General features: G+C 73.3%; 192 protein-coding genes and 1 pseudogene. 96 read left to right on the top strand and 97 right to left on the bottom strand.

Annotated features, from left to right (window positions below; translation table 11 throughout):
* From IEZ07_RS24490 to hsaA, 3 genes are all read right to left on the bottom strand, one after another.
* A partial coding sequence (locus tag IEZ07_RS24490) for a GAF domain-containing protein (RefSeq protein ID WP_191896879.1) occupies positions 1 to 1,753 on the bottom strand: 1,753 nt, incomplete at its 3' end.
* A 324-nt stretch (positions 1,754 to 2,077) separates the two neighbouring features.
* A complete protein-coding gene (locus tag IEZ07_RS24485; RefSeq protein WP_191896878.1) occupies positions 2,078 to 2,695 on the bottom strand; it encodes a TetR/AcrR family transcriptional regulator in 618 nt (205 codons plus the stop codon).
* A gap of 226 nt (positions 2,696 to 2,921) precedes the next feature.
* Complete coding sequence (gene hsaA, locus IEZ07_RS24480) at positions 2,922 to 4,088, bottom strand: 3-hydroxy-9,10-secoandrosta-1,3,5(10)-triene-9,17-dione monooxygenase oxygenase subunit (protein ID WP_191896877.1); 1,167 nt, start codon at positions 4,086 to 4,088, stop codon at positions 2,922 to 2,924.
* 217 nt (positions 4,089 to 4,305) lie between these two features.
* On the opposite strand from hsaA, the gene IEZ07_RS24475 reads away from it, so the two are divergent.
* Positions 4,306 to 5,463: a 3-ketosteroid-9-alpha-monooxygenase, oxygenase component gene (locus tag IEZ07_RS24475; protein ID WP_191896876.1), complete on the top strand. Its 1,158-nt coding sequence runs from the start codon at positions 4,306 to 4,308 to the stop codon at positions 5,461 to 5,463.
* Positions 5,460 to 5,744, top strand: coding sequence for a ferredoxin (locus IEZ07_RS24470; protein ID WP_191896875.1), 285 nt, complete (start codon positions 5,460 to 5,462; stop codon positions 5,742 to 5,744). Before IEZ07_RS24475 ends, IEZ07_RS24470 begins: the two co-directional genes overlap by 4 nt.
* 186 nt (positions 5,745 to 5,930) lie before the next feature.
* Here the strand turns inward: IEZ07_RS24470 and IEZ07_RS24465 are convergent, their stop codons facing one another.
* Positions 5,931 to 7,070: a hypothetical protein gene (locus IEZ07_RS24465; protein WP_191896874.1), complete on the bottom strand. Its 1,140-nt coding sequence runs from the start codon at positions 7,068 to 7,070 to the stop codon at positions 5,931 to 5,933.
* A gap of 240 nt (positions 7,071 to 7,310) precedes the next feature.
* Here IEZ07_RS24465 and IEZ07_RS24460 point away from each other — a divergent pair, with 240 nt between their 5' ends.
* A complete protein-coding gene (locus tag IEZ07_RS24460; protein WP_191896873.1) occupies positions 7,311 to 8,264 on the top strand; it encodes a TetR/AcrR family transcriptional regulator C-terminal domain-containing protein in 954 nt (317 codons plus the stop codon).
* Positions 8,265 to 8,354: 90 nt separating this feature from the next.
* Here IEZ07_RS24460 and IEZ07_RS24455 read toward each other — a convergent pair whose 3' ends face one another.
* The 9 genes from IEZ07_RS24455 to IEZ07_RS24415 form a co-directional block, all read right to left on the bottom strand.
* A complete protein-coding gene (locus tag IEZ07_RS24455) occupies positions 8,355 to 9,827 on the bottom strand; it encodes an FAD-dependent oxidoreductase (RefSeq protein WP_191896872.1) in 1,473 nt (490 codons plus the stop codon).
* Positions 9,824 to 10,732, bottom strand: a complete 909-nt coding sequence (locus IEZ07_RS24450) for a VOC family protein (RefSeq protein ID WP_191896871.1) — start codon at positions 10,730 to 10,732, stop codon at positions 9,824 to 9,826. Before IEZ07_RS24450 ends, IEZ07_RS24455 begins: the two co-directional genes overlap by 4 nt.
* A 31-nt stretch (positions 10,733 to 10,763) precedes the next feature.
* Positions 10,764 to 11,948, bottom strand: a complete 1,185-nt coding sequence (locus tag IEZ07_RS24445) for an acyl-CoA dehydrogenase family protein (RefSeq protein WP_191896870.1) — start codon at positions 11,946 to 11,948, stop codon at positions 10,764 to 10,766.
* Positions 11,949 to 11,956: 8 nt separating this feature from the next.
* A complete protein-coding gene (gene dmpG, locus IEZ07_RS24440; RefSeq protein ID WP_191896869.1) occupies positions 11,957 to 12,976 on the bottom strand; it encodes a 4-hydroxy-2-oxovalerate aldolase in 1,020 nt (339 codons plus the stop codon).
* Positions 12,977 to 12,995: 19 nt separating this feature from the next.
* Positions 12,996 to 13,946, bottom strand: a complete 951-nt coding sequence (locus tag IEZ07_RS24435; protein ID WP_191896868.1) for an acetaldehyde dehydrogenase (acetylating) — start codon at positions 13,944 to 13,946, stop codon at positions 12,996 to 12,998.
* Positions 13,947 to 13,958: 12 nt separating this feature from the next.
* Positions 13,959 to 14,744, bottom strand: a complete 786-nt coding sequence (locus IEZ07_RS24430) for a 2-keto-4-pentenoate hydratase (RefSeq protein WP_191896867.1) — start codon at positions 14,742 to 14,744, stop codon at positions 13,959 to 13,961.
* Between the two features lie 168 nt (positions 14,745 to 14,912).
* Positions 14,913 to 16,106, bottom strand: coding sequence for a ferredoxin--NADP reductase (locus IEZ07_RS24425; RefSeq protein WP_191896866.1), 1,194 nt, complete (start codon positions 16,104 to 16,106; stop codon positions 14,913 to 14,915).
* Positions 16,107 to 16,223: 117 nt separating this feature from the next.
* A complete protein-coding gene (locus IEZ07_RS24420; RefSeq protein ID WP_191896865.1) occupies positions 16,224 to 17,939 on the bottom strand; it encodes an FAD-binding protein in 1,716 nt (571 codons plus the stop codon).
* A 55-nt stretch (positions 17,940 to 17,994) separates the two neighbouring features.
* Positions 17,995 to 19,029: an alpha/beta fold hydrolase gene (locus IEZ07_RS24415; protein ID WP_239320376.1), complete on the bottom strand. Its 1,035-nt coding sequence runs from the start codon at positions 19,027 to 19,029 to the stop codon at positions 17,995 to 17,997.
* Positions 19,030 to 19,279: 250 nt separating this feature from the next.
* Between IEZ07_RS24415 and IEZ07_RS24410 the strand changes: the two genes are divergently transcribed.
* A complete protein-coding gene (locus tag IEZ07_RS24410) occupies positions 19,280 to 19,888 on the top strand; it encodes a flavin reductase family protein (protein WP_204054525.1) in 609 nt (202 codons plus the stop codon).
* A 242-nt stretch (positions 19,889 to 20,130) separates the two neighbouring features.
* Here IEZ07_RS24410 and IEZ07_RS24405 read toward each other — a convergent pair whose 3' ends face one another.
* The 10 genes from IEZ07_RS24405 to recD2 form a co-directional block, all read right to left on the bottom strand.
* A complete protein-coding gene (locus IEZ07_RS24405) occupies positions 20,131 to 20,295 on the bottom strand; it encodes a hypothetical protein (RefSeq protein WP_191896864.1) in 165 nt (54 codons plus the stop codon).
* Between the two features lie 325 nt (positions 20,296 to 20,620).
* The gene (locus IEZ07_RS24400; protein ID WP_204054524.1) at positions 20,621 to 21,505 is read right to left on the bottom strand and encodes an IclR family transcriptional regulator; all 885 of its coding nucleotides are present in this window, start codon (positions 21,503 to 21,505) and stop codon (positions 20,621 to 20,623) included.
* Between the two features lie 190 nt (positions 21,506 to 21,695).
* Positions 21,696 to 21,938 carry a hypothetical protein gene (locus IEZ07_RS24395; protein WP_191896863.1) on the bottom strand — a complete coding sequence of 81 codons (243 nt, stop codon included), beginning with the start codon at positions 21,936 to 21,938 and terminating at the stop codon, positions 21,696 to 21,698.
* Between the two features lie 262 nt (positions 21,939 to 22,200).
* On the bottom strand, positions 22,201 to 23,193 hold the full coding sequence (locus IEZ07_RS24390) for a Ca2+-dependent phosphoinositide-specific phospholipase C (protein WP_191896862.1): 993 nt from the start codon (positions 23,191 to 23,193) through the stop codon (positions 22,201 to 22,203).
* Between the two features lie 179 nt (positions 23,194 to 23,372).
* Complete coding sequence (locus IEZ07_RS24385; protein ID WP_191896861.1) at positions 23,373 to 26,033, bottom strand: glycoside hydrolase family 3 protein; 2,661 nt, start codon at positions 26,031 to 26,033, stop codon at positions 23,373 to 23,375.
* Between the two features lie 389 nt (positions 26,034 to 26,422).
* A complete protein-coding gene (locus tag IEZ07_RS24380) occupies positions 26,423 to 27,118 on the bottom strand; it encodes a sulfotransferase family protein (RefSeq protein WP_239320374.1) in 696 nt (231 codons plus the stop codon).
* Positions 27,119 to 27,209: 91 nt separating this feature from the next.
* Positions 27,210 to 27,524 (bottom strand): divalent-cation tolerance protein CutA, encoded by a 315-nt coding sequence (gene cutA, locus IEZ07_RS24375; RefSeq protein WP_307729037.1) that lies wholly within the window; start codon positions 27,522 to 27,524, stop codon positions 27,210 to 27,212.
* A gap of 80 nt (positions 27,525 to 27,604) precedes the next feature.
* Positions 27,605 to 28,615, bottom strand: coding sequence for a coiled-coil domain-containing protein (locus tag IEZ07_RS24370; RefSeq protein ID WP_191896859.1), 1,011 nt, complete (start codon positions 28,613 to 28,615; stop codon positions 27,605 to 27,607).
* A gap of 303 nt (positions 28,616 to 28,918) precedes the next feature.
* The gene (locus tag IEZ07_RS24365) at positions 28,919 to 31,300 is read right to left on the bottom strand and encodes a bifunctional diguanylate cyclase/phosphodiesterase (protein ID WP_191896858.1); all 2,382 of its coding nucleotides are present in this window, start codon (positions 31,298 to 31,300) and stop codon (positions 28,919 to 28,921) included.
* A gap of 324 nt (positions 31,301 to 31,624) precedes the next feature.
* Positions 31,625 to 33,757 (bottom strand): SF1B family DNA helicase RecD2, encoded by a 2,133-nt coding sequence (recD2, locus tag IEZ07_RS24360; RefSeq protein WP_239320372.1) that lies wholly within the window; start codon positions 33,755 to 33,757, stop codon positions 31,625 to 31,627.
* 169 nt (positions 33,758 to 33,926) lie between these two features.
* Here recD2 and IEZ07_RS24355 point away from each other — a divergent pair, with 169 nt between their 5' ends.
* Entirely contained in the window at positions 33,927 to 35,468 is a 1,542-nt protein-coding gene (locus tag IEZ07_RS24355) for a PucR family transcriptional regulator (RefSeq protein WP_191896856.1), read from the top strand.
* Positions 35,469 to 35,599: 131 nt separating this feature from the next.
* On the opposite strand, the gene IEZ07_RS24350 is transcribed toward IEZ07_RS24355, so the two are convergent.
* Both IEZ07_RS24350 and IEZ07_RS24345 read right to left on the bottom strand, forming a co-directional pair.
* Positions 35,600 to 36,472 (bottom strand): class I SAM-dependent methyltransferase, encoded by an 873-nt coding sequence (locus tag IEZ07_RS24350; RefSeq protein WP_191896855.1) that lies wholly within the window; start codon positions 36,470 to 36,472, stop codon positions 35,600 to 35,602.
* 108 nt (positions 36,473 to 36,580) lie between these two features.
* Positions 36,581 to 37,183: a helix-turn-helix domain-containing protein gene (locus IEZ07_RS24345; RefSeq protein ID WP_191896854.1), complete on the bottom strand. Its 603-nt coding sequence runs from the start codon at positions 37,181 to 37,183 to the stop codon at positions 36,581 to 36,583.
* Positions 37,184 to 37,473: 290 nt separating this feature from the next.
* Between IEZ07_RS24345 and IEZ07_RS24340 the strand changes: the two genes are divergently transcribed.
* On the top strand, positions 37,474 to 38,733 hold the full coding sequence (locus IEZ07_RS24340) for an NAD(P)/FAD-dependent oxidoreductase (RefSeq protein WP_191896853.1): 1,260 nt from the start codon (positions 37,474 to 37,476) through the stop codon (positions 38,731 to 38,733).
* A 52-nt stretch (positions 38,734 to 38,785) separates the two neighbouring features.
* On the opposite strand, the gene IEZ07_RS24335 is transcribed toward IEZ07_RS24340, so the two are convergent.
* Positions 38,786 to 39,202 (bottom strand): YchJ family protein, encoded by a 417-nt coding sequence (locus IEZ07_RS24335; protein ID WP_153054536.1) that lies wholly within the window; start codon positions 39,200 to 39,202, stop codon positions 38,786 to 38,788.
* Positions 39,203 to 39,346: 144 nt separating this feature from the next.
* Between IEZ07_RS24335 and IEZ07_RS35920 the strand changes: the two genes are divergently transcribed.
* The gene (locus IEZ07_RS35920) at positions 39,347 to 40,069 is read left to right on the top strand and encodes a TetR/AcrR family transcriptional regulator (RefSeq protein WP_204054523.1); all 723 of its coding nucleotides are present in this window, start codon (positions 39,347 to 39,349) and stop codon (positions 40,067 to 40,069) included.
* On the top strand, positions 40,066 to 42,564 hold the full coding sequence (locus IEZ07_RS24325; RefSeq protein ID WP_191896852.1) for a PEP/pyruvate-binding domain-containing protein: 2,499 nt from the start codon (positions 40,066 to 40,068) through the stop codon (positions 42,562 to 42,564). Before IEZ07_RS35920 ends, IEZ07_RS24325 begins: the two co-directional genes overlap by 4 nt.
* Here IEZ07_RS24325 and IEZ07_RS24320 read toward each other — a convergent pair.
* Positions 42,554 to 43,768, bottom strand: coding sequence for a methyltransferase (locus IEZ07_RS24320; RefSeq protein WP_191896851.1), 1,215 nt, complete (start codon positions 43,766 to 43,768; stop codon positions 42,554 to 42,556). The genes IEZ07_RS24325 and IEZ07_RS24320 overlap by 11 nt on opposite strands.
* Positions 43,769 to 43,805: 37 nt before the next feature.
* Positions 43,806 to 44,342 carry an NUDIX hydrolase family protein gene (locus tag IEZ07_RS24315; protein ID WP_191896850.1) on the bottom strand — a complete coding sequence of 179 codons (537 nt, stop codon included), beginning with the start codon at positions 44,340 to 44,342 and terminating at the stop codon, positions 43,806 to 43,808.
* A 189-nt stretch (positions 44,343 to 44,531) separates the two neighbouring features.
* Between IEZ07_RS24315 and IEZ07_RS24310 the strand changes: the two genes are divergently transcribed.
* Entirely contained in the window at positions 44,532 to 45,344 is an 813-nt protein-coding gene (locus IEZ07_RS24310) for an NAD-dependent protein deacetylase (RefSeq protein WP_191896899.1), read from the top strand.
* 327 nt (positions 45,345 to 45,671) lie between these two features.
* Positions 45,672 to 46,295, top strand: coding sequence for a DUF305 domain-containing protein (locus IEZ07_RS24305; RefSeq protein WP_191896849.1), 624 nt, complete (start codon positions 45,672 to 45,674; stop codon positions 46,293 to 46,295).
* Between the two features lie 148 nt (positions 46,296 to 46,443).
* On the opposite strand, the gene IEZ07_RS24300 is transcribed toward IEZ07_RS24305, so the two are convergent.
* Positions 46,444 to 47,232, bottom strand: a complete 789-nt coding sequence (locus IEZ07_RS24300) for a hypothetical protein (RefSeq protein WP_191896848.1) — start codon at positions 47,230 to 47,232, stop codon at positions 46,444 to 46,446.
* Between the two features lie 143 nt (positions 47,233 to 47,375).
* Between IEZ07_RS24300 and IEZ07_RS24295 the strand changes: the two genes are divergently transcribed.
* Together IEZ07_RS24295 and IEZ07_RS24290 are read left to right on the top strand one after the other, a co-directional pair.
* Complete coding sequence (locus IEZ07_RS24295; RefSeq protein WP_191896847.1) at positions 47,376 to 47,960, top strand: RNA polymerase sigma factor; 585 nt, start codon at positions 47,376 to 47,378, stop codon at positions 47,958 to 47,960.
* A 159-nt stretch (positions 47,961 to 48,119) separates the two neighbouring features.
* The gene (locus IEZ07_RS24290; RefSeq protein ID WP_239320382.1) at positions 48,120 to 49,721 is read left to right on the top strand and encodes a sensor histidine kinase; all 1,602 of its coding nucleotides are present in this window, start codon (positions 48,120 to 48,122) and stop codon (positions 49,719 to 49,721) included.
* Here the strand turns inward: IEZ07_RS24290 and IEZ07_RS24285 are convergent.
* On the bottom strand, positions 49,711 to 50,457 hold the full coding sequence (locus IEZ07_RS24285) for a class I SAM-dependent methyltransferase (RefSeq protein WP_204054522.1): 747 nt from the start codon (positions 50,455 to 50,457) through the stop codon (positions 49,711 to 49,713). The two genes, IEZ07_RS24290 and IEZ07_RS24285, sit on opposite strands and share 11 nt — an antisense overlap.
* 72 nt (positions 50,458 to 50,529) lie before the next feature.
* Complete coding sequence (locus IEZ07_RS24280; RefSeq protein ID WP_191896845.1) at positions 50,530 to 51,396, bottom strand: ATP-grasp domain-containing protein; 867 nt, start codon at positions 51,394 to 51,396, stop codon at positions 50,530 to 50,532.
* Between the two features lie 429 nt (positions 51,397 to 51,825).
* On the opposite strand from IEZ07_RS24280, the gene IEZ07_RS24275 reads away from it, so the two are divergent.
* A complete protein-coding gene (locus IEZ07_RS24275) occupies positions 51,826 to 53,151 on the top strand; it encodes a pectate lyase (protein WP_204054521.1) in 1,326 nt (441 codons plus the stop codon).
* Here the strand turns inward: IEZ07_RS24275 and IEZ07_RS24270 are convergent.
* Positions 53,138 to 54,142 (bottom strand): helix-turn-helix transcriptional regulator, encoded by a 1,005-nt coding sequence (locus IEZ07_RS24270; RefSeq protein WP_191896843.1) that lies wholly within the window; start codon positions 54,140 to 54,142, stop codon positions 53,138 to 53,140. The two genes, IEZ07_RS24275 and IEZ07_RS24270, sit on opposite strands and share 14 nt — an antisense overlap.
* Positions 54,143 to 54,186: 44 nt before the next feature.
* Here IEZ07_RS24270 and IEZ07_RS24265 point away from each other — a divergent pair, with 44 nt between their 5' ends.
* The 5 genes from IEZ07_RS24265 to IEZ07_RS24245 all read left to right on the top strand — a co-directional run bounded on the left by IEZ07_RS24265 (position 54,187) and on the right by IEZ07_RS24245 (position 59,055).
* Complete coding sequence (locus tag IEZ07_RS24265) at positions 54,187 to 54,660, top strand: hypothetical protein (protein ID WP_191896842.1); 474 nt, start codon at positions 54,187 to 54,189, stop codon at positions 54,658 to 54,660.
* Complete coding sequence (locus tag IEZ07_RS24260; RefSeq protein WP_191896841.1) at positions 54,657 to 54,827, top strand: hypothetical protein; 171 nt, start codon at positions 54,657 to 54,659, stop codon at positions 54,825 to 54,827. Before IEZ07_RS24265 ends, IEZ07_RS24260 begins: the two co-directional genes overlap by 4 nt.
* A 158-nt stretch (positions 54,828 to 54,985) precedes the next feature.
* Positions 54,986 to 55,879 carry a helix-turn-helix domain-containing protein gene (locus IEZ07_RS24255; protein WP_191896840.1) on the top strand — a complete coding sequence of 298 codons (894 nt, stop codon included), beginning with the start codon at positions 54,986 to 54,988 and terminating at the stop codon, positions 55,877 to 55,879.
* 159 nt (positions 55,880 to 56,038) lie between these two features.
* The gene (locus tag IEZ07_RS24250; RefSeq protein ID WP_191896839.1) at positions 56,039 to 58,264 is read left to right on the top strand and encodes a glycosyl hydrolase family 18 protein; all 2,226 of its coding nucleotides are present in this window, start codon (positions 56,039 to 56,041) and stop codon (positions 58,262 to 58,264) included.
* Positions 58,265 to 58,545: 281 nt separating this feature from the next.
* Positions 58,546 to 59,055: a hypothetical protein gene (locus IEZ07_RS24245; protein ID WP_191896838.1), complete on the top strand. Its 510-nt coding sequence runs from the start codon at positions 58,546 to 58,548 to the stop codon at positions 59,053 to 59,055.
* A 69-nt stretch (positions 59,056 to 59,124) separates the two neighbouring features.
* Here IEZ07_RS24245 and IEZ07_RS24240 read toward each other — a convergent pair whose 3' ends face one another.
* The 4 genes from IEZ07_RS24240 to IEZ07_RS24225 form a co-directional block, all read right to left on the bottom strand.
* Entirely contained in the window at positions 59,125 to 59,457 is a 333-nt protein-coding gene (locus IEZ07_RS24240; RefSeq protein WP_307729036.1) for a DUF5713 family protein, read from the bottom strand.
* A 246-nt stretch (positions 59,458 to 59,703) separates the two neighbouring features.
* Entirely contained in the window at positions 59,704 to 60,048 is a 345-nt protein-coding gene (locus IEZ07_RS24235; RefSeq protein WP_239320367.1) for a VOC family protein, read from the bottom strand.
* 70 nt (positions 60,049 to 60,118) lie between these two features.
* Positions 60,119 to 61,558, bottom strand: a complete 1,440-nt coding sequence (locus tag IEZ07_RS24230) for an MFS transporter (protein ID WP_301549344.1) — start codon at positions 61,556 to 61,558, stop codon at positions 60,119 to 60,121.
* 175 nt (positions 61,559 to 61,733) lie between these two features.
* Positions 61,734 to 62,804, bottom strand: coding sequence for a sigma-70 family RNA polymerase sigma factor (locus IEZ07_RS24225; RefSeq protein ID WP_191896835.1), 1,071 nt, complete (start codon positions 62,802 to 62,804; stop codon positions 61,734 to 61,736).
* A gap of 180 nt (positions 62,805 to 62,984) precedes the next feature.
* Here IEZ07_RS24225 and IEZ07_RS24220 point away from each other — a divergent pair, with 180 nt between their 5' ends.
* From IEZ07_RS24220 to IEZ07_RS24205, 4 genes are all read left to right on the top strand, one after another.
* A complete protein-coding gene (locus IEZ07_RS24220; protein ID WP_191896834.1) occupies positions 62,985 to 63,644 on the top strand; it encodes a class I SAM-dependent methyltransferase in 660 nt (219 codons plus the stop codon).
* 64 nt (positions 63,645 to 63,708) lie between these two features.
* Entirely contained in the window at positions 63,709 to 64,788 is a 1,080-nt protein-coding gene (locus IEZ07_RS24215) for an NAD(P)H-dependent amine dehydrogenase family protein (RefSeq protein ID WP_191896833.1), read from the top strand.
* The gene (locus tag IEZ07_RS24210; RefSeq protein WP_191896832.1) at positions 64,785 to 65,285 is read left to right on the top strand and encodes a carboxymuconolactone decarboxylase family protein; all 501 of its coding nucleotides are present in this window, start codon (positions 64,785 to 64,787) and stop codon (positions 65,283 to 65,285) included. Before IEZ07_RS24215 ends, IEZ07_RS24210 begins: the two co-directional genes overlap by 4 nt.
* Before the next feature lie 212 nt (positions 65,286 to 65,497).
* Complete coding sequence (locus IEZ07_RS24205) at positions 65,498 to 67,138, top strand: GMC oxidoreductase (RefSeq protein ID WP_191896831.1); 1,641 nt, start codon at positions 65,498 to 65,500, stop codon at positions 67,136 to 67,138.
* A gap of 22 nt (positions 67,139 to 67,160) precedes the next feature.
* On the opposite strand, the gene IEZ07_RS24200 is transcribed toward IEZ07_RS24205, so the two are convergent.
* Both IEZ07_RS24200 and IEZ07_RS24195 read right to left on the bottom strand, forming a co-directional pair.
* A complete protein-coding gene (locus tag IEZ07_RS24200; protein ID WP_204054520.1) occupies positions 67,161 to 67,607 on the bottom strand; it encodes a nuclear transport factor 2 family protein in 447 nt (148 codons plus the stop codon).
* Positions 67,608 to 67,638: 31 nt separating this feature from the next.
* A complete protein-coding gene (locus tag IEZ07_RS24195) occupies positions 67,639 to 68,517 on the bottom strand; it encodes a TIGR03619 family F420-dependent LLM class oxidoreductase (RefSeq protein ID WP_191896830.1) in 879 nt (292 codons plus the stop codon).
* 191 nt (positions 68,518 to 68,708) lie between these two features.
* On the opposite strand from IEZ07_RS24195, the gene IEZ07_RS24190 reads away from it, so the two are divergent.
* From IEZ07_RS24190 to IEZ07_RS24180, 3 genes are all read left to right on the top strand, one after another.
* A complete protein-coding gene (locus IEZ07_RS24190; RefSeq protein WP_204054519.1) occupies positions 68,709 to 70,790 on the top strand; it encodes a methyl-accepting chemotaxis protein in 2,082 nt (693 codons plus the stop codon).
* 157 nt (positions 70,791 to 70,947) lie between these two features.
* Entirely contained in the window at positions 70,948 to 71,937 is a 990-nt protein-coding gene (locus IEZ07_RS24185; RefSeq protein WP_191896828.1) for an LLM class flavin-dependent oxidoreductase, read from the top strand.
* A 481-nt stretch (positions 71,938 to 72,418) separates the two neighbouring features.
* Positions 72,419 to 73,117 (top strand): polysaccharide deacetylase family protein, encoded by a 699-nt coding sequence (locus tag IEZ07_RS24180; protein ID WP_191896827.1) that lies wholly within the window; start codon positions 72,419 to 72,421, stop codon positions 73,115 to 73,117.
* A gap of 81 nt (positions 73,118 to 73,198) precedes the next feature.
* On the opposite strand, the gene IEZ07_RS24175 is transcribed toward IEZ07_RS24180, so the two are convergent.
* Together IEZ07_RS24175 and IEZ07_RS35915 are read right to left on the bottom strand one after the other, a co-directional pair.
* On the bottom strand, positions 73,199 to 74,149 hold the full coding sequence (locus IEZ07_RS24175; RefSeq protein ID WP_191896826.1) for a tetratricopeptide repeat protein: 951 nt from the start codon (positions 74,147 to 74,149) through the stop codon (positions 73,199 to 73,201).
* Positions 74,136 to 74,267 carry a hypothetical protein gene (locus IEZ07_RS35915; RefSeq protein ID WP_255529579.1) on the bottom strand — a complete coding sequence of 44 codons (132 nt, stop codon included), beginning with the start codon at positions 74,265 to 74,267 and terminating at the stop codon, positions 74,136 to 74,138. The genes IEZ07_RS24175 and IEZ07_RS35915 overlap by 14 nt, the downstream gene beginning before the upstream one ends.
* A gap of 238 nt (positions 74,268 to 74,505) precedes the next feature.
* Between IEZ07_RS35915 and IEZ07_RS24170 the strand changes: the two genes are divergently transcribed.
* Positions 74,506 to 75,978, top strand: coding sequence for a family 43 glycosylhydrolase (locus tag IEZ07_RS24170; protein WP_191896825.1), 1,473 nt, complete (start codon positions 74,506 to 74,508; stop codon positions 75,976 to 75,978).
* 99 nt (positions 75,979 to 76,077) lie between these two features.
* On the opposite strand, the gene IEZ07_RS24165 is transcribed toward IEZ07_RS24170, so the two are convergent.
* Complete coding sequence (locus IEZ07_RS24165) at positions 76,078 to 77,580, bottom strand: MFS transporter (protein WP_191896824.1); 1,503 nt, start codon at positions 77,578 to 77,580, stop codon at positions 76,078 to 76,080.
* Positions 77,581 to 77,741: 161 nt separating this feature from the next.
* Here IEZ07_RS24165 and IEZ07_RS24160 point away from each other — a divergent pair, with 161 nt between their 5' ends.
* Positions 77,742 to 78,683 (top strand): helix-turn-helix domain-containing protein, encoded by a 942-nt coding sequence (locus IEZ07_RS24160; protein ID WP_191896823.1) that lies wholly within the window; start codon positions 77,742 to 77,744, stop codon positions 78,681 to 78,683.
* Complete coding sequence (locus IEZ07_RS24155; RefSeq protein WP_191896822.1) at positions 78,680 to 79,714, top strand: LacI family DNA-binding transcriptional regulator; 1,035 nt, start codon at positions 78,680 to 78,682, stop codon at positions 79,712 to 79,714. The genes IEZ07_RS24160 and IEZ07_RS24155 overlap by 4 nt, the downstream gene beginning before the upstream one ends.
* On the opposite strand, the gene IEZ07_RS24150 is transcribed toward IEZ07_RS24155, so the two are convergent.
* Positions 79,711 to 80,694 carry a GlxA family transcriptional regulator gene (locus IEZ07_RS24150; protein WP_191896821.1) on the bottom strand — a complete coding sequence of 328 codons (984 nt, stop codon included), beginning with the start codon at positions 80,692 to 80,694 and terminating at the stop codon, positions 79,711 to 79,713. The two genes, IEZ07_RS24155 and IEZ07_RS24150, sit on opposite strands and share 4 nt — an antisense overlap.
* A gap of 52 nt (positions 80,695 to 80,746) precedes the next feature.
* On the opposite strand from IEZ07_RS24150, the gene IEZ07_RS24145 reads away from it, so the two are divergent.
* The 3 genes from IEZ07_RS24145 to IEZ07_RS24135 all read left to right on the top strand — a co-directional run bounded on the left by IEZ07_RS24145 (position 80,747) and on the right by IEZ07_RS24135 (position 82,144).
* Positions 80,747 to 81,142, top strand: coding sequence for a cupin domain-containing protein (locus IEZ07_RS24145; protein WP_191896820.1), 396 nt, complete (start codon positions 80,747 to 80,749; stop codon positions 81,140 to 81,142).
* A gap of 54 nt (positions 81,143 to 81,196) precedes the next feature.
* Positions 81,197 to 81,481 carry a response regulator gene (locus IEZ07_RS24140; RefSeq protein WP_191896896.1) on the top strand — a complete coding sequence of 95 codons (285 nt, stop codon included), beginning with the start codon at positions 81,197 to 81,199 and terminating at the stop codon, positions 81,479 to 81,481.
* A gap of 144 nt (positions 81,482 to 81,625) precedes the next feature.
* Positions 81,626 to 82,144 carry a DUF7144 family membrane protein gene (locus IEZ07_RS24135; RefSeq protein ID WP_204054517.1) on the top strand — a complete coding sequence of 173 codons (519 nt, stop codon included), beginning with the start codon at positions 81,626 to 81,628 and terminating at the stop codon, positions 82,142 to 82,144.
* Positions 82,145 to 82,262: 118 nt separating this feature from the next.
* On the opposite strand, the gene IEZ07_RS24130 is transcribed toward IEZ07_RS24135, so the two are convergent.
* The gene (locus IEZ07_RS24130; protein ID WP_239320363.1) at positions 82,263 to 82,496 is read right to left on the bottom strand and encodes a LapA family protein; all 234 of its coding nucleotides are present in this window, start codon (positions 82,494 to 82,496) and stop codon (positions 82,263 to 82,265) included.
* Between the two features lie 218 nt (positions 82,497 to 82,714).
* The gene (locus IEZ07_RS24125) at positions 82,715 to 84,400 is read right to left on the bottom strand and encodes an ATP-binding protein (protein ID WP_191896819.1); all 1,686 of its coding nucleotides are present in this window, start codon (positions 84,398 to 84,400) and stop codon (positions 82,715 to 82,717) included.
* 80 nt (positions 84,401 to 84,480) lie between these two features.
* Between IEZ07_RS24125 and IEZ07_RS24120 the strand changes: the two genes are divergently transcribed.
* From IEZ07_RS24120 to IEZ07_RS24085, 8 genes are all read left to right on the top strand, one after another.
* Positions 84,481 to 85,299, top strand: coding sequence for a cation diffusion facilitator family transporter (locus IEZ07_RS24120; protein ID WP_191896818.1), 819 nt, complete (start codon positions 84,481 to 84,483; stop codon positions 85,297 to 85,299).
* A gap of 200 nt (positions 85,300 to 85,499) precedes the next feature.
* The gene (locus IEZ07_RS24115) at positions 85,500 to 87,173 is read left to right on the top strand and encodes an ABC transporter substrate-binding protein (protein WP_204054516.1); all 1,674 of its coding nucleotides are present in this window, start codon (positions 85,500 to 85,502) and stop codon (positions 87,171 to 87,173) included.
* Complete coding sequence (locus IEZ07_RS24110) at positions 87,155 to 88,174, top strand: ABC transporter permease (protein WP_204054515.1); 1,020 nt, start codon at positions 87,155 to 87,157, stop codon at positions 88,172 to 88,174. The genes IEZ07_RS24115 and IEZ07_RS24110 overlap by 19 nt, the downstream gene beginning before the upstream one ends.
* Complete coding sequence (locus tag IEZ07_RS24105; RefSeq protein ID WP_191896816.1) at positions 88,171 to 89,016, top strand: ABC transporter permease; 846 nt, start codon at positions 88,171 to 88,173, stop codon at positions 89,014 to 89,016. Before IEZ07_RS24110 ends, IEZ07_RS24105 begins: the two co-directional genes overlap by 4 nt.
* A gap of 7 nt (positions 89,017 to 89,023) precedes the next feature.
* Positions 89,024 to 89,827 carry an ATP-binding cassette domain-containing protein gene (locus tag IEZ07_RS24100; RefSeq protein WP_191896815.1) on the top strand — a complete coding sequence of 268 codons (804 nt, stop codon included), beginning with the start codon at positions 89,024 to 89,026 and terminating at the stop codon, positions 89,825 to 89,827.
* A complete protein-coding gene (locus IEZ07_RS24095) occupies positions 89,815 to 90,486 on the top strand; it encodes an ABC transporter ATP-binding protein (RefSeq protein WP_191896814.1) in 672 nt (223 codons plus the stop codon). The genes IEZ07_RS24100 and IEZ07_RS24095 overlap by 13 nt, the downstream gene beginning before the upstream one ends.
* 153 nt (positions 90,487 to 90,639) lie before the next feature.
* Positions 90,640 to 91,719, top strand: a complete 1,080-nt coding sequence (locus IEZ07_RS24090; protein WP_239320361.1) for a serine/threonine protein phosphatase — start codon at positions 90,640 to 90,642, stop codon at positions 91,717 to 91,719.
* Positions 91,716 to 93,890: a glycoside hydrolase family 3 C-terminal domain-containing protein gene (locus tag IEZ07_RS24085; RefSeq protein WP_191896812.1), complete on the top strand. Its 2,175-nt coding sequence runs from the start codon at positions 91,716 to 91,718 to the stop codon at positions 93,888 to 93,890. The genes IEZ07_RS24090 and IEZ07_RS24085 overlap by 4 nt, the downstream gene beginning before the upstream one ends.
* Positions 93,891 to 94,019: 129 nt before the next feature.
* Here the strand turns inward: IEZ07_RS24085 and IEZ07_RS24080 are convergent, their stop codons facing one another.
* From IEZ07_RS24080 to IEZ07_RS24070, 3 genes are all read right to left on the bottom strand, one after another.
* Positions 94,020 to 94,868: an MBL fold metallo-hydrolase gene (locus IEZ07_RS24080; RefSeq protein WP_191896811.1), complete on the bottom strand. Its 849-nt coding sequence runs from the start codon at positions 94,866 to 94,868 to the stop codon at positions 94,020 to 94,022.
* Positions 94,869 to 94,952: 84 nt separating this feature from the next.
* On the bottom strand, positions 94,953 to 95,465 hold the full coding sequence (locus IEZ07_RS24075; protein ID WP_191896810.1) for an aspartate carbamoyltransferase: 513 nt from the start codon (positions 95,463 to 95,465) through the stop codon (positions 94,953 to 94,955).
* Positions 95,455 to 95,886 carry a MarR family winged helix-turn-helix transcriptional regulator gene (locus IEZ07_RS24070; RefSeq protein WP_191896809.1) on the bottom strand — a complete coding sequence of 144 codons (432 nt, stop codon included), beginning with the start codon at positions 95,884 to 95,886 and terminating at the stop codon, positions 95,455 to 95,457. The genes IEZ07_RS24075 and IEZ07_RS24070 overlap by 11 nt, the downstream gene beginning before the upstream one ends.
* 195 nt (positions 95,887 to 96,081) lie before the next feature.
* On the opposite strand from IEZ07_RS24070, the gene IEZ07_RS24065 reads away from it, so the two are divergent.
* Positions 96,082 to 96,882: an IucA/IucC family C-terminal-domain containing protein gene (locus tag IEZ07_RS24065; RefSeq protein ID WP_191896808.1), complete on the top strand. Its 801-nt coding sequence runs from the start codon at positions 96,082 to 96,084 to the stop codon at positions 96,880 to 96,882.
* A gap of 133 nt (positions 96,883 to 97,015) precedes the next feature.
* Here the strand turns inward: IEZ07_RS24065 and pcaDC are convergent, their stop codons facing one another.
* The 6 genes from pcaDC to IEZ07_RS24035 all read right to left on the bottom strand — a co-directional run bounded on the left by pcaDC (position 97,016) and on the right by IEZ07_RS24035 (position 101,108).
* The gene (gene pcaDC / locus IEZ07_RS24060) at positions 97,016 to 98,137 is read right to left on the bottom strand and encodes a bifunctional 3-oxoadipate enol-lactonase/4-carboxymuconolactone decarboxylase PcaDC (RefSeq protein WP_191896807.1); all 1,122 of its coding nucleotides are present in this window, start codon (positions 98,135 to 98,137) and stop codon (positions 97,016 to 97,018) included.
* A complete protein-coding gene (locus tag IEZ07_RS24055; protein ID WP_191896806.1) occupies positions 98,134 to 98,328 on the bottom strand; it encodes a hypothetical protein in 195 nt (64 codons plus the stop codon). Before IEZ07_RS24055 ends, pcaDC begins: the two co-directional genes overlap by 4 nt.
* Positions 98,315 to 98,905: a protocatechuate 3,4-dioxygenase subunit alpha gene (gene pcaG / locus IEZ07_RS24050; protein WP_191896805.1), complete on the bottom strand. Its 591-nt coding sequence runs from the start codon at positions 98,903 to 98,905 to the stop codon at positions 98,315 to 98,317. The genes IEZ07_RS24055 and pcaG overlap by 14 nt, the downstream gene beginning before the upstream one ends.
* The gene (pcaH, locus tag IEZ07_RS24045) at positions 98,902 to 99,642 is read right to left on the bottom strand and encodes a protocatechuate 3,4-dioxygenase subunit beta (RefSeq protein ID WP_191896804.1); all 741 of its coding nucleotides are present in this window, start codon (positions 99,640 to 99,642) and stop codon (positions 98,902 to 98,904) included. Before pcaH ends, pcaG begins: the two co-directional genes overlap by 4 nt.
* Before the next feature lie 99 nt (positions 99,643 to 99,741).
* Positions 99,742 to 100,371 (bottom strand): 3-oxoacid CoA-transferase subunit B, encoded by a 630-nt coding sequence (locus IEZ07_RS24040; RefSeq protein WP_191896803.1) that lies wholly within the window; start codon positions 100,369 to 100,371, stop codon positions 99,742 to 99,744.
* On the bottom strand, positions 100,368 to 101,108 hold the full coding sequence (locus IEZ07_RS24035; RefSeq protein WP_191896802.1) for a CoA transferase subunit A: 741 nt from the start codon (positions 101,106 to 101,108) through the stop codon (positions 100,368 to 100,370). Before IEZ07_RS24035 ends, IEZ07_RS24040 begins: the two co-directional genes overlap by 4 nt.
* A 283-nt stretch (positions 101,109 to 101,391) precedes the next feature.
* Between IEZ07_RS24035 and IEZ07_RS36225 the strand changes: the two genes are divergently transcribed.
* On the top strand, positions 101,392 to 102,897 hold the full coding sequence (locus IEZ07_RS36225) for an IclR family transcriptional regulator domain-containing protein (RefSeq protein ID WP_191896801.1): 1,506 nt from the start codon (positions 101,392 to 101,394) through the stop codon (positions 102,895 to 102,897).
* 240 nt (positions 102,898 to 103,137) lie between these two features.
* Here IEZ07_RS36225 and IEZ07_RS24025 read toward each other — a convergent pair whose 3' ends face one another.
* The gene (locus IEZ07_RS24025) at positions 103,138 to 103,968 is read right to left on the bottom strand and encodes a Vgb family protein (protein WP_191896800.1); all 831 of its coding nucleotides are present in this window, start codon (positions 103,966 to 103,968) and stop codon (positions 103,138 to 103,140) included.
* Complete coding sequence (locus IEZ07_RS24020; protein ID WP_204054527.1) at positions 103,962 to 105,464, bottom strand: ABC-F family ATP-binding cassette domain-containing protein; 1,503 nt, start codon at positions 105,462 to 105,464, stop codon at positions 103,962 to 103,964. The genes IEZ07_RS24025 and IEZ07_RS24020 overlap by 7 nt, the downstream gene beginning before the upstream one ends.
* Before the next feature lie 70 nt (positions 105,465 to 105,534).
* Between IEZ07_RS24020 and IEZ07_RS24015 the strand changes: the two genes are divergently transcribed.
* Both IEZ07_RS24015 and IEZ07_RS24010 read left to right on the top strand, forming a co-directional pair.
* Positions 105,535 to 106,119 carry a TetR/AcrR family transcriptional regulator gene (locus IEZ07_RS24015; protein ID WP_239320359.1) on the top strand — a complete coding sequence of 195 codons (585 nt, stop codon included), beginning with the start codon at positions 105,535 to 105,537 and terminating at the stop codon, positions 106,117 to 106,119.
* 369 nt (positions 106,120 to 106,488) lie between these two features.
* Positions 106,489 to 107,748, top strand: coding sequence for an MFS transporter (locus IEZ07_RS24010; protein WP_191896799.1), 1,260 nt, complete (start codon positions 106,489 to 106,491; stop codon positions 107,746 to 107,748).
* A gap of 187 nt (positions 107,749 to 107,935) precedes the next feature.
* Here IEZ07_RS24010 and IEZ07_RS24005 read toward each other — a convergent pair whose 3' ends face one another.
* Together IEZ07_RS24005 and IEZ07_RS36365 are read right to left on the bottom strand one after the other, a co-directional pair.
* Positions 107,936 to 109,483, bottom strand: a complete 1,548-nt coding sequence (locus IEZ07_RS24005) for an alpha/beta hydrolase (protein ID WP_191896798.1) — start codon at positions 109,481 to 109,483, stop codon at positions 107,936 to 107,938.
* Between the two features lie 5 nt (positions 109,484 to 109,488).
* Positions 109,489 to 109,980 carry a response regulator gene (locus IEZ07_RS36365; RefSeq protein ID WP_191896797.1) on the bottom strand — a complete coding sequence of 164 codons (492 nt, stop codon included), beginning with the start codon at positions 109,978 to 109,980 and terminating at the stop codon, positions 109,489 to 109,491.
* 17 nt (positions 109,981 to 109,997) lie between these two features.
* On the opposite strand from IEZ07_RS36365, the gene IEZ07_RS36360 reads away from it, so the two are divergent.
* Positions 109,998 to 110,213: a hypothetical protein gene (locus tag IEZ07_RS36360; RefSeq protein ID WP_191896904.1), complete on the top strand. Its 216-nt coding sequence runs from the start codon at positions 109,998 to 110,000 to the stop codon at positions 110,211 to 110,213.
* A complete protein-coding gene (locus IEZ07_RS23990; RefSeq protein ID WP_191896796.1) occupies positions 110,213 to 110,488 on the top strand; it encodes a hypothetical protein in 276 nt (91 codons plus the stop codon). Before IEZ07_RS36360 ends, IEZ07_RS23990 begins: the two co-directional genes overlap by 1 nt.
* 168 nt (positions 110,489 to 110,656) lie before the next feature.
* Here IEZ07_RS23990 and IEZ07_RS23985 read toward each other — a convergent pair whose 3' ends face one another.
* Positions 110,657 to 111,799 (bottom strand): CobW family GTP-binding protein, encoded by a 1,143-nt coding sequence (locus IEZ07_RS23985; RefSeq protein WP_191896795.1) that lies wholly within the window; start codon positions 111,797 to 111,799, stop codon positions 110,657 to 110,659.
* 116 nt (positions 111,800 to 111,915) lie between these two features.
* Here IEZ07_RS23985 and rpmG point away from each other — a divergent pair, with 116 nt between their 5' ends.
* From rpmG to rpmF, 5 genes are read left to right on the top strand one after another with little or no spacing between them, the layout of a single operon-like run.
* Positions 111,916 to 112,080 (top strand): 50S ribosomal protein L33, encoded by a 165-nt coding sequence (gene rpmG / locus IEZ07_RS23980; RefSeq protein WP_191896794.1) that lies wholly within the window; start codon positions 111,916 to 111,918, stop codon positions 112,078 to 112,080.
* Between the two features lie 4 nt (positions 112,081 to 112,084).
* Complete coding sequence (locus IEZ07_RS23975; RefSeq protein ID WP_191896793.1) at positions 112,085 to 112,330, top strand: type B 50S ribosomal protein L31; 246 nt, start codon at positions 112,085 to 112,087, stop codon at positions 112,328 to 112,330.
* Positions 112,330 to 112,566 carry a 50S ribosomal protein L28 gene (rpmB, locus tag IEZ07_RS23970; RefSeq protein ID WP_191896792.1) on the top strand — a complete coding sequence of 79 codons (237 nt, stop codon included), beginning with the start codon at positions 112,330 to 112,332 and terminating at the stop codon, positions 112,564 to 112,566. The genes IEZ07_RS23975 and rpmB overlap by 1 nt, the downstream gene beginning before the upstream one ends.
* Positions 112,566 to 112,865: a 30S ribosomal protein S14 gene (gene rpsN, locus IEZ07_RS23965; RefSeq protein WP_191896791.1), complete on the top strand. Its 300-nt coding sequence runs from the start codon at positions 112,566 to 112,568 to the stop codon at positions 112,863 to 112,865. The genes rpmB and rpsN overlap by 1 nt, the downstream gene beginning before the upstream one ends.
* A 1-nt stretch (position 112,866) precedes the next feature.
* Entirely contained in the window at positions 112,867 to 113,034 is a 168-nt protein-coding gene (gene rpmF, locus IEZ07_RS23960) for a 50S ribosomal protein L32 (RefSeq protein ID WP_191896790.1), read from the top strand.
* A gap of 12 nt (positions 113,035 to 113,046) precedes the next feature.
* On the opposite strand, the gene IEZ07_RS23955 is transcribed toward rpmF, so the two are convergent.
* From IEZ07_RS23955 to IEZ07_RS23945, 3 genes are all read right to left on the bottom strand, one after another.
* Entirely contained in the window at positions 113,047 to 114,288 is a 1,242-nt protein-coding gene (locus IEZ07_RS23955; protein WP_191896789.1) for a GNAT family N-acetyltransferase, read from the bottom strand.
* Between the two features lie 353 nt (positions 114,289 to 114,641).
* Positions 114,642 to 116,123, bottom strand: coding sequence for a hypothetical protein (locus tag IEZ07_RS23950; RefSeq protein ID WP_191896788.1), 1,482 nt, complete (start codon positions 116,121 to 116,123; stop codon positions 114,642 to 114,644).
* A 49-nt stretch (positions 116,124 to 116,172) separates the two neighbouring features.
* Entirely contained in the window at positions 116,173 to 116,397 is a 225-nt protein-coding gene (locus tag IEZ07_RS23945; RefSeq protein WP_191896787.1) for a hypothetical protein, read from the bottom strand.
* Between the two features lie 41 nt (positions 116,398 to 116,438).
* On the opposite strand from IEZ07_RS23945, the gene IEZ07_RS23940 reads away from it, so the two are divergent.
* Positions 116,439 to 116,681 (top strand): hypothetical protein, encoded by a 243-nt coding sequence (locus tag IEZ07_RS23940; protein WP_191896786.1) that lies wholly within the window; start codon positions 116,439 to 116,441, stop codon positions 116,679 to 116,681.
* A gap of 12 nt (positions 116,682 to 116,693) precedes the next feature.
* On the top strand, positions 116,694 to 117,320 hold the full coding sequence (locus tag IEZ07_RS23935) for an HAD-IA family hydrolase (protein ID WP_191896785.1): 627 nt from the start codon (positions 116,694 to 116,696) through the stop codon (positions 117,318 to 117,320).
* Here the strand turns inward: IEZ07_RS23935 and IEZ07_RS23930 are convergent.
* Positions 117,302 to 117,490, bottom strand: coding sequence for a hypothetical protein (locus IEZ07_RS23930; protein WP_191896784.1), 189 nt, complete (start codon positions 117,488 to 117,490; stop codon positions 117,302 to 117,304). The two genes, IEZ07_RS23935 and IEZ07_RS23930, sit on opposite strands and share 19 nt — an antisense overlap.
* Before the next feature lie 11 nt (positions 117,491 to 117,501).
* On the opposite strand from IEZ07_RS23930, the gene IEZ07_RS23925 reads away from it, so the two are divergent.
* A complete protein-coding gene (locus IEZ07_RS23925; RefSeq protein WP_191896783.1) occupies positions 117,502 to 118,500 on the top strand; it encodes an ADP-ribosylglycohydrolase family protein in 999 nt (332 codons plus the stop codon).
* 132 nt (positions 118,501 to 118,632) lie between these two features.
* On the opposite strand, the gene IEZ07_RS23920 is transcribed toward IEZ07_RS23925, so the two are convergent.
* The 3 genes from IEZ07_RS23920 to IEZ07_RS23910 form a co-directional block, all read right to left on the bottom strand.
* Positions 118,633 to 119,853, bottom strand: coding sequence for an acyl-CoA dehydrogenase family protein (locus tag IEZ07_RS23920; protein ID WP_191896782.1), 1,221 nt, complete (start codon positions 119,851 to 119,853; stop codon positions 118,633 to 118,635).
* A gap of 148 nt (positions 119,854 to 120,001) precedes the next feature.
* A complete protein-coding gene (locus IEZ07_RS23915) occupies positions 120,002 to 120,973 on the bottom strand; it encodes a glucosyl-3-phosphoglycerate synthase (RefSeq protein WP_191896781.1) in 972 nt (323 codons plus the stop codon).
* Positions 120,974 to 121,071: 98 nt separating this feature from the next.
* Positions 121,072 to 122,541, bottom strand: coding sequence for a helix-turn-helix transcriptional regulator (locus IEZ07_RS23910; RefSeq protein WP_068893828.1), 1,470 nt, complete (start codon positions 122,539 to 122,541; stop codon positions 121,072 to 121,074).
* Between the two features lie 384 nt (positions 122,542 to 122,925).
* Between IEZ07_RS23910 and aceA the strand changes: the two genes are divergently transcribed.
* The gene (gene aceA / locus IEZ07_RS23905; protein ID WP_191896780.1) at positions 122,926 to 124,215 is read left to right on the top strand and encodes an isocitrate lyase; all 1,290 of its coding nucleotides are present in this window, start codon (positions 122,926 to 122,928) and stop codon (positions 124,213 to 124,215) included.
* Positions 124,216 to 124,434: 219 nt separating this feature from the next.
* Here aceA and IEZ07_RS23900 read toward each other — a convergent pair whose 3' ends face one another.
* A complete protein-coding gene (locus IEZ07_RS23900) occupies positions 124,435 to 125,334 on the bottom strand; it encodes a LysR family transcriptional regulator (RefSeq protein ID WP_191896779.1) in 900 nt (299 codons plus the stop codon).
* A gap of 80 nt (positions 125,335 to 125,414) precedes the next feature.
* On the opposite strand from IEZ07_RS23900, the gene IEZ07_RS23895 reads away from it, so the two are divergent.
* The 4 genes from IEZ07_RS23895 to IEZ07_RS23880 all read left to right on the top strand — a co-directional run bounded on the left by IEZ07_RS23895 (position 125,415) and on the right by IEZ07_RS23880 (position 128,430).
* On the top strand, positions 125,415 to 126,677 hold the full coding sequence (locus IEZ07_RS23895) for an MFS transporter (RefSeq protein ID WP_191896778.1): 1,263 nt from the start codon (positions 125,415 to 125,417) through the stop codon (positions 126,675 to 126,677).
* A 2-nt stretch (positions 126,678 to 126,679) separates the two neighbouring features.
* Positions 126,680 to 127,564: an SDR family oxidoreductase gene (locus tag IEZ07_RS23890; RefSeq protein ID WP_191896777.1), complete on the top strand. Its 885-nt coding sequence runs from the start codon at positions 126,680 to 126,682 to the stop codon at positions 127,562 to 127,564.
* A 126-nt stretch (positions 127,565 to 127,690) separates the two neighbouring features.
* Entirely contained in the window at positions 127,691 to 127,903 is a 213-nt protein-coding gene (locus IEZ07_RS23885) for a hypothetical protein (RefSeq protein ID WP_153054023.1), read from the top strand.
* Positions 127,904 to 128,142: 239 nt separating this feature from the next.
* A complete protein-coding gene (locus IEZ07_RS23880) occupies positions 128,143 to 128,430 on the top strand; it encodes an HU family DNA-binding protein (RefSeq protein ID WP_068893833.1) in 288 nt (95 codons plus the stop codon).
* 133 nt (positions 128,431 to 128,563) lie between these two features.
* Here the strand turns inward: IEZ07_RS23880 and IEZ07_RS23875 are convergent, their stop codons facing one another.
* From IEZ07_RS23875 to IEZ07_RS23865, 3 genes are all read right to left on the bottom strand, one after another.
* On the bottom strand, positions 128,564 to 129,376 hold the full coding sequence (locus tag IEZ07_RS23875; protein ID WP_196467459.1) for an ABC transporter ATP-binding protein: 813 nt from the start codon (positions 129,374 to 129,376) through the stop codon (positions 128,564 to 128,566).
* A gap of 94 nt (positions 129,377 to 129,470) precedes the next feature.
* Positions 129,471 to 131,192, bottom strand: coding sequence for a protein kinase domain-containing protein (locus IEZ07_RS23870; RefSeq protein ID WP_191896775.1), 1,722 nt, complete (start codon positions 131,190 to 131,192; stop codon positions 129,471 to 129,473).
* Between the two features lie 357 nt (positions 131,193 to 131,549).
* Positions 131,550 to 132,650, bottom strand: a complete 1,101-nt coding sequence (locus IEZ07_RS23865) for an alpha/beta hydrolase (RefSeq protein WP_191896774.1) — start codon at positions 132,648 to 132,650, stop codon at positions 131,550 to 131,552.
* 210 nt (positions 132,651 to 132,860) lie between these two features.
* Here IEZ07_RS23865 and IEZ07_RS23860 point away from each other — a divergent pair, with 210 nt between their 5' ends.
* The 3 genes from IEZ07_RS23860 to IEZ07_RS23850 are packed head-to-tail and all read left to right on the top strand — an operon-like array spanning position 132,861 to position 135,281.
* Entirely contained in the window at positions 132,861 to 133,658 is a 798-nt protein-coding gene (locus IEZ07_RS23860; RefSeq protein ID WP_191896773.1) for an ABC transporter permease, read from the top strand.
* Positions 133,659 to 133,711: 53 nt separating this feature from the next.
* The gene (locus tag IEZ07_RS23855; RefSeq protein ID WP_191896772.1) at positions 133,712 to 134,500 is read left to right on the top strand and encodes an ABC transporter permease; all 789 of its coding nucleotides are present in this window, start codon (positions 133,712 to 133,714) and stop codon (positions 134,498 to 134,500) included.
* A gap of 4 nt (positions 134,501 to 134,504) precedes the next feature.
* Positions 134,505 to 135,281, top strand: coding sequence for an ABC transporter ATP-binding protein (locus IEZ07_RS23850; RefSeq protein ID WP_191896771.1), 777 nt, complete (start codon positions 134,505 to 134,507; stop codon positions 135,279 to 135,281).
* A gap of 90 nt (positions 135,282 to 135,371) precedes the next feature.
* On the opposite strand, the gene IEZ07_RS23845 is transcribed toward IEZ07_RS23850, so the two are convergent.
* Complete coding sequence (locus tag IEZ07_RS23845) at positions 135,372 to 136,796, bottom strand: MFS transporter (RefSeq protein WP_191896770.1); 1,425 nt, start codon at positions 136,794 to 136,796, stop codon at positions 135,372 to 135,374.
* A 53-nt stretch (positions 136,797 to 136,849) separates the two neighbouring features.
* Here IEZ07_RS23845 and IEZ07_RS23840 point away from each other — a divergent pair, with 53 nt between their 5' ends.
* Complete coding sequence (locus tag IEZ07_RS23840) at positions 136,850 to 138,058, top strand: ROK family transcriptional regulator (protein WP_191896890.1); 1,209 nt, start codon at positions 136,850 to 136,852, stop codon at positions 138,056 to 138,058.
* Positions 138,059 to 138,207: 149 nt separating this feature from the next.
* On the opposite strand, the gene IEZ07_RS23835 is transcribed toward IEZ07_RS23840, so the two are convergent.
* The gene (locus tag IEZ07_RS23835) at positions 138,208 to 138,702 is read right to left on the bottom strand and encodes a hypothetical protein (protein WP_191896769.1); all 495 of its coding nucleotides are present in this window, start codon (positions 138,700 to 138,702) and stop codon (positions 138,208 to 138,210) included.
* Positions 138,703 to 138,861: 159 nt separating this feature from the next.
* Between IEZ07_RS23835 and IEZ07_RS23830 the strand changes: the two genes are divergently transcribed.
* Both IEZ07_RS23830 and IEZ07_RS23825 read left to right on the top strand, forming a co-directional pair.
* Positions 138,862 to 139,431: an MFS transporter gene (locus IEZ07_RS23830; protein ID WP_191896768.1), complete on the top strand. Its 570-nt coding sequence runs from the start codon at positions 138,862 to 138,864 to the stop codon at positions 139,429 to 139,431.
* Between the two features lie 45 nt (positions 139,432 to 139,476).
* Positions 139,477 to 140,250 (top strand): YcnI family copper-binding membrane protein, encoded by a 774-nt coding sequence (locus tag IEZ07_RS23825; protein WP_191896767.1) that lies wholly within the window; start codon positions 139,477 to 139,479, stop codon positions 140,248 to 140,250.
* Positions 140,251 to 140,346: 96 nt separating this feature from the next.
* Here IEZ07_RS23825 and IEZ07_RS23820 read toward each other — a convergent pair whose 3' ends face one another.
* The 3 genes from IEZ07_RS23820 to IEZ07_RS23810 all read right to left on the bottom strand — a co-directional run bounded on the left by IEZ07_RS23820 (position 140,347) and on the right by IEZ07_RS23810 (position 143,709).
* On the bottom strand, positions 140,347 to 141,369 hold the full coding sequence (locus IEZ07_RS23820) for a DUF2705 family protein (protein ID WP_191896766.1): 1,023 nt from the start codon (positions 141,367 to 141,369) through the stop codon (positions 140,347 to 140,349).
* On the bottom strand, positions 141,356 to 142,423 hold the full coding sequence (locus IEZ07_RS23815) for an ABC transporter ATP-binding protein (RefSeq protein ID WP_191896765.1): 1,068 nt from the start codon (positions 142,421 to 142,423) through the stop codon (positions 141,356 to 141,358). The genes IEZ07_RS23820 and IEZ07_RS23815 overlap by 14 nt, the downstream gene beginning before the upstream one ends.
* A 74-nt stretch (positions 142,424 to 142,497) precedes the next feature.
* A complete protein-coding gene (locus IEZ07_RS23810) occupies positions 142,498 to 143,709 on the bottom strand; it encodes a LolA family protein (RefSeq protein WP_239320353.1) in 1,212 nt (403 codons plus the stop codon).
* 218 nt (positions 143,710 to 143,927) lie between these two features.
* Between IEZ07_RS23810 and IEZ07_RS23805 the strand changes: the two genes are divergently transcribed.
* Positions 143,928 to 144,602 carry a response regulator transcription factor gene (locus tag IEZ07_RS23805; RefSeq protein WP_068893852.1) on the top strand — a complete coding sequence of 225 codons (675 nt, stop codon included), beginning with the start codon at positions 143,928 to 143,930 and terminating at the stop codon, positions 144,600 to 144,602.
* The gene (locus IEZ07_RS23800; RefSeq protein WP_191896763.1) at positions 144,592 to 146,190 is read left to right on the top strand and encodes an ATP-binding protein; all 1,599 of its coding nucleotides are present in this window, start codon (positions 144,592 to 144,594) and stop codon (positions 146,188 to 146,190) included. The genes IEZ07_RS23805 and IEZ07_RS23800 overlap by 11 nt, the downstream gene beginning before the upstream one ends.
* 462 nt (positions 146,191 to 146,652) lie before the next feature.
* Here the strand turns inward: IEZ07_RS23800 and IEZ07_RS23795 are convergent, their stop codons facing one another.
* On the bottom strand, positions 146,653 to 147,315 hold the full coding sequence (locus tag IEZ07_RS23795) for a potassium channel family protein (RefSeq protein WP_191896762.1): 663 nt from the start codon (positions 147,313 to 147,315) through the stop codon (positions 146,653 to 146,655).
* A gap of 397 nt (positions 147,316 to 147,712) precedes the next feature.
* On the opposite strand from IEZ07_RS23795, the gene IEZ07_RS23790 reads away from it, so the two are divergent.
* Positions 147,713 to 149,269 (top strand): AfsR/SARP family transcriptional regulator, encoded by a 1,557-nt coding sequence (locus IEZ07_RS23790; RefSeq protein ID WP_191896761.1) that lies wholly within the window; start codon positions 147,713 to 147,715, stop codon positions 149,267 to 149,269.
* 63 nt (positions 149,270 to 149,332) lie between these two features.
* Here IEZ07_RS23790 and IEZ07_RS23785 read toward each other — a convergent pair whose 3' ends face one another.
* The 3 genes from IEZ07_RS23785 to IEZ07_RS23775 form a co-directional block, all read right to left on the bottom strand.
* Entirely contained in the window at positions 149,333 to 150,214 is an 882-nt protein-coding gene (locus IEZ07_RS23785) for an NAD(P)-dependent oxidoreductase (protein ID WP_191896760.1), read from the bottom strand.
* Positions 150,215 to 150,571: 357 nt separating this feature from the next.
* Entirely contained in the window at positions 150,572 to 151,420 is an 849-nt protein-coding gene (folP, locus tag IEZ07_RS23780) for a dihydropteroate synthase (protein ID WP_191896759.1), read from the bottom strand.
* A 94-nt stretch (positions 151,421 to 151,514) separates the two neighbouring features.
* Positions 151,515 to 152,384, bottom strand: coding sequence for a LysR family transcriptional regulator (locus IEZ07_RS23775; RefSeq protein ID WP_068893856.1), 870 nt, complete (start codon positions 152,382 to 152,384; stop codon positions 151,515 to 151,517).
* Positions 152,385 to 153,117: 733 nt separating this feature from the next.
* Between IEZ07_RS23775 and IEZ07_RS23770 the strand changes: the two genes are divergently transcribed.
* Positions 153,118 to 154,212: a neutral zinc metallopeptidase gene (locus IEZ07_RS23770; RefSeq protein WP_191896758.1), complete on the top strand. Its 1,095-nt coding sequence runs from the start codon at positions 153,118 to 153,120 to the stop codon at positions 154,210 to 154,212.
* A gap of 144 nt (positions 154,213 to 154,356) precedes the next feature.
* Positions 154,357 to 156,045, top strand: coding sequence for an LCP family protein (locus IEZ07_RS23765; RefSeq protein WP_239320378.1), 1,689 nt, complete (start codon positions 154,357 to 154,359; stop codon positions 156,043 to 156,045).
* Between the two features lie 133 nt (positions 156,046 to 156,178).
* Here IEZ07_RS23765 and IEZ07_RS23760 read toward each other — a convergent pair whose 3' ends face one another.
* On the bottom strand, positions 156,179 to 158,224 hold the full coding sequence (locus IEZ07_RS23760; RefSeq protein WP_191896889.1) for a spermine/spermidine synthase domain-containing protein: 2,046 nt from the start codon (positions 158,222 to 158,224) through the stop codon (positions 156,179 to 156,181).
* 181 nt (positions 158,225 to 158,405) lie between these two features.
* On the opposite strand from IEZ07_RS23760, the gene IEZ07_RS23755 reads away from it, so the two are divergent.
* Together IEZ07_RS23755 and IEZ07_RS23750 are read left to right on the top strand one after the other, a co-directional pair.
* Positions 158,406 to 159,758: a S8 family peptidase gene (locus IEZ07_RS23755; RefSeq protein WP_191896756.1), complete on the top strand. Its 1,353-nt coding sequence runs from the start codon at positions 158,406 to 158,408 to the stop codon at positions 159,756 to 159,758.
* Positions 159,759 to 159,990: 232 nt separating this feature from the next.
* Complete coding sequence (locus tag IEZ07_RS23750) at positions 159,991 to 160,218, top strand: hypothetical protein (protein ID WP_239320347.1); 228 nt, start codon at positions 159,991 to 159,993, stop codon at positions 160,216 to 160,218.
* Between the two features lie 193 nt (positions 160,219 to 160,411).
* On the opposite strand, the gene IEZ07_RS23745 is transcribed toward IEZ07_RS23750, so the two are convergent.
* Complete coding sequence (locus IEZ07_RS23745) at positions 160,412 to 161,494, bottom strand: methyl-accepting chemotaxis protein (RefSeq protein WP_191896754.1); 1,083 nt, start codon at positions 161,492 to 161,494, stop codon at positions 160,412 to 160,414.
* A 355-nt stretch (positions 161,495 to 161,849) separates the two neighbouring features.
* Here IEZ07_RS23745 and IEZ07_RS23740 point away from each other — a divergent pair, with 355 nt between their 5' ends.
* Positions 161,850 to 162,839: a 2-hydroxyacid dehydrogenase gene (locus IEZ07_RS23740; protein ID WP_191896753.1), complete on the top strand. Its 990-nt coding sequence runs from the start codon at positions 161,850 to 161,852 to the stop codon at positions 162,837 to 162,839.
* A gap of 27 nt (positions 162,840 to 162,866) precedes the next feature.
* Here the strand turns inward: IEZ07_RS23740 and IEZ07_RS23735 are convergent, their stop codons facing one another.
* The gene (locus tag IEZ07_RS23735) at positions 162,867 to 163,862 is read right to left on the bottom strand and encodes an SMP-30/gluconolactonase/LRE family protein (RefSeq protein ID WP_204054510.1); all 996 of its coding nucleotides are present in this window, start codon (positions 163,860 to 163,862) and stop codon (positions 162,867 to 162,869) included.
* Between the two features lie 92 nt (positions 163,863 to 163,954).
* Here IEZ07_RS23735 and IEZ07_RS23730 point away from each other — a divergent pair, with 92 nt between their 5' ends.
* The 3 genes from IEZ07_RS23730 to IEZ07_RS23720 all read left to right on the top strand — a co-directional run bounded on the left by IEZ07_RS23730 (position 163,955) and on the right by IEZ07_RS23720 (position 167,524).
* On the top strand, positions 163,955 to 164,875 hold the full coding sequence (locus IEZ07_RS23730; RefSeq protein ID WP_191896752.1) for a LysR family transcriptional regulator: 921 nt from the start codon (positions 163,955 to 163,957) through the stop codon (positions 164,873 to 164,875).
* Positions 164,876 to 165,023: 148 nt separating this feature from the next.
* Positions 165,024 to 166,403, top strand: a complete 1,380-nt coding sequence (locus IEZ07_RS23725; protein ID WP_191896751.1) for a DUF2252 domain-containing protein — start codon at positions 165,024 to 165,026, stop codon at positions 166,401 to 166,403.
* On the top strand, positions 166,400 to 167,524 hold the full coding sequence (locus IEZ07_RS23720; protein WP_239320344.1) for an AI-2E family transporter: 1,125 nt from the start codon (positions 166,400 to 166,402) through the stop codon (positions 167,522 to 167,524). The genes IEZ07_RS23725 and IEZ07_RS23720 overlap by 4 nt, the downstream gene beginning before the upstream one ends.
* Before the next feature lie 51 nt (positions 167,525 to 167,575).
* Here IEZ07_RS23720 and IEZ07_RS23715 read toward each other — a convergent pair whose 3' ends face one another.
* The 3 genes from IEZ07_RS23715 to IEZ07_RS23705 all read right to left on the bottom strand — a co-directional run bounded on the left by IEZ07_RS23715 (position 167,576) and on the right by IEZ07_RS23705 (position 169,092).
* Positions 167,576 to 167,761: a hypothetical protein gene (locus IEZ07_RS23715; RefSeq protein WP_153054026.1), complete on the bottom strand. Its 186-nt coding sequence runs from the start codon at positions 167,759 to 167,761 to the stop codon at positions 167,576 to 167,578.
* 250 nt (positions 167,762 to 168,011) lie between these two features.
* Positions 168,012 to 168,530 carry a DUF7144 family membrane protein gene (locus IEZ07_RS23710; RefSeq protein ID WP_204054509.1) on the bottom strand — a complete coding sequence of 173 codons (519 nt, stop codon included), beginning with the start codon at positions 168,528 to 168,530 and terminating at the stop codon, positions 168,012 to 168,014.
* A 265-nt stretch (positions 168,531 to 168,795) separates the two neighbouring features.
* Positions 168,796 to 169,092, bottom strand: a complete 297-nt coding sequence (locus tag IEZ07_RS23705) for a hypothetical protein (protein WP_204054508.1) — start codon at positions 169,090 to 169,092, stop codon at positions 168,796 to 168,798.
* 562 nt (positions 169,093 to 169,654) lie between these two features.
* On the opposite strand from IEZ07_RS23705, the gene IEZ07_RS23700 reads away from it, so the two are divergent.
* The 4 genes from IEZ07_RS23700 to IEZ07_RS23685 all read left to right on the top strand — a co-directional run bounded on the left by IEZ07_RS23700 (position 169,655) and on the right by IEZ07_RS23685 (position 173,206).
* A complete protein-coding gene (locus IEZ07_RS23700; RefSeq protein WP_191896749.1) occupies positions 169,655 to 170,149 on the top strand; it encodes a DUF1269 domain-containing protein in 495 nt (164 codons plus the stop codon).
* 77 nt (positions 170,150 to 170,226) lie between these two features.
* On the top strand, positions 170,227 to 170,736 hold the full coding sequence (locus tag IEZ07_RS23695; protein ID WP_204054507.1) for a hypothetical protein: 510 nt from the start codon (positions 170,227 to 170,229) through the stop codon (positions 170,734 to 170,736).
* Positions 170,737 to 170,898: 162 nt separating this feature from the next.
* Positions 170,899 to 171,732, top strand: a complete 834-nt coding sequence (locus IEZ07_RS23690) for a class II glutamine amidotransferase (RefSeq protein WP_301549342.1) — start codon at positions 170,899 to 170,901, stop codon at positions 171,730 to 171,732.
* An 88-nt stretch (positions 171,733 to 171,820) separates the two neighbouring features.
* Positions 171,821 to 173,206 carry an MFS transporter gene (locus tag IEZ07_RS23685; RefSeq protein WP_191896748.1) on the top strand — a complete coding sequence of 462 codons (1,386 nt, stop codon included), beginning with the start codon at positions 171,821 to 171,823 and terminating at the stop codon, positions 173,204 to 173,206.
* A gap of 109 nt (positions 173,207 to 173,315) precedes the next feature.
* Here the strand turns inward: IEZ07_RS23685 and IEZ07_RS23680 are convergent, their stop codons facing one another.
* On the bottom strand, positions 173,316 to 175,166 hold the full coding sequence (locus IEZ07_RS23680) for a glycoside hydrolase family 15 protein (RefSeq protein ID WP_239320341.1): 1,851 nt from the start codon (positions 175,164 to 175,166) through the stop codon (positions 173,316 to 173,318).
* Between the two features lie 350 nt (positions 175,167 to 175,516).
* Between IEZ07_RS23680 and IEZ07_RS23675 the strand changes: the two genes are divergently transcribed.
* The gene (locus tag IEZ07_RS23675; RefSeq protein ID WP_191896747.1) at positions 175,517 to 176,737 is read left to right on the top strand and encodes a sensor histidine kinase; all 1,221 of its coding nucleotides are present in this window, start codon (positions 175,517 to 175,519) and stop codon (positions 176,735 to 176,737) included.
* Between the two features lie 39 nt (positions 176,738 to 176,776).
* Here IEZ07_RS23675 and IEZ07_RS23670 read toward each other — a convergent pair whose 3' ends face one another.
* From IEZ07_RS23670 to IEZ07_RS23655, 4 genes are all read right to left on the bottom strand, one after another.
* Positions 176,777 to 177,670, bottom strand: coding sequence for a cytochrome c oxidase assembly protein (locus IEZ07_RS23670; RefSeq protein ID WP_204054506.1), 894 nt, complete (start codon positions 177,668 to 177,670; stop codon positions 176,777 to 176,779).
* Positions 177,670 to 178,194, bottom strand: a complete 525-nt coding sequence (locus tag IEZ07_RS23665) for a DUF2243 domain-containing protein (RefSeq protein WP_191896746.1) — start codon at positions 178,192 to 178,194, stop codon at positions 177,670 to 177,672. Before IEZ07_RS23665 ends, IEZ07_RS23670 begins: the two co-directional genes overlap by 1 nt.
* Positions 178,195 to 178,263: 69 nt before the next feature.
* Positions 178,264 to 178,998 (bottom strand): ABC transporter permease, encoded by a 735-nt coding sequence (locus IEZ07_RS23660; RefSeq protein ID WP_191896745.1) that lies wholly within the window; start codon positions 178,996 to 178,998, stop codon positions 178,264 to 178,266.
* Positions 178,995 to 179,849 carry an ABC transporter ATP-binding protein gene (locus IEZ07_RS23655; RefSeq protein ID WP_191896744.1) on the bottom strand — a complete coding sequence of 285 codons (855 nt, stop codon included), beginning with the start codon at positions 179,847 to 179,849 and terminating at the stop codon, positions 178,995 to 178,997. The genes IEZ07_RS23660 and IEZ07_RS23655 overlap by 4 nt, the downstream gene beginning before the upstream one ends.
* 75 nt (positions 179,850 to 179,924) lie before the next feature.
* On the opposite strand from IEZ07_RS23655, the gene IEZ07_RS23650 reads away from it, so the two are divergent.
* Together IEZ07_RS23650 and IEZ07_RS23645 are read left to right on the top strand one after the other, a co-directional pair.
* Positions 179,925 to 180,578 carry a TetR/AcrR family transcriptional regulator gene (locus IEZ07_RS23650; RefSeq protein ID WP_191896743.1) on the top strand — a complete coding sequence of 218 codons (654 nt, stop codon included), beginning with the start codon at positions 179,925 to 179,927 and terminating at the stop codon, positions 180,576 to 180,578.
* Between the two features lie 145 nt (positions 180,579 to 180,723).
* Positions 180,724 to 181,668, top strand: a complete 945-nt coding sequence (locus IEZ07_RS23645) for an ion transporter (protein ID WP_191896742.1) — start codon at positions 180,724 to 180,726, stop codon at positions 181,666 to 181,668.
* 61 nt (positions 181,669 to 181,729) lie between these two features.
* On the opposite strand, the gene rpsD is transcribed toward IEZ07_RS23645, so the two are convergent.
* A complete protein-coding gene (gene rpsD, locus IEZ07_RS23640; protein ID WP_068893873.1) occupies positions 181,730 to 182,344 on the bottom strand; it encodes a 30S ribosomal protein S4 in 615 nt (204 codons plus the stop codon).
* A gap of 87 nt (positions 182,345 to 182,431) precedes the next feature.
* Here rpsD and IEZ07_RS23635 point away from each other — a divergent pair, with 87 nt between their 5' ends.
* The 6 genes from IEZ07_RS23635 (at position 182,432) to IEZ07_RS36220 (ending at position 186,631) form a co-directional block, all read left to right on the top strand.
* Positions 182,432 to 183,160 carry a DUF2470 domain-containing protein gene (locus IEZ07_RS23635; RefSeq protein ID WP_191896741.1) on the top strand — a complete coding sequence of 243 codons (729 nt, stop codon included), beginning with the start codon at positions 182,432 to 182,434 and terminating at the stop codon, positions 183,158 to 183,160.
* A 220-nt stretch (positions 183,161 to 183,380) separates the two neighbouring features.
* Positions 183,381 to 183,755: a PH domain-containing protein gene (locus IEZ07_RS23630; protein WP_191896740.1), complete on the top strand. Its 375-nt coding sequence runs from the start codon at positions 183,381 to 183,383 to the stop codon at positions 183,753 to 183,755.
* 268 nt (positions 183,756 to 184,023) lie between these two features.
* The gene (locus IEZ07_RS23625) at positions 184,024 to 184,575 is read left to right on the top strand and encodes an RNA polymerase sigma factor (protein ID WP_191896739.1); all 552 of its coding nucleotides are present in this window, start codon (positions 184,024 to 184,026) and stop codon (positions 184,573 to 184,575) included.
* Complete coding sequence (locus IEZ07_RS23620) at positions 184,572 to 185,747, top strand: CU044_5270 family protein (RefSeq protein ID WP_191896738.1); 1,176 nt, start codon at positions 184,572 to 184,574, stop codon at positions 185,745 to 185,747. The genes IEZ07_RS23625 and IEZ07_RS23620 overlap by 4 nt, the downstream gene beginning before the upstream one ends.
* Before the next feature lie 97 nt (positions 185,748 to 185,844).
* Complete coding sequence (locus IEZ07_RS23615; RefSeq protein WP_191896737.1) at positions 185,845 to 186,255, top strand: copper chaperone PCu(A)C; 411 nt, start codon at positions 185,845 to 185,847, stop codon at positions 186,253 to 186,255.
* Entirely contained in the window at positions 186,203 to 186,631 is a 429-nt protein-coding gene (locus IEZ07_RS36220) for a Dyp-type peroxidase (protein ID WP_191896881.1), read from the top strand. The genes IEZ07_RS23615 and IEZ07_RS36220 overlap by 53 nt, the downstream gene beginning before the upstream one ends.
* An 8-nt stretch (positions 186,632 to 186,639) precedes the next feature.
* Here the strand turns inward: IEZ07_RS36220 and IEZ07_RS23605 are convergent.
* Positions 186,640 to 186,888, bottom strand: a pseudogene (locus IEZ07_RS23605) (alcohol dehydrogenase catalytic domain-containing protein); the annotation flags it as partial.
* A 257-nt stretch (positions 186,889 to 187,145) separates the two neighbouring features.
* On the opposite strand from IEZ07_RS23605, the gene IEZ07_RS23600 reads away from it, so the two are divergent.
* Complete coding sequence (locus tag IEZ07_RS23600) at positions 187,146 to 188,369, top strand: sensor histidine kinase (RefSeq protein WP_191896736.1); 1,224 nt, start codon at positions 187,146 to 187,148, stop codon at positions 188,367 to 188,369.
* A gap of 56 nt (positions 188,370 to 188,425) precedes the next feature.
* Here the strand turns inward: IEZ07_RS23600 and IEZ07_RS23595 are convergent, their stop codons facing one another.
* The 3 genes from IEZ07_RS23595 to IEZ07_RS23585 all read right to left on the bottom strand — a co-directional run bounded on the left by IEZ07_RS23595 (position 188,426) and on the right by IEZ07_RS23585 (position 191,201).
* Positions 188,426 to 188,899, bottom strand: coding sequence for a hemerythrin domain-containing protein (locus IEZ07_RS23595; protein ID WP_204054505.1), 474 nt, complete (start codon positions 188,897 to 188,899; stop codon positions 188,426 to 188,428).
* Positions 188,900 to 188,981: 82 nt separating this feature from the next.
* A complete protein-coding gene (locus tag IEZ07_RS23590; protein ID WP_191896734.1) occupies positions 188,982 to 190,163 on the bottom strand; it encodes a zinc-dependent alcohol dehydrogenase in 1,182 nt (393 codons plus the stop codon).
* A gap of 84 nt (positions 190,164 to 190,247) precedes the next feature.
* Positions 190,248 to 191,201 carry an LLM class F420-dependent oxidoreductase gene (locus IEZ07_RS23585; RefSeq protein WP_191896733.1) on the bottom strand — a complete coding sequence of 318 codons (954 nt, stop codon included), beginning with the start codon at positions 191,199 to 191,201 and terminating at the stop codon, positions 190,248 to 190,250.
* Between the two features lie 192 nt (positions 191,202 to 191,393).
* Between IEZ07_RS23585 and IEZ07_RS23580 the strand changes: the two genes are divergently transcribed.
* The 3 genes from IEZ07_RS23580 (at position 191,394) to modA (ending at position 193,937) form a co-directional block, all read left to right on the top strand.
* Positions 191,394 to 191,765: an STAS domain-containing protein gene (locus IEZ07_RS23580; protein ID WP_191896732.1), complete on the top strand. Its 372-nt coding sequence runs from the start codon at positions 191,394 to 191,396 to the stop codon at positions 191,763 to 191,765.
* 76 nt (positions 191,766 to 191,841) lie between these two features.
* Positions 191,842 to 192,891: an NAD-dependent epimerase/dehydratase family protein gene (locus tag IEZ07_RS23575; protein WP_191896731.1), complete on the top strand. Its 1,050-nt coding sequence runs from the start codon at positions 191,842 to 191,844 to the stop codon at positions 192,889 to 192,891.
* A gap of 242 nt (positions 192,892 to 193,133) precedes the next feature.
* Positions 193,134 to 193,937 carry a molybdate ABC transporter substrate-binding protein gene (modA, locus tag IEZ07_RS23570; protein WP_191896730.1) on the top strand — a complete coding sequence of 268 codons (804 nt, stop codon included), beginning with the start codon at positions 193,134 to 193,136 and terminating at the stop codon, positions 193,935 to 193,937.
* A gap of 251 nt (positions 193,938 to 194,188) precedes the next feature.
* Here modA and IEZ07_RS23565 read toward each other — a convergent pair whose 3' ends face one another.
* Both IEZ07_RS23565 and IEZ07_RS23560 read right to left on the bottom strand, forming a co-directional pair.
* Positions 194,189 to 194,638, bottom strand: a complete 450-nt coding sequence (locus IEZ07_RS23565) for a DUF4383 domain-containing protein (RefSeq protein WP_191896729.1) — start codon at positions 194,636 to 194,638, stop codon at positions 194,189 to 194,191.
* A gap of 230 nt (positions 194,639 to 194,868) precedes the next feature.
* Positions 194,869 to 195,522 carry a TetR/AcrR family transcriptional regulator gene (locus tag IEZ07_RS23560; RefSeq protein ID WP_191896728.1) on the bottom strand — a complete coding sequence of 218 codons (654 nt, stop codon included), beginning with the start codon at positions 195,520 to 195,522 and terminating at the stop codon, positions 194,869 to 194,871.
* 170 nt (positions 195,523 to 195,692) lie between these two features.
* Here IEZ07_RS23560 and IEZ07_RS23555 point away from each other — a divergent pair, with 170 nt between their 5' ends.
* From IEZ07_RS23555 to IEZ07_RS23540, 4 genes are all read left to right on the top strand, one after another.
* Positions 195,693 to 196,217, top strand: coding sequence for a (2Fe-2S)-binding protein (locus IEZ07_RS23555; protein WP_373868878.1), 525 nt, complete (start codon positions 195,693 to 195,695; stop codon positions 196,215 to 196,217).
* Complete coding sequence (locus tag IEZ07_RS23550) at positions 196,214 to 197,209, top strand: FAD binding domain-containing protein (RefSeq protein ID WP_191896727.1); 996 nt, start codon at positions 196,214 to 196,216, stop codon at positions 197,207 to 197,209. Before IEZ07_RS23555 ends, IEZ07_RS23550 begins: the two co-directional genes overlap by 4 nt.
* Positions 197,206 to 199,521: a xanthine dehydrogenase family protein molybdopterin-binding subunit gene (locus IEZ07_RS23545; protein ID WP_191896726.1), complete on the top strand. Its 2,316-nt coding sequence runs from the start codon at positions 197,206 to 197,208 to the stop codon at positions 199,519 to 199,521. Before IEZ07_RS23550 ends, IEZ07_RS23545 begins: the two co-directional genes overlap by 4 nt.
* A 129-nt stretch (positions 199,522 to 199,650) precedes the next feature.
* Entirely contained in the window at positions 199,651 to 200,634 is a 984-nt protein-coding gene (locus IEZ07_RS23540; protein ID WP_191896725.1) for a DUF72 domain-containing protein, read from the top strand.
* Between the two features lie 46 nt (positions 200,635 to 200,680).
* Here IEZ07_RS23540 and IEZ07_RS23535 read toward each other — a convergent pair whose 3' ends face one another.
* Positions 200,681 to 203,824: an AfsR/SARP family transcriptional regulator gene (locus IEZ07_RS23535; RefSeq protein WP_191896724.1), complete on the bottom strand. Its 3,144-nt coding sequence runs from the start codon at positions 203,822 to 203,824 to the stop codon at positions 200,681 to 200,683.
* Positions 203,825 to 204,022 lie beyond the last annotated feature (198 nt).

Raw genomic sequence — 204,022 nt, 5'->3', positions numbered from 1 at the left:
CCAGATGGGCGCACACCCCGTCCAGCAGCTCGACCAGGTCGTCGTCGGGCGGCTGGGGACGATCGGTGGCGAAGATCAGCACGCCCAGCACGTGGCCGCCGCTGCGCACCGGCAGGGCCAAGGTGCAGCGCAGGCCGGCCTCCAGCGCGCCCGGCTTGCGGGAGAACTCGTAAGGATCGCTTGCCAGGTCGGCGATCCAGACCGGTTCCCCGCGCTCCCAGGCCAGTCCGGGCAGCGCCTTGCCGCGGGGGAAGACGACCATCTGGTCACCGGTGAAGGCCGACAGGTCCCGGCCGGGCCTGCTCCAGGAGCCGACGCGGACGATGGACACCTGGTCCTCCTCGACCTGCCAGTACTCGCCGCAGGTCCAGTCCAGTGCGTCGGTGACGGCGGCGACCACGCCGTCGGCGGCCTCCTGGGCGGAGGCGGCATCGGCCAGCATCTCGGCCGCGGCGTGCTGCGCCGCGCGCAACACCTCGGCCCGGTGGGCGGCGGTGATGTCGTCCAGGGTCACCACCGCACCCAACCGGCGCCCGTCGGGGGCGTCGATCGGCCGGCCGTTGACGCTGAACCGGCGCGCGGCGGCACCGGGCGGCCGCATGACGATCTGCTGGCCGTCGACGTGTTCGCCGGCCAGGGCCCGTGCCAGCGGCACGTGGGCGCCGCGCAGCGGCGTGCGCCCGTCGGCGTCAAGCAGCCCGAAGGCCTCACCCAGCTCCAGGACGTGCAGGCCGGGCCTTTGCTCGCGGGTCTGGCGCAACGGCTGGTTGACCACGATCATCCGGCCGTCGCTGTCGCAGGCGCCGACCCGCACGTCCAGGCTGTCCACCAGCGCCCGCCAGAACACGGGCTCGTCTTCGAGGTCGCGTCGATCCTCGTGGTGGTCGCCGATGGCGTGCAGCACCACATGGCATTGCGTCCCGTCGCGCCCGGTGCGGGCCTGCGTGACGATCTCGGCGGGGAACTCCCGCCCCGAGCGGTCGACGGCGGTCAGCTTCACCCGGTGCGCCTGCTGGGCGCGAGCGTCTTCGCCGAGCACCCGGTGCAGAAGCCGCTCGTAGTCGTCGCGCAGCCGCTCGGGGCTGATCAGCTCGCTGAGCGGCCGGCCGACGGCCTCGGCCGCCGACCGGCCGAACAGGTGCACCGCCGCACTGTTCCACGCCGTCACCGCCCCGGCGGTATCCAGGCGGGCGATCGGCTCCGGCACGCGGTCGAGCACCGCCTGCACACTCTCCTGCTGCTCGGATGGTTCGGCCCGGGCCAGCCGCACCGCGATCTCGGCTTCGGCCAGCGCGGCCAGGTCCTCCAGCGTGGCCAGCTGCTCGCTGCTCCACTGCCGGGGCTCGGCGTCGATGACGCACAGCGCGCCGAGTACCTGGCCGGGACCGGCCCGCAGCGGCATCCCGGCATATGAGGTCAGCCGCCCGTCCCCGGGGGATTCGATCCCGCGCCAGCGCGCGTCGGCGCGGGCGTCGGGCACGGTCAGCGGCGCGCCGGTGGCCACGACGTGCCGGCACAGGGACTGCGACAGGGGTGCCTGCTCGTGGCGGCCGGGTTCGTCGGGTCCGGCCGCGCTGATGACGACCTGGCGGTCGGCGTCGATCAGCGACACCATCGCCGCCGGCACGCGCAGGCATCGGACCGCCAGCCGCGTCACCCGGTCCAGCACCGGCACCTCGTCCGCCTCCAGCAGGCCGGTGGCGTGCAGCGCCCGCAGCCGCCGGGCGTCGTGAATGTGATCTGTTGCCGACACGGATCTCATCTCCCCCGAGATTTACCGCCCCGTATCCGGGTCTACCAGCCACGTTACGCAGGCCACGCACGACAGGCGGCGATCCACGGCCCTCACGCGCCCACCCGGGCTCCGCCCACCCGACCCGGCACGTTCAACGGTCACGGCGAACCCTGCCAAGCGTCCTGCCTCCAGGGGCCGGCTGGTACGCCCTCGAACGTCCGCCCGGCACGGGTCCGGTAGTCCTCGTTGGAGAGCGCGAACCTCCAGCCGTTGGGCAGGTACCGCGCCATGATGTCGGAGAAGGCGCCCTGGGTCTCGCCGCCGATCCTGAGCGGCCCCGCCTCAGTCCTGCGGGGCGTTCGAGCGCGGGGCCAGCAGGAGCCGGCAGGCGAGCCGGATGTCGCTCTCGGTGTCGGTGATGGAGGCCCGCCCGTTGAGGCTGAACTGCAGCACGCCGTACCAGCACTGCAGCAGGAGCCGGACCAGGGCGGCGTCCTGGACGGTCGGGTCGTCGATGCCGAGGACCCGCAGGATGATGCCGCCGAAGGTGCCGTCGATCCGGGCGGCGTCGGCGACCGCGGCGGCGTTGGCCGCGTTCGCCGACTGGAGCATCGCGGTCGCCAGGGCGGGCTTGCGCAGCAGCTGCCTGCTGGCGCTCACCAGCACGTCGCCGACCGCGCCCTCGGGGCTCGTTCCGGGTGCGGGCTTGGGCAGGTTCTCGCCGAACCGGTCGATCTGCTCGGCCATGACGGCGGTGAACAAGTGGGTCTTGGAGGGGAAGTACCGGTACAGCGTGCCGATCGCCACGCCCGCGGCCTTCGCCACCTCGTGCATCTGCACGCGCTCCAGGCCGTTCTCCGCCCCGATGCGCGCGGCCGCGCGGAGGATGCGCAGGTGCCGGGCGCGCTGCTCGGGCGAACTGGGCTCGGCGGGCGGCCTGACTTCGGCGATCCTCGGCACGTTCTCCCCCGGTCGTCTGCGATGCCGGATAGACAATACACACGGCCCGGGGCGGGGCCGCCAAGCCCGGATACCGGTCAGCGGGACGCCCCGGCCCCGCTTCCGGCGCGCGCCGGACCGCTCGGGCGCGACCGCCCCACCGACCGCTCAGGCTCGGCCGGTTCGCCGGACCGCTCGGACGGGACCACCGCACCGGACCGCTCAGGCGGGGTCGCGGCCGGGCCGCTCAGACGAGGTCGTCCTCGACGGTCAGGCCGAAGGCGCTCCTGCCGTACAGCGCCAGGGCCCGCTCGACGTCGTTGGCCACGTGCACGCTGCCCGCGTGGGCGTCGCGCCAGGCGCGCTCGATGGGGTTGCCGCGCCGGAGCGAGTTGCCGCCGGCCGTCTTGAACAGGATGTCCATCGCCTCCACCGCCCGCTCGGTCCCGCGGACCTGGTCCCTGCGGGCGCGCAGCCGCAGCTCCATCGGGATCGCGTCGCCCCGGACCGCGTGCCGGTACACCTCGCGCACGTTGCGGTCCGTCTGCAGGATCGCCGCGTCGATCTCCGAGGCGGCCCGCGCGACCGCCACCTGGGCGAACCGGTCCTCGGCGAACCTGCCGCCGCCGAGGCTGAGCCGTACCCGGTCGCGCATCGCGGCGAGGTAGGCGTCGTAGCAGCCCGCCACCGCGCCGATCACCGGCGCGGTGATCGCGGAGGTGAACAGCGTCGCGAACGGCATGCGGTAGAGCGGGCCGGTGTTGACCTTCTGGCCGGGGCCGCGCAGCTGGGCCTGCTCGTAGTTGCGCATCGCGCGGTGCGCGGGGACGAAGGCCCGCTCGACGGTGATGTCGTTGCTCCCGGTGCCGCGCAGGCCGATCACGTCCCAGACGTCGTGGATCCCGTAGTCGGCGCGGGGCACCAGCACGCTCATGAAGTCGACCGGCCTGCCCTCCGTGCCCACCACCGTCGCGCCCAGCACGGCCCAGGACGCGTGGTCGCAGCCGGAGGAGAAGCTCCACCGGCCGGACATCTCGTAGCCGCCCTCCACCGGGGTGAGCCGCCCCATCGGCGCGTACGACGAGGAGATCAGCGCGTCCGGGCTCCCGCCCCAGACCTCGTCCTGCGCGGCCTCGGCGAACATGCCGGCCTGCCACTGGTGCACGCCGAGCAGGGAGGCGACCCAGCCGGTGGAGCCGCACGCGCCGGAGACCTCCCGGATCACCTCGAAGAACTCCGCCGGGTCGCGCTCGGTGCCGCCGTACCGCTTGGGCTGCAGCATCCGGAAGACCCCGGCGGCGGCGAGCTCGGCGACCGTCTCCTCCGGTATCCGCCGGTTCTCGTCGGCGGACCGGGCCCGCCCGGCGATGCCCGGCAGCAGCGCGCGCACCGGCTCCAGGACCTCGTCGCTCATGGTCTGCGCTCCCCGTGTCCGCTCGTGTCCGTTCGTGTCCGCTCGTGCCCGCCCGGGCCGTCAGGTGCAGACCACGATGGTGCGCCGGGCGGCGGCGGCCCCGGTGCGGCCGTCCCGGCCACCGGGACTCCCGGCCCGTACGGCGCCGCCCCGGCCTACCGTTTCGCGGAAGGCCGGGAATCCGGGAGGGTGCGCGTCCTGAGGGGATGGGTTCAGCGTGACTGCAGCCGAGACCGAGCGGGACGGGGTCCGCACCATCGAGGCCGGCGCCGTACCCGCACGCTTCGCCCGGGGATGGCACTGCCTGGGCCTGTCCGAGCGGTTCAAGGACGGCCGGCCGCACACCGTCGACGCCTTCGGCGCCAAACTGGTGGTCTTCCGGAGCGGCGACGGCCGGCTCAACGTGCTCGACGCCTACTGCCGGCACATGGGCGGGGACCTGTCCCGCGGCACGGTCAAGGGGGACGAGATCGCCTGCCCGTTCCACGACTGGCGCTGGGGCGGCGACGGCCGCTGCAAGAAGATCCCCTACGCCCGCCGGGTCCCGCTGCGCGCCCGCACCTCGGCGTGGACCACGATGGACCAGGACGGCATGTTGTTCGTCTGGAACGACCCCGAGGGCAACCCGCCGCCGCCCGGCGTCACGATCCCCCGCATCGAGGGCGCGACGCGCGACGACTGGACCGACTGGGTCTGGCACGAGACCCTCGTCGCCGCGAACTGCCGCGAGGTCATGGACAACGTGGTCGACATGGCGCACTTCTTCTACGTGCACTACTCGTTCCCGACGTACTTCAAGAACGTCTTCGAGGGCCACGTCGCCACCCAGATCATGAAGGGCCTGAGCCGCCCGGACGCCCGGCCGCCCGCCAAGGAGGGCCGGCCGGGGATGCTCGGCAACACCTCTGTGGCGGCGTATCACGGGCCGTCCTTCATGATCGACGATCTGACCTACCACTACGAGGGCATGGACATCGACTGCGTCCTGATCAACTGCCACTATCCCGTCGACGCGGACTCCTTCGTGCTGCAGTCCGGCATCATCGTGCAGCGCAACGAGCGGCTGGGGAGCGCCGGGGCCGACGAGATGGCCGTACGGCTGGGCGCCTTCATCCTCAAGGGCTTCGAGCAGGACGTCGAGATCTGGAAGAACAAGGCCCGCGTCGACAACCCGCTGCTGTGCGAGGAGGACGGGCCGGTCTACCAGCTGCGCCGCTGGTACGAGCAGTTCTACGTGGACGCCGCCGACGTCGCGCCGGAGATGGTGGAGCGCTTCGAGTTCGAGCTGGACACCACCCGGCCGGTCGGGGCGTGGAAGAAGGAGGTCGAGGAGAACCTCGCCCGCAGGGCCGCGGCCGGAGGCGGGACCGCGTGACGGCCCGCCCGGACGAGCGGCTGCTGGACGGCCCGCCGATGAGCCCGGTGCGCTGCCGGGCGTGCGGCGCCGCGGTGCGGGCGCGCAAGGCCAGCTGGCAGCAGACCAGTATCCAGTGGAGCGCCGAGGCCGTGGAGACCTGCCTGGAACGGCGGGCCTCCGTCCCGGGCGACGGGCCGAACGGGGACCTCTTCCCCGCCTGCGAGGCGCTGCGCGAGTCGATCGTCCGGGCGGCGCTGGACGGGGAGCTCCCCGTGCCGGACGACGCCGGGGACGGATGACGCCTGGATCCGCGAACCACCCGCGCCGCCCCTCCTGCCCACCGGCTCGTCTCCGTTGGCTGCGACGAGGGGCGGAGTAACCGGTCGATGCATGTCGACTTCGGTGCGTGACCGTCACGGGTGGCGCATACCTGCCGGTGGGAGCACCTGCCCTCTGATCATGATCTCCGTTCGCCGGGACCGTGATCAGGGGAAGGGTGTGCGGGTGCGGACCGGATGGGAGCCGGACGAGCCGATCGACGCCTGGGAGCCGGCGGGTGCCGTCGTCTCGCCGTGTGCGGATTCATCGCGGTGCGCCGCCTTCCTGCGGCGGACCGGCTCGCTCCGGCTCGCCGCCTCGGCGCGGTGGGCCGGCTCGTTGCGGTGGGCCGCCGTGACGGCCAGGGCCGCCAGCAACGCGGTCATGACGGTCGTCGCCGCCAGCGCGGTCCAGGTGGCCGCGTCGGGGTGGACCAGCGACTGGCCGCGCAGCGCCTGCCAGGCGGTGATGGTGAACAGCGCGCTGTAGCCCAGGATGACGACTCCGGTGAGCCGGGCGCGTACGCGTTCGTGGCGTAGCCGGTCGATCCGGGTCGCGAGGGCGGTGAGGACCAGCACCGTGAGCACGAACACCTGGATGGAGTGCAGGCCGATGAAGTGCGGGACGCGCAGGTCTCCGCCTGTGGTGCTCCAGTTCGTGATCGGCATGCCGCCGCCGTCCGGTGCCCCGACCCCGTGTCCGCCCACCAGCGGGACCGGGTTGCCGTGGGCGTCCTCGACCGTGCGGGGCCCGGCCGACGAGGTCCATCCGGTGATGAAGGACGCCAGCGCCATGCCGAGGACGGCCAGCCCGATCCCGGCCCGCAGGGCCCAGGTGAGCGCCGCATCACCGATGCGCTGGAACAGCAGCATGACGGCGACGATCAGGCTCGCCCCGAACAGCCCGAACACACCGGTGGAGAAGATCTGCTGCCCGATCCGGTTGAACGTGTCGGTACCGGCGTTGAAGTGGCTGAAGGTGCCGCGGGCGGCCTGCACCGCGATGAAACCGACGTCGATCAGCCCGGCGACGGCGAAGACCGTTCCGACGGTCCACATCGTGCGCCGCGCCCGGCGCAGTTTCGGTATCAGCCAGGCGAGCGTCGCACCGTACATGACGAACGACGCTCCGAACTTCAGCGGCTTGGCCCAGACCGACTGCTGCAGGAGCTCGCGGCCGTCGGCGAGGAGACCGACGCTCGCGACGACGACCAGCGCGGACATGGCCGCCACCATGATCGTGAGCGGCCGGTGCCACGACCGTACTTCGGCGTACGAGACGGACAACCGGCTTCCCGTCCGGTTCATGCGGCCTCCGCCGAGCATGCCGAGGCCCCCGCGCAACGCCCTCGCCAGGCCGTCGCCTTCATCTGCCGCATGTATGCGTACGACGTATCAAATGTCATGCGTACATCGTATGAGCATGCCTTGCAGAAATCACCAAATCACCTGGAATAGGGGATAAAAAGTGCACTAGGATGGTCGACTAATGCACTAGTACATTGAAGACAAGCGCGCGACAACCGCCAAAGAATTTGGAAGGCACTCATGACCTCGTCCACACAACGTCCGGATCCGCCCTACCGGCGCATCGCCGCGGAGTTCCGGACCCGGATCCTGGCCGGCGACCTGCGGCCGGGCGATCGCGTGCCGTCCATCCGGCAGATCGCCCAGCGGTGGGGTGTCGCGGTCGCGACCGCGACCAAGGTCGTGGCGGTCCTGCGTGACGAAGGGCTGGTCGAGGCGAAGGTCGGCGCCGGCACGGTGGTCAGCGCACGCGCGAGCCGGAAGGAGCGGCCGGCCGGTCAGGCCGTGCCGCCGGCGGCGCGGCAGGCCGGCGTCCCCAAGGGCTCGTTGAACCGCAGGCACGTCCTGCGCACCGCCATCGCGATCGCCGATGCCGAAGGACTCGGCGCGGTGTCCATGCGGCGGCTCGCGGCCGAGCTCGGCACGGGCCCGATGTCGCTGTACCGGCACGTGACGGGCAAGGACGAACTGGTGACGCAGATGGCCGACGAGGTCTTCGGCGAAGCGGAGCTGCCCGTCCCGGGGCCGGAGGGATGGCGGGCCAAGCTCGAGCTGGTCGCCCGCCGGCAGTGGGAGCTGTCCCGGCGGCACCTCTGGTTGCCCAGGGCCGTCTCGTTCACCCGCCCCCTGCTGGTGCCCAACATGATGGCCCACACCGAGTGGACCCTGCGCGCACTCGACGGGCTCGGGTTGCCCGTGGAGACCCGGATCCGCGAGGCGCTCACGTTGCCCGCGCTGGTCCACACCGTGGCGCTGTCCGTGGCGGAGGAGGCCGAAGCCGAGCAGGAGACCGGCGTGACGCTCGACGGCTGGCGGCTGCTCCAGCGCAGGCGGGCCGACGAACTCCTCAGCACCGGACGGTTCCCGCTCCTGGCCGCGCTCCCCGGGGAGACGGTGTCGGACCTGGATGGGATGTTCGACCACATCCTGGCACGCCATCTCGACGGGTTCGCCGTCATGCTGGGCGAGCGATGACCCCGCGGTCCCCCGAGTCCTCCATCGGCGCCGCGGTTCCAGGGCCTGGGCGTTCTCCGTACAGAACCCGGGCGGGGGTGTCGCCTCGGATCACCCTGCGGACCGGGCCGCCGCGCGACCGGCGCGGCGGCCGAAGAACGTGCCGTCGCCCAGCGACGTCCCGCTGACGTAGCCGTCGCCGTGCAGGCCGGAAGTGGCTCGGCCCGCGGCGTACAGGCCCGGGATCGGCCGCCCGGACTGGTCCAGCACGGCCCCGTCGGGGGTGGTGTGCAGCCCGCCCAGGGTGAACCCGGCCACACCTGTGTCCCTCCGGCCGCCCGCGCCGAACCCCAGCCGCGGGTCGACCGCCGCGAAGGGCGGCCGGAGCGGCCGCAGCCACCTGCGGTCCTTGTGGAAGTAGGGGTCCTCGCCCCGCTCCGCGTGCCGGTTGTAGACCCCGACCGTCGTCTCCAGCGCCCCGACGGGCACGCCGAGCGACTCCTCCAGCTCCGCGAGCGTCTCGGCGGCGAACGCCGGGCGCACGCCCCACAGGTCCCGCCGGGGGACGTCCTCGTAGCCCTCCTCGTCGACGACCACCCAGTACGGTCCCGGCTGGTGCAGCACGGCGGCGGCGCTGAACACGCCCGGGTAGACGTCCTCGTTGACGAAGCGCTGCCCGAGCCCGTTGACCAGCAGGCCGCGCACGGCCAGCGCGGGCAGGGCGGTCAGCGCGATCTGCACGGCGGACATGCGGCGGGTGGCGGCGCCGAGCGCCGCCGCCATGCGGATGCCGCCGCCGTCGTCGAGGCCGTCGCTGACCTTGCCATGCCCCAGCAGCACCGGGGCGTGCAGGGCGAGCATCTCCTCGGAGTCGACGAAGCCGCCGGTGGTCAGCACCACCGCCCGGTGCGCGCGGTAGGCCGCCCGCTCGCCGTACCGGCGGGCCAGCACGCCCGCCACCCGGCCGCCCTCGCCGACGACGAGGTTGGTCGCCAGGGTGTCGGCGTGGTCGGCGGCCCCGGCCTCCCGGGCGGCCGCGACCAGCTTCTCCATGAGGAGCCAGCCGCCGAACGACTCGGTCGCGGGCCGGTGCCCACGCGGGGCGGGCCGGGCGACCGTGTTGTACGGCCAGGCGTTCTCGCCCAGCCACATCAGCCCGTCCGCCGTCGGCGGCACCCAGCTCGGCGCGTCGAACAACCCCTCGTTGAAGGTGAGCCCGCGCTCGCACAGCCATCGGAAGTGCTCGACGCTCCCGTCGCAGTACAGCCGGATCTTCTCGGTGTCGGCATGCGGGCCGAGCGCCGCGACCAGGTAGGCGAACATGTCGCCGGGGGTGTCGTCGAAGCCGCAGGCCTTCTGCAGCGCCGTACCGCCGCCGAGGTAGATCTCGCCGCCGGACAGCGCCGAGGAGCCGCCGGGCCCGCCGGCGCGCTCCAGCACGGTGACGCGGGCCCCGGCGGCCGCGGCCTCGTAGGCCGCGGCCGCGCCCGCGCAGCCGAAACCGATGACGAGCACGTCGCACTCGTGGTCCCAGGCGCCGACCGAACCGGCCCGGACCGGCTCCACCGGCGGCACGGCGCTCATGCGCGCGGGGTGAAGGCCGCCAGCGGCTCGGAGCCGGACCAGTCGTGGCCCCAGTAGCTGTCCGCGGTGATCTCCTCGGCGGTGTAGTGCGTCTCGTCGACGAGCAGGCCGCCGGTGCCGTACTCGATGTCCCAGCCGCCCGGCGCGCGCACGTAGAAGGAGATCATCTTGTCGTTGGTGTGCCGGCCCAGCGTGGAGGAGACGGAGAATCCCAGCCGGTTGACGTTGTCCAGCGCCCGTCCCACGGCGTCGAGGCCGTCGACCTCGACCATGAGGTGCACCAGGCCCGGTTCCTCCCCGTGCGGGGCGGGGCAGACCGCGAGGCTGTGGTGGCGCCGGTTGACGCCCATGAAGCGCACCCGCGGACCCTTCCCCCCGCCGACCCGCATGGCGCCGCGCGGCAGGAAACCGAGCACCTCGGCGTAGAAGGAGACCGTCTCGTCCGCACGGGTGGAGGGGATGACCACGTGGCCCATGCCCTGCTCGCCGGTGACGAACCGCTGGCCCATCCCGGTGAGCACCGGGGCGTGGTCGAGGACGGGGCCGAAGAAGACCTCGACCGGGGTGCCCGCCGGGTCGTCGAACGCGATCACCTGCTCGGCGCCGCGCTCGGCGGACTCCCGCGCCGAGAGGACCTTGACCGCCGTGCCCGACGCCTCGACCGCGCGGCCGACCGCGGCCAGCGCGAACTGGTCGCGGACCTCCCAGCCGACGGCCAGCACCCGGTCGGTCTCGCCAGGCAGCACGACGAGCCGCGACCGGCGCTCGTCCATGCGCAGGTAGAGGCCGTCCGGGTCCGGCCCGGCGCCCTCGGCGAAGCCGAGACCGTCGATCACCAGTTCGCGCCAGCGTGCGAGGTCGCGTGTCCGGACCTTCAGGTAGCCGAGCCCGCGGATCTGCGTCATCTCATCACTCCGAGTTCGTCCGTCGGGGGTACTAGATCATCGAGCGCAGCGGGCCCGGCGGGGGCTCGATGCCCAGGTCGGTCAGGGCGGCGGCGTGGAAGACCGCGCCGGGTACGTGGATGGCGTGGGCCAGGCCCATGTGCGCGTCGCGCCAGAAGCGCTGGACGGGGTTGTCCGCGCGCATCGCGTTGCCTCCGGAGCGGGCCATGATCTCGTCGACCGCGCGTACGGCGCGCCAGGCCGCCTGGACCTGGATCCGCCGGCCGGCCGCGCGCTCGGCGAAGGAGACCTCCCGCCCGGCGGCGACGGCGTCGTACATCCGCGACACGTTGTCGAGCAGCGCGCACCGGGAGGCCGCGATCTCCCCGGCCGCCTCGCTGATCGCGTAGAGCACGTACGGGTCGTCCCGGACCTTCGTGCCGGTGATCTGCACCCGGCCCCGCTGGTAGGCGAGGTGGCAGGCGAGCGCGCCCTCGGCGATGCCGACGACGGCGGCGGTGATGCCGAGCGGGAACGCGCAGGAGAACGGGACGTGGTAGGTCGGGCTGGTCAACCCGGCCTCCCTGGGCGCGCTCCCGTCGATGACCTTGGAGAACGGGATGACCCGGTAGTCCGGGACGAACGCGCCGGAGACGACGACGTCCTTGCTCCCGGTGCCGCGCAGGCCGACCACGTCCCAGGAGTCCGGCACGATCTCGTAGTCCGCGCGCGGCAGGATCAGGTGGAGCGAGACGGGCGGCTGGACCGGCCTGCCCTCGGCGTCGCCGAGCAGGCCGCCCAGGAAGATCCAGTCGCAGTGGTCGGTGCCGGAGGAGAACTGCCAGCGGCCGTTGAGGACGTAGCCGCCGTCGACCGGCCGGGCGACGCCCATCGGCGCGTACGGCGAGGCGATCCAGGTGTCCCGGTCCTCCCCCCAGACCTCCTCCTGCACCCGGGGGTCGGCGAAGGCCATCTCCCACGGGTGCACCCCGACGATGCCCGCGACCCAGCCGGTCGAGCCGTCGAGCGCGGCGACGCCCATCACCGTCTCGGCGAACTCCCTGGGGTGGGACTCCAAGCCGCCGTGCGCGGCGGGCTGGAGCATGCGGATCACGCCGGCGTCCCGCAGCGCCTTGGCGGCCTGGTCGTCCAGCCTGCCGAGGGCCTCGCCGGCGACGCCGAGCGCGGAGATCTCCTCGGCGCGCTCCGTGATGGCGTCGAGCACGTGGTTGGTCATTGCGGTCCTCACTTCTCCGCGAGGGCGACGGCGATCTCGATGAGCTGGTCCTCCTGGCCGCCGACGAGGTTGCGGCGCCCCGCCTCCAGGAGGATCTCGGTGCCGGAGACCCCGTACCTGGCGGCCTGCCGGTCGGCGTGCTTGAGGAAGCTGGAGTAGACGCCGGCGTAGCCCATGGTGAGCGAGAGCCGGTCGAGCAGGCACTCGCCGTCCATGACCGGGCGGACGACGTCCTCCGCTGCGTCGATGATCTTCGGGACGTCGATGCCGGTCCGGATGCCCAGCTTCTCGGCGACGGCGGCGAACGCCTCGACGGGGGTGTTGCCCGCTCCCGCGCCGAAGCGGCGCGTCGAGCCGTCGATTTGGACGGCTCCGGACCGGACGGCGATGACGGAGTTGGCGACGCCGAGCCCGAGGTTCTCGTGGCCGTGGAAGCCGACCTGGGCGTCGGAGCCGAGCTCGGCCACCAGGGCGGCGACCCGGTCGCCGGTCTGCTCCAGGATCAGCGCGCCGGCGGAGTCGACGACGTACACGCACTGGCAGCCGGCGTCGGCCATGATCCTCGCCTGCTTCGCGAGGACCTCCGGCGGGCGGCTGTGCGCCATCATCAGGAAGCCGACGGTCTCCAGGCCCAGGTCCCGGGCCAGGCCGAAGTGCTGGACGGAGATGTCGGCCTCCGTGCAGTGGGTGGCGATCCGGCAGACGGCGGCGCCGTTCCCGGCGGCCTCCCGGATGTCGTCCAGGACGCCGAGGCCGGGCAGCATCAGGAAGGCGATCCTCGCCCGTTCCGCGGTCTCCACCGCGGCCCTGATCAGCTCCTGCTCGGGGGTGAGGCTGAACCCGTAGTTGAACGACGAGCCGCCGAGGCCGTCGCCGTGGGAGACCTCGATGACCGGCACCCCGGCGGCGTCGAGGGCGCCGACGACGGCGCGGACGTCCCCGACGGTGAACCGGTGCTGCTTGGCGTGCGAGCCGTCGCGCAGCGACGAGTCGGTGACCCGGACGTCGAGGTCGGCGCTGTAGGGCATGGGCGGATCTCCTTGGGATTCAGGCGGTGGCCCGCCGGGCGAGGACGCGCCGCGCGAAGCCCTCGCCGACCCGGGTGGCGGCGGCGGTCATGATGTCGAGGTTGCCGGAGTACGGCGGGAGGTAGTCGCCCGCGCCCTCCACCTCCAGGAAGACCGCGACGCGGGCGAGCCCGCCGCCCACCGGCGCGGGCCCGTCGAACTGGGGCGGGGACCCGCCGCCCACCGGCGCGGGATCGTCGAACTGGGGCGCGGCGCGCAGCCGGTAGCCGGGCACGTAGGACGCCACCTCGGCGGTGACCTCCTTGATCGAGGCGGTGATCGCCTCGCGGTCGGCGTCGGCCGGGATCGCGCAGAACACCGTGTCCCTCATGATCATCGGCGGCTCGGCGGGGTTGAGGATGATGATCGCCTTGCCGCGCGCGGCGCCCCCGATCCGCTCGATGCCGTGGCGGGTGGCGATCGTGAACTCGTCGATGTTCGCCCGCGTTCCCGGGCCGGCCGACGGGGAGGCGACGCTGGCGACGATCTCGGCGTAGGCCACCTCGGTCACCCGGGAGACGGCGTGCACGATCGGGATGGTGGCCTGTCCCCCGCAGGTGACCAGGCTGACGTTGGGCGCGTCCAGGTGGGCGCCGAGGTTGACCGCGGGCACGACCGCGGGCCCGAGCGCGGCGGGGGTCAGGTCCACGGCCCGGATGCCGAGCGCCTCGTAGCGGGGGGCGTTCTCCCGGTGCACGCGGGCGGAGGTGGCCTCGAAGACGAGGTCGGGCCGCTCCCGCCGGGAGAGCAGCCGGTCGACGCCCTCGGCGGAGGCGTCCAGCCCTTCGGCGGCGGCCCGCTTCAGGCCCGGGCTCCCGGGGTCGATCCCGACCATCCAGCGGGGTTCGATCGACTCGGAGCGGAGCAGCTTGTACATCAGGTCGGTCCCGATGTTCCCCGATCCGACGATCGCGGCGGTCGCCTTGCTCAAGGTCTCGTCCCCTCATTCGAATCGGGCGGTCACGGAGCCGAGCCCGGCGAACTCGGCGCGGAAGGCGTCGCCGGGGTGCACGTCCACGGCCCGGGCGCAGGAGCCGGGCAGGATCAGGTGCCCGGCTTCGAGCTTCACCCCGAAGGAGGCGACCTTCCCGGCCAGCCAGGCCACGGCGGTGGTGGGGTTCCCCAGGACCGCCGAGGTGTCGCCGCGCGCGACCTCGGCGCCCCCGCGGTACAGCACGGCCTCGATCCCGGCCGGGTCCAGCTCGCCGGGGCGGACCCGGGCGGCGCCCAGGACGACGCCCGCCGAGGAGGCGTTGTCGGCGACCGTGTCGGCCAGGCCGATCCGCCAGTCCCTGATGCGGCTGTCGATCAGCTCGATGCTCGGCACGATGTACTCGGTGGCGGCGAGCACGTCGGCCTCGGTGCAGCCCTCGCCGGGCAGGCTCGCGCCGAGCACGTAGCCGATCTCGACCTCGACGCGCGGGTGGCAGTACGCCCCCGCCGGGATCGGGACGTCCTCGGCGAGCACCATGTCGTCGAGCAGGTGGCCGTAGTCGGGTTCGCCGACGCCCATCATCCGCTGCATGACCTCGGACGACAGGCCCACCTTGTGCCCGCGCACCCGGGCCCCGCCGGCGAGCCTGCGGCGGATGTTGAGCAGCTGGATCTCGTAGGCGTCGACGACGTCGATGCCGGGGAAGGCGGAGGTCAGCGGCTCGATCGGCGCCCGGTCCCGCTGGGCCGCCCGCAGCAGGGCGGCCGCGGACGCGCGTTCCGCCGGATCCAGCATCGCAGCCTCCTGGCGTCGGGGTTCGCGCCGCACCCGGACCGGCGGCGCCCGGGCCGGCCGGGGCGTTCCCGTCCCGGTCCCTCCCGTCCGGATCAAAGGTCCCAGCGGCGCGCCGCCCGCGGCGGTCCCCTCCCGCTCAGTGGGAGGGCACCGGGGCGGTCCGGCCGGTCAGGCGTCGTAGGTGACCTTGAGGCGTTCGCTGACCGGGACCGCCTGGCAGGCGAGGATGAGTCCGTCGGCCAGGTCGCGGTCGTCGAGGACCTGGTTGCGCTCCATCTCGACCTCTCCCTCGACGAGCACGCAGGCGCACGCGCTGCAGGACCCCTCGCGGCAGGAGTACGGCGCGTCCAGCCCCGCGTCGAGGAGCACGTCGAGCAGGCGCGCGCCGCGGGGCCAGGCCACGGTCCGCGTCCGGCCGTCCAGTTCGACCTCGACCTCGACCTCCGCGGCCTCCGCCGTACGGGCCGGTCCGGCGGGGCCGGCGGATCCGGGAGCGGGCACGGCGACCGGGGAGGAGGCCTCGGTGAGGCCGGACACGAGGGCGTCGGACACGGGGGCAGCGGACGCAGGAACACCGAGTGCGGGGGCAGCGGGCGCGGGGGCACCTGGTGCGGGGGCGCCGGGCGCGGGCCGGGCGGTGAACGGGTCGGCGGTGAGCGAGGTGAAGCGTTCGGTGCGCACCCGCTCGGGCGGCACGCCGAGGCCGGTGAGGGCCTCGACCGCGAGGTCCATGAACGGCCCGGGACCGCAGACGAACGCCTCCCGCCCGGCGTACGGCCCGGCCACCGCCGCCAGCCCCGCCGCGGTGGGCAGGCCCTGCACCGACTCCAGCCAGTGCAGTACGGCCAGCCGGCCGGCGTGCTCCCGGGCCAGGGCGGCCAGTTCCTCCCGGAAGATCACCGAGTTCTCGTCCCGGTTGGCGTAGACGAGGACGGCCGACCCGGTCCCGGCGTGCAGGCAGGACTTGAGGATCGACATGACCGGTGTGATGCCGCTCCCGGCCGCCAGCAGCAGGAGGTCGCCGTCGAGCGTGCGGGGGGTGAAGGCGCCGGAGGGCCGCAGCACCTCCAGGACGTCGCCCTCGGTGACGTGGTCGCAGATCCAGTTCGACCCGTGACCGCCGGGGACCCGCTTGACGGTCACCTTGAGCTTCTCGTCGCAGGCCGGGGAACTGCAGAGCGAGTAGCAGCGCGCTGTACCGCCCTCGCGGCCGGTGGGGATCCGGATCGTGAGGAACTGCCCGGGCCGGTAGCCGAACCGGCCGCGGTCGCCGTCGGCGGGTTCGAGCACCAGCGAGTGCGCGTCCGCGGTCTCGCGGATGACCTCGACGACACGCACCCTGAGCGGTCCGGGCTGCGCCATGGTCGTCCTCCTCGGGTCTCGGGATCCGGCCCGCCGTCTCCGGGCTCACCACTTCCGGGCCACCGCCTCCGGGTTCACCGCCTCCGCCCTCCGGCCGGTCCGGGCCCGCACGGGCCGTCAGGCCGGCCCGGACCGGCCGGGGTCCCCGCCGGCGCGGGCCCGCCCCGCGACGTGCCCGGCCGCGATGTACCCGAAGACGATCGAGGGTCCGATCGTGGCGCCGGGACCGGCGTACTCGTTGCCCATCACCGAGGCCGAGACGTTGCCGGTGGCGTACAGGCCCTCGATCACCGACCCGTCCGCGCGCAGCACCCGGCTGTGCTCGTCGCAGACCAGTCCGCCCTTGGTGCCGAGGTCTCCGGCCTCGATGCGGACCGCGTAGTACGGCGGGCGGTCGATCACGTCGAGGTTCGGGTTCTTCAGCGTGGGGTCGCCGTAGTAGCGGTCGTGGGCGCTCTCCCCCCGCCCGAAGTCGGCGTCCCGGCCGGCGCGGGCGAAGCCGTTGAAGCGCTCGACGGTCTCGGTCAGGGCGTCCGGGGGCACGCCGATCCGCTTGGCCAGCTCGGCGACCGTGCCGGCCCGGTGCACCACGCCCGCGTCGTAGAACGCCTGCGGGATCGGCGCGCCGGGCAGGATCTGCGCGAACGGGTAGCGGGCGCGGGCCTTGGCGTCCATCACGAACCACGCCGGGACGTGGCCGCCCGAGAGCTGGTCGTGGACGAAGTTCACGTACGGCGCGGACTCGTTGGCGAACCTCCGCCCGTCCGCCGCGACGATGATCGACCGCGGGATGCAGCGTTCGGAGACCAGCGGGATGGCCGCGCCCGCGGGGTGCCGGACCGCCGGCATCCACCAGGCGTCGTCCATCAGGTCGAGCGCGGCGCCGGCCCGCTCCCCCGCCAGGATGCCGTCGCCGGTGTTCTCCCTGGCGCCCATGCTGAAGTCGGCCCGGCCGCCCTCCGGCAGGTACTTCGCACGCAGTGCGGGGTTGTGGTCGAAGCCGCCGGTGGCCAGCAGCACGCCGTACCGGCCGCGCAGCCGCAGGGTGCGGCCCTCGCGCTCGACGACGACGCCGGTGACGGCGCCGTGTCCGTCGACGACGAGGTCGGTCATGGACGTCTTCAGCCAGAGCGGGACCCCGGCGTCCTTGAGCGCCATGCGCAGCCGCGCGACGAGCGCGCGCCCGCCGGTCGCCATGTGGCGGCGGCGGACCAGGTTGGAGGCGACCCGCCAGGCGGCCACGAGCGTGGCGCGCCGCCCGCGCCAGGTGCGCCTGGCCATCGCCAGGTCGTGGTAGTCCTTCGCGGTGATCCACAGGCCCAGCGGGCCCTTCAGGCTGTTGGGGCGCTGGTGCCTCTCGTCGGGCCCCAGCCTGCGGGTGTCGAACGGCAGCGCCTCGACGGACCGGCCCAGCGCGCGGCCCCCCTCCAGCTCGGGATGGTAGTCGGCGTACCCCTTTGTCCAGGAGAAGCGCATCCACCTGCTCCGGCAGAGCAGCTCCATCGCGGCCGGGCCGTGGTCGACGTAGGCGTCGAGCCGCGCGGCGGGCACCCGCCCGGCGGTGAGCAGGTCGAGGTAGCGGCGGACCGCCTCGCGGCTGTCGTGCTGCCCCCTGGCGCGCAGCACGGGGTTGCCGGGGATCCAGATGCCGCCGCCGGAGATGGCGGTGCTGCCGCCGTATCGCGAGCCCTTCTCGACGATCAGGGGCTCCAGGCCCTCGGCTGCGGCGGTGAGCGCGGCCGTCATCCCGCCGCCCCCGCTGCCGACGACGACGAGGTCGAACTCGGCGTCCCACTCCTGCTCGCTCACGCTCTGCCCGCTCCGCTCACTCACGTGCCCTCCTCCGTCGGCCGCGTGCGCGACGCCGCTGCATCTCTGGCTCGCTCGCTCACACGCCCTCCTTGCGGGTCAGGAAGGCCAGTACGGCGCTCTCCCAGGCCGCCCGCTGCTCGATCATCACCCAGTGCCCGCAGTCCGGGAAGACGTGCAGCTCGGCACCGGGGATCACCCGCATCGGCACCAACGCCATGTCGAGGGGACTGACCCGGTCATCGCGGCCCCAGGTGATCAGCGTCGGAGCCTTGATCCGGTGCAGCATCGCCCAGTACGGCGGGGCGCCCGATCGCGCGGCGGCGGCACGGGCGGCGAGCGCCGCCCTGCCGTACATCCGGCGGGAGGCGGCGAGCGTGTCCGGGTCGGTGGCCTGCGCCCAGCGCTCCTCGACCATCTCCTCGGTGACCAGGGCCGGGTCGTAGACCATGGAGTGCAGCCAGCGCACGAGCGCCTCGCGGGTGGGGTGTTCGACGAACTCCGTGAGCAGCCTGATGCCCTCGCCGGGGCCTGGACTGAACAGGTTCACGCCCAGTCCTCCGATGGTGACCAGGCGGCGCACCCGGGCGGGGTCGGAGATCGCCACCTGGGCGCCCACGATCCCGCCCATGGAGTTGCCGATCACGTCGGCCTGCTCGATCCCGAGGCCGTCGAGGAGGCGGAGCGCCGCGCCGGGAGCGGCGGCCATGGGGTGGCCGCCGGTGGGCTCGCTGACGCCGAAGCCGGGGAACTCCAGCACCAGGCAGCGGAAGCGCTCGGCGAGGGCGGCCAGATTGCCGCGGTAGTTCCGCCAGCCGGTGACGCCGGGACCTGATCCGTGCAGCAGCAGCAGGGGCGGGCCGTCACCGGCCTCGTGGTAGCGCAGTACTCCCTCGTCGGTCACGAGTTCACGCAGCGTCGACTCGTGACTCGGTTCGCGGCCCGGCTCACGGCCCGACTCGTGACTCGGCTCGCGGCCCGCCTCGTAACCCGACCCGTGACTCGGCTCGCGGCTCCGCTCGTGGCTCGGCTCGCGGCTCGGCTCGCGGCTCGGCTCGCGGCTCGGCTCGTGACTCGGTTCGTGGCTCGGCTCGTGGCTCGGCTCCGTGCTCATCATCCGCCTCGGTCACCGGGAAGCGGCCGGCGGGGGTGTCGGCCTCGCAGGAACGTAACCGGGGCCGCCGTCCGGTCGCGGCGGCGGTCCCGGCCAGCGGGACCGCCTCCGTACCCGGGGGTCCGGCGTCGCACCGGCCGGGATCCCCGAGCCTTCCGCTCAACGGGACCGCCCCGCGCGGGTACGGCGCCGCGCGGCCTACGTTCTTCCGGTACGGTCGCCCGCCGTACCGGGAGACATGAGGTGAGCCATGACAGCCGAGCCCGTGACGCGCACGGCAGACGCCGGCGACCCGGTCGGCACGACCGCCACCACCCCGCCCACCCCGCTGGAGATGCGGCGCGCGATGGGAGCGTTCGCCACCGGGGTCACGGTGGTCACCGGGGTCGACGGCGGCGAGGCGGTGGGCTTCGCCTGCCAGGCGTTCGCCTCGGTCTCGCTCGAACCGCCGCTCGTGCTGTTCTGCGCCGGCCACGGCGGCCGCACCTGGCCGAGGATCCGCGACTCCGGGCGGTTCTGCGTGAACGTGCTGGGCGAGGACCAGGTCGATCTGTGCGGCCGGTTCGGCTCCGGAACGGGCAGGAAGTACGACGGGCTCGACTGGGACCTGTCCCGGTGGGGCACCCCGGCCCTGCGCGGTGTGCTGCTGCGGGTGCACGCCGAGGTGTCCGACGTGCACGCCGCCGGTGACCACGACGTGGTGATCGGCAGGGTCCTGGAGGTCGAGGCGGGCACCGGGCAGCGACCGCTGATCTTCTTCCGGGGGCGGTTCGGCGTCGACGCCCGGGAGCCGCAGGCGCGGACCGCGGAGGCGGCGGGCGCGCCGGTCCTGTGGGGGTGGGGAGACCGCTGGGGCTGAGGACGAACCGGGCCCGGAGCAGGTCGAGGACCTCGTCGGCGAGACGTTCCTGGCCGCCTTCGCCCGCCGCGGAACCTACGACCTGGCCTGTCCGGACGCCCGGTCCCGGCCCTTCGGCATCCTCACCGAGCTCACATCCCGCCGGCACCGCACCGAGGCGGCCCGCTACCGGGCGCCGTTGCGAGCACCCGTGGACGGCCACGAGGACCCACACGCCGACCGGGCGCCCGCCGGGCACCGGGTCAGGCGATGACTCCGCCGTAGAGCCAGACGCCCGATTCCTCATCGGGAAAGGGCTCGTACAGAACCTGCTGATCCTTGAAGAGGATCACGCACGCGGTGCCGGCCTTCTCGGTCCCGGCCGACAAGAACGTCAGTCCGTCCAGCGGTCCGCCCAGCAAGGTCACCGGTCTCCGTTCCTGCATGGCTTCTCCCTTCGGGTCTCACCCCGCCCTGCCCCGCGAGCCTCCCCGTCCGCCTGGGTTGATCTTCATTTTCGGTTCGTCACATCGAGGCATTACCAACGATCACGGGGCAGGTGGGGCCCGGCCCGGCGCGGGCCCGTCGGAAACGGCCTTCCCGGCTCCGCGCCGCCGGCCCGTGGGAGCCGGTCAGGGGATGCCGGCCGGCGGGACTCTTCACCGGCGGCATGGCGGGAGCACACGCCCCCCGCCACAGGAGAGGACCGGCCGCTTCGACCGGCTCCCCGTCGTCTCTCCGCCCGCGGCGGCGTCAGAACCAGTCGCCCTCCTGACCGGTGGCCAGGAGCCGGTTCACGGTCTCCGCGGACCACGTCCGGTCCGGGACCACCGCCATCAGCCGGGCCCGCCGAGGAGCCTCCGCAGCCGGGAAGAGCGCCTCCGAGACCTGCCGCGCGGCGCAGGCCACCAGCGGGGCGACCTTCTCCAGCGGGGTCCGCGCGTCCCCCACCAGGGAGATCGCCGCCACCGGCCCCTCGGGGCCGCGGATCGCCGCCGCCGTGCAGGCGATGTCGGGGAAGCACTCCCCCCGTTCGAAGGCCAGCCCCCGGCGCTGCCGTACCCGGTTCAGCTCCTGGTGCAGGATGCCGATCTCGCCGATGGTGCGGCCGGTCAGCCGGCCGATGGCGCCGATCCGGACGTCGACCTCCTCGGGCTCGAGCCAGGCGAGCATCGCCTTGCCCAGCGCGGTCGAGTGGGCCGGGGCCCGGCCGCCGACCCGGGAGGGGACCGAGGCGGCGAACCGCCCGCCCACCTTGTCGAGGTAGAAGACCTCCGCCCCGTCGAGGACCGCCAGGTGCACCACGAGACCGGTTCTGAGCTGCAGGTCGTGCAGGAGCGGCGCGGCCGCCTCCCGGACCTCGCCGTGGCCGTCGCCGCCACCGAGCCCGAGTGCGCGCGGCCCCAGGCCGTAGCCGGAGGAGGTGTGCTCGATCCAGCCGAGGCGGACCAGCTGGTCGAGGATCCGGTGCGCCGTCGAGCGCGGCAGGTGCGTACGGCGGGCCACGTCCTCCAGGGTCAGCCGGGTGGAGCGGCCGGTGAACGCGTCCATGATCAGGGTCATCCGCTCGACCATCGACGGCGGCAGGTCGCGCCGGGCGGGCGCCGTCGGCTCCGGCTCGGGGGTGAGAGCGGTCATCGAGCCCTCCGGTCCAAAACTGAAATGAATTCTCATCTCGGAATGTAGCAACGGGACACCGGGCGTGGAAGATCCGGGACCGGCCGGATCTCCCCACGTACGCGCTCCGGTGCGCAGGACGCGGCGAGCGGGCCGCGGGCCGCAGTGAACGGGCCGCCGCCCGGCCGCCGCCGCGCGGGGCCCGTGGCCCTCACCGGCGGGGCTTGCCGGTCCGGGGCTTGTCGGTGAGCTGCTTCTCCGCGACCTGGAGCAGGTCGTCCGCGGTCATCCCGGCCGTCCGCTCCGCCCGGCTCAGCGTGTCGGCCGCGTCGCAGACCTCCGCACTCGCGTGCACCGGGCCGCACGCGGTCAGGATCGCCCAGGCGGCCAGCGGCAGGACGAGGGTGTTGCCCAGGACGCGGAGGACGATGGCGAGAGTGGCGATGAAGGTCATGGCGGTGATCCCCTGTGTGCCCCTTGGAGAAGTGCGGGCCGTCCGGCCCTCTTCCTCCAGTAGGCCCGCCGGGAGTGGCGGCCGGAGTGCGCGTGGGGTGCGGAACGGTTGCCGCCGTCGGGAAGTCCTCAGTTCCGCCGCCGTGCGGCCGATGACCGCCCTCTCCCGGACGGCCGGCACTTCTCCAAGGGGGCGCACCGCGGGATCCCGTACGGCGGCCCCGCCTGTCGCCCGCGGCCCCGCCGCGGTGGTAGACCCCCCGTCAGCACCCGGTGCGGGTGTGCGGACCCTGCCAGCCGGGGACGTCGCGCCAGTCGCTGGACACGACGGTCGCCCCCAGGCAGCCCAGCGTCCGGGTCCTGGCCAGTGCCTGGTCCGCGGGCGGGCTCACCGGGTCCAGCGCGGGCGCGACCTCGTGGGCGGAGGTGACCGCGGTGAAGTAGTCGCCGTAGAACGCCCGCCGCTCGGCGGGCAGCCCGGCGAAGGACGCGGCGCTCCCGTCGAAGACGACGAACCAGGGCCGCAGGGACTCCTCGTACCCCTGGCGCGGGTCGGTGGCGCCGTACCCTCCCCTGGGGACCGGGAAGACCTGGGCGTCGGCGGGATGGTCCCGCAGGTGCCGGGCGTACTCCAGCTCGGTGGGCAGGCTGTCGTTCTCCGCGGTGCCCCGGATCACGTAGACCAGGATCCTGCCGCGGTGGTCGGCGGGCCAGGCCCCGGCGCGCGCGGCGTCGTCCGGGGTGGCGTGGCCGCCCATCAGGTCGGCCGGGGTGAGCATCGCGTCGCCGAAGCGCTCCCGCAGGACGGCGTCGAGCTCGTCGGGCCCCCGGCCCCGGTTGTCGTGGAACCCGTCCTTCATCTCCAGCTTGACGACCAGGAGCTCGTGCCCCGGGTTCGCCTCGTGCCAGGCTCTGATGTTGTCCAGGCAGTGCGTGAACTGCTGGTTGCGCGCCGAGTCGCGCAGTTGGCCGGCCGTCGCGCCCCGCTCGCAGTTGTTGTCGCTCCAGAAGGGGTTGGAGTGGCTGACGGTCCACTGGCCGAAGAAGGTCCACAGATCGATCTCGATCATCCGGTTCCCGGCGTCGAGCGCGTCGATCAGATAGGGATAGGCCGCCCTCTCGTAGGCGTTGTGCACCCCGCCGAAGGTCAGGTCCGTCAGGGCGGGCTCGGCCGCGCGGGCGGGACCGCCGCAGACGGCGGCGACCATCGAGGCGGTCAGGGCGGCGGTGACGGCGATGCGGGAGGGGAAACGCACGGATGCCTCCGGGAGGGTCGGAAGGCGGTCCCCGCGGCGCCGTCGGACGTGTCAGGCCGATCTTGACCAGGATCCGCGCGCTCCGCAAGACCCGTTCCCGCGACTCGACGGGGAGTCCGCGCCATGCCGGGCCCGGGCTTCCGGGCCCGGCATGGCTCAGGTCAGGACCTCCGGACCGGTCAGCTCAGGTCCGAGCATTTCCTCGCGTCCGGATCCGCGGCCGCCTTCGGCACCCAGCGGACGTTGGCGAACGACGCGGAGAAGGCGCCTTCGGTGTAGACGAGGAAGGGCGTGTTGACGTTCTCCAGGTCGAGACCCCCCGCCGCGAAGCAGGAGACGGGGATCTTGACCGTCGACTTCGTCCCCGCGGGCAGCCCCGCGAAGAGGGAGGTCGCCACGACCTCCGCCAGGCACGGGTAGACGCAGTGGGTGCTGATGACGGTCCTGGCGGCCGGCGCCTGGTGCACGACCGTGTCGAAGACCAGCGCGGCGTCGGAGTTGAGGTAGCCGCGCAGGTCGGTGCCGCCCGCCGGGTTCTGCAGGTAGATCTGCGCGGGGCCGGTCCCGGTCCAGGTCGCCTTCAGGCCGTCCTGCTGCACGTTGACGTCGGACTGCACGACGTTGATCTCGGCGTGCGCCGCCTGGCCGTCGGGGCCGATCTCGGTGCCGCCCCAGTTCTCCGCCGAGCCGATGAAGCTCTTGTACGGCGCGACGTCGGTCCGGTTGAAGATCTCCAGGTCCTCGCTCGCCTCACCGCCGCCGCCCGTGGAGCCGCAGCCGAACTCCGGCGCGGTCTCGTCGAGGGTGCCGATGGAGCTCGCCTGGCCGGAGCGCAGGCCGTACCCGAGCGGGAAGAGCGGGTCGTACCCCTCGTCACCGGCGTTGAGCGGCGTCTGGCAGGCCGTCTTCGGCCAGGAGTACGGCAGCCTGCCGGTGTAGCCCTGGTGGTGGCGGCCCCGGACCAGCAGGTCGGCGACGCCGCCGCCCTCGGTGCCCGGCAGCCACGCGACGACGAAGGCGTCGGAGCGGTTGAGCTCCTTGTTGACCCAGAGCGGGCGGCCGGTGACGTAGACGGTGACCACCGGGGCGCCCTTGCCCTTGACCTTGTCGAGCACGGCCAGGTCACCGGGGTAGATCTTGGCCGCCTCCAGCGAGCGTCGCGCGAGGTCGCCGACGCCCTCGGCGTACGGCGTCTCGCCGATCACCGCGATGACCGCGTCGAACGCCGCGGGGTCCACGCCGTCGGCCGTCTCGCTGAACGTGACGTTCGCCTCGCCCAGCGCCTCCTTCAGGCCGCCGAGGATCGTGGTGCCGTTCGGGAAGTCGGCGTTGGTGTTGCCGGTGCCCTGCCAGGTGAGGCTCCAGCCGCCGGTCTGGTTCTGCAGGCTGTCGGCGCTCTTGCCGACCACGAGGACCTTGGAGTTCCTGGCCAGCGGGAGCACCTTGCCGTTGTTCTTCAGCAGGACCTGCGACTTGCGCACGGCCTCCCGGGCCAGCCGCCGGTCCTCCAGCGCGCCGGCCGAGCCGGCGTGGGCGCGCTTGGAGGGCTTGCGGCCGTCGAGCACGCCGGCGCGCAGCTTCACCCGCAGGATGCGGGTGACCGCGTCGTCGATGCGGGCCATCGGGATCTCGCCGCTCTCGACCTGGGCGATCGTGTTGGCGATGAACGCCTTCCAGTCGTTGGGGACCATGACTACGTCGATGCCCGCGTTGATCGCCTGGGGGCAGCTGGCGTTGGTGCACCCGGCGACCTGGCCGATGCCGTTCCAGTCGGAGACGACGACGCCGTCGAAGCCCATCTTCCCCTTGAGGATGTCGCTCAGCGCGCGCTTGCTGCCGTGCAGCTTGCCCTCGCTGATGCCGAGCTCCTCGTTCGTCCAGCTGTTGAACGAGACCATCACGGTCTGGGAGCCGGCCGCGAGCGCGCCGTAGTAGCCCTGGCCGTGCATGTTGATCATCTCGGCCTCGGACGAGGGGTTGATCCCCTGGTCGACGCCCTTGACGGTGCCGCCGTCGCCGATGAAGTGCTTGGCGGTGGCGATGACGCCGCTGGAGCCGATGCGGAGCGGGTGGCCGCCCTGCAGGCCCTTGACGGCCTCGTAGCCGTAGGCGCGGACGATCCGGGGGTCCTCGGAGAAGCCCTCGTAGGTGCGGCCCCACCGGTCGTCGCGGACAACGGCGAGCGTGGGGGCGAAGGCCCAGTCCTGGCCGGTGGCGCGGATCTGCCTGGCCGTCGCCGCGCCGATGTCCCGGATGAGGCACGGGTCCTGCGCGGCGCCCAGGCCGACGTTGTGGGGGAAGATCGTCGCACCGTAGACGTTGTTGTTGCCGTGCACGGCGTCGATGCCCCAGATGACGGGGATCTTCGTCCGGGTGGCCACCGAGGCGTCCCAGTAGGCGTCGGCGAGGTCGAGCCAGGCCTTCGGCGCGGCGTGCTTGTCGCGGCCGGGCCAGGAGCCGCCGCCGTTGAGCACCGAGCCGATGGCGTACTGCCCGACCTCCTCCGGGGTGATCGCCGCGATCTCCGGCTGGGTCATCTGGCCGACCTTCTCGGCCAGGGTCATGCCGGAGACGATCTTCGCGATCCGCCTCTCGTCCAGCGGGTTCCGCTTGATCCGGCTGTCGATCCTGGGCCAGTCGGAGAGGGCTGGCAGGCTCTTCTCGATGCGGGCGCAGCCGCGGAGGTCGAGAGAGGGCTTTCCGATCACCGGCTGTCGGCCGCCCGCGGACTCGGCGCCCGCGCTCGGCATCCCGGTGACTCCGGAGGCCAGGACCGCGAGGCCCGCCAGTACGGCGAGCCTGCTCCTCCTGGCGCCCGGTCGGGCGGAAGGTGTGGTCATCGAGGGTCCGTTCTCGAGGCGCTGCGGAAGGGCGTGGCGGCTCCCCCGTGATCCGCACTGCGCAGATCCTGACGCCGTGACACCGGTCCCGTCAATAGTTTCCTGAGAGCGCTCTCTGAAAATAGAGGCGTGTTCTCCGTCGAGACGGGTTGATCCCGGGAACCGTTCCCAGCACGCTCCGCCGCCCGGGTCCGGACGGTGCCCGCCGCCTGGCGGGGACATTGTCGGAGGCGCCTGCCATGCTGCCGTCATGACTCCCCGACGCCCCGCCCTGACCTCGGACCTGACCGGCCGGGAGCTCCTCCGCTGGTGCTGGCGGAAGGCCTGAGGGAACACGGAGACGGGAGAACGGGCGCACCGGCCCGTCCGTGCCGGTCCGCCGTACGGGCCTACCCGCCGCGCCGCAGGAGCATGGGGAGCATGCTCCCCCTGGCGTGCCGCTCGAAGTCGGCCTTGTCGTTCACCCTCGGGAACGGCTCGTCGGGCACCGGCACTCCCAGGAACCCGCACAGCGGCTCCCAGCCCTCGCGGACCTCGAAACGGAGCAGCCGCTCGGGCGGGATCGCCGCCACGACCTCGTCGATGTGGGCGCGGAACCTCTTGAGGACGTGCTCGCGGTCGTCCGTACGGCCGTCGAAGACCCGCTGCCCGACGGTCAGGTCGGTCATCCGGATGAACGCGGCGAAGTCCGTGCCCAGCAGGGACGAGATCCCGAGGAGGGCCCGGCCGGCGAGCGTGGTCCCGCGCTCGTGCTGCCGGAGGATGGTGGCCTCCATGCTCGCCAGCCAGCGCTCGGGATCGCGCACCGTCAGAACGACCTTGGCCTCGGGGTAGTGGGCGGCCAGCTCGCGCCAGTAGGCGGCGGACGGCCAGTCCACACAGGACTCGTAGCCTCCCAGCAGGTCGTCCCAGTCCACCGGCCGCCCTTCGGCCAGGGCGAGCCACCGGCGGGCCTGCCCCGGCCGCTCGAACACCTCGGTCATGTGGTGGCACGGCCCGAAGCCCAGCCGCTCCAGGGCGGTCTTGAGTGAGAGCGTGCCCGTACGGCCGAATCCCGCACCGATCACCCGCATGAACCCCACCATTCCGATCGGATACCGCTTTACGACTGTACGAGCAATCTCCCATCGGCGGCGGAACCCGGCAAGGGGCGGCCCGCTCCCCGCCCGGCCCCGGTCACCCGGCCGGGGATCGGGAGGTCTCGCGCCTGATCCAGTCGAGGTAGTCGGGGGTGCCGGCCGCCAGGACCACCGCGACGATCTGCGGGACCTCGTAGGAGTGCAGCTCCCTGACCCGCCGGGCGAGCTCCTCGAAGCGCTCCGCCGTGGTCTTCATCAGCAGCAGCCACTCCTCGGCGCGCTGGACCTCCCCCGCCCACCGGTAGACGGACTCGATCGGACCGAGCAGCTGCGCGTCGGCGGCGAGCCGCTCCCCCACCGCCGCGGCGCGGATCCGCTCCGCCTCCGCGCGGTCGGCGGTGGTGACCCGCACTTCGAGACAGTCCGAGGCGTCGTGAGGCATACGAGATGTCCGATCCGGGAGGTGGTCCGCCGGCCGGGTCCCACCTTATTTCAGTAGACCGAGATGTGCGGGTGGTCGTAGTGGTTGGCGGTGACGCCGCCCCGGTCCGACATAGTCCGCCAGGTGCCGGTGCGCACGTGCCAGATGCGCTGGCGGAAGATGACGTACATGATGCCGAGCCTCCGGGCGTTCTCGACCGCCCAAGCGGAGATCTCGTTGCCCCGCCGGGTCTCGGCCGCCGTCGGCATGGCGCCCCCGCTGCTGAGCATGAAGTCGCAGGCCCGCCCCAGCGGATGCTCCCCGCCCCCGGCGATGCCCCCGTCGACCCGGTAGCAGCCGATCCCGAACCGGGAGCCGAAGCGCTGCGCGATCAGCTGCCGGACCAGCCGCATCCGGGGGGTGATGTGGTCCGGCCCGGACGGCAGCTGGGGCACCCAGGTGCCGTCGGCCCGGCGGATGCCGGGGGTCGGATAGAGCAGGTCGATCTTGTCCTTGATCTGCTCGATCAGCTCCTCTGCCCGCTTCTTGTCGTCGTCGAGCTCCTCGAGCGCGTCGCGGAGCTCGGCGGCGCGCTCCCGCGCCGACTCGCGGGCCCGCAGGTGGGCGTCGCGCACCTCGGTGAAACTCCGCAGCCTGGCGTCCTGGTCGGCGACGACCTGCCGGGTGAGGGCCAGACGGTCCAGCAGGGCGGTGGCGTCGGCCTCGCCCACCAGTGCCGCCACCGACGTCAGGCCACCGGTGCGGTACCGCTCGGCGGCCAGCAGGCGGATCTCCTGCGCGGCCAGGTCGAAGTTCCGCTGCGCGCGCTCCAGGTTGCCGCGGGCCACCTTCTCCACCCGCTCGACCTTCTGCAGCTGGACGCGTCCCTCGTAGTACTCGGCGATCAGGGTCTCCGACCGCTTCTGCAGCTGGGCCAGTTCCTTGCGGAGCTGCTTGGCGCCCGGCTTGGGCGCGGCGTGGCCCGCCGAGGTCGCGCCCAGGCACAGGGCCACCGCGACGAGCGAGGCGAGCAGGGCCCGGAGCGCATCGCGGTACCGCTCCCCGCGGAGTGCCGCCGCCACGCTTCCCCTCTCGCCGAAGATGTGAGGCGCCGGCTGCCGGGATGCCGAGTTGGGGCGCTCTTCGTCCGATGGACGATATTAGGGGATGATTCATCCACCTGGCCTGCCGGACCGAAAACCCGTTCTCCTGGCACGTTCCGATACGGCGCGGCCCGGCCGCACGTCCGGAAGCCGTGCGCCCGATCGCGCCGGGCGCACGGCGACGACCGCCGGCTGCCCCGCCTCCCCGGACCGCGCACCGGAGGACGGCGCCGCGGCGCGGGGGGCGGGACCGGGGCGCGGGCCCGGGCGCGAGCCGGGGCGTCAGGCCGCGGTCTTCGAGGGGGCCACCTGGAGCATGTCGTCGATCGCACGGGCGGGGGCGGGCTGGGAGAACAGGTAGCCCTGGGCCAGCGGGCAGCCCATCTGCTGCAGGACCGCGGCCTGCTCGCGGGATTCGACGCCCTCAACGACGGTGGACAGGCCCAGGCTGGCCGAGAGCTCCACGATGGCCTTGGTGAAGGCGCGGGCCTGGTGGGGGTCGGTGTCGGTGAGCGGGGCGGTGAACGAGCGGTCGATCTTGAGGATGTCCACCGGGAGGGTGCGCAGGTAGGCCAGCGAGGAGTAGCCGGTGCCGAAGTCGTCGAGGGCGATGCGCACCCCATGGGTGCGCAGCTCGGCGAGGAGCTCGACGATGCGGCGGGTCTCGGCGGCGGTGGTGGCCAGCAGCATGCTCTCGGTGACCTCCAGGGTCAGCGCGTTCTCCGGCAGCGCGTAGCGGGCCAGGACGTCCAGCACCGTGTCCCGGAACGCGCGCTCGCGCAGCTGCCGCCCGGAGACGTTGACCGTCACGGCGATGCCGTACCGCTCGTGCCACCGCTTGGCGTCGGCGCAGGCCTGGTTCAGGACCCAGCGGCCGATCTCGACGATCAGCCCGGTGTCCTCGGCGACGGGGATGAACACGTCCGGCGGGATGGGCCGGCCGCCGGCCGGGGTCCAGCGCAGCAGGGCCTCCACCGCGTAGATCGTGCCGGAGGTCAGGTCCACGACGGGCTGGTAGGCCAGGGTGAACTCCTCCCGGGCCAGCGCCTGGCGCAGCCCGACGGCGATCTCCGCGTGGTGCAGGCGCCGGGCGCGCAGCTCGCCGTCGAAGACGGTGATCTGGTTCTTGCCCGCGGCCTTGGCCGCGTACAGGGCCAGGTCGGCGTCGCGCAGGGCGTCGGACGCGGTGGCGATGGCGGTGCCGGTGAGAACGCCGATGCTGGTGGTCAGGTACAGCTCGCGGCCGTCGAGCAGGTAGGGGGCCCGCACGGTCTCCAGCATCCGCTGGGCCACGGCCATGGCCTCGCCGGTCTCGGCGCGCGGCAGCAGGATGGCGAACTCGTCGCCGCCGAGCCGGGCCAGGATGCGCTCGCCGGCGACCAGTTCGCGGAGCCGCTGGGCGACCACGGTGAGCACCTCGTCGCCCACCGGGTGGCCGTAGGTGTCGTTGACGTCCTTGAAGGCGTCCAGGTCCAGCAGGAGCAGCGCCGGGTGGGGGGCGTCGGGGGCGGCGGCGTGCGAGGTGATGACGGTGTGCAGAGCCTCGCCCAGCAGGGTGCGGTTGCCCAGCCCGGTCAGCGGGTCGTGCGAGGCGCGGTGGGACAGGCTGCGCTGCAGGACGTCCTGCCGGTGCAGGGCGACGCGCAGGTCCGCCGCCTGGGCCACGCTCACGCACACGACGGTGCTCAGCCGCAGCACCAGCAGCACGGCCAGCAGCACGGTCAGCAGCGTGACCGAGCTGCCGCCGTGGGCGCCCGCGGCCGGGCCGGCGCCCGCGACCATCGGGACCACGACGGAGACCAGCGGACTGACCAGCGTCAGCGCCAGTGCCAGTGCCAGGACCGCGGCCAGCCGCGCCCGGGTGAAGGGGGCGGGCTCCTGCGTCCGGTTCGCGGCGGCCATGCTGGGGTGCAGCATGGCCGCGCCGGTCAGGACCGCCCAGCCCAGCCAGCAGGCCGTGGAGACGGCGCCGTACACCTCGTTCGAGGTCTGGTTCAGCAGATAGACGACGTCGGAGAAGAACATGGCGGCGTAGGACGCGCCCAGCAGGCTCAGCCCGGGCACGCGGCCGCTGTCCAGGGCCAGGCGGATCACGAGCCCGAGGATGAACAGGTCGACGACCGGCAGCGCCAGCGCGAAGACCAGGTCGGTGTCGATGTGCACGGCCCGGTCGGCGACCGGGCCGATGAGCAGCGTCCAGAGCGGCATGGCCACGCCGACGGTGATGGTGCCGGCGTCCAGCAGCGCCGCCCAGCGCGGGCCGGAGGCCCGCAGGCTCAGCATGACCAGGGCGACCAGCGCCAGGCCGTAGGCGGCGAGCGTGCCGACCTGGTACACGCCCAGCAGGAGAGGGCTCCTCAGCCAGACCCAGCCGACGCCCCAGCCGAGGGCGCTCACCAGCAGCGTGATCAGGAGACCGGCGCCTATCAGCCGCCACGGCCGCGAGCCGGTCAGCCCGTTCCGGCGCATCCCGGTCAGGACGGCCAGCGCGGAGGCTCCCGGCAGCAGCACCCAGGACAGCGTCTCCACGACCGGTGACGCACCCGCCGCGAACGGGACGGCCACGGCCGCCAGGCCTCCCAGCACGAGGAAGACCAGCCAGGCGCGCGGGTGGCCGGCAAGGCGGGAGCCCGTACGGGCTGCCGCGAAGAGGCTCTGCATCATGATCTCTCTGGTGGCCTGCCGGGTGCTCCCTCCCGCGCGCCCGGACGGCGCGGCGGGGAGGGAGGTCGGCAGCGGTTACGGGGCGGGTGCGGGCCTGCGGGCGGCGCGGGCCTGCCGGTTCTCCTCCTGTGAGGTCGGATACGCCCCTATCGGTGCGCGGTCACCGGAGCTGACCGGAAGAAGGTGACGATCGGGTAAAGACAGGGCCCTGCCGGCGTCCCGTCCTCCCGGGGCCGTCTCCCCGGTGGCCCTCCCCCGGAACCGCCCCCGGGCCCAGCCCGGCAGACCCAGCGAGCCCAGTCCCGCGGACCCAGTCCCGCAGGCTCAGTCCCGCAGGCTCAGCGCGAGCCTGCGGGCGAGCCCGGTGTTCCGGCGGTGCCCGAGCCGGTTGACCGCCGTCTCCAGGGCCTCGCGCTGGCCGACGAGGACCACCCACGACCGGGCCCGGGTGACCAGGGTGTAGAGCAGCCTGCGGCGCAGCATGACGCCGCCGGCCTCGGCGACGATCGGCGCGACCACGAAGGGGTATTCGCTGCCCTGGGAGCGGTGCACGCTGACGGCGTACGCGTGGGTCAGCTCGTCGAGCTCGCCGAAGCCGTACTGCACGCTCTCCCCCTCGTCCGTGCGGACCTCCAGGAGCCTGTCCTGCCGGACGATCCCGGTCACCGTCCCGGTGGTCCCGTTGAAGACGCCCTTGTCGTAGTTGTTGCGGACGGACATGACCCGGTCGCCGGTCCGGAAGACCGAGGCGCCCGACCAGTGCTCCTCCTTCCCCTCCCCGGCGGGGTTGAGCCGCTCCTGGATCATCCGGCCGATCTCGGCGGTCCCGGTCGCGCCCCTGCGCATCGGGCACAGGACCTGGACCTGGTCGGGGCCCACGTTCTGCTTGCGCGGGATCGCCACCGTCGCCAGGTGGACCACCCGCTCGGCGACCCGGCCGGGATCGTCGACCTCCTCGAACCAGAAACCCCTCCGGCCGGGGAGGTCGGGCACCCGGCCGGCCCGGATGCGGTGGGCGACCTGGATGATCCCGCTCTCCTCCGCCTGGCGGAAGACGTGCGTCAGCCGGGTCCGCGGGACGGCCTCGACGCGCAGCAGGTCGGCCAGCACGTTGCCGGGCGCGATGCTCGGCAGCTGGTCGCCGTCGCCGACGATCAGCAGGTGGCTGCCCGAGGGGACGGCCGCGGCCAGGCGGGTGGCCAGGTGCAGGTCCAGCATGGAGGCCTCGTCGACCACGACCAGGTCGGCCTGGGAGGGCGTCTCGGTGAACAGCGTGCCGGGCTCCGGATCCGGCCGGCGGGCCAGCATGCGGTGCACGGTCATGGCGGGCAGCCCGGTCAGCTCCGACAGCCGCTTGGCGGCCCTGCCCGTCGGGGCGGTCAGGGTCACCGTGCCGCCGGCCGCCCGCACCGCGGCGGCGACGGCCTTCACCGTGTGGCTCTTGCCGCATCCGGGGCCGCCGGTGAGGACGGACACGGTGCTGGTCAGGGCCATGGCCACGGCCGCCCGCTGGTCCTCGTGGAGCCCCGGGTCCTCCGGCCACGTGCGGACGGGCAGCGCCGAGGGAGCCCGGCAGAGCCTGGCCAGATGGGCCGCCAGGCCCATCTCGCGGCCGTGCACGTGCTTGGCGTAGACCACGGTCTGGTCGGGGTCGTCGGGAGACGCCTCGACGACCACCCGGCGCTCGGCCCGCAGGGCGTCGACCGCCCGGCGGACCGGCTCCCGGTCCTGGTCGACCAGTTCGGCGGCCCTGCCGACCAGGACGTTCAGCGGCAGGTAGCAGTGCCCGTCGCGGGCGCCCGCGGTCTCCAGCGTGTCCAGGACCGCCGCGCCGATCCGCTCCGGGCTGTCCTCCGGGACGCCGGACCTCAGCGCGATCCGGTCGGCCGTGCCGAACGCGATCCCCCGGACCTGGCCGATGAGGCGGTACGGGTCGGAGGCGAGGACCTCGCCGGAGTCCGCGCCGTACACCTGGTAGATCTTCGCCGCGAGCATCGGGCTGACCCCGAACCCCTGCAGGACCGCCATCAGTGCGGCGATCTCCTTCTGCTCCTCCCACGCCCGGGCGATCTGCGCCTGCCGGGCGGGTCCGATGTTGACGACCTCCCTGAGCCGCTCCGGCTCGGTGTCGATGACCTCCAGCGTCGCCTCTCCGAAGTGGCTGACGATGGCGTGGGCGAGCCTCGGGCCGATGCCGCGGATCAGGCCCGAGCCGAGGTAGACCCGGATCGCCCGGACGGTGGCCGGGGCCACCCGCTCGCATCCGTCCACCGCGAAGTGCCTGCCGTGGCGCGGGTGCTCGCCCCAGGAGCCGGCGAGCCGGAGCGCCTCGCCGGGCTGGATCCCGGCCAGGGCCCGGCCGGAGGCGATGAAGTCCGGCACGCCTTCGGCGCTCATCCGCGCGACGGTGTGGCCGTCCTCGCGGACGTACACCAGGTGCTCGACGGAAACGTCCACAGCAGGATCCAACCGGATACGACCGACAGAAACCTCCAGGCGGGGCCTGTACGGCGTCCGCCGCGCCCGGCGAGCGTCCTGACCGGGGAGTCCCGCTCCGTCGCTGACGGGCGCGCACCCCCGGAGCCGGTGGTTACCGTGATGCGTCGGCACCGGGCAGGAGGCGCTCATGATCAGACTGGACCGCTTGATCAACGTGCTGGGCGGATACGGCGTACGGCTGTGCGGCCGGCCGCAGACGCGCTCGGTGCAGCTGCGCAGTGTGGCGATGCCCGATCCCACCGACGACCGGGTCGCGGGCGACGTGCTGCTGGCGGTGGGAGCCGCGTCGGTGGCCGAGGCGGTGCGCTGGGCGGTGTCGGCCCGGTCCGCGGCGGTCCTGGTGCGCGCCGAGACCGACGCCGCCCACGAGGCCTTCTCCGCCGGTGAGAGCGAGGACGTGGCGGTGATGCTGGTCGATCCCGCGGTGTCGTGGAGCCAGCTCACCGGCGTCGTCTACGGGCTGGTGCTGGAGGGGCGGGAGACCGAGTCGGGCCGCGGGCCGACGGACCTGTTCGCGCTGGCCGACAACCTGGCGGATGTGATCGGCGGGGCGGTGACCATCGAGGACCGGCTGTCGCGGGTGCTGGCGTACTCGCGCTCCCAGCAGGCGGGCGACCCGGCCCGGCTCGAGACGATCCTGGTGCGGCAGGTGCCGGACCGGTTGCGCGAGACGCTCCGGGCCCGGGGGGTCTTCGACCACCTGGCCTCGACGGACGAGCCGGTGTTCGTGGCGCAGGACCCGCAGAACGGCCTGACCGGGCGCATGGCGGTGGCGGTGCGGGCGGGCCGCGAGCTGCTGGGATCGGTCTGGGTCACCTGCGGCAGCCCGCTGACCGGGGCGCGGCTCGGCGCCCTGACCGACGGCGCGCGCACGGTGGCCCTGCACCTGCTGCGCTCACGGGCGAGCGCGGACCTGGAGCGGCAGGTGGAGTCGGACCTGACCGTCCGGCTGCTGGAGGGCGGCGCCGACGCCGCGACGGTGCTGAGCCAGCTGGGACTGGCCCCGGGGGCGATGCGGGTCATCGCGGTCCGCGCGCACGCCGACACCGAGCGGCACGCCGCACCCCTGCTGGCCTTCGAGCGGGCCACCACCGGTTTCGGCTGGTCCCGGCCGGGGCGCAGCACGCTGCTGGACAACACGCTCTACACGATCCTGCCCGGCGAGCCGGCGGCCGCGGCACGCGAGTGGGTGGCCGCACTGCAGGCCGCGCTTCCGGCGCGGGTGCGCGTCCTGGCCGGGATCGGCGCCCCGGCCCAGGCCGAGGAGCTTCCGGCCGGCCGGCAGGAGGCCGACGAGTGCCTGGCGCTGCACGAGGCGGGCGCGCCCCGGACCGCGCCGCCGGCCTACGACGAGTCCTGGGGCGACATCCTGCTCCAGCGGTTGCGCGCCGCGGCGCGCACGGGCCGGCCTCCCGCCCGGGGGCCGGTCAGCGCGCTGCGCGGGCACGACGCCGCGCACGCCACCCACTACGCGGCGACGCTGCGGGCGTGGCTGGAGGCCCAGGGCGATCTCGCCGCCGCGGCCGAGCGGCTCGGTGTCCACCCCAACACCGTCCGCAACCGGCTGCGCAGGATCGGCGAGATCACTCCGCTGAACCTGGACGACGCCCGCCAGCGTCTCGCCATGATCATCAGCCTGGCCGCCCTCGGAGACGACCAGGCGTATTGACCCGTGGGGCCGTCGACGCGGCCGATGGGCGGTTGCCCGTCGCGCGCGGTACGGCCCCGGTGGTGGTCGCAGGTGTCCGCGCTTCGGGGCGAGCCCCCTGCCCGGCAGGCGGCCGCGGGTCGCGCCGGATGTCAGGCGCGGCGGGCGGCCCAGACGGTGCGCTCGGTGCGTACGGCGAGATCCGCGCGGCGCAGGAGGCTGTTCGGGCTGTCGGTGTCCAGGAGCTCGTCGAGTGCGGCGAGGTCCTCGGGGCTGAGGGCGGGTGCGGCGACTCCGCGGATGCGCTGCAGACTGCCGTGGGCGTAGCGGCCGACCGCTTCGCTGCGCCCACCCTCGATGTCGACGGTGATGGTGCGCTCGGCCTCGACGGTGAAGCCGGCGGCCGTCAGCATCGGGCCCCAGTCGGCGCCGCGGTGCGGAACGTGCTCGGCGTGGAAGGCGTCGGTCGCCGCATGGGCGCGTTCTTCGAGGCCGGGCCGGTTCTCCGGGGCGTGGGCGGGGAGGAAGCGGGGGAAACCCGCGAGCTCCACGACGGCGAACAGGCCGCCGGGGGCGAGCAGTTCGCGGACGCTCCGGAGGGCGCGGCCGGGGTCGGCCATGTGGTGCATCGAGGCCGAGGCCCACACCAGGTCCGGCGTGCCGAGGTCGGGCCAGTGGCCGGCGTCGAGGTCGGCCTGCACGGTCCGCACACGCCCCTCGGCACCGCGGGCGCGCGCCTTCTCGCGCAGGAGCCGGAGGTGCCCGGCCGAGGTGTCGACGGCGGTGACGTGCGCGCCGGGGAAGCGTTCGAGGAGCGCGAAGGTTCCCGCGCCGGTGCCGCAGCCCAGGTCCACGATCCGGCGCGGCTCGCTCTCCAGCGGCAGCCAGGCGATGATCGACGCCGTGTGCTCGGCGAGGACCTCGGCGTCCAGGTCGAGGATCTCCGCTTGGCCGCCGGCATCGTGCTCCCGGTGGTGATCGTGCTGGGCGCCGTGGCGCGGGGTGTGCGGGTGTGCTCGGTTCATGCCTTCAAGGTAGGACGGCCATGCGTCTAAAGCACAATCTCTTTCGGTTTTGGCAAGACGATGGCCGGATGCGCTGCCGGGCGCGCAAGCCGTCGCCGTCACGAGTGGTCACCCACCGGCGCCCTGAGCGTCGCGGTCGCCGTTCTCGCGCTGGTGGCCGCGGCGGGCGTCGCGGTCGAAGATGCCCAGGATCTCGCAGGGGCCGCCCTCGGCGCCGATCGCGTGGGGCATCATCGTGGGGAACTCGGCGGCCTGGTTGGTCTCGATGCGGAAGCGGCGGTGGCCGAGCATGAGGACCGCGGTGCCGGACAGGACGACGAGCCATTCGCGTCCCGCGTGGGCGCGCATGCGCGCCGGATTGTCGGGCGGCGGTTCGGTCATGCGCTGGCGCACCACGCTCATGCCGGGATCGCCCTTGATGGACCACCGCATCAGGCCGTGGGCGCCGTCGATCATCGGACTGGTGACGACGTCGTCGGCGGCGGTCTCCACGAGCTGATCCAGTGTGGTGTCCAGGGCGCGGGCCAGGACGACCAACTGGTCCAGCGCAAGGCGGCGCCGGCCGTTCTCGATGCGGCTCAGTGAGGACTGGCTGAGGTTGGCGCGGGTGGCCAGCTCTTCCAGGGACCAGCCCTGCGCCACCCGCAGGGCCCGGATGCGTTTGCGCACGAGGCCGTCCAGTTCTTCATCTTTTTGCGTCACGGGCAACATCGTATGCCTTTTAAGCAATATGAAGATGACTTCGGAGGCAAGGGTCCGGAACGTCTGCAGCCCTGTGCGAGCAACCGGACCGCGCCCTGCGCGCTCGAACACATGCATCACGCGATGTGGAGTCTCGCACCTCGTGTCGACAACGCTTGCGGTCGATACGGCCGGGACACTCCGTTGTAGCGAACCTCCAAGATCAGGCCTTCGATTGTCGGCATCCCACAACCTCATCCGGGGCCGTGGGGGTCATGCTGATCCCGGCAACAGCATTCGTCCTGGTATGGAGGCGGGTCATGAGCGGCGTCGAGCGCATCGGCGACGGGCCCCGGTCGGTGATCGTGGTGGGCGCGGGCATCGTGGGGCTGTCCACCGCGTGGTTCCTGCAAGAACACGGTGTGCAGGTCGACGTGGTCGACCGCGGCGGCATAGCGGCCGGCGCGTCCTGGGGCAACGCCGGATGGATCGCCCCGGGGCTGACGATCCCGCTGAACGAGCCCTCGGTGCTCCGCTACGGCCTGCGGTCGCTGGTGAACCCGGCCGCACCGCTGCACATCCCCGCGGGCGTCGATCCCGGACTGTGGGCGTTCCTGGCCCGCTTCGCCGCCAACTGCCGGTGGTCGTCGTGGACCCGGGCGGTGCGGGCCAACCTGCCCCTGAACGACGAGTGCATCGAGGCGTTCGAGGCGCTCACGGCCGGCGGCGTGGACGCGCCCCTCGTCCGGGCGCCCATCACCGCGGCGTTCCGGACCCCGCGGCAGGCCGAGGGGCTGCTGCGCGAGCTGCGCAGGCTGGGCGAGGCCGGGCAGCGGGTCGACCACGGCACCCTGTCCGGCGCGCGGCTGGCCGAGCACGTGCCGCTCGCGTCCGGGGCCCTGCAGGCGGGCGTGCGCATCGACGGGCAGCGGTACGTCGACCCGGGCCGCTTCGTCCACGCACTGGGCGAGGCCGTCATGGCCCGCGGCGCCACCGTCCACGCCCTCGAGGTGTCCGGGGTGCGCGGCGACGGCGGAAGGGTCACCGTGCGTTCCCCGCACGGCACGACCCTGTCCGCCGACGCGGTGGTGCTGGCCACCGGCGCGTGGCTGCCGCGGCTGGCCTCCCGGTGGGGGGTGCGCGTCCCGCTGCGGGCCGGGCGCGGCTACTCCTTCACCGTGCCGGTGGACCGGCCGGTGCCCGGCCCGATCTACCTGCCGGACGTGCGGGTGGCGTGCACGCCGTACCAGGGCGCGCTGCGCGTGGCGGGCACCATGGAGTTCCGCGACCCGGACGCGCCGCTCGTCCCGGCCCGGCTGGAGGCGATCATCGCCTCCGTCCGCCCGCTGCTGGAAGGCGTGCGCTGGGCGGAGCGCACCGACGAGTGGGTCGGCCCGCGGCCGGTCACCTCCGACGGGCGTCCGCTGATCGGCGCGGTACGCGAGCCGGGGATCTACGTGGCCGGCGGACACGGCATGTGGGGCCTGGCCCACGGCCCGGTCACGGGGCGGCTGCTGGCCGAACGAATCGTCACCGGCAAGCAGCCCGACGCCCTGCGCGAGTTCGATCCGCTGCGCTGAGAACCGGCGGTCCGCGACGGATCGCCTCCGGTCCCGGGACGGAGGCGATCCTTCAGAGCGCGCCCACGTACACCCACGCGCCCGCGTGCCGGGTGAAGCGGCTGTGCTCCTCCATCTCCCCCGCCCGGCCGCGCTCGGTGTAGCGGGCGCGGAAGCGGACGGTGCCCTCGGTGTGGAAGGCGCTCCCGCCGGTGACCTCCAGGATCTCCAGGCCCGTCCAGCGCAGCGCCCGGTCGAGGTCCACCGCGGGCGGGCGCGTCGACGGGTGCCAGGTGCGCAGGAGATACCCCGCGTCGCCGACGCTGAAGGCGCTGAACCGCGAGCGCATGAGCAGCTCCGCGGTGGGCGCGGCGGCCTCCCCCCGGTGCAGCCGCCCGCAGCAGTCCCGGTAGGGCGCGGGCAGCCCGCAGGGGCAGGGGGCGGCGGATCCGGAAGCGGCCCGGCGGGGCTGCGTGCTGCGTCGGGACATGTCTCCCATTGTGCCGTCCCCGGATCCGCCTTCCGCCTCTGGTCCGCAGCGGAGCGGGTTCACGGCGGCCGGGGTTCACGGTGACGCCTTGTCGGATGTATGACTAGATACGTATATTCAGTCATATATCCGAGAGGTGGCCCCATGACAGCCGAGTCCTCCGATCGCAGGCGGCGGACGCCGGAGCAGCGCCGGGCGCGGGCGGACCGGATCCTGGACGCGGCGGCGGAGCTGGTCGGCCGCTGGGGCTACGACAAGACGACCCTCGACGACGTCTCCCGGCACGCCCACGTCGCCAAGGGCACGATCTACCTGCACTGGAAGAGCCGGGAGGCCCTGTTCACCGCCCTGCTCCGCAGGGAGCGGGTGCTGATGCTGGAGGCCGTACGGCTGTGCACCGCCGGCCGGGCGGAGCCGGTGGGCGGCCTGGTCCGGCGGCTGGCGCTGGAGATGCTCCGGCGTCCGCTGCTCAAGGCGCTCCTGCTCGGCGACGGGGAGGTGCTCGGCGCCCTGCTGCGGCACAAGCGCACCAGCCCGGAGGCCGCCGAGGCGATGTCCACCGCGTTCGCCGCCTACCTCGGCGTCCTGAGGGAGCACGGGCTCGTCAGATCCGACCTGACCCCCGCCGAGCAGCAGAACGTGATGGCCACCGCCTTCTACGGGTTCTTCCACGCCCCCGCGCTGCCCGACCCGTTCCACCTGGACATGGAGCGGCGCGCCGACCTGCTCGCCGAGACGGTGCAGCGGACCCTGGGGTCCGGGCACCCCGTCACCCCCGAGAGCGCCGCGCAGGTGGCCGAGGCCACCGCACGCTACCTGGACCGGGCGCTGGAGATCGCCCGGAGAAAACTGGAGGAGAGCCTTTGAACACGCTCCCGCTCGACGGCCCCGGAGCCGACCTGGCGACGGTGGGCGGCAAGGGCGAGTCCCTGGCCCGCCTGGCCCGGGCCGGGCTGCCGGTGCCGCCCGGATTCCACGTCACCACCGCGGCCTACCGCGGCTTCGTGGCCCGGCACGGCCTGCGGGACGCGATCCTGTCGGGCGGGGCCGACGAGATCGCCGCGCTCTTCGCCTCCCACCGGGTCCCGGACGACATCGCCGGTGACGTCCGGGACGCCTACCGGAGGCTGTGCGGGGACCGCGGGGACGTCCCGGTCGCGGTCCGGTCGTCGGCGACCGCCGAGGACCTGCCCGGCATGTCCTTCGCCGGCCAGCAGGAGAGCTACCTCAACATCCGCGGCGCCGAGGAGCTGCTGGACGCGGTCAGGCGCTGCTGGGCGTCGCTCTGGACCGATCGGGCCGTCGCCTACCGCGAGCGCCACGGCATCCCCCGCGACCAGGTGGCCCTCGCCGTCGTCGTCCAGGAGCTCGTGCCCGCCGACGCGGCGGGCGTGCTGTTCACCGAGGACCGCGGCCGCCTGACCGTCAACGCGGCCTGGGGCCTGGGCGAGGCGGTCGTCGGCGGCCTGGTCACGCCCGACACGTTCACCGTCGACCGCGACCGCCGCACGGTCGTCGCGGAGACGGTCGCGTCCAAGACCGTCATGACCGTGCGCACGCCCGGCGGCACCCGCGAGGAGCCGGTCCCGCCCGGCCTGCGCGACCGGCCCGCCCTATCGGCGGCCCAGGCCCTGGAACTGGCCGGTCTCGGATTGCGCATCGAGGAGCTGTACGGCCATCCGGTGGACGTCGAGTGGGCGCTGCACGACGGGCGGCCGTACATCCTCCAGGCCAGGCCGATCACCGGGCGGCGCGAAGAGTGGAACGACTCCCTCAGGGGCGACTACCTGTGGACCAACGGCAACCTGGGCGAGGCGATCCCGAGCGTCATGACGCCGTGCACCTGGTCGGCCGTGCGGGCGTTCATGGCCGACGCGATGATCTTCTCCGAGCTCGGCGGCCATCCCCTGTGCGGGAACATCGGCGGCAGGTTCTACATGAATCTGAGCGTGACGGCCTCGCTCGCGGCGGCCCTGGGCATGGGCGGGCGCCTCCGGGCCGCCCAGGAGCCGGTCTTCGGCCGCATACCGGAAGGGCTCGCTCCCCCGCCGCTGCCGATGCCGCGCCGGCGGATCCTCAGGGAGGCGCTGCCGATCGTCCGCGGCCGCCTCGCCCTGCGGGGGTACGCCCGCAGGCTCCCGGAGTTCCTCGCGACCGCGGCCGCGCGCGCCGAGTCCCTGCGCGCCGAGATCGCCGCCGCCGAGGACCTGCCCGCGCTCTGGCGGGACCGGGTGGAGCCGTACTTCCGCGAGTGCAGCCGCATGCTGGCCGCCGCGGGCCGCCAGGACGCCGGTGCGCTCATCTTCCTCCGGAACAGGCTGGTGCGGCTGGTCGGGGAGGAGGACGCCAACGCGCTGACGTCCGGGATCCGGGTCGGCGGGGGGCGCCTGGAGAGTCTCGGGCCGCTGCTCGGCCTGGCCCGGCTCGGGCGCGGAGAGATCGACCGGGAGACCTTCGCCCGGCGGTACGGCCACCGCTGCCCGGACGAGTTCGAGCTCTCGGCGCCCCGGCCCGGAGAGGACCCGGAGTGGATCGGCAGGCTGCTCGCCGCCTCCGCGACCGACCCGGCGGAGCTCCTGGAACGCCAGGACGAGGTGGGCCGCGCCGCCTGGCGGAGGTTCCGGGAGCGCGCTCCGCGGCGGGCCGCGCGGCTGCGCCGGACGGTCGACCGGTGGGGGGCGATCGTCCAGGCCCGGGAGGAGGCCCGTTCGGAGACGATCCGCTCCTTCTGGGTGCTGCGCGACTTCGTCCTGCGGGCCGGGGAGCTGACCGGGCACGGCGACGATCTCTTCTTCCTGACGATCGACGAGATCCTGGACGTGCTGCGCGGCGGCCGGCGGCCGCTCTCCTCGGTCGCGGAGCGGCGGGCGGCCTACGAGCACTACCGGTCACTGCCGCCCTACCCCGGAGTCATCCGCGGGCGGTTCGACCCGGAGCGGTGGGCCGCCGATCCGGACCGCCGGGGTGACGTCTTCGACTCCCACGCGCCGCCGGCTCCCGCGTCGGAGACCGTCACCGGCTTCCCCGGCGCGGCCGGGGTGGTCGAGGGGACCGCCCGGGTGATCACCTCGATGGAGGAGGGCCACCGGCTCGGGCAGGGCGAGATCCTGGTGACGACCGTGACCAACGTGGGCTGGACACCGCTGTTCCCCCGGGCGGCGGCGGTCGTCACCGACGTCGGCGCGCCGCTCTCGCACGCCTCGATCGTCGCGCGCGAGCTGGGCATCCCCGCCGTCGTCGGCACCGGGGACGCCACCATGCGGGTACGCGACGGCGACCGGATCCGCGTCGACGGAGGACGCGGCAGCGTCGAGGTGATCGCCCCGGCCGAGGCCCCCGGCCCGTACGGGGTCAGCGCTTGACGGCCCGCAGGACGACGAACTTCGGGTCGCTCGCGACGACCTCGCAGTTGCCGAAGAGCCGGCGCAGCTTCGCGTGGTATCCCAGGTGCCGGTTGCCGACGACCCACAGCTCGCCCCCGCGGCGCAGGGCGGCGCGCGACCCGGTGAACATGCGCCACGCCGTGGCGTCGGTCGTCGCCCGGTGGCTGTGGAACGGCGGGTTGTTCAGGACCAGGTCGACCGTCCGGGCCGGCACGCCGGACAACCCGTCGCCCACCCGGAACTCCGCCCTGCGCCCCGGCCCGGCCTCCGCACCGGCGCCCGGCGCGGTGTTCGCCAGGAACGTGGCCTCCGCCGAGGCCACCGCCTGGTAGGACTCGTCGACGAACAGCACCTCGGCCTCGGGGTTGTCCAGCGCCGCGGCCGTGCCGACCACCCCGTTGCCGCAGCCCAGGTCCACGACACGCTTGGGGCCCCGGCGCCGGGGAAGGTGCCGGAGCAGGAACCGGGTGCCGATGTCGAGGCGGTCGGCGCAGAAGACGCCCGCGTGGTTGACGGCGGTCAGGCCCGAGGCCGGTCCGACCCCGCCGGGCAGCTCGTAGCTCTTCGGCCAGGGGCTGGCGGTCCGGGGCAGGGCGGGGTCGGGCGCGCAGAGGATGAGCCGCGCCTTGCGCACCGCCAGCGACGTCCTGGTCGGGCCGAGGATCCGCTCGAACAGCCGCAGCGTCGAGGTGTGGATCTCGGTGACCATCCCCGTGCCGACCACGACGGTGCCGGCGTGCACGCGGGGCGCGAGCCGGTGCAGCTGGTCCTCCAGGAGCGCCAGGCTCCTGGGCACCCGGACCAGCAGCACGTCGATCCGGTCCGGCGGGGCGTCCCTGGTCGACAGCAGCCGCACCCGGTCCGGGCCGATCCCGTTGCGCTCCAGGTTGGCCCGGGTCGCCTCCTGGGTGAGGAACGAGTCGGTGATCTGCACGGGGCGGTGGACGGCGAGCGCGGTGGTCAGCGCGCCCCACCGGTCGCCCGCCACGACCACGGTGCCCGACAGGTCCACCGGCCCTCCGCCGGTCACGCCGCCGGCTCCCCCGGCGGCCTCACCGGCGGTGCCGTCGAGGTGCCGCAGGAGGTACTCGTCGGCGGCGTCCCAGGCGCGGAGCAGGTCGCGGGGGTCTTCGGGGAAGCGGGCGAGGGCGAGCTCGCCCCGCGGAGTCGTCAGGCGGTTCATCGCGCCCCAGGCTAGCCGTACCGGCGCGGCGGGGACGTCAGGGGAGGCGGCCGACGTGGGCCAGGGCCTGCTTCAGCAGGACGTCCTGCCCGCCGGACATCTCCTGCAGCACCGACGGCGACGAGGCCTCCTGCGGCGTGAACCAGGCGAAGTCGAGGGCGTCCTGCCGGGGGCTGCAGTCCCCGGCGACCGGGACGACGTAGGCCAGGGAGACCGCGTGCTGCCGGGGATCGTGGTACGGCGTGACGCCCGGCGTCGGGAAGTACTCGGCGATGGTGAACGGCTGCGGGGAGGCCGGGACGCGGGGCAGCGCCACCGGGCCGAGGTCCTTCTCCAGGTGGCGCAGGAGCGCGTCGCGGACGCGCTCGTGGTGGAGCACGCGTCCGGACACCAGGGCGCGGCTGACCGTCCCGTCCGATCCGATGCGCAGCAGCAGCCCGACGTGCGTGACCGTCCCCGTATCGTCGACCCGCACCGGTACGGCGTCGACGTAGAGGATCGGCATCCGCGCGCGTGCCGCCTCCAGCTCGTCGGGAGAGAGCCAACCGGACGCGGTTTCGGTCATTTCGGTCATTGGTCGATCGTACTTCGCGACGGGCCCCGCGGGCACGGCCAGTCCCGAAGTGCGGCTCGACCGGATGCGGACATCGGGCATCATGGACAGGTGGCTCGGGTGGCAGGCGAGGGTTCCGGCAGCGTGCTCGGCGGTGTGCCCGGCGCGCCGCCCGGCCGGCCGGGCGCGGACCCCGGCCGCCGGTTCCGGATGCTGGCCGATCTCGTCTCGGACGGCGAGGTCGTGGTCCTGAGCGGGGCCGGGCTGTCGACCGAGTCCGGCATCCCGGACTACCGGGGGGAGACCGGCCGCGTGCGGCGGGCCGAGCCGATGACCTACCAGGCGTTCACCGGCAGCGCGGCGGCCCGCAGGCGCTACTGGGCGCGCAGCCACCTGGGCTGGCGGCACATCGCCCGCGCCGCCCCCAACGCCGGTCACCGCGCGGTCGCCGAGCTGCAGCGCCGCGGGCTGGTCGCCGGGGTCATCACCCAGAACGTCGACGGCCTGCACCAGGCCGCCGGCGCCCGGGACGTGATCGAGCTGCACGGCGGCCTCGACCGCGTCCGCTGCCTGTCCTGCGGCGAGCGCACCCCCCGCGAGCTGCTCGACCGGCGCCTGCACGCGGCCAATCCGGGCTGGGACGCCCGGGCCGAGGCGGTCAACCCCGACGGCGACGCCGTCCTCGCCGACGACCGGGTCGACTCCTTCCGGGTCGTGGACTGCCTCGGCTGCGGCGGCCTGCTCAAGCCCGATGTGATCTTCTTCGGGGAGAACGTGCCGCGTGCCCGGGTCCAGGAGTGCTACGCGCTGACCGAGCGGGCCGGCCTCCTGCTGGTCCTCGGGTCCTCGCTGACGGTGATGTCCGGCTACCGGTTCGTCCGCCGCGCCGCCGAGCACGCCGTACCCGTCGTGATCGTCAACCGGGGGCCGACCCGGGGCGACGCCGACGCGCTCCTGCGCTTCGACGCCCCGCTCGGTCCGGCCCTCACCGCGCTCCTGTCGGAGCTCGACCCCGAACCGTGACGCCCGGCCCGATCCGGTGACATCGGCGGGCCCGAACCATGGCACTCGGCCCGATCCGGTGACATCGGCGGGCCCGAACCATGGCACTCGGCCCGATCCGGCGGCGTCCGCGGACCCGCGCCGCGGCCCCGGGCCGGTGACGCCGGCACGCCGTGTCCGGCCCGGCGGCTCTCCGGGCGCCCGACCGCGCCGGGGTCCGTCCGGCCGCCGATCGTAGAATGGCAGGGCAGGCCATGGACCGGGCGGATACCGGCTCCACCCCCCGCCGGGACCGTCCGCGAACGGCCGGCCGCCATGCGCGACGAACCGGGGAGGAGGCCGACCGACATGTTCACCGGCCGATCCACCGCCCGCGGGCTTCCGCCGGCCTCCCTGTCCGCGGCGGCGGGAGTCTGCGCCCTGGCCCTGCTCGCCGCCTGCGGCGGCGACGCCCCGGAGGCGACCCCCGGCGCCGGGACGAGCGCTCCCGCGCCCGCCCCGAGCGTTCAGCCGACGACCGACTTCAACGACGCCGACGTGGCATTCGCCCGGATGATGATCCCGCTCGACGAGCAGGCCGTGGAGATGGCCCGGCTCGCCGCGGCCCGTGCCTCCGACCCGGGGCTCGCGGAGCTCGCGGCGGAGGCCGCCCGCGTCCGGAGCTCGGAGATCGCCGCCATGACCGGCTGGCTGGCGGCCTGGGGCAAGGCCGCCTCCGGGGAGGGTCCCGGGCAGGACGTACCCGGCCTGGCGACCGGGGCCGAGATGGCCGGACTGCGGCGGGCCGAGGGGGCGGAGTTCGACCGGAGGTTCGCCGAGCTGATGATCGGCCAGCACCGGGGCGCGGTCGAGATGGCCGCCGCCGAACGGGCGGAGGGCCTCAACCCCGCGGCCCGCCGGCTCGCCGAGACCGTCGGAACCTCCCGGCAGGCCGAGAGCGAGCGGCTGGAGAAGATCCTCGGCGGCGGCTGAGCCGCGCCCCCGCGGCGCCCCTGCCCGAGCCGTGGGCCACTCCCCCAGCGGGGCCCGGCCGGCGGGGCCCGGGCCACTCCGCCTCCGGGCGAGGTGCGGGCCGCGCCCCCTCCCCGGCCGGACCCGATGCCTGCGCACGGGGCACGGATCAGAGCTTCCGGACGATCTCGCAGCCGACCGGGGCGGGGTCGATCTCGTCCATGACGACCTCGTCGCCGCCGCCCCCGCCGCAGTCCAGCGCGGTCTCCCTGTCCAGGTCCTTGGCGAGGAGCCGGTCGGGACCGCCCTCGCCGTACAGCTGGTCGCCGGGACCCGAGACGCCGTCGATCGTGTTCCTGCCCGAGTTGCCGACCAGGATGTCACCGCCGTGCGGGGTGCCCACGATGTTCTCCACGTCGCTGCGGATGTCGTCGGAGTCGATGTTGCGGCCGTCGTCGGCGTTGTTGTCCAGGCTGACCCGCACCGACAGGTCGCTGCCCCGGTAGGAGACGGTGTCCGTCCCGGTGCCGCCGATGAAGGTGATCGACCGGGGCCTCGCCGACTTCGTGCCGGCCAGGAAGCCGTCCTGGCCGTCCCCTCCGTCGACGGTGCCGTTGATCGGGGCGCCGACGCTGAGGCTGTCGTTCAGATCCCCCATCGTCGCGGTGAACTCCGTGACGGCGGTCCCGCAGGCCACCGCCCTGGGGGTGAGCTGACGGCAGCCGGGCCCGCTCGCGAGCGGCGCGGTGTCGAAGACGGCGATCTCGCCGTTGAAGAGGCTGATGCCGGCGCTGCTGCTCGCGCCCGGGGCCGCGACGTAGACGAGCTTCGTCCCCTGCAGCGAGACGGTCCCCCCGGCGGCGGCCTGGGCCTGGCCGGTGTTCGGCAGGCCCGCGATCGCGAGGGCCGACAGCCCCGTCAGCGCGGCGGCTCGCAGGGAGGTCTTCCTGAGTCCCATGGTCTCTTCCTTCTCTTGCTCTCTTGTTCGTGCCGTTGACGCCCTGCAGTACCGCGCCGGACCGGCGGGCGGTTCCGCACTGTGCAGAAGGACGCGGAAGCGAGGATGACTCATGTCCCACCATGGGCGAAGCCGATGGAGGGATGGCGTCGACCATGGACGAGACCGGCCGGGCGCTCGCCCGGCGTTTCCGCGCGGGGGACGAGACCGCGCTGGCGGAGCTGTACACCGTGCACTCGGCACGGCTGCACGCCACCGCCCTGCGCCTGCTCGGCGACCCGGACCTGGCCGCCGAGGCGGTCCAGCGGGCGCTCGTCCGGGCCTGGCGGGCGGCTCCGGGGTTCGACGAGGAGCGCGAGCCGCTGCCCTGGCTGTACGCGATCGTCCGCCGTACCGCCCGCGACGTCCACCGGGACGCGCGCCGGGCCGCCGGCGGGCAGGTCGCCCTCGACGAGGCCGCGCACCTGGCCGCCGAGCCGCCCTGCCTGGAGCGGGAGTGGCTCGGCCTCCAGGTGCGGCGGGCCCTCACCCTGCTCCACCCGGACGAACGCGGGGTCCTGCGCATGGCCTACTACGACGGCATGACGCAGGCGGAGATCGCTCTGGAACTGGGCCTGCCGCTGGGCACGGTCAAGAGCCGCACCGCTCGCGCGCTGCGCCGGATCGCCGGTCTCCTGCACCACGTCGGCGGACCCCGGGCCGCCGCCCGGCCGCTCGGCACCGAGTGAGGCGTCCCGTCCCGCGCCGCGGTCGGCGGTGCTCCTGCGGAGCGCATCTCCACGGGGCACCGCCGTACGGCCCGCCCGGGCCCGGTGCCGTGTGTCCTCCGTCACCCTCAGGTTCCGCCGTAGACCGCCGATGCGGACACGGTGACCCTCAGTTCCGTGATGGACGATGCCCCGACCGCGCGGGTGGGCCGCGCGCCCCTGCTCGCGGCCGTGATCGTCCCGGTGATCACAGCATTGATCTTCCTGGGCGCCGACCGCATGCTCGGCCAGGTTCCGGCGTTCCTTCCGGCCTTCCTCGCACTGGTGTGGGGAAGCGACCTGCTCACCGCGTTCCTGCTGATCACCCAGTTCCTGGCGGGCGGCGACCGCCGGCTGCTGGCCCTGTCGTGCGCCTACCTGTGGTCGGCCGCCGTCATCGTGCCGCACGCACTGGTGTTCTCCGGCCTGTTCGCGCCCCAGGGACTGCTGGGCGCGACGCCGAGCAGCGCGCCGTGGCTGTGGACCGCCTGGCACACCGGCTTCCCCCTGCTGATCGGACTGGCGCTGGGGCCGTGGCCGCGCCGGCTGGAGGCCGCCCCGGCCCCTGCCGGGCGCCGGTGGCCGCTGGTCGCGCTCGCGTCCGGATCCATGGCGGCCGGGGCCGCCGTGGTCGCCTGGCTGGTGACGGCCCAGGCCGAGCACGTTCCCGTGATCATGGTCAACGGGGACTACCGCGTGCTGACCGAGCGGTTCGGAGCGGCCATCATCGCGGCGAACGCGGTCGGCCTGCTGCTGGCGGTCAGCCGTTTCCGGAGCGCCGTACGCGGCCTGGAGGCCTGGGCGGTGATCGCGGTGATCGCCTCCTGCGGGGACGTGCTGCTGACCCTGTTCGCCGGGGCGCGCTTCACCTTCGGTTGGTACGGCGCCCGGCTGCTGGCCCTGATCGCCGCCCTGGTGGTGTTCGCCGCGCTGATGCACCAGGTCACCGCCCTGTACCGGCGGGTGCGGCGGCACGCCGACGAGCTGGCCGCGCGCAACGCGCAGCTGCGGCAGGCCAACGCGCTGCGCGACCACCTCGTCGCGGTGGTCTCCCACGAGCTGCGCTCCCCGCTGACCGCGGTGCGCGGCTTCCTGGAGATCATCGAGGACCATCCCGGACTGGGCCCCGAACGCACCGGCCAGATGATCGCGCGCTCGCAGACCCTGCTGACCCGGCTGACCATGCTCACCGAGGACCTGCTGACCGTGCCGAGCCTCGAGGCGGGCGGGCTGCGGGTCGAGCCGCAACCGGTGGACCTGCGCCAGGCCATGGCCGAGTGCGCCGCCCTGTTCCCGGAGGCGTCGATCACCGTCGACTGCCCGGCCGGGCCGCCGGTGCTCGCCGACCCGCTCCGCCTGCAGCAGATCATCGGCAACTACGTGCGCAACGCGCTCAAGTACGGCGCGCCGCCGGTGCTCCTGCAGGCGCGCTTCGGCTCCGGAACGGTGGACATCCGTGTCCGCGACCACGGCACGGGCGTGCCGGAGAGGTTCGTCCCCCGGCTGTTCGAACGCTTCAGCCGGGCCGACGACCAGCGCACCCGCGGCATCGCCGGCACGGGCCTGGGGCTGTCGATCGTGGCCTCCCTCGCCGAGGCGCACGGCGGCCGGGCCTGGTACGACCCCGGCAGCGGCCCCGGCGCCTGCTTCGTGGTCACCCTGCCCCTGGCCGTCCAGGACCCCGCGCCGGCGGCGGCTTCACGCCATGAGCAGCCGGAGGCCGAGACCCGCTTCACGCCATGAGCAGCCGGAGGCCGAGATCCGCCGCGTCGAGGGCGGCGAGGTCGCCGTTGCGCTCGGCCCACCGGCCGGAGCCGAGGTCGTCGCCGAGGTTCCGCACCGCCCGCCGTTCGGCCTCCGGCCCGACCTTTGCCCACACCGACATCGCACGGCGCACGTGATCCTCCAGATACGCCGCCGGTCGGCGCCAGTACGCCTCGAACAGGCCGTCGGCGCAGTCCCACGGGACGGGCACCGGTTCGACGCGGGCGTCGATCGCGCCGGCCATCGCGGCGAGCGGGGGAAATCCCGCGAGGACGGTGGCGAACTCGGGCAGGTAGTCGCGGGTGAGCCAGAAGCGGTCCTGCCAGCCGGGCTCGTCGGTGTCGAACGTGAGCACCACCACGCGGCGGGCCACGCGCCGCATCTCACGCAGCCCCGCCATCGGGTCCCTCCAGTGGTGGACGGTGGAGACCGCCATCGCCGCGTCGAAGCACCGGTCCCCGAACGGCAGGCTCTCCGCTGCGGCGGCCACGCACGGCGCCGAGCCGGCGGGCCGCTGCCCCCGCATGACCGCCGACGGCTCCACCGCGGTCACGTCGCGATCGGCAGGCTCGTAGGAGCCGGTACCGGCCCCGACGTTCAGCACCGTCCGCGCGTCCCCGAGCGCGTCCCAGATCTGCGCGGCGATCCGCGGCTCGGTACGCCGTGTCGCGGTGTAGGCGCCGCCGATCGCGTCGTACAGCCGTGCGCCGGGCACCTCCGGTCGCTCCTCCGGTGTCACCTTCAGTCCCTTCGCCCGTGCCCCGAGTTCTCTCCTCGGCGTCGCCCCTCAGGGCCTTCCCCCGAGCAGCGCCGCGACCAGCACGGCCGGATCGGCGCCCGCGGGCCAGTCGCTGACCTGCCCGTCACCCACCTCGATCACTCGCCAGGCGCCGTCGGCCCGCCGTACCAGGTCGGTCGTGACGAACCGGACCCCCAGCTCCCGGACCGCCGCCCGCACCGCACCCAGGTCGCCGGGCCCGGCCGCCGCACCGTCCGGCTCGTCCGGATGGGGGCCGACGAACACCGGCTCCCCGTCGAGCCACCACACGCGCACCTGGGGACCCTGGAACTCCTCGAACCGGCGCACGACCAGCCCGCCCGCCAGGTCGTCGCCCTGCAGCTCCAGGAACCTGGCCGCCACCCGCTCCAGCGCAGCCGGGTCGGGGGCGTAGCACGCCTCCAGCCACTCGTGCTTGCGCGACTTGACGTAGTCCTTCACCACGAATCCGCCCGGTCCGAGGCCCGCCGTCAGCCGGGTCAGGAGCTCGCCCGGCGGCGGCGCCCCGCCCGGCTCCAGCGGCAGCACGACGGTCTCCGGCGTCAGCCCCCCGAAGCAGCCGATCCACCCGGGCAGCTCGTGGCCCGACCGGTAGGCGCGGGCGCCGGTGAGCAGCCGGCAGCCCCGCGCGAGCAGCGCCTCCTCCAGTTCGGCGTACCGCTCGGCCCGCAGCATCCAGCCCCGGTACCAGACCGGTCCGAACCCGACGGGCACCCGCGACACGGCCTCCCCGGCCCGGCCCGCCGCCACCGCGTCGTGGTCCACCAGCGCCAGCGGAGCGTCCGCCTCCCGCACGGCCCGTGCCTCCCGCTCGAAGTGCGGGTCGGCCCGCCGGGGCCGGAGCGGATCGGAGCAGAGCAGGAATCCCACGGTCATGACATGCAGGGTAAAGGCATTCCGTATAGGACGCATAGCAGACTAAATGTGTCAGATAGTACACATCATATAAAAAGCCATTAATATGACAAAGAGGGCTCAATGCGATAGAAACGACCCCCGTCACCCCCGCAGGCGGAGTCTCCGGACAGCGCCACCGGGGTCTGTCACATCCTTCACGTCGAGATCCGCCCGAGCCCTCGATGCCGCGATCCACAGTTCGCGGCGGGCTCACCCGAGCCGGAGAGGCCACCCATGGACGCTCGTCGCATCTCTGCGGGCGCACCCCGCGCCTTCCGTTTTGTTAGCGCTCACAATGGCGTGGGCACGCGTCCCGCCGCCGCCCCGGAGAGCCTCCCGAGCCGCGACGGTGATTCCCGACGTGACGGAGAGATCCCACGACCAACACCGAAAGGCTGGATAGTGACCTTGTCCACCGCTGCACGCCGAGCGTGCATCGCCGCATTCGCCCTGACGGCCCTCGCCGGCGGCACGCTCGCCGGAGTCCCCGCCTCGGCGGCGGCGGCCCCGGCCTCCGGGTCCTACGCCCTGGTCAACGCCGCCAGCGGCCTGTGCCTCGACGTCAAGGCCAAGAGCACCGCCGACGGCGCCCAGCTCGTCCAGTACGCCTGCAACGGCGGCGCCAACCAGACCTGGGCCCTGACCGACGTCACCGGCGGTCGGCGCCTGACCGCCGCCCACAGCGGCAAATGCGCCACCATCACCGGCGACAGCACCTCCGCCGGTAAAGCCGCCATTCAGCAGACCTGCAAGGCAAGCGCTTTCCACAACTGGCGGCTCGACCAGGTCTCCGGTAGCACCTACCGCGTCGTCAACCTCGGCAGCGCCAAGTGCCTCAACGTCAAGGACGCCTCCACCGCCGGCGGCGCCGCCGTCCAGCAGAACTCCTGCGACGGCTCCGCCGGCAAGCGCTGGACGCTGAAGCCCGCCGGCGGCGCCCCCGCGCCGGCCCCCACCGCGACCGCCAAGCCCACCGCCGAGCCGACGGCCGTCCCCACCGCCAAGCCGACCGCGACGCCCACGACCGCCCCGGCCGCGACGCCGCTGCCCGGCTGGCCCACCGCCAAGGGGCAGCAGCCGGTCACCGCCACCATCCCCGTCAGCGGTCCCTACGACGGCGGCATGAAGCGCTTCTACGGCTCCGGCAAGCTCGGCGGTGACGGCCAGAACGAGGGCCAGGACCCGATCTTCAAGCTCGCCGACGGCGCCGTCCTGCAGAACGTGATCATCGGTTCGCCCGGCGCCGACGGCATCCACTGCACAGGCACCTGCACGCTCAAGAACGTCTGGTGGGAGGACATCGGCGAGGACGCCGCCACCTTCAAGGGCACCAGCGCCTCCCAGACGATGACCATCGACGGCGGCGGCGCCAGGGCCGGCTCCGACAAGGTCTTCCAGCACAACGGTCCCGGCACCATGGTGCTGAAGAACCTGCGGGTGGAGAACTTCGGCAAGCTCTACCGCTCCTGCGGCAACTGCTCCAAGCAGTACGCCCGGCACGTGGTGGTCTCCAACGTGCAGGTGACCGCCCCGGCCAAGTCGCTCGTCGGGATCAACCCCAACTACGGCGACACCGCGAAGCTGTCGGCGATCACCATCGTCGGCGACTCCGGCAGGAAGATCGCGGTCTGCGACCGGTACAAGGGCGTCACCAGCGGTGAGCCCGGCAGGACCGGCACCGGCCCCGACGGCGTGAGCTGCCTGTACTCCGCCTCCGACATCACCTACAAGTAGGCCCTTCCGCGGGATCCGCTCGGGGGTAGAGCGCGGCGAGGGTGTGCGCGGTCTCGGCCATCCGGTGGCGGAGGCCGACCGGCTCCAGGACCTCGACCTCGGCGCCGAGTTTGAGGAACTCGGTCCGCGCGTGCGTCAGCGACTCGATGGGCACGGTGGCGGTGACCCAGCCGAGGCCGTCGGGTTCGCCGGCCGTCTCGGCCACGGCGCCGACCACGGCCGAACTCATCAGGTCGGAGAGGCGTTCCCGCCCTTCCGGCGAGATCCGGACCATCGCATGGCCCTGGAACAGCCGGGACCGGAAGTCCGCCAGGTGCGCGCTCCAGTGGCCGGCCAGGTCGAAGTCCTCGGGGCGTTCGAAGGTCTCGTCCGTCACCTCCAGCTCGAGCACCTGGTTGACCCGGTAGGTCCGCAGCGCGCCGTCGCACCGGGCCACGAGGTACCACCTCCCGGCCTTGAGGACCAGCCCGTACGGCTCCAGCACCCTGGTGACCTCGCACGGCTCGGCCCATCGCCGGTAGAGCACGCGGATGACCCGCCTGTCCCAGACGGCGCCCGCCACCTCGGGCAGATGCGGTACCCGGTCGCCGTCGTGGTACCAGCCGGGCGCGTCCAGGTGGAAGTGCTCCCGGATGCGCCGGGCCGCCTCCCGCAGGCCGGGCGGGAGCGCGGCCTCGATCTTGAGTTCGGCCGCGGCGGCCAGCGCGCCGAGGCCGAGTTCGGCGGCCGGTCCGGGCATCCCGGCCAGGAACACGGCCTGGGCCTCCTGCGCGGTCAGCCCGGTCAGGCGGGTCCGGAACCCGTCGAGGAGCCGGTAGCCGCCCCGGTGCCCGGCCTCGCCGTACAGGGGGATCCCCGCGCCGTGCAGCGACTCGACGTCGCGGTAGATCGTGCGGACGCTGACCTCCAGTTCGTCGGCGAGCTGCCGGGCGGTCAGCAGGCCGCGCGACTGGAGCAGCAGGAGGATGGAGAGAAGGCGGGAGGCGCGCACACCACTGACATTACGTGTCAGGGGAGAGGCCGTACGGTCCGGCCATGGTGTTCATCGAGAAGAACATGCGGCCGCTGGACCCGATCTCCGCCGGCGGCCGCCCCTACAAGCGCTACCACGTCGACACGCCCGACCGGCCGATCGAGCCGGAGGTCGAGAAGGCGGCCTACGAATATCTGCCGGCGCTCGTCCCCGCCCCCGCCGACGACTCCCCGGCCGGCTGGACCGTCCTCCACCGGGGCGGGGACACCGGCGCCTACCTGCTCGTCTACACCTGGGCCTGGGACAACGTGGTGGAGGTGCACACCGCCGCGGCCGGCCAGCCCGCCGTCGGGTGCCCCGACGAGGACCCCTCGAACTTCGTGCCCGAGACACGGCGCTGGGCCGGGTGCGTGTGGGAACTGCCCGCCCTGGAGTACGAGCGGGCCGCATGGGTCCGGCACATGTTCGCCGGAGACGCCCCGGACCTCGGCGGCTACCTCGCCGACACGCGCCCGGAAGGCCCGGTGGGACGGTGAACGACTTCAACCGCAGGCTGCTGAAGCGCGGCGTCGGGAGCGACGACTGGGAGGAGTTCCCCGGCCGGAGCGTCGCGCACGGCTTCGCCGGCCCGGACAGGGGCGGTCGGGGAGCCGCGGTGGGCCGGGTGCCCGGCCGGTTCCGGCAGGGCACCCGCCGGACCTGATGCGGCCGGCGCTGGATCGCGGCCGGCACTGGATCGCGGGCGGTGCGACGATCTACGCTCACTCCCGCACAGAGCGCGGCCGGCGCGCGTTCCCGGGCGAGGGGCGGGATCGCGGTGGTCCGGGCGCCGCGCGACAGCCGCGATCCCAGGAGCGCCCCATGCCGCGCCGAACCCCCGAGCCCGTCGGTGACCGGGACGCCCTGCTCCGCTCCGGCCCGTTCCACCTCGCCCTGCGGGCCTGCATCCGGGAGAGCGGGCTCTCGCTCGACCGGATCCGGGCCCGTCTCGCCCAGCGCGGGCTGACCGTCGCGCTGTCCACGTTGAGCGACTGGCAGCGGGGGCACCGGCGTCCCGGCGGCGAGCGGTCCCTGGAGGTGATCGCGGCCCTGGAGCACGTGCTCGGCGTCCCCGAACGGGCGCTGGCCGAACTGCTGCGGCCCGGCCCCGAACCGGACCGGCGGCCCGGGACGCCCGGTGAGCCGCCCGGTCCGCTCCCCGGGCCGCGCGAGCAGGACCTGACCGTCCTCAGCCGACACCAGACGGTGACCATCGACGCCGCGGGGCGTCGCACCTCGGTGTGGACGCGCACCCTGATCAGGGCCCGCCGGCGCGGGGTGGACCGCTACGTGGACCGCTCCCCCGCCGCTCCGGGCGCGGACCCCCGGACGTGCGAGATCCTCGCGCTGGAGAACTGCCGCCTGGGCGAGGTCCGGCGGCAGGGACCGGCACCGGCCGCGGAACTCCTGTTCGACCAGGTGCTCCGCCGCGGGGAGAGCTGGGCCTTCGCGTGGGAGGTCCGCGATCGCCCGCCCGCCCCCTGCACCGGTCACGAGTACGGCGTGCACCGGCCGGTGGGGCAGCTCCTGGTCGAGGTGCGGTTCGATCCGCTGGCGCCGCCCGAGCAGTGCCACTCCTACACCCGCCGCCTCCCGGGCGGCGAGCCGTGCCACGCCGGAGCGCTGGTGCCGAACGCGCACGGCACCGTGCACCTGACGGCCGTCGACCTGTCCTCGGGGGCGGTGGGCATCTCCTGGCGCTGGCCGTCCCGCTGAAAATCCTCACCTGACCCGAAATTTCGCACCTTGACCGGTCATGGTCACGGGGATACGTTCACCTCGAATTAATAGGAAAGCTTCTTATTAATTCATTCCCCCCATGCAGGCAGGAGAGGTGAAGCCGTGCGCAACAGACTCACTTTGAAACTCTTAGCCATGATCGCGGCCATGGCGCTCCCCTTCGGCGCCGCCGTCACCATGGCCCCCGGCGCGTACGGCGCCGCCGCCGTGCCGATCCGGGTCAACTCGGGCGGCGCGGCCGTCACCGACGGCTCGGGCGTGCAATGGTCCGCCGACAAGGCCTACACCGGCGGCGACTGGGGCTACCAGACGAGCTACGGGACCAACACGACCGGCAGCCCGATCGCCGGCACCACCGACGACTCCCTCTACCAGAGCTACAACACCTTCAACGGCTGGAGCGGCTACCGCTTCGACGTGCCCGACGGCACCTACCAGGTGACGCTGAAGATGGTGGAGGACTGGGCCAACGGCGCCGGCCAGCGCAGGTTCGACGTCCGCGCCGAGGGCGCCGGCGTGCTGACCGCCTTCGACATCTTCGCCGCCTGCGGCCGGCTGACCGCCTGCGACAAGTCCTTCCCGGTGACGGTCACCGACGGCGCCCTCGACGTGCAGTTCAACATGAACGGCGGAGCCAACTACGCGACCGTCTCGGCGATCTCGGTGACCGCCGGGTCCGGCGGCGACACCCCGCCGACCGCCCCCGGTGACCTGCGCTCCACCGCGGCCTCCGCGACCAGCGTCTCCCTGGCGTGGGAGGCCTCCACCGACGATGCCGGCGTCACCGGTTACGAGGTCTACCGCGGCGGCACCCTCGTGGCCACCGTCACCGGCACCGGCCACACCGACACCGGCCTGACCCCCAGGACCGAGTACGCCTACACGGTCAAGGCCCGCGACACCGCCGGCCAGCGCTCCGCCGCCAGCAACGAGATCAAGGTCACCACCGCGGACGACGGCGGCGACACCGAGAAGCCGAGCGTCCCGGGCAACCTGCGAGCCGGCACCGTCACCGCCGACACCGTCGCACTGGCCTGGAACGCCTCCACTGACAACGTCAAGGTCACCGGTTACGAGGTCTACCGCGGCGGCACCCTCGTGGCCACCGTCACCGGCACCGGCCACACCGACACCGGCCTGACCCCGAAGACCGAGTACGCCTACACGGTCAAGGCCCGCGACGCCGCCGGCAACCGCTCCGCCGCCAGCAACGAGATCAAGGTCACCACCGCGGAGCGCGGCACCGGCGGGAACAAGCTGCTGGGCTACTTCACGAACTGGGGCGTCTACGGCCGCAACTACCATGTGAAGAACATCGTGACCAGCGGCTCGGCATCCAAACTGACCCACATCAACTACGCCTTCGGCAACGTCCAGGGCGGCCGGTGCACCATCGGCGACGGCTTCGCCGACTACGAGAAGGCCTACACCGCCGGCCAGAGCGTCGACGGCGTCGCCGACACCTGGGACCAGCCGCTGCGCGGCAACTTCAACCAGCTCCGCAAGCTGAAGAAGGCCCACCCGAACATCAAGATCCTGTACTCCTTCGGCGGCTGGACCTGGTCCGGCGGGTTCGGCCAGGCCGCGGCCAACCCGGCCGCGTTCGCCAAGTCCTGCCACGACCTGGTCGAGGACCCGCGCTGGGCCGACGTGTTCGACGGCATCGACATCGACTGGGAGTACCCCAACGCCTGCGGCCTGACCTGCGACACCAGCGGCCCGGCCGCGCTCAGGAACCTGATGGCGGCGCTGCGCGCCGAATTCGGCTCCGGCAGCCTGGTCACCGCCGCCATCACCGCCGACGGCACCTCCGGCGGCAAGATCGACGCGGCCGACTACGCCGGCGCCGCCCAGTACGTCGACTGGTACAACGTCATGACCTACGACTTCTTCGGCGCCTGGGCCGCTCAGGGCCCGACCGCGCCGCACTCCCCGCTGACCACCTACGACGGCATCCCGATCACCGGCTTCGACAGCGACACCGCCGTACAGAAGCTGAAGAGCAAGGGCGTCCCGGCGAGCAAGCTCCTGCTGGGCATCGGCTTCTACGGCCGCGGCTGGACCGGCGTGACCCAGGCCGCCCCCGGCGGCACCGCGACCGGTCCCGCCCCCGGCACCTACGAGCAGGGCATCGAGGACTACAAGGTCCTCAAGACCAGGTGCCCGGCCACCGGCACGATCGCCGGCACCGCTTACGCCCACTGCGGCAACCAGTGGTGGAGCTACGACACCCCGGCCACCATCGGGGGGAAGATGGGCTACTCCAAGAACCAGGGCCTGGGCGGCGCGTTCTTCTGGGAGCTGAGCGGTGACACCGCCGGCGGCGAGCTGATCAACGCGATGAAGACCGGTCTCGGATAGGCAGGGCATCGTCCGTCACGCCGGTCACCGTCCCCGTCGATGGGGACGGTGGCCGGCCCGTTCTCCCCGAACGCGCCGGCCCCGCGAACCCCGCCCGCGCCGTACCGGTCCGGCGCGGTCGCCGTCAGCGGCGTGCCGGACGGCGCCCTTGTCCCGGGCCGGCCTGCCACCCAGGGCAAGCCGCTTGCAATCCTGCCTACAACGCTTGCAGTCCCGCCTTCAAGCCGGGTGAAAGCGGTCCGTCGCACGCTGTGCCCAGTCGCAGACGGAAAGGATTCACCATGAACACCGCTCGCGCCCTGGCCGGATTCTCCATCGCCGGCGCCATGGTTCTGGCCCCCGCCGCCGCTCACGCCACCGCCGGTCCCGCCACGGGCACGTCGGACGCGCGCGCCGCGCAGGCCGCCGCCCCCACCCAGTGGGGTCCCCACCACGCCGCCGGCCGCAGGGCCAGGGCGGCCGGCTCGCTGACGGCCACCGCGAAGGACGATCCCGGCAAGCCCGCCGGCCGCGTCACGGTCACCGGCAGCGTCACCGACCTGACCGCCGGCTCCTCTACCTGCGGCTGGGCCGTCTTCCGCGTCTCCACCGCGGACGCGACCGGCGGGGTGACCCTCAAGCAGCGCAGCTACCGCACCTGCACCCACGGCAAGCCGCTGAAGTTCGCGTTCTCCCACAAGAAGGTCTACCACGTCGAGCTCAAGGTGTGCGCCGGGGCCAAGGCGGCCAAGCCGTCCCTCACCTGCCTGTACGCCGGAACCTGGAAGCCTCTCTACACCTACTACGCATGATCGTTCCATCGGGCGGACAGACCGCGCGAAGCCGTTGCCGCACCTGCTGCGGGTACGGTCGGCCTGGCTTCACCAGTCGCGAGCGGCGATCAGCTCTTCCACGTCCGCCTCCGCGAACCCGTATGCCGCGGCCACGAAGCAGAAGTCTTCGGCGATCACCTCTCGCGCGACGGTCTCGATCTCGCTGCCGGCCGCCTCGAACTCCGCCTCCAGCGCGTTGAACTCCTGCGTGGCGACCTCCGTGAGCGCGTACAGGGCCGACAGGTCCAGCGGCTGCTCGGCCTCGATCCGCTCGCACAGCCCCAGCAGGATCGCTCTTCCCCGGTCGACGACGTGATCGGGGAAGTACGCGTCGTCGTACATCCCCTTGAGGAACGCGTGGCCGAGCACCTGCTGATTCACCGGCGGCACTGTGGTCTCCCCTTCGCTGCGTGGACAGATGTCGCAATACTGCACTGCGCCACCGACAGCACCCGCCAGGCCGCGAGCCGGGGTCGGCGGTGGAGGACGCCGTCCCCCTCGCGATGCGGGAGGCGAACGCCGCGTTGCCCGCGGCGGCCTGGTCGTGCACGGCGGTGTCGGCCGGTGCCACGAAATCGGCCAGTGTCGTGGCGGTCCCGCAGCAGCACGGCGGTGCTGGACCGTCGGCTACTTCTGGTGGATCTGGATCCGATGGCCGTCCGGGCCTTCCACATGCGCATACGTGCCCCACGGTGCTTCGATCGGATCGGTGACCGTGACCCCCGCGTTCCGGAGTTCACCGACCGTCGCCCGGATGTCGTCGCACGTGAAGGTGAGGTACGCCCCCTCTCCGGGCTGCTTCCCCGATGCCGCGGCGTCGTGGATGGCCATCGCTGTCTGGCCGTTCGGCGGGGTCACCTCGATCCAGCGCGTTCCTTCCGGCATCTCCGCGTCGGCGGTCTTCTTGAAACCGAGCTTTCCGACGTAGAAGTCCACGGACTCCTGCTGATCACTGACGTAGAGCACGGCCACACCGATATGCGTGATCACGGCGACTCCCGAAGTCGAGATCTTGACAGATGCCAGGGTACGACAGACCGGGTCAGCGGCTGGGCGCGTCCACCCCGGGCACGGCGCTCACCGCCTGCGGCGGTGCGGTCGCCGGCCGTCTGCCCGGCATGCCCAGCGCGACGAGCATGCCGATGAACGCGAGGGCGGCGACGGTGCCCATTCCCGCCGAGAACCCGTCGCTGAACTCCTCGGCCGACGCGTAGCCTCCGGCACCCGCGAAGACGGCGACCGTGACGGAGGTGCCGAACACCCCGCCGAACATCCGCAGCGTCATGAACACGCCGGACGCCTGGCCGATCTCCTCGGGCCGCACCGCGCCGACCACCGCCTTCTGCGCCGCGGGCATGGCCATGGTCAGTCCGGCACCGCCGACCACCAGCGCGGGCAGGATTTCGAGGTAGCCCGTGCCGGTGTCGGCGACCACGGCGATCCAGCCCATGCCCAGCGTCTGCAGCAGCAGTCCTCCGGCCACGAACGCCCGCTCGCCGGCCTTGTCGGCCAGCCGGCCGGCGAGCGGCGCGCACACCATCAGCGTCCCGGTCCACGGCATCAGCCGCAGGCCGGCACCGAGCGGTCCTTCACCGTGCACGGTCTGGAAATACTGCGCGAGGAAGAACATCGTGCCGTACAGCGAGGCGAACACGCAGAAGTTCGCCGGGTTGGCCGTGGCGAACGCCCTCGACCTGAAGAACCGCATCGGCAGCATCGGAGTCTTCGCACGTCGTTCCCAGAGCACGAAGACGATCACCAGCACGACACCGAGCAGCAGCGCGCCCAGTACCTCCGCGCTGCCCCAGCCCGCCGCGTTCCCGCGGACCAGTGCCCAGACGACGCCGAAAGCACCCAGGGTCACGAGCGCGGCCCCTACCAGGTCGAGCCGGCCGTTCGGGCCGAGACTCTCGCCGATGCGCCGAGCCGCGAGCAGGGCCGCGACCACCCCGACCGGCAGGTTCAGCCAGAAGATCCACTGCCAGGCCAGGCCTTCGGAGACGACACCGCCGACGAACGGGCCGCTGAACGTCGCCAGACCGGTGATGCCCAGGTACAGCCCCATCGCCCGGCCCCGCTGCCGCGGGGGGAACATCGCACTGATCAGGGTGAGCGACAGCGGCAGTACCAGCGCGGCACCGGCGCCCTGCAACGCCCGGGCCGCGACCAGAGCGGTGATGTTCGGGGACAGCGCGCAGGCCGCCGACGCGACGGTGAACACCGCCATTCCGGCGACGAACATCCTGCGGCGGCCGAACCGGTCGCCCAGTGCCGCTCCGGTCGGCAGCAGCACCGCGAACGTCAGGTTGTACGCGTTGACGGTCCATTCGAGTGATTCGAGTGACGCCGTCAGATCCTGCCGGATCGTGCCGAGAGCCGTCGTCACGACCAGGCTGTCCAGGGCCATCATGAACGACGCCAGTGAGGCGATACCCAGCACCCATGCCTGCTCGGACGTCATCCGTCCGCTGTCACCTCTCACCGCTTCTTCTTTCTGCTCGGGTCTTCTCCGGCCACGCGGCCGGACGCCGTTCGCCGGAATCCTGCGGGTCCGCCGTCTGTTTCCACGCGTGTCTTTCCAGGCACGGCTTTCTGGGCGTGCTCCGCGGGCACGCCGCCGGATACGCGCGCCGGACCTCCGGTCTCCGCACGGCCGATCATGCGCGCAGCGATCGCGGGAGTCCGAAGATCTCCAGTAACGAGTTGTCGTGGAACCGCGTCAGCGCGGTGATCCGGTCGCGGGTGAGGGTCAGCACGAGCACTCCGTGCGCGTGCAGGATCGGCGTCCGCGGATCGCGCAGGTAGCAGCCGAACGCCGGTTGGCCGTTCGCCCGCGTCGCGATCAGCGTGTATCGCAGGCCGTCGCGCAACGCGACCGTGGCCAGGAAGTTCCGGATGGCGTCCGGGCCCCGGTATTCCAGCGGCAGCGGCGGCATGGTCAGCCACGCGTCGTCCGTCAGCAGGGCCACGATGGCGTCGACGTCTCCGGCCTCGAATGCGCGGACGAAGTCAGCCACGATGCGGCGCTCCCGCGGTGATTCCGGCAGCGGGGCGCTCTCCGGTCCAGGACCCGGTAGTTCGTCGTCCAGTCCGCGTCGTGCCCGTTTCAGGGCACCGGTCACCGCGTTCTCGGTCGTACGGAGAATGTCGGCCACCTCGGCGGCCCGGAATCCCAGCACGTCCCGTAGCACCAGTACGGCTCTCTGCTTCGGCGGCAACCGCTGCAGCGCCGCCAGGAACGCCAGTGACACCGACTCCCTGATCTCGTATCGCGCTTCCGGCCCGGGCACGCGATCGGCGATCCCGTCGAGCAGCACATCGGGGTACGGCTCCAGCCAGCTCGGTTCCGCCCGGTGGTGCGACGGCTCGGGCAACGGGATCTCCGGTCGGCGGGCCGCGTGTTCGTGCGGACGGCGGGTGCCGGTCCGCAGGGCGTTGAGACAGCGGTTGGTCGCGATCCGGTAGAGCCACGTCCTCACCGACGCGCGTTCCTCGTAGCCGCCGATCCCGCGCCACGCCGCCAGCAGCGTCTCCTGCAGCAGATCCTCGGCGTCCTGCACCGAGCCGAGGATGCGGTAGCAGTGCACCTGGAGCTCACGCCGGTACGGCTCGACGAGCTCGCGGAACGCCTCACCGTCTCCTCCGCGCGCCAGCGCCAGCAGATCCCCGGCCGGGCGCCGGTCATGGGCCGAGGCACCGGTCTTCCCGGCCGGCGGGGTTCCTGGCATGTCGCCTCCTTCTCTTCTGCGGTTCCTTCTCGGACGGATAGGACACCACCGGGGCCGGAAAGTGGTCGGTGCGCGTCGGTGGCGCCGCGACCGGCTCCCAGGAGGCGCTCGCGGCGCGCCGGGGCGTCCCGGCCGGGGACCGCGTCCGGTGAACCGGCGGTGAGCGGGAATGAGGACGGCATGACCACCGCAGAAGTGCACCATCCGCTCTTCGCCCGCTGCTACGCCCGGCTCAGCCGGGTCGTGGAGGACAGAGGACTGGCCGCACACCGCCGGGCGCTGCTGGCGGGCCTGTCCGGACGGGTCATAGAGGTGGGGGCCGGGAACGGGCTGAACTTCGCCCACTATCCTCCGGCCGTCACCGGGGTGCTCGCGGTCGAGCCGGAACCGCGGCTGCGCCGCCTGGCCCGTGCCGCCGCCGCGGTGGCGCCGGTTCCGGTCGAGGTGACCGACGGCCTCGCCGAACACCTGCCCGCCGCCGACGGGGCCTTCGACGCGGCGGTGGCGGCGCTGGTGCTGTGCTCGCTGCCCGACCCGCACGCGGGACTGGCCGAGATGCGCCGGGTACTGGCCGGCGGCGGGCGGCTGCGCTTCCTGGAGCACGTGCGCGCCGGCTCGGCCGGGATGGCCCGGGTGCAGCGGCTGCTGGACGCCACCGTCTGGCCCCGCCTGGCCGGCGGCTGCCACACCGGGCGCGACGCCGCCGGGCTGATCGAGCAGGCCGGATTCACCATCACCGACCTGGAGCGCTTCGTGTTCCCCCGGGTGCGCACGCCGATGTCCTTCTTCGTCCGGGGAAGCGCCCGCCCCGCCACCCTCACCTGTTCGCCAGAGTCCTGAAGCGACCGGCCGGAATCCCCGTGGCGCCGTACACATCGAACCAAGCGCTTGCTACGCTCCGTCCATGACGTCCACGATCGTCTGGGGAACCGGCAACGTCGGCCGCGCGGCCATCCGCGCCGTCGAGGCCCATCCCGCGCTGGAGCTCACGGCCGTGATCGTCCACGACCCCGGCAAGGTCGGCCGGGACGCGGGCGAGCTCGGCGGACTCGGCCACGACCTCGGGATCGCGGCGACCGACGACGTCGGCGCGGTGCTCGCGACCAGCCCCCGGGCCGTGGTGTACGCGGCGTCCGGCGACATCCGCCCCGACGGGGCGCTCGCCGACATCACCCGGGCGATCCGGGCCGGGGCCGTGGTCGTCACCCCCTCGGTGTACGCGCTCTACGACCAGCGCAACGCCCCGCCGGAGCTGCGGGAACCGGTGCTGTCCGCCATCGCGGACGGCGGCGGCTCGCTGTTCGTCTCCGGCGTCGACCCCGGCTGGGGCAACGACGTGCTGCCCCTGCTGATCAGCGGGCTCGGCACCGTCGTGGACGCGGTCCGCTGCCAGGAGATCTTCGACTACTCCACCTACGACCAGCCGGACTCGGTCCGGTACCTCGTCGGCATGGGCCAGCCGATGGACTACGAGCCGCCGATGATCGCGCCGACGGTCCCGGCCATGGTCTGGGGCGGGCAGGTACGGCTGATGGCCCGGGGACTCGGCGTCGAGCTCGACGAGATCCGCGAGACCGTGGAGCGGCGCCCGCTCGACGCCACGGTGCGCACCGCGTCGATGGGCGCGTTCGAGGCCGGCACCCAGGGCGCGGTCCGGTTCGAGGTGCAGGGCGTCGTCGGGGGCGAGCCCCTCATCGTCGTCGAGCACGTCACCCGCATCCACCCGTCCTGCGCGCCGGACTGGCCGACGCCGCCCGACGGGGCCGGGGCGCACCGGGTGATCATCGAGGGCCGCCCCCGCATCGAGGTCACGGTCGAGGCCGTCGACGAGGGCGGGAACCGGTCCGCGGGCGGGAACGCCACCGCGGTCGGCCGGCTGGTGGGCGCGGTCGACTGGCTCCTGGAGGCGGAACCCGGGCTCTACGACGCGCTCGACGTCCCGCTGCGTCCCGCGACCGGCAGGCTCGGAAGGAAACGGCCGTGAACATCGACGTCCCCGAGGGCAAGGACCCGATCGCGTACGTGTGGGGCGAGATGGTCCCCGGTATCGGAGCCGCCGCCTCGCACTTCTCGCTGTCGGTGTACGCCCATACGACCCTGGGGCTCCGCGAGTTCGAGGCCGCGCGGCTGCGGATCGCGCAGATCAACGGGTGCGCCTTCTGCCTCGACTGGCGGACGGAGCGGGACGGGCGCAAGGTCGAGGAAGGGTTCGCCGACGCGGTGGCCGCCTGGCGCACCACCGGCGCCTTCGACGACCGCACCCGGCTGGCCGCCGAGTACGCCGAACGGTACGCCCTGGACCACCACGGCCTCGACGACGCGTTCTGGACCCGGATGACCGCGCACTACAGCCAGACCGAGATCGTGGAACTGAGCATGAGCATCGGCGCCTGGCTGGCGTTCGGCCGGCTCAACCATGTGCTGGGCCTGGACACCGCGTGCGTGCTGCCCGGCGGCTCCGCACCGTCTCCCCGGCGGTAGACGCCCCGGATCCCCCGAGCGGCGGACACCCCCGGCACCCCCGCCCCCGCCCCGCCCCCGGCTAGGCCCCGAACGACCGACACCCGAGCGACACACGCCCTGACCCGGCGCTCACGTATAGGCGAACGCGCCCGAGCCGCCTCCGCGCGCGGAGCGGCCCGCCGCGCGACATGCACGACCGGTCTCGTTTCGTCGAGGGTGAGGAACCGAACATGAGCAGCACCGCCCCGGACGGCCCCGTCTCCAGCGGCATCTCCCGCCGCGGCTTCATCGCCGGAACCGGCTCCGTCCTGGGAATCGCGGCCCTTTCGGGGCGCGCCACCGCGGCCCGGGCGGAGACCGCCCGCGCCGCCGCCCCGATCGCCTCCGGGGCCCACGTCCCGGCGCTGGTGATCGGCACCGGATACGGCGGCTCCGTCGCCGCCCTGCGTCTCGCCCAGGCGGGCGTCGACGTGCACATGATCGAGATGGGCATGGCCTGGGACACCCCGGGCTCCGACGGCAAGATCTTCTGTAACACGCGCGAGCCGGACTACCGGTCCTACTGGCTGCGCACCCGGACCAAGGCCCCGCTCAACTACTTCCTCGGCCTCCCGATCGACCGGGACATCCCCCGCCACACGGGCATCCTGGACGCCGAGGAGTTCGGCGGCATCACGGTCTACCAGGGCCGCGGAGTCGGCGGGGGGTCGCTGGTCAACGGCGGCATGGCGGTCACCCCCAAGCGGGAGAACTTCGGCGCCGTCCTGCCGTCGGTGGACGCCGACGAGATGTACGACGTCTACTACCCGCGCGCCAACGCCGGGCTCGGGGTCGGCACCGTCGACCCGGCCTGGTTCGACTCCACCGCCTGCTACCAGTACTCCCGGGTCGGCCGCAAGCACGCCCAGCGCTCCGGCTTCCCGTTCGTCTTCGTGCCGGACGTGTACGACTGGGACTACATGGAGCAGGAGGCGGCCGGGACCGTTCCCAGGTCGGCGCTGGCGGGCGAGATCCTCTACGGCAACAACCACGGCAAGAAGTCGCTGCAGCAGACCTACCTGGCCCGGGCGAGGGCCACCGGCAGGGTGACCGTCTCACCGCTGCACCGGGTCACCTCGGTCGCTCCCGCGGCCGGCCGCTACACCGTCGTCATCGACCAGCTGAACACCACCGGAGACACCACGGCCGTCAAGACCGTGACCGCGGACAGGGTGTTCTTCGCCGCCGGCAGCGTCGGCACCAGCAAGCTGCTGGTCAGGCTGAAGGCCACCGGCGTGCTGCCCGGCCTGAACGGCGAGATCGGCAGGGGCTGGGGCGACAACGGCAACGTCATGTGCGGCCGCGCCAACCACCTGTGGGACCCGACCGGCGCCCTGCAGTCGGCCATCCCCTGCTCCGGCATCGACAACTGGGCCGCCGGCGGCGCGTTCGCCGAGGTCGCGCCGCTGCCCACCGGGATCGAGACCTTCGCCTCGTTCTACCTGTCCATCACCAGGAACCCGCACCGCGCCGAGTTCTCCTGGAACGCCGCGGCGGGCAGGGTCGACCTGAACTGGCAGACCTCCTGGAAGCGGCCGTCCATCGACATGGCCAGGACCATCTTCGACAGGATCAACTCCAGGGAGGGGACCATCTACCGGACCGACCTCTTCGGCGTCTACAAGATCTGGGGCGACCACCTCACCTACCACCCGCTCGGCGGCGCGGTGCTGAACAGGGCCACCGACAACTACGGCAGGCTCACCGCCTACCCGGGCCTGTACGTCGTCGACGGCGCGCTGATCCCCGGCAACACCACCGTCAACCCGTTCGTCACCATCACGGCGCTCGCCGAACGGAACATCGAGAGGATCATCGCCACGGACCTGTGACGGCGGTTCGGCACGTACGGGACTACGGCGCGGTCAGGGTGGCCAGCGCGCGCTCCGGCTCCCAGTGGGCGCGGAGCGAGGTGATCAGCCCCGACTCGTCGACGGTGTAGACGATCACGCAGTCGACCGTCATGACCGCGCCGCCGTCCAGCGTCATGGTGATGGAGACGACGTTGGCGCAGCACGGCCCGTTGGCGAAGGAGTCCGCGACCCGGAAGCGGAACCCGAGCACCGAGCCGATGTTCCCGTCCCAGAACCGCCCGATCCCGTCGCGGCCGCGGTGCCCCTTCCCCCCGGGGTCCAGCGTCGAGGGCCCGACGGGGTCCTCCACCAGGGCGTCCGGCGCGAACAGCCCGAGCCAGTCCTCCCTGCGCCCGGCGGCGACGGCCGCCATGGACGAGCGCGCGGCCCGGCGCGCGGGGTGGTCACCGTACGGCGCGTCCCAGATGACGGCGGCGGAGTCGCTCACACGAAAAACTGTAACCTGTTATTGAAAATCATCAAGGGCCGGTCTTCGCGATGACCGACTCGGCGAAGCGCTCCAGGTGCTCGATCTTCCTGCTCAGCGGCTCGGTGTCCGGGCCCTTGACGTACGGGTTCCGGAAGCCGACGACCAGGTCGGTGACACCCTTGTCGGCCAGCCGCCTGACCCCGTCCGCCGTGTACGCGTCGGCGGAGATCGCGTGGATCTCGAAGGGCCGACCGGCGGTGCCGTACTCCGCGCGCAGGGCGGCCAGCCTGGCCAGCAGCGCGTCCAGCTCGGCGGCGTCGCCCCCGCCGTGCATCCAGCCGTCGCCGAGGCGGGCGGCCCGGCGCAGCGCCCCCTCGCTGTGCCCGCCGACCAGGATCGGGATCGGCTCGGCGGGGACCGGGGACATCTTCACCGGAGGCAGGTCGTAGAACTCGCCGTGGTACTCGAAGTAGCCGCCGCCCGTCAGGCCGCGGACGACCTCGATGGCCTCGTCCATCCGCCGGCCGCGCCGCGCCCACGGGACCCCCATCGCCGCGAAGTCCTCGGGCCACGGGCTGAGCCCGACGCCGAGACTCAGCCGGCCGCCGGTCAGGAAGGCGATCGAGCCCGCCTGCTTGGCCACCAGCACCGGCGGGCGGACCGGCAGCTTGAGCACGAACGGGGTGAACCGGATCGTCGAGGTCACCGCCCCCATGGCCGCGATCAGGACGAACGTCTCGACGAAGCTCTTGTCCTCCAGGAACGCCCGGTCGCCGTCCGCGGTGTACGGATAGCCGGCCTCGGACTCCTCCGGGTAGACCAGGGAGTCGGCCACGCTGACGCTCGCGTATCCCGCGGCCTCGGCGGCCCGGGCCAGCGGCAGGTGGTACGACGGGTCGGTCATGGCCTCGGCATAGGTGAACCGCATGAGCCCAGATAACAATAGAACACGTTATAGTTCAATGCCCGAACCGGGGCGGCGCGGCGGGCCGGACCGGATGCGGTGCCGAATTCCACGGGATGTCCCTCAGCTCCGGCCACTTCTCTGCCGAAAGGACGTTCATGCGGAAATCCATGCGCTTCTCTCTTCGGCTCGGACACCGGTTGATGATCCTGGGTATGGGCGGTGTGCTGACCACCGCCCTGGTCCTGGTCGGAGTCGGGGCCTGGCAGAGCGCCCGGTTCAGCGACCGGGCCTCGGCGAGCATCGCGGAGCTCACCACCGCCGACCTCGACCACGTGACCAGCGGCGTGAGCCGGCTGGTCGCCACCGTCGGGGCGTCCGTGCAGAAGTCCGTCAACGCCAACATGGCGATCGTCGCGGGCGAGCTCGCCGAGCGGGGGATCCGCTTCACCGGCGGGCCGGTGACCTGGCAGGCCACCGACCAGGTCACCAAGCGGACGCACCGCGTCGTGCTGCCGCGGGCCTCCGTCGGCGGCACCTGGCTCGGGCAGAACACCGACCAGGACGAACCGACACCGTTCGTCGACGACGTGCGGGAGACGGTCGGCGGCACCATCACGGTGTTCCAGCGCATGAACGCCGAAGGCGCGCTGCTGCGCGTCGCGACCAACGTGCCCGACGCGTCGGGCGGGCGGGCCATCGGCACCTACATCCCCGCCGTCGGCGCCGACGGCAAGCCCAACGCCGTCGCGGCCGCGATCAAGGCGGGCAAGTCCTACCGCGGTGTCGCCAAGGCCGTCGACACCTGGTACGTCACGGCCTACGACCCCATCCGTGACTCCTCGGGCCGCGTCACGGGCGCGGTGTACTACGGGGTGCCGCAGGCCGAGGCGATCGAGCAGCTCACCGACGCCGTCTCCCAGACCAGGGTCGGCGCGAACGGCGCGGTGACGGTGTACAGCAGCGCCGCCGCGGACCGCGGCAGGGTGATCGCCTCATCGGCCCGCTCCGCCGCCGGCACCACCGACCTGACCGCCACCGACGCCGACGGCCGCCGCTACGTCGAGGAGATCACCGCGAAGGCACCCGGCCTCGCCGAGGGCCAGGTGTGGCGGGCCGGCTACCGGCTGCCCGGCGCCGGCGGTGCTCCCGCGGCGGCGACCACGGTCAACGTCTCCTCCTACGCGCCGTACCAGTGGGCGATCGCGGTGGCCGGATACGGGCCGGACTACGACGCGGCCGCCGCCGACATCGGCGACGGACGCCGGGCGATGCTCGTCGCGTTCGTCGTCGCCGGCCTACTGATGGCGGTCGCCGGAGGCGGGCTGGCCGTACTGTGGGCGCGGCGTCTGAGCGGACGGGTCGGCAGGCTGACCGACGCCCTGAGCTCCGTCGCCGCCCGGGACCTCACCGTGACGGTGCACGAGGACGGCTCCGACGAGATCGCCCGGATGGGCCAGGCGCTCAACACCGCCGTGGCGGAGCTGAGGCTGCTGCTGTCGGACATCGCCGGCAGCGCCGGCGAGGTGACGGACGCGGCGGCGCAGGTCTCGCAGGTCGGCGCGGAGCTGTCCGGCTCGGCCGAGCAGGCCGCCGACCAGGTGGGTGCGGCGGTGGGCGCCGCGCAGGAGGTCTCCCGCAACGTGGAGACCGTGGCCGCCGGTTCCCAGGAGATGGGCGCCTCCATCGCGGAGATCTCCGGCAACGCCCACGAGGCCGCCCAGGTCGCGGGCGGCAGTGTGGAGCTGGCCCGGCACGCCTCCGAGACGGTCGCCAAGCTCGGCGCCTCCAGCGCCCAGATCGCCGACGTGGTGAAGGTGATCACCGGTATCGCCGAGCAGACCAACCTGCTGGCGCTCAACGCCACGATCGAGGCCGCGCGTGCCGGTGAAGCCGGCAAGGGCTTCGCGGTCGTGGCGGGCGAGGTCAAGGACCTGGCCCAGGAGACGGCCAAGGCCACCGACGACGTCTCCGCGCGGGTGTCCGCGATCAAGGCCGACACCCGGCAGGCGGTCGAGGTCATCGGGGCGATCTCCCAGTCCATCGCGCGGGTGAACGACTTCCAGTCCGCCATCGCCGCCGCGGTCGAGCAGCAGACCTCGACCACCCGGGAGATGAGCCGCAACGTCGGCCAGGCGGCGGCCGGAAGCGGGGAGATCGCGCGCAACCTGGACGGCGTCGCGGTCACGGTCGACACGACCCGTACCGCCGTCCGGCTGACCCGGCAGGCCTCGCAGCAGCTGGACGGGACCGCCCGGCAGCTGAACGAGCTGGTCACCCGCTTCCGGCTGAGGTGACCAGGGGGCGCCGCCGTCACGGCGGCGCCCCGTACCGCCTTCCGGCGCTCCGGAAATAACCGCTCCCCCGCCGCTGTTGCAGACCGTGTCCCGAGGCGGCGGGGGTCTCCGGGACCGGATCGGCCCCTCCTCCCCGCCCGGTGAAAGGCGCCCCTTCATGACCGTCCCGCTCTCCATCCTCGACCTGGCCCACATCGGTGAGGGGGAGACCGCCGGGGACAGCTTCCGCGCCAGCGTGACGCTGGCGCAGCGCGCCGAGGCGTGGGGTTACCGGCGGATCTGGTACGCCGAGCACCACAACATGCCGTCCATCGCGTCCTCGGCGACCAGCGTGCTCATCGCGCACGTGGCCGCGCACACGCGGACGATCCGCCTCGGCGCCGGCGGCGTCATGCTGCCCAATCACTCCCCGCTGACCATCGCCGAGCAGTTCGGCACCCTCGAGACCCTGCACCCCGGCCGCATCGACCTCGGTCTCGGCCGGGCGCCGGGCAGCGACCAGCAGACCATGCGGGCCCTGCGCCGCACCCCGGCGGCGGCCGACGGATTCCCGCAGGACGTCCTGGAACTGCAGGGATATCTGACGGGCGAGTCCCGGATCCCCGGTGTCGACGCGACCCCGGGCAAGGGCACCGACGTGCCGCTCTACATCCTCGGCTCCTCGCTGTTCGGGGCCAAGCTCGCCGCCGCGCTCGGGCTGCCGTACGCCTTCGCCTCCCACTTCGCCCCGGACGCCCTGGAGGAGGCCGTCGAGGTGTACCGGCGCGAGTTCACCCCGTCCGCGCAGCTGCGGGAGCCGTACGTCATCGCCGGGGTGAACGTCATCGCGGCGGGCACCTCGGAGGAGGCGCAGGAGCAGTTCCTGGAGGCCAAGCGCAGGCGGGTGAACCTGTTCCTCGGGCGGGACCGGGCGTTCACGCCGGAGGAGGCCGACCTGGTCCTCGCCTCCCCGGCCGGGCGGCAGATCCTGCAGATGGCCAGGTACTCGGCCGTCGGGACCCCGGCCGAGGTGACCGAGTACCTCGGCCGGTTCGCCGAGCACGCCCGGGCCGACGAGCTGATCGTCGTCTCCGCGGCCCCCGGCAGGGAGGCCTGGCTGCGCTCCCTCGAACTGCTGGCCAAGGAGTACGGCCTGGCCCCCGCCTGACGCCGGGGCGCTCCGCGGGACGGCGTTCCGACTCCCGCGCGCCACCGCCCGGAGAACACCGCCCGGAGAGCACCGCACGGCGGCGAATTCGTTCCGAACCATATGCGCGCAGCGGTTGTCGAACCCGTTGGAACGGTCCGGCTCCACCAGGGCGCCGGTGCCGTTCCGGAGAGCTGGAGCGTGCGGGATGCGGTTCACCGGGGAGTCGACGAAGAGCACGGCGCGGCGGCGCCGGCCGGTGCGGGCGGGAGCGCGGTGGGATTCCGCGAGACTCCTCGTCGCGGCCGTCCTGACGGCGGTGTGCGCCGCCGGCCAGGGGACCGGTTCCGCCGCGGCCGGGACGGCCGGCGCCGGCCCGACCGCGCCCCCCGTTCCCGCCGCACGGCCGTCGTCCCCGGGCACCGCTTCCCCCGCACCGGGGACGCCGCCCCGGCCCGCGCCCGCCCTACCCGCACAGGAACCCGCCGTACCCGCCGTCCCGATGCAGAAGCCCGCCGTACCCGCGCAGAAGCCCGCCGCGCCCGCCGCCCCCGCGCAGGAACCCGCCGCCCAGGCGTCCGCCGACTGCCGCCGGATCAAGTGCGTGGCGCTCACCTTCGACGACGGTCCGGGCCGGTACACCGGCACGCTGCTGCGCCACCTCGCGGCGTACCGCGCCCGCGCCACCTTCTACGTGGTCGGTCGGAACGTCGCGGAGAACCCCGGCGTGGTACGGCGGGCGGTCGAGGCCGGGCACGAGATCGGCAACCACACCTGGTCCCACCACGACCTCACCAGGCTGCCGGCCGCCGCGATCCGCGCCGACCTGGCCCGCACCGACCGGGCCGTCGAGAGGGCGGCGGGCGTCACGCCGGAGACCGTCCGGCCGCCGTACGGCGCCCACAACACCGCCGTCCGCAGGCAGACGAAGCGTCCCGTGGTCCTGTGGAGCGTGGACACCGAGGACTGGAGGCACCGAGACAGCTCCGCGGTGGCACGCAGGGCGATCAAGGGGGCGGCTCCCGGGGCCGTCATCCTGTTCCACGACATCCACCCCACGACGGTGAAGGCGATCCCGAAGGTGCTGAAGAGCCTCTCCGCGCGCGGCTACCGGTTCGTCACCGTCAGCGAGCTGTTCGGCGGGAAACCGCCGAGACTCGCCTACGGCGGCCGGCGGGACGCGCCGGGCTCCCGGCGCTGACCGGCGCCGCGAGGGGAGGACCGCGTCGAGAGGAGGACCGCCTCCCACCGGCCGCACCCGGCCCTCCCCTGACGACGCCGCTCAGGACGGCGGCCAGTCCCTCACCGCCGCCGCCAGGCGCGCCACCTCCGGGTGGTCGTCGCCGAGCGCGAGGCGTTTGATGCGCAGGGCCTCCCGGTACCGCCGCCCGGCCTCCCGGGCACGGCCCCGGAGCGCGTCCAGGTGCGCCAGGTTCACCAGGCACACCGCCACCTCGTAGTGGTCGGCTCCCAGACGCCGGCGGAAGACGGCCTCGGCCCGGAGCAGCGCCTCCTCTGCCTCGTCGTGCCTGCCCTCGGCCGCGAGCACCGCGCCGAGTACCGCCAGGTCTCCGGCCACCTGCGGGTGGGCGGGGCCGAGCACTCCGCTCCGGAGCCCGATCGCGGCTCTGGCGTGCTCCTCGCCGCCGGGGACGCCCCGGGCGTGCGCGAGCCCCGCCAGGTTGTGCCGGGCGTCGGCCTCCATCAGGGGATCCCCGCCGTGCCGTTCCAGTAGGAGCAGCGCCTCCCGGTACCGGGCGCCGGCCTCGTCGTGGCGGCCGGTCTCCTTGCACAGCACCCCGAGAGTCAGCCGGACGGCCGCCCTCCGCGCGTGGTCGGCCTCGCCCACCAGGGCCAGCGCGCGGCGCAGGTGTCCTTCGGCCTCGCCGTACCGGGCCTGCCTGCGGCCGACGTCGCCCATCCGGACCAGTGCGTCGGCGAGCGGCCCGTCGCGCCCCGGACCTGGAGGGAGCCCGGTCAGCAGTTCCGCCGCCTCGCGGGCGCACCCGTACGCGTCCGCGTACCGGGTGAGCCCGTGCCAGAGCGTCGCCAGCTCCACCAGGAGCGGGGCCCGCCCGGCGGGGTCCGTCCGGCGGAGCACTCGATCCGCCCGCCGGGCCCATCGCTCGCCCTCGGCGTACCAGCCGCGTTCGCAGCAGTAGCCCCCGCGGAGCAGGCACCGCCGGATCACCCGGATCCGGCGGCGCCGTACGAGCCGCTCAGTCGGCGTCAAGGGGCGGTTCGCAGTGGTTGGCGATGCGGATGGCCTCCGCCGTACCGCTCATCAGCACGACGAAGAGCGGTACGGCCAGCGCGACCGCCAGCATCCCCATCCTTCTGATCATCCGCATGTCTGCTCCTTCCGTCGGGGAACTCCGCGGACATCGTGATCCGCCGGACTTGCGGCCCACTTGGAGACGGCTGCCGCGCCGCCGCGGGCATTGACAGCCGCGTGAGGCCCGGGTTACGAATCGTCCCGGAGAAATCCGTCGCCGCGTCACGGCGTCAGTGATTGTTAGCGCTCACATCCACCGGCCCGCCCGCGCCTTCACCCCCGGAGGGAGACCTCCGCATGGAAAGGACCAGCCGATGCCCGCGACGTCCCGCCCCCCGCACCCCCCGTCCCCGTACCGGAGGGCGGCCATCGCCGTGACCGCGCTGCTCACCGTGCTCGCCGCGCTGCTGCCGGCCGGCGCGGCCCAGGCCTCCCCCGCCGTGCAGTACACCAACCCGCTGGCCGCGCAGCGCGCCGACCCGCACATCTTCCGGCACACCGACGGCTACTACTACTTCACCGCGACCGTCCCGGAGTACGACCGCATCGTGCTGCGCCGGGCGACCAGCATCCAGGGCCTGGCGAGCGCCCCCGAGACGGTCATCTGGCGCAGGCACACCAGCGGCGAGATGGGGGCGCACATCTGGGCGCCGGAGATCCACTTCATCAACGGCAAGTGGTACGTCTACTTCGCCGCCGGCCGCGCCGACGACGTCTGGAAGATCCGGATGTATGTCCTGGAGAGCTCCGCCGCCGACCCCCTGACCGGCGGCTGGACCGAGCGGGGCAGGATCGCCACCCCCTGGGACACCTTCGCCCTGGACGCCACCACCTTCATCGCGAACGGCGTGCGCTACCTGCTCTGGGCTCAGCAGGAGCCCGGCATCGCCACCAACTCCAACCTGTACATCGCCCGCATGGGCGCCAGCCCGTGGACGATCACCGGCGCCGTGACCAGGCTGACCGTGCCGACGCTGGCCTGGGAGACGCGCGGCCACAAGGTGGCCGAGGGCCCCGCGGTGCTGCAGCGCAACGGACGGCTCTTCCTCACCTACTCCGCCAGCGCGACCGACGCCAACTACTGCCTCGGCATGCTGACCGCACCGGCCTCGGCCGACCCGCTGCAGGCCTCCTCCTGGACGAAGAGCGCCGCCCCGGTCTTCGCCACCAGCGCGGCGACCGGCCAGTACGGCCCCGGCCACAACTCCTTCACCGTCTCCGAGGACGGGCAGAGCGACATCCTCGTCTACCACGACCGCAACTACCGGGACATCACCGGCGATCCGCTCGGCGACCCCAACCGCCGCACCCGGGTGCAGAAGGTCCACTGGAGGTCCGACGGCACTCCCGACTTCGGGATCCCGGTGCCCGACGGGGCCACCCCGGTGCGGTTGACGTCCTACGGCACCGCCGGCGGTGCGATCCGCCACTGGGAGTACCGGGTACGCCTGGAAGCGGACGTCACGCCGCTGGCCGACTCGCAGTTCCGGCTCGTCACCGGCCTCTCGGGATCGGGCACGGTCTCCCTGGAGTCGACCAACTTCCCCGGCTACTTCCTGCGCCACCGCGGCTTCGCGGCATGGGTGGAGAAGAACGACGGCACGAGCCTGTTCAGGGCGGACGCGAGCTTCACCCGCCGCAGCGGCCTCTCAGGATCGGGCACGGTCTCCCTGGAGTCGGCCAACTTCCCCGGCTACTTCCTGCGCCACCGCGCCGGCCTGGTCTGGGTCGAGCGGAACGACGGCACAGCCGCCTTCCGGGACAGCGCCTCCTTCATCCTGGAATGACCACCGCGTCCGGGCCGGAGGCGCCTCCGGCCCGGACGGCATCCAGGCGGCGGGCGGCGCCATGTCGGTGCCGTCCGCCGCGGTGGTGCGTCCGCGCCGTCACCGCCGGCGGCGGAGAGCCCGCTCGCGCAGGAAGAGCAGGCTGGTGAGGACTCCCAGCAGCACGAGGGCGGCGTTCACCGCGATGGCCGCCTTCAGTCCACCGAGCACGGCCGACGCGGAGGTACCGGTGATCGCCGACGTGGCGATCGCGCTCATGATCGGGGTGCCCATGGTGATGCCGACCTGCTGGGTCATGGTGGCCAGGCCGGTCGCCAGGCCCTGCTCGTGGTCGGGCAGGCCGGAGGTGGCGGTGATCATGAATCCGACGATGACCAGCATGTTGCCGACGCCGCCGGCGAAGGTGGCGGCCAGCAGCAGCCACATCCAGGAGCGGTCGTCCCCCAGGCCGAGCAGCGCGACGGTGAAGACCGCCTGCACCAGCCCTCCGGTGACGAGCGCCGAGCGGGCGCCGATCCTGCCGATGATCCGCGGCGCGATCGAGCCGCCGACGACGGTGCCGGCTCCGAGCACCCCGAAGGAGAGCCCCGCCGCCAGCGGCGAGAAGCCCAGCACGTTCTGCAGGTAGAGCGTCAGCAGGAAGACCAGCGACGTCTCGGTCAGGAAAGCGATGAGCCCGGCGACGTTCCCCCAGGCGACCGTCCGCCTGCCCAGTACCGCGGGGGGCACCAGGGGCGCGTCCGACCGGAGTTCGACGAGGTGGAACACGACCAGCAGCAGTCCGCCCGCGGCCAGCGGGACGAGGGCCTCGGCCGTGCCCCAGCCGTGCTCCCCGGCCTGGGTGAGGCCGAAGACGACGGCGAGCAGACCGAGGGTGACGCTGACCGCACCGGGCACGTCCAGCCGAGGCCTGCTCGCCGGCCTGGACTCCTTGATCACGATGGGGGCGGCGACGAGTACGAGCACGGCCACCGGCACGTTGACGAAGAACGCCCACCGCCAGGAGAACAGGTCGGTCAGCACCCCGCCCAGGACGGCCCCGGTGGTGAAACCGGCCGACATCAGCGCGCCGTTGAGGCCGAGCGCCCGCTCCCGCAGCGGGCCTTCCGGGAAGGACGTGGTCAGCAGGGAGAGCCCGGCCGGGGTGACCGCCGCAGTGGCCAGCCCCTGGAGGACGCGGGCGACGATCAGTACTTCCGGGCTCTGCGCCAGGCCTCCGATCAGCGAGGCGGCGCCCAGTACGGCGAGCCCGCCCAGGAAGATCCTGCGACGGCCGAAGAGATCCGCCAGCCTGCCGAACAGCAGGGTGAACCCGGCGGCGCAGAGTGCGAAGGCGGTGGCGACCCACTGCAGGTGAGCCAGCGGGAATCCCAGTCCTTCGCCGATGACCGGCAGTGCCACGTTGAGGATGGAGAAGTCCACCGCCAGCATGAACTGGGCGGCCAGCAGGAGGACCAGCACCAGCAGCAGCCGGGGAGTGAGTCTCCGGGGCGCACCCGGCGGTGCGGCCCCGGCGCCGGGGGCGCGCGCGGTCCCGGCAGTGTCCGTGGTCCCGGCGGTGTCCGTGGTGTCGGCGGTGTCGCTGGTGTCAGTGGTCGGCATGATCGGTGAAGCCCTTCTCTCGGTTGCCGTGACGAGAGAAGACTCATCGGTCTCCCGGCGGCCGGCCAGGACCAGGCGCAGGCCGGTGTCCGCGAGGGTGGTCATTCCATGACCAGGCTTCCGCCGCCTCTCCGCGGTTCCCGGCGCGCATCATGGAACCTATGGACACGAAGAGCGAACTGGGTGATTTCCTCAAGAACCGGCGGGCCCGGCTGAGCCCGGAGGAACTGGGGCTCAAGGCGTACGGCACGCGCCGTCGCGTGTCAGGGCTGCGCCGCGAGGAACTCGCGATGCTCGCGGGGGTGAGCGTGACCCACTACACACGCCTGGAGCAGGGGCGGGCGGCGGGTGCCTCCGACTCCGTGCTCGACGCGCTGGCCCGCGCCCTGCGGCTGACCGAGGACGAGACGGTCCATCTCAAGCGCCTGGCCCGGCCGCCGGCGTCCGCGCGGCCCGCCTCGCCCCGGCCCGAGCACGCCACCCGCTCGGCCCGGCGGCTGCTGGACGCGATGACCGAGGTGCCCGCCCTGGTGCTGGACCGCAGGAACGACATCCTGGCCTGGAACCGGCTCGGCCACGCGCTGCTCGCCGGTCACCTCGATCCCGCCGCTCCCGGCGGCCCGGCCGCGCGGCCCAACCTGACCCGGATGCTCTTCCTCGACGAGCACTTCCGCGAGCTCTACCCGGACTGGTCCGAGGAGGCCACGCTCGCCGTCGCCTCCCTGCGCCTGGCGGCGGGACGCCATCCGGACGACCGCAGTCTGGCCGAGCTCGTCGGCGGGCTCGTCATCCGGAGCGAGGAGTTCGCCGCGCGCTGGGCCCGGCACCCGGTGCGCACGTGCACCTCGGGGGTCAAGCACTTCCACCACCCGGTCGTCGGCCCGATGGAGCTGCATTTCGAGAACCTTCTCATCCCCGGAGACCTCGGGCAGCGGATCATCGCCTACAGCGCCGAACCGGGTTCGCCCTCCGAGTCCGCGTTGCGCCTTCTCAGCCTCTCCGCGCCCGGCTTCGAGCCGGTGCGGGAACCGGACGCGTCACCCGGCCGCGGCCGGAGCGAGGCCGGGGCCGCCGGCGCCCCGCCGACTAGACTGCCATCATGACCGTTGTCGACGAGCCGGCCGCATCCGGCCCCGCACCGTTGACCCTGGCCCAGCTGGCCGAGCTCGCGGGAGTGTCCACCGCGACGGTCTCGAAGGTGGTGAACGGCCGCTCCGCGGTGGCGCCGCAGACCCGCGCCCTGATCGAAGACCTCATCCGCGAGCACGGTTACCGCAGGCAACGGCGGCGCGTCAGTCCGGCCGCCGTCGTGGAGCTGGTCTTCCACGAGCTCGCGGGCGACTACCCGACGGAGATCATCAAGGGGGTCGGCCAGGTCGCGCACGAGCACCGCCTGGCCGTGGCGGTCTCCGAGCTGCAAGGCCGGCACACCCCGGGGAACGACTGGATCGAGGACGTGCTCAACCGCCGCCCGACCGGCGTCATCGCGGTCTTCTCCAGCCTGACCGAGGCTCAGCGCGACAGGCTCACCACCCGGGAGATCCCCCTCGTCCTGCTGGACCCGCTCGGCGACCACGGCCAGCGGGTCCCTTCGGTCGGGGCGGGCAACTGGAACGGCGGGCTCTCGGCCACCCGCCACCTGCTGGAGCTCGGGCACCGGCGGATCGCGATCATCACGGGCCCCGCCCACGCGCTGTCCAGCCGCGCACGGCTCGACGGCTACCGCGCCGCGCTGGACACGGCCGGTGTGCCCGTCGACCAGGACCTCATCTGCCAGGGCGACTACCAGATCCAGGACGGCCTGACGCACACCGGCCGGCTGCTGCGCCTGCCCGATCCGCCCACCGCCGTCTTCACCTGCAACGACGGCCAGGCCATCGGCGTCTACCACGCGGCGCACGAGCTGGGCCTCCGCGTCCCCGACGACCTGAGCGTCATCGGTTTCGACGACATGCCGTCGATGCGATGGGCCATCCCGCCGCTGACCACGATCCGCCAGCCGCTCACCGAGATGGCGGCGGCGGCCACCGCCATGCTGGTGACGCTCGCCGAAGGCGATCCCCTGCAGCGAAACCGCCTCGAGTTCGCCACGGAGCTCGTCGTCCGCAGCAGCACCGCTCCCCCTAAGCGCTAGAGTCCGAATCTGCGCCTGTACTCCAGGGGGGTGAGCCCGATCTCGCGGCGCATCAGCGCGCGCAGATTGGCGGCGGTGCCCAGCCCGCTGCGCCGGGCGACCATCTCGAAGCGCGGCTCGCCCCGCTCGATCAGCCGGCAGGCCAGGGTGAGCCGTTCCCCGGTGAGCCACGCCAGCGGCGTGGTGCCCAGCTGCGCCCGGAAGCGGCGGTGCAGTGTCGCCGGGCTGACCGCGGCGTGCGCCGCGAGATCGGCCACCGTGAGCGGGGCGTCCAGCCGCTCCTGCGCCCAGGCCAGGACGGACCCCAGGGACTCGTCCGGCGGGTCGGGCACGGGGCGCTCCACGAACTGCCGCTGCCCGCCGTCGCGGTGCGCGGCGAAGACGAGCCGCCTGCTCACCGAACTGGCGATCTCCGCGCCGTGGTCACGGCGGACGATGTACAGGCCGAGATCGAGCGCGGCCGCGCTCCCCGCGGCGGTGAGGACGTCGCCGTCGTCCACGAACAACACGTCGGTTTCGAGCCGGACGGAAGGGAAGCGGGCCTGGAAGGAGTGCGCCCACTGCCAGTGGGCGGTGGCCCGGCGTCCGTCGAGCACCCCGGCCTCGGCCAGGGTGAAGGCACCGCTGCAGAAGCCGACCAGGCGGGCGCCGCGCGCGTGTGCCCGCCGGACGGCGTCGAGTACGGCGGGGCGGCGGGGCACCTCGACGTCGGGACGGTTGGGGACGATCAGCGTGTCCGCCGAGTCGGACGCCTCCAGGCCGGCGACTCCGGTGAGCGTGAAGAACCCGTCCCTCATCAGGGTGCGCGGTTCAGGGGAGCAGAGGCGGAAGTCGTAGAGATCGCGCCCGATCTCGGGCCTGCGCAGGCCGAAGATCTCGGTCGCGCAGCCGAGTTCGAAGGGGTTGGAGTTCTCGTCCACGATCACGACGACCCGGTGCGCGCCCGCCGTGCGGGCGGCGTGCGAGAATCCTTGCGCCATGTGCTATTCCTAGCACTCACCCCGGTCGGGGCCGATGGGCCAGGCTTCTCCCATGAGCAACGAACCCATCGCCCTCGGCACGGCACTGGCCTCCTTCGACGCCCTGTGGAGCCCCCGCATCGTCACGCGCGTCAACGACTACGACGTGCGCATCGCCAAGGTCCAGGGCGAGCACATGTGGCACGTCCACGCCGACACCGACGAGTTCTTCCTGGTGCTCGACGGGGAACTGCACATCCGGCTGCGCGAGGCCGGCGGGGAACGCACGGTCCGCCTCCCCCGGGGCGCGGTGTTCACCGTCCCCCGGGGCACGGAGCACAAGCCGCACGCTCCCGGCGGCGCCGCGATCCTCATGTTCGAGCCCACCGGGACATCGACGGTCGGCGATCGCCCCGCCGGGATCCCCGGCCACATCGACGCCACCACAGGACACGTACTCGGCTCGTGAGGACGGGCTGTTGCGCGCCCGGTTGATGTCAGTGAGGTCGGACGCCTCGTGCCGATGGACGTCCGCATGCCCCGCATGGACGGCCTGGCCGCGACCCGGGAGCTCGCCCGCCGCTCCCCGGCGACGCGCGTCGTCGTGGTCACCACGTTCGAGAACGACCAGCCGGTCTGGGGCGCCCTGCGCGCCGGCGCCGTCGGCCACGTGCTCAAACGCGCACCCGCCGCCGAGCTGGTGGAGACCGTCGAGGAAGCCGGGGCCATGGTACGACAGGGATCGAGGTCGCGCCCAATTTATACATATTTAGTGGGGTGTGCGGAGAATGTGGCGTTTTACGGGTAGGGGAAGGAGGCAAGGAGCGGGGGTGAGCGTGCGGCAGAGCCGCTCGAACCGCTGAATCCCCGAACAGCGCACGACAGCCGCCGGGCATGCGCGAACGCTTACGCAGGCGCTCCCGGAAGCCCTGCCGTGCGGAGGGAGCCGAACATGGAACATCCGCGTTACGGGCAGACCCAGGAGGCGGTGCGCGATCAGGTGACGCCGTCCCAGGCACGTCAGGACGCCCAGATGGCGCAGGACCGGCCGATGGCTGACGGGCCCCAGCCCACCGGCTGGGTGGGCTGGGTGGTCTTCGCCGGCATCACGATGATGGTCCTGGGATGCTTCCAGGCCTTCATGGGCCTGGTCGGCGTCTTCAACACCGACTTCTACCTCGTCACCGCAGGCGATCTGGCGATCCCCGTCAACTACACGGCCTGGGGCTGGTTCCACCTGATCATGGGGGTGGTCGTCGTCCTCGCCGGCGTCGCCGTCATGTCGGGCAAGACGTGGGGGCGCGCGGTCGGGATCTTCCTCGCCGGGCTCCAGGCGCTCGTCAACTTCGCCTGGTTCCCCGCCTACCCGTTCTGGTCGGCGATCGTCATCGCCGTCGACGTCCTGGTCATCTACGCACTGGCCGTCCACGGCAGGGAGATGAAGTCATTCAGCAGAAACGGCCTCCTGTAGGACGTCGCGTTCGCCCGGCGAGCACGGGAAAGAGCCGACCGGCTCTCCCCCGTGCTCACCCGTCCCCTCGTGCCCGGCGGATACCGGCGGGCATGCACGGTGACCTTGGCGGGAGACGTCATCGGCTCTTCCTGCCTCCGCGGCCGATCAGCACACCGATCAGCAGGCCGATGGCCGTGCACGCCACCAGCGTGATCCACAAAGGGGCGGTGATCACCATCGTGAACAGCCGGATGGCCGTATCCTGCCGATTCTGCAGGATGAAGACGACTGCCAGTACCGAAAGAACAAGCGCCAGCCACACGCGTGGCGGCATCGCACTCAACCAGCCCGCTGGTCTCTGCTCTGTCACGGATCCCCCCGATGCGTGCAGCGGCTTTGGTCTCTGCCCTACCCCGAAATCGCAGCAGGTGCCCGTTCGGCGGATCCGGACACGGAGACCACCGGCGCCGGATGCCGTCCCGCCGGGCGATTCGTCCCGCACCTCCGGCGCCCTGTCGGATGTCGGCATGGTCTATTGCGGGTCCCGCTCCGCGGGACGGCCGGTCCCGGCTCCGCGACCGGTGCTCCTCAGCCGGGCGGCGGCGCCTCGTCGCGGCGGCCCGGCGGCCCGGAGCCGTGCGCGGCCAGGGCCGGCAGAACGAGCCGTACCCGGGTGCCGTGTCCGAGGCGGCTGTCGATGGCGACCTCGCCGCCGTGCATGGAGGCGATCTTCTTGACCAGGGGGAGGCCCATGCCGGTGCCGCCGGCCCGCTGCTCGGCGTCGGCTCCGCGGTAGAAGTCGTCGAAGACGTGCTCGAGGTCGTGCGGACCGATGCCGACGCCGGTGTCGGCCACCTCGATCACCGGAGCCGGGTCGGCGGTGACGGTGACGGTGATGCGGCCGCCGGACGGGGTGAAGGTGACGGCGTTGTCCAGCAGCTGGTTCAGGGCGTGGCGCAGATGGCCTGCATCGGCCCAGACCGTCACCGCGGCCGGAGCGTGAACCGCCACGGTCGGCGGGTCGTCGGCGTGACGCCGGGCTGCCCGGCACTGGGCGGTGACGGTACGCACGGCCTCACGGGCCAGGGCCGCCAGGTCGACGCGGGCCGGGTTGAAGGCGGCGCTGCCGGCGTGCAGGCTGGTCACCAGCAGAAGCTCGTTCAGCAGGTGCTCCAGCCGTACGCTGTTGCGGTCGATCACCTCCAGGAACCGCTGCTGATCGTGGGCGTCCACCTCGCCTTCGCACATCAGCTGCATCGAAGAGCGGATCGAGGCCAGCGGCGTGCGCAGCTCATGGTTGATCGTGCGCAGGAACTGGCTTTTCATCTCGTCGATCTGGTGCAGGCGCTCGACCTGCTGCTTCTGCTGGAGCAGGAGGCGTTCGCGGTGCTCGGTCAGCTCGTGGTGGTCGGTGACGTCGGTGGCGATGCCGTCGACGAACAACCGCGTCCCCTCCCTGCGAGGGAAACCGCGTGCCCAGATCCACCGCATGACGTCGTCCAGGCCCAGGATGCGGAACTCGATGTCGGCCCGCTCCCCGGTGCGCAGGACATCGAGGAAGGCGGCGTACGCGGCCTGGTCGTCGGGGTGGATCCAACGGGCGATCAGCTCGGGCACGTCGGCGCCCTCCGGTGCCGGATGGCCGAGCAGGGGGGCGGCCGCCCGGCTCTGGTAGATCGAGAAGAACGAGCCGTCGGCGGTCACCTCGACGCTCCACACGTTGTCGCTGATGCGGGAGATGACCCGGTCGAAGCGGCGGTGGCTCTCGGCCAGGGCCAGCCGTGAGGCGATCTCCGGCTCGATGAGGGCGGCCAGGTCCTCCAGCGTCCGCACCTGCTCGCGGCTCCAGGCCCGGGTCCGGGTATCGATCGCGCACAGCGCGCCGATCACCTGCCCGCCGGGTGCGTTCAGCGGCACTCCGGCGTAGGCTGCCGGCTGCCCTCCGGTGCTCTCCAGGAGCTCGCACGCGCGCTCCTCCCCGCGGGTGTCGCCGATCACCAGCGGCGCGTCGTCGGCCACGACGTACCGGCACAGCGACTGCGACAGGGGAACGCTCCTGACGGCCCCCGAATCGACCGCTCCCGCCGCGCTGATCACGACCTGCCGGTCCTCGGTGATCAGCGTCACCGCCGCGGCCGGCACCTCCAGCAGCCGGACCACCAGCCGTGTCACCCGATCCAGCGCCGGTGGGGCCGGAGCGTCCAGCAGACCGGTCGCGTACAGCATCCGCAGCCGTTCCCGGTCACCGACGCGGTCTCCGCCGTTCACCTCCACGGCACACCGCCTTTCATCCTCTTCATACCCATATGAGGACTTTCACCTAATCGCATCATCGAGAGACCGCTGCCAGGACGATGGCCGGCGACGTCCAGAGGACGACCCGTCCCGGGGCGGTCAGGCCGGAGTCACCCATAGGCCCGGTACTCCCGAAGACATCCCACAGTGCTGAGCGTCAAGCCCGCAGCACCACGAGACGCCCCTCGGAACGCCGGATACTTCTGGAGCAGCGCGGGATTCTGTCGGTGGCGGGTGGCATCATCGGCCGATGTCCGAAACCAGTACGTCGATCGCGTCCTTCTGGGACGGCTTCGCCGCCTCCTTCTCTGGGGGCGGTCGCGGCCGCGGGGCTGGCCGGATTCGCCGGCAACGAGCTGGTGGCCCGCTACCGCATCCGCGTCGGCCGCAGGATCGGTTCGGCCGCGCTGGTGGCCGACGGCCTGCACGCCCACGCTGACGGCTTCACCTCCCTGGCGGTGCTCCTGAGCGCCGGCGGCGCCGCGCTCGGTTTCCCGTCGGCCGACCCGATCGTCGGCCTGGTCATCACGGGGGCGATCTGCGTGGTGCTGCGCGATGCCGCCCGCCAGATCTACTACCGGCTCATGGACACCGTCGATCCCGCGCTGGTCGCCCGGGCCGAGCACGTCCTGACCGGTGTGCCCGGCGTCCAGCGCGTCGGGGCGGTACGGCTGCGCTGGGTCGGGCACACGCTGCGCGCCGAAGTCGAGATCGCGGTGCGCCACGACGCGCTGCCGGCCGAGGCGCACGCCATGGCGGTGCAGGCCGAGCACGCTCTGATGCACGAGCTGCCCCGGCTGCGGGCCGCCACGGTGCACGCCGATCCCGACGGCCCGGCCGGCACCGATCACCACGCCCCGCTCCTGGCCCATCGGTAGCGGCCCGGAGCGTCGTCGGCCCACCGGGCCCGGCACGGCGGACCGGCCGGCCGATACGACCGCGCCGGAACCTGCGTCGGTGCGGATCCCCGAGCCTCGATTTGAGAAACGATAATGATTATCAGTACTGTTGTTCGCCGTCGCCCGTTCTGCGGCGACGATCCCCTTCGTGACAACGTCAGAAATCGAGGTCGTTCCCCTTGTCCCGAGATGAGGAACTTCAGACCGGCAAGGCCAGGCGCGCGTGGATCGCCGCCGCACTGGCGCTCATCGTGGTCGTGGGGGTGACCGTCGGCGTCGCGACGCGGTGGGGCCGGGGAGGTGAGAACACGTCGTCCCCGAGCGGACCGCAGCGCCGCGGCGCCGAGCTCGTCATCGCCGTCGGGGACGTCGCCGGCGGCGAGTTCGACCCGTTGAAGGGCTGGGGCTCCAGACCCGCGCAGATCCGGCCGATCCACAGCTCGCTGCTCACCATCGACGCCGACGTCGACTTCGTCGGCGACCTGGCCTCGGAATACTCCGTGAGCGACGACGCGCGGACCTGGAGCTTCACGCTCCGCGACAACGCCCGCTGGTCGAACGGCGAGCCGGTCACCGCCCGGGACGTCGTCTTCACCTACGAGATGCTGAAGAAGGACGGCACACGGTTCGACCTGACGTTCGTCGACCGGATCACCGCCACCGGCGAGTCCCGTGTCGAGTTCCATCTGAAGGAACCGCGGTCGACCTTCGTCAGCCAGCTCTCGGAGATCCCGATCCTGCCCGCCGCCCACTACGGCCCGGACTACTCGAAGAACCCGATCGGGTCCGGTCCGTACACCGTCGCCGACTACCAGCAGGGGCAGCAGCTCATCCTCACTGCGAATCCGCACTGGTACGGGCAGCGGCCGCGGTTCACCAAGCTCACCTTCCTGTTCCTGGGCGAGGACGCGGCGCTCGCCGCCGCCCGGGCCGGGACCGTCGACATCGCGTACGTCCCCCCGGCCTTCGCCGACCAGCGCGTCCCCGGCATGACACTGCAGCGCTTCGAGAGCATCGATTCCCGCGGACTGTCACTGCCGACGCGGCCGGCCGGCGGCAAGGGGAAGATCCAGGGCAAGGACGTAGCGGTCGGCAACGACGTGACCGCGGACCCGGCGATCCGCAAGGCGCTGAACATCGGCCTCGACCGCGACGAGATCACCGAGATCGTGCTGCAGGGCCACGGCCGCCCGGCCCACACCCTCGTCGACACTCTCCCGTGGTTCAACCGGGAGGCGGCCTTCGAGGACGGCCGGGCCGACGACGCCGAGCGCGTCCTGGCCGAGGCCGGCTGGCGCGACTCCGACGGCGACGGAATCGTGGAGAAGGCCGGGAAGAAGGCCGGGTTCACACTGATGTACCCCTCCGACGACAAGCTCCGCAGTGATCTGGCGCTGGTGGTGGCGGAGCAGGCGCGCACGCTCGGCATCGAGATCACCGCCAAGGGCGGCACCTGGGACGGCATCTACCTCGACGGCAAGGCCAACGCCGTGACCTGGGGCGGCGGGCGCCACCACGCGCACCAGCTGTATTCGATGTACTCATCGAAGACCATCGACACCGGCTACAACAACATGCCGCAGTACGCCGACCCGACGGTCGACGGCCACCTCGACCGTGCCCTGTCGGCCGCCACGCAGGAGGAGGCGAACGAGCACTGGAAGCGGGCGCAGTGGGACGGTGAGAGCGGCTTCGCCGGCGAGGACGGTGACGCGCCGATCATCTGGCTCGTCCGGATCGACCACCTCTACCTCGTCCGCGACGGGCTGCACCTCGGTGACCAGCCGATCCACGGCCACGGGCACGAGTGGGCGCTGTTCAACACCATCGCCCAGTGGCGCTGGGAGAAGTGAACGCCCGCCGGCCGGCCGGGGCGGTGCCCGTCATGCCGAGACTGATCCTGCTGCGCGTGCTGCGCCTGGCGAGCCTGCTGGCCGGGGTGTCGGTGCTCGCCTTCGTCCTCGTCCGCAACTCGCCGATCGACCCGATCCAGGCCTACATCGGCGCCGACGTGGACCTCACCGACGAGCAGCTGGCGAAGTTGCGCGAGCGGTGGGGGCTGGACCGCTCGCCGGTCGAGCAGTACCTCGCCTGGGCCGGCACCCTGCTTCGGGGCGACTTCGGCACCTCGACGCTGTACAAGGCTCCCGTGACCGACGTCATGGGAGCCCGCTTCGGCGCCTCGCTCGCGCTGATGGCGGTCGCCTGGACGCTGTCCGGGGTGCTCGGATACCTGCTCGGGGCCGTCGCGGCGATGCATCGCGGACGGCTCGCCGACCGGGTCGTCTCCTGGTACAGCTACACCCTGTCCGCGACGCCCGCCTTCTGGCTCGGCATCGTCTTCCTCGTCGTCTTCTCCGTGTGGCTCGGCTGGTTCCCCGTGGGGCTCGCGGGACCGCAGGGCGTCCCGGCGGCGGACGTCACGTTCGCCCAGCGGCTCCACCACTTCGTGCTGCCGGCGATCACCCTGTCCGCCGTCGGCGTCGCGAACATCGCCATGCACACCCGGGAGAAGATGACGGACGTCCTGAACAGCGACTACGTGGCATTCGCCCGCGCCCGAGGCGAGACCGGCGCGCAGATCTTCAAAAACCACGGGTTCCGCAACTCCGTGGTCCCGGCGGTGACCCTTCAGTTCGCCTACTTCGCAGAACTCTTCGGAGGCTCGGTGCTCGCCGAGACGGTCTTCTCCTATCCGGGTCTCGGCTCCACCCTGACCGAGGCCGCGCTCGGCGGCGACGTGCCGCTGCTGCTGGGCATCGTGCTGGTCAGCGCGGTGTTCGTCTTCACCGGCAACCTGATCGCGGACGTCGTCAACGCCGCGATCGACCCGCGGATCCGGAGGAGGGCATGAAGACGCCCACCGGTCACCGCCCGCGCCTGCGCGGCCGCCGGGACCTCGTCGCCTCGCTCTCCGTCGTGGTGCTCCTGGTCGCCTGCGTCCTGGCGGGCCGCCTCCTGCTGGACGACGCCGCGCTGCGGCCGAACTCCGCGCCGCGGCTGCTGCCACCGGGCCTGGAGCACCCGCTCGGAACCGACCACCTCGGCCGGGACCTCTTCACGAGAGTGGTGAAGGGACTCGCGCTCTCCCTGGGCATCGGCGTGCTCACCGCGGCGATCAGCACGGTGATCTCCGCGGTGCTCGGCATCTGCGCCGCGCTCCTCGGCCGGCGGGTCGACGCCTTCGTCTCCTGGCTCATCGACCTGTCCATCGGCATCCCGCACCTGATCTTCATGATCCTGCTCGCCTTCACCGTCGGAGGCGGGATCCCGGGCCTCGTCGCGGGCATCGCGTTCACCCACTGGATGTCGCTCGCGCTGCTGGTCAGAGCCGATGTGAAGCAGATCCGCGACGCGGAGTTCATCCTCGTCTCCCGCGGACTCGGCAGGTCACCGCTGTTCATCGCGCGCAGGCACGTCCTGCCGCTCGTGCTGCCCCAGCTCCTGGTCGGATTCGTCCTCATGTTCCCGCACGTGATCCTGCACGAGGCCGCACTCACCTTCCTCGGGTTCGGATTCCCACCGCAGACGCCGGCCATCGGCATCCTCCTGTCGGAGGGGATGGCGCACATCTCCAGCGGGATGTGGTGGCTGGCGGTGTTCCCCGGCCTCGCGCTCCTGCTGCTCGTGCTCGGCTTCGCGCGACTCGGCGACCGGGTGCGCGCGGTGCTCGACCCGGCGACGTCGAACGGATGAGGGTCCGATGAACACACCGATCCTGACGGTCTCCGAGCTCGGCGTCGGCTTTGTCCAGTACGCGGGCGGGCTGCGCACCCGGACGGTCCCCGGCATCACCGGCCTGGACCTCGAGGTCCGCGAGGGGGAGATCCTGGCGGTCCTCGGCGCGAGCGGATCCGGCAAGACCCTGCTCGCGCAGGCGATCCTCGGCATCCTGCCGCACAACGCGCACGTCACCGGTGAGATCCGGTACCGGGGCGAGCGGCTGACCGCCGCCAGGCGGAGGCGCACGCTCGGCCGGGAGATCTCCTACATCCCGCAGTCGGTGACGAACCTCGACCCGCTGATGCCCGTCGGCGGGCAGGTGCGGATCGGCCTCGATCCGAAGACCGCGGAGCAGGAGCAGCGCCGCCTGTTCGCCCGCTACGGCCTGGCCGACGAGGCGGCGAGACTGTACCCGTTCGAGCTGTCCGGGGGGATGCTCAGGCGGGTGCTCTTCGCCACGGGCGTCCGGGACACCGTACGGCTGGTCATCGCCGACGAGCCTACCCCGGGACTGCACGCCGAGGCCGTCGCGGAGGTGCTCCGGCACCTGCGCGAGCTCGCCGCGGACGGGGCCGCCGTGCTGCTCATCACCCACGACATCCTCTCGGCGGTGACCGTGGCCGAGCGGGTGGCGGTGATGAACGGCGGGCGCCTCGTCACCGTCGAGTCCGCCTCCGCCTTCACCGGGGAGGGCGACGGGCTCGGCCATCCCTTCGCGCGCGAGCTGTGGCGCGCGCTGCCGCAGAACCGATTCTCCGCCGGAGGTGTGGAATGGCGTTGGTAGTCAGCGGCCTCGATTACGGGCATCCGGGCGGGGAACCGCTCTACCGCGACGCCTCCTTCCGCGTGGAGGCCGGCACGGTGGTGGGTGTGACCGGGCCGAGCGGCAGCGGCAAGTCGACGCTCGGCGCGCTCCTGGCGGGAGACCTCCGGCCCCGGGCCGGCGAGATCACGGTCGACGGCGCCCCGCTGCCCGGACGCGGGTTCCGGCCGGTGCAGCTGATCCACCAGCATCCCGAGCGGGCGGTCAACCTCAAGTGGCGGATGCGCTCGGTGCTGCGGGAGTCCCATGCGGTGCCCCGCGAGACGCTCGACCTGCTCGGCATCAGGAGCGAGTGGCTCGACCGCCGGCCGGGCGAGCTGTCCGGAGGCGAGCTGCAGCGCTTCTGCATCGCCCGCGCGCTCCATCCCGCCACCAGGTACCTCGTCGCCGACGAGATGACCGCCATGTTCGACGCGATCACCCAGGCGCGGATCTGGCACGCGCTCATCGGGATCGTCCGCGAACGCGGCCTCGGCATGGTCGTCATCAGTCACGAGCCGGCGCTGCTCGACCGGCTCTGCGACGAGCGGATCCCCGTCGAACGCCTCCGCGGTCCGGCGGGGAGCGCGCGCCGTTCCAGGTGGTCGCCGGCGGCCCGCGATGCCGCGGGGAGCGCGTGACAGATCATCGCCGCGTAGCGGACCCGGCAAGGCCCCGTCCCGGCGGGTGTAGCGTCCGATACGCGAAGTCGATCAGAAAGGTGCCCGCCATTGGAACCGCGAGCCGCACGGCCGGACATGTCGCGGAATGCGCGTGTCGGCAGATACAGCGACGTGGCGAGCGCGCTGGCGTTGCGCAGTGACCGGCGGCTCGCCGAGTCGCTGGAGAGGGCGCAGGTCCTGGGCTCGGGGGTCGGCGGCACCTCGGTGCTGCTGGACGTCCAGGGTGTGCCGGTCTTCGCCAAGCGCATCCCGCTGACCGACCTGGAGTGCCGGCCGGGCAACGTCATGTCCACCGCGAACCTGTTCGGGGTGCCTCCGTTCTGCCAGTACGGGGTCGTCGAGTTCGCCGGGCCGGGCTTCGGCGCATGGCGGGAACTCGCGGCCGGCGTCATGACGACCGGCTGGGTCCTGGCCGGGCGCAGTGCGGCCTTTCCGCTGCTCTACCACTGGCGGGTGCTGCCGGGAGCCCCGCCGCCCACCGAGGAGCACGCCGACGTCGAGGCGGTCGTGAAGTACTGGGACGGGTCACCGGCGGTACGGGACCGCCTCCACGCCCTGGCCGGCGCCTCGGCGAGCATCGTGCTGTTCCAGGAGTTCATCCCGCACACCCTCGACGACTGGCTCGCCGCCGGCCGGGACGCCGCGCTGGCGGCGACCGCCATGGTCGAGTCGTGCCTGCTCACCGACGTGGCCTTCATGAACGGCCAGGGGCTGATGCACTTCGACGGCCACTTCGGCAACATCCTCACCGACGGCGAACGCCTGTACATCGCCGATCTCGGCCTGGCGGTCTCCCCCCGGTTCGACCTGTCCGAGCAGGAGGCCGGATTCCTGGAGCGCAACCGGACCCACGACATCGGGTACGCGCTGATGCGGCTGGTCAACTGGCTCGTCACCGGCGTCTGCGGGGTGGAGACGCCACCGGACGGCGTACCGGTACGGCGCAACGCCTACATCCGCGCGTGCGCGGACGGCGCGGACCCCGCCGGTGCTCCGCCGGCCGCGGCCGCGGTGATCCGCCGGTACGCACCCGTGGCGGCGGCCATGAACGACTTCTACTGGGACCTGTACGGCGTTAGCAGGACGACGCCGTACCCGAGCGAGGAGATCGAACGCGCCCTGAGCGCTATGCGCCGGTCCCCCGGGCCCGGCGGCACTCCCGAAGCCCCCTCCCGCCGGAGGTCCCGGTGAACCTCGAGCAGAAGGCGTCCCTGCTGTCCGGCAAGGACGCGTGGAGCACCGAGCCGGTGGGCGGCACGCCCTCGGCCGTGCTCGGCGACGGCCCGCACGGCGTGCGCCGGCAGGCGGGCGGCACCGACCACCTGGGCATCCACGCGAGCCTGCCCGCCACCTGCTTCCCGCCCGCCGTCGCGGTGGGCTCCAGCTGGGATCCCGCCGTCGCGGGCCGCCTGGCCGCCGCGGTGGCCGCCGAGGCCCGCGCGCACGGCGTCCAGATCGTCCTGGGGCCCGGGGTGAACATCAAGCGCTCGCCGCTGTGCGGGCGCAACTTCGAGTACTACTCCGAGGACCCGCTGCTGTCCGGCGTGCTGGCCACCGCCCACGTGCGGGCCCTGCAGGCTCAGGGGGTGGGGGCCTCCGTCAAGCACTTCGCGGCCAACAACCAGGAGACCGACCGCATGCGGGTCAGCGCCGAGGTCGACGAGCGCACCCTGCGGGAGATCTACCTGCCCGCCTTCGAGCGCGTCGTCGAACAGGCCCGGCCGGCGACGGTGATGGCCGCCTACAACAGGCTCAACGGCGTCTACGCCGGTCAGCACCCCTGGCTGCTGACCACGCTGCTGCGCCGGGAGTGGGGCTTCGAAGGCGTCGTGGTCTCCGACTGGGGAGCCGTCAACGACCGGGTGGCCGCCCTGAGGGCCGGACTCGACCTGCAGATGCCCGGCAACCCCGCGGCCGACGCCGAGATCGTGCGGGCCGTCCGGGACGGCTCGCTGGACGAGGCGGTCGTCGACCGTTCCGCGGCCCGGGTGCGGGCCATGGCCGAGCGGTGGCGGGCCGGGCGGGCGGACTTCGACGCCGACGCCCACCACGCCCTCGCCCGCGAGCTGGCCGCCGAGTGCGCCGTGCTGCTGAAGAACGACCGCGCCGTGCTCCCGATCGGACCCGGCGTCGGGACGATCGCGGTCGTCGGCCCGTTCGCCACCGAGCCGCGTTTCCAGGGCGGCGGCAGCTCCCGCGTCAATCCCACCCGGGTGGACGTCCCGCTGGAGGAGATCAGGAGGCTGGCCGGGGAGCGGACCGTCACCACCGATCCCGAGGGCGCCGACCTGGCGATCGTCTTCGCCGGGCTCGCCGACGCCGACGAGTCCGAGGGCTACGACCGGACCGCCATCGAGCTCCCCGGCGAGCAGGTGGAGCTGATCCGCGCCACCGCCGCGGCGGCCCGCCGTACCGTCGTGGTGCTGTCCAACGGCGGCGTCGTGTCGCTGGAGGGCTGGCACGACGACGTCGACGCCGTCCTGGAGGGCTGGCTGCTCGGCCAGGCCGGCGGCGGCGCCGTCGCCGACCTGCTGTTCGGCGTGACCGGCCCGTCCGGGCGGCTGGCCGAGACCGTCCCGCTGCGCCTGCAGGACACCCCCGCCTACCTGAACTTCCCCGGCGAGCAGGCCACCGTCCGCTACGGCGAGGGCGTCATGGTCGGCTACCGCTACCACGAGACCGTCGAGCGGCCGGTGCGCTACCCCTTCGGCCACGGGCTCACCTACACCGCCTTCGCGGTCGGCGACCTCGCGGTGGAGGTCACCGGAGCCGACAGCGCACGCGCCGCCCTCACCGTCGCCAACACCGGCGGGCGGTACGGCAAGCACGTCGTCCAGCTCTACGTCGCCACGCAGGCCGGCCCCGTCCGCCGCCCGGCCCGGGAACTGCGCGCCTTCACCAAGGTCGCGCTCGGCCCCGGCGAGTCCACGACCGCGGCCTTCGACCTGGACGCCCGCGCCTTCGCCTACTGGGACGTCGCCGAAGGCCGCTGGCTGGTGGCGCCCGGCGAGTACACCGTCCAGATCGGCGAGAACGCCTCGGTGATCGTCGCAGAGGCGACCGTCGAGCTCGCCGGTGAGGTGCTCGCCAAGGAGCTGACGCTGGACTCCAGCCTCGGTGAGTGGCTCGCGCATCCGGCCGTCGGCCCCGCGTTCATGGACCGGCTGACCGCGGGCATGACCGAGGAGCAGCGGGCGCAGGCCGCCGAGCACGCCGGCATGCTGCGCCTGGTCGAGTCGCTGCCGATGCACCAGTTCCTGGGATTCCTCCCCGCCCCGCTCCCCGAGGAGGCCCTCGCCGAGCTGATGACCCTCAGCAGGCGGGGGACGCGCCACCGGCCCCGGGAGCGACGAGCGCTCTGATCGCGGCGGCTCTGCGGTGGATCTGCGGTGACTCCGCGGTGACTCCGCCGAAGCCGGAGCACGGACGGCTGACCGGTCGTCCCGGCCCACCCGCCTGACGGCGGTGCCCACGCGCGTCCGGCGGCCGGCTCATCGGAGCGGGTCGTCGAGGACGAAGCCGGAGCCCTCCCTCCGGACGGTCCCGGAGCGGGCCAGGTGGGTGGCGAAGAAGAGGCCGGAACGGTCGGCGAGGTCGTCGAGCACGCGGCGGCGGCTCTCCGCGGCGAGGGCGGGATCCTCGCAGAGGGACGAGGAGACGTCCGGGCGGAGCAACTGCAGGGGGTGGTGGACCAGGTCTCCCGCGATCACCGCGGTCCGGCCGCCGTCGGTGACCTCCACCACGAGGTGGCCGGGGCTGTGACCGGGGGCGGGCAGCAGCCGCACGCCGTCGTCGATCCGGTGGGCTCCGGTGACCAGGTCCAGCAGCCCGGCCTCCCGCACGGGCAGGAGGCACTCGCCGATCCGTTCGGCGTGCCGGGTACGGCCGGCCGCGAAGTGCCCGTACTCCGCCTCGGCCAGCAGGTGGCGCGCGCGGGGGAAGGCCGGTTTCAGGTCGTCGGTGGTGTGCCAGCCGACATGGTCGTGATGGAGGTGGGTGGTGACCACGACGTCCACGGATCCGGGTTCGACGCCGGCCTCGGCGAGGGTGGTCATCCAGCGGGAGGTGAAACCGGGGAAGGGACCTCGTCTCCCCCGCTTGTCTCCGCCGAGGCAGGTGTCGACCAGGATCGTGGTCCCGGCGCCCAGGACGGCGAAGCCGGTGACGACCATCGGCGCGCGCATGCCGTCCGTCGCGAGCAGCCGTTCCAGGTCGGCGGGCGGCAGGCCGGGGAAGAGGCGTTCGGGCGGCAGGACGTGCCCGGCCGCGTCGATCAGCGGGACGACGGTGCGCCGCCCGACGGTGACGGGCGGGGGCTGGGGCGGGACGTGCAGGCGCACGGGCTGCTCCTGGCGTGAGGGGCTCTGGGCCGGATGGGGATTTCCGAGAAGAGGCATCGCCGGTCAGGGTCACCCGGAGTGCCGTCAGCCGTGTTCGGCGTGGCCGCCGTGGTCGCTCACCTGCGCGTCGAACCAGGCGTGCAGCGCCGCCACCAGGGCGGGTTCCGCGGTGGTGTAGGTCAGCCGGGCTCCGCCGGGGATCTCGGCGTAGCCGACGTCGATGCGCCGGTGACCGGCGGCCAGCTCCTGCAGGCCGGGCATCTGCGCGCCGTGGATGGAGGCGGGGTCGCCGAAGTCACCGCGGCCGAAGCGCGCGGCCTCCTCGGTGAGGTGCTCGCGGATCAGGCGGATCTGGCCGGCGTCGGCGGGGTCGTCCGCGGTGACGGTCTGCACGCCGCCGTCGTCGGACCGGGTGAACCGGTGAGTGGTCCGGTCGAGGTCGAAGGGCATCACCGACCGGCCTCTGGCCGCCACCTCCTGCTGCCGGGCCGTGCCGCCGGCCGGTCCGGCCGGAGCGGTCAGCGCGATCGCCGCGGTCCCGGCGGCGAAGACGGCCACGGCGGCGGCCATGAGTGCGATCGTGCGGTCACGGTTCATCGACGGCCTCCGTGAGCAGGATGAGGGCGCGCAGGACCGCCTGGCGCTCTTCGGCGGGGATGCGGTCCAGGGCGGCACCGAAACGGGCCTGACGGGCCGCGGCCAGTTGCCGGGCGGCCTGCAGACCGGCAGGTGTGAGCCGCAGCAGGACGCCGCGGCCGTCATCGGGCGCGGGGGCCCGTTCGACCCAGCCCCGCCGGGCCAACTGGGTGACGATGCGGCTGGTGGTGCTCTTCTCCAGCCGCAGCCGGTGCACCAGCTCGACCTGCCGCAGCTCGCCCCGGCGGGCCAGCTCGCCCAGCGCGTGGGCCTCGGAGGTCGGGATGGGGACCCCGCACGGGGTGCGGTCCGGCTGATGGAGCCCGAGCGCCCGGACGAACCGGGACACGGCCTCCTGGAACTCTGACGCCTCAGACGACATGGTTCGACATTACAACCACATGGTTCGATAGTGCAACCAGTATGAAAAGGCCGTCCCGATGCACCCCTCGAGCGCCGATGGGACCGCGGCGCAGGCCTGCCGCGGCGCAGGCCTACCGCGCCGATGCCGATGCCGATGCCGATGCCGCACAATGGTTCGCCGACAGCACCGTCATCACGCGAGGAGCCCTCCGCCGTGTCCCATCCCTCCGCCGATCCGGCCACCGTGCTCACGACCCTGGCCGGCTACGGCGAGCGCTACCGGCTGGAGACCGATCCCGGCGCGGGCGAGGACTGGATCGCCGCCGACCGGCTGGCGGACCCCGCCGCCGAGGAGCTGACGCGGGTGCTGGAGGCCGAGCGGGCGGCCAGCGGCCAGGTGTCGGCGCACGCCACGGCGCTGACCGTGATGGCCGTCTACGCCGGCACGGTGACGGCTCCCGCCCTGCTGGCGTGGGCGCTGTACGACCAGGTGCTGGACGTCCGGCCGCACAACGTGCTGCTGCGGCTCGACGACCACCACGGGTTCGCGGCCGTCGCCCTGCGCCGGCCGCGCCTGGCCGACGTCTCCCGCATGCCCTCGGGCGAACGGCTGGCACTGCTGGTGCGCCAGGTCCTCGACGAGCACCTGTTCCCGGTCGCCGAGGCGCTGCGAGTGCGCAGCCGCGCCGGGCGGCGGCAGTTGCACGGCGGCATCGCCCACGGATGCGCCGCGGCGTTCGGTGCCGCGAGCAGGAGGCCCGGAGCCGACGTCGACCTGCTGCAACGCGCCCACGAGAGGTTCCTCGCGGCCTGCCCGCCGGAGCTGGCCGCTCTCGGGGAGATGGTCCGGCTCTCCGAGGCAGGCGCACGGGGTCTGTTCTACCTGCGCCGGACGTGCTGCCTGTACTACACCGCCGTCCACGGCGAGAAGTGCGCCAGTTGCTGCCTGGACAGCGCGGAGGACCGCATCGCCGGCTACCGCCGCGTCCTGGCCGGAGACGCGGCCCCGCACTGACCCGCCCCGGCATCCCTCCCCGGGCGGAGCCGCCTCGGCCGCCCCGCACCGCCTCACCGGCTGCGCCACCGGCGAGGTCCTCGGCCCGATGACCGGCATGGTCCGGCGCCGGGGTTCCCCGCCCGGACGCCGTTCACGGCCGTTCCTCCGCGGTGCCGGGGGCGGTCTCGTCCAGCACGCGCTGGGCGACGGCGAAGGCGGCGTTGGCGGCGGGCACCCCGCAGTAGACCGCGGTCTGCAGCAGCACCTCGCCGATCTCGTCGGGCGACAGGCCGTTGCGCAGCGCAGCGCGCACGTGCATGGCCAGCTCGTCCAGGTGGCCGCGGGCCACCAGCGCGGTCAGCGTGACGCAGCTGCGCGTCCGGCGGTCCAGGCCCGGACGGGTCCAGATCTCACCCCACGCGTAGCGGGTGATCAGGTCCTGGAAGTCGCGGGTGAAGGCCGTGGTTCGGGCGATCGCCCGGTCCACGTGGTCGTCGCCGAGCACCTCGCGCCGGACGGCCGTCCCGGACTCCGCGGGCAGGTGCGCGAGCAGGGCGGCGGTGACGGGCTCCGGCCGGTCGACGCCCGCCAGGTGGGCGGCGCCGGGGACCTCCACCAGGGTGGAGCCGGGGATGCCGTCCGCGAGCAGCCGGGCGTGCGCGGGTGGCGTCGCGGCATCCTCGCGCCCGGCCAGGACCAGCGTCGGGATGGTGATCCGCGCCAGGGAGCCGCGCAGGTCGTAGCCGGCCAGGGCCTCGCAGCAGGCGGCGTACCCGGCCGGGTCGGCGGCGGCGAGGTCGTCGAGGAGCGGTTGCCGTACGGGACCGGCGAACCACCGCCGGGCGGCGGCCTCCACCAGCGGCCCGGTCCCCTCCGTGCGGACCGCCGCGGCCCGCTCCCGCCACGCCTCCGGCTCGCCGAAGCGGGCGGAGGAGCAGAGCATCGCCAGGGACCGCACCCGCCCTGGATGCCGCACGGCCAGGGTCGCGCCGATCGCGCCGCCGATGGAGACCCCCGCGTAGTGGAAGGCTGTGAGGCCGCAGGCGTCGGCCGCCTCCAGCACGAGGTCGGCGAGGTCCTCCATGGTCCGCACGCCGCAGGCGCCCGGAGCGGACCTGCCGTGGCCGGGCAGGTCGAACCTCACCACGCGGAACCGGCGGGCCAGGGCGGCCAGCTGCGGTTCCCAGACCCGCAGCGAGGTGCCGAGCGAGGGCCCGAGGACGAGCGGCTGGCCCTGCTCGGGGCCGTCGATCCGGTGGTGCAGCGCAGTCATCCCTCCTCCTGCGGCGCCCTGCCGGCTGGGGCGGCGATGACGGCCGGAGCGGCCTCGGCCGGCATCCGGCCGGGCTCGGCCCGGGAGCGGACCGGGGCGGTCTCGGCCCCCGGCACGGCCGCGAGGACGGAGAGCCCGGAGCCCTGCGGAGTCCTGGGGCCGCCCGGGGTTCCGGGGTCATCCGAAGTCAAGGAAGACCGTCTCCTTCTCGCCCTGCAGGTGGATATCGAACCGGTAGACGCCCTCCCGCTCCCGCTCGGCCAGGAGCGTGCGCCCGCGGTCGGCGGGCAGCGTGTCCAGGAAGGGGTCGTGCGCCAGGTAGACGCGGGTGAACAGGTGGTGCAGCAGGCCGCGGGCGAACACGCAGACGCTGATGTGGCCGTTGCCGGGCGGGAGCGTGCGCAGCGCCCAGTGGCCGTCGGCGTCGGTGGCGACCCGGCCGAAGCCGGTGAAGTCGACCCCGTTCCTACCCATGACCGCGCCGGTCACCGGGTCGCGGCGCAGGCTGCCCGGCGCGCCCGCGAGGTTCCCGGCGGGGTCGGCCTGCCAGAACTCCAGCAGCGCGTCGGGGACCGCATCGCCCGCGCCGTCGCGGACGCGGCCGTGCACGGTGATCGCATCCGGGGCGCCGGCCGGGGCGAGGTCGCCGCCGCCGGGGAAGGGCAGCGCGTAGCCGTAGAACGGGCCGACGGTCTGCGAGGGGGTGGGACCGGTGCCGCGGCCCTCGGCGGACCGGTCACGGTTCGAGGCCGGCGCGGGGGGCGTCATCGGCCCTCCTCCGTCCAGGTGGCGGCGGGGCCGTCCAGCACGATGTCCCAGCGGTAGCCGAGCGACCACTCCGGCACGGACAGGCCGTGCTCGTAGGCGGCGACCAGCCGCTGGCGGGCCCGGTCGTCGGTGACCGACTGCAGGATCGGGTCGTAGGGGAAGAGCGGGTCGCCCGGGAAGTACATCTGGGTGACCAGCCGCTGGGCGAAGGCGGTGCCGAACAGCGAGAAGTGGATGTGCGCGGGCCGCCAGGCGTTGACGTGGTTGCGCCAGGGGTAGGCGCCCGGCTTGATCGTGGTGAAGGCGTACTCTCCGTCGTCGCCGGTCAGGCAGCGGCCGACGCCGGTGAAGTTCGGGTCCAGCGGCGCGGGGTGGTCGTCGCGCTGGTGGGGGTAGCGGCCGGAGGCGTTGGCCTGCCAGATCTCCACGAGCTGACCGCGGACCGGGCGGCCGTGGCGGTCGGTGACTCGGCCGCGCACGGTGATGCGCTCGCCCAGCGGCTCGCCGGCGTGCTGGCGGGTCAGGTCGTTGTCCAGGGCGGTCACGTCGGTGACGCCGAAGACCGGCCCGGTCAGCTCGGCGGCCTCGGGATCGGTCACCGCGACCGGCGGCTGCTTCGGGTGGCGCAGCAGGGTGCTGCGGTAGGGGGCGTAGTCGCGCGCGGGATGGTCGCCGGGCACGGCGGCGGCGCGCCGTTCGGCGATCTCCCGGTCGATGTCGGCCTGGGTGAGGGACATGCAGTGGTCACCTTTCGAGGATGGCGGCCAGGACCTGGCCGAGGCCGAAGCGGCCGGAGGGGGTGCGGACGGTGCCGAGGACGTGGACGGCTCCCGTGCTCATGAGATGACCTCCGCGCCGGTACGGCCGCGCAGCTCGTCCGGGCTCACCCCGGGGGCGGTCTCCACCAGTCTCAGCCCTTCGGGGGTGACGTCCAGGACGCCGAGGTCGGTGATGATCCGGTGGACGCACGCCCGGCCGGTGAGCGGGAGCGAGCACTCCTGCACGATCTTGGGTGAGCCGTCCCTGGCCGTGTGCTCCATGACCACGACGACCCGGCGGACGCCGTGCACCAGGTCCATCGCCCCGCCCATGCCCTTGACCAGCCTGCCGGGGACCGCCCAGTTGGCCAGGTCGCCGCGGGCCGAGACCTGCATCGCGCCCAGCACCGCCACGTCGACGTGCCCGCCGCGGATCATGCCGAACGACAGCGCCGAGTCGAAGAACGACGCGCCGGGCCGTACGGTCACGGTCTCCTTGCCCGCGTTGATCAGGTCGGGGTCGACCTCGTCCTCGGCCGGGTAGGGGCCGACGCCGAGCACGCCGTTCTCCGAGTGCAGCACGACGTCCGTACCGGCCGGCAGGAACGACGGGATGCGGGTGGGCAGCCCGATGCCGAGGTTGACGTGGTCGCCGTCGCACAGCTCCGCCGCCGCCCGCGCGGCCATCTCGTCGCGTGTCCAGCTCACGAGGTGCGCACCGTCCGCTTCTCGATGCCCTTGTCGGCGGCCTGGTCGGGGGTGAGCGGGAGCACCCGCTGCACGAAGATCCCGGGCAGGTGGACCTCGTCGGGGTCCAGTTCGGTCAGCTCCTCGACCTCGGCGACGGTGACCCGCCCGGCCATCGCGGCCAGCGGGTTGAAGTTGCGGGCGGCCTTGGCGAAGACCAGGTTGCCGTACCGGTCGCCCCTGGCCGCCCGGACCAGCGCGAAGTCGGTGGTGATGGCGTGCTCCAGGACGTGGGTCCGGCCGTCGAACGCGCGGGTCTCCTTGGGTGGTGAGGCCGCCGCGACCGATCCGTCGGCGGCGTGGCGGAGCGGAAGCCCGCCGTCGGCGACCGGGGTGCCCACCCCGGCGGGGGTGTAGAAGGCGGGGATGCCGCACCCGCCCGCGCGCAGCCGCTCGGCCAGGCTGCCCTGCGGGGTCAGCTCGACCTCCAGCTCGCCCGCCAGGTACTGCCGGGCGAACTCCTGGTTGTCGCCGATGTAGGAGGCGGTCACCCGGGCGATCCGCCGGGCGGCCAGCAGCACGCCCAGACCGCCGCCGTCGACCCCGCAGTTGTTGGAGACCACGCTCAGACCGGTCACGCCGGTGTCGTACAGCGCCTTGATCAGCACGTTAGGGATGCCGCTGAGGCCGAAGCCGCCGACCGCGAACGACGCGCCGTCGCGCACCCCGGCCAGCGCCTCGACGGCCGAGGCCACCACCTTGCCGCTCCCCCGGCCCGCTGCCGGGCCGGCCGCCGGGCCCGCTGCCGGGTCTGTTCCCGTGCCTGCTGCGAGGTCTGTTCCCGGGTCCCCTGCGGGGCCTGTCTCGGGGCCGTCTCTTCCCGTGTCCGTCCGCACGACGCTCCGTCCGATCCGCCGCCGTCCACCGGGCGATTTGTTCGCTCAGTGAACTTCAGTTCGCTAGCGTGGAGACGAGTATCCGTAGCGGAGGCGCTCCTGTCAAAGGACCTTTCCGCTGATCTCCGCTGAACGAGGAGTCCCGATGGAGCCGGCCGGAACCCTGGAACGCGGCCTGGCCGTGCTGCGCGCGCTGTCCGCGGAGCCCCCGCGCACGCGCGCCACCGACCTGGTCCGCGCCACCGGCCTGGCCAGGTCGGTGGTCGACCGCGTCGTGGTCACCCTCCTGCACCTGGGCCACCTCCGGGCCGAGGGCCGCGACCTGCTGCTCGCCCCTCCCCTGGCGGAACTCGGCACGGCCTACCTGACCTGCAGCGGGCTGCCCCGGGCGCTCGGTCCGCACGCCCGGCGGCTCGCCGACGAGCTGGACGAGTCGGTCTCGCTGGCCGTGCCGGACGGCGACGACGTCCGGTTCGTCGCCCAGTTCCCCCGGCGGCGCGCCCTGTCGATCACCTTCCGGGTCGGGGACACGCTCCCCGCCGCCCGCTGCGCCGCCGGCCTGGCCCTGCGCGACCCGGCCGCACCCTGGGCCGAGGACGACCAGCTCGTCGAGCCGGGACTGGTCGCGGTCGCGCTGCCGGTGCGCGACCCGGACGGCAGGGCCGTCTGCGCGGCCAGCGTGGTCAGCCACACCAGCAGGCACGACGTCACGGGCCTGCGCGAGCACGCCCTGCCCCGGCTGCGCGCGACGGTCGCCGCGATGGAGGCGGCTCTGAGGAAGGCGGCTCTGAGGAAGGATTCGCCCGTTCCCCGTCCCGCCGGGGCCGCGGACTCCTCACGGGCCGCGGACTCCCCGTCGACTGCGGACTCCTCACGGGCCGTGAAGGCGGAACTGGGCACGGCGTACCTCCGGTCGCTGGCCCGCGGCCTGGCCGTGCTGGTCGCGCTCGGCTCGGCGCCCGGCGGGCTCACCCTCGCCGACGCCGCCCGGGCCACCGGCCTGCCCCGCGCCACCGTACGGCGCGCGGTCCGATCCCTGGAGCAGCAGGGATACGCCGCGGCCGAAGGCACCCGGTTCGTCCTGCTGCCCCGGGTGCTGGAGCTCGGCTACGCCCACCTGTCGGGGCTGACCTTCCAGCAGGTCGTCCAGCCCCACCTGAAGGACCTGGTGGCGCGGGTCCGCGCGTCGGCCTCGGTCGCCGTGCTCTCCGGCGACGACGTCGTCTACGTGGCGCGCGTGCCCACGGCCGGCATCATGAGCGTCGACATCACCGTCGGCACCCGCCTCCCCGCCCACGCCACCTCCATGGGCCGCGTCCTGCTGGCCGGCCTGCCCGAGGAGCGCCTGGCGCAGATCACCCCCCGGCCGTCGACCCGCCGCACGGTCGCCTCCCCCGCCGCGCCGGCCGGCGCCGTACGGCAGGCGGCCCGCGACGGCTACGCCCTGGCCGACCAGGAGCTGGAGGAGGGCGTCCGCTCCATCGCCGTGCCCGTCCGCGACCGCACCGGCCGCACCGTGGCCGCCCTGAACGTCGCCACCCACGCCGGTCGCGCCACCCCCGGCGACCTGGTCCGCGACGTCCTCCCCGCCCTCGTCGAAGCGGCCTCCCGGATCGAGGCGGACCTCCGCCACGTCCCCGCACACCCATGACCGAGCCCTGTTATCGCTGACGACGACGAAGGTCCGGCGGGCACCTCTTCCAGGGCGGGTACGCGGGAGGCGGCGGGCAACGGGGCGTCGTCGCTCGACCTGGCCGTAGCGCCGATCGTGATCCCAGGTGCGGACGCGGTCATGGAGCAGCCGGGCGAGGTCGGCGCCGTCGCGGCCGTGTCCGTGGACACCGAACTCGCGATCCACGGGTTCAGCGCGTCGAAAGGCTCTACGGCGTGGTCAGCTGCTCACCAGGGCACCGGATTCCATCGCCACCCAGATCAAGCCGTCGGGCCCGACCGTGAGCCCGTGGGGCTCGGCGCCGTCCAGAGGGTACTCCTCGATCCTGCCTCCGGTCGTGATGCGGCCCAGCCTGCCGATGCCCCACTCGGTGAACCACAGGGCACCGTCCGGGCCGGCCACGATGGCGTGCGGCCGGGCGGCGCGGTCGGGAAGCGGGAACTCGCTCACAGCGCCGGAGGTGTCGATCCGGCCCACCTGGCCCGCGCCGATCTCCACGAACCACAGGGCCTCGTCCGGTCCGGAGCAGATGCCGACCGGAGCGGCGGCCGGCGTGGGCAGCCCGTACCGCCTCACCTCGCCGTCGACGGTGATGCGGCCGATCGCGTTGCCCTGGTTGAGGGTGAACCAGAGCGCGCCGTCAGGCCCTGCCGTGATCGCCGACGGCATCGCGCCTCGGGTGGGCAGCGGGTGGAGGGTGATCTCGCCGGCCGCGGTGATGCGGCCGATCCGGTCACCCTGGAGCTGGGTGAACCACATGTTCCCGTCAGGACCGGCGGCGATGCCGTACGGCGAGTCCACGTCGAAGGCGGTGATCGTGCCGTCCACGGTGATCCGCCCGATCCGTCCGCCGACGTACTCGGTGTACCACAGCGCGCCGTCGCACCCCGCGGTGATCACCGTGGGGCGGCCGTCGGCGGGATCGAGCTGGAAGAACGTGGGCTCCTCGCCCGGAACGACCCGCCCGATCCGCCCCTGGTGGACGAGCGTGAACCACAGGGCGCCGTCGGGACCTGTGACGACGCCGTAGGGGGAACCATTGATCAACATGCGTGACCTCCCGGGAGCGGGATCTGCGTGCCGGTGAAACGGCGCCGCAGCGCCCGGTCGTGCGTGACCACCACGAGCGCTCCGCGGTAGCCGTCGAGCGCCTGTTCGAGCTCCTCGACCAGGGTGAGCGAGAGGTGGTTGGTGGGCTCGTCGAGCAGCAGCAGGTCGTGCCCGCCCGCCAGCAGCACGGCCAGCGCCAGCCGCCGCCGCTGGCCCACCGACAGGGCGCCGACCTTGAGCTCGAGCGCCTCCGGACGGAACAGGCCGGTCGCCATCAGTGCCGCCGCCTCCCCGCCGTAGGTCTCCAGGACCGTCCTGTCCGGATCGAACGTCACCTCCTGCGGGAGGTATCCGGCCCGTTCCCCCGCCTCGGCGGCGATCGCGGCGAGCAGCGTCGACTTGCCGGAGCCGTTGGGGCCGTGGATCAGCAGCCGGTCCCCCGCCGCGATCCGCACCCGGCCGACCTGCACGAGCGTGCCCGTGGCCGCGCCGGCGGGCGCGAACGCGCCGCGGAAGCGCAGCGGCTCGGGCGGGCGCGGGACCGGGTCCTCCTGCAGGCGGCGCAGGCGCTCGGCCGCCTGCCGTACCCGCGAGGCCACCGAGTCCTGCACGCGCCCGGCGTTGCGGTCGTAGGCCATCTTGTTGTTGTCCCTCATGGCCCGGCCCGCGGCGACGCGGTGCGCGGTGGTCGCGGCGAACTCCCCGACCCGCCGGATCTCCTCCCGCCAGTCGGTGTAGGCCTGCTCCCAGCGCAGCCTGGCCGCCGCCTTCTCGGCGAGGAAACCGGTGTAGCCGCCGCCGAACCTGGTCATCGCGCCGCCCTCGACCTCGAGGATCGCCGTCGCCACCCGGTCCAGGAAGATCCGGTCGTGCGAGACCGCCACCACCGTGCCCCTGTGTTCGCGCAGCCGGTCCTCCAGCCAGGTCATCGCCGCCTCGTCGAGGTGGTTGGTCGGCTCGTCGAGCAGCAGGACCTCCGGCGAGGCCGCCAGCACGCAGGCCAGCCCCAGCCGGGCCTGCTCGCCGCCGGACAGGCTCGACAGCACGCGCGACCGCTCGATCCGGGCCAGGCCCAGGGCGTGCATCGCCTTGTCCACGCGGGCGTCGGCCTCGTATCCGCCCCTGGCCTCGAAGGCGGTGAGCAGCTCGCCGTACCGGTCCATGTCCTGCGCCTCGGCGGCCTCCTGCATGCCGCGCTCGAGTGCGCGCAGCTCGGCCAGGGCGGCGTCGACGGCCTGCTGGACGGTGTGGTGGCCCGGCAGGTCGAGGGTCTGGCCCAGGTAGCCGACGCCGCCGGCCGCCGACACCGTCACCTCGCCGTCGTCCGGCGCCTCCACTCCGGCGATCATCCGGAGCAGCGTGGACTTGCCGGAGCCGTTCTCGCCCACGATCCCCGCGCGCTCACCGGGGCGGACGCTGAAGGTGACCCGGTCGAGGACCCGGTGCGCGCCGTACGACTTCGAGACTCCCTTGAGGGAGAGCTGGGTGGTCAGAATGGAACTCCAATCGCAACTTGTGTAGCTTTAAGGTAACCCAGCACAAGGCTTAATGCAACTGGAGTAGACATTGGAGAAGCGTCCCGGTGGTCGCAGCGCCCGTGTGCGCGACGCCGTACGGCAGGCGACCCTCACCGAACTGGCCGAACACGGCTACAGCGGACTGACGGTGGAGAACGTGGCGAGCCGCTCCGGTGTCCACAAGACGACCGTGTACCGCCGCTGGGGCAGCGCCGAGGGGCTGATCGCGGACGCCCTGGAACTCGCGCGGCAGGAACCGTGGCCGGTGCCCGACACCGGTTCCCTCCAGGAGGACCTGCGGGAGATCGCCCGGCTGGTGCAGAGCGGGTTCGCCGACCCCGTCGCCGGGCCGGTCTCCACCGCGTTCGTGACGGCGGCCGTGCAGAGCGGCGGCGCCGCGCGGTCCCTGCACGACTTCTTCGTGGCCCGCCACGAGCAGGCGGCCGACGTGGTGCGGCGAGCCGTCGACCGGGGCGAGCTGCCGGCGGGCACGGACGTCGCCGACGTGATCAGGACGGCCGTCGCCCCGATCTACTACCGGCTGTTCGTCACCCGTGAGCCGGTCACCGAACGCGACGCGGAACGCGCGGCCGACGCCGCCTTCGCCGCCGCCCGCGCGGGTGTCATCCGGTGATCGGCGCACCGCGCCGCCGCTCCGTACGGCATGCGGCTCACCCGCCCGCCACCGATGTCATGGAGACGTTCCAGCAATCGGCGTAACGGCCATCGCGGCACGCTCGCCGTCTCCTTCGCCGCCCACCACGACTTCGACCGCGGGTACGGGCCCGCCACCGGCCGGATCTCCGCGTGGTCCGCGAGGGCGGCGACCGGCGCACCCTCGCCGCGGACCTGTTCGACGGCAGCGGCTCCTGGGGCAACGGGACCGCCATGCGCGTCGCCCCACCAGCGCCGGGAGCCGGCGGGCGCGGTGACGAGGTCCGCCATGGGCGCCCGTATTCGCGTTGCCGCCGGCAGAGGGGGGCCGTAAGGTCCTGGAACTGTGATGCGGCAGGTAATCGGGCGATTCATACCCGAACGACTGGGGTCATCGTTCCGGTGGCTGCTGGGCTCGAGCTGGATGACCAACTTCGGGGACGGCGTGGCGATGGCGGCGGCGCCGCTGCTCATCGCGTCGCTGACGCGCGACCCGTTCCTGATCTCGCTGGGAGCGCTGATCGGCTGGGCGCCGCCGCTGGCGTTCAGCCTCTACGCGGGGGTGCTGTCGGACCGGCTGGACCGGCGGCGGATCGTGCTGGCGGCCAACGCCGTACGACTGGTGATCCTGGCCGGGCTGATCGCGATGATCGCCACCGGGACCGTGACGGTGGCCGGGGCGCTGATCGCGCTGGCGCTGATCGGGGTCACCGAGGTGTTCGCCGACAACACCACCTCGACGCTCACCCCGATGCTGGTCGCCCGCGACGACCTCCTGGTGGCGAACGCCCGGCTGCAGACCGGGTTCCTCACCCTCAACCAGCTCGCCGGGCCGCCGCTGGGCGCGCTGCTCTTCACCGCCGGGGCGACCTGGCCGTTCGCCGGGCAGTTCCTGCTCGTCGCGGCGGGACTCGTCATGATCTCCCGGGTCTCGCTGCCGCCGCACGGGCGGGAGAAGGGTACCGGAGGCGCGGGACTCCGGCACGAACTCGGGGAGGGATTCGGCTGGACGATCCGGCACGCCGCCGTGCGGACCCTGGTCCTCACCATCCTGATCTTCAACATCACATTCGGCGCCGCCTGGTCGGTGCTGGTCCTCTACAGCCTGGAACGGCTCGACCTCGGTCCCATCGGCTTCGGCCTGCTCACCACGGTCAGCGCGGTCGGCGGGATCGTCGGCACCTCCCTCTACGGGACGATCACCCGCCGGTTCAGCCTAGGAGTGATCATGCGAGTCGGGCTGATCCTCGAAACGCTCACCCATCTCGGCCTCGCGCTCACCACCTCCCCGTGGGCAGCCTCGGCGATCTTCCTGGTGTTCGGCGCGCACGCGTTCATCTGGGGCACCACCTCGGTCACCGTCCGGCAGCGGGCCGTCCCGGCCGGACTGCAGGGCCGGGTGGGCAGTGTGAACACCATCTGCGTCTTCGGCGGCCTGGTCGCCGGTTCGCTCATCGGCGGGGCGCTGGCCGCCCGCTACGGCGTGACCGCCCCCTTCTGGTTCGCCTTCGCCGGCTCCGCCGTCTTCGTGGTGGCGCTCTGGCGACAGCTCATGCACATCACCCACGACGAAACCCATGACGAACCCGAGGCCGCCCGGCAGGGGTGAGCCCCGGCAGGATGAGTTCAGGTCCGGAGCCTCAGTTCCACCGACGGGGCCCCCAGCAGGCGTCTGGCTTCGCGGATGCCGGAGGTGGAGGCGCCGGCAAACCCCCGCCACGACCTCGGCGATGGTGTATGCACCGGTGGGCGGGGTGCCGTTGGATGAAAAGCCCACCGCGGCTCAGCCCAGACCGCTACCGGGCGGGGCAGGTGGTGTCTTCGGCGGGCAGGACGCCATCGAGCAGATAGCGGCCGACGGCGTCGTCGACGCAGACGTCAGGGGTGGAGGTGAACACCCCGGAGACCAGGTGGCGGAAGGCACCGCGCACGGTGACCATGCGGGAGCCGCTCAGGGCCCGGCGCATCGCCCGCTGGCCCGGATGGGGGGTCTTGGGGTCGCCGGAGGCCCCGACGATCAGGGCCGGGACGTCGTTGCGGATCCGGGTGGAGGGCTCGGCGGGGGAGGTCGGCCAGAATGCGCACGGGAGGTTCATGGCGCGGGTCAGCGGGCCGAACAGGGGTTCGTCGGCGCGGTGGGCCTGGATGTCGCGGTAGTAGGCGCCGGGATCGCGGGCGGGCCCGTCGGCGCAGGTGATCGCCATCCGTGCGCTGCCGGCCCCGCCGGTCTCCGGGGAGGACAGGTACGCCAGTCCTTCCTCCAGGGAGGGGGCCGAGGTGATTTCGGCTCCGCGGGCGGCCTCGTCGAGGACCTTGAGGTCGGCGGCCAGGGCGGCGTAGGCCTGCTCGCTATCCCGGCCCAGGCTGAACAGCAGGATCGCCGGGAAGACGTGGGTGTCGACCTGGTGGCGGCCGATCCGCAGCGGGCTACGGGCTGCGGCCCGGTCGATGCGGTCCACGGTGGCCAGAACCCGGGCGGGGGTGGAGCCCAGGCGGTAGCGGTCGTGGTGGCGTGCGGCCCAGCCGGCCCACTCCTTCAGCGCCGCGGCCAGGTACGGCCCCATCGAGCGGGCGTAGCCGGGTCCGGCGTCCGCGGGGTCCAGGGCGCTGTCGAGGACGAACCGGTCGACGCGGGCGGGGAACAGTTGCATGTAGACCGCACCCAGGTAGGTGCCGTACGACCCGCCGAGATAGGACAGCTTCGACTCGCCCAGGGCGGCGCGGATGACGTCCATGTCACGGGCGGTGGCACGGGCCGAGGCATGGGGCAGCATCTCCCGCTGCCCCGCGCAGCGGGCGGCCAGGTCTTTGGCCTGTGCAGCGATCCGGTCGAAGGCACGCCGGTCGTGGCCGGTCGAGCGCACGTAGTCGCCGATGGGCCAGTGGCAGTTCAGCGGGGTGCTGAGCCCGGTGAAGCGGGGATCCATCCCGATCAGGTCGTAGCGGGCCGCCAGTGCGGGTGAGGCCGCCTTGAGCAGCAGTGCGTAGATCCTTCCGGGGTCACCGGGGCCGCCGGGGTTGATCAGGAGCGCTCCGCGCCGGCGGCCGGGGGCGGTGGCCTGCAGCCGGGAGATCGCGACCGTGATGGTCCGTCCGTCCGGGCTGCTGTGGTCCAGTGGGACCGTGACCTCGGCGCAGCGCGCCCCGGCGGCGTGCAGTTGGGTGCCGAGCTCATCGCCGGGACCGGTCCGGCAGTCGTTCCAGGTGATCTTCTGCTGCTCGAACCGGGCGAGAGGACCGGCCGGGCCGGAGTGCCGGGGTCCGGAGGCGGCCAGGGCGCCCACGGAACCGGACGAGGCGAGCACCGTGAGGGCGGCCACGGCCGCCGTGGAGATCTTTCTCATAAAGATCAGCGTCGCGGCCGCGCCACAGGGCCCGCATCGGCTATCAAGCCGACCAAGAAGCCTTGCGTCTCGGCCGTTCGGCCAGGGCAGGCGCGGCCGAAAACGTCATCGCGCACCGCGTGCCGCCGCCGCTGGGGATGTCGGATACATTCCCAGATCAAGATCTTGTGCGCCCGCGCGAGTACCTTGACGGCCTCGGCCGGTCCGATGGCCGCCGTCGGCGCCTGCACGGCAGGATCCGCCGCTCCCCCGGTGAGCCCGGGCACGCCCGTGGCGGGTTCCTGCGCCCCGGTGAGCAGGGCGGGAGGAAGGGTCGTGACGGCGCCGATGATCCGCCGGGTGACGGTCGGGGCGAGGGCGGCCTCTCCCGCCGCGACCGCGCGGATGGCGTCGGCGAGCCGGTCGGGTGAGGTGTTCTTCAGCACGAAGCCGGACGCGCCCGCGCGCAGGGAGGCGTAGACGTACTCGTCGAGGTCGAAGGTGGTCAGCATCAGCACGCGGGGGCGGAGCCCTGGTGCGGCCACTCGTCCAGGATGCGTCCGGTGGCCTCCACTCCGGTCAGGCCGGGCATGCGCACATCCATCAGGAGCGCTGGCTGCCCGGCGTGGTCCGGGGCAACGGCCATGACGGCCGCCGGATCACCGTCCGTCGGCTGCTCCAGCACACCGCCGGCGTCTACGACGCCTACCCGGCCTTCGCCTCCGTGGAGGACTACCGCAAGCACCGCTAATGCGCCGGACCGTTCCCGCCACGGCGTTCCAGCAGGTCTGGCCGGGGGCCCGCTACGGCTTGGGGATCATGTCACGCCCGCTGACGTGCGGCGGCCTCTACTGGAACCACGGCGGCGACGACTATGGATACACCGCGCGCACCGGCGTCACCGCCGACGGCCGGCGCAGCGTCACGCTGTTCGTCGGCGGCAGGACCACGGACGGAGAGCGCATGCTGGCCAGGGAGAAGGCCGCCGCCGAACTGGTCGACCGCGCACTGTGCGGCGGCCGCTGATCCTGCCCTGCGTCCCGGCCTCGCCTCCCCGCGACGGCATCCCGCCGTCCCTGTGACGCCACACCGCCGCGGCATCGGCGTCGGGGAAGGCGGGATCGCCGTCCTCGCGGTCGACGTGGTCCACCCCCTGCGGCGGATCGCTCTTCGTGCTCGGGGTACGGCGGGGCCTCATGCGATCTCCTCCAAATCGAGGACGCCCGCGAACGGGTCGTCGTAGCCGGCCCAGGCATCGGAGCCAGCGAGCGTCTCCTCCTGCGTGAGCAGGCAGGAGTCGAGCAGCGCGGTGATGCGGCCGGGGTCGAGGCCGGGGCCGGTGAAGACCAGGTGCTGCACGCGGTCGCCGGTGATCTCGTTCCACTCCAGGGCGGCGGCCGTACGGCGGGCCGCGGAGACCAGGTCCCAGGCGGCCTGCGGCAGGGCGGCCAGCCACGGCCCGGCGTCCTCCACCGAGACGACTCCGGCGACCGCGTCCCAGGCCAGCACGCGCTCGTGCCGGGTGGCCAGCCAGAACCGGCCGCGCGAGCGGACCGAGGTGGTGGCCAGCTCGTCGACGGCGTCGAACAGGCGCGCGGGGTGCAGCGGGCGCAGCCGGTGCCAGACCACCGTGGTGATCTCCTCGGTGCGGGCGTCGACGGGCAGCCGCGCGGTCGCCGGGTCGACGCGCTCGGCCAGCTCGGCGGTGCACACCGCGCCGCCGCGGACCTCGGGCAGGGCGTCGGCACCGAAGACGGGGGTGACGGGCGCGAGGTGGTCGAGCACGGCGCGCGACAGTTCGTCGTCCTCGGCGTCGCCGCCGTGCAGCACCAGGCCGGTGGCGTATTCGATCTGCCGGGCCAGCACCTCGGCCAGGTGGCGCTCGTCGCCGGCGGCCGCCGCCTGGCCCGTCTCGGCCAGGCGGTCCCCGCGGGTGATGTCGATCGGCATGTGCGCGGCGTGCAGCGCGGTCAGCACCGAGGTCAGGCGCAGCGTGCCGCGGGCCTCCTCGCAGTCGATGGCCTCGGCCACCGACCGGGGCTCGACCGTGTCCCACAGGTCCACCACCAGCAGGGAGGCGGCCGGAGCGCGCCGTACCAGCTCGGGCAGCAGGTCCTCGCGCACGGCACAGGTGACGCAGCCGTGCGCGAGCCGGACCTCGGCCAGGTCCAGGACGCCGGAGCGGTCGCGGACCACGCGCTCGATCCGGCCGCGGGTCACCTCGCGCAGGTCGTGGTGGATCGCGACGGCGCCGGGGTGGTCGTGCAGCAGCGCCTCGACGGCGGCGGTGCGGGCGGTGGCGTGCAGGCCCGCCACGAGGACGACAGGGGTGGACACAGGGCTCTCCTTTTGCGGGCGCGGTGACGCTCCCGGCGCCGCGACCGGACATCGATTGGCGGAATGAAAACCGTTTCCATTATCATTACATGGGTCGGCCGCACGGAAGGAACCCCATGGCCCGAAACGACCTCCGCCCCGTGATCAAACTCAAGTCGACCGCGGGCACCGGCTACACCTACGTCACCCGCAAGAACCGGCGCAACGACCCCGACCGGCTCACCCTGCGCAAGTACGACCCGACCATCCGCGAGCACGTGCTCTTCCGAGAGGAGCGATGACCCCGTGAAGAAGGGCATCCACCCCGACTACCGCCCTGTCGTCTTCCGCGACCCGGGTGCGGACTTCGCGTTCCTCACCCGCTCGACGATCACCAGCACCAAGACGATCACCTGGGAGGACGGCAACACCTACCCCGTCGTCGACGTCGACGTCTCCTCGGCCAGCCACCCCTTCTACACCGGCCGCACCCGCGTGCTCGACACGGCCGGCCGCGTCGAGCGCTTCAACCGGCGCTACGGGAGGGCCTGATGTCCGCCCACTGCCAGCTGACCGGGACCGCGCCGGTCTTCGGCAACCGCGTCTCCCACTCCCACCGGCGCACCCGCCGCCGGTGGAGCCCCAACATCCAAAACCGCCGCTACTGGCTGCCCGGTGAGGGCCGGTTCGTACGGCTCACGCTCAGCGCCAAGGCGATCAAGACCGTCGACAAGATCGGCGTCGAGGCCGTCGTGGCCCGCATCCGCGCCCGGGGAGGAAAGGTCTGATGGCCAAGAAGAGCAAGATCGCCGCGAACGAGCGCCGCAAGGCGATCACGGCCCGCCACGCCGAGCGCCGCGCCGCGCTCAAGGAGATCGTCCGCACCGGCACCGCCGAGGAGCGGGAGCGGGCCGTGCGGGCGCTGGCCCGCCAGCCCCGCGACGCCTCAGCCACCCGCATCCGCAACCGCGACTCCGTCGACGGCCGGCCCCGCGGCCACCTGACGAAGTTCGGCCTGTCGCGCATCCGCTTCCGCGAGATGGCCCACCGCGGCGAGCTGCCCGGCATCACGAAGGCGAGCTGGTGACGTGGCCGTCCCCAAACGCAGGATGTCGCGCAGCAACACCCGCCACCGCCGCTCGCGGTGGAAGACGACGGCTCCCGACCTGGTCCCGATCATCGTGGACGGCCGGGAGGTCCTGGTGCCCCGCCGCCTGGTCCGCGCCTACCGGCGCGGCCTGATCAATCCCGACTGACATCCTCCCCGTCTAATACGGCAGGTAGTAGCTGAGCACATCGGCGGTGAGCGGCGGGAAGAGTGCCCGGAACAGCTCCTCCTGCGCGGTGTAGACGTCGGGCCGGATCCGGGTCAGGCCTTCGATGCCGTGCGGGCCGAACAGCAGGGCGGGCAGGTAGTCGGGGGCCACTCCGGCGCCGCCCACCGCTGCGGGGCCCTGCATCGCGCCACCGGCGGTGACCGCGCCGAGGCCGTCGGCGTGGACCGGGATCCGGTAGTGGGCGCCGAAGGTGGAGATGACGATGTCTCGGCCGGTGTGGTCCATCCCCGCGGCGGTGAGGCGGTGCCAGAGCAGTGGCCGCAGCCGGTCCAGCAGCGCCGTGACGTCCGGGATCCGGATGTAGTACTGCTCCGCCTGCCGGCGTGGTTCGTGGGTGAGGAAGTCGTGCCAGGCGGCGGCGGTCACGGTGCCGGCTCGATGGACGACCCGTACCTGCCCGCCGGGCACCAGTGCGGCGACGCCGCGGAGCAGTTCCCGCGCCGCGGCCTCGTCGAGGGCGGCGGCCTCTGCCAGGAGCAGCCCATCGTCTTCGGGAGGCGTGGTGCGCCCGGTGGCGACGACGGTGCCGCCGTGCTCGAGGACCCACAGGGTGCTCGCCTCGTGGGCCAGCAGCCATCGCCAGCATGCGGGTGAGTGCGGCATGGCCACGTCGAACCGGCTCTGGGCCGTCTCCTGCAGAGCCGCCATGACCGGGATGTCGGAGGGCCGGGCGGGGCGGAGCCCCGGGGTCGCCTCGCCGGGGGGCGGGGTGTGCACGGTCAGTGCGGGCGGTATGTCGACGGCGTACTCGTAGCCGAACAGCCGGTAGAAGTACGGGATGCCGATCATCGCCTGGATGACGTGACCGCGGGCGGCGGAGCGGTCGTGGGCCCATCGCATGAGTGCCCGGACGAGTCCGCGTCCTTCGTATTCGCGGTCGGTGGCCACCAGCTCGACCTGACCGGAGGGGAGGCGGATGTCGGCGATGCGCACTTCTTCGTCGAGGAGCGTCGCGGTGGAGACGACCCGGTCGCCGTCGACGACCACGGCGCAGGCCGACCAACCGGCGTCGGGGTCTGTGGCGACCAGCCGGTGGTCGAGGGCGTCGGCGGGTTCACCGCGTTCGGCCAGGAGCGTTCCGATCTGGTCGAGGTCTGCGGGCTGCGCTTGCCTCAGGACGAGGCCTCCTGCGAGTGGTACAGGCAGGGCGGGGGAGGCTGCGGGCACGGTCACGGCGGGACTATTGCACCGGGCGAGCGGTCTCGTCCATCGGTTTTCCCCCTGCCCGTGGCGGACGGGACAGGCGTCGGAGACGATCGGATCCTCGGACAGCCGCGCAACCCAGATCGCGAATCCGCCCGGCGAGTCGACCTCATCGGACGCCCCCCGCCCGAAGCAGCCGCCTGCGTACCCTCCGGCTCGCCCCGGACCACGAGATCAGCCCGGAGCATCTCGCCTGTCACCGCAGGAACATCGGGCCCGCCCACGGAACCGAGGACCGTACCGCTCCCGTGGCCGCTGACAGCGGCACCTTGAGAACATGCCAGGTGTCTCGGGTGCGGGGAGACGCTGCCGCGGTGGCGGGGTCACCGTTCGGCAGTATGCGCCTGCTCGCGGGCGAGGAGCGCACCGATGGCGGCGGCGAGGAGGGGAAGGACGGCGACGACGGCCACGATCGCCGGCCAGGGAGTCTCGAACGGCACCCGTGCCGGCTCATCCCACGTGGTGGGCACCGTCAGGGGCCACAGCAGCAACATCCCGGCGGGACATCCGGCGACCGCGCCCAGGACCGTTGCGCACAGGGCGGCCAGGCCCGCACGGAAGGCGCAGAACCACCGGAAGGCCACGCCCGGCCCGTTGCCGGGCCGCCGCAGTAACCGAGCCGGGCGCGCATTTGCGGCGCTGCCGAAGCCGGTGGTCAGCGCGCACGCCAGGGCGGTGAGGAGTGCCGCCGCGACGACGGGCAGCCACCAGGTCGAAGCCTCGAATCCTCGCTCGACGTACGTTTCCGCGACCGCGTCGTCCAACCGGTCGTCGAGGCGTTCTTGCTCCTGCACCGTGACCCGGTGGAGGGCGGGGTCGATGATCAGTTCGGCCGGTTGGAGCCGGTAGCCGAGGTCTTGGACGATCTTCGAAGGGATGAAGATCGTCTCCATGCGCGGGTCGGCGGTCCTGGCGATGCCCGCCCGGACGGTCTTGGTAGTCGTCGCCGTGTCGTTCTGGTGGATCATGTAGGAGAGTTCGACCGAGTCGACCTTCACGTCGGTTGACGTGATCACCACGGCCGTGTCCTCGTCGTACGGTGCCGACTGATCGCCCGTGAGGTACCGCAGCAGCTTCTCGTCACCGATGGCCTGATACCAGTAGACGGCCTCCTCCGGCATCTCGACGTTCTCCGCCCTCGCGCTGAGGTGCCGGAACTCATCCGAAGGACGCTCGCTCTGGGCGATCGGCACCCCGGGGAACTCCCGCTCGATCGCCGCTCGCACGGTGCCCGCATCGGCCGCGGAGAAAGACTGCGTGAACAAGGCGCTCGGCCGGACCAGCAAGCTGCCCGGTCGGGCCCGGGGGGAGTATTGGGCCCTGCTCTGCGTCGTTTCGCCGACCGCGATGACCGTCAGCGCGACGGCGAAGGCCGTCGCCATCATCGCCAGCGTGATAGCGATCACCGTGCGACCGCGACGGCGGACCAGGTCGCGAACCGCCAGGCGGAAGGGCAGCGGCAGCCGTTTCGTGTAACGATCGGAAAGTTCCAGCAGCCACGAAGGTAGCGAGCCGAGACCGGCGACAAGCAGACCTGCGCCGATGAAGGTGATCAGCAGCATTCCGAAGGCTTCGATGGCGCCGTAGCGCGAATCCTCACGCGCCAGCCAGGCGCCGGTCCCCATCGACAAGACGCCGGTGAGCGACACGAGCAGTCCTACGACGACGAGTCGCCGGCTCATGGGCTCGTGGTGGTCGGGCGGAGCGGAGAGCTCGGCGGCACGGATCGCCCCGACCGCAGGAAGACCCGCGAACAGGGCGAAGAACAGGGCCAGGAATGCGTACCGCTCAAGATCGAAAGGCATGGCGGGAATGGTAGTGAGCCGCGGCGGTGACGCATATACGTCCTGGACATCATGGACATCCTGAACGTCGGGAGAAGACCCGTTCCGCGACCTCGATGTCGCGGGCACCGCGGGCGAGCCGCCGGTGGCTGAGCCGTACGGTCGCGGACCGCCCGAGCACCGCGGTGACCTCGGCAGCCACCAGCCGGCCGATCGGCTGCCAGGCGTGCATCGCCGACCAGACGGCCGGCCCGTCCAGGACGGCGCCGGGATCGGTGAGCAGATCGTGGATCATCGCGCTTCACCGCTCCGGCGGTGATCGGGGAGGATGGCAGGATGCCGCACACCGAACAGACACCGTGGGGTCGGTGGGAGCCCGCGCCGCCGGGTCAGGTGGTCGCCCTGTTCCAGGACCTGGACGCCCTGGTGGGTCAGCGGCGGGTACGCCGTCGAGCTGGCCGTCGGTCGCGCCTACCGCGAGCGCTGCCGCTGCTGACCGCACCGCAGCGGGCCTGGCCGGACGAGGCGCTGGGAGTCGAGTACGGCGCGCATCCCTGGCGGGAGCGGCTGCGCGGATGAACAGGAGAACCGATGCCTTTCGACGCGGTGCTGTGCGACTTCTACGACGTGATCGGCTACGTCGACCTGACCGAGCACGAACGGCGTGAACGCGCCTGCGGGCTGGTCCCGGGCAGCACGGAGAAGATCGCCTTCGCTCCGGAGCTGGCCGTGCCCGCGGCCCTCGGACGGATCACGGTAGGCCAGTGGACGGAGGCGATCGCCGCCGGGCTCGCCGGGCTGGCCGGCCCGCAGGACGCCGCGGAGCTGAGCCGGGGATTCGTCGAGGCCGGGTGCCGGATCGACGCGGAGGTCGTCGGCCTGCTCCGGCAGGTCCGGGCCCGGGTACCGGTCGTGCTGGTGTCCAACTCGACGCTCCGGCTCAACGCCGTCCTGGAGACGGCCGGGCTGGGCCGGTCCTTCGACGCGGTGGTCACCAGCGCGCAGGTGGGGGTGGCCAAGCCGGACCGGCGGATCTACGAAGCCGCCGCGCAGGCCGCGGGAGCCGCCGCCCGCCGTTGCCTGTTCGTCGACGACCGGGCCGCAAACGTGGACACCGCGGTCGAGCTGGGCATGACCGGTGTCGTCTACCGGGAGCCGGACGATCTGCTCCGGGTGCTGGCCCCGCTGCTGAGTGAGGATCACAGGTCGTCCTCGTAGTCGAGGCCGGCCAGTTCCTGCGGTTCGCCGAGCATGACCGCGATCGGGGTGTGCAGGAACAGCGTGCGGCGGGTGAGCGGGTCGCCGTCACGTCGGCCTCCGGCAGGCCGCTGACCCGGTCCTGCAGCTGCCGGAAAGTCGCCTGGAACGCGTCCTTCGTCGGACCCCATAATGAGGAGCGATGTCCGTTGATCCCCTGACCCGCGCGACCGCCTCCCTGTACGGCCTGGCCCTCGGCGACGCGCTCGGCTCCCAGTTCTTCGTCCCCGCCCACCGCCCCCTCCTCGACTCCCGCACCCCGCCGCCCGGACCGTGGCAGTGGACCGACGACACCGAGATGGCCTGCTCGATCCACCGAGTCCTCACCGACCGCGGACACATCGACCAGGACGCGCTCGCCGCCTCCTTCGCCGCCCACCACGACTTCGACCGCGGGTACGGCCCCGCCACCGGCCGCATGCTCCGCCTGGTCCGCGAGGGCGGCGACTGGCGCACCCTCGCCGCGGACCTGTTCGACGGCAGCGGCTCCTGGGGCAACGGGGCCGCCATGCGCGTCGCCCCGCTCGGCGCCTGGTTCGCCGGTGACCTGCCGCAGGCCGTACGGCAGGCGGAACTGTCGGCCCGCGTCACCCACGCCCACCCCGAAGCCGTCGCCGGCGCGATCGCGGTGGCCGTGGCCGCCGCGGTCGCCGCCGCGCACGCCGACCTGTCACCGGGCCGATTCCTCGACCTGGTCGCCGAACACGTCCCGCCGAGCGCGGTCGCCGGCGGGATCGGCGAGGCGCGGCTGCTGCTGACCGTCGGCGACCCGCTCCTGGCCGCCCGCGTCCTGGGCAACGGCCGCAACGTCACCGCCCACGACACCGTCCCGTTCACCCTGTGGGCCGCCGCCCGCCACCTCGGCGACTTCACCCGGGCCTTCTGGACCACCGCCGCCGCAGGCGGCGACGTCGACACCACCTGCGCGATCGTCGGCGGCATCCTCGCGGCCCGGACCGGGCTCCCCGACCACTGGATGCGGATGGTCGAGGCGCTGCCCGCCTGGGCCGAGGCGCCCGGCCTCGCCCCGGATGTCCCCGCAGCGGGACGGGCGACACCGTCCCGGAGGACCGCCGCTCCCACCCCTTCCCGGACTCCGGGCTCCGGCGGGCACGCGGCCGAGCACCGGCACCGGAGGTAGCGGCCGTGCTGGACGTGCTCGGCGAGACCGCTCCGGCGCGGCCGTCGACACCGCTCTTCCGGCTCTCACGGACCAGTGACGGACCAGGGATCCGAAACGCCCGTCAGAGCCGGTTCACGGAACCCGACATTTTCAGCGAACGGGCAGGCCGGTGACCGCTCGGCCGATGATCAGGCGCTGGATCTCGCTCGTGCCCTCGAAGATGGTGTAGATCTTCGCGTCGCGGTGGAAGCGCTCGACCGGGTGGTCGCGGGTGTAGCCGGCCCCGCCGAGGATCTGGATGGCCTGCTCGGTCACCCACACCGCCGTCTCCCCCGCCACCAGCTTGCACATCGACCCCTCGGCCTGGTCGAACGACCGGCCGTTGCGGGCCATCCAGGCCGCGCGCCAGGTCATCAGCCGCGCGACGTCGACGCGGGTGGCCATGTCGGCGAGGAGGAAGGCGACGGCCTGGTTCTCCCCGATCCGGCGGCCGAACTGCTCGCGCTCGCGGGCGTAGTCCCGGGCGTACTCGAACCCGGCGCGGGCGATGCCGACCGCCATGGCGGCCACCGAGGGCCGGGTCGTCTCGAAGGTCCGCATGGCCGCCTGCTCGCCGGCCCTGCCGCCCTCGCGGACCCGCGCCAGCCGGGCATCCAGCTTCTCCTTGCCGCCGAGCAGGCAGGAGCCGGGCACCCGTACGCCGTCGAGGACGACCTCGGCGGTGTGGGAGGCCCGGATGCCGTGCTTCTTGAACTTCTGGCCCATCGACAGGCCGGAGGTGCCCGGCGGGACGACGAAGGAGGCCTGGCCGCGGGTGCCGAGCGAGGGGTCGACGGAGGCGACGACGACGTGCACGTCGGCGATGCCGCCGTTGGTGGCCCAGGTCTTGACGCCGTTGAGGATCCAGTCGCCGGAGGCCTCGTCGTGGACGGCCCGGGTGCGGATGGCGCCCACGTCGGAGCCGGCGTCGGGCTCGGAGGCGCAGAACGCGCCGAGCTTGACGTCGTCGGGGGTGCCGAACATCTGCGGCAGCCACTCGCCCATCTGCTCGGGGGTCCCGGTGGCCGACAGGGCCGCGGCGGCCAGGCCGGTGCCGACGATGGACAGGCCGATCCCGGCGTCACCCCAGAAGAGCTCCTCGAAGGCGACCATCAGGCCGAGGCCGCTGGGCTCGAAGGACTGCTGGGCGAAGAAGTCGAGCGAGTAGAGACCGATCTTGGCCGCCTCCTGGATGATCGGCCAGGGCGTCTCCTCGCGCTCGTCCCACTCGGCGCCGGCCGGGCGGACGACCGTGCGGGCGAACTCGCGCACCCAGTCGCGCACCTCGCGCACGTCGTCGCTCAGTTCCGGGCAGAAGCCGTTCTCGCTCATCGTCCACCCCTCCGGGAAAGCGTTACCATCGGTAACACCCTCTACCTTACTGACGGGTAGACCCATCCGCGCAAGCCGCCCCCGCCACTCCTTCACCTACCCCGCGGCGGGGACCCGGCCGCAGCGGTCGCCCCCGTTCAGACCTCGCTCAGACCGCAGTACGAGGACCGTAGCCGGGAACGGTGATCATGGGCGGGCGCTCGGCGACCGCCACGTCCCGCACGGCCGCGTGGTGCCCGCCCGGTCCGCGGCGGAACTGGGCCAGGCGCGGGGACGGCGTGTGCAGCGGGATCATCTTGTCCTGGCGCGCCAGCCGCGACCAGGAGGTCTGCAGGATCTGCGCGGCCATGCCGCCGAGCGCCTCGGTGGACTGGTGGGAGTGCACCCTGCGGCCCAGGTCGACCTGGGCCAGGGCGTCGAGGCCGGACAGTTCCAGCAGGTCGATCAGGAGCCCGAGCTCCACGCCGTAGCCGGTGACGAACGGGACCCGCTCCAGGACCGAGCGCCGCCCGGCGTACTCGCCGGCGAGGGGCTGGACGAACCCGGCCAGCAGCGGCCAGTGCAGGTTGAGCAGCGGCCGCGCGACCAGCTCGGTGACCCGCCCGCCGCCGCCCGGCGCGTCCGCTCCCCGCGCGTCCCGCAGCGGCCGGTCGTAGCAGCCCTTGACGTAGACCACGCCGGGATCGGCCAGCAGCGGCCCGAGCAGCCCGGTCACGAACGAGGTGCGGAACTCCCGCAGGTCCGCGTCGACGAAGACCAGCAGGTCGCCGGAGGTCACGGCGAGGGACTTCCACAGCGCCTCCCCCTTGCCGTCCAGCGGCTTGAGGTCGGGCAGGACCTCGTCCTGCGCCACCACGCGGGCGCCGGCCGCCGCGGCGCGCGCGGCGGTGTCGTCGGTGGAGCGGGAGTCGATGACCACGAGCTCGTCGACGAGCGGCACCGCCTCCATCAGCTCGCGCCGGATCGCGGAGACGATCTCCCCGACCGTCTCCCCCTCGTCGCGCGCGGGCAGCACCACGCTGACCGTCGCGTCCCCCCTGGCCTCCAGCAACTCCGGCGGGGACCAGTCGTCCGAGGACGACGTACGGCGGCGCAGCCATGCCTCCACCTCAGGCAGCACAGCCCATCCTCCCCGTCACCCCGGAATGTACGGGTATCACCCTATGCGTCGCCGTTGCGGGGTGAATCACCGGCCGGACCGGTCCCGCGGCCCGGGGATCAGTCGGCGGCGTGGCGCTCCAGGAAGGTGTAGACGTCGGCCTCGTCCACGCCGGGGAAGGACCCGGGCGGGAGCGCCACCAGGACGTGCGAGTTGGCGCGCGCCGAGGGCCAGGCGTAGCCCTCCCAGCGCTGGGCCAGCTCGGGCGGCGGGCGGCGGCAGCAGTCGCCGTTCGGGCACTCGGACTTGGTCCGGTTCACGGTCTCCCGGCCGCGGAACCAGCGCGACTCGCGGTACGGCACGCCGAGCGTGATGGCGAAGTCGCGCTCCCGGCTCGGGTCCACGTGGGCGACGCAGAAATAGGTGCCGGTGGGCGAGTCGGAGTACTGGTAGAAGACGGAGAAGCGGTCGGGCGAGAGGAAGACCTGCCGGCCCGACCACTGCAGGCACATGCGCTGGCCCTCGATCGCGCCCTGCTCGTCGGCGGGGAAGACGATGCCGTCGTTCTCGTAGGCCTTGTAGATGATCCCGCCGACGTCGTTGCGGACGAAGTGGCAGACCAGGTCCAAATGGTGCGTGGCCAGGTTGGTGAAGCGGTGCGCGGCCATCTCGTAGGAGACCGCGAACACGTCGCGCAGGTCCTCGACGCTGAGCGCCCGGTCCTGCTTGGCCTCCCGCAGGTACGGCGCGGCGGCGGCCTCGGGCACGAGGACCGCGGCGGCGAAGTAGTTGGCCTCGGTCCGCTGGCGCAGGAAGTCGGCGAAGTCGCGGGGCTTGTGGTGGCCGAGGGCCAGGTGGCCGATGGTCTGCAGCAGGATCGTGCGGGGGGTGTGCATGCCGAGCTGCTCGTGCTTGACGTAGATGCGCCGGTTGCGCAGGTCGGTGATCGAACGGACCGTCCGGGGCAGGTCCTGCACGGTCCGCACGCTGTAGCCGAAGTGGGTGACCAGCGCCTGGACGGTGCTCTGCGAGAGCGCGCCGGAGCGGTAGCCGACCGCGGCCAGCGCCTCGGCCGCCGCCTTCTCGATCTCCGCGAAGTAGTTGCCCTGCTCGCGCTGCTTGCGGCGGAGCTCGGCGTTGGCGGCGCGGGCCTCCTCCGGGGTGGCGGTGCCCTTGGCCTGGCGGGAGCGGAGCTCGCCGTAGAGGCCGAGGATGTGCTCGAGCACGTCGTTGGGCACGCGCGCGGAGACCTTCAGCCGGGGCAGCCCGAGGCCGGCGTAGAGCGGATCGCGCTGGGCCTCCTCCAGCTCCATCTCCAGCTGCGCGCGCCGGTTGGGCGCCTGCCGCCGGAGCAGTTCCTCCACCGGCACGTTGAGCGCGGACGCGAGCGACTTGAGCAGCGACAGCTTCGGCTCGCGCTTGCCGTTCTCCAGCAGGGAGAGCTGGCTCGGCGCCCGGCCCACCCGTTCGCCCAGGTCGGAGAGGGTCAGGCCGCGCTGCTTGCGCAGGTGGCGCAGGCGCTGACCGAAGGCGATGAGGTCGAGCTCCTGTGTCAAAGAAAGCGGTTCTTCTCCGACCAGCGGTGTCATGTCCCGATCCTAAGCGAAAATTCCGCCCATCTTCCACTCGCGAACCGCGCATCCCCGTACGGCGCGCGGGTAAGGCCCCCACCCTCCCCGACCGGCCTCCGGCCGGCCCGCGCACCGCACACCTTCGGCCCGCGCGGCGCATGTCTCCGGGGCCTCCACGACCGCCCGGCCGCCACCCCTCGACGGGTGCCGGGTGAGCTGGACCACACACACGATTGGTCTAGTCCATAGCGAAAACTCTGATGTTCTTCTCTATCGAATACTGGCGAGTATTGGTTAAATCGGAAAAAATATCGTTCTTTCCGCGAAAAGCACCTTGTTCCCCCGTTTCGTCGGGGCACACACTCAGGGCAAGGCACCCAGGGGACGACAAGGAGTGAAAAAATGAACGATCGCCTCAAGGGAGCCGCAGAGGAACTGCGGCGCGAGTGGGAGACCGACCCCCGTTGGAAGGGCACCGAGCGGACCTACACGGCCGAGGACGTCGTGCGGCTGCGGGGCTCGGTCCAGGAGGAGCACACTCTCGCCAAGCTCGGCGCGGAGCGGCTGTGGGACCTGCTGCACAGCGAGGACTACGTCCACGCCCTCGGCGCGCTGACCGGCAACCAGGCCGTCCAGCAGGTCAAGGCGGGGCTGAAGGCGATCTACCTGTCCGGCTGGCAGGTCGCCGCCGACGCCAACCTCGGCGCCCAGACCTACCCGGACCAGAGCCTCTACCCGGCCAACTCGGTGCCGGCCGTCGTGCGCCGCATCAACAACGCGCTGCTCCGCGCCGACCAGATCACCTGGTCCGAGGGCGACGAGAGCGCGCCGCACTGGCTGGCTCCGATCGTGGCCGACGCCGAGGCCGGCTTCGGCGGCGTGCTGAACGCCTTCGAGCTGATGAAGGGCATGATCGCCGCCGGTGCCGCCGGCGTGCACTGGGAGGACCAGCTGGCCTCCGAGAAGAAGTGCGGCCACCTCGGCGGGAAGGTCCTCATCCCGACCGGCCAGCACATCAAGACCCTCAACGCGGCCCGTCTCGCGGCCGACGTGGCGGGTGTGCCGTCCCTGATCATCGCGCGGACCGACGCCCAGGCCGCGACGCTGCTGACCAGTGACGTCGACCCCCGCGACCAGAAGTTCGTCACCGGCGACCGTACCGCCGAGGGCTTCTACCGGGTCCGCAACGGCGTCGACGCCTGCATCGCCCGCGGCCTGGCCTACGCGCCCCACTCCGACCTGCTGTGGATGGAGACCTCCACCCCGGACCTGGACGTGGCCCGCGAGTTCGCCGAGGCGATCAAGGCGCGGTACCCGGACCAGATGCTGGCCTACAACTGCTCACCGTCGTTCAACTGGAAGAAGCACCTGGACGACTCCACCATCGCCAAGTTCCAGCGCGAGCTCGGCCACATGGGCTACAAGTTCCAGTTCATCACGCTGGCGGGCTTCCACTCGCTCAACTACTCGATGTTCAACCTGGCGCAGGGCTACGCCGAGGAGGGCATGACCGCCTACGTCGAGCTCCAGGAGGCCGAGTTCTCCGCCGAGTCCCGCGGCTACACCGCCACCCGCCACCAGCGCGAGGTCGGCACCGGATACTTCGACCTGGTCAGCACGGCCATCGCGCCGGACTCCTCCACCACGGCCCTGAAGGGCTCCACGGAGGAGGAGCAGTTCGAGGCTCACTGATCCGAGGAAGGACCGGGAGCGCGGGTTTCGCAGTCCGCGCGGGCCGGGGCGGCTCTTCAGGGCATGCGGAGCCCGCCCCGGCCCGCCGGGCACCCGCCTGAGCCGAGGCCCGCGCTCCCGGTCCGCCCTCGGACTCGGACTCCCGAGACCAGGACGAAGACCCCGCCTCCTTCCCCCCAGGGAGGCGGGGTTTCCCCGTTCCGGCCCGGGCTCCTGAAGTCACGGGCCCGGCGGATCCGGGGGCCCGGCCGCCGGGACGCCGAGGGCGGACAGGAACGCCGCGGCGGCGGGGGACGGGGACGAGCGGCTCCAGACGAGGTACTCCATGCGGGCCGGGGCGTCGCCGAGCCGGACGACGGGCAGGTCGGGGAGCTCGGAGACGAAGTCCGCGGGCAGCATCCCGATGCCCAGGCCCTGCCGGATCAGGCGGGCCATGAAGTCGGGGGAGCTCACCTCGAAGGCGACCTCGCGCCGCACTCCGGCCGCCGCGAACGCCTCGTCCGACTGGATCCGCCCGGCGGTGCCCGCGGGGAAGTCGACGAACGGCTCGTCCGACAGGTGGCGCAGCTCCACCTGCTCCCTGTCCGCCAGCGGGTGACCGGGCGCCACCACGGCGACGAGATGGCCGCGCGCCAGTTCGCGGCCGCGGACGCCCTTGGGCGGAGCGCCCACCGGCAGCCCCAGGAACGCGACGTCCAGGGTGCCCTGCCGCACCCGTTCGGTCAGTTCCTCGCTCGCGCCCGAGCGGAGACTGATCCGCACCTGCCGGTGCCGCAGGTGGAATCGCCTCAGCTCGGTCGGCAGGTCGACGGCCGTGACGGTGGGGATGGCGCCGACGGCGAGGCGGCCCCGGATCTCCCCGGCGGCCGCCGCCACCTCGGCGCGGGCCCGTTCGGCGGCCTCGAGGGCCTGGCGGGCCGCGGGCAGGAACGCCTCCCCGGCGGAGGTCAGCCGGACGCGGCGGCTGGTGCGCTCGAACAGCCTGGCCCCCAGCTCGCGTTCCAGGCGGGCGATCTGGTGGCTGAGGGCGGACTGGACGACCAGGCACCGTTCGGCGGCGCGGGTGAAGTTGCCCGTCTCCGCGACGGCGACGACGTAGCGCATCTGCTGGAGCTCCATGGATCAATCTTGATACACGATCGCTGCCGATGATGAACATGCATTGGACTCATTGATCGTTCATGGCCGAGGCTGGGGGCATGACCGCGACGAGATCCCACCCCGGCGGCCTGCCGCGCGGGCTGCTCCTGCTCATGTCCACCGCGACCGGATCGGCCGTCGCGGGGAACTACTTCGCGCAGCCGCTGCTCGACCTGATCGGCCGGGAGCTGGGGATCGGGCCCTCGTCGGCGGCGCTGGTGGTGACGGCCGCCCAGGGCGGGTACGCGCTGGGGCTGATCCTGCTGGTGCCGCTGGGCGACCTGATGGAGCGGCGGCGGCTGACGGTGGCGCTCTACGCGGCGACCGCGCTGTTCCTGCTGGTGTCGGCCACCGCCGCCAACGGGACGGTGCTCCTGGCCGGCACCGCCCTGACCGCCCTGACCTCGGTCGGGGCGCAGGTGGTGGTGCCGTTCGCGGCGACGCTGGCGGACCCGGCGGAGCGCGGCCGGGTGGTCGGCACGGTGATGACCGGGCTGATGCTCGGCCTGCTGCTGGCGCGGACCGCGTCCGGAGCGCTGTCGGAACTCGGCGGGTGGCGGACGGTCTACTGGGTGCACGCCGCCCTGATGGCGCTGATGGCCGTACTGCTGCGCGTCCTCCTGCCCAGGCTCGGCGGGGACGGCGGGCGCCTGTCCTATCCGGAGCTGCTCCGCTCGACGGTCTCGATGTTCCGGCAGGAGCCGCTGCTGCGGTGGCGGGCGGGCATCGGCGCGTCGAGCCTCGCCGCCTTCAGCGTGCTGTGGACGGCCTCGGCCTTCCTGCTGGTGGGACCGCCGTACGGCTGGACGGAATCGGTCATCGGCCTGTTCGGCCTGGTGGGCGCCGCGGGCGCGCTGACCGCCACGGTGGCCGGGCGGCTGGCCGACCGCGGGCACGTCCAGACCGTGACCGGTGCCGGGGCGGTCCTGCTGCTCGCGTCCTGGGCGGCGATCGCGGCCGGGGCGCACTCGCCGGTCTGGCTGCTCGCCGGCGTGATCGTGCTCGACCTGGCGCACCAGGCGGTGCTCAACAGCAGCCAGAACGTCCTCTACGCACTCCGGCCCGAGGCCCGCAACCGGATCAACTCCGCCTTCATGACCTCCATGTTCCTCGGCGGCGCGGTGGGCTCCGCGCTGACGTCGGCGGTATGGGTGAGCGGCGGCTGGACCGGCGTGTGCGTCCTGGGCGCCGCCCTCTCGGCCGGGACCGCCGCGCTCTGGGTCCTGGAGCGCCTCACCGCCGGCCGGGCGGCGGGAAGACCCCCGAAGACCGCCGCGGTACGCGGCCTGATCCGTGTCCTCACCACCACCAAGGGAGAATGACCGTGCCGCGCACCGTACTGATCACCGGAGCCACCGGGACCGTGTCCAGCGCGCTGATGGACGCGCTGCAGGGAACCGGGTTGGGCCTCCGCGCCCTCGTCCGCGAGGCATCCGGAGCCGACGGCCCGCGCGGGCGGGGCGCCGAGGTCTTCGTCGGCGACCTCGGCGACGCCCGGTCGCTGCCGCCCGCCTTCGAGGGCGTGCAGGACGTGTGGCTGCTCACCCCGAACGGCCCGCGCGCTCCGGAGCACAGCATGAACGCCGTGTGGGCCGCCCGCCAGGCCGGGGTGGAGCGCATCGTGCGCCTGTCCGTGGTCGGCGCGGCGCACGACGCGCCGAACCGCAGCGGCAGGCTGCACGCGCTGTCCGACCGGGAGACCGAGCGGTGCGGCATGCGCTGGACGATCCTGCGCCCGCACTGGTTCATGCAGAACCTGCTGAACGAGGCGGGCGACGTCTCCGCCACCGGCACGTTCTCCCTGAACATGGCCTCGGCGCGGATCGGCATGATCGACGCGCGCGACATCGCCGAGTGCGCCGCCCGCGTGCTCCTCGACGGCCCGGACCGCCACCACGGCGAGACGTACACCCTCACCGGCCCGCGCTCGGTGACGTTCGACGAGGTCGCCGACCGGCTGAGCCTCGCGCTCGGCAGGCCGGTCGCGTACGTGCCGGTCGGCCACGACGCCAAGCGCGGCGCACTGCTCGGCCACGGCGTTCCGAAATGGATCGCCGACATGCTCGAGGAGTACGCACGGGCATACGCCGCCGGCTGGGGGGACTTCACCACCGGCACGGTCGCCGACCTGCTCGGCCGCCCCCCGCGCGACGTCGCCGACTTCGTCCGCGACCACGCCGCCGCGTTCGCCCCGGTCGGCGGGCACTGAACGGGAATTGCGGTGAAATGCACAATACGGGCGCTCGTGGAGAAGTTTACCCGGACATAGATATTCCATCCTTATATGCCCCTCCAGTTACCCCGTGCTTACTCTTGTCTCCCTAGCCTCGGCCTTATGGGGATATGGCTGGGGCCGCACGGCATCGAAGTCGAGGCGCTCGTGGTGAACGATCGACCGTGCCTGCGCGTCACCCGCCTGATCGGCGGGGAACGCGTGCTCGTGGCGGACTGCGCCGACGTGCGGGAGGTGGGCCGCCACGTGGATCTGGCGCAGCTGGTCATGGCCGACAGCGACGAGCGGCAAAGGTTCGGTCACGTCGGGGCGTGACCCCCGCCCGGCCGTGAACTTCCGCCCCCGGCCGGGCGTCGGTGTAGGCAGGGAGGTCGGAATGGAGACGGGAGTTCCGCACGGCCTCGCCTGCGAGGACCTCCGGCTGGAGCTCCTCCTCGTCGAGGCCCTGCAGCGGGAGGCCGAGCGCCTGGCCGCATTCCCCGCGCCCGAGGGATGAAACGGACCGCGCGATCCCCGTAGTGTTGGTCCTCCCGGGCACTGCAGGAAAGAAGTAGATGAACAAGCGCGAGCTGATCGAGAAGGCGGCGGCGGAGGCCGGTCTCACCCGGCGGCAGACCGCCGCGGCGCTGGACGCGATCCTGGACACCATCCAGCACGCCGTCGCGGGCGAGGACAAGGTGGCGATCCCCGGCTTCGGCTCCTTCGAGATCGTCCACAAACCCGCCAGGACCGGCCGCAACCCGCAGACCGGCGAACCGCTGGAGATCGCCGAGACCTGGACGGCCCGGTTCAAGCCCAGCCCCGGGTTCATGGGGCTGATCCGCCAGCGCAAGAAGGACTGAGCCCGCACCGCCCGGCGCGCCCGCCGTCGCAGGGTGCCGGCCCCCGCGGGGACATCGGCCCCCGCGGGGGGCCGGCACCGTGCGGTAGCAGCCCGAGGACCGGTCCCGGCGCGGGAAGGACGGACGCCCCGCCCTACCCGTGCCTCCCCCGTACGGCTCGGGCCGACCAGCGGCCGTCCAGGCGGTCGATCCGCAGGGGGCGGCCGAAGCACTCCGACAGGCCCTCGTCGGTGAGGACCTCCCCCACCGGTCCCGCCGCCTGGATCCGGGCGTCGCGCATCAGCAGCGCGTGCGTCGTGGTCGCCGGCACCTCCTCCAGGTGGTGCGTCACGGTGATCGTGGTCAGCGCCGGCCGTACCGTCGCCAGCTCCTCCAGCACGGTGATCAGGTCCTCGCGGGCGGGCAGGTCGAGCCCGGCGAACGGCTCGTCCAGCAGCAGGATCACCGGATCGGCCATCAGCGCCCTGGCCACCCGGATGCGGGCCCGCTCGCCCTGCGAGCAGACGCGGAACAGCCGGTCGCCCAGGTCCTTGCAGCCCATGTCGGCCAGCAGCCGCCGGGCGCGCTCGTCCTCGCCGGGACCGTAGCGGTCCCAGAGCGGAGCGCTGCTCCCGGTGTAGCCGGTGAGGACGACGGTGTGCGCGGTGGCGCCCTCCTCCTCCAGCAGCTCCTCGTCGACGAGCCGCTGGCTGGCCGCGACCAGGCCGATGCGGCGGCGCAGCTCCCTCAGGTCCACCCGGCCCAGCCGCTGGCCGAGCACCGTGGCCGCGCCCTCACTGGGATGCCGTACGGCGGCGGCCAGCGAGAGCATCGTCGTCTTGCCCGCCCCGTTGGGTCCGAGGACGACCCAGTGCTGGCCGTACTCCACCTGCCAGTCGATGTCCGCCAGCAGCGTCCGCCCGACCACCCGGACCCCGACACCGCTCAGTTCGACCGCACCCGGCACAGCTCCCCCTCCGACTCGGTTGGCGCCGTTCACCCTAACGGGCCGTTCACCCTGACGGATGGCCCCGCCCCCTCCCGGAGGCCTGTACGGCCCCTCAGCCGCCGATCTGCGGCACGGGGCCGGAGGAGGACGGGGAGGAGGAGGCGGCGGTCGGCGTCACGGAGCCGCTCGGGGACGGCGAGGGGCTCTCCCCGTCCCCGGTCTGCGGGATCCGGGTGAAGGAGGGTTCGGGCGCGGCCGTCCCCGTCGGGCAGTCCCTGCCGGGGCCCCGCGCCGCGGCCCCGCCTTCCCCGTCCGCGCAGGGCCGCGGTCCCCCGGGGTCACCGCCCCCGGGCTCGTCGGAGGGTTCTCCGGGATCGCGCGGTCCGTCCGGCGCCGGCTCCTCCGCGTGCCCGCTCACCTGCGGCACCGGCATCGTCCGCGTCGTGGTGACCGTGATCGTGGACGGGCTGACCGGCGGCACGCTCCTGGTCCCGCCGGCCGGAGGGCGGGTCCGGCGGAAGGCGCCGCCCGTGGGCGTGCCGTCGGCCGGGATCACCATCGGCACGTGCTCGGGCGGCCGGGCGCCGCCGCCGCCGAGGACGCCGTTGCCCGCGGCGACGACGGCGAGCACCGCCATGGAGGCCGCGGCCAGCGCGGCGAACCCGGCCTGGGGCAGGTGGGGGCCGTTGCGGGGGGCCCTGCGGGTTCCCCCGGCCGGGACCGGGGGCCGTTCGCGGGCCCGCGGCCGGTTCCGGGACCGGTCCGCCGCCGGACCTGGAACCGGGTGGGCCTGCGGCGGACGGGCCGTCGGCGGGCGGGGCGACGACGGGTCGGGCCACGGGTGGTGGGGCCACGGCGGGTGGGGCGGACCGGTTCCCGGACGCCCCGGCCGCGGATCCGGGCGGCCCTCCGCCTGCGGATCCGGGTGCTCCTCCGCCTGCGGGTACGGGACCGGCGTCCAGACCTCCGCCAGCACCTCGGCCACCGCCACCCGCAGGTCCCACGGGTCTCCCACCCCGCCCACCGCGAGCAGCGCGCCGAGCAGGTCCGCCGCCGGGGGGCGCCGGGCGGGCTCCTTGTCCAGCGCGGCCTCGACCACCGGGCGCAGCAGCGCGGGCACCGCGGCGAGCCGCGGCGGTTCCACCAGGATCCGCCGGGTCAGTTCGTCGGGCTCGCCCGCGCCGAACGGATGGTGGCCGGTCGCCGCGTAGGCGACCAGGCATCCCCAGGAGAAGACGTCGGAGGGCGGCAGGGCCCTGCCTCCGGTGAGGCGTTCCGGAGCCACCCAGCCCGGGCTCCCCATGACCTGCCCGGCCTGGGTGTGGGAGGCGAGGCCGTCCACGTCCCTGGCGATCCCGAAGTCGATGACCCGCGGGCCGGTGTGCGACAGCAGCACGTTGGCGGGCTTCAGGTCGCGGTGGACCAGCCCGGCCTCGTGCACCGCCGTCAGCGCGGCGGCCACGCCCAGGGCGACGCCGTAGGCGAGGTCGGGGGTGAGCGGGCCGCGGGCGGAGACCACCTGGGAGAGCGAGGGACCGGGGACGTACTCGGAGACCAGGTAGGGCCGTTCCCGGTCGGTGCCGTCCTCGATCACCGCGGCGGTGCAGAACGGGACCACCCGGCGGGAGAACTCCACTTCCTCCGCGAACCGGGCGCGGAGCGTGGGATCGTCGAGATGCACCGGGTGCGGCGTCTTGATCGCGACCACGCCGCCGCGCGGGTGCTCGGCCAGGTAGACCACGCCCATGCCGCCGGCGCCGAGCCGGCCGAGCAGGAGATGGCGGCCGATGGTGACCGGGTCCCCCACGGTCAGCGGCCGCACGCCAGGGGGCATCCCGTTCCCGGGGCCGGTTCCGCCACGTGCCATCCGGATGAGCCTCTCGTGTGCGCGCTACGGCAAGCACACTGTGACCCGGTGGAGCGGGCCCTCGCGCCCGACCCGTCACAAGCACTATGGCGGGTAAGGCGAATGATCCCTGGAGGTAAGTAACCGGTGGGGTCGGAGGTGCTGGAAACACCGGCGCGATCTGCGGGAAAGGTCCTCCGGCCCCGGCTCCATCCCCCGGCCCTCGGCTCCATCCCCCCGACCCCGGCCCCGTTCTCCCGGCCGGCCACCGCCGGACCGGACCGGATGGCGAGGCCGGGCGGACCGGGCCGGGCGGCGAGGCCGTACCCGGCGGCGACCGCCCCGTCAGGCCGCGGCCGAGCCGGTCCCGGCGGCGGGGTCCGGGGTGAGGAGGTCCGCGGCGAGCAGGTCCGCGGCACCGGGATCCGCGGCACGCAGGTCCGCGGCGAGCGGACCGCCGTCGGAGGTGTCCGCCGCGGGGACGTCCCCGGCGGAGAGCGCCCGGGCCGCGCTCAGGAAGCGGGCGATGTGCAGGAACGCCTGGCGCGCCTCGGGGAGGATGTCGGCCAGGAGGGGGAAGACGTGCGGCATCCGCCGCCACTCCTCGTAGGTCACCGGCACGCCCGCCTCGCGGGCGCGTTCGGCGACGCGGCGGCCCTCGTCGCGGAGGACCTCGGTGGAACCGGTGACGATCATCAGCGGCGGCAGTCCCGCGTAGTCGCCCAGCACCGGGGAGACCAGGGGGTCGCGGGGGTCGAGGCCGGAGGTCCAGCGCCGGGCGAGCCAGTCGACACGACCGGCCGGGATCAGCGGGTCGGCCAGGCGGTTGACCCGGCGGGGGGTGTCGGTGAGGTCGGTCCACGGGGACAGGCACACGGCGGCCGCGGGCAGCGGGAGCCCCCGGTCGCGCAGCGCCAGCAGGGCGGCCAGGGTGAGGTGACCGCCCGCCGAGTCGCCGGCGAACAGGACGTCGGCCGGGTCGTAGCCTCGTTCCAGCAGGCACCGGTAGGCGGCGAGCGCGTCCTCGAGCGACTCGGCCAGCGTGTGCACCGGGCCCTGGCGGTAGTCGAGGGCCAGCACCGGGCGGCGGGCGGCGACCGACAGGCGCCAGGTGATCGGCCGGTGGGTGGCCGGGGAGCAGACGAAGTAGGCGCCGCCGTGGAAGTAGAGCAGGACCCTGCGCTCGTCGAGCTCCCGCCCGGCGCGGACCCACTCCCCCTCGCACCCTCCGAAGGACTCCCCCTCGACGGTCACATGCCCCGGCAACCGGAGCGGGACCTTCTTGGCGAGGGCGACGATCCGCGAGGCGGCGACCACGCTGGCGTCCGACCGCAGCAGCAGCCCGGAGATCGGCTTGAAGGTGCCGCGCAGGATCGTGTTGAGCGCCGTGGCCTGCCAGCTGACGGGGTAACCGGGGCAGACGTCCACGTTGATCTCGTCGTTCATGCGGGCACCTCCTTGACAGGAGGATGCCCTTCAGAACTTCCTTCTACCATTCCGCGAAGATATCGCCATGGTTACGGATATGTGACGAGATGTCCCATATCTCTCCGTAGCCGGAGTCCGGCCGGCCGCGGATGCGCACCGCAAAACCCGTTGCCCCGGGCCCGGGCCGCGGGGAAAATGACACGGCCGCCCCGGTGCACCGGAACCTCCATGGAGGACGTCTTCCTGCTCTACGCGCGCATCGCCGCCTACGGCTTCCGCCGTCACTCCGCCTACCGCGCCGCCGCCCTCGCCGGAGCCTTCACCAACAGCGTCTTCGGCATCCTCCGCGCCTACGTCCTGATCGCCCTCTGGCAGGCCCGCCCAGGCCTCGCCGGATACGACGTGACGGACGCCGTCACCTTCTGCTTCCTCAGCCAGGCGTTCATCGGTCCCATGCAGGTCTTCGGCGGCGGGCTGCAGCTCGCCGGGCGCGTGCGCAGCGGGGACGTCGCCGTCGACCTGCTGCGCCCGGCCTCCCTGCAGCTGTGGAGCCTCGCCGACGACCTGGGCCGCGCCGCCTACCTGTTCCTGCTGCGCAGCCTGCCGCCCACCTTTCTCGGCGCCGCCCTCTTCGGCATCGTCGTGCCGGCCGGTCCGGCGGCCTGGGCCGCCTTCGCCGCCTCCTTCACCCTGGGCGTGCTGGTCAGCTTCGCCCTGCGCTACCTGACGGCGCTGTCGTGCTTCTGGATCGTCGACGACCAGGGCGTGCAGTCGCTCTCGCTGGTGCTGACGCTCTTCCTCAGCGGCATGGTCCTGCCCCTGAACCTGTTCCCCGGCTGGTTCGGCGAGTTGACCCGCACCCTGCCCTGGGCGGCCATGGTCCAGGTCCCCGCCGACGTCTACCTCGGCAAGCGGGACGTCCTGGAGGCGCTCGCCTTCCAGATCTCGTGGGCGGCGGCGCTGCTCGCGCTGGGCGCACTGGCCACCCGAGCCGCCCGCCGCAAGGTGGTGGTCCAGGGTGGCTGACCCGGGACGGTCCGAGCCGGACCGCGCCGCGGGCGCCCGGGACGGAGCCGCCCGTGGTTAGGACCTACCTGCTGCTCGCGTGGACCTGGCTGCGCGCCTCCGCCCAGTACCCCGTGTCGCTGGCGATGATGGTCCTCGGCTCGTTCGCCGTCAACGCCCTGGACGTCGCGGCCATCTGGATCATCTTCCAGCACACCGGCTCGCTCGGCGGGTTCGGCCTGGCCGAGGTCATGTTCCTGTACGGCACCGCGGACATGTCCTTCGCCCTGGCCGACACGCTCTTCGGCAACGTCGACCGGCTCAGCCACCACATCCGGAGCGGGAGCTTCGACACCATGCTGATCCGGCCGGCCTCCGCGTTCGTCCAGATGGCGACCGACCGCTTCAGCGTGCACCGCTTCGGCCGGCTCGCCCAGTCCGCGGTGGTGCTCGGCATCGCCCTGCCCCGGCTCGGCCTGCCCTGGGAGCGGACCTGGATGGTGCCGCTGATGATCGCCTGCGGAGTCGTCATCTTCGCCGCGATCTTCACCCTCGGCGGGGCCCTGCAGTTCCTGCTCACCGACGCCCCGGAGGTGGCCAACGCCTTCACCTACGGCGGCAGCGCGCTGACCCAGTACCCCCTGAGCGTCTACGGCGAGCAGCTCGTCAGGGGGGTGACGTTCGTCGTCCCGCTGGCGTTCGTCAACTGGCAGCCGGCCCTGTACGTGCTGGACCGGCCCGACCCCCTCGGCCTGCCGTACTGGCTGCGCTTCGCCGCGCCGCTCGCCGCCCTGCTGCTCGCCCTGGCCGCCGCGCTGGCCTGGCGGGCCGGCATCCGCCGCTACCGTTCCACGGGGAGTTGACCAGATGATCGAAGTCGACCGGGCCGGGCGTTCCTTCACCGTCGGCCGGGGCAGCGCCCGGCGGACCGTGCACGCCGTGCGGGATCTGTCGTTCACGGTCGGGGCCGGGGAGTTCGTCGGCTATCTCGGCCCCAACGGCGCGGGCAAGTCCACCACCATCAAGATGCTCACCGGCGTCCTGGCCCCCACCTCGGGCCGGCTGCGGGTGGCCGGGCTCGACCCGACGCGCCGCCGTACCGCGCTCGCGCGCAGGATCGGGGTGGTCTTCGGACAGCGGACCACCCTGTGGTGGGACCTGCCGCTGAAGGACAGTTTCCAGCTGATCCGATATCTTTACAAAGTAGATCGGATTGATTTCCGGAGGCGGCTGGACGAGCTGGCCGGCCTGCTCGACCTCGGGTCCTTCATGGACACTCCGGTCCGCCAGCTCAGCCTCGGCCAGCGCATGCGCGGCGACGTCACCGCCGCCCTCCTGCACGACCCCGCCGTCCTGGTCCTGGACGAACCGACGATCGGCCTCGACGTGGTGAGCAAGGCCGCCATGCGCGACTTCCTGCGCCGCCTCAACGCCGAGCGCGGCACGACCGTCCTGCTCACCACCCACGACCTGGGCGACATCGAGAAGCTCTGCCGCCGCGTCATGCTCATCGACCACGGCAGGCTCGGATTCGACGGCACCCTCGACGAACTGCGCGCCACGGGTCCGGACGGCGATTCCCTGGAGGAGGTCGTCGCCAGGCTCTACACCGGCTCGGCTCCTGGGACGCCCGCGCCCCCGTGAAGGTCCCGGCGCCACGCCCGTCCGCTCCTCACCCGCTCCGGGCGCGGGCCCCCTCCTCGCATCCGTTCCGGCCGGGCACGTGTCTCCTGCCTACTCCGGCCGGGCGCGCGGCCACGACGCGGCGGCCAGGACCGCCGCCAGCGGCGGCACCGTGACCAGGAACGCCGTCCGCAGGTCGAGCGCGGCCCCGAGAACGGCCAGCGCCGCGGGCGCCGCCAGGATCGCGGTGCCGGAGGCGAGTGCGCCGTACGCCGCCGACCGCGCCGCGGTGAGCCCCGGCACCTGGACCAGCCGGGCGAGCGTCACCGGGTAGAGCGGCGCGATCCCCAGCCCGGCGGCGAGCAGCCCGGCCGCGACCGGTGCGGGCGAGGCGGTCAGGGCGACGGCCAGGGTTCCGGCCGCCGCGAACCCGCACCCCAGCGGGACGACCGGGACCCCCCGCCCCAGCAGGCGCGGTGCCGCGAGCCGACCGGCCGCCATCCCCACCAGGAACGCGGTGGCCGTCGCGGCGGCCGCCGCCGCGGTCAGCCCGGTGTCCTGCAGCCGGGTCGTGGCCCAGATCGTGAAGCAGAACTCCATCGACACGGCCGCCACGATGGCGGCCCACGCCCCGGCCGCCCGCCGCCCCACCGGCGGGCCCGAGCCACCGCCCCCCTGCGCCGGATGGGAGCCGCGTACCGGAGAGGAGTCGTGCGCCCGAGAGGGGACGTGCGCCCGAAAGGGACCGTGCGACGGAGAGGGGTCGTGCGCCCGGCCGCCGGAGTCCGCCTCGGGCCGGGAACTCCGCGGGCCGGCGGGCGGTCGCCGGTCGCGGGCGCCGGAGTCCGCCGGCGGGCGGGCCCGGGAGTCGGCCGCGAGGAACAGCAGCGGCGGGACGGCCAGCAGGAGGGCGAGCCGGCCGTTCGCACCGACGGCGTCGAGGGCGCCGATGGCGGGCGGTCCGAGCAGGGCGCTGACGCTCGCCGCCGCGTTGGCGCGGGCGAGACGGGCGGCGGCGTCCGGGCCGTGCAGCAGGGCCGGGGTGACCAGGACGAGCCCGGCCGCGCCGAGGCCCAGCAGGAGCGCGCCGGTGGCGGCGGCCGCCGCCATCGGCGCGACGGCGAGCAGCGCCGCACCGGCGGCGGCCACCAGGGCGGCCGTCAGCAGCGCCGGCCGGGGTCCCGGGCGCAGCACCAGTGGTCCCGCCGCTCCGACGACCAGCAGGCCGGCCCCGAAGGACGACGACAACCAGGCCAGCTCGCCGGGATGCACGCCGAGATCGCGGGCGAGCAGCACCAGGCACGCGCCGAGGCTGTTGACGGTGAACCCGAGTGCCGCCTGCGCGAATCCGACCTGCCGGACGACCCGCCGCTCCCCCGGCGCGCTCCCGCGGCCGTCCCGCACGGCGGCTCCCGGCCGCTGCCCGTGCTCCCCCGCCCGCGCCGACCGGACGCGTTCGACAGACGCGCCGGAGTCGAGGAGAGTGCCGTCCATGTCCAGGAGCATCGCCTCGGTCGTTCGGTCCAGCCGTGGCACGGCGTCCTCCTTCAATAAACTCGTCGGTCGAGGATAAAGAGAGGGCGGTGCCCATGACAAGCCCCGCAGGTCGTCCGTCCTCCCGCGCTGCCTCCGTCCGCGCGCGGGACGCCCGCTGGCGCGGTGCGCTGGCCGTACTGGAGGAGATGCGCCGGGAACCGGGCGTCACCCGGGCGGGCGTGGCGCAGCGGCTCGGGCTGACCACCGGCTCGGCCACCGAGATCACCGCACGGCTGCGGGAGCTGGGGCTGCTCGCCGAGACCCCCGCCGCCGCCTCCGGCCGGGGGCGGCCGACCACGGTGCTGCACCCCCATCCGGACGGCCCGGTCGTCATCGCGGTCGACATCCGGCAGGAGGACTGGCGGATCGCGGTCGCGGCGCTCGACGGCAGGCCGCACGTCGCCGAAGCGGGCACGCACGCCAGCCGCGAGCCCGGCCGGGTGGTCACCGTGATCGCGGAAGCGGTGCGGCGCGCCTGCGAACGGCACGGCGGCCGGGTCCGGGCCGTGTCGGTGGCCGTCGCCGCGACGGTCCGGCACGGCGGGGTCGTGCAGTCCGCCGCGCTGGGCTGGGATGCGGTGGATCTCACCGGGTTGGTGCCCGATCCGCGCCTGCCGCTGCTCGTCGGCAACGACGCGACGCTGGCCGGCGCCGCCGAGGCCCGTTACGGCGCCGCCGCGACGGCCGGCACCGCGCTGCACGTCACGATCGAGGTCGGCGTGGGCGGCACCCTGGTCGTGGACGGCCGTCCTGTCGCGGGCGCGGCCGGCGCCGGCGGGGAGTTCGGCCACCTGCCGTTCGGCGACCCCGCGCTGCGCTGCCCGTGCGGCGCGACGGGGTGCTGGGATCTCACCGTCGACGGGCGGGCCATCGCCCGCCACCTCGGGGAGCCGCCGCCCCGTGATCCGCGCAGCTACGCGCAGGCGGCCGTGGACAGGGCGGCGCGGGACGCGCCGGCCCGGTCCGCGGTGGGCCGCGCCGCGAGCGCGTTCGGCCGCGGCCTCGCCGGGCTGATCAACGCCTTCGACCCCGACATCGTCACGCTCGGCGGCTTCGCCGAGCCGCTGCGCGCCGCGGCCGCTCCGGAGTTCGGCACGGCCCTGGCCGGCGGGCTGATGCGCTTCCGCCGCCCGGATCCGCCGCCCGTGGTGGCCGCCGCTCTCGGCGGGGACGGCGCGCTGCACGGGGCCGCGGTCACCGCGCTCGACGGCGTCCTCACGGAGGAGGGCCTCAGCGCCTGGGCGGCCGGGCGCGCCGGCTGAACGCGCGGCCCGGACAGGACGTCAGCGGCCGGGCGGACCGGTGACGATGGCGATGGCGAGGACGAGGACGAGGACGCTGGCGGGCCGATACGCGAGCGGAGACGTCCGGCCGGAACGGCGCGGAACGGACGGTGCGGCGTCCCCGTCCATCAGTAGTAGGCCCGGTCGTTCGACTCCTCGTACTCGTCGCCGTCCTCGTCCCCGTCCTGTCCGGCCCAGCGGGAGGGCAGCAGGACGGGGATGAACAGGGCGACGCCGAGGAGGGCGTAGACACCGGTGGTGAGCAGGATGCGCATGCCACGGCCCGCCTGGAGCAGCACCTCGTGGAAGGTCGGGTTGACGGGCAGGAATCCCAGGCCCCGGCCGGTGTCCAGGACGTAGACCACGGTCCAGGCGAGCAGGACCATCGACGGGACGAAGCAGGCCACCGGGGAGACCCGGCCGACGATCAGCAGGCCGATCAGGAGGCCGGTCCCGGCCATCGCCGCCAGCGCGGCCCAGTTCTGCCCGGTGCCGGTGGCGGGCGGGGCGACGCCCTGGGCGGGCTGGAGGGCGAGGCCCATCTCCGCCGCCGCCCATCCCGCGCCGAGCAGGAGGACCGCCGTCACCACCAGTCCGATGAGCAGTCCGAAGACGTGCCGCATCCCCCACCACCTCGGCCTCGACATGTTCTGGTCGCGGCAACCATAGCCACAAAAGCGGCAAAGCTGCAGGGATCACATGCTTTCGGTTCACCGAGCCCGATGCCGGACCCGATGCAGAGCTCCGCACCGGAGTCGATCCCGGGCCGTCACCGTGAGAGCATGGCTCGCGTCATGCTCGCCCTCCTCCCGCTCCGGCTCACGCGCGCGGCCGCCTTCTCCGCCGTCTGCGTGACGCTCGCCGCCCTCGGCCACGTCGCCGCAGGCGGTTCGGGCCCGGAGCCGTGGGCACTGGTCGCGGGAGCGTCGGCGGTGGCGGTCCTGTCCGCGTCGCTCGCCGGACGCGAGCGGTCCGCCGGCACGGTCACCACGGTGCTGACCGGAGCGCAGGCGGTCCTGCACGAGCTGTTCGCCCTGGGCGGCGGCCCCGCCGCGCCCTCCCTCGCCGGGCACCTCCACGGCCGGGGGCTGGGCCAGAGCCTGGGCATGCTCCTGGCCCACCTGACCGCCACACTGATCACCGGCTGGTGGCTGGCCCGCGGCGAGACCGCCCTGTGGGCGCTGCTGCGCGCGGCCGCCCACCACCTGGGATCGGCGTTCCGGCTGCTCACCGGAGCCGTGCCCCTCCCCGTCCCGCCGTCCGCCCCGCTCCCGGCGCTGCCGCCCGTCCCCGCCCGGGGCCTTCTCCGCCACACCGTCAGCCGACGCGGTCCTCCACTTCCCGCCGTCTGACCCATCCCCCCGATTCACCCGTTCTCGTCGAAGTGGAGATCTCCCATGTCGTTTTCCGCCGCGCGCCGCGCCCTGGCCGTCACCGCCGGTGCCGCCGCCCTCACGCTCGGCCTGGCCGTACCGGCCCTCGCGCACGTCACGATCAACCCAGGCAGCGCCGAGCAGGGCGGCTTCACCAAGGTCGCCTTCCGGGTGCCGAACGAGCGCGACGACGCCTCGACCAGCAAGGTCGAGGTGACCTTCCCCACCGACCACCCGCTGGCCTTCGTCTCGGTCAAGCCGGTGCCGGGCTGGAAGGTCGAGGTGACCGAGGGCGAGCTGCCCAAGCCGGTCACCACCGAGTACGGCGAGCTGACCGAGGCCGTCACGAAGGTCACCTGGTCGGGCGGGAAGATCGAACCCGGCCAGTTCCAGGAGTTCGAGGTGTCGATGGGCAGACTGCCCGCCGACACCGACCGGCTGGTCTTCCCCGCGACCCAGACCTACAGCAGCGGCGAGGTCGTGGCCTGGGACGACGAGCCGAAGGCCGACGGCTCCGAGCCCGAGCACCCCGCCCCGGTCCTGAGGCTCACCCCGGCCGCCGCCGGGAGCGACGGGCACGGCGGCCACCCGGCCTCTCCGGGGGCGCACGCGACGCCGTCGGTCGCCCCGGCCGCCGTCGCCGCCGGCGCGCCGGCCGGCTCCTCCGACGGCACCGCCCGCCTGCTCGGCGGCGCCGGCCTGGCCGCCGGACTGGCCGGGCTCGCGGCAGGGCTGCTCGGCCTGCGCCGCGGGAGCCGTACGGCCCCCGCGGCCGGCCCGGACGCGAAGCGCCCTTGAGGCGGCGGTCCCGCGGAGGGCACAGCGCTCCGCGGGACCGCGCCGTCCCCACCGTCCCCACCGGGGGCCTCAGGCTGCGCCGACCTCGCCGAGGCCTCAGGCGGTGACGTCCCTGCCGGTGAAGCGGGCCCAGGCGACCGAACCGAAGATCGCGGTGTAGGCGGCGAAGACCAGCAGGCCCTGCCCCATCTCCGCGGTCGCCACCGGGTCGCGCAGGACCCCGTCGAACCCGCTCCACCAGTGCGTCAGCAGGTACGGCTGGAGCCCCGACAGCTGCGGGATGGCGCTGACGACCTGGGCGGCGATGACCAGCACCACGGTGGCGGCGATGGCGCCGACGGCCACCTCCGTCAGCGTCGACAGGGCCAGCGAGACGGCGGCCAGGGCGGCCATCCCCGCCGTGGCGTAGAGGACGACGACGCCGATCCTGAGCACCCCCTCGGCGAAGGGGATCGTCGTGCCCGACAGCAGCGTGATCGGTCCCGCGGGGAACAGCGCCAGCCCGGTGAGCAGCGCGGACAGCGCCACCAGGGCGACCGCCGCCAGGCTGAAGAGGACCGCGCCCGCGTACTTGACGGTCAGCAGCCTGGTCCGGCCCGCTGGGGCGGTGAGCAGGTAGCGCAGCGTACCGCCGCCCGCCTCCCCGGCGATGCCGTCCCCGGCGACCACCGCGACGGCCACGGGCAGCATCAGCTGCACCAGCAGCGCGAGCGCGGCGAAGGTGAGGAAGAGCCCGTTCCCGGCGATCTGTGCGAAGATCGCTCCTCCGCCGCCGGCCTCGCCCTCGTCCGGGCCGCCGAACAGGCGCAGCGCCGCGCCCAGCAGGACCGGCACGAGCGCCAGGACGGCGAGCATGGCGATGTTGCGCGGCCGCCGGAAGATCAGCCCGGTCTCCGAGACGAGCAGCCGCGACCAGGCCCGCACCGCGCCCGGCCGTCTCGCCGGCCCCTCGGTGATCCCGGCGAGAGCCCCGGCCCGCGTCCCGGCGGCCGGGCCGGTTCCCGCCCCGGTTCCCGCCCCGGTTCCCGTCCCGGCTCCCGGCCCGGCCTCCGCCGTCTCCGGCACCGCCCCGGCCGCCGTCCCCACCGCCGGATCAACCGCCGCGTCAGCCGTCGACATCGAAACCCTCCCCGGTCAGTCCCACGAACACGTCCTCCAGGCTCGGCCGGTGCACGGCCAGCCCGCGTACCGCGACACCGCCTGCCACCAGGGCGGCGGTGACGCGCTCGGGCGGGAGCGCGCCGAGCGCCGCACCGGCCTCCGCCGCACCGGTCCGGACCTCCGTCAGCCCGAGCCCGGCCAGTACGGCGGCGGCCGCGGCGGGGTCCGGCGTCTCCACCCGGACCCTGGCCTCCTCCCCCGCCCGGAGCTCGGCGACCGGGCCCTCGGCCACCAGCCGGCCGGCGCGCATGACGCCGACGTGGGTGCACATCTGCTCGATCTCGGCCAGCAGGTGAGAGGAGACGAAGACGGTCGTCCCACCGGAGGCGACCTCCGCGACGAGCGAGCGCACCTCGCGGGTGCCCTGCGGGTCCAGCCCGTTGGTCGGCTCGTCGAGGATCAGCAGCTCCCTCGGGCCGAGCAGCGCGGCGGCGATGGCGAGCCGCTGGCGCATGCCCAGCGAGTAGGCGCGGTAGCGCTTGCGGGCCGCCGCGGTCAGCCCGACCCGCTCCAGGGCGAGGCCGATCCGGCTCGCGGCGGTGCGCGGGTCGGCGGCCGGGTCGGCGGCGTCGTAGCGGCGCAGGTTCGCCTCACCGGACAGGTAGGGGTAGAACGCCGGTCCCTCTACCAGCGCCCCCACCCGGGGCAGCACGGCGCCGATCCCGCCGGGCATCGGCGTGCCGAGCAGTTCCCAGTCGCCCGCCGTCGGGGCGACGAGCCCGAGCAGCATGCGGATCGTCGTGGTCTTGCCCGAGCCGTTCGGGCCGAGGAAGCCGAAGACCGAGCCGCGCGGCACGGCCAGGTCGAGGCGGTCCACGGCCACCTGCCCGCCGCGGAAGCGCTTGGTCAGTCCCCGGATCACGATCGCGTGGTCCGCCGAGTTCCCGGCCGGCGGGGACGGTGCGGCGCCCCCGCCGGCCGGGGCGGTCCCCTCCCCGCGGGCGGTCCGGGCGGTCTCCTCCCCCGGGGCGGTCCTGTCCGTGCGGGGGGTCTGGTCGGTGCGGACGGTCACCACGGGTGCTCCTTCGGTCGTCCGGTCCTGGGCGGGAGGCGGGGACGCCGCGACGGGCGTCCCCGGGGGCACGCTCACTTCCGGCCGGCCACCTCGACCAGCTTCTCGGGGGTGACCGCCCCGACGAGCAGGCGGCCGTCGTCGGTGAGCAATGCGGAGACCAGCTTGGTCCGGATGACCTTGCCGCTGCCCCACGTCCCGCTGACCGGGGTGGCGGATTTCAGCAGGGCCTCGGCCACGGCGTCCGCATCCCTGGCGGCCTCGGCCGCCTCGCCGCCGGGGGCCTGCTCCGGCTTGCCCTCCTGGAGGTCCCGCAGGGAGAAGGGGAGCACGGCGACCGCCGTCCAGCCCTTGCCGACGATCTCGGCCTCGCCCTTCATCTCCTCGCCCTTGTCCTGCCGCTCCGTGAGCCCGGGGGCGAGGTCGGAGAGCGACTTCTCCTCGACCTCGGCTCCCGGCGGCGGGGTGAAGGTGAAGTTCTCCGGAGCGGGCGGGGTGAAGGTCACCGTGGTGAAGCCCACCTCGAAGGCCGGTTCGGCCGAGCCCTCGGCGTAGACCTGGACCCGCAGCGGGGTCAGGGTCTCCCCGTCGAGCGCCAGCCTGATCTCCTTCACCAGGGACGAGGCGTCCTTGGGCGCGAGGGTGAGCTGGTAGGCGTCACGTCCGGCGACCTTCTCGTTGCTGGTCACGCCGACCGCGGTGTCGGCGTCGGCCCGCTTGAGCAGTTCCTGCGCGATCTGCTGCGGCGTGCCCCCCTGGGGCAGCGCCCCGGTGGGCCCGGGGCCGTGCGTCCCCCGCCCGGGCCCGTGTCCGGCACCGTGTCCGGCACCGTGTCCGGCACCGTGTCCGGCACCGTGTCCGGCACCGTGCTCGGCGAGCTCCGCGGGGTCGGCCTTGACGCGGGTGGCCCTGTTCGCGTCGCTCTCCCAGAGCCAGGCCTGACCGCCTCCGACGATCAGGTCGGTCTCGCTCATCCGGCCGGGCAGCGCCAGGCGGACCTTGTCGGCGCCGCCGTACCAGACCTTCAGCTCGTGGGAGCCGGCGAGCAGCGCGGTGGGCGAGCTGCCGCCCGTCCCCGTCACCTGCGGCAGCCCCGGCAGGCCGAAGGAGGAGGTCTGCACGAGGGTGCCGGACATGGGCTTCAGCCCGGACTCGCTCGCCCGGACGGCGTCGGCGAGCAACTGCTCGGCGGTGCGCTCGGGCAGCGCCGGGTCCCCCTGGACCGCCGCGATGACCGGGCCCGCGCCGACGGCTCCCGCGACCACCGCGACCGCGGCGATCGGCACGCCCCACCTCACGGCGCGGCCTCTTCGGGCCCGCCGGTGTTCCTGCTCTGACATGTCACTCCCTTACGGTATGTCTTTCATGTCCGTCTGTGCCTTCACCAGCAGCCTGCATGGGCGGTCCTGTGCGGGAGCTGAGACGAGCTGAGAGCCTCCACAGGGTTCTCAGCCGCCTCTCAGCGGTGCTGGCCGAAGATGGGGCGGACGAAGAGGAGGCAGGGATGAGGGTTCTCGTCGTGGAGGACGAGCGGCGGATGGCCGCGGCGCTCCAGCGCGGGCTGCAGGCCGAGGGGTTCGCGGTCGACCTCGCGCACGACGGCGAGGACGGCCTGCACCTGGCCAGGCAGGGCGACTACGACGTGGTCGTGCTGGACATCATGCTGCCCAGGCTCTCGGGCTACAACGTCTGCAAACAGCTGCGGGCCGAGGAGAACTGGGTGCCGATCCTGATGTTGTCGGCCAAGGACGGCGAGTACGACATGGCCGACGGCCTGGATCTGGGCGCCGACGACTACCTCACCAAACCGTTCTCCTACGTGGTGCTGGTGGCCAGGCTCCGGGCCCTGCTGCGGCGCGGCGCCGGGCGGCGGCCCGCCGTGCTGCGGGCCGGGGACCTGTCGCTGGACCCGGCCCGGCGGAAGGTCAGCCGGGGGCGGACGCCGGTGGAGCTGACGCCCCGGGAGTTCGCCCTGCTGGAGTACCTGCTCCGGCGGCACGACGAGGTGGTGTCGAAGACCGAGATCCTGGAGCACGTCTGGGACACCTTCGACACCGATCCGAACGTCGTCGAGGTCTACGTGGGCTACCTGCGCCGCAAGATCGACGTGCCGTTCTCCCGCAACGCGCTGCAGACCGTGCGGGGAGCCGGATACCGGCTGGCCGGCGATGGCGGCTGAGCCCTCCGGAGCCCCCGGTGTTCCCGGTGCTCCCGGCGTTCCCGCTTCTCCGGGGGGTCCCGGATCCACCGGATCTCCTCGCGGGGCCGCCCGCGGCGACGGGCGGAGGCGGGGCTCGGGCGCCCGCCGTACGGCCGGGTGGTGGCGGCGCAGGAGCCTGCGCTTCCGGCTGACCGCGGTCGCCTCGGCGGTGCTGGCGGTGGCGCTGGCCGTCTCCGCCTACGTGATGATGGGCGTGCTGGCCCGGGCGCTGCTGGACCGGATCGACGAGTCGCTCTACCAGCGGGCCCGGGAGATGGTCTCGCTCGCCGACGCCGGGCGGCTGCCCGGCGAGCTGACCTCGCCCGACGGCACCCTGATCCAGGTGCTCGACGCCGCCGGGCGGATCACCCACGCCACCACCGGCACCGACCGGCTCGTGCCGCTGCTGGACGCCCGGGAGCGGGCCGCCTCGCTGGCGCAGGGCCGCGCGCGTTTCCTGGGCGGCGAGCCGTACGGGATCCCGCACCTGCTGCGGGTGCGGGTGCTCAGCGCGGACCGGGGGCAGACGGTGATCGCGGCGCGGGTCTTCAGCGAGGTGGAGACCAGCATCTCCACCGCCGGGCGGGTGCTGCTCGTCGGCACTCCCCTGCTGCTGGTGCTGCTGGCCACGGTCAGCTGGGTGATCGTCGGCCGGACCCTGCGGCCCATCACCGCACTGCGCCGCGGCGCCGAGGAGATCACCGGCACCGCCCGGTCCCGCCGCCTGCCGGTGCCCGAGTCGCGCGACGAGGTCTACAGCCTGGCCACCACGCTCAACGCCATGCTGGACCGGCTGGAACGGGCCGACGCCCGGCAGCGCTCCCTGGTCTCCGACGCCGCGCACGAGCTGCGCAGCCCGCTGGCCAGCATCCGGCTCCAGCTGGAGGTGGCGCTCGGCCACCCGGGCGGCGCGGACGACTGGCGGGAGACCGCCGAGGGCGTGCTGGAGGACACCACGCGCCTGACCCGGCTGGCGGAGGACCTGCTCGCGCTGGCGCGCCTGGACGAGCGGGGCGGCGCGCTCGCGCGCCGCGAGCCGGTCAGGCTGGACGAGCTGGTCCCGCAGACCGTCGAGCGGTACGGCGCGGCGGTCACGGTGAGGATCGTCGGTGCTCCCGGCAGGCCCGGCGGCCCCGGTGGCCCCGGGGACGCGGGACGGGCCGGTGCCCCGGCGTTCCCGGTGGCCCCGACCGGCGTGCGGGGCGGCGGGGAGGACGGCGCGGCCGTCGTGGTGGCCGGGGACGCGCTGGACCTGGGGCGGGTGGTGGTCAACCTGGTCGACAACGCGCTGCGGCACACCGTCTCGCCGGTGGTGGTCGAGCTGCGCACCGAGGGCGCGGACGCGGTGCTGACGGTGGCCGATGACGGGCCCGGCATCCCCGAGGCCGACCGGGAGCGGGTCTTCGACCGGTTCACCCGGCTGGACAGCGCACGCAGCCGCGACGAGGGCGGGGCGGGCCTGGGTCTGGCGATCGTCCGCGAGACGGTCGACGCGCACGGCGGCGCGGTGCACCTGGAGGACGCCGCCCCGGGCCTGCGCGCGGTGGTGCGCCTCCCGCTCTCCTGACCAGGCGGGCGACCGCCGCGGCCCCGGCGCCCCCGCCGTGCGCCGTTTCCGCGCGCACCTGCACCGCACGGTCCACCAGGCCCTCGGCCTGCCCGGCGACCCGCCCTGACCCCCTCCCGGCGCGGTGCTCGACGCACTCCCGGCCGACCGGCGGAAGGCGGTGCCGGTCCGCTTCCTCCCGGCGAGCCACGACCGGCCGGGAAGGCGTCCATAACAAATCGATTCACCCGAGTCAGGATCTTGCGGTAAACGGCCGGGCGGTCCACTATGGGTGCACCCCCTCCCTCCGGGAGAGCCCGCGAGAGGGGCCGGAGCCACCATCGCCGAGGCGTCCCCCCGCCTCGTGATCGGGCCGCCCGCCTATCCCCCCAGGCGGGCGGCCCGCTTCCGTTCCGGCCGCCTCTCCCGCGCCCGCTCCCCACCGGGCCCCGCTTCCGCCCGGTGGAGCCGCCCCCGGCCGCCTCAGGGAAGCTCGGCGAACCGCTCCACGTCCTCGATCTTCCCGGCGATGATGATCACGTCGCCGTAGCCGAGGACCGTGTCGGAGCCGGCGTAGGTGAACTCCTCGTGCTCGCCCTTGACGCAGACCACCGTCACGCCGTACTTGCGGCGCAGGTTGGTCTCCCCGAGCGGCACGCCGGTGTAGTCCCTCGGCGGGCGGGTCTTGACCAGCGCGTAGTTGGCGTCGACCTCCATGTAGTCGAGCATCCGCCCGTTGAGCAGGTGCGCCACCCGCTCCCCCATGTCGTGCTCGGGGAGGATCACGTGGTGGGCGCCGACCCGTTCCAGGATGCGCCCGTGGTCACGGCTGATCGCCTTGGCCCAGATGTCCTCGATCTCCAGCTCCACCAGCAGGGAGGTGGTCAGGATGCTGGACTCCAGGTCGGTGCCGATGGCGACCACGGCCCGGTAGAAGTCGGGCACGCCGAGCTGGCGCAGCGCCTCCAGGTCGGTGGAGTCGGCGGCGACGACGTGGGTGAGCCTGCCCGACATGCTCTGCACCACCTTCGGCCGGCTGTCGATCGCCAGCACCTCGGTGCCCCGCCGCACCAGCTCCGCCGCCAGCGAACTGCCGAACCGGCCGAGCCCGATCACCACGACCGGGTCGTTCCTCGTGTCAGGCAACGATCGTCCTCTCCTGGGGTTCACCGCGGGGATGGCGTCACGGGGCGCGGGCACGCCCTGCCCGGACCGGCGGGCACGGGTGCGCGGCCGGCGGCTCCCGCCGGGGCGGAGGCGGGCCCGTGGACACGCCCACCGTAGCGAACCCCGGAACCGTCCCGTACGGGGTGCGCCCGTACGGAGTACGTTCCCCGGGGCCGCCGGAGAAGTCGGCCCGCCGGACCGGTGCGCCGGTGACGGCGTGGACGGGGTCCCACGCGGCCCCGGCGGTCCCGGGGCGTCTCGCTCCGGGGCGTCCGCCGGGCCGGCACCCGCACGATCCGGACGCATCGCGGAACCCCCGGATCCGGACCGACAGGTACGATCAAGGCATGACGGCCCCTGATCGCGGACAGGTGTGATGCGTTTCCGCATGCTGGGCCCGCTGGAGGTCCGGAACGGAGAGCGGGCGGCCGCGCTCGGCGGGGCCAGGCAGAAGTCGGCGCTCGCCCTGCTCCTGCTGCACGCCAACCGGACGGTGGCGACGAGCAGACTGCTGGACGCGCTCTGGCCTGCGGGACAGGCTCCGCCCTCGGCGCGCAAGATCCTGCAGAACGCCGTCTCGGGCCTGCGCGGGACCCTGGCCGGCGACGGGCGGGCGGCGGGCGGGGCGGTGCTGGTCACCCGTCCTCCCGGATACATGCTCACGGTCGATCCCGAGCAGGTCGATCTCCACGTGTTCGAGCGGCTGGTCGCCCAGGGCCGTGCCCGGCTCGCCCGGGGCGAGTACGCCCAGGCCGCCGCGGACCTCCGGGAGGCGCTCGGCCTGTGGCGCGGCCCCGCGCTCGCCGACCTGGCCGAGACCGGCGTCTCCTGGCCGGAGCTGGCGGCGGTGGAGAACGCCCGGCTCGACGCGACGGAGGACTACTTCGAGGCGGCGCTGGCCTGCGGCCGGCATCACGAGGTGGTGCGCGAACTCGAGGCCGCGGTGCGGAGCGAGCCGCTGCGCGAGAGGTCATGCGGCCACCTCATGCTCGCCCTCTACCGGTGCGGGCGCCAGGCGGACGCCCTGGAGACGTACGAGCGGACACGCACCGCGCTGGTCGAGGATCTGGGCGTCGATCCCGGCCACGAGCTGCGGGCGCTGCAGCGGGCGATCCTCAACCACGATCCCGCCCTCCGCCCGGCCGCGGCAGCCGGGCTCCCCGCTCCGGTCGAGGCGGCCGGGGCGGCGGGCGCCTCCCGGGACGGCACGGCCTCCGTGGAGGAGTGCCTGACCGGGCACTCGCTGCCCATCGTGGACCGCGAGTACGAGCTGGCCGTCGTCCAGGGGATGCTGGAGCGGGTCCGGCACCGGCGCAGGCCGCACCTGGTGACGGTGCTGGGCGGGCCCGGCCTCGGCAAGACCCGCTTCCTGATCGAGGTCGAGCGCCGGCTCGTCAGCCGGACGCAGAGCGCCCGCTATCTGGTGAGCCGGTGCCCGGCCACCGGCGTCACGATCCAGAGCCTGGGCGGCGCCCCCCGGCTGCCGACCTCGGAGCTCACCCGCCTCGAGGGGATGCTGGCGGTGGACGGCGCCCAGGACGCCGCCCGCATGGCGGCGGTGTGGAAGGAGTTCCTCGCCGGCCACCCGCTGGACCTTCCGCTGGTCCTGGTCATCGATGATCTGCACCGGGGGCCGGACGCCCTGCTGGAGTTCGTGGACGGACTGGCCGCGGGTTCCGATCCGGTCCCCGTGCTGGTCGTCGCCGCCGCCCGCGCGGACCTGCTGGACCGCAGGCCCTGCTGGGGCGGCGGAGGGTCCGACTCCGCCGTGCTCACGCTGGACCGGCTCTCCGACACGGCGGTGGACCAGCTGCTCGACTTCCTGTGGCTCACCGGCGCGGTGGAGCCGCACGGCCCGCCCGGCGACCGGCGCGGCCACCTGCGCGGGCTGCTGCGGGCGGCCGTGCGGCCGCCGGAACCGCTGAGCCGTTGAACCCGGGGGAGGGACCGTCCGGCCCGGCCGGCCTCCCCGCGGCCGTCCCGGCGGCGACGGGTCCTACCGTTCGCGCATCTGCTCGATCAGCCGGGCGTAGCCGTCGGCGGCGTGGCCGTCGTCGATCGCCCGTTCGACCATGGCCCTGGTCCGGCCGGGCGCATCGGCGTCGACGCCCCGGATCCGGCTCTCGTGGATCAGGTGGCCGAGCGGCGACAGGTGGGTCTCCAATGTCGCGTCGTGCGCCGCGTACTCGCCCGCGTCGATCTGCTCGGCCATGGGGGGCAGGAACGAGGCCACCCCGCCCAGCCAGCCGGTGGCGAACGGCACGAACGCGGTCGCCGGGATCTTCTCGGTGCCGACCAGCGCCGCGGCGTGCAGGAACCCGTTGAGCGTCGACCACATGATGTCCAGCAGGGCCACGTCGTACAGCGCCGGGATGCCGGTGTCGGGACCCAGGTAGGTGGCGCCCCCGCCCAGCCGTTCCAGCACCGGCCTGCTCTCGTCGAAGAGCTCCTGCTCCCCGCCGTAGAGGATGACGGCCTCGGACGTGCCGATGCCCTGCGGGGTCATCATGATCGCGCCGTCGAGGTAGCCGATCCCGTGTCCGGCGGCCCAGCCGGCCAGGTCGCGCGCCTCCTGCGACGTCCCGGAGGTCAGGTTGACCACCACCCGGCCGGCCAGCGCCGCGCGCACCGGCTCCAGGACCTCCCGTACCGCGTCGTAGTCGCGGACGCAGACGACGACCACCTGCCCGGCCGCGACCGCGTCGCCGACCGCGGCCGCGCGCACCGCACCCTGCGCGACGAGGTCGTCGCCCCTGCCCGCGGAGCGGTTCCAGACCGTCGTCGGGTGACCGCCGGCGAGGAACGCGCCGGCCAGGGCGGCGCCCATCATGCCCAGACCCAGGACGGTGACGGCTGGACGCTCACTGTTCATGTGCATGCTCCGAATCATTCGAGTGGATCGCGGGAGGCCGAGCAGCCGCTCGGCGCTCGCCGGGACCGGGCCGGCGAGGCGGCCGGTCCCGAGGGCTCCACCCTGCACGGGCGCGTCCACCGGACGCCCACCGCTCCGTTCCGGCACCCCCCGGCGACCGGTTACCGGCCCGTTACCGGCACGCCCGGACCCGCACGCGCGTCCTCCGGTGACGTGTCCGTACGGGTCCACCGCGCCGGACGGGATCCGGCCGGCCGACCGTCGTTCCCAGACCGGCTCCCGCCGGCGGACCGTCGCTTCCAGGCCGACTCCCGCCGTCCGACCACCACTCTCAGACCGGCTCCCGCCGGCGGACCGTTGCTCTCAGGCGGGGCAGGAGCCCTGTCGCAGCGCGGTGACGGCGGCGAGGGCGGCGCGGGCGGAGGCGGCGTCGTGGACGCGGAAGACCCGGGCGCCCTGCCAGGCGGAGACCGCCAGGGTGGCCATGGTCCCGGCGTGCCGCTCGTCGACCGGGAGCCCGCCCAGGGTCTCGCCGACGAAGTCCTTGTTGGAGACCGCGACGAGCACCGGCCAGCCGGTGGCGACCATCTCGTCCAGGCGGCGGCCCACCTCCAGGGAGTGGTAGGTGTTCTTGCCGAAGTCGTGGGCCGGGTCGATGAGGATCGACTCGCGGGCGACCCCGGCCGCGACCGCCCGCTCGGCCAGGTCCACGGTGTAGCCGATCACGTCGGCCACCACGTCGGCGTAGGCGATGCGGTGCGGGCGGGTGCGCGGGGCGACGCGCCCGGCGTGCGCGCAGACCAGGCCGATGCCGTGCGCGGCGGCGACCTCGGCGAGAGCGGGGTCCACGCCGCCCCAGGTGTCGTTGAGCAGGTCGGCGCCGGCCTGCGCCACCACCTCGCCGACCTCCGCGCGCCAGGTGTCGACGCTGACGATCAGATCGGGATGGCGTCCGCGGACCGCCGCGACCAGGTCGGCCACCCGGCGGATCTCCTCGGCCGGGTCCACCTCGTCGCCGGGGCCCGCCTTGACCCCGCCGATGTCGACGATGTCGGCGCCGCCGGCGACCGCCCGGTCCACCGCCTCCAGGGCGGCGTCGAATCCGTAGGTCCTGCCTTTGTCGAAGAACGAGTCGGGGGTGCGGTTGACCACCGCCATGATCGCGAACTCGCCGGGCCGGAACTCACGGCCGCGCAGACGCAAGATAGTCATCGGGACCGAGCCTACCGCCCGGTGCCGGAGAGGCCGGCGCTCCCACCTGCGCCGCCTCTGTGGGTTCTGCTGACAACCGACGTGCCAGGCGTTCCTAGGCGGCCGACCCACCCTCGGCCACGGTCAGGAACTCCTGCGCGATGGCGGGCAGACGCCGCCTCGCGTGGACGAGCGCGATCACCCGGCGGAGCGAGGGATCGAGCGACCGGACCACGAGTCCGGCCCGGACGGCCTGCTCGGCCGTCCCGCGGTACCAGAGCAGGGAGGCCGCGCCCGCCCGGACCGGCTCCAGCCGGTCGTCGCGTCCGTCGGTCTCCAAGGCCGCCACGGGGGCGACGCCGTACTTGGCGAACAGGGAGTCGAACTCCCTGCGCCGGATGCCGCCCGGGGCCGGGAGGACCAGCGGCATGCCGTCGAGCATGCGCACCGGCACCGGGTCGGGCAGGTCGAGGCCGGGCGGGGAGATCAGCACGATCTCCTGCCGCTCCAGCGGGTGGCTGATCAGGTCGGCGGGGACGGGCAGGTCCGTGAGGCCGAGGTCGGCCCGCTGGTCCCTGATGGCGCTGACCACGCCGTCCCGTCCGTCGCAACGGACGATGTGCACGCGCACCTTGGGGTGCTCCGCGCTGTAGGCGCGGAGGATGCGGCCCGCCACCCCCGGCTCGAGGCCGGGTGGGGAGGCGATGCGCAGTTCCGCCTCGGGCGACCGGCCCTGGGCGGAGAGCGCCTCGATCTCGTGGACGGCGTCGAGCGCCTCCCGGGCCAGCTTGACCACCCGGCGCCCCTGCGCCGTGACGATCACGCCGCGCCCGGAGCGGGCGAACAACGTCATCCCGAGCTCGCGTTCCAGATCCCTGATCGCACGGGAAAGCGCAGGTTGTGCGATGTACAGCGACCTGGCCGCATCGGTCATGGTGCGGTGCTCCGCCGTCGCGACCACGTAGCGGAGCTGCTGCAGATTCATGGCTCCGAAGCTAGGACACGGCGACCGGCCCGGTCCTGCACATCGCGGAGATCACCTCAGATGATTTCGGACGGTAGCCGAATACGGTCACATCCGTGACGAATGATAAATCAGTATGCTTACGCCCCAAATTCGACAGGGCATCAGGCCGACCGGCTCGATCGGACCCCTGGTGCACGGGGAGACACGGGGAGACAGAGTGACAGCCAGCGGGCAGTACCCTCCGCCGCCACCGCCGCCTCAGGGGCATCCGCATCCCGCCCCGCCTCCGCCCGGCCACCCTCCGCAGGGTCGGCCGTACCCGGCTCCTCCGCAGGGCCCGCCCGCCGGGCAGGGCTACCCGCCCCCGCCGAACGCGCCCTACCCGCCCGCCGGACACCCGCAGGGACCCCCGCCCGACCACGGGCACCCCCAGGGGCCGCCGCCGGGCCAGGGGCGCATGCCGTACGGCCAGCCGCCCCCGCCCCTGCCGCCCGGCCCGCACCACCGGCAGCCCGCCCACCCGCCGCAGGGGCCCGGGCCGGTTCATCCGCCGCAGGGGCACCCGTACCAGGCTCCTCCGCAGGGCCCGCCCGCAGGACAGGGCTATCCGCCTCCGCCCCACGCGCCCTACCCGCCTGCCGGGCAGGGCTATCCGCCCCCGCCGAACGCGCCCTACCCGCCCGCGGGAAACCCGCAGGGACCCCCGCCCGGCCACGGGCACCCCCAGGGGCCGCCGCCGGGCCAGGGGCGCATGCCGTACGGCCAGCCGCCCCCGCCCCTGCCGCCCGGCCCGCACCACCGGCAGCCCGCCCACCCGCCGCCCGCCTGGCAGCCGCCGCGGCGCAGCGGGGGCGGGGCCGGGATGGTGGTCGGCGTCGTCTTCGGTCTGCTCGCGCTGACCTTCACCGGGCTCGTGCTGGTCGGAGCGCTGATCAAGAGCAGCCGCGACTCGGTCTCGGTCTCGCCGGTCGCGATCCCCACCTTCACCCCGCCCGAGCGGTCCACGGAGCGGCCCACCGAGCGGCCCGGCGACGGCAGGAGCGACGAACCGGAGCCCCGCACGTCCCAGCCGTCCGCGGAGCCGTCGGAGAACTCGCAGCCCCGCCGCACCCTCAACACGAGCCTGAAGAACAACTCGCTCTACGCGAACCGGGGCCTGCCCCGGGTGAACTGCCCCGCGGGGTCCGGGAGCATCTACAACCACAGCCAGCTCAAGTCACTGATCCTCAAGACCTCCCGGTGCATGGACAAGGTCTGGTCGAAGACCCTGCAGGACAGGGGCATCACCTGGCACCGCCCGGGGTACGCGATCACGTCGCGGCGGGGCCGCGGCGCCTGCGGCGACTTCCCGCAGACCGGGAGCATCGTGCCGTACTACTGCCCGCGCAACACCACGATCTACGCCTCCACCACAGCGATGGCCAGGGGGTCGGGCAACGCGCTGGGCTACGGCCAGATCACCGACTGGCACGGCGCGATCATCAGCATGATGGCCCACGAGTACGGTCACCACGTCCAGCAGCTGTCGGGCCTGTCCAACACGTGGTGGCAGCAGACGCTCGAGTCGGGCAGCCGGAGCGGCAAGCTCGCGCTGAGCCGCCGGTTCGAGCTCCAGGCCACCTGCTTCGGCGGGATGTTCATGCGCGCGGCGGCGGCCAGCTACCCGGTCACCCCGGCCCGGCGCAACACGCTCTACTACTTCTACTCGCGGGTGGGCGACCACCCGGGCTGGCCCCGCGACCACGGCTCCCCGGCGAACAACAACCGCTGGTTCCGCCAGGGCTACGAGAAGAACAAGACCTTCCAGTGCAACACCTGGCTCGCCCCGTCCTCCACGACCTCATAGGTTAAACCTCCCTTCACCCGGAATTGCCCAGCTGTCTGTCATGTCCAGATATGGGGGCTAGAATCCAGGGCAATTCTGTGCAATTGGGGGACCTCGGCTGTCATGCCAGGTGGACCGGGCCAAACCATAGGAAGCGGTGTGACGATGCACCTTGGGCAGGACTCGGGGGATCTCACCGGCGAGGGCGGGAAACGCCGCCCCCGCCGACGTGCGAGCCGGGCGGCAGGCCCCGGCGGCGCGCCCGCCGGGCACCCACCCGACACGCCGGACGCGGCCGGTACGCCCGGCACGGCCACTACACTGGACCCGCCCTCCGCACCCGCGCCCCCCGGCCCGCCGCCCACGACCCCGCCGCCCGCACCCGCGCCGCGGCCCCGGTTCGCCCGGCCGCTGACCACCGGGGCGCTCATCGGCTGGACCGCGCTCTCGGTGATCCTGCCCGGCGCGGCGCACCTGCGCGCCGGGCGGCGCCGCACCGGCTACATCCTGCTAGGTGCCTTCGGCGTGCTGCTGCTCCTGGGGCTGATCACCGCGATCACGCTCTCCGGCGAGGGCAACACCGGCCTCGCCACCCGGGACGGCTTCCTAGGCCTGGCCGCGAGCCTGGCCGGACTCGGCGCGCTCGGCTGGTTCCTGCTGGTGCTCGCCTCCTACATCACGCTCGGCCCCAGCAGGCTCAACGGCACCGGCCAGATCGTCTCCGGCATTGCCATCGGCACGCTCTGCGTGGCGGTCACGGCCCCGTTCGCGCTGGCCGCCAACACGGTGCTGACCGTCAAGGACACCGTCAACGCCATCTTCCAGACCGATCCGCAGGACCCCGCCGCGCCCACGTTCAAGCCCGAGGACCCCTGGGACGGGCGCGACCGGATCAACTTCCTGCTCATCGGCGGCGACGGCGCGGGCAACCGGGAGGGCATCCGCACCGACAGCATGAACGTGGCCAGCATCCACATCAAGACCGGCAACACCGTCATGTTCAGCCTGCCCCGCAACCTGCAGCACGTGCGCTTCCCGCCCACCAGCCCGCTGGCCAAGCAGTTCCCCAACGGCTTCATGCGCGAGCTGCCCAACGGCGGCCTGCTCAACGAGGTCTGGCAGTACGCCGAGGACCATCCGGAGGTCATGGGGCGCAAGCACCAGGGCCCCCGGGCGCTCATGGACGCCATCGGCTACACGCTCAACCTGAAGATCGACTACTACGCCCTGATCAACATGTACGGCTTCGCCCACCTGGTCGACGCCATCGGCGGGCTGAAGATCAAGGTGGAGCAGGACGTCAAGTACGGCGGCTCGTTCGGCACCGCCGGCACGATCAAGGCCGGCTACCAGACGCTCTCCGGCGAGGAGGCCCTCTGGTACGGCCGCTCGCGCGTCGGCAGCGACGACTTCTCCCGGATGGCCCGCCAGCGCTGCGTCATCGGCGCGTTCGCCCAGCAGGCCACCCCCGCCGTCGTCCTGACGAACTTCACCAAGATCGCGGGTGTGGCCAAGCGGATGGCCCAGACGAACATCCCACGCGACATGCTGGAGCACCTGACCGACCTGGCCCTCAAGGTCAAGGACGCGAGGATCACCAGCCTCCAGTTCGTGCCGCCGGAGTTCTACACCGGCTCCCCCGACTGGCAGAAGATCCGCGCCGCGTCCGCCAAGGCTCTGCGCCAGTCGACCCAGCCCCGCCGGAACTCCCTGGCCGGCCGCGGGACGGCCACGCCCGGAGCGACCGGCGTCTCCCCCACCCCGGTGCTCACCGCGCCCGCCAGGCCGACGGCGAGCAAGAGCCCGACGGCCAACAAGAGCGCCCAGTCCCTCGACGAGCTCTGCGGCCTGTAGCCGCCGCGCCGTACGTCCCGGGCCCGGACTCCCGCACGGGGGCCGGGCCCGGACGCACGGCGCCGCCCGGCCGTCGTGTCCGGGTCGCCCGGCGCATCCGGGCCGTCCGGCGAGAGCAGGCGGCCCGGCGCGCTCAGGCGGCCCTGGCGGTCCTCGGCAGCAGCGCGAACGCCCCCAGGTAGAGCAGGCCCGCCACGGCCAGCAGCGCCTGGTAGCCGATGACCAGCGCCAGGTACTCCAGGCAGCCGCCGACCATCGCGCCCAGCAGGTTGGCGCCGAACGCGGTCGTGCCGTCGGCGGAGTCGGCGAAGCGCTTGGCGAACACCACGTTGGCCGCGAAGATCGGCAGGAACGCCACCACCACGGCGACCACCGCCCGCGCCGGCACCGGCAGGCCCAGCAGCCAGGAGTCCGGCACCAGCCAGGCCAGCGCCAGCCCGGCCAGCAGCACGCCGTACATGGCGGGCAGCGACGGGGTGCGGAAGCGGCGCGTCACCTCCACCGCGGCCAGCACCGCGACCAGCACCCCGGCGAACACGATCGCGTTGACCACCCAGGTGGTGCCGAACAGCAGCGCGAACCCGGTCACGCTCTTGGTCTCCAGCAGCAGGAACGCCACGCCGAGCAGGAACAGGTCGGCGTAGGGGCGCATCCGGCGGTACGGCCCGGCGACCACCCGGACCGCGAGCAGGCTGACGATCAGGATCAGCAGCAGGGTGACGACGTAGATCTGCGGGATCGTCCGGTCCTTGAGGTAGAGGAAGGGCCGGTCGTCCCCCGAGGGCGGCGGGGTGGCGGCGGTCGCGCCGGCCCACTCGGCGCCGCAGGACTGGGCCCGCTCGGTGACCCCCGCGGTGATCACCGCCTGCTGCCCGGCCGTGCTCACCACGTCCACGCACGGCTTGTGCCCGAAGGCGGCCTGCACGGTCGAGGCGAGCCGGTCCACCAGCCAGCTCTCCCGGTAGTAGTTGTACATCGAGAAGGCGCCGCCGGGCTTGAGGTGCTCGCGGGCCGCCTCCATCGCCTCCCGGGTGAACAGGTAGCTCTCCAGCCGGAGCGAGCTCGCCCCGGAGACCAGGGTGAGCGAGTCGGGCAGGGCGAACAGGATCAGGTCGTACCTCTTCGCCGTCTGCTCCAAGAAGGCGCGGCCGTCGGTGATGTGGGTGGTGACGCGCGGGTCGGCGTAGGGCCGGTCCGGGTGGTGGGCCCCGCCCAGCTCGCGGAGCCGGGGATCGATCTCCACCGCGTCCACCCGCTTCGCCCCCTTGGACAGCGCGATCGCCACGTCGGTGCCGCTGCCCGCGCCCACGATCAGCACGTCGTCCAGCCGCCCGCCGGCCGCCCGCTCGTACGGCAGGGCGTACTGCCGCTCCCACTCCAGCCGGTTCACAGCCGGGACGGCCCGCTGGTGCGGGATCCCGTTGACCTGGATGTCCATCACCGGCACGCCCTCCTGCTCGAAGCGGCTGTGGGTCACCTTGTAGTACGGCGACCACAGGGCTCCGGCGGTCAGCGTCTCGACCGCCAGCGCCCCGACGACCACCAGCGACGGCACGGCCAGCACGACCCGCGGCCAGAGCCCGCGCGGCCGGAGCAGGACGGCGTAGGCGAGCGCGGCGATGGCGCCCCACACCACCGGGGGCGCGCCGAGGAACGACAGCGCGGTGAACAGGCCGATGCCGGTCAGGCTGCCGACCAGGTCGTAGCGGTAGGCCTCCAGCCGGTCCAGCTCCGGGAAGCAGCGGCCGACCAGCTCGGCCGGGCCCATCAGCACGACCGCCGCGGCGACGAAGACCACCGGCAGGATCAGCCAGGGCGGCGGCCCGCCCGCGCTCAGGCTGGTCCAGTACAGGACGCCCTCGGTGTGCCGGTCCACGGTGACCGGGAACAGCAGGATGACGGCCACCAGGGCGGCCAGCGCGATCGGCGAGTAGTACGGCGGCCGGTCCGTCCGCCCCACCCGCAGGAAGCCCAGCCCGATGCCGAGGAACGAGCCGAGCAGCACGAAGTTGGTGAAGTAGCTCAGGTGGACGATGTTCGACCCGGTCCACCTGATCAGCGCCAGCTCCAGGAAGAGCATGAAGGCGCTGGCCACGACCAGCCTCGGCCGGGTGTCCAGCCAGTGCTCGGAGCGGGTGTCGGGACGGTGGGGTGGCGTGCTCTGCGCCGCGGCGGTCATGTCGTCCAAACGTAGTGATCCCGGTCCTCCCGCGGAAGGAGGACCGACCGCGGCGATTTACCGGGATTGGCATGCATACGCTGGTGGCGGGCGGTTTGCGGGACTGGACGCGACCGCGGGGATGCAGGAACGTGGGGAGGTTCGCCGTCCTCGAAATCCCTCCAACCCTCGGTGGTGTGCAATGCGGGTCCTGATCCAGCTCCGCCCCTCTCCGGACGTCGTCGCGGCCGTGGCCGACCCCGGCCGGACCGCGGCCGCGGCCGACGTCGCCGACGGCCTGCCCGGAGTCCTGCTGGACCCCTCCTTCGCACCGGTGGCGGTGCCGCGCCCGGTCCCGCCCGCGGGCGGCGACCCGCTCTCGCTGAACCAGCCGCTGCGGTTCTCGCTCGCCGCCGAGGACGCCTCGGTCCTGGTCCGCGGGGAGATCTCCGACGACGAGGCCGCGGTCCGACTGGCCCTGCTCCCGGCGCTCCGGCCCGACGTGGTCGGCGTCTTCGCCGACCCGGTGATCGAGTCCAACCTCACCTGCGGCGGCGACGCGCCGGTGGGCGACTGGCACGACGTGGCGCGGCTGCTGGCCGTGGAGGATCTCGCGGGCGAGGGGCTGGACGGCGCGGGGGTCGCGCTCGCCGTGCTGGACACCGGGATCAACGCCGCGCACGTCGCCCGCCACCTCGGCCGGGAGTTCACGCTGGACGCCGCGCGCAGCTGGAACCCGGCCGGGGTGACGGGCAAGGCCGGTGAGTTCGAGGTGGACCACGGCACGATGTGCGCCTTCGACACGCTCATCGCCGCCCCGAAGGCCACGCTGCTCGACCTCCCCGTGCTGCTCTCCCGGCGGCCGGGCGGCTCGGCCATCGACGGCCTGCTCTCGGACGCGGTCGCGGCCTTCGCCCACCTGCGCACGGTCCTCGAGACCCAGCCGGAGGAGTCGCGGGCCCTGGTGATCAGCAACAGCTGGGGCTCGTTCTCCCCCCGCTGGGACTTCCCCGTCGGCAGCCCGGGCAACTACTCCGACAACCCGGCCCACCCGTTCAACCTGATCGTGGCCAGTCTGGACGCGGCCGGCGCCGACGTGCTGTTCGCGGCGGGCAACTGCGGGCGCGACTGCCGCGACGGCCGGTGCGCCTTCCCCGACCGGCCGATCGTCGGCGCCAACTCCCATCCCCGCGTCCTGTCGGTCGGCGGCGTCGACACGGGCGGCGAGCGGGTCGGCTACTCCTCGCAGGGCCCCGGCCGCCTGGAGGGGCGCAAACCGGACCTGTGCGCCTACACCCACTTCTCCGGCTCGAAGGCGTTCGGCGACGACCAGCCCGACTCCGGCACCTCGGCCGCCTGCCCGGTCGCCGCCGGGCTGGTGGCCGCCGTCCGCACGCAGTGGCCCGCCTCCCGGCTCTCCCCCGCCCAGCTGCGCACCCTGCTCCGCCGCACCGCCGACGACCGCAGCACGGTGGGCTTCGACCACGACTACGGCTACGGCGTCGTCGACCCGCGGGGGATACTCGCCGCACTGCGCCGCAGGAGCAGGGCCTGACGTGTGCCCTCCGGGCCGCAGAGGCGGGGCCTGACCTGCTCTCTGGGCCGGACCGGCGCCGCTCCCGGTCGCGGGCGGCGCCGCCGGGTCTTCCCGCCCCGCGGGCCGGTCCGCTCCCGGGCGGGCCTTCGCCTCCGGGCCGGAGACCCGCCCGGGCCCACGTTTCGGTAGCGTCGGAGACATCGGCCCGGAGCCGGGCCCCTACGTCGCGACGATCGGTGGTCTCATGCGGATGGTGACGGTACGCCTGGCGGCCGGGGCGACGCTGGCGCAGGCCATGGAGGAGCTCGGGCTGCCGGAGGAGGAGGTCGACACCGGCTACGGCCTGGTGGCGATCGACCCGGCCCAGGGCCTGTACGGCTTGCGCGTGACGGAGGCCGGCGCCCGCCGGATGGATCCGGAGGCCGGGGGCGGTCCCTACTCCGACCCGCCCATCGAACCGTACGGCCCGCCGCGGTAGGACGGCGGACCGCCGCACGGCCGGTCCCGCACGGCCGGTCCGTCGCGGCCGGGCGGTGGACCGGCCGCCGGCACGTCGCGGTGCGGCCGTAGGCCGTGAGACGTCCGGCCCGCCGCGACGGGACGGGCCGGTCCCCGACGCACCCGGCCCCCGACCGGCGGGCGGTCGGGGGCCGGGTGCGGTGCGGGGCCGGTCAGCCGTTCGTGACGGTGCTGAGCCTGGCGGCCTGCTCCTTCAGCGCCGCCGCGGCGGCGAGCACGGTCTCGGCGGCCCGGGCGGCGGACTGCCCGGACTCGGCGACCGCGACCATCCCGCGGGACATCTCCGTGCTGGTCGCGCTCTGCTCCTCCACCGTGGTGGCGATCAGCGTCTGCTGCTCCGCCACGGTGTTGATGAGCCCGGCGATCCCGGAGATCCCCTCGGCGGCCTGGGTGCTCTCCGCCTGGATGCCCTCGATCATGTCGGTGATCTGCGCGGTGGCCTCGGCCGTGCGGGCGGCCAGGTCCTTGACCTCGGACGCCACGACCGCGAAGCCCTTGCCCATCTCACCCGCGCGCGCGGATTCGATGGTCGCGTTCAGGGCCAGCAGCTTGGTCTGCTCGGCGATCTCGGTGATCAGCTTGGTGATGCTGCCGATCTGCCGGCTCGACTCCTGCAGCTGCTCCATCCGGCGGGTCGCGTCGCGCGCCGAGTCGGCGGCGGTCGTGGTGCTGGACGCCGCGCTGCTGACCCCCTGGGAGATCTCCCGGATGCTCTCGCTCAGCTCGGTGGAGCTGTGCGAGACGGTCTCCGCCCGGCTCGCGCTCTCCCCGGCCGTGCGGACGAGCTCCTCGCCGGCCTCGGTGAGGTGGGAACTGGCCGTGGAGAGCTCCTGGCTGAGCTGGCTCAGGGCCTCCTCCGTGCGGACCTGCTTGGTGGAGTCGGCCCACGTCAGGATGTACCCGCCGGGGACGCGGTCGTAGGTGGAAGACCCGTGGGTCGTCTGGCCCTTGAACTCCATCACGTTGATCTTGGTGAACGGGAAGGACCTGGCCGCGCGGAGGTCCTTCTTCAGGACGTCGGCCAGCATGAGCAGCGCCTCCACCCCGTAGGTCGCCGCGGTCTCCTGCATGAGCCGGTCGGCGGCCTGGTTGCGGTAGACGACCTCCCCCGCCTCGTCGACGATCAGCAGCACGGCCGGTGCCTTGTCCAGCGCCGTCATCAGCGAGTCCCGGGACTGCACCAGCGGGTGGACGTCAGCGGCCGCTCGGCGAGACCGCCAGAATTTCATCATCATCGCTCCTTATGCCCTCACAGCAGCAGATCGGCACGGCGGGACCGGACCTGAGGATCCAGCGGGACTCGCGGCCGGGAATTTCCGCACCGCGTCACCACGTCACCACGTCACCGCGCCACGTGGCCGTGGCCGTGGCCGTGGCCGAGGCCGAGGCCGAGACCGAGGCGGCGACGATGGCGGTAACGCGCGGCGGCTGTAGCGGTAGCACACGATCGCGGTAACGCGGCGGTGGTGGCGCGGGGTGGACGCCCGGACGCCGTTGCCGCGATCATCGTCCTGCCCCGAGTCCGTACGTCGTCCGCGTCACGAGGCCCGCGTCCCGTGCCGCGGGCCGGAGCCCGCACAGGAGGAGAACGTGTCCCGCAAGAACGTCCTGGCCGTCATCCCCCCGCAGGTCGGAGGCCGTGAGGCGGGATCCGCCCTGGCCGGGCTGCTCGCCGACCGCGCGCACGTCACCGTCGTGGAGTCCGCCGGGGAGGACCCGGGCGCCCTCGCCGCGGCCCAGGTGATCATCACCGCGCTGAGCCCGGTCGGCGCCGACCACCTGCGGGCGGCCCCGCTGCTGGAGCTCGTCCAGTGCGTCGGCCACGGGCACGACCACGTCGACCTCGCCGCCGCGGAACGGCACGCCGTCACGGTGTGCACCATCGCCTCCAGCGGGGCGGAGGGCAACAGCGTCGCCGAGCACGCCTTCGCCCTCATCCTGGCCTGCGCCAAGCGGATCGTGCCCGCCCACACCGCGCTCGCCGCGGGTGACTGGGCGCTGCCCCGCCTCCGCCCCCACCTGACCGAGCTGGCCGGCAAGACCCTGGGCGTCGTCGGACTGGGCCACATCGGCCGCGACGTGGCCCGCAAGGCCGCCGCCTTCGACATGAACGTCCTCTACAGCTCCCCGCGCCGCGCGCCGTGCGACGTCGAGGAGCGCACCGGCGCGCGGTGGACCGGGCTGGAGGAGCTCCTGCGGGCGTCCGACGTCGTCACCCTGCACGCGCCGCTCAACGACGGCACCCGGCACCTCCTGGACGCCCGCCGCCTGGCCCTGCTCAAGCCCACGGCCGTCGTCGTCAACACCGCGCGCGGGCCGCTGATCGACCAGGACGCGCTCGCCGCCGCCCTGGAGGACGGCCGGATCGCCGCCGCGGGCATCGACGTGTTCGACCCCGAGCCGCCGCCGCCCGGCTCGCGGCTGCTCGGCGCGCCCAACGTCGTGCTCACCCCGCACGCCGGAGCCGTCACCCGCGAGACGCTCGTCCGCATCGCCCTGGCCGCCGTGGAGAACGTCCGCCGCCACCTCGACGGCGCGGAGCCCCACGACGTCGTGGCGGGGCCCGGCACCACGAGGTGATCCACCACTTCGACGGGATCGGGCCGGTCAGCCCGGCCGGCCGCGGTCCGGGGTCAGCCGCACCACCGTGTACGGCAGTACCGGGCTGGCGGCTCCGTACTGGAAGTTGACCACCAGCAGGTCGCGGCCGTCGAACGCCGCCGTGGAGGGGCCGTGCAGCCTCGGATCGGTGACCCGTGCCAGCAGCCTGCCCCGGCCGGAGCGGACATCGAGCCGTATCACATTGACGGTGTCGCCGTCGCCGTCGGCGTTGCTGACCGCGTAGAGCGTGCGGCCGCGGAGGAGCAGGCCGTCACCGCGCACCAGGGCGCCGCCCAGGTCGATCGGCTTGACGGTGCGCCGCCGCAGATCGACGCGGTGCAGCACTCCGTCGTTGTAGTCGGCGACGACGAGGTACCGCTGGTCCGGGGTGACGGTGATGCCGTTGAGGTTGAAGCCCTCGGTGTACACGACGCCCGTTCCCCGCAGGTCGAGGAAGGGCCGCAGCGGTGCGGTCGCCCCGCTGCCGCCCCGCAGCTCCGTGGCGCCGATGCGGTAGATCGTCGGCTGGAACGAGTCGGTGACGTAGACGTCGCCGTTCCCGGCCACGGCGACGTCGTTGAGCATCGAGTTCGGCGTGGCGGTGGCGAAGCGGTGCAGCAGGGCGCCGGTCCGCGTGTCGTACACCCACACGAAGCCGGTGGCCCCGCCCGCGACGATGAGGCGGCCTGCGGCGTCGACCTTCATCCCGGCGGCGGTGGTCCGGCCGTCGGCGGCGTTGCCGGGCAGCCACACCGAGGTCTGCGGCGAGCGGACGTCCCCGCGGTAGATGCGCCCGTCGGTCACGCTGCCGACGTAGAAGTACGGAGTCCCGGGGTCTCGGGCGATGCCCTCGGGGTAGGCGTCGTCGCCGGCCAGGACGTAGACGCCGGGCCGGTCGGCCCGGACCGCCACCCCCGCCGCCTCGGTCGCCGCCGATGCGGTCCCGGAGGAGGCGAGCATCACGGCCGCCACGGCCAGGGAGAGAAGTCGGTGGATACGCACGGTTTCCCTTCGGTAGTCGATCGCAGCCAGCCTCGCGCCCGGACCGGCACCTCAACAAGATCGTTTTGGGTATCCCGGTATACCCTGGCGGTATGCCGGTCGACCTGCGACTCATGCGGTACGTCGTCACGATCGCCGAGGAAGGCGGCTTCCAGCGCGCCGCCGAACGCCTGCGCATGGCCCAGCCCCCGCTGAGCAGGCAGATCCGCGACCTGGAACGCCGGCTCGGAGTACCGCTGTTCCACCGCCGCCCGACCCGGCTCACCGAGGCGGGCGAGGCCTTCGTCGCGTCCGCGCGGAGGCTGCTGGCCGACGCCGACTCGATGATCGAGCTGGTGCGGGCGACGGGGCAGGGCCAGTCCGGCACGGTGCGCCTGGGGACGGTCATGAGCGCCGCCCACGAGACGGCGCCGGAACTGCTCGCCGCGTTGCGGGCGGCGTACCCGGGCGTCACCGTCCAGGCGCGCGAGGCATGGTCGGGCGAACTCGACGCCGGCCTGCGGGCGGGCCGGTTCGATCTGGTGCTGGGGCGGATGATCCCGCGGCGGCCCGGCCTCACCCGGCAGACCGTCCGGCGGGAGCCGCTGGTCGCGGTCGTCGGCACCGCCCACCCTCTCGCCGGCCGCCCGGTGGCGGCCCTGTCCGACCTGTACGGCAGCCGGCTCCGCCTGGTCCCCGGCGATGTGGCGCCGGACTACCGCAGCGCGATCCTGGCCGCCCTGGCACGCACCGGGCTGGAGTTCGAGGTGGACGACTGCGAGGTGCTCGGCTGGCGCCACCTCGGCCTCGCCGACGGCAAGGGTTTCGCGCTGGTACCGAGTTCGCTCGGTGCCCTGCCCACGGCCGACGGTGTGACGCTCCCGCTCGCCGACCACCTGCCCGCCCCCGACCTGGAACTGGTCTGGCGGCGCGACGCCCTGCCGCCGGCCGGTGCCGCCTTCACCCGCGTCGCGGAGGCGACGGCGCGTGAGCGCGGCTGGCTGGAAGCCGCCCCCACCGGCCCGCCCGCCTGACACCGGTGCCGGAATGCCCACCCGGCGTCCGGTGCCCACCTGCGCCGAGCGCATGCTGGGGATGAGACGGATGGGCACGAGGCGGTTCCGCTCGGTGAGGCTCTCTCGACGAGGCCGGGCGGTGCGGGCCGGGCGGCGGTGATGCGCGATGGAGAACGAGAAGACGGTGCTCGCGGAGCGGGCCGTGGTGGGCAGGGCCGCCCGCAAGGTCGTTCCGCGCCGGGAGCACGCCGGATGGACGCCGCCCCGCAACCGTCCCGATCCCGTCGCCCGGCTTTCCGCGCAGGAAGCCAGGCGGTTGCCCTGGCTGCTGCCCGTACGGCACGCACGGATGGCGGAGTCGCCGCTGGCCTTCTTCCGGGGGAGCGCGGAACTGATGGCCGCCGATCTCGCCTGCACTCCGGTCACCGGCTTCACCGTGCAGCTGTGCGGCGACGCGCACCTGGCGAACTTCGGGACGTTCGCCTCCCCCGAGCGCCGGCAGGTCTTCGACGTCAACGACTTCGACGAGACGCTGCCGGGTCCGTGGGAGTGGGATGTGAAGCGGCTGGCGGCCAGTTTCGTGCTCGCGGCGCGTGACAACGGCTACGGGGACGCCGAGGGCCGCGAGGCCGCCGTGCGATCGGTGAACGCCTATCAACGGGCCATGGCCGGGTTCGCCGCCGCGGGTGTGCTGGACGTGTGGTACGCGCAGGTCTCGCTGCAGATGATCAAGGACAGGATCCCGCGCGGAAAGGACCGCAGACGGTTCGCCTCGGCTCAGGAGGGAGCCAGGAGGCAGACCAGCCAGCGCGTGCTGACCAGGCTCACCGAGAGGGCCGGCGGGCGGCTGCGGATCAGAAGCGAGCCTCCGCTGCTCGTTCCGCTGCGGGAGATGGGCGAGCACGACGAGCGGGCGGCGTTCCGCCATCAGGTGGAGGAGAGTTTCGCCGATTACCTGTCGTCGCTGTCGTGCGACCGGCGGCATCTGCTGTCGCGTTTCCGGATGGTCGACGTCGCGTTGAAGGTCGTGGGGGTGGGCAGTGTCGGAACGCGCTGCTTCATCGTCCTGATGCAGGGCCGTGAACACGACGAACCGCTCTTCCTGCAGGTCAAGGAGGCGGGTGCGTCGGTGCTGGAGGCTCACCTGCCCGGTAGCGAGTTCTCCTGCGGCGGGCAGCGCATCGTGGAGGGTCAGCGGTTGATGCAGGCGAGCGGCGACATCTTCCTCGGCTGGTCCCGGGCGGCTCCGCCGCGGGACCACTACTGGCGGCAGTTCCGGGACATGAAGGGGGCGGCCGACATTCCGGCGATGGACCCGCGACGGCTCAGGCGCTACGCCGGCCTGTGCGGCTGGACGCTGGCGCACGGTCACGCCCGCTCCGGTGACGCGACCGCGATCGCGGCCTACCTGGGAGCGGGCGACGCCTTCGCCGAAGCACTGGGGGACTTCGCCGTGGCGTACGCGGACCAGGTGCGGCGGGACCACGCGGCCTTCGTCGAGACGCTGAGGAGCCAACGGAACACCGAGACCTCAGGAGAGACATGAAGAAGCCGGTGGAGCCGCACGGCGCGACGCCCGCCGTGCAGGTGCTGCACTCGTCCGCCGACGTCTGGCGTGCAGGGCTCGCCATAGCGGCCGTCATCGCCGTGGTGCTCTTCCTCCGCTTCGTGATCGCCGACGCGGGTTCGCTGGTCGCCATGCTGGTGATGGCGTGGTTCCTCTCCCTGGCCATGGAGCCCGCCGTACGGCGCCTGTCGCGGCGGATCCCCCGCGGCAGGGCAGCGCTGCTGGTGATGACGCTGTTCATCCTCGCCGCCGTGGTCTTCCTCGCCCTGTTCGGCAGCCTGTTCGTGCAGCAGGTCGCGGCGCTGCTGAAGGCGCTTCCCGGAGTCGTCACCGGCGCCGTCGACTGGCTCAACGCCCGTCTCGGCACGCGCTACGAGATCTCCGACATCCTGGACTCCCTCAACCTGACCCCGCAGCAGGCCGCCGAGTACGCACAGGGCGCGCTCGGCGGCGTGCTGAGTCTGCTGGGCACGGTGACCGGGGCGGTGTTCAACATGTTCACCCTGCTGCTGCTGACGTTCTACTTCTCGGCCGACGGGCCGAGGCTGCGCCGGTGGATCGCGCAACTGCTGCCCGGCCGATTCCAGCAGGTCTTCATCCGTGTCTGGGACGTGTCCACGATCAAGACCGGCGGGTACGTCTCCTCCCGGCTCATCCTGGCCGCCGTCAACGGCACCGCCTCGGCCCTGGTGTTCCTGGCTCTCGGCATGCCGTCCTGGCTCGCCCTCGGGGCTTGGACGGGTCTGGTCGCCCAGCTCGTCCCCACCATCGGCACCTACATCTCCATCGCCCTGCCGGTGGTGGTGGGGCTGGTCTCGTCCCGGCCCTGGATCGGCCTGGCGGCACTGGCCTGGGGCGTGCTGTACCAGCAGGTGGAGAACCTGACCCTGGAGCCGAAGATCAGCTCGCGGGCGGTGGACATCCATCCCGGGGTGTCCTTCGCAGCCGTGATCCTGGGGGCGTCGCTGTTCGGCGCGATGGGAGCACTGCTGGCCATACCCGTGGTGGCCATGGTTCTCTCGCTGGTCGACACGTTCGTCACCCGCCAGGAACTGCAGGAGGTCACGGCTTCCAGCGCCGTGAAGCCCCCCTCCCGATGACGGACGCCGGGCCCGGCCCTCTGTGCCGGATCCCCGATCCGCCCGCTGGGCTCACCCCTCGGCGGAGGCCTCCCAGTCATGGCAGGGCCGCAGCGCATGGTGGCGGTAGATCATGCCGACGGCCTCCGCCGCGGTCTGTGCGTACACGCCTTCTCCGGCGGGCCCGCACAGGCAGTCAGCCGACTCCTCGTGCCCGAGGACATCGTCGAGCGGCCGGATATGGACGACCTTGTGCACCACGCGCTCCTTCACCTCACCACGAACTGGATGCAGTTTAGGGGCATTTGTCCGTTTAGTGGTGACGGAGACCGCAGGAGCCATCACTGCGGCGGCGCCCCGGCCGACGGAGGAGGAAGTCGACACGGGGATGAGTCGGCCGATCCGGGGAATGCGTTCCCTCGCGCGCCCTCGGCGCCGTGGTCGCGGCCCGGGGGCGCGGATGGGAGCCGGAGCCCCCACCCGCGCCCCCGGATGGACCGTGGGTCGCCTACGAGGTGGCGCGTCTGCTGAACGACTTCATCTCCCTCCCGTGGACGGCCAGCGCGTAGATGACCAGGACGTCGACGGCGATGATGATCATCGACCAGAACGGATAGGCGGGGAACCAGGCGAAGTTGACGAGTGCCTGGAGTCCGGCGAGGAAGATCCCGACCGCGCGCCCCCACGTCTTGCCCGCCATGACGGCGGCGCCGGCGAGGGCGACGACCACGCCCATGGCCAGGTGGAACCAGCCCCAGGCCGTGTAGTTGACGGGGATCGCCAGATCGCCCGCGGTGACGAGATAGAAGTCGGTGTTGAAGATGCCGACCAGGCCCATCAGGGCCTGGAGGGACCCCAGGACCAGCATCGTGATGCCGGCGAAGACCACCCAGCCGATCCAGTTGGTGGGCGCGGGTTCTGCCGTCACCGGGCGGACCTGCGCCATCTGGGTGTCCTGGCGCGCCTGGGACGGCGTCACCTGATCGCGCGACGCCTCCTGGGTCTGCCCGTAACGCGGATGTTCCATGTTCGGCTCCCTCCGCACGGCAGAGTTTCCGGGATCGCCCGGGTAGGCGTTAGTGCGTGTCCGGCGGCTTTGCCCGTGCGTTGTTCGGGGATTCAGCGGTTCGAGCGGCTCTGGTGCACGTTCGTCACCGCTCTTCCCTCCCTCTGTACCCGCAACTTTCCGCATGCTTCGCATATGGTGACAAATTCTTGCAAAACGGACACGGCTGCAGCTTGGGGCCAGATCCGCTTCCGCCGAGCGGCCCGGCCGGTGCCGTGAAGCCCGGTCAGTCCCCGCCGTAGCCGCCGCGGTAGCCGGGCAGCTGGCGACGCTGGGTCACGGCCCCTATCCAGTGGAACAGGTCCAGCAGGACCGCCACGGCGATCCAGAACCAGTCCCCTCCCTGCAGCCCGACGCCGGGGATGTACATGATGACGTACATCAACGTGGCGAACGGCAGGAAGACCACACCGAGCAGGGGCCAGATCCACGTGTCGAAGGCCGCGTTGACCAGAGCGGGGCGTGCCACCCAGATGATGAACACGGCGAGTCTCGGGAAGACCCCGGCGAAAACCGCGAACAAGCAGCCCATGGCACCCCGCCGAATGTGACGTCACCCGCTGAAATGGACGAACCGGATGGTCCCCGGTCCGACACCGTTTATCGCCGGGGATCTGCACGAAAAGGAAACCTTTGATTTCCCGGGCTGCATTCCGCGGAAGGGTCCGGAAGGGCGCCGGGGCCGTCCGAAGGGTTACGGGGGATCTCTCCCATGGAGTCTTTTTGCCTGCTCGCGGTGATCACCTGATCGAGGAGAGGGGACCACCACAAGAGGTTGAGGAGGGCCCCGGGGAAGCCGCCACCGCCGCGATCCTGCGGCGGGGATCGATCGGAGCCGCACGTCGCGGACGGCCGCCGCCGGCGGGCGGCCCTGCGAGAGGCGGGCGACGGCCCGTCCCGGGCCATCCCCGGACCGCTCCGCCTCGGCGACGGCGTTGCCCGGAAAAGACCGGCGGCTTTCTTTACCGGGAGACTCCCCCGGAAAGAACGGCGACGGGTTCACATATCCAGAACGGGCCGCCCGCCCTGTCCGGACGGCCCGTTCCCCTCATCGACGTGACAACCGCTCGGAAGGAAGAAAACCCATGAGCAACCTCATCGCCATCTCCTATCCCGACGTCGCCACCGCCACCGCGGTACGTGATCGCCTGATCGACCTGCAGCGGCAGAACCTGATCACGATGGAGGACGTGGCCGTCGTCGAGCACCGGCCCGACGGGAAGATCAAGCTCCACCAGAGCGTCGGCATGACCGGTCTGGGCGCGGCCAGCGGTGCGTTGTGGGGCAGTCTGATCGGCCTGCTGTTCTTCATGCCGCTGTTCGGCATGGCGCTGGGCGCGGCCGCGGGGGCGGCGGGCGGCTCGATGGCCGACGCCGGCGTCAACGACGACTTCATGCGGCAGCTCTCCGCCAAGCTGGAACCCGGCATGGCGGCGCTGTTCGTCCTGGTCGTGCAGAGCACTCCGGACAAGGTCATCCCCGCGATCAAGGAGTACGGCGGGCACGTCCTCCAGACGTCGCTCAGCCGCGAGGAGGAGACGCACCTGCGCGAGGCGATGGAGGGGATCGGCGCCCGTTAGCCGGAAACGACGCGGGCAGATCCGGCGTGCCCCGGTCCGTGACCAATCCGGCTGCCACGGGAGCCAGCATGGAAATGGTGTCCGACCCAGGCGACGGCCACCGGTCGCCGGCCGGTGACGCCCACCGGGACTACACCGGCGCCGTCTACGGATCGCTGCTCGCCGCCTCCGTGGTGGTCGGCGCCGGAACACTCGGCAGGTTCCCCCGGCTGGAGATGATCGTCCTTCTGCTGGGCACCGGCATCGTGTTCTGGGCCACCCACGTGTACGCCCGCCTGTTCGGCGCCCGCCTGACCTCCCACGGCTTGAACATGGCCGGCGTCCGCCAGGTGGGCGCAGAGGAATGGCCGATCGTCACGGCGGCCGTCCCTCCGGCCGTCGCGGTGGCCGTCGGCCCGTTGCTGGGTCTCGGGGCGCAGGGCACCGGATGGCTGGCGCTCGCGGTCGCCGTGGCCGGTCAGGTCGGCTGGGCGGCCGTCGCCGCAGTGAAGATCGGCGCCCCACGTCGGATGGTGGTGGTCACGAGTGCGGTCAACCTGCTCCTCGGACTGGTCATGGTGGCGTTGAAGGCCGCACTCCATCACTGACCGCCTGCGTCGCCGGACGCTCCTCTCGCTCATGCGCGGATCGATCGCCGCCGGAAGCCGGGACGGGAGCGGATGCCTCCCATGAGACCTGCGGGAACGGAGCCGGAGGGAGCCGGCCCGTCCGCGATCTCGTTCAGCGTGGCCGACCAATGTGAGGTAGCTATGTGCAGATGGATGGCGTACTGCGGAGACCCCATCCTCGCCGAGGAACTGCTGTTCCGGCCGGTCCACTCGCTCATCGACCAGAGTCTGCATTCCCGTCTCGGGGAGACGACCACGAACGGCGACGGGTTCGGCATCGGATGGTACGGCGAGGGCGAGGAACCCGCCGTGTTCAAGAGCATCGAGCCCGCGTGGAACGATCGGAACCTCCGCGAGATCGCGGGGCAGATCCGCACCCCTCTGCTGTTCGCGCACATCCGCTCCTCGACCGGCACCCCGGTGCAGCGCAGCAACTGTCATCCGTTCCGGTACGGACGATGGCTGTGGATGCACAACGGAGTCGTGGAGGGATTTCCCCGGCTCAGGCGTGACCTGGCGATGGCGGTCGATCCATCGCTGTATCCCGCCATCGAGGGCTCGACCGACTCCGAGCTCTTGTTCTTCCTGGCGCTCACCTTCGGGCTGACCGACGACCCACCGCGCGCGGTCGCCCGTGCCGTCGGCCTGGTGGAGGAAACCGCCCGGCGTCACGATGTCCCCCATCCCCTCCAGATGACCGTGGCCACGACCGACGGCGAGTCGGTATGGATGTTCCGCCATGCCAGTGCGGGCCGCGCCAGGTCGTTGTTCTACTCCACCGACATCTCCCAGGTGCGGCAGCTCCACCCGGAGCTGGAGAGTCTGCGGCGGCTGGGGGCGGGAACCCGTTTCGTCGTCTCCGAGCCCCTCCGTGACCTCACCGGTGCGTGGAACGAGCTCCCCGAGAGCTCTCACGGGTTGATCCGCGGCGGAGAGATCGAAATTCATGCCTTCCTCCCGTTCTGGGAGGGCTGATGGGGTATCGGTCGGCGGTCGTCGCGGTGCACCCGGTCTCCGCAGCCGGAGCGGATGCGCGGCGCGCCGCCGGTGGGCGAGGTGGACGATGACCAAGGCCCCCGCCTCCCGCGGCGCGGTCGGCTCCGCGCGGAGACCCCTGGCGCCACTCGCCCTCGCCCAGTTCATCTGCAGCTTCGCCGGTTCGAACATGAACGTGATGATCAATGACATCAGCGAGGACCTGGACACGACGGTCAAGGGCGTGCAGGGCACGATCACGCTGTTCCTGCTGATCATGGCGGTGCTGATGATCCCCGGCAGCAAGCTGACCGACCGCTGGGGCCGCAAGCGGTGCTTCCTCGCGGGTCTCACGCTGTACGGGATCGGCGCCCTGGTCAGCACGTTCTCCCCCAACCTCGGGATGCTGGTCCTCGGCAACTCGGTGCTCGAGGGGGTGGGGACGGCGTTGCTGATCCCGCCCGTCTACATCCTCGCGACGATGGCGTTCGACGATCTCCCCTCACGTGCCCGGGCCTTCGGCCTGATCAGCGGGATGGGAGGCGTCGGGGCGGCGGCGGGCCCGTTGATCGGGGGATTCATCGCCACGGCGATCAGCTGGAGGGCGGCGTTCCTCTTCCAGGCGGTGGTCATCGCGGTGATCGTGTTCCTCAGCCGCCGGATCGTCGATCCCGTGCCCCCGGATCCGGCACGCCCCTTCGACGCCGCCGGAGCCGTGCTGTCGGCGGTCGGCATGTTCTTCGTGGTGTTCGGGATCCTGCAGGCCGGCAGCGACGCCGTACTGATGGCGGCGTTCCTCACCGCCGGAGCCGCCTTTCTGACCTGGTTCTTCCTGCACATCCGCGCCCGGGAGCGCGCGGGGAAGGAGGCGCTGCTGACGATGGGGCTGTTCCGCGACCGCACGTCCAACCTCGGCCTCGTCACCCAGAACATGCAGTGGCTGATCCTCATGGGCACGTCGTTCGTCGTCGCCGTCTTCCTCCAGACGGTCCGCGGGTACAACTCGATCGAAACGGGCGTCATCTTCACCGCGGCGACCGCGGGTGTCCTGCTCACATCGCTGGCCGCGGAGCGGCTCGCCCGGAAGCACTCGCAGAAGGCCCTGATCTCAGCGGGTTTCGTCATGACCGTGACCGGGATCGCGGTACTGCTCGTCCTGGTCGGGGCGTCGTCGAGAGTCGTCGCCTTCGCACCGGGGCTGCTGCTGATCGGCCTGGGCGTGGGCGTGATGCTGACCCCGTCGGTCAATGTCGTGCAGTCGAGCTTCCCCGAGGAACTTCAGGGCGAGATATCCGGGTTGTCGCGAAGCATCTCCAACCTCGGCTCATCGTTCGGTACGGCGATCGCCGGCACGATCCTCGTCTCCGGGCTGGCCGAGGGGAACCGCTCCTACGCTCTGGCCATGGTCGCCCTGGCGGTCTTCGCCCTGGTCGGTCTCGCCGCCGCCGCCCGCCTTCCCGCCGGTTCGGGCTGAACCGGCTTTCCGAGCCGGCCGCCCGGCGCCCCCGTCCGTCCGCGCCGCAGGGCGCGGACGGACGGAGGCAGACGTCGATCCGGCGGCCGGCGACGCCGGGTACGACGGCCTATCGTCCGCCCGTTTCGGCCTGGTCGAGCTGCTCGTCGAGGGCGATGGCCGCGGCGATGAGCGCCAGATGGGTGAACGCCTGCGGGAAGTTGCCGAGCTGCTCGCCCGACGGGCCGATCTCCTCGGCGAACAGGCCGACGTGGTTGGCGTAGGTGAGCATCTTGTCGAAGGCGTAGCGGGCCTGGTGCAGCCGTCCGGCGCGGGCGAGGGCCTCGACGTACAGGAAGCTGCACAGGTTGAAGGTCCCCTCGGAGCCGCGCAGCCCGTCCGGAGAGGCGGCGGGGTCGTAGCGGTAGACGAGGCTGTCGCTGACCAGTTCCCCGTCCATGGCGTCGAGGGTGCTCAGCCAGGCGGGGTCGCGGGGGGAGATGAACCCGACGCGGGGCATGAGCAGCAACGAGGCGTCCAGCACGTCGGTGGCGTAGTGCTGGACGAAGGCCTTCCGTCGCGGGTTCCAGCCGCGGTCGATGATCTGGTTGAAGACGGTGTCGCGGACGCCCGTCCAGCGGACGAGGTCGGCGGGGCGGGAGTAGGCGGTGGCCATGCGGATGCCGCGGTCGAAGGCGACCCAGGTCATGAGGCGGCTGTAGGTGAACTCCTGGCGTCCGCCGCGGGTCTCCCAGATGCCTTCGTCGGGGCGGTCCCAGGTGTCGGCCAGCCAGTCCAGCAGGCCGCTGAAGGACCGCCAGCCGCGGATGCCCCCGATCTCCTGGGCCTGGGCCAGGGCATCGGCGGCCTCGCCGTAGATGTCGAGCTGGAGCTGGTCGGCGGCCGCGTTGCCGGCCCGGACCGGCCCGGACTTCTGGTAGCCCTCCAGGTGGTCGAGGACCTCCTCGGTCAGATGGGGATCGCCGTCGATCCGGTACATGATCTGCAGCGGCTCGCCCGAGGCGGTGCCGCCGGCCTCGAGTCGCTCACGCAGCCAGGTACGGAAGGCCTGGGCCTCCTCTACGAAGCCGAGGTCGATCAGGGCGCGGACCGACAGGGAGGCGTCGCGGATCCAGGTGTAACGGTAGTCCCAGTTGCGTTCACCGCCGATCTGCTCCGGCAGGCCCATGGTGGCGGCGGCGATCGGCGCGCCGGTGGGCGCGTAGGTGAGCAGCTTGAGGGTGATCGCCGAACGGTTGACCATCTCGTGCCAGCGGCCGCGGTATCGGGAGGCGCGCAGCCAGTCGAGCCAGAAGGCGCGGCAGGCTTCGATGCTGTCGCGGACCTCGCCGGCGGTCAGGGGGGCCACGGGGTGGTAGCCGCTGCTGTCGGCGGTCAGGACGACGGCGGCCGTCTCGCCGGCCTGCAGGGTGAAGTCGGCGACGACGTCGTCGCCGTCCGGGCGCAGGGTGAGGGGGGCGGTGGCCTGCACGTGGAGGTCCGTACGGGGGCCGTGGAAGAGGGCGGATCCGTCGTCGAGGAGGGTGAGGGTGTGCGGTGCCCGCCCGTAGTCGAAGCGGGGGCGGCAGACGAGTGTGAAGGGCAGGCTGCCGCGGACCACTCGGGCGACCCGCACCAGCCGGTGCCGGTCGGAGGCGGTGGCGGAGGGGTTCGGTTCCATGAAGTCGGCGACCTCGCCGACGCCGCCGGGCGCCATGAAGCGGGTGACCAGGATGGCGGTGTCGGGCAGGTAGAGCTGCCGGACGGTCGCTCCGGCGACGCGGTCCGCGTCGACGGCGAGCCGGCAGTGCCCGCCGCGCTCGCTGTCGAGGAGGGAGGCGAAGATGCTCGGCGAGTCGAAGCGGGGTGTGCACCACCAGTCGATGGTGCCCGTTCCGGAGACGAGCGCGGCGGTCTGCAGGTCCCCGATCATGCCGTGGTCGGCGATCTGCGGGTAACCGTTCATCGGGTGGCCGTTCATGGATCCTCCGTTGTTCGCCGGACATGCCGGGCGACCGCCCCCGGACGCGTCGAGTGACCGTCACCGGGGGGACGGAGCAGCCGCCTTCAGGCTAACCCCTGGGTGTGCCGTGAAATCAGCCCGGGGGGGAACGACCGGCCGCCTCCTCCACTCCACCGGTGATCACCGGATCGGGTCAGGGACCGGGATGCCCCGCCGCATCGCCGACCGAGACGGATTCCGCCGACGGTTCCCCGCTCCCCGGAACGCGAACGACATTCGGGGAGGATTAATGCGACAAGCGGTCTTCAAGGGGTATTCGTCCTAATATGACTTTCTCGTCTGGTTTTATGGTAGGAGGAGGGCGGGGCATGAGCCGGAACCGGTCGCTGCTCGGCGAAGGTCCCGAGGTCGCGGCCCGGCAGCTCGCGATGCTGCTGCTCGGTGGTGCGCTGCTGGTCGTCCTCATCTTCGCGGGGGCCCCGGCCGGCCGGCAGGCGCTCATCGGCATCATCGCCGCGGTCCAGCTGGCCCTGGCCTCGGCCGGATGGGTGCTGCCGTGGGGCAGGTGGCCGCCCTGGGCGCCGCTGTTCTCGGGCGTGGCCGAGATGGTCCTGCTGGGGATCGTCACCTGGGCGTTCACCCCTCTGGCGCTGGGCACCGCCCCGTTCTTCCTGCTGCTGTTCGTCTGGGCCGGCCTGCACTACCGCGTCGCGGTCGTCCTCGGCCTGGCCGGGGTGGCGGTGGCGACCTACCTGGTGCCGGTCCTGGCCGCCGGCCGCGGGGTCCTCCCCGCGGCCGGCGCGATGGTGTTCCTGCCCGGCATGGTGCTCACCGGTGTGCTGCTGGCCCGCCAGACCGACCGCCACCACCGTGACCTGGCGGCCGTCCGCCGCGCCCACGACGAGGTCCAGCAAGCCGACCGCTGGCGCGCGGCCCTGATCGCCACCCTGGCGCACGACGTGCGCTCGCCGCTGACGACGGTGCAGTTCGCCCTGCAGACCCTGGAGGAGGACGGTGACCTGCCCGGCGAGCAGCGCACCCAGATCATCACGGCGGCCCTGCGCCAGACCGAGCGCATCCGCCGCCTGGCCGGCGACCTGCTGGACGCCGAGCGCGTCGACGCCCACGGTGAGCTGCGCCTGGACCGCCGGCCGGTGGCGGTCCGCGCTGTCGCCCACCAGGCGCTGGAGTACCTGACCTGCCCGGTCTCCCTCGAAGTGGGCGAGGAGGTGGCCGTGGACGCCGACCCCAAGCGGCTGGGGCAGATCCTCGTCAACCTGGTCACCAATGCCGCCCGCTACGGCAGGCCTCCCGTCGTCATCAGCGCCGGGCCGGCCACCGACGGCATGGTCGCCATCCGGGTGCGCGATCACGGCTCCGGCGTGCCGGAGGTCGTGCGGGGTGTGCTGTTCTCCCGGTTCAGCCACACCAACACGGTCCCCGACTCGGTCGGTCTGGGGTTGTGGATCACCAGGGAGCTGGCCCGCGCCCACGGCGGCGATGTCACCTACAGCCCTGCCGATCCGGGAGCCCGGTTCACCGTGACCCTGCCCGCGGCCAGGAGCCGTTCGGGAGTCGGATCCGGGTGAGGCCGGGTGGCGATCCCGCCACGGCACCCCGAGCCGCTCCTAGCGCCGCCGGTACCGGGCGGCGAACAGGGCGGTGGCCAGCAGGAGCTCGGCGATGTCGCCGCCGTAGTACATGACCTGGGCGGCCCGCCGGACGTCCGCGGCGTCCCCGGCGCCCGGAGGCAGGGCGGGGGCGTGGGCGTAGAGGTGCTTCGCCAGCCAGGCGTGGACCGCCGACGTCAGGATCAGGGCGGTGACCCGGACGGCCGTCCCGGGTCTGCGGGGGGCCGGGTCGGGACCGGCGACGGCCCAGGCGAACAGGTAGCCTGCCGCCAGATAGTGCAGGTGGACCGCGTGGTGGAGCAGGGGGCTGGTCAGGGTCGCCGCGTACAGCGGGGTGAGCATCACCAGCAGCAGGCCGCCGGCGTTGAGCACGGCGGCTCCGGCCGGGTGGCCGGCCGCGTGCAGGACCGGCGAGTGCAGCAGGCGGGCGACGCGGCGGCGGCAGGGCGTCGGCGCGGTGCGCAGCAGCAGCGTGACCGGCGCCGCCATGACCAGGGCCAGAGGGGCGAACATGCCCAGCAGCAGGTGCTGGACCATGTGGCCGGTGGCGCCCGCCGGAGCCAGGGCGTGCGGGAGCGGGGAGACCGCCACGGCCAGCACGGTGCAGCCGGCCAGCCAGGAGGCGCTGCGCAGCCGGCTCCAGCCCCGGGGCCTGGTCGCCGCCCGCCGGGCGGCGACCAGGTAGACCGCGGCGCATGCGGCGATCGCCAGCAGCACCGGCAGGGACGCCTGCCACGCGCCGGGGTCCAGGTGGGAGGGGTCCAGGTGGGAGGGGTCCAGGTGAGCGGGGTCCGGATGGGGGCCGTGGTGCGGCGGAGCGGGGTGGACGTCCGTACGGGCGGAGACCGGGAGGGCATCCTGCCGGACGGTGGCCGGGAGGACGGGCCGCATCAGGGGCGCCGGTCACCGGGCGGGGTGCGGGTGTCCTCGGTGCGCCGGCGCCGGGCGCGCAGGGCCAGCGCGGCGCCGCAGGCCAGCAGCAGGACGGCGGCCAGGTTCCACACCAGGTCGTAGGGGCCCAGGTCGACGCCGTAGCGGATCTGGTGCACGCGCAGGACCTTGTGGTCGACCAGGCCGTCGAAGAGCTGGAAGCCTCCGGCGCCCATCAGGAAGCCGCCCCAGGCCGCCGGGGCGACCAGCAGCGCGCGGCGGCGCAGGTCGGACAGCCAGAAGAACCCGCCGACGACGGCCACCAGTTCGGCGGCGTGCAGCAGGCCGTCCGAGAGCAGCCCCACCTGGGGGGTGGCCCGGTCGTAGAAGTGGTGCCAGGCCAGGAGCTGGTGGAAGACCACCTCGTCGACGGCGGCCATGACGCCGATGCCGATGAGGGCGGCCGACAGCAGCGAGGGGCGCAGGGAGGCCGCGGCCCCGCCCGGAGCCGTCGCCGCGTTCCGTCGTGTCCCTCGTCCCGGCATGCCGGGCCCCCTACCCGGATGGGCGGCGATCACGCGACGCCGGCCGCCGATCCGGGTAGGGGACGGGCCTCAGGCGTTCGCCCGGTCGAAGACCCTGGTGCCGATCACCGTGCAGGCGACCGTGAGGACGGCGGTGACCGCGACCCCGGCGGCCACGGCCGGCGTCAGGTAGCGGCCGGCAAACAGGTCGCGGACGGCCTCCACCACGTAGCGGAACGGCGTGGCCCGCGACAGCGCGTCCAGCCAGGCCGGGGCCATGGACATGGGCAGGAAGGCCCCGGACAGCAGGGTGAGCGGGACGACCACGGTGCTCATGACCGGGGCGAACAGGTCCGGGTTCATGGTGAGCGCGATCGCGTTGGAGAGCGCCGCCAGGCCGACTCCGAGGAGCGCCATGAGGACGAGCCCGGCCAGCACGCCCGGGAGCGGCGCGCGCAGGCCGAGGGCGTAGCCGACCGCGACCAGCGCGGCCGACTGGAGCAGCAGGGTCAGCGAGCTGCCCAGGACCCTGCCCAGAAGCAGGGCGACCCGGTGGGCCGGCGTCACCCGGAGCCGCTCCAGCACGCCGGAGCGGGCGTCGAAGACGATGCCGAACCCGGCCAGTCCCGCGCTGAACAGGCCGAGCTGGGCGAGCAGGCCGGGGACCAGCACCTCCCAGGTGCCGACCGTGGCGAACAACGGACCGAACAGCACCAGGTAGAGCAGCGGCTGCAGCGCGCCGAAGACGAGCCCCGTCTTCTGCCTGAGGGCGACGCGGGTGGTGTGCCGGAGGACGAGCCAGCTCTGGCGGACCACGCCGTTCATTCCGCTCCCCGCCTTCCCGCAGTCTCGCGGGCGGCCCCTGACGCGCCCGTGTCGTCCGCCCCGCCGCCGCCTCCACCGCGGTCGGCTCCTCCTCCGTCCTCCCCGTCCTCTCCATCGCCCCCGCCGTCCCGCAGGGAGCGGCCGGTGAGGGCCAGGAAGGCCTCGTCGAGGGTGGCCGCGCCGCCCTTGACCTCGGCCGGGGTGCCCTCCGCGATGACCGCGCCGTGATCGATGACGACCAGCCGGTCGGCCAGCGCGTCGGCCTCGTCGAGATAGTGGGTGGTCAGCAGGACCGTGAGCCCCCGCTCCTGGCGCAGGCGTCGCAGGTGGTTCCAGAGATCGGCCCGGCTCTGCGGGTCCAGGCCGGTGGTGGGCTCGTCGAGGAAGAGCAGTGACGGCCCGTGGACCAGGCCGAACGCCAGGTCGAACCGGCGGCGCTGGCCGCCGGAGAGCGCGCCGCCCGGCAGGCCCGCCAGGTGCGCGAGGCCGAACCGCTCCAATGTCTCCGCGACCCGCTCGCGCGCCTCGGCGGGGCGCATGCCGTACAGCAGGGCGTGCAGTTCGAGCTCCTCCCCCACCAGGTCGGCAGGGCCGATCCCGCCGCCCTGGGACACGTAGCCGATCCGCCGGCGCACGCCGCGGGGGTCGGCGAGCAGGTCGTGCCCGGCGACCGTGGCGGTGCCCACGGTGGGGCGGAGCAGGGTGGTCAGCATGCGCATGGTGGTCGTCTTGCCGGCACCGTTGGGCCCGAGGAGGGCCACGATCTCGCCCGCCTCCACGGCGAGGTCCACGCCCCGGACGGCTTCGGCGCCGTTCGGGAAGGTCTTGCCCAGACCGGATGTCATGATCATTTCATCGCCTCCATTTTTACAGTAACACCAATTTTTATGTGACTGCAAAATTTGTCCCGCACTAGAATGGCCGTCATGAGCGAGGGCCTGCGTGAGCGCAAGAAGAGGGAGACCCGGGAGCGCATCTCCGACATCGCCACGGGACTGTTCCTCGCCCGGGGATTCGACGACGTGACGGTGGCCGAGGTCGCCAGGGCCGCCGACGTCTCGGTCAACACGGTCTTCAACTACTTCGCGACCAAGGAGGACCTGCTCCTGGACCGGGCCCCGGAGGTGGAGGACCTGCTCGCCCGGATCGTCCGGGAACGGAGACCCGGAGAGAGCGTGCTGGCGGCGGTGCGTCGTGACTTCCTGAACGCCCTGGAGACCGGCCACTACCGCTACGGCTTCCACGAGGCGGGCGACGGCTTCGTCCGGATGATCGAGGCCACCCCGTCGCTCGCCGCCCGCGTCCGGGAGATGGACGAGGCCCGGGAGCGGAGGATGGCCGAGGCGATCGCCGAGGAGCTCGGCTCCGGCCCCGACGACCTCGCTCCCGCCGTCGTGGCCGCGCAGATCGGCGCCGCGCTGCGCACCGTGGTCGGCTACGGCGTACGGCGCATGCTCGCCGGGGAGGACGTCGGATCCATCGCCCCGGGACTGCGCGAGCGGGCCGAGCGGGCCTTCGGCCTGCTGGAGTCGGGGATCGGCGGCTACTGCACCCGGCCGGCGGACCGGTCCCGCCCGTGACCCCCTCCTGAGCCGCGGTGCCGGCGCCGGCCCCCTCGGGCTCCGGTGCCAGCCCGGGTGCGGGAACGGGCCGGAGCCGGGTCCCGGGCATCCGTTATGATCTTGGGCTGTCCTCCGACCTCCGACCCCGGGAGCCCTCGTGCCCGTGCGCGAGCGCGTTCGCGCCGCCCTGGAGACCTCGCGCTTCCAGCAGGCCGTCATCGCGGTCATCGTGGTCAACGCGGCGACCCTGGGCCTGGAGACCTCGGCCGCGGTCGTCGGGCGGTACGGCACGGCGCTGTCGGTCGTCGACCACCTCGCGCTCTACTTCTTCACCGCGGAGCTGGCCGCGAAGATCTACGCGTACGGCCCGCGCTTCTTCCGCGACCCGTGGAACCTGTTCGACGCCTCGATCGTGACCGTCTCGCTGCTGCCCACCGCGGGCGGGCTCTCGGTGCTGCGGGCACTGCGGATCCTGCGCGCGCTCCGGCTCATCTCGGTGGTGCCCAGCCTGCGCCGGGTGGTCACCGCCCTGCTCACCGCCGTGCCCGGGATGACCTCGATCGTGCTCCTGCTCGGCCTGGTGCTCTACGTCGCGGCCGTGATGGGCACGAAGCTGTACGGCGCCACCGCGCCGGAGTACTTCGGCGACCTGCCCACCTCGCTGTTCACGCTGTTCCAGATGATGACCGGGGACGCGTGGTCGGACATCACCCGCGAGGTGATGGCCGAGTACCCGGGGGCGTGGGTGTTCTTCGTGCTGTTCATGCTGGTGTGCACCTTCGTGGTGCTCAATCTGTTCATCGCGGTGGTGGTCAGCGCGATGGAGGAGGAGCACGCGGAGGAGTCGGCGCAGGCGACCGCGGAACTGGGCGCCGCGGTGATGGCGGAGCTGGCCGCGCTCCGGGCCGAGGTGCGGGAGCTGCGCGACCGCGTCCCGCCCGCTCCGGCCGCCGTGCGCCTCCCCGACGGCGCCGCGGCTCCGGCCGGCCCCGCCGGTCCGGCGGCTCCGGCCGGCCCCGCTGATCCGGCGGCTCCGGCCGGTTCCGGCAGGCCGGCCGCCCCGGCCGCCGGGAGGCGGGCCTCCCGCAGGCGGCCCCCCCGCCGGTGACCGGGCCCGGGACGGGGACGCCGCCGGCCACCGGGGGCGGAGGGGAAGATCTCGTCCCGCCTCAGCGGGAGTAGAACTCCACGACCATCTGCTCGTCCACCGGCACGGCGATCTGCTCGCGCACCGGCCGGGAGACCACGGTGAAGCGCAGGTCGGCGTGGTCGACCGCCAGATAGGGCGCGGTCCGCTCGTCGGCGTAGACGCCCTCGGCCGCGGCGACGAACGGCTGCATGGCCCGGGAGCGCTCCCGCACCGCGATGACCTGCCCCGGCTTGACCAGGTAGCTGGGGATGTCCACCTTGCGGCCGTCCACGGTGATGTGACCGTGCGTGACGTACTGCCGGGCGGCGTAGATGGACGGGGCGAGGCCCGCGCGCAGGACCAGGGAGGCCAGGCGACTCTCCAGCAGCACCACCAGCTCGGCGCCGGAGCGGCCGGGGCTGCGCAGCGCCATGTCCCAGTAGCGGCGCATCTGCCGCTCGGAGACGTCGTAGTACCAGCGCAGCTTCTGCTTCTCCATCAGCCGCAGGCCGTAGTCGCCGGTCTGCCGGCGGTTGGTCTTGCGGCCGTGCTCACCCGGCGGGTAGGGGCGCTCCTCGAAGTAGCGAACGGCCTTGCGGGTGAGAGGGACGCCGGCGCGCCTCGAGAGTCGCACCTTGGGTCCGGTGTAGCGCACAGTCACTCCATTGTGCTTAGGTATGCCTTACTGAGGTTAGCCTTACCTTAGACGAAACGATCGCAAGATCTCAAGGAGAGCCGGTCCATGCAGCAGCCCGTCACCGCGCCGCCCGTTCCCGAGCGGGTCCGCACCCTCGCCGCGGCCGCCGTCCCCACCCATGTGTCCCTCGCGGGGACGGCCGAGCCCGCGTGGTCCGCCCGGGGCGGGGTGGACCGGGCCGGACGGCCGGTGCTGCTCGTCCTGCCGGGCGACCCGCTCCACGGGATGCGGGACGAACCGGTGGTGACCGTGGACCTGACCGCGAGCCGCTCGCTCGGCGGGGTGGAGCTCTCGCGGGGCCTGCTGAAGGTGCAGGGCTGGGCGCAGGCCGTACCGGAGCGGGAGTTGCGCGAGACCGCGATCGCGATCGCCGACCGCTGCCCCGACGAGGCCCTGTTCGAGGTGCTGGAGCGCCGGGACGGCCCGCGCCTGCTCCGGGTGGACGTCGGTCAGGTGATCTACCTGACCGGGCCGGAGTCGGGCGTCCTGGACGCGGAGGAGTATCTCGACGCCGCCCCCGACCCGCTGACGGCCGAGGCCGAGCGCATGGTCCGCCACGTCAACGACGCCCACCGGGACCGGCTCTCGGCCGCGCTCGGCGCCCTGCTCTCCGAGCCCGCCGGCGACGTGTGGCTCTGGGAGCTGGACAGGTTCGGCGCCACCGTCCGCTCCGGCATCGAGGATCCCACCCTCATCCGGCTGCCCTGGCCCGCCCCCGCCGGCGACACCGCCGCGCTGGAGCGCGCCCTGCACTGCCTGCTCTGCCACCGCTGATCCCCCGGCGCCCGTACGGCCGGCCTCCTCCGCCGGAGCAGCGGCGGAGGGCCGATCCGCGCCGCGCGACGCGGACCGGCCCCCGCGGCCGGGCCGTCTGACACGCTCAGCGGACCCGGGGCGCCGGAGAGGCCCGAAGCTCGCCGGGTGAAGGGATGCGCCCGCGCGACCTGCGAGAAGTGCCGCAGGCCGACCCATTCCCGTGGGTAGCCTCCCAGGAATGATTGACTTCAAGAGCGGCTCTCTCTTCAAGCTGAACCAGTGCCACCCGGAAGAGGTCGGTCCGACCGTGGCCCCCCTCATGCTCCACGGCGAGCAGATCATCGCCTCCTACAGAACCGTCCGGGACTTCATCGTCTTCACCGACAAGCGCGTCATCGCGGTCAACGTCCAGGGGATCACCGGTAAGAAGCGCGACTTCTCCTCCCTGCCCTACGGCAAGATCCAGGCATGGTCGGTCGAGACCGCCGGAACCTTCGACCTCGACGCCGAACTGGAACTCTGGTTCAGCGGCCTGGGCAAGGTCCGTTTCGAGTTCAAGGGCAACTCCGACATCATCCGCCTCAGCCACATGATCGCCGGTTACGTGCTCTAGGGTGCGCGCGTCGTCGCAGACGGCTTCGGTGCGGCCCCCGGGCCACTGAACGCGACCGTCCGACCGGCAGGAGCCACGCCGCCGGAGACGGTCATGTGAGTCCTCCAGCGGCGCGGCATCCGGTGCGGCTCTCCACGGGAGAAGCCGCACCGGATCGGGGACGGACCGATCGCCCCAGTCGTTCACGCCACCTGAAATTCTGCCGTCGCCCGCGGACACGTAGGGATTGGAAGCCCGCAGCGTTCAGAAGGTCTGACGAGGATGACACGTGAGTGAACAAGACGACCGGTCCCGGTTCGAGGCGGTGTACCGGCGAACCTACGAGCAGATCCTCGGGTACGCCGTGCGGCGGTGCTCCTCTCCCGAGGACGCCGCCGACGTCGTGGCCGAGACCTACGTGATCGCCTGGCGGCGGATAACCGAGCTCCCCGACGGTGAGGCCGGCAAGTTGTGGCTGTACGGCGTGGCCCGCCGGGTCCTGGCCAACCACCGCCGCAGCGAACGGCGCAGGCTCACCCGGCACACCGAACTCACCGACGAGATCGAACACTTTTACGCCGCCCCCTCCCGCCACAGCGAACCACACGGTGTGAACGAGGCCATGGGCATGCTCGCCGACGGCGATCGTGAACTGCTGGCCCTGGCCCTGTGGGAGGGGCTGGACCCCGGCGAGATCGCCACAGTGCTGGACTGCTCCCGCAACGCCGCCCGCATCCGCCTGCACCGGGCCCGCAAGCGCTTCGCCAAGGCCCTGGACAAGACCCGCCCATCGGCCGCCGGTTTCGCATCGCGGCCGCTCATCGAGAAGGAGTCAGGGTGAACCACGACCAGATCTTCAAGGACCGGGCGCGGGTGCTGGATGAGGACCTGGCCGGCCGGGCGTCCACCGCGGGGGCGGACGCGCTGCTGGCGGAGATCGTCCGGCTGGAGCGCGTTCCGGCGCGGCGGCCCCTGCCCTCTGCGGGCCGCGCTCTGCTCGGCCTGGCCGCGGCCACCGCTGCGGTAGCGGTCATCACCCCCGCGATGCTGCCGGGCGACACGACCTCCGGTGTGCCTCAGCCCACCACGTCGGTGTCCGCGGCAGCCCGGCCAACGGCACGGCAGATCCTGCTCGCCGCCGCCGTCTCCGTGGAGAAGGCCCGTGCGGACGGCGACTACTGGCGTACCGTCACCGTCAGCCGGTCGACGAAGATCGACCCCACCCGCAGCTATGTGCTCGAGACCAGCGGGTCCTTCGAGATGTGGATGACGCAACGACCGGATCTGGAAAGCTGGCGCATCCGCCAGGATCTCGGCGTCAAGCCCGCGACCCCGCAGGACGAGGCGGCCTGGCGGGCCGCGGGCGCCCCCACCCGCTGGCGATACCCCAAGGACATGGAGACGAAGGGAATGTTCTCCATCCCCTTCGGGCCGCTGGAGGCGGCGGCAGGCGAGCGAGTCGTCGAACGGCTTCACGGCAAGTGGGAAGGCAAGGCCGGTGACCTGACGGGGGAACTGATCACCTGGAAGGAGGTACGCGCGATCCCGGGCGAACCCGACAAGCTCCGCAGCTACCTGGAAGAGCGCATCACCCGGCACCTGCTGACGGCGGACCTCGGCCCCGGGACGGACGTGGAGCAGCTCAGGGCACAGATCCTCCGGCAAGACTGCGTGGACATCATCAGCCGCCTGCCCGCCTCGCCCGAGGCGCGGGCGTCCGCCTACCGGATCCTGGCGTCGCTGCCCGGCATACGGGCCGAGGGAGAGATGACGGACCCGCTGGGCCGGCGCGGGCAGGCACTCAGCTATCGGATAGAAGCGGAGCCGGGTCTGTTCACCGAGATCCGTTTCGTGGTCGATCCCGGCACCGGCCTACCCCTCGCTGAGGTGTGGACGTGGACGAACACGATCGAGCTCGCGAACGGGCGGCGGATGGAGATCGGCCACTCCACCTCGTTCCAGGCGATCGGCTGGACCGATGAACGCCCGGAGCTGCCCGCGTCCCGGAGCTGAGGTGCCCAGGCCTCCGGGGATGATCGAAACGAGCTCCGGCCGATGGCCGGGGCGCGCAGACTCGCCGTGACCCGTGGGGCGGCGCCGGTCCGAACGCATGAGGCGTCCTCGCGGTCTCCTCACACCGTCCCCAGCCTCCCCGCTCTCCCCCGAGATCGAGCTGCACGAGGTCGTCGAGCCGGGCGGCAAGATGGTCATGCGTCCCAAGGAGGGCGGCTTCACCGTCCCCGCCCACGGCACGCACCGCCTGCAGCCCGGCGGTGACCGCATCATGCTGATGGGCGTCACCGAGAAGGTGGAGCCCGGCGCGCAGATCGCCTTCACCCTCGCCCTCTCCGACGGCTCGGCCCTGGAGTTCACCGCCGTCGGCAAGGACTTCGCCGGCGGCGAGGAGGACTACCAGCCAGGCACGCACACCGGCGGCGGCACGGGCCACGGCGAAGAGCCCGGCAAGGATGACGGCGAGGATCACGGTAAGGACGCGCACACCGGCGAGGACGACCAGTGACCACCGGCCCCCGTCTCACCCGGCGGGGACTGCTCGCAGGCGGCGCCGCGGCGGCGGCGGGCGCCCTGGCGGCGCGCTCGCCGGCACCGAGCCGGAACTTGCCGCGTCCCCCGCCCGGCTGACCGTCACCTTCGGGTTCGGTCCGGGGCTATTCACCGCGGCCGGGGCCGGCCACCTGCGGCCCGAGGCGGTCGCTCCCCTGCCCGCCTTCCCGATCGACAAGCTGGAGCGGCGATGGAACCGCGGTGACCTGCTGCTGCAGATCTGCGCCGACGACGCCCTCACCGTGACCCACGCGCTGCGCATGACGGTCAAGGACGCCCGCTCCGAGGTGTGCAAGCCTTCGCGGCAGAACTCGCACGTGTTGTCGGAGTAGGCGAACGGCGCGATGACGAAGTCGCCGCGCCGGAGCGTGGACACCTCCGGGCCGGTCTCCTCGACGACGCTGACGAACTCGTGCCCGATCGGGCGGCCCTGCTCCGAGGCGGGCAGGTCGTGGTACGGATGCAGGTCGCTGCCGCAGACGCAGGCGCGCACCACCCGCACCAGGGCGTCGGTGGGCGCCTGCAGCACCGGGTCGGGAGCGTCTTCCACGCGCACGTCACCGGCACCGTAGATGAAAGTAGCTCGCATCAGGGTCTTCTGTCTTCCTTTTCGTCGTCGGGCCACCCGCGGCCGGCGCGCCGGGGAAGGCCCGTCACCGGTGGATCCGTCCCGCCGCGGCACGAGCCCGGCGGCGGAAGCCGCGGGTGCCGTCCGTCCGCACGGACGGTGTCACCATCATCGCCTTCGGCACGCCCGGCGTCCCTCAAGCGCCGAACACCGTAAGTGAGAGATGTACGACCGATAGTTATGGTGGAAGCCGGATGTGTTTCATCACAGGGGGACGAATGACCACAAAGTGGTCCGTGCTGGGGGATGGTGGGAAATACGCCGCCCGGCAGGCGGCGGCGTTGTTCGCCCTGGCGGGGGTGCTGGCCGTCCTGGGGATCGCGGCGACTCCGACCGGCCGGCGCGGCCTGCTGGCGGTGATCGCCGGGGCCGACCTGCTCCTGGCCGCGGCGGCCTGGTGGTTCCCCTGGGACCGCCTCGACCCGCGCGCCCCCCTGGCGCTGAGCCTGCCCGCCCTGGTCGTGCTGTCCGTCTCCACCTGGGCGTTCGGCGGGACCGCGGCGGGCACGGCGCCGTTCTACATGATGCTGTTCGCGTGGGTGGGGCTGCACTTCCCCACCGCGGCCGTGCTGGCGCTGACCCCGCCGGCGACACTGGCCTACCTGGCCCCGCTGGTCGTCTCGGGCCGCGATCCGGTGGCGGTCTCCAGCGTCGTGGTGTTCGTGCCCACGCTGGTGGGGGTGGGCGTGCTGATCGCCCGCCAGGTCGAGCACCAGCGCCGCGACCGCGAGACCATCCGCCGCATGGAGCGCTGGCGGGCCGCGCTGACCGCCGCCCTGGCCCATGACGTGCGCTCCCCGCTGACCTCCGTGCAGTTCGCGGTGGAGACCCTGAACGAGGACGGCCCCGAGCTGCCCGAGGAGCGCCGGGACGCGATCGCCAGGGTCGCCATCCGCCAGGTGGACCGGATCCGGCGGCTGGCCGCCGACCTGCTGGACGCCGACCGGCTCGACAGCCACGGCGACCTCCGGCTGGACCTGCGCCCGCTGGATCTGCGCGCCGCCGCCGAGAAGGCGGTCGGCTACCTCAGCGCGCCGGTGCGCGTCGAGGTCCCCGCCGGCCTCACGGTGCGGGCCGACCCGCAGCGGCTGGAGCAGATGCTGGTCAACCTCACCGCCAACGCCGTGCGCTACGGCGCCCCGCCGATCGTGGTCAGCGCCGCCCCCGCCGGGCGCGGGGACGGCGAGTTGCTCGCCGTACACGTCCGCGACCACGGCCCGGGCATCCCCGAGGAGAGGCGCTCCCTGCTGTTCTCCCGCTTCAGCGGCGCCGGCGCCACTCCCGGCTCGGTCGGCCTGGGCCTGTGGATCACCCGCGAGCTGGCCCGCGCGCACGGCGGCGACGCCTTCTACGCCCCGGCCGATCCCGGCAGCCGCTTCACCGTCACCCTGCCCGCCGCCGGGCGGGCGACGGCCGGGCCCGCCACCGGCCGGGTCGCCTGACCCGGCCGGGCGGATCTTCGCCCGCCCGGCCGGGCCCGGCGGAGACCGCGGTCGCCCTACTGCTGCGCGCTGGAGACGGCCAGCGGCTCACTCGGGGCCTTGGCCCTGCCCTTCTCCATCTCCTCGCCCAGTTCCTGGAGTCTCTTGCGGCCCATCGCCTTGCGCACCTCGGGGAACCACTCGTCCTCCTCCTCCTCGACGTGGTGGCGGACGTTCTCCATGAGGACGGTGACCTTCGCGTCGAACCGCTCGTCCCTCGGGTCCATGCCCTTCAGCTCGGAGAGCATCCAGACCACCACGTGGTGCTCCTCGACGCTCTCCAGGATGTGGTCGGAGGTCTCCGGAACCTCCGCGCGGGCGACCGGGTAGAAGATCTCCTCCTCGATGTAGGCGTGGGTGGTGAGCTCTTCGATGATCCGGTCGACGAGCTTCCGCTTCTCGTCGTAGGCCTCGTCACCGGCCTTCTCGAACTGCTTGAACAGCTTCTCGACCGTCTTGTGGTCTTCCTTCAGGAGCACGATGGCGTCCACGTTCCGCCTTTCTGCGATGTGGTCCCGGAGGGTCTTCCGGGGGGATTCCATGGAGTTGCGGGGGGTCGGGGAGACGACGGGGTCACGGGTTGAGCAGCACCTTGATCGCCCCGTCGCGCTTCTTCTGGAAGATCTCGTAGCCGTGCGACGCCTGGTCCAGCGGGAGCCGGTGGGTGGCCAGGTCCATGACCCCCAGGGGATCGGACTCGTCGACGACCAGGGGCATCAGATCGTTGGTCCACCTCCGGACGTGGGCCTGGCCCATGCGCATGGTGACGCCCTTGTCGAACATCCTCAGCATCGGCATCGGGTCGGCCATGCCGCCGTAGACGCCGCTGACCGAGATCGTGCCGCCGCGCCGTACGGCGTCGATGCACTGGTGCAGGGCGGCCAGGCGGTCCACGCCCGCGTTGGTCATCAGCGGTGCGGCGAGCGCGTCGGGCAGCAGGCCGGTGATGGTCTGGGTGAGCTTCGCGACGGGCGAGCCGTGGGCCTCCATGCCGACCGCGTCGATCACCGAGTCGGTCCCCCGGCCGCCGGTGAGCTCGCGGACCGCCTCGGGGACGTCGCGGACCGCCGAGGAGTCGATGATCTCGATGCCGTGCCTGCGGGCCATCTCGAGCCGTTCGGGCACGCCGTCGATCCCGATCACCCGGTGGCCCAGGTGCTTGGCGATCCGGGCGCTCATCTGGCCGATGGGGCCGAGGCCGAAGACCGCGACGCTGCCGACGTCGGGGATGTCGGCGTACTGCACGGCCTGCCAGGCGGTGGGCAGCACGTCCGACAGGTAGACGAACCGCTCGTCCGGCGGGCCGTCGGGCACCTTGATGGGCCCGAAGTGGGCCTGCGGGACCCGCAGGTACTCCGCCTGGCCGCCGGGGACCTCGCCGTACAGCCGGGTGTAGCCGAACAGCGCGGCGCCCATGCCGTGGTCGCGGACCTGGGTGGTCTCGCACTGGGCGAAGAGTTTCAGCCCGCACATGTGGCAGCGGCCGCAGGAGATGTTGAACGGGACGACGACCCGGTCCCCGGGCTCGATGTGGGAGACCTCGGAGCCGACCTCCTCCACGATGCCCATGGCCTCGTGGCCGAGGATGTCCCCGTCGCTGATGAACGGGCCCATGAGCTCGTACAGGTGCAGGTCGGAGCCGCAGATGGCGGTGGTGGTGACCTTGATGATCGCGTCGGTCGGCTCCTTGATGATCGGGTCGGCGACCTCCTTGACCCGTATGTCGCGCTTGCCGTGCCAGGTGACGGCCTTCATGGTCTGCCTCCTATCCGGATTCGACGGGGACCGCCCCTGGCGGTCCCCCGCCCGGACGGCCCGTGCGCCGCCCGGGGTGGGCGGTCAGCGCAGCCGGGGCAGGACCTCCTTGGCGTAGAAGTCGAAGAACGCCTCCTGCTCGTCGCCGATCTGGCTGACGTACACCTCGTCGAAGCCCGCGTCGACGTACTCCCGGATCGCCTTGAGGTGGACCTCGGGGTCCGGGCCGCACGGCGAGCCCTTGCTCGCCTCCTCCTCGGTGACCATCTGCGCGAGCTGCTCGAAGTGCCGGGGAAGCGGCAGCAGCTGGGCGGCCTCGCCCTGGATGCCCTGGGTCGGCCAGAGCCGGTGCACGGTCTTGCGCGCCGTGGCCTCGTCGGCGGCGTAGCAGACCTTCAGCCCGCCCTGGACGGGCTTGCCCTGGCCGCCGGAGTCGTGGAACCGCTGCACGAACTCGGCCGACGGGCCGGTGCAGATGTAGCCGTCGGCGATGCGCCCGGCCAGCTCCACCGACTTCTCCCCGAACCCGGACATGTAGATCGGCGGCGGCGAGTCGGGCAGCGTGTACAGGCGGGCGGTGTCCACGTCGTAGTGGGTGCCGCGGTGCGTCACCAGTCTGCCGCTCCACAGCTCACGCATGATCTCGACCGCTTCCTCGAGCATCTCCAGCCGCTCCTCGGCGGGGGGCCACCGCGAGTCGATGATGTGCTCGTTGAGCGCCTCCCCGGTCCCGACGCCGAGCCGGAACCGGCCGCCGGTCAGCACGGCGCTGGTGGCGGCCGCCTGGGCGATGATCGCCGGATGGATGCGGACCAGGGGGCAGGTGACCGCGGTGGTGATCGGCAGCGAGGTCGCCTCGGCGATCGCGCCGATCACCGACCAGACGAACGGGCTCTGCCCCTGCTCGTCCAGCCAGGGGTGGAAGTGGTCGGAGATCCACAGGCTCTCGAACCCCGCCTGCTCGGCGAGCCTGGCCTGCCGCACCAGCTCCCTGGGGTCGTGCTCCTCGCTTGACAGGAAGTATCCGAACGTCGTCATATACCGCCTCCTCCACGGGATGAGCTGCACGGACCCTCTCCATACCCGTGCTGGGGAGGTCAAACGGAAGAGGGCAGCACGCCTCCTTGTGCCTTTCGCCCCGCAGGGGCGACACTGGGAGGACCAGGCGCATGAGCGGTCCGGGAGCCGCCGGGACCGCGATGGGCATGTCGCTGCTCTGGAGGCGTCCGTATGCCATTGCAGATCAGCGGGGAGCACCGCCGGGCCTTCACCGTCATCCGGATCGTGGGCGAGGTCGACAAGACCGCGGAGCCCCGCCTCCGCGAGAAGATCGACGAAGCGCTCGCGTCCGCGAGTCCCCGGCTGCTCTTCGACCTGTCGTCCATGAACTTCATCGATTCGTGCGGCCTGCGCCTCCTCGTCCAGGCCTCCAGCAGGGCCCACCGGTGCGGCGGCACCTGCGCCCTGTGCTGCCCGAAGCCCTCGACCCGCCGCCTGATGCGGCTGACCGGCCTCGACGCCGCGTTCGACGTGTACCCCACCCTCGGCGACGCACTCGCCGAGGCCCGGCCGGAGAGCCCGGCCACGGCGCGGCTCCCCTGACGTCCGGGCCGCCGCCCGCGGGGCGGGGCCGGCGCGGTTCCCGGTTTGACCATCCTCCTCCGGGCATCTGGGGGATATGCGGGTAATCGTCATCGGCGCGACCGGGAACGTGGGCACGAGCGTGGTGTCCGCCCTGGCCGCCGACAGCAGCGTCACATCCATCCTCGGGCTGGCCCGCCGCCTGCCCGACTGGCACCCGGAGAAGACCGAGTGGCGGACGGTGGACGTCTCCACCGGTGATCTCGCGCCGCACCTCGCGGGCGCGGACGCGGTCGTCCACCTGGCCTGGCTGTTCCAGCCGACGCGCCGCCCGGTGACCACCTGGCGCAACAACGCGCTGGGCAGCATCCGCGTCTTCGAGGCGGTGGCCCGGGCGAAGGTCCCCGTGCTGGTCCACGCCTCCTCGGTGGGCGCCTACTCCCCCGGCCCGAAGGACCGCCCCGTCACCGAGGACTGGCCCACCCACGGCTGGCCCGGCGCCGCCTACGGACGGGAGAAGGCCTACCTCGAACGGACGCTCGACGCGTTCGAGCGCGAGCACCCGGAGATCCGGGTGGTACGGCTCCGCCCCGGTTTCGTCTTCAAGCGGGAGGCGGCGACCGAGCAGCGGCGGCTGTTCGCCGGTCCGTTCCTCCCCCACCGGCTGGTACGGCCCGGCCTCATCCCCTTCGTCCCCGACCTGCCCGAGCTCAGGTTCCAGGCGCTGCACGCCGAGGACATGGGCGAGGCCTACCGCCTGGCGGTCGTCAAGGAGGTGTCGGGGGCCTTCAACATCGCCGCCGACCCGGTGATCGACTCCGCGGTGCTGGCCGAGGTGCTCGGCGCCCGGCGGGTGCCCGTCCCCGGCTGGATGCTGCGCGGCGCCGCCTCCGCCGCCTGGCACCTGCGCCTGGTGCCCGCCTCGCCGGACCTGCTCGACATGCTGTTCACCGTACCGATCATGGATGTCACCCGCGCCCGCACCGAGCTGGGCTGGACTCCCCGGCACTCCTCGGTGGACGCGCTGCGCGCGGTGCTGGAGGGACTGCGCACCGCGTCGGGCATGGACACGCCGCCGCTGTCGCCGAAGACCGGCGGGCCGGCCCGGACCGGGGAGCTGGCGACCGGGATCGGCACCCGGCCGTAGGGTGCGTCGCCCATGGCGGAGCCGTGGATGGCGCCGCTGACGCCGCTGACGCGGGAGGAGACCGGCGTAAGGCACCGAATGCGCGAGAGGTAGCCTGACGGTTCGTGACGACCTTCCGGACCGGCGAGGCCGCCGCGCTGCTCGGAGGCCGCGTTGCTCGGAGTCAGCGCCGGCACCGTGCGCCGGCGGGTGGCGCGGGCCGGTCGGCGGCCGCGCGGCCGGAACCTGACGAGGAGTCCCCTGTGCTGCTTCGGCGCCTTCCCCGCCGGGCCATCGCCCTGCCCGTCGCGCTCGCCGTCCTGACCGGCTGCGGCTCCGGCGAACCGGCCGCCACCTCCACCGCGTCCGGCTCCGCCCCGGCGACCGACGGGGCCGCGGCGGAGGTGACGGTGTTCGCCGCCGCCTCGCTGACCGGCACCTTCACCGAGCTCGGCAAGGCCTTCGAGGCCGCCCACCCCGGGGTGAAGGTGACCTTCAACTTCGGCTCCAGCGCCACTCTGGCCCAGCAGATCACCCAGGGCGCGCCGGCGGACGTGTTCGCCGCGGCCAGTCCGGCCACCATGAAGACCGTCACCGACGCCTCCCTGGCCGCCTCCCCGACGGTGTTCGTGCGCAACAGGCTGCGGATCGCCGTCCCGGGCGGCAACCCCGCGGGCGTCGACGAGCTGAAGGACCTGGCGGACGCGAGGGTGAAGGTGGCGCTGTGCGCGGTCCAGGTGCCCTGCGGCGCCGCGGCGGTCAAGGCGCTGGACGCGGCCGGACTCGAGGTCACCCCGGTCACCCTGGAGCGGGACGTCAAGGCCACCCTCACCAAGGTCGCACTCGGTGAGGTCGACGCCGCCCTGGTCTACGCCACCGACGTGCCGGCCTCCGGCGGCAAGGTGGAGGGCATCGACTTCCCCGAAGCCGAGCAGGCGGTCAACGACTACCCGATCGCCGCCCTGACCGGGGCCCCCGCCGGACCGGCGGCCCAGCGGTTCGTCGACCTGGTCCTCTCCCCGCAGGGCAGGGACGTGCTGACCGGGGCCGGATTCCAGGCGCCCTGACCCCGTCCGCCAGGTCGGCCTCCCGGTCGTCGCCGTGCCCCGGCGGTGAGCCTGTACCCGGGTACCGGATGCGAGTCCCTCCTGCCCTCCGCTCGGGCGGAGGACCTCGGCGGCGTCCGGAGGGCCGGGTTCCGTCCCAGGACAGGCCCGGTGCGGACGCGGGAACGGCCGCCCACCGTGCGGTGGGCGGCCGTTCTCCTCGCCGTCTCCGCCGGATCCCCGGTGGGTCCCCGGCGAATCTTTCCGGGTGATCAGACCCGGGAGGTGGCGCGGCGGCGGCTGAGCGCGACGCCCAGGCCGATCATGCCGAGGCCGAGGAAGAAGTGGAGCCAGTTGTCCGCGGTGTTGAGCGGGACGAAGTTGGCCGAGCTGTCGTGCGGGATCAGCAGGCCGTACAGCCACAGCAGCAGGTAGACGGCGCCGCCGCCGATCAGGAAGTTGCGCGCCCCGGACCAGGTCCGGGAGAGCGCGAGGCCCGCCACACCGAACAGCAGGTGGACGATGTTGTGCAGGATCGACACTTCGAAGATGCCCAGGAGCATCGCGTCGGAGTGGTGCCCGGCGAACTCGAGCTGGTCGACGTTGCTGGTGATGCCGGGGATGAAGCCCAGCACGCCGACGAGGAGGAACACGATCCCGACGACCCGTGCGGCGAGCTGCAGCTGCGAGCGGTCGGTGGCGTGAGTGTGCGGTGCGTCCATGACGTCTCCCACATGTGCGATCGGGACTGGTGCCCGCTCCTGCTACCCGCCCCCTGGACGTCTAGTCACCGGCCGCGGAAACACGGGTAACGATGACGACACGGCGCCGCTCCGGGGCCGGCGGATCTCCGCCGTCCCCGTGGCCACTCCCGCACCGCGGCCGGCGGACCACCGGCGGCCGCCCCCGCACCGGGATCAGCGGATCACCGGCGGCCGCCCCCGCACCGGGGTCAGCGGATCACCGGCAGCCCCGCGACGAGCGCGGCGATCAGCCTCTTCAGCGTCGGCAGGAACGGCGGGCAGGCCGCGGCGATGTCCGGGTCCTGCGCGTAGAGCTCGACCAGCACGGGTGCGGGGTTGGCCACCGGGTAGAGCGTTCCGGCGAATCCGGCGGCCGCCCCGACCACTTCGAGCCCCTCGCCCGCGGTGAGGACGGGGTGCGCCCGCGCGACCTGCTCGCCGAGCCCGGCGACGACGCCCAGCACGGTCCGTTTGAAGACGCGGGCCGCCGGGACGGAGACGTTGTGCTCCAGGCTGGTCGAGATGTTACCGAGCAGATCGCACAGGAGCGGCCGCTCGGCGAGCGTCTCGGCCAGCGCGTCGACCACGGCCTCCGGCCCGGCGGCGTCCCGCAGCCGCACGGTGACCGCCTCCGACCAGTCCAGCCAGCATTCGGCGGCCAGCTCGAGGTAGATCTCCTCGCGGGTGCCGAAGTAGCGCACCACGTTGGACTTGGCCAGGCCCACGGCCGCCGCGACCCCGCCCAGGCTGACGTCGCGCACGCCGGAGCGGAGGGCGAGCTCGCGGGCGGCGGCGAGGATCGCCTCGCGCCGCTGCTGCTTGTGCTCCGGCCGCCTGGCCCGGACGAACGCCGGCTGTGTCATGTCCCCGCAAGCATACGACGGAGGTAAGAGGACACCGTTCTCTTGTTAAGAGTACGTCGTTCTGTTAGCGTCGGCCGCAGCGGACGGGCCCGCCGTCCCGGCGGGCGTCTCCCCGCCCGTCCCCCCGCGGGGACGCGCGGCGGCTCCGCGGACCGGCTCACGAACGGAGAGTGCACGTGGTCGAGGTGCGGTTGCGGGTGAACGGCGCCGACGCGTCGCTCGATCTCCCGCCACAGGTCAGCCTGCTCGACGCGCTGCGCGAGCGCCTCGGCCTGACCGGCACGAAGAAGGGCTGCGACCAGGGGGCCTGCGGCGCCTGCACGGTCCTGGCCGACGGTGAGCGGATCAACTCCTGCCTGGCCCTGGCCGTGCAGTACGCCGGCCGGGAGATCACCACGATCGAGGGGATCGCCGGCGACGGGCCCGGGCACCCGCTCCAGGCCGCCTTCGTCCGCAACGACGGCCTCCAGTGCGGCTACTGCACCTCCGGCCAGATCTGCTCGGCGATCGGGATGCTGGCCGAGCACGGCGCCGGGATGCCCAGCGCCGTCACCGAGCACCTCTGCGCGGACGGCGCCGAGCTCACCGACGACGAGATCAGGGAGCGGATGAGCGGCAACCTGTGCCGGTGCGGCGCCTACAACGGCATCGTCGACGCCATCCGGGAGTTCGCCGCGGCGGAGGCGGAGCGATGAGACCGTTCTCGTACGTGAGCGCCCCCGACGTCGCGACGGCGCTCCGCGCGGTCGCCGACGATCCCGGTGCGAAGTTCCTCGGCGGCGGGACGAACCTCGTCGACCTGATGCGCGCCGGGATCGAGCAGCCGGACACGGTCGTCGACATCACCTCCCTGCCCCTGGCCGAGATCGGGGAGCGGCCGGACGGCGGCGTGCGGATCGGCGCCCTGGTGCGCAACAGCCGCCTGGCCGCGCATCCGCTGATCCGGGCCCGCTATCCGGTGCTGTCCCAGGCGGTCCTCGCCGGGGCCTCGGCGCAGCTGCGGAACATGGCGACCGTCGGCGGGAACCTGCTCCAGCGCACCCGTTGCCCCTACTTCTACGACCGCACGGCCGCCTGCAACAAGCGGGAGCCGGGCAGCGGGTGCGGCGCGATCGGCGGGTTCAACCGCGGCCACGCCGTCCTCGGCGTGAGCGGCGCCTGCATCGCGGCCCACCCCTCGGACATGTGCGTCGCGCTGGCCGCGCTCGACGCCGTGGTCGAGGTGGAGAGCGTGCGCGGCGTCCGGCGCGTCCCCATGGCCTCCTTCCACCGGCCGCCCGGCGAGACCCCGCACGTCGAGACCGACCTGTCCCCCGACGAGCTCGTCACCGCGGTCGAGCTGCCGCCCTCGCCGACGGCGGCGAACTCGCGCTACCGCAAGGTCCGCGACCGGGCGTCGTACGCGTTCGCGCTGGTCTCCGTCGCCGCCGCGCTGGAGGTCCGCGACGGTACGGTGACCGGGGTCGGGCTGGCTCTCGGCGGCGTCGCCACCACGCCGTGGCGGGCCCGGCGGGCCGAACACGCCCTGCTCGGGGCGCCCGCCACGGAGGAGTCGTTCCGGCGGGCGGCCGAGGCCGAGCTCGCCCCCGCCACCGGCCTGCCGGGGAACGCCTTCAAGATCGAGATGGCCCGGCGGGCCGTCACGGCCACGCTGCGGCGGCTGCTCACCGAGGGGAGCCCGGCATGACGTCCACCCCCACCGCTCCCACGCGGACCCCGTCCCCGGTGGAGACGGGAACCGGCCGCAGCGTCGGCAGGCCGCTGGACCGGGTCGACGGGACGGCCAAGACGACCGGCGCGGCCCGCTACGCGGCCGAGCACCCCCACCCCGGCCTGGCGCACGCCGCGCTGGTGCACGCGGCGGTCACCCGCGGCCGGATCACCGGCATCGACGCGGCCGGGGCCGAGGCCGTCCCCGGCGTGCTGGCCGTGATCACGCACGAGAACGCCCCGGCGATGAAGCCGCCGCCCCCGGTGAGCGTGCTGAACCTGAGCAGCCTCGCCTCCGGGTCGAGCGTCAATTACCTCAACACCGACGAGGTGCACTGGAACGGCCAGCCCGTCGCGGTCGTCGTCGCCGAGACGCCGGAGGCCGCCCGGCACGCCGCCGGCCTGGTCCGGGTCTCCTACCGGGAACTGCCCGCCACCGTGGACTTCGCCGCCGAGGAGGGCAACGCCGTACCGCAGAAGAGCAGTGCGCTGCAGTCCGGCGGCGCCCGCAAGGGCGACGCGGAGGCCGCGCTCGCCGCCGCGCCCGTCTCGGTCGACCTGCGCTTCACCACGCCGCCGTACCACCACAACGCGATCGAACCGCACGCCACGACGGCGGTGTGGGACGGCGACCGGCTGACCGTCCACGAGGGCACCCAGAACATCACCTGGCTCCGCGACCACCTGGCCCTGCGGTTCGGCGTCCCGGTGCGGAACGTGCGGGTGGTCGCGCCGTACGTCGGCGGCGCGTTCGGCGGCAAGACCATGGTCTGGGCCGGCACCGTGCTGACGGTGCTGGCGGCGCGGGTGACCGGCAGGCCGGTGCGGATGGCGCTCACCCGGGAGGGCGTCTACCGCACGGTCGGCGGGCGCACCCCGTCGGCGCAGCGGGTGGCGCTGGGCGCCCGCGCGGACGGCACGCTGACCGCGCTGATCCACACCAGCGTGACGCAGACCGGCCGGACCGGCGGCCTGCCCGAGCAGGCGACCTCCCAGTCGCGGCACCTCTACGCCGCGGAGAACATCCTGCTCCGGCAGAATCTGGTCGAGCTGGACGCGGTGCCGAACACGCCCATGCGCGCGCCCGGCGAGTCGATCGGGACCTTCGCGCTGGAGTCGGCCGTCGACGAACTCGCCTGCGCGCTCGGCCTCGACCCGATCGAGCTGCGGATGCGCAACGAGCCGGAGCGCAACCCGGTCGACGGCAAGCGGTTCGCGCACCGGATGCTGCGCGAGGCCTACGCGCTCGGCGCGGAGCGGTTCGGCTGGTCCGGCCGGACGCCGGAGCCGGGCTCGATGCGCGACGGCGGGTGGCTCGTCGGCCTGGGCGTCGCCTCGGCGTACCACCCCTCGTGGCAGATGCCCGCCAACGTCACGGTCAGGCTCTCGGCCGACGGCTCCGTCGTGGTGCGCTGCGGCTTCCACGAGATGGGCATGGGCGGGGCGACCGCGCAGGCGCAGATCGCCGCCGACGCCCTCGGCGTGCCGTTCGAGGCCGTGCGGGTGGAGTACGGCGACTCGGACCTGCCCAGCGGGCCCGGCGCCGGCGGCTCCGCGCAGACCGCGAGCGTGGCGGCGAGCCTGCTGGCCGCGTGCGAGAAGCTGAAGGGCTCGCTGCTCGCCCTGGCCCGGCGCTCCGGCGGCTCCCCGCTGCGCGGCCGGCGGCCGGGCGACCTCGAGGCCCGCGACGGCGGGCTCTGGGCCGGGCCCGCGGGACCCGGTGAGACCTACGCGGCGATCCTGGCCCGGGCGGGCCGGGACTCCGCCGAGGCCGCCGTCGGGTCCGACACCCGCGTCGGGAAGGTCACCGGGCAGCTCCGGTTCATGTCGAAGCTCCTGCGCGACCGGCGGCGCTGGGTGAAGGCCGCGTGCGGAGCGCACTTCTGCGAGGTGCGGGTCGACCCGGACACCGGGGAGGTCCGGGTCTCCCGCTGGCTCGGCGTCTTCGACGTCGGCAGGGTGGTCAACGCGAAGATGGTCGCCAGCCAGCTCCGCGGCGGCATCGTGATGGGCATCGGCATGGCGCTGTCGGAGGAGACGCTCGTCGACCCGCGCAACGGGCGGATCATGAATCCCGGCCTGGCCGACTACCACGTCCCGGTCCACGCCGACGTCCCGCCCATCGACGTGCACTGCCTGGACGTGCCCGACCCGACCATGCCGCTGGGCCTGCTCGGCGTGGGCGAGGTGAGCGTCACCGGCGTGGCCGCCGCGATCGCCAACGCCGTCCGGCACGCGACCGGCAGACGCGTGCGCGACCTGCCCGTCACCCCGGACAAACTGCTCTGACGGCGAGGACGCGGGTGAACGCCTCCCGGTCCGGCGCCCGTCCCGGCCGGCCTCGCCGTCCCCGGCGGCGTTCGCGCACCCGCCGGGTCCGGGAGGTGACGCGGCCCGCCGCACGGGCAGTGCCCTGACATGGAGACCCAGACCTCCCTGCCGATCCCTGTCCCCGGCCCGCCGCGTCGCGCGGGCGCCGGGGCGGCGTTCCCGGCCGGCGCGCCGGCCGGGAACGTCCTCGTCGGCACGGCCTCATGGACCGACAGGTCGCTGCTCGACTCGGGCTGGTACCCGGACGGGGTGTCGACGCCCGCCGAGCGGCTCGCCTTCTACGCGGCGCGGTTCCCGCTGGTGGAGGTGGACGCCACCTACTACCACCCCCCGTCGGTCAAGACCGCGGAGGCCTGGCGGGACCGCACGCCGCCGGGGTTCACCTTCAACGTCAAGGCGTTCTCCCTGCTGACCGGGCACCCCACCCGGGCGCGCTCGCTCTACAAGGACCTCCGCCTGCGGCTCGGCGACCCGGACGGCACCCTCTACCTGCGCGACGTCGGCCCCGAGATCGCCGAGGAGGTGTGGTCGCGCTTCCTCGGCGCGCTCGCGCCGCTGCACGAGGCAGGCCGGCTCGGCGCCGTCCTGCTGCAGTTCCCGCCGTGGTTCCCGGCCGGCGAGGGCAACCGGCGCCGGGTGCTGGAGTCCGTACGGCGCTGCGCCCCGATGCGCGCGTGCGTGGAGTTCCGCAACCGCACCTGGATGGAGGAGGGCGAGCGCGAGCGGACGCTCGGCTTCCTGGCCGAGCACGGCATCCCGTACGTCAGCGTCGACATGCCGCAGGGACACCCCTCGTCGATCCCGCCGGTCCTGGCCGCCACCGCGGACCTGGCCGTGGTCCGCTTCCACGGCCACTCGGACAAGTGGACGAGCAAGAAGATCGAGGAGCGCTTCGCCTATGCCTACTCCGAGGCCGAACTGGAGCGCTGGGCGGCCCGGCTCCGGGAGTTCTCCGGGCAGGCCGGGACCGTCCACGTGCTGATGAACAACTGCTGCCGCGACAACGCCCAGCGCAACGCCGCCCGCCTCACCGAGCTGCTGGGCGCCTCTCCGGCCGGGGAGCGGCGGTAGGCCGCCGCCGGCCAACGCCGTGCGGCGCCGCCCCGCAGGCCGGTCCTCACGAGACGAGCGCGGCCTCGGCCAGCTCACGCCAGTCCTGCCCCCGGCCGGCGCGGACCGCCTCGGCGAACGCGGCCTCCCCGAGGCGGCCGCGCGCCTCCGCGGCGATCCTGGAGGCGTCCGGCTGCGCGCGATCCGGGGTGCCGCGCACGGCGTCGCCCGCCGCGAGCAGCCGTACGGCCTGCTCGGCCCGCCCCTGGCGCAGCGCGAGGTCCGCGATCCCGATCAGCACCTCGGCGAGCATCGGCGGGAACGCCTGCTCCGCCGCCACGCGGAACGCCTCGGCCCGGTACGCGCGGGACTCCTCGAGATCGTCGGCGAGGTAGCCGTACATGTCCATGGCCTTGGCGCGGACCAGGCCGATCCGTTCCTCGTCGTCCAGCATCGCCCGCACCGTGGCCAGGTGCCGGCGCGCCTCGTCCGGCTCGCCGCGCCAGCGCGCCAGGTCCGCCTTCGCGATCGTCAGCTCGGCGACCGTGTCCGGCCAGGCGATCCCGTCCGCGTACCGCTGCGCGTCCGCCATGGCGGACGCGCTGGACCGCTCGTCGCCGAGCAGCCAGTACAGCTGCGCCTGCCGCGCCCGCACGCCGACCGCGTCCTCGGTCGCGCCCAGCGCGGTCAGCGCCGCGACCGCCTCCTCGTAGTGCTCGCACGCACGGGCGAACTCTCCGCGCATGGCGAGCCGGTCGCCCAGGAAGGCCAGCGCCAGCGCGATCCCCCACCGGTCGCCCACCCGGCGGAACCCGGCGAGGGCGATTTCGGCGTCGAGGTCCACGTCGGTCTCGTCGCCGCCGAGCGTGAGCCGCAACCGGCCGCGAGCTAGCCTGGCCTGTGCGCTCACCCATGGATCGTCGCCGGCGATGAGCGGCTCGAACGCGGGCAGGAACTCCGCGGGCCCGCGCAGCATCGCCTCGAGCGGGACGACGAATCCGAGCAGGGGGTGGCGGTGCCCGCTGCGCTCGGCGAACCGGTGCGCTTTCTGGATCCAATCCCGCGCCTGGTACTGGTCGCCGCCGACCCCGGAGGACACGAACACCGTCACGATGGTGTACGCCATCGCCCGCACCTCGTCGGACACCTCACCGTCCAGCGAGGCCGCCGCGACGCTCAGCTCGGTGCCCTCCGCCCGGCGCCCGCTGAGGAACCAGTACCAGCCCGCGGCCGCGACCAGCCGCATCGCCTCCTGGGCCCATCCCCCGGCGATCGCCCCGCGCAGGGCCGCGTTGATGTCGTCCTGCTCGGCCTCGAGCACGGCCAGCCACTCCAGCTGCCCGGCCGTGCGCAGGTGCGGATCGGCCGTCTCGGCCAGCTCGGTGAAGTAGGCGAGGTGCGCCCGGCGCACCGGCTCGGTCTCCCCCGCCTCGGCGAGCCGGTGTCCCGCGTACTCCCTGATGGTGTTGAGCATCCGGTAGCGCGGCGCGCCCTCTCCGTCGGCGAGCAGCAGCGACTTCTCGATCAGCGCGGTCAGCACGTCGAGCACCTGCTCCCCGGCGAGTGCCCCGTCCCCGCACACCCGCTCGGCCGCCTCCAGGCTCACCCCGCCGGAGAACACCGAGAGCCGCCGCAGCACGCCGCGTTCGGCCTCGGTCAGCAGATCCCAGCTCCAGTCCACGACCGCGCGCAGCGTCTTGTGCCGGGGGAGCACCGTACGGCTGCCGCCGGTCAGCAGGCGGAACCGGTCGTCGAGCCGGCGTGCCAGCTGGTCGACGGACATGGTGCGCAGCCGTGCCGCGGCCAGTTCGATCGCCAGCGGCATCCCGTCGAGCGCCCGGCAGATCCGCGCCATGGCCGACAGGGTGCGCGCGTCCGAGCCGACGTCCTTGCGCACCAGGTCCGCGCGGTCCCGCAGCAACCGCACCGCGGGCGCGGACCCGTCCTCGGCGGGGTCCGCGCCCTCCGCGGGCAGCGCGAGCGGCTCGACCCGCCACAGCACCTCTCCGGTGATGCCGAGCGGTTCCCTGCTCGTGGCCAGGATCCGCAGGTTCCGGCACTCCCCCAGCAGCCGGTCCGCGAAAGCCGCGGCCGCCTCGATCACGTGCTCGCAGTTGTCCAGGACCAGCAGGACCGCGCGCTCCCGGAGCGCCGCGATGAGCCGCTCCGCCGGTTCGCCGCCCCGCGCACCGCCGAGCAGCCCCTGGTCGCGCAGGCCGATCGCGGTGAGGGCGGCCTGCGCCAGCTCGCCGCCCGCCCGCACCGAGGCCAGTTCGACCAGCCACGCCCCGTCCGGCAGTTCGGCGAGCATCGTCCGCGCGGTCTCCGCGGCCAGCCTCGTCTTGCCGGAGCCGCCCGGCCCGGTCAGGGTGACCAGCCGGTGCCCGACGGCCAGGGCGGCGAGGGCGGAGACGTCGTCGTCCCTGCCGACGAAGCTCGTCAGCTCGGCGCGCAGGTTCGTCCTGCGGTTCTCCGCCCGCTCGCCCAGCTCGCCCCGGAGCAGTGCGACGTGCAGCGCGGAGAGCTCGGCCGACGGGTCGGCGCCCAGTTCCTCGGCGAGCCGCTCGCGCGTCCGCTGGTACACGGTCAGCGCCTCGGCCCCGCGCCCCGCCTCGGCGAGCGCTCGCATCAGGGCCGCCGCGAACCCCTCCCGCAGCGGGTACGCGGCGACCAGATCGGTCAGCTCGGCGACCAGCTCCGAGCCGCGGCCGAGGCGGATGTCCGCGTCCACCCGGTCCCCGAGCGCGGTGACGCGGAGTTCCTCCAGCCGCGCGACCGCCGCGTCGAACGCGTCGCCGTCCCGCAGCGCGATGTCCGCCAGGGCCGTACCGCGCCACAACGCCAGGGCCGAGCGCAGCAGTTCCGCCCGCGCGGCGGGCTCGGCGGCGCGGGCCCGGCCCACCAGGTGCTCGAACCGGCACACGTCCACGGCGTCGGGAGCCACGGCCAGCCGGTATCCGCTGGCAGCCGCCTCGATCACGCCCTCCGGCAGCACCCTGCGCAGCCTGGACACCAGTGCCTGCAGGGCGTTCGCCTCGTCCGCGGGCGGCCGCCGCCCCCAGATCCAGTCCACCAGCCTCGCACGCGTGACGATCCGGCCGGGTTCGAGGGCGAGTGCGGCGAGCAGCGCGCGCAGCCGGGTCCCGGGCACCTCCACCACGGCCCCGTCACGGTTCCGGACCTCGAACGGCCCGAGCAGTTCAACTCGCACATCGGTCATTGTGCCGAATTCCGGCGACGTCCCGAGCCGGTCACCGGGCCGCCCGACGCCGCCCGGCACCGCGTACGCGGAAGCGTCGGAGCCGACCGCTGCTCAGGACGAAAACTCTCTTTTCTAAAGAAAGAACCCTTAGATTCAGACGATCAATGCAACGCTGCTGGTGGATGGGTGGATCGTGGCTCGGATGGG

Source organism: Planomonospora parontospora (assembly GCA_014647935.1).
In the GTDB taxonomy this organism is placed as follows: domain Bacteria; phylum Actinomycetota; class Actinomycetes; order Streptosporangiales; family Streptosporangiaceae; genus Planomonospora; species Planomonospora parontospora.
Note: the sequence above shows the minus strand (reverse complement) of the source record. Positions and strands in the feature narration are given on the sequence as shown.

Excerpts from the sequence above, each read along its gene's own strand:
- IEZ07_RS23635 (WP_191896741.1), top strand. The coding sequence starts at position 182,432 with ATGCAGCAGCCCGTCACCGCGCCGCCCGTTCCCGAGCGGGTCCGCACC.
- IEZ07_RS24255 (WP_191896840.1), top strand. The coding sequence starts at position 54,986 with ATGCCGCGCCGAACCCCCGAGCCCGTCGGTGACCGGGACGCCCTGCTC.
- IEZ07_RS23710 (WP_204054509.1), bottom strand. The coding sequence starts at position 168,530 with ATGGAACATCCGCGTTACGGGCAGACCCAGGAGGCGTCGCGCGATCAG.
- IEZ07_RS23805 (WP_068893852.1), top strand. The coding sequence starts at position 143,928 with ATGAGGGTTCTCGTCGTGGAGGACGAGCGGCGGATGGCCGCGGCGCTC.
- IEZ07_RS23540 (WP_191896725.1), top strand. The coding sequence starts at position 199,651 with ATGGAGACCCAGACCTCCCTGCCGATCCCTGTCCCCGGCCCGCCGCGT.
- IEZ07_RS24455 (WP_191896872.1), bottom strand. The coding sequence starts at position 9,827 with ATGAGCGCCGTGCCGCCGGTGGAGCCGGTCCGGGCCGGTTCGGTCGGC.
- IEZ07_RS23895 (WP_191896778.1), top strand. The coding sequence starts at position 125,415 with ATGACCGCGACGAGATCCCACCCCGGCGGCCTGCCGCGCGGGCTGCTC.
- rpsN (WP_191896791.1), top strand. The coding sequence starts at position 112,566 with ATGGCCAAGAAGAGCAAGATCGCCGCGAACGAGCGCCGCAAGGCGATC.
- IEZ07_RS24160 (WP_191896823.1), top strand. The coding sequence starts at position 77,742 with ATGGACACGAAGAGCGAACTGGGTGATTTCCTCAAGAACCGGCGGGCC.
- IEZ07_RS24300 (WP_191896848.1), bottom strand. The coding sequence starts at position 47,232 with ATGGGACTCAGGAAGACCTCCCTGCGAGCCGCCGCGCTGACGGGGCTG.
- IEZ07_RS24145 (WP_191896820.1), top strand. The coding sequence starts at position 80,747 with ATGAGCAACGAACCCATCGCCCTCGGCACGGCACTGGCCTCCTTCGAC.
- IEZ07_RS23750 (WP_239320347.1), top strand. The coding sequence starts at position 159,991 with ATGGTGACGGTACGCCTGGCGGCCGGGGCGACGCTGGCGCAGGCCATG.
- IEZ07_RS23945 (WP_191896787.1), bottom strand. The coding sequence starts at position 116,397 with ATGATCCACGATCTGCTCACCGATCCCGGCGCCGTCCTGGACGGGCCG.
- IEZ07_RS23765 (WP_239320378.1), top strand. The coding sequence starts at position 154,357 with ATGCACCTTGGGCAGGACTCGGGGGATCTCACCGGCGAGGGCGGGAAA.
- IEZ07_RS23800 (WP_191896763.1), top strand. The coding sequence starts at position 144,592 with ATGGCGGCTGAGCCCTCCGGAGCCCCCGGTGTTCCCGGTGCTCCCGGC.
- IEZ07_RS36220 (WP_191896881.1), top strand. The coding sequence starts at position 186,203 with ATGACGGCGAGGATCACGGTAAGGACGCGCACACCGGCGAGGACGACC.
- IEZ07_RS24305 (WP_191896849.1), top strand. The coding sequence starts at position 45,672 with ATGTTCACCGGCCGATCCACCGCCCGCGGGCTTCCGCCGGCCTCCCTG.
- IEZ07_RS24070 (WP_191896809.1), bottom strand. The coding sequence starts at position 95,886 with ATGTCGTCTGAGGCGTCAGAGTTCCAGGAGGCCGTGTCCCGGTTCGTC.
- IEZ07_RS24190 (WP_204054519.1), top strand. The coding sequence starts at position 68,709 with ATGGGCGGTGTGCTGACCACCGCCCTGGTCCTGGTCGGAGTCGGGGCC.
- IEZ07_RS24315 (WP_191896850.1), bottom strand. The coding sequence starts at position 44,342 with ATGACCGAAATGACCGAAACCGCGTCCGGTTGGCTCTCTCCCGACGAG.
- IEZ07_RS23775 (WP_068893856.1), bottom strand. The coding sequence starts at position 152,384 with ATGAATCTGCAGCAGCTCCGCTACGTGGTCGCGACGGCGGAGCACCGC.
- aceA (WP_191896780.1), top strand. The coding sequence starts at position 122,926 with ATGAACGATCGCCTCAAGGGAGCCGCAGAGGAACTGCGGCGCGAGTGG.
- IEZ07_RS23690 (WP_301549342.1), top strand. The coding sequence starts at position 170,899 with ATGTGCAGATGGATGGCGTACTGCGGAGACCCCATCCTCGCCGAGGAA.
- IEZ07_RS35915 (WP_255529579.1), bottom strand. The coding sequence starts at position 74,267 with ATGCGGATGATCAGAAGGATGGGGATGCTGGCGGTCGCGCTGGCCGTA.
- IEZ07_RS24095 (WP_191896814.1), top strand. The coding sequence starts at position 89,815 with ATGGCGTTGGTAGTCAGCGGCCTCGATTACGGGCATCCGGGCGGGGAA.
- IEZ07_RS24410 (WP_204054525.1), top strand. The coding sequence starts at position 19,280 with ATGACAGCCGAGCCCGTGACGCGCACGGCAGACGCCGGCGACCCGGTC.
- IEZ07_RS24120 (WP_191896818.1), top strand. The coding sequence starts at position 84,481 with ATGGCCGGCGACGTCCAGAGGACGACCCGTCCCGGGGCGGTCAGGCCG.
- IEZ07_RS23900 (WP_191896779.1), bottom strand. The coding sequence starts at position 125,334 with ATGGAGCTCCAGCAGATGCGCTACGTCGTCGCCGTCGCGGAGACGGGC.
- IEZ07_RS24400 (WP_204054524.1), bottom strand. The coding sequence starts at position 21,505 with ATGACCGCTCTCACCCCCGAGCCGGAGCCGACGGCGCCCGCCCGGCGC.
- pcaDC (WP_191896807.1), bottom strand. The coding sequence starts at position 98,137 with ATGACTGCGCTGCACCACCGGATCGACGGCCCCGAGCAGGGCCAGCCG.
- IEZ07_RS23880 (WP_068893833.1), top strand. The coding sequence starts at position 128,143 with ATGAACAAGCGCGAGCTGATCGAGAAGGCGGCGGCGGAGGCCGGTCTC.
- IEZ07_RS24425 (WP_191896866.1), bottom strand. The coding sequence starts at position 16,106 with ATGGCGCAGCCCGGACCGCTCAGGGTGCGTGTCGTCGAGGTCATCCGC.
- IEZ07_RS23950 (WP_191896788.1), bottom strand. The coding sequence starts at position 116,123 with ATGCCTTTCGATCTTGAGCGGTACGCATTCCTGGCCCTGTTCTTCGCC.
- IEZ07_RS23760 (WP_191896889.1), bottom strand. The coding sequence starts at position 158,224 with ATGACCGCCGCGGCGCAGAGCACGCCACCCCACCGTCCCGACACCCGC.
- IEZ07_RS24150 (WP_191896821.1), bottom strand. The coding sequence starts at position 80,694 with ATGGCGCAAGGATTCTCGCACGCCGCCCGCACGGCGGGCGCGCACCGG.
- IEZ07_RS24265 (WP_191896842.1), top strand. The coding sequence starts at position 54,187 with ATGGTGTTCATCGAGAAGAACATGCGGCCGCTGGACCCGATCTCCGCC.
- IEZ07_RS24450 (WP_191896871.1), bottom strand. The coding sequence starts at position 10,732 with ATGACGCAGATCCGCGGGCTCGGCTACCTGAAGGTCCGGACACGCGAC.
- IEZ07_RS23790 (WP_191896761.1), top strand. The coding sequence starts at position 147,713 with ATGCGTTTCCGCATGCTGGGCCCGCTGGAGGTCCGGAACGGAGAGCGG.
- IEZ07_RS23685 (WP_191896748.1), top strand. The coding sequence starts at position 171,821 with ATGACCAAGGCCCCCGCCTCCCGCGGCGCGGTCGGCTCCGCGCGGAGA.
- IEZ07_RS23755 (WP_191896756.1), top strand. The coding sequence starts at position 158,406 with ATGCGGGTCCTGATCCAGCTCCGCCCCTCTCCGGACGTCGTCGCGGCC.
- IEZ07_RS23850 (WP_191896771.1), top strand. The coding sequence starts at position 134,505 with ATGATCGAAGTCGACCGGGCCGGGCGTTCCTTCACCGTCGGCCGGGGC.
- IEZ07_RS23920 (WP_191896782.1), bottom strand. The coding sequence starts at position 119,853 with ATGAGCGAGAACGGCTTCTGCCCGGAACTGAGCGACGACGTGCGCGAG.
- IEZ07_RS23820 (WP_191896766.1), bottom strand. The coding sequence starts at position 141,369 with ATGTCGACGGCTGACGCGGCGGTTGATCCGGCGGTGGGGACGGCGGCC.
- IEZ07_RS23670 (WP_204054506.1), bottom strand. The coding sequence starts at position 177,670 with ATGCGGCCCGTCCTCCCGGCCACCGTCCGGCAGGATGCCCTCCCGGTC.
- IEZ07_RS24155 (WP_191896822.1), top strand. The coding sequence starts at position 78,680 with ATGACCGTTGTCGACGAGCCGGCCGCATCCGGCCCCGCACCGTTGACC.
- IEZ07_RS24165 (WP_191896824.1), bottom strand. The coding sequence starts at position 77,580 with ATGCCGACCACTGACACCAGCGACACCGCCGACACCACGGACACCGCC.
- IEZ07_RS24025 (WP_191896800.1), bottom strand. The coding sequence starts at position 103,968 with ATGTTGATCAATGGTTCCCCCTACGGCGTCGTCACAGGTCCCGACGGC.
- IEZ07_RS23580 (WP_191896732.1), top strand. The coding sequence starts at position 191,394 with ATGCCATTGCAGATCAGCGGGGAGCACCGCCGGGCCTTCACCGTCATC.
- IEZ07_RS23990 (WP_191896796.1), top strand. The coding sequence starts at position 110,213 with ATGCGCCGGACCGTTCCCGCCACGGCGTTCCAGCAGGTCTGGCCGGGG.
- IEZ07_RS24310 (WP_191896899.1), top strand. The coding sequence starts at position 44,532 with ATGCTGGCCGATCTCGTCTCGGACGGCGAGGTCGTGGTCCTGAGCGGG.
- IEZ07_RS24445 (WP_191896870.1), bottom strand. The coding sequence starts at position 11,948 with ATGACCAACCACGTGCTCGACGCCATCACGGAGCGCGCCGAGGAGATC.
- IEZ07_RS24395 (WP_191896863.1), bottom strand. The coding sequence starts at position 21,938 with ATGACCTTCATCGCCACTCTCGCCATCGTCCTCCGCGTCCTGGGCAAC.
- IEZ07_RS24365 (WP_191896858.1), bottom strand. The coding sequence starts at position 31,300 with ATGATGCAGAGCCTCTTCGCGGCAGCCCGTACGGGCTCCCGCCTTGCC.
- folP (WP_191896759.1), bottom strand. The coding sequence starts at position 151,420 with ATGACTATCTTGCGTCTGCGCGGCCGTGAGTTCCGGCCCGGCGAGTTC.
- rpmB (WP_191896792.1), top strand. The coding sequence starts at position 112,330 with ATGTCCGCCCACTGCCAGCTGACCGGGACCGCGCCGGTCTTCGGCAAC.
- IEZ07_RS24225 (WP_191896835.1), bottom strand. The coding sequence starts at position 62,804 with ATGCCAGGAACCCCGCCGGCCGGGAAGACCGGTGCCTCGGCCCATGAC.
- dmpG (WP_191896869.1), bottom strand. The coding sequence starts at position 12,976 with ATGCCCTACAGCGCCGACCTCGACGTCCGGGTCACCGACTCGTCGCTG.
- IEZ07_RS23870 (WP_191896775.1), bottom strand. The coding sequence starts at position 131,192 with ATGCCCCCTGGCGTGCGGCCGCTGACCGTGGGGGACCCGGTCACCATC.
- IEZ07_RS24280 (WP_191896845.1), bottom strand. The coding sequence starts at position 51,396 with ATGACCGTGGGATTCCTGCTCTGCTCCGATCCGCTCCGGCCCCGGCGG.
- IEZ07_RS24430 (WP_191896867.1), bottom strand. The coding sequence starts at position 14,744 with ATGCTGGATCCGGCGGAACGCGCGTCCGCGGCCGCCCTGCTGCGGGCG.
- IEZ07_RS23885 (WP_153054023.1), top strand. The coding sequence starts at position 127,691 with ATGGGGATATGGCTGGGGCCGCACGGCATCGAAGTCGAGGCGCTCGTG.
- IEZ07_RS24295 (WP_191896847.1), top strand. The coding sequence starts at position 47,376 with ATGGCGTCGACCATGGACGAGACCGGCCGGGCGCTCGCCCGGCGTTTC.
- IEZ07_RS23600 (WP_191896736.1), top strand. The coding sequence starts at position 187,146 with ATGACCACAAAGTGGTCCGTGCTGGGGGATGGTGGGAAATACGCCGCC.
- IEZ07_RS23720 (WP_239320344.1), top strand. The coding sequence starts at position 166,400 with ATGAAGAAGCCGGTGGAGCCGCACGGCGCGACGCCCGCCGTGCAGGTG.
- IEZ07_RS23560 (WP_191896728.1), bottom strand. The coding sequence starts at position 195,522 with ATGACACAGCCGGCGTTCGTCCGGGCCAGGCGGCCGGAGCACAAGCAG.
- IEZ07_RS24380 (WP_239320374.1), bottom strand. The coding sequence starts at position 27,118 with ATGGTGGGGTTCATGCGGGTGATCGGTGCGGGATTCGGCCGTACGGGC.
- IEZ07_RS23745 (WP_191896754.1), bottom strand. The coding sequence starts at position 161,494 with ATGATGATGAAATTCTGGCGGTCTCGCCGAGCGGCCGCTGACGTCCAC.
- IEZ07_RS24290 (WP_239320382.1), top strand. The coding sequence starts at position 48,120 with ATGGACGATGCCCCGACCGCGCGGGTGGGCCGCGCGCCCCTGCTCGCG.
- IEZ07_RS23835 (WP_191896769.1), bottom strand. The coding sequence starts at position 138,702 with ATGCGGCACGTCTTCGGACTGCTCATCGGACTGGTGGTGACGGCGGTC.
- hsaA (WP_191896877.1), bottom strand. The coding sequence starts at position 4,088 with ATGAGCGACGAGGTCCTGGAGCCGGTGCGCGCGCTGCTGCCGGGCATC.
- IEZ07_RS23575 (WP_191896731.1), top strand. The coding sequence starts at position 191,842 with ATGCGGGTAATCGTCATCGGCGCGACCGGGAACGTGGGCACGAGCGTG.
- IEZ07_RS23840 (WP_191896890.1), top strand. The coding sequence starts at position 136,850 with ATGACAAGCCCCGCAGGTCGTCCGTCCTCCCGCGCTGCCTCCGTCCGC.
- IEZ07_RS24415 (WP_239320376.1), bottom strand. The coding sequence starts at position 19,029 with ATGAGCACGGAGCCGAGCCACGAGCCGAGCCACGAACCGAGTCACGAG.
- IEZ07_RS23770 (WP_191896758.1), top strand. The coding sequence starts at position 153,118 with ATGCCGTACGGCCAGCCGCCCCCGCCCCTGCCGCCCGGCCCGCACCAC.
- IEZ07_RS24140 (WP_191896896.1), top strand. The coding sequence starts at position 81,197 with ATGGACGTCCGCATGCCCCGCATGGACGGCCTGGCCGCGACCCGGGAG.
- IEZ07_RS24075 (WP_191896810.1), bottom strand. The coding sequence starts at position 95,465 with ATGAACCGTGACCGCACGATCGCACTCATGGCCGCCGCCGTGGCCGTC.
- IEZ07_RS23615 (WP_191896737.1), top strand. The coding sequence starts at position 185,845 with ATGAGGCGTCCTCGCGGTCTCCTCACACCGTCCCCAGCCTCCCCGCTC.
- IEZ07_RS24245 (WP_191896838.1), top strand. The coding sequence starts at position 58,546 with ATGAACACCGCTCGCGCCCTGGCCGGATTCTCCATCGCCGGCGCCATG.
- IEZ07_RS23585 (WP_191896733.1), bottom strand. The coding sequence starts at position 191,201 with ATGACGACGTTCGGATACTTCCTGTCAAGCGAGGAGCACGACCCCAGG.
- IEZ07_RS24105 (WP_191896816.1), top strand. The coding sequence starts at position 88,171 with ATGAAGACGCCCACCGGTCACCGCCCGCGCCTGCGCGGCCGCCGGGAC.
- IEZ07_RS36225 (WP_191896801.1), top strand. The coding sequence starts at position 101,392 with ATGGAGCCGGCCGGAACCCTGGAACGCGGCCTGGCCGTGCTGCGCGCG.
- IEZ07_RS24185 (WP_191896828.1), top strand. The coding sequence starts at position 70,948 with ATGACCGTCCCGCTCTCCATCCTCGACCTGGCCCACATCGGTGAGGGG.
- IEZ07_RS23655 (WP_191896744.1), bottom strand. The coding sequence starts at position 179,849 with ATGATCATGACATCCGGTCTGGGCAAGACCTTCCCGAACGGCGCCGAA.
- IEZ07_RS24385 (WP_191896861.1), bottom strand. The coding sequence starts at position 26,033 with ATGACCACACCTTCCGCCCGACCGGGCGCCAGGAGGAGCAGGCTCGCC.
- IEZ07_RS23565 (WP_191896729.1), bottom strand. The coding sequence starts at position 194,638 with ATGGACGCACCGCACACTCACGCCACCGACCGCTCGCAGCTGCAGCTC.
- IEZ07_RS24250 (WP_191896839.1), top strand. The coding sequence starts at position 56,039 with ATGATCGCGGCCATGGCGCTCCCCTTCGGCGCCGCCGTCACCATGGCC.
- IEZ07_RS23865 (WP_191896774.1), bottom strand. The coding sequence starts at position 132,650 with ATGAACGACGAGATCAACGTGGACGTCTGCCCCGGTTACCCCGTCAGC.
- IEZ07_RS23700 (WP_191896749.1), top strand. The coding sequence starts at position 169,655 with ATGAGCAACCTCATCGCCATCTCCTATCCCGACGTCGCCACCGCCACC.
- IEZ07_RS24220 (WP_191896834.1), top strand. The coding sequence starts at position 62,985 with ATGACCACCGCAGAAGTGCACCATCCGCTCTTCGCCCGCTGCTACGCC.
- pcaG (WP_191896805.1), bottom strand. The coding sequence starts at position 98,905 with ATGACGCCCCCCGCGCCGGCCTCGAACCGTGACCGGTCCGCCGAGGGC.
- IEZ07_RS23650 (WP_191896743.1), top strand. The coding sequence starts at position 179,925 with ATGAGCGAGGGCCTGCGTGAGCGCAAGAAGAGGGAGACCCGGGAGCGC.
- IEZ07_RS24350 (WP_191896855.1), bottom strand. The coding sequence starts at position 36,472 with ATGAACCGAGCACACCCGCACACCCCGCGCCACGGCGCCCAGCACGAT.
- IEZ07_RS24205 (WP_191896831.1), top strand. The coding sequence starts at position 65,498 with ATGAGCAGCACCGCCCCGGACGGCCCCGTCTCCAGCGGCATCTCCCGC.
- IEZ07_RS24215 (WP_191896833.1), top strand. The coding sequence starts at position 63,709 with ATGACGTCCACGATCGTCTGGGGAACCGGCAACGTCGGCCGCGCGGCC.
- IEZ07_RS24100 (WP_191896815.1), top strand. The coding sequence starts at position 89,024 with ATGAACACACCGATCCTGACGGTCTCCGAGCTCGGCGTCGGCTTTGTC.
- IEZ07_RS24005 (WP_191896798.1), bottom strand. The coding sequence starts at position 109,483 with ATGAGAAAGATCTCCACGGCGGCCGTGGCCGCCCTCACGGTGCTCGCC.
- IEZ07_RS24335 (WP_153054536.1), bottom strand. The coding sequence starts at position 39,202 with ATGTCCCGACGCAGCACGCAGCCCCGCCGGGCCGCTTCCGGATCCGCC.
- IEZ07_RS24320 (WP_191896851.1), bottom strand. The coding sequence starts at position 43,768 with ATGAACCGCCTGACGACTCCGCGGGGCGAGCTCGCCCTCGCCCGCTTC.
- IEZ07_RS23860 (WP_191896773.1), top strand. The coding sequence starts at position 132,861 with ATGGAGGACGTCTTCCTGCTCTACGCGCGCATCGCCGCCTACGGCTTC.
- IEZ07_RS23930 (WP_191896784.1), bottom strand. The coding sequence starts at position 117,490 with ATGGGGTCCGACGAAGGACGCGTTCCAGGCGACTTTCCGGCAGCTGCA.
- IEZ07_RS23825 (WP_191896767.1), top strand. The coding sequence starts at position 139,477 with ATGTCGTTTTCCGCCGCGCGCCGCGCCCTGGCCGTCACCGCCGGTGCC.
- IEZ07_RS35920 (WP_204054523.1), top strand. The coding sequence starts at position 39,347 with ATGACAGCCGAGTCCTCCGATCGCAGGCGGCGGACGCCGGAGCAGCGC.
- IEZ07_RS23830 (WP_191896768.1), top strand. The coding sequence starts at position 138,862 with ATGGCTCGCGTCATGCTCGCCCTCCTCCCGCTCCGGCTCACGCGCGCG.
- IEZ07_RS24465 (WP_191896874.1), bottom strand. The coding sequence starts at position 7,070 with ATGAACCGGACGGGAAGCCGGTTGTCCGTCTCGTACGCCGAAGTACGG.
- IEZ07_RS24355 (WP_191896856.1), top strand. The coding sequence starts at position 33,927 with ATGATCAGACTGGACCGCTTGATCAACGTGCTGGGCGGATACGGCGTA.
- IEZ07_RS23730 (WP_191896752.1), top strand. The coding sequence starts at position 163,955 with ATGCCGGTCGACCTGCGACTCATGCGGTACGTCGTCACGATCGCCGAG.
- IEZ07_RS23630 (WP_191896740.1), top strand. The coding sequence starts at position 183,381 with ATGATTGACTTCAAGAGCGGCTCTCTCTTCAAGCTGAACCAGTGCCAC.
- pcaH (WP_191896804.1), bottom strand. The coding sequence starts at position 99,642 with ATGTCCCTCACCCAGGCCGACATCGACCGGGAGATCGCCGAACGGCGC.
- IEZ07_RS23665 (WP_191896746.1), bottom strand. The coding sequence starts at position 178,194 with ATGCCGGGACGAGGGACACGACGGAACGCGGCGACGGCTCCGGGCGGG.
- IEZ07_RS24135 (WP_204054517.1), top strand. The coding sequence starts at position 81,626 with ATGGAACATCCGCGTTACGGGCAGACCCAGGAGGCGGTGCGCGATCAG.
- IEZ07_RS24460 (WP_191896873.1), top strand. The coding sequence starts at position 7,311 with ATGACCTCGTCCACACAACGTCCGGATCCGCCCTACCGGCGCATCGCC.
- IEZ07_RS24170 (WP_191896825.1), top strand. The coding sequence starts at position 74,506 with ATGCCCGCGACGTCCCGCCCCCCGCACCCCCCGTCCCCGTACCGGAGG.
- IEZ07_RS23935 (WP_191896785.1), top strand. The coding sequence starts at position 116,694 with ATGCCTTTCGACGCGGTGCTGTGCGACTTCTACGACGTGATCGGCTAC.
- IEZ07_RS23785 (WP_191896760.1), bottom strand. The coding sequence starts at position 150,214 with ATGCACATGAACAGTGAGCGTCCAGCCGTCACCGTCCTGGGTCTGGGC.
- IEZ07_RS24195 (WP_191896830.1), bottom strand. The coding sequence starts at position 68,517 with ATGCGGTTCACCTATGCCGAGGCCATGACCGACCCGTCGTACCACCTG.
- IEZ07_RS23725 (WP_191896751.1), top strand. The coding sequence starts at position 165,024 with ATGGAGAACGAGAAGACGGTGCTCGCGGAGCGGGCCGTGGTGGGCAGG.
- IEZ07_RS24010 (WP_191896799.1), top strand. The coding sequence starts at position 106,489 with ATGCGGCAGGTAATCGGGCGATTCATACCCGAACGACTGGGGTCATCG.
- IEZ07_RS24180 (WP_191896827.1), top strand. The coding sequence starts at position 72,419 with ATGCAGAAGCCCGCCGTACCCGCGCAGAAGCCCGCCGCGCCCGCCGCC.
- rpmG (WP_191896794.1), top strand. The coding sequence starts at position 111,916 with ATGGCCCGAAACGACCTCCGCCCCGTGATCAAACTCAAGTCGACCGCG.
- IEZ07_RS23545 (WP_191896726.1), top strand. The coding sequence starts at position 197,206 with ATGACGTCCACCCCCACCGCTCCCACGCGGACCCCGTCCCCGGTGGAG.
- IEZ07_RS23910 (WP_068893828.1), bottom strand. The coding sequence starts at position 122,541 with ATGACACCGCTGGTCGGAGAAGAACCGCTTTCTTTGACACAGGAGCTC.
- IEZ07_RS23675 (WP_191896747.1), top strand. The coding sequence starts at position 175,517 with ATGAGCCGGAACCGGTCGCTGCTCGGCGAAGGTCCCGAGGTCGCGGCC.
- IEZ07_RS24340 (WP_191896853.1), top strand. The coding sequence starts at position 37,474 with ATGAGCGGCGTCGAGCGCATCGGCGACGGGCCCCGGTCGGTGATCGTG.
- IEZ07_RS23940 (WP_191896786.1), top strand. The coding sequence starts at position 116,439 with ATGCCGCACACCGAACAGACACCGTGGGGTCGGTGGGAGCCCGCGCCG.
- IEZ07_RS23925 (WP_191896783.1), top strand. The coding sequence starts at position 117,502 with ATGTCCGTTGATCCCCTGACCCGCGCGACCGCCTCCCTGTACGGCCTG.
- IEZ07_RS23660 (WP_191896745.1), bottom strand. The coding sequence starts at position 178,998 with ATGAACGGCGTGGTCCGCCAGAGCTGGCTCGTCCTCCGGCACACCACC.
- IEZ07_RS24345 (WP_191896854.1), bottom strand. The coding sequence starts at position 37,183 with ATGTTGCCCGTGACGCAAAAAGATGAAGAACTGGACGGCCTCGTGCGC.
- IEZ07_RS23550 (WP_191896727.1), top strand. The coding sequence starts at position 196,214 with ATGAGACCGTTCTCGTACGTGAGCGCCCCCGACGTCGCGACGGCGCTC.
- IEZ07_RS23590 (WP_191896734.1), bottom strand. The coding sequence starts at position 190,163 with ATGAAGGCCGTCACCTGGCACGGCAAGCGCGACATACGGGTCAAGGAG.
- IEZ07_RS23680 (WP_239320341.1), bottom strand. The coding sequence starts at position 175,166 with ATGAACGGCCACCCGATGAACGGTTACCCGCAGATCGCCGACCACGGC.